Origin of the sequence: Actinoplanes sichuanensis (assembly GCF_033097365.1) — a bacterium.
Classification (GTDB): Bacteria; Actinomycetota; Actinomycetes; order Mycobacteriales; family Micromonosporaceae; genus Actinoplanes; species Actinoplanes sichuanensis.
In genome coordinates this window covers 4,556,301-4,786,986 of the sequence record NZ_AP028461.1, presented here as the reverse complement: position 1 = coordinate 4,786,986, position 230,686 = coordinate 4,556,301, and the positions used below count along the sequence as shown (strand labels likewise).

At 68.9% G+C, this 230,686-nt stretch carries 187 protein-coding genes, 6 pseudogenes and 1 riboswitch; of the genes and pseudogenes, 92 read left to right on the top strand and 101 right to left on the bottom strand.

The features are described from left to right. Positions 1–6 precede the first annotated feature (6 nt). The 6 genes and pseudogenes from Q0Z83_RS22000 (at position 7) to Q0Z83_RS21980 (ending at position 4,505) form a co-directional block, all read left to right on the top strand. Complete coding sequence (locus tag Q0Z83_RS22000; protein ID WP_317795846.1) at positions 7–435, top strand: MarR family winged helix-turn-helix transcriptional regulator; 429 nt, start codon at positions 7–9, stop codon at positions 433–435. A 43-nt stretch (positions 436–478) separates the two neighbouring features. Then, the gene (locus Q0Z83_RS21995; protein ID WP_317795845.1) at positions 479–1,306 is read left to right on the top strand and encodes a PIG-L family deacetylase; all 828 of its coding nucleotides are present in this window, start codon (positions 479–481) and stop codon (positions 1,304–1,306) included. A 69-nt stretch (positions 1,307–1,375) separates the two neighbouring features. Continuing rightward, positions 1,376–1,516 (top strand): annotated as a pseudogene (locus tag Q0Z83_RS55880) (creatininase family protein); the annotation flags it as partial. A 109-nt stretch (positions 1,517–1,625) separates the two neighbouring features. After that, a complete protein-coding gene (locus Q0Z83_RS55875) occupies positions 1,626–1,844 on the top strand; it encodes a hypothetical protein (RefSeq protein ID WP_396349890.1) in 219 nt (72 codons plus the stop codon). 116 nt (positions 1,845–1,960) lie between these two features. Beyond that, positions 1,961–2,902, top strand: a complete 942-nt coding sequence (locus tag Q0Z83_RS21985) for a hypothetical protein (protein WP_317795843.1) — start codon at positions 1,961–1,963, stop codon at positions 2,900–2,902. Positions 2,903–2,912: 10 nt separating this feature from the next. Further along, positions 2,913–4,505, top strand: a complete 1,593-nt coding sequence (locus tag Q0Z83_RS21980; protein ID WP_317795842.1) for an esterase/lipase family protein — start codon at positions 2,913–2,915, stop codon at positions 4,503–4,505. Here Q0Z83_RS21980 and Q0Z83_RS21975 read toward each other — a convergent pair. The 7 genes from Q0Z83_RS21975 to Q0Z83_RS21945 all read right to left on the bottom strand — a co-directional run bounded on the left by Q0Z83_RS21975 (position 4,500) and on the right by Q0Z83_RS21945 (position 13,130). Continuing rightward, positions 4,500–5,873, bottom strand: a complete 1,374-nt coding sequence (locus Q0Z83_RS21975; RefSeq protein WP_317795841.1) for a hypothetical protein — start codon at positions 5,871–5,873, stop codon at positions 4,500–4,502. The genes Q0Z83_RS21980 and Q0Z83_RS21975 overlap by 6 nt on opposite strands. Further along, positions 5,870–8,722 carry a peroxidase family protein gene (locus tag Q0Z83_RS21970; RefSeq protein ID WP_317795840.1) on the bottom strand — a complete coding sequence of 951 codons (2,853 nt, stop codon included), beginning with the start codon at positions 8,720–8,722 and terminating at the stop codon, positions 5,870–5,872. The genes Q0Z83_RS21975 and Q0Z83_RS21970 overlap by 4 nt, the downstream gene beginning before the upstream one ends. Positions 8,723–8,793: 71 nt before the next feature. Continuing rightward, entirely contained in the window at positions 8,794–9,057 is a 264-nt protein-coding gene (locus tag Q0Z83_RS21965) for a hypothetical protein (RefSeq protein ID WP_317795839.1), read from the bottom strand. A 22-nt stretch (positions 9,058–9,079) separates the two neighbouring features. After that, positions 9,080–9,949: a pentapeptide repeat-containing protein gene (locus Q0Z83_RS21960; RefSeq protein WP_317795838.1), complete on the bottom strand. Its 870-nt coding sequence runs from the start codon at positions 9,947–9,949 to the stop codon at positions 9,080–9,082. Positions 9,950–10,312: 363 nt separating this feature from the next. After that, complete coding sequence (locus tag Q0Z83_RS21955; RefSeq protein ID WP_317795837.1) at positions 10,313–11,266, bottom strand: S1 family peptidase; 954 nt, start codon at positions 11,264–11,266, stop codon at positions 10,313–10,315. Between the two features lie 103 nt (positions 11,267–11,369). Continuing rightward, positions 11,370–11,810, bottom strand: coding sequence for a hypothetical protein (locus Q0Z83_RS21950; protein ID WP_317795836.1), 441 nt, complete (start codon positions 11,808–11,810; stop codon positions 11,370–11,372). 111 nt (positions 11,811–11,921) lie between these two features. Then, positions 11,922–13,130, bottom strand: a complete 1,209-nt coding sequence (locus tag Q0Z83_RS21945) for an MFS transporter (protein ID WP_317795835.1) — start codon at positions 13,128–13,130, stop codon at positions 11,922–11,924. 441 nt (positions 13,131–13,571) lie between these two features. Between Q0Z83_RS21945 and Q0Z83_RS21940 the strand changes: the two genes are divergently transcribed. From Q0Z83_RS21940 to fxsT, 3 genes are read left to right on the top strand one after another with little or no spacing between them, the layout of a single operon-like run. Then, complete coding sequence (locus Q0Z83_RS21940) at positions 13,572–15,962, top strand: VMAP-C domain-containing protein (protein ID WP_317795834.1); 2,391 nt, start codon at positions 13,572–13,574, stop codon at positions 15,960–15,962. After that, positions 15,959–16,975, top strand: coding sequence for an AAA family ATPase (locus Q0Z83_RS21935; protein WP_317795833.1), 1,017 nt, complete (start codon positions 15,959–15,961; stop codon positions 16,973–16,975). Before Q0Z83_RS21940 ends, Q0Z83_RS21935 begins: the two co-directional genes overlap by 4 nt. Further along, positions 16,975–21,261 carry an FxSxx-COOH system tetratricopeptide repeat protein gene (fxsT, locus tag Q0Z83_RS21930; RefSeq protein WP_317795832.1) on the top strand — a complete coding sequence of 1,429 codons (4,287 nt, stop codon included), beginning with the start codon at positions 16,975–16,977 and terminating at the stop codon, positions 21,259–21,261. The genes Q0Z83_RS21935 and fxsT overlap by 1 nt, the downstream gene beginning before the upstream one ends. A 4-nt stretch (positions 21,262–21,265) precedes the next feature. Here fxsT and Q0Z83_RS21925 read toward each other — a convergent pair whose 3' ends face one another. Beyond that, positions 21,266–22,603, bottom strand: coding sequence for an FxsB family cyclophane-forming radical SAM/SPASM peptide maturase (locus Q0Z83_RS21925; RefSeq protein ID WP_317795831.1), 1,338 nt, complete (start codon positions 22,601–22,603; stop codon positions 21,266–21,268). 229 nt (positions 22,604–22,832) lie between these two features. Further along, on the bottom strand, positions 22,833–23,144 hold the full coding sequence (locus tag Q0Z83_RS21920; protein ID WP_317795830.1) for a CU044_2847 family protein: 312 nt from the start codon (positions 23,142–23,144) through the stop codon (positions 22,833–22,835). A 191-nt stretch (positions 23,145–23,335) separates the two neighbouring features. Between Q0Z83_RS21920 and Q0Z83_RS21915 the strand changes: the two genes are divergently transcribed. The 3 genes from Q0Z83_RS21915 to Q0Z83_RS21905 are packed head-to-tail and all read left to right on the top strand — an operon-like array spanning position 23,336 to position 28,020. After that, the gene (locus Q0Z83_RS21915; protein ID WP_317795829.1) at positions 23,336–23,719 is read left to right on the top strand and encodes a hypothetical protein; all 384 of its coding nucleotides are present in this window, start codon (positions 23,336–23,338) and stop codon (positions 23,717–23,719) included. Further along, complete coding sequence (locus tag Q0Z83_RS21910) at positions 23,719–25,422, top strand: glycoside hydrolase family 6 protein (RefSeq protein ID WP_317795828.1); 1,704 nt, start codon at positions 23,719–23,721, stop codon at positions 25,420–25,422. Before Q0Z83_RS21915 ends, Q0Z83_RS21910 begins: the two co-directional genes overlap by 1 nt. 9 nt (positions 25,423–25,431) lie before the next feature. Continuing rightward, positions 25,432–28,020 (top strand): glycoside hydrolase family 9 protein, encoded by a 2,589-nt coding sequence (locus Q0Z83_RS21905; protein ID WP_317795827.1) that lies wholly within the window; start codon positions 25,432–25,434, stop codon positions 28,018–28,020. A gap of 208 nt (positions 28,021–28,228) precedes the next feature. On the opposite strand, the gene Q0Z83_RS21900 is transcribed toward Q0Z83_RS21905, so the two are convergent. From Q0Z83_RS21900 to Q0Z83_RS21880, 5 genes are all read right to left on the bottom strand, one after another. Continuing rightward, positions 28,229–29,632 (bottom strand): FAD-dependent monooxygenase, encoded by a 1,404-nt coding sequence (locus tag Q0Z83_RS21900; protein WP_317795826.1) that lies wholly within the window; start codon positions 29,630–29,632, stop codon positions 28,229–28,231. Between the two features lie 38 nt (positions 29,633–29,670). After that, positions 29,671–31,665, bottom strand: coding sequence for an ATP-binding protein (locus Q0Z83_RS21895; RefSeq protein WP_317795825.1), 1,995 nt, complete (start codon positions 31,663–31,665; stop codon positions 29,671–29,673). Between the two features lie 40 nt (positions 31,666–31,705). Beyond that, entirely contained in the window at positions 31,706–33,028 is a 1,323-nt protein-coding gene (gene gntF, locus Q0Z83_RS21890; RefSeq protein ID WP_317795824.1) for a guanitoxin biosynthesis pre-guanitoxin forming N-methyltransferase GntF, read from the bottom strand. A gap of 170 nt (positions 33,029–33,198) precedes the next feature. Further along, positions 33,199–33,870, bottom strand: coding sequence for a hypothetical protein (locus tag Q0Z83_RS21885; RefSeq protein WP_317795823.1), 672 nt, complete (start codon positions 33,868–33,870; stop codon positions 33,199–33,201). Next, positions 33,855–34,394, bottom strand: coding sequence for a hypothetical protein (locus tag Q0Z83_RS21880; protein WP_317795822.1), 540 nt, complete (start codon positions 34,392–34,394; stop codon positions 33,855–33,857). Before Q0Z83_RS21880 ends, Q0Z83_RS21885 begins: the two co-directional genes overlap by 16 nt. 135 nt (positions 34,395–34,529) lie before the next feature. Here Q0Z83_RS21880 and Q0Z83_RS21875 point away from each other — a divergent pair, with 135 nt between their 5' ends. Continuing rightward, positions 34,530–35,750: a hypothetical protein gene (locus tag Q0Z83_RS21875; protein WP_317795821.1), complete on the top strand. Its 1,221-nt coding sequence runs from the start codon at positions 34,530–34,532 to the stop codon at positions 35,748–35,750. Between the two features lies 1 nt (position 35,751). On the opposite strand, the gene Q0Z83_RS21870 is transcribed toward Q0Z83_RS21875, so the two are convergent. Next, the gene (locus tag Q0Z83_RS21870; RefSeq protein ID WP_317795820.1) at positions 35,752–36,486 is read right to left on the bottom strand and encodes an AfsR/SARP family transcriptional regulator; all 735 of its coding nucleotides are present in this window, start codon (positions 36,484–36,486) and stop codon (positions 35,752–35,754) included. Between the two features lie 207 nt (positions 36,487–36,693). Between Q0Z83_RS21870 and Q0Z83_RS21865 the strand changes: the two genes are divergently transcribed. From Q0Z83_RS21865 to Q0Z83_RS21855, 3 genes are all read left to right on the top strand, one after another. After that, on the top strand, positions 36,694–38,367 hold the full coding sequence (locus tag Q0Z83_RS21865; protein WP_317795819.1) for a hypothetical protein: 1,674 nt from the start codon (positions 36,694–36,696) through the stop codon (positions 38,365–38,367). After that, the gene (locus tag Q0Z83_RS21860; RefSeq protein ID WP_317795818.1) at positions 38,367–39,032 is read left to right on the top strand and encodes a hypothetical protein; all 666 of its coding nucleotides are present in this window, start codon (positions 38,367–38,369) and stop codon (positions 39,030–39,032) included. The genes Q0Z83_RS21865 and Q0Z83_RS21860 overlap by 1 nt, the downstream gene beginning before the upstream one ends. A gap of 182 nt (positions 39,033–39,214) precedes the next feature. Further along, on the top strand, positions 39,215–41,080 hold the full coding sequence (locus Q0Z83_RS21855) for a S1 family peptidase (RefSeq protein ID WP_317795817.1): 1,866 nt from the start codon (positions 39,215–39,217) through the stop codon (positions 41,078–41,080). A gap of 100 nt (positions 41,081–41,180) precedes the next feature. On the opposite strand, the gene Q0Z83_RS21850 is transcribed toward Q0Z83_RS21855, so the two are convergent. From Q0Z83_RS21850 to Q0Z83_RS21835, 4 genes are all read right to left on the bottom strand, one after another. After that, on the bottom strand, positions 41,181–41,591 hold the full coding sequence (locus Q0Z83_RS21850; RefSeq protein ID WP_317795816.1) for an arsenate reductase ArsC: 411 nt from the start codon (positions 41,589–41,591) through the stop codon (positions 41,181–41,183). 43 nt (positions 41,592–41,634) lie between these two features. Continuing rightward, positions 41,635–42,363: an aquaporin gene (locus Q0Z83_RS21845; RefSeq protein ID WP_317795815.1), complete on the bottom strand. Its 729-nt coding sequence runs from the start codon at positions 42,361–42,363 to the stop codon at positions 41,635–41,637. Between the two features lie 38 nt (positions 42,364–42,401). Beyond that, on the bottom strand, positions 42,402–43,064 hold the full coding sequence (locus tag Q0Z83_RS21840; protein WP_317795814.1) for an arsenate reductase/protein-tyrosine-phosphatase family protein: 663 nt from the start codon (positions 43,062–43,064) through the stop codon (positions 42,402–42,404). An 86-nt stretch (positions 43,065–43,150) separates the two neighbouring features. Next, positions 43,151–43,519, bottom strand: coding sequence for an ArsR/SmtB family transcription factor (locus Q0Z83_RS21835; protein WP_317795813.1), 369 nt, complete (start codon positions 43,517–43,519; stop codon positions 43,151–43,153). A gap of 122 nt (positions 43,520–43,641) precedes the next feature. Here Q0Z83_RS21835 and Q0Z83_RS21830 point away from each other — a divergent pair, with 122 nt between their 5' ends. The 8 genes from Q0Z83_RS21830 to Q0Z83_RS21795 all read left to right on the top strand — a co-directional run bounded on the left by Q0Z83_RS21830 (position 43,642) and on the right by Q0Z83_RS21795 (position 54,809). Then, positions 43,642–43,893, top strand: a complete 252-nt coding sequence (locus Q0Z83_RS21830; RefSeq protein ID WP_317795812.1) for a hypothetical protein — start codon at positions 43,642–43,644, stop codon at positions 43,891–43,893. Continuing rightward, positions 43,890–45,125: a M28 family metallopeptidase gene (locus Q0Z83_RS21825; RefSeq protein WP_317795811.1), complete on the top strand. Its 1,236-nt coding sequence runs from the start codon at positions 43,890–43,892 to the stop codon at positions 45,123–45,125. Before Q0Z83_RS21830 ends, Q0Z83_RS21825 begins: the two co-directional genes overlap by 4 nt. A 21-nt stretch (positions 45,126–45,146) precedes the next feature. Then, positions 45,147–45,476 (top strand): ArsR/SmtB family transcription factor, encoded by a 330-nt coding sequence (locus tag Q0Z83_RS21820; RefSeq protein WP_317795810.1) that lies wholly within the window; start codon positions 45,147–45,149, stop codon positions 45,474–45,476. 120 nt (positions 45,477–45,596) lie between these two features. Then, complete coding sequence (locus tag Q0Z83_RS21815) at positions 45,597–46,982, top strand: FAD-dependent oxidoreductase (protein WP_317795809.1); 1,386 nt, start codon at positions 45,597–45,599, stop codon at positions 46,980–46,982. Between the two features lie 5 nt (positions 46,983–46,987). Next, a complete protein-coding gene (locus Q0Z83_RS21810) occupies positions 46,988–48,319 on the top strand; it encodes an MFS transporter (protein WP_317795808.1) in 1,332 nt (443 codons plus the stop codon). A gap of 31 nt (positions 48,320–48,350) precedes the next feature. Further along, positions 48,351–51,623 (top strand): hypothetical protein, encoded by a 3,273-nt coding sequence (locus Q0Z83_RS21805; protein WP_317797109.1) that lies wholly within the window; start codon positions 48,351–48,353, stop codon positions 51,621–51,623. A gap of 415 nt (positions 51,624–52,038) precedes the next feature. Continuing rightward, on the top strand, positions 52,039–54,489 hold the full coding sequence (locus Q0Z83_RS21800; RefSeq protein ID WP_317795807.1) for a nidogen-like domain-containing protein: 2,451 nt from the start codon (positions 52,039–52,041) through the stop codon (positions 54,487–54,489). A gap of 5 nt (positions 54,490–54,494) precedes the next feature. After that, positions 54,495–54,809, top strand: a complete 315-nt coding sequence (locus tag Q0Z83_RS21795) for a hypothetical protein (RefSeq protein WP_317795806.1) — start codon at positions 54,495–54,497, stop codon at positions 54,807–54,809. Between the two features lie 210 nt (positions 54,810–55,019). On the opposite strand, the pseudogene Q0Z83_RS21790 reads toward Q0Z83_RS21795, so the two are convergent. Beyond that, positions 55,020–55,513: pseudogene (locus Q0Z83_RS21790) on the bottom strand (IS6 family transposase); the annotation flags it as partial. 474 nt (positions 55,514–55,987) lie between these two features. Here Q0Z83_RS21790 and Q0Z83_RS21785 point away from each other — a divergent pair. The 6 genes and pseudogenes from Q0Z83_RS21785 (at position 55,988) to Q0Z83_RS21760 (ending at position 62,257) form a co-directional block, all read left to right on the top strand. Next, complete coding sequence (locus Q0Z83_RS21785; RefSeq protein ID WP_317795805.1) at positions 55,988–56,632, top strand: LysE family translocator; 645 nt, start codon at positions 55,988–55,990, stop codon at positions 56,630–56,632. 721 nt (positions 56,633–57,353) lie between these two features. Next, positions 57,354–58,103, top strand: coding sequence for a hypothetical protein (locus Q0Z83_RS21780; RefSeq protein ID WP_317795804.1), 750 nt, complete (start codon positions 57,354–57,356; stop codon positions 58,101–58,103). A gap of 261 nt (positions 58,104–58,364) precedes the next feature. Continuing rightward, positions 58,365–58,910, top strand: a complete 546-nt coding sequence (locus Q0Z83_RS21775; protein WP_317795803.1) for an SMI1/KNR4 family protein — start codon at positions 58,365–58,367, stop codon at positions 58,908–58,910. Between the two features lie 1,035 nt (positions 58,911–59,945). Then, positions 59,946–60,077 carry a hypothetical protein gene (locus Q0Z83_RS21770; protein ID WP_317795802.1) on the top strand — a complete coding sequence of 44 codons (132 nt, stop codon included), beginning with the start codon at positions 59,946–59,948 and terminating at the stop codon, positions 60,075–60,077. Positions 60,078–60,107: 30 nt separating this feature from the next. Next, positions 60,108–60,791: pseudogene (locus Q0Z83_RS21765) on the top strand (PCRF domain-containing protein); the annotation flags it as partial. A 302-nt stretch (positions 60,792–61,093) separates the two neighbouring features. Next, on the top strand, positions 61,094–62,257 hold the full coding sequence (locus Q0Z83_RS21760; protein WP_317795801.1) for an IS110 family RNA-guided transposase: 1,164 nt from the start codon (positions 61,094–61,096) through the stop codon (positions 62,255–62,257). A gap of 643 nt (positions 62,258–62,900) precedes the next feature. Here Q0Z83_RS21760 and Q0Z83_RS21755 read toward each other — a convergent pair. Together Q0Z83_RS21755 and Q0Z83_RS21750 are read right to left on the bottom strand one after the other, a co-directional pair. Continuing rightward, positions 62,901–63,467 carry a hypothetical protein gene (locus Q0Z83_RS21755; protein ID WP_317795073.1) on the bottom strand — a complete coding sequence of 189 codons (567 nt, stop codon included), beginning with the start codon at positions 63,465–63,467 and terminating at the stop codon, positions 62,901–62,903. Positions 63,468–63,696: 229 nt separating this feature from the next. Beyond that, a complete protein-coding gene (locus Q0Z83_RS21750; RefSeq protein WP_317795800.1) occupies positions 63,697–64,341 on the bottom strand; it encodes a hypothetical protein in 645 nt (214 codons plus the stop codon). Positions 64,342–64,634: 293 nt separating this feature from the next. On the opposite strand from Q0Z83_RS21750, the gene Q0Z83_RS21745 reads away from it, so the two are divergent. The 3 genes from Q0Z83_RS21745 (at position 64,635) to Q0Z83_RS21735 (ending at position 66,637) form a co-directional block, all read left to right on the top strand. Next, a complete protein-coding gene (locus Q0Z83_RS21745; protein WP_317795799.1) occupies positions 64,635–64,760 on the top strand; it encodes a hypothetical protein in 126 nt (41 codons plus the stop codon). Positions 64,761–64,815: 55 nt separating this feature from the next. Further along, positions 64,816–65,505 (top strand): SDR family oxidoreductase, encoded by a 690-nt coding sequence (locus tag Q0Z83_RS21740; RefSeq protein WP_317795798.1) that lies wholly within the window; start codon positions 64,816–64,818, stop codon positions 65,503–65,505. Positions 65,506–65,740: 235 nt separating this feature from the next. Then, complete coding sequence (locus Q0Z83_RS21735; protein ID WP_317795797.1) at positions 65,741–66,637, top strand: alpha/beta fold hydrolase; 897 nt, start codon at positions 65,741–65,743, stop codon at positions 66,635–66,637. A 102-nt stretch (positions 66,638–66,739) separates the two neighbouring features. Here the strand turns inward: Q0Z83_RS21735 and Q0Z83_RS21730 are convergent, their stop codons facing one another. After that, positions 66,740–67,432: a DUF6193 family natural product biosynthesis protein gene (locus Q0Z83_RS21730; RefSeq protein ID WP_317795796.1), complete on the bottom strand. Its 693-nt coding sequence runs from the start codon at positions 67,430–67,432 to the stop codon at positions 66,740–66,742. Between the two features lie 115 nt (positions 67,433–67,547). Between Q0Z83_RS21730 and Q0Z83_RS21725 the strand changes: the two genes are divergently transcribed. The 3 genes from Q0Z83_RS21725 to Q0Z83_RS21715 all read left to right on the top strand — a co-directional run bounded on the left by Q0Z83_RS21725 (position 67,548) and on the right by Q0Z83_RS21715 (position 70,888). Further along, a complete protein-coding gene (locus Q0Z83_RS21725; RefSeq protein ID WP_317795795.1) occupies positions 67,548–67,880 on the top strand; it encodes a barstar family protein in 333 nt (110 codons plus the stop codon). Positions 67,881–68,009: 129 nt separating this feature from the next. After that, a complete protein-coding gene (locus Q0Z83_RS21720) occupies positions 68,010–68,774 on the top strand; it encodes a hypothetical protein (RefSeq protein ID WP_317795794.1) in 765 nt (254 codons plus the stop codon). 173 nt (positions 68,775–68,947) lie between these two features. After that, complete coding sequence (locus tag Q0Z83_RS21715) at positions 68,948–70,888, top strand: restriction endonuclease (protein WP_317795793.1); 1,941 nt, start codon at positions 68,948–68,950, stop codon at positions 70,886–70,888. Positions 70,889–70,898: 10 nt separating this feature from the next. Here Q0Z83_RS21715 and Q0Z83_RS21710 read toward each other — a convergent pair whose 3' ends face one another. The 5 genes from Q0Z83_RS21710 to Q0Z83_RS21690 form a co-directional block, all read right to left on the bottom strand. Further along, positions 70,899–71,957, bottom strand: coding sequence for a hypothetical protein (locus tag Q0Z83_RS21710; RefSeq protein WP_317795792.1), 1,059 nt, complete (start codon positions 71,955–71,957; stop codon positions 70,899–70,901). Next, positions 71,950–72,447 (bottom strand): SigE family RNA polymerase sigma factor, encoded by a 498-nt coding sequence (locus Q0Z83_RS21705; RefSeq protein WP_317795791.1) that lies wholly within the window; start codon positions 72,445–72,447, stop codon positions 71,950–71,952. Before Q0Z83_RS21705 ends, Q0Z83_RS21710 begins: the two co-directional genes overlap by 8 nt. Positions 72,448–72,534: 87 nt before the next feature. Further along, complete coding sequence (locus tag Q0Z83_RS21700; protein WP_317795790.1) at positions 72,535–73,554, bottom strand: endo alpha-1,4 polygalactosaminidase; 1,020 nt, start codon at positions 73,552–73,554, stop codon at positions 72,535–72,537. 184 nt (positions 73,555–73,738) lie between these two features. Beyond that, a complete protein-coding gene (locus Q0Z83_RS21695; RefSeq protein WP_317795789.1) occupies positions 73,739–74,944 on the bottom strand; it encodes a helix-turn-helix domain-containing protein in 1,206 nt (401 codons plus the stop codon). Positions 74,945–75,003: 59 nt separating this feature from the next. Then, complete coding sequence (locus Q0Z83_RS21690) at positions 75,004–75,729, bottom strand: HAD family hydrolase (RefSeq protein ID WP_317795788.1); 726 nt, start codon at positions 75,727–75,729, stop codon at positions 75,004–75,006. 94 nt (positions 75,730–75,823) lie between these two features. Here Q0Z83_RS21690 and Q0Z83_RS21685 point away from each other — a divergent pair, with 94 nt between their 5' ends. Then, positions 75,824–76,378 carry a nucleotidyltransferase domain-containing protein gene (locus Q0Z83_RS21685; protein ID WP_317795787.1) on the top strand — a complete coding sequence of 185 codons (555 nt, stop codon included), beginning with the start codon at positions 75,824–75,826 and terminating at the stop codon, positions 76,376–76,378. 66 nt (positions 76,379–76,444) lie between these two features. Continuing rightward, positions 76,445–76,846 carry a hypothetical protein gene (locus Q0Z83_RS21680; RefSeq protein WP_317795786.1) on the top strand — a complete coding sequence of 134 codons (402 nt, stop codon included), beginning with the start codon at positions 76,445–76,447 and terminating at the stop codon, positions 76,844–76,846. Between the two features lie 43 nt (positions 76,847–76,889). On the opposite strand, the gene Q0Z83_RS21675 is transcribed toward Q0Z83_RS21680, so the two are convergent. After that, positions 76,890–77,231: an Imm51 family immunity protein gene (locus Q0Z83_RS21675; RefSeq protein WP_317795785.1), complete on the bottom strand. Its 342-nt coding sequence runs from the start codon at positions 77,229–77,231 to the stop codon at positions 76,890–76,892. A gap of 167 nt (positions 77,232–77,398) precedes the next feature. Between Q0Z83_RS21675 and Q0Z83_RS21670 the strand changes: the two genes are divergently transcribed. The 3 genes from Q0Z83_RS21670 to Q0Z83_RS21660 are packed head-to-tail and all read left to right on the top strand — an operon-like array spanning position 77,399 to position 78,687. Then, the gene (locus tag Q0Z83_RS21670) at positions 77,399–77,755 is read left to right on the top strand and encodes a hypothetical protein (RefSeq protein ID WP_317795784.1); all 357 of its coding nucleotides are present in this window, start codon (positions 77,399–77,401) and stop codon (positions 77,753–77,755) included. Positions 77,756–77,783: 28 nt separating this feature from the next. Beyond that, positions 77,784–78,131, top strand: coding sequence for a hypothetical protein (locus Q0Z83_RS21665; protein ID WP_317795783.1), 348 nt, complete (start codon positions 77,784–77,786; stop codon positions 78,129–78,131). A gap of 22 nt (positions 78,132–78,153) precedes the next feature. After that, complete coding sequence (locus tag Q0Z83_RS21660) at positions 78,154–78,687, top strand: hypothetical protein (RefSeq protein WP_317795782.1); 534 nt, start codon at positions 78,154–78,156, stop codon at positions 78,685–78,687. Positions 78,688–78,705: 18 nt separating this feature from the next. Here the strand turns inward: Q0Z83_RS21660 and Q0Z83_RS21655 are convergent, their stop codons facing one another. Beyond that, complete coding sequence (locus Q0Z83_RS21655) at positions 78,706–79,014, bottom strand: cold shock domain-containing protein (RefSeq protein WP_317795781.1); 309 nt, start codon at positions 79,012–79,014, stop codon at positions 78,706–78,708. 200 nt (positions 79,015–79,214) lie between these two features. Here Q0Z83_RS21655 and Q0Z83_RS21650 point away from each other — a divergent pair, with 200 nt between their 5' ends. Further along, positions 79,215–79,541, top strand: coding sequence for a hypothetical protein (locus tag Q0Z83_RS21650; RefSeq protein ID WP_317795780.1), 327 nt, complete (start codon positions 79,215–79,217; stop codon positions 79,539–79,541). A gap of 95 nt (positions 79,542–79,636) precedes the next feature. Then, complete coding sequence (locus Q0Z83_RS21645) at positions 79,637–81,091, top strand: WD40 repeat domain-containing protein (protein ID WP_317795779.1); 1,455 nt, start codon at positions 79,637–79,639, stop codon at positions 81,089–81,091. 11 nt (positions 81,092–81,102) lie between these two features. Here the strand turns inward: Q0Z83_RS21645 and Q0Z83_RS21640 are convergent, their stop codons facing one another. From Q0Z83_RS21640 to Q0Z83_RS21630, 3 genes are read right to left on the bottom strand one after another with little or no spacing between them, the layout of a single operon-like run. Continuing rightward, complete coding sequence (locus Q0Z83_RS21640; protein ID WP_317795778.1) at positions 81,103–81,864, bottom strand: ATP-binding cassette domain-containing protein; 762 nt, start codon at positions 81,862–81,864, stop codon at positions 81,103–81,105. After that, a complete protein-coding gene (locus tag Q0Z83_RS21635) occupies positions 81,864–82,853 on the bottom strand; it encodes an ABC transporter permease (RefSeq protein ID WP_317795777.1) in 990 nt (329 codons plus the stop codon). The genes Q0Z83_RS21640 and Q0Z83_RS21635 overlap by 1 nt, the downstream gene beginning before the upstream one ends. Next, positions 82,850–83,977 carry a sugar ABC transporter substrate-binding protein gene (locus Q0Z83_RS21630; protein WP_317795776.1) on the bottom strand — a complete coding sequence of 376 codons (1,128 nt, stop codon included), beginning with the start codon at positions 83,975–83,977 and terminating at the stop codon, positions 82,850–82,852. Before Q0Z83_RS21630 ends, Q0Z83_RS21635 begins: the two co-directional genes overlap by 4 nt. Positions 83,978–84,350: 373 nt before the next feature. On the opposite strand from Q0Z83_RS21630, the gene Q0Z83_RS21625 reads away from it, so the two are divergent. Then, on the top strand, positions 84,351–87,284 hold the full coding sequence (locus Q0Z83_RS21625; RefSeq protein WP_317795775.1) for an EAL domain-containing protein: 2,934 nt from the start codon (positions 84,351–84,353) through the stop codon (positions 87,282–87,284). A 132-nt stretch (positions 87,285–87,416) separates the two neighbouring features. Here the strand turns inward: Q0Z83_RS21625 and Q0Z83_RS21620 are convergent, their stop codons facing one another. The 4 genes from Q0Z83_RS21620 to Q0Z83_RS21605 form a co-directional block, all read right to left on the bottom strand. Then, the gene (locus Q0Z83_RS21620) at positions 87,417–87,842 is read right to left on the bottom strand and encodes an Hsp20/alpha crystallin family protein (RefSeq protein ID WP_317795774.1); all 426 of its coding nucleotides are present in this window, start codon (positions 87,840–87,842) and stop codon (positions 87,417–87,419) included. 192 nt (positions 87,843–88,034) lie between these two features. Next, a complete protein-coding gene (locus tag Q0Z83_RS21615; RefSeq protein WP_317795773.1) occupies positions 88,035–88,841 on the bottom strand; it encodes a hypothetical protein in 807 nt (268 codons plus the stop codon). After that, a complete protein-coding gene (locus Q0Z83_RS21610) occupies positions 88,838–89,722 on the bottom strand; it encodes an ABC transporter ATP-binding protein (RefSeq protein ID WP_317795772.1) in 885 nt (294 codons plus the stop codon). Before Q0Z83_RS21610 ends, Q0Z83_RS21615 begins: the two co-directional genes overlap by 4 nt. After that, positions 89,712–90,113, bottom strand: a complete 402-nt coding sequence (locus Q0Z83_RS21605; protein WP_317795771.1) for a GntR family transcriptional regulator — start codon at positions 90,111–90,113, stop codon at positions 89,712–89,714. The genes Q0Z83_RS21610 and Q0Z83_RS21605 overlap by 11 nt, the downstream gene beginning before the upstream one ends. Before the next feature lie 201 nt (positions 90,114–90,314). On the opposite strand from Q0Z83_RS21605, the gene Q0Z83_RS21600 reads away from it, so the two are divergent. Then, on the top strand, positions 90,315–91,139 hold the full coding sequence (locus Q0Z83_RS21600; RefSeq protein WP_317795770.1) for an RNA polymerase sigma factor SigF: 825 nt from the start codon (positions 90,315–90,317) through the stop codon (positions 91,137–91,139). Positions 91,140–91,283: 144 nt separating this feature from the next. Continuing rightward, complete coding sequence (locus Q0Z83_RS21595; protein WP_317795769.1) at positions 91,284–91,778, top strand: hypothetical protein; 495 nt, start codon at positions 91,284–91,286, stop codon at positions 91,776–91,778. A 102-nt stretch (positions 91,779–91,880) separates the two neighbouring features. On the opposite strand, the gene Q0Z83_RS21590 is transcribed toward Q0Z83_RS21595, so the two are convergent. Then, positions 91,881–92,654 carry a ZIP family metal transporter gene (locus Q0Z83_RS21590; protein WP_317795768.1) on the bottom strand — a complete coding sequence of 258 codons (774 nt, stop codon included), beginning with the start codon at positions 92,652–92,654 and terminating at the stop codon, positions 91,881–91,883. A 201-nt stretch (positions 92,655–92,855) separates the two neighbouring features. Between Q0Z83_RS21590 and Q0Z83_RS21585 the strand changes: the two genes are divergently transcribed. From Q0Z83_RS21585 to Q0Z83_RS21565, 5 genes are all read left to right on the top strand, one after another. Then, positions 92,856–93,749, top strand: a complete 894-nt coding sequence (locus Q0Z83_RS21585) for an ABC transporter ATP-binding protein (RefSeq protein WP_317795767.1) — start codon at positions 92,856–92,858, stop codon at positions 93,747–93,749. Continuing rightward, positions 93,746–95,344: a hypothetical protein gene (locus Q0Z83_RS21580; protein ID WP_317795766.1), complete on the top strand. Its 1,599-nt coding sequence runs from the start codon at positions 93,746–93,748 to the stop codon at positions 95,342–95,344. Before Q0Z83_RS21585 ends, Q0Z83_RS21580 begins: the two co-directional genes overlap by 4 nt. A gap of 118 nt (positions 95,345–95,462) precedes the next feature. After that, positions 95,463–97,127 carry a sensor histidine kinase gene (locus Q0Z83_RS21575; protein WP_317795765.1) on the top strand — a complete coding sequence of 555 codons (1,665 nt, stop codon included), beginning with the start codon at positions 95,463–95,465 and terminating at the stop codon, positions 97,125–97,127. Positions 97,128–97,220: 93 nt separating this feature from the next. Then, the gene (locus tag Q0Z83_RS21570) at positions 97,221–97,739 is read left to right on the top strand and encodes a GAF domain-containing protein (protein WP_317795764.1); all 519 of its coding nucleotides are present in this window, start codon (positions 97,221–97,223) and stop codon (positions 97,737–97,739) included. Between the two features lie 71 nt (positions 97,740–97,810). Then, the gene (locus tag Q0Z83_RS21565) at positions 97,811–98,089 is read left to right on the top strand and encodes a hypothetical protein (protein ID WP_317795763.1); all 279 of its coding nucleotides are present in this window, start codon (positions 97,811–97,813) and stop codon (positions 98,087–98,089) included. A 95-nt stretch (positions 98,090–98,184) separates the two neighbouring features. On the opposite strand, the gene Q0Z83_RS21560 is transcribed toward Q0Z83_RS21565, so the two are convergent. Then, positions 98,185–98,982, bottom strand: coding sequence for a class I SAM-dependent methyltransferase (locus Q0Z83_RS21560; RefSeq protein WP_317795762.1), 798 nt, complete (start codon positions 98,980–98,982; stop codon positions 98,185–98,187). A gap of 250 nt (positions 98,983–99,232) precedes the next feature. On the opposite strand from Q0Z83_RS21560, the pseudogene Q0Z83_RS55870 reads away from it, so the two are divergent. Next, positions 99,233–99,496, top strand: a pseudogene (locus Q0Z83_RS55870) (CBS domain-containing protein); the annotation flags it as partial. 161 nt (positions 99,497–99,657) lie between these two features. On the opposite strand, the gene Q0Z83_RS21545 reads toward Q0Z83_RS55870, so the two are convergent. Next, complete coding sequence (locus tag Q0Z83_RS21545; RefSeq protein ID WP_317797418.1) at positions 99,658–100,011, bottom strand: hypothetical protein; 354 nt, start codon at positions 100,009–100,011, stop codon at positions 99,658–99,660. A 397-nt stretch (positions 100,012–100,408) separates the two neighbouring features. Here Q0Z83_RS21545 and Q0Z83_RS21540 point away from each other — a divergent pair, with 397 nt between their 5' ends. The 5 genes from Q0Z83_RS21540 (at position 100,409) to Q0Z83_RS21520 (ending at position 104,938) form a co-directional block, all read left to right on the top strand. Beyond that, positions 100,409–101,002 carry a TetR/AcrR family transcriptional regulator gene (locus Q0Z83_RS21540; protein WP_317795761.1) on the top strand — a complete coding sequence of 198 codons (594 nt, stop codon included), beginning with the start codon at positions 100,409–100,411 and terminating at the stop codon, positions 101,000–101,002. A 70-nt stretch (positions 101,003–101,072) separates the two neighbouring features. Then, positions 101,073–101,249 (top strand): hypothetical protein, encoded by a 177-nt coding sequence (locus tag Q0Z83_RS21535; RefSeq protein ID WP_317795760.1) that lies wholly within the window; start codon positions 101,073–101,075, stop codon positions 101,247–101,249. A 23-nt stretch (positions 101,250–101,272) separates the two neighbouring features. Continuing rightward, positions 101,273–102,019, top strand: coding sequence for an MBL fold metallo-hydrolase (locus Q0Z83_RS21530; protein ID WP_317795759.1), 747 nt, complete (start codon positions 101,273–101,275; stop codon positions 102,017–102,019). A gap of 198 nt (positions 102,020–102,217) precedes the next feature. Further along, positions 102,218–104,191 (top strand): putative bifunctional diguanylate cyclase/phosphodiesterase, encoded by a 1,974-nt coding sequence (locus tag Q0Z83_RS21525; RefSeq protein WP_317795758.1) that lies wholly within the window; start codon positions 102,218–102,220, stop codon positions 104,189–104,191. A gap of 3 nt (positions 104,192–104,194) precedes the next feature. Beyond that, positions 104,195–104,938, top strand: a complete 744-nt coding sequence (locus Q0Z83_RS21520; protein ID WP_317795757.1) for a VOC family protein — start codon at positions 104,195–104,197, stop codon at positions 104,936–104,938. 105 nt (positions 104,939–105,043) lie between these two features. On the opposite strand, the gene Q0Z83_RS21515 is transcribed toward Q0Z83_RS21520, so the two are convergent. From Q0Z83_RS21515 to Q0Z83_RS21500, 4 genes are all read right to left on the bottom strand, one after another. Further along, positions 105,044–106,066: a hypothetical protein gene (locus Q0Z83_RS21515; protein ID WP_317795756.1), complete on the bottom strand. Its 1,023-nt coding sequence runs from the start codon at positions 106,064–106,066 to the stop codon at positions 105,044–105,046. 202 nt (positions 106,067–106,268) lie between these two features. Further along, positions 106,269–107,477: a hypothetical protein gene (locus tag Q0Z83_RS21510; protein WP_317795755.1), complete on the bottom strand. Its 1,209-nt coding sequence runs from the start codon at positions 107,475–107,477 to the stop codon at positions 106,269–106,271. A 638-nt stretch (positions 107,478–108,115) separates the two neighbouring features. Continuing rightward, on the bottom strand, positions 108,116–109,639 hold the full coding sequence (locus tag Q0Z83_RS21505) for a GGDEF domain-containing protein (RefSeq protein ID WP_317795754.1): 1,524 nt from the start codon (positions 109,637–109,639) through the stop codon (positions 108,116–108,118). 111 nt (positions 109,640–109,750) lie between these two features. Further along, on the bottom strand, positions 109,751–111,580 hold the full coding sequence (locus Q0Z83_RS21500) for an acetate and sugar kinases/Hsc70/actin family protein (RefSeq protein WP_317795753.1): 1,830 nt from the start codon (positions 111,578–111,580) through the stop codon (positions 109,751–109,753). A gap of 145 nt (positions 111,581–111,725) precedes the next feature. Between Q0Z83_RS21500 and Q0Z83_RS21495 the strand changes: the two genes are divergently transcribed. From Q0Z83_RS21495 to Q0Z83_RS21485, 3 genes are all read left to right on the top strand, one after another. Further along, positions 111,726–114,164: a BTAD domain-containing putative transcriptional regulator gene (locus Q0Z83_RS21495; protein ID WP_317795752.1), complete on the top strand. Its 2,439-nt coding sequence runs from the start codon at positions 111,726–111,728 to the stop codon at positions 114,162–114,164. 153 nt (positions 114,165–114,317) lie between these two features. Further along, positions 114,318–114,839 (top strand): ATP-binding protein, encoded by a 522-nt coding sequence (locus Q0Z83_RS21490; protein ID WP_317795751.1) that lies wholly within the window; start codon positions 114,318–114,320, stop codon positions 114,837–114,839. A 39-nt stretch (positions 114,840–114,878) separates the two neighbouring features. Continuing rightward, positions 114,879–115,241, top strand: coding sequence for an HIT domain-containing protein (locus tag Q0Z83_RS21485; RefSeq protein ID WP_317795750.1), 363 nt, complete (start codon positions 114,879–114,881; stop codon positions 115,239–115,241). A 46-nt stretch (positions 115,242–115,287) separates the two neighbouring features. Here Q0Z83_RS21485 and Q0Z83_RS21480 read toward each other — a convergent pair whose 3' ends face one another. Then, a complete protein-coding gene (locus Q0Z83_RS21480) occupies positions 115,288–115,854 on the bottom strand; it encodes a TetR/AcrR family transcriptional regulator (RefSeq protein WP_317795749.1) in 567 nt (188 codons plus the stop codon). 131 nt (positions 115,855–115,985) lie between these two features. Between Q0Z83_RS21480 and Q0Z83_RS21475 the strand changes: the two genes are divergently transcribed. Continuing rightward, positions 115,986–116,801, top strand: a complete 816-nt coding sequence (locus Q0Z83_RS21475; protein WP_317795748.1) for an SDR family oxidoreductase — start codon at positions 115,986–115,988, stop codon at positions 116,799–116,801. A 30-nt stretch (positions 116,802–116,831) separates the two neighbouring features. Here the strand turns inward: Q0Z83_RS21475 and Q0Z83_RS21470 are convergent, their stop codons facing one another. The 3 genes from Q0Z83_RS21470 to Q0Z83_RS21460 form a co-directional block, all read right to left on the bottom strand. After that, on the bottom strand, positions 116,832–117,896 hold the full coding sequence (locus tag Q0Z83_RS21470; protein WP_317795747.1) for a right-handed parallel beta-helix repeat-containing protein: 1,065 nt from the start codon (positions 117,894–117,896) through the stop codon (positions 116,832–116,834). A 57-nt stretch (positions 117,897–117,953) separates the two neighbouring features. Beyond that, complete coding sequence (locus Q0Z83_RS21465; protein ID WP_317795746.1) at positions 117,954–121,277, bottom strand: CHAT domain-containing protein; 3,324 nt, start codon at positions 121,275–121,277, stop codon at positions 117,954–117,956. A 69-nt stretch (positions 121,278–121,346) separates the two neighbouring features. Next, a complete protein-coding gene (locus Q0Z83_RS21460; RefSeq protein WP_317795745.1) occupies positions 121,347–122,228 on the bottom strand; it encodes a hypothetical protein in 882 nt (293 codons plus the stop codon). 128 nt (positions 122,229–122,356) lie between these two features. Between Q0Z83_RS21460 and Q0Z83_RS21455 the strand changes: the two genes are divergently transcribed. The 3 genes from Q0Z83_RS21455 to Q0Z83_RS21445 all read left to right on the top strand — a co-directional run bounded on the left by Q0Z83_RS21455 (position 122,357) and on the right by Q0Z83_RS21445 (position 125,776). Further along, positions 122,357–123,220, top strand: a complete 864-nt coding sequence (locus Q0Z83_RS21455; protein ID WP_317795744.1) for a hypothetical protein — start codon at positions 122,357–122,359, stop codon at positions 123,218–123,220. Positions 123,221–123,336: 116 nt separating this feature from the next. Then, entirely contained in the window at positions 123,337–123,642 is a 306-nt protein-coding gene (locus Q0Z83_RS21450; protein ID WP_317795743.1) for a lactococcin 972 family bacteriocin, read from the top strand. A gap of 70 nt (positions 123,643–123,712) precedes the next feature. Then, positions 123,713–125,776 (top strand): hypothetical protein, encoded by a 2,064-nt coding sequence (locus tag Q0Z83_RS21445; RefSeq protein WP_317795742.1) that lies wholly within the window; start codon positions 123,713–123,715, stop codon positions 125,774–125,776. Between the two features lie 9 nt (positions 125,777–125,785). Here Q0Z83_RS21445 and Q0Z83_RS21440 read toward each other — a convergent pair whose 3' ends face one another. Next, entirely contained in the window at positions 125,786–127,006 is a 1,221-nt protein-coding gene (locus Q0Z83_RS21440) for an RNA-guided endonuclease InsQ/TnpB family protein (RefSeq protein ID WP_317795741.1), read from the bottom strand. 38 nt (positions 127,007–127,044) lie between these two features. Here Q0Z83_RS21440 and tnpA point away from each other — a divergent pair, with 38 nt between their 5' ends. Beyond that, positions 127,045–127,440 (top strand): IS200/IS605 family transposase, encoded by a 396-nt coding sequence (gene tnpA / locus Q0Z83_RS21435; protein WP_317795740.1) that lies wholly within the window; start codon positions 127,045–127,047, stop codon positions 127,438–127,440. A 108-nt stretch (positions 127,441–127,548) separates the two neighbouring features. Then, on the top strand, positions 127,549–128,169 hold the full coding sequence (locus Q0Z83_RS21430) for an ATP-binding cassette domain-containing protein (RefSeq protein ID WP_317795739.1): 621 nt from the start codon (positions 127,549–127,551) through the stop codon (positions 128,167–128,169). A 43-nt stretch (positions 128,170–128,212) separates the two neighbouring features. On the opposite strand, the gene Q0Z83_RS21425 is transcribed toward Q0Z83_RS21430, so the two are convergent. Then, positions 128,213–131,803 (bottom strand): nSTAND1 domain-containing NTPase, encoded by a 3,591-nt coding sequence (locus tag Q0Z83_RS21425; protein WP_317795738.1) that lies wholly within the window; start codon positions 131,801–131,803, stop codon positions 128,213–128,215. Between the two features lie 138 nt (positions 131,804–131,941). On the opposite strand from Q0Z83_RS21425, the gene Q0Z83_RS21420 reads away from it, so the two are divergent. Beyond that, the gene (locus Q0Z83_RS21420; RefSeq protein ID WP_317795737.1) at positions 131,942–132,814 is read left to right on the top strand and encodes a nucleoside hydrolase; all 873 of its coding nucleotides are present in this window, start codon (positions 131,942–131,944) and stop codon (positions 132,812–132,814) included. A 111-nt stretch (positions 132,815–132,925) separates the two neighbouring features. Here the strand turns inward: Q0Z83_RS21420 and Q0Z83_RS21415 are convergent, their stop codons facing one another. The 4 genes from Q0Z83_RS21415 to Q0Z83_RS21400 are packed head-to-tail and all read right to left on the bottom strand — an operon-like array spanning position 132,926 to position 137,858. Then, positions 132,926–133,960: a FecCD family ABC transporter permease gene (locus tag Q0Z83_RS21415; protein WP_317795736.1), complete on the bottom strand. Its 1,035-nt coding sequence runs from the start codon at positions 133,958–133,960 to the stop codon at positions 132,926–132,928. Beyond that, positions 133,957–135,000 (bottom strand): FecCD family ABC transporter permease, encoded by a 1,044-nt coding sequence (locus tag Q0Z83_RS21410; RefSeq protein WP_317795735.1) that lies wholly within the window; start codon positions 134,998–135,000, stop codon positions 133,957–133,959. The genes Q0Z83_RS21415 and Q0Z83_RS21410 overlap by 4 nt, the downstream gene beginning before the upstream one ends. After that, complete coding sequence (locus tag Q0Z83_RS21405; protein WP_317795734.1) at positions 134,997–135,986, bottom strand: ABC transporter substrate-binding protein; 990 nt, start codon at positions 135,984–135,986, stop codon at positions 134,997–134,999. Before Q0Z83_RS21405 ends, Q0Z83_RS21410 begins: the two co-directional genes overlap by 4 nt. 21 nt (positions 135,987–136,007) lie before the next feature. Next, positions 136,008–137,858, bottom strand: a complete 1,851-nt coding sequence (locus Q0Z83_RS21400) for a siderophore-interacting protein (protein ID WP_317795733.1) — start codon at positions 137,856–137,858, stop codon at positions 136,008–136,010. An 84-nt stretch (positions 137,859–137,942) separates the two neighbouring features. Between Q0Z83_RS21400 and Q0Z83_RS21395 the strand changes: the two genes are divergently transcribed. After that, on the top strand, positions 137,943–139,493 hold the full coding sequence (locus tag Q0Z83_RS21395) for an AraC family transcriptional regulator (protein WP_317797108.1): 1,551 nt from the start codon (positions 137,943–137,945) through the stop codon (positions 139,491–139,493). A gap of 203 nt (positions 139,494–139,696) precedes the next feature. Here Q0Z83_RS21395 and Q0Z83_RS21390 read toward each other — a convergent pair whose 3' ends face one another. Continuing rightward, positions 139,697–140,443, bottom strand: coding sequence for a hypothetical protein (locus Q0Z83_RS21390; protein WP_317795732.1), 747 nt, complete (start codon positions 140,441–140,443; stop codon positions 139,697–139,699). A gap of 240 nt (positions 140,444–140,683) precedes the next feature. After that, positions 140,684–142,921: a 5-methyltetrahydropteroyltriglutamate--homocysteine S-methyltransferase gene (metE, locus tag Q0Z83_RS21385; RefSeq protein WP_317795731.1), complete on the bottom strand. Its 2,238-nt coding sequence runs from the start codon at positions 142,919–142,921 to the stop codon at positions 140,684–140,686. Between the two features lie 115 nt (positions 142,922–143,036). After that, positions 143,037–143,245: riboswitch (cobalamin riboswitch) on the bottom strand. Positions 143,246–143,389: 144 nt separating this feature from the next. Here metE and Q0Z83_RS21380 point away from each other — a divergent pair. Together Q0Z83_RS21380 and Q0Z83_RS21375 are read left to right on the top strand one after the other, a co-directional pair. Then, on the top strand, positions 143,390–150,739 hold the full coding sequence (locus tag Q0Z83_RS21380) for a non-ribosomal peptide synthetase (RefSeq protein WP_317795730.1): 7,350 nt from the start codon (positions 143,390–143,392) through the stop codon (positions 150,737–150,739). A gap of 79 nt (positions 150,740–150,818) precedes the next feature. After that, positions 150,819–152,669: a siderophore-interacting protein gene (locus Q0Z83_RS21375; protein WP_317795729.1), complete on the top strand. Its 1,851-nt coding sequence runs from the start codon at positions 150,819–150,821 to the stop codon at positions 152,667–152,669. A 73-nt stretch (positions 152,670–152,742) separates the two neighbouring features. On the opposite strand, the gene Q0Z83_RS21370 is transcribed toward Q0Z83_RS21375, so the two are convergent. From Q0Z83_RS21370 to Q0Z83_RS21355, 4 genes are read right to left on the bottom strand one after another with little or no spacing between them, the layout of a single operon-like run. Continuing rightward, positions 152,743–152,994, bottom strand: a complete 252-nt coding sequence (locus Q0Z83_RS21370) for a phosphopantetheine-binding protein (protein WP_317795728.1) — start codon at positions 152,992–152,994, stop codon at positions 152,743–152,745. A gap of 57 nt (positions 152,995–153,051) precedes the next feature. Further along, positions 153,052–153,909, bottom strand: coding sequence for a class I SAM-dependent methyltransferase (locus tag Q0Z83_RS21365; RefSeq protein ID WP_317795727.1), 858 nt, complete (start codon positions 153,907–153,909; stop codon positions 153,052–153,054). After that, positions 153,906–155,669 carry an ABC transporter ATP-binding protein gene (locus tag Q0Z83_RS21360; RefSeq protein WP_317795726.1) on the bottom strand — a complete coding sequence of 588 codons (1,764 nt, stop codon included), beginning with the start codon at positions 155,667–155,669 and terminating at the stop codon, positions 153,906–153,908. The genes Q0Z83_RS21365 and Q0Z83_RS21360 overlap by 4 nt, the downstream gene beginning before the upstream one ends. Continuing rightward, positions 155,666–157,327, bottom strand: a complete 1,662-nt coding sequence (locus tag Q0Z83_RS21355) for an ABC transporter ATP-binding protein (protein WP_317795725.1) — start codon at positions 157,325–157,327, stop codon at positions 155,666–155,668. Before Q0Z83_RS21355 ends, Q0Z83_RS21360 begins: the two co-directional genes overlap by 4 nt. 354 nt (positions 157,328–157,681) lie before the next feature. Here Q0Z83_RS21355 and Q0Z83_RS21350 point away from each other — a divergent pair, with 354 nt between their 5' ends. Beyond that, positions 157,682–167,074, top strand: coding sequence for a non-ribosomal peptide synthetase (locus tag Q0Z83_RS21350; RefSeq protein WP_317795724.1), 9,393 nt, complete (start codon positions 157,682–157,684; stop codon positions 167,072–167,074). Between the two features lie 63 nt (positions 167,075–167,137). Here Q0Z83_RS21350 and Q0Z83_RS21345 read toward each other — a convergent pair whose 3' ends face one another. From Q0Z83_RS21345 to dapB, 3 genes are all read right to left on the bottom strand, one after another. Further along, positions 167,138–168,358 carry an FAD-dependent oxidoreductase gene (locus tag Q0Z83_RS21345; protein ID WP_317795723.1) on the bottom strand — a complete coding sequence of 407 codons (1,221 nt, stop codon included), beginning with the start codon at positions 168,356–168,358 and terminating at the stop codon, positions 167,138–167,140. A 4-nt stretch (positions 168,359–168,362) separates the two neighbouring features. Further along, on the bottom strand, positions 168,363–169,988 hold the full coding sequence (locus Q0Z83_RS21340; RefSeq protein ID WP_317795722.1) for a (2,3-dihydroxybenzoyl)adenylate synthase: 1,626 nt from the start codon (positions 169,986–169,988) through the stop codon (positions 168,363–168,365). A 197-nt stretch (positions 169,989–170,185) separates the two neighbouring features. Further along, positions 170,186–170,932, bottom strand: a complete 747-nt coding sequence (gene dapB, locus Q0Z83_RS21335; protein WP_317795721.1) for a 4-hydroxy-tetrahydrodipicolinate reductase — start codon at positions 170,930–170,932, stop codon at positions 170,186–170,188. A gap of 316 nt (positions 170,933–171,248) precedes the next feature. Between dapB and tcuA the strand changes: the two genes are divergently transcribed. Next, positions 171,249–172,697, top strand: a complete 1,449-nt coding sequence (gene tcuA / locus Q0Z83_RS21330) for an FAD-dependent tricarballylate dehydrogenase TcuA (protein ID WP_317795720.1) — start codon at positions 171,249–171,251, stop codon at positions 172,695–172,697. A 132-nt stretch (positions 172,698–172,829) separates the two neighbouring features. On the opposite strand, the gene Q0Z83_RS21325 is transcribed toward tcuA, so the two are convergent. Beyond that, positions 172,830–173,084, bottom strand: coding sequence for a hypothetical protein (locus Q0Z83_RS21325; RefSeq protein WP_317797417.1), 255 nt, complete (start codon positions 173,082–173,084; stop codon positions 172,830–172,832). Between Q0Z83_RS21325 and Q0Z83_RS21320 the strand changes: the two genes are divergently transcribed. The 3 genes from Q0Z83_RS21320 (at position 172,983) to panD (ending at position 175,014) form a co-directional block, all read left to right on the top strand. Continuing rightward, the gene (locus tag Q0Z83_RS21320) at positions 172,983–174,251 is read left to right on the top strand and encodes a lysine N(6)-hydroxylase/L-ornithine N(5)-oxygenase family protein (RefSeq protein ID WP_317797107.1); all 1,269 of its coding nucleotides are present in this window, start codon (positions 172,983–172,985) and stop codon (positions 174,249–174,251) included. The two genes, Q0Z83_RS21325 and Q0Z83_RS21320, sit on opposite strands and share 102 nt — an antisense overlap. Before the next feature lie 21 nt (positions 174,252–174,272). Continuing rightward, positions 174,273–174,494 (top strand): MbtH family protein, encoded by a 222-nt coding sequence (locus Q0Z83_RS21315; RefSeq protein ID WP_317795719.1) that lies wholly within the window; start codon positions 174,273–174,275, stop codon positions 174,492–174,494. Between the two features lie 85 nt (positions 174,495–174,579). Then, positions 174,580–175,014, top strand: a complete 435-nt coding sequence (gene panD / locus Q0Z83_RS21310) for an aspartate 1-decarboxylase (RefSeq protein ID WP_317795718.1) — start codon at positions 174,580–174,582, stop codon at positions 175,012–175,014. Positions 175,015–175,119: 105 nt separating this feature from the next. Here the strand turns inward: panD and Q0Z83_RS21305 are convergent, their stop codons facing one another. Continuing rightward, complete coding sequence (locus Q0Z83_RS21305) at positions 175,120–175,557, bottom strand: metal-dependent transcriptional regulator (RefSeq protein WP_317795717.1); 438 nt, start codon at positions 175,555–175,557, stop codon at positions 175,120–175,122. A 332-nt stretch (positions 175,558–175,889) separates the two neighbouring features. On the opposite strand from Q0Z83_RS21305, the gene Q0Z83_RS21300 reads away from it, so the two are divergent. Further along, positions 175,890–176,522, top strand: coding sequence for a hypothetical protein (locus Q0Z83_RS21300; protein WP_317795716.1), 633 nt, complete (start codon positions 175,890–175,892; stop codon positions 176,520–176,522). Between the two features lie 76 nt (positions 176,523–176,598). Here Q0Z83_RS21300 and Q0Z83_RS21295 read toward each other — a convergent pair whose 3' ends face one another. Genes Q0Z83_RS21295 through nocL form a run of 11 tightly spaced genes read right to left on the bottom strand, consistent with a single transcriptional unit; the run spans position 176,599 to position 190,838 of the window. Beyond that, on the bottom strand, positions 176,599–177,756 hold the full coding sequence (locus Q0Z83_RS21295; RefSeq protein ID WP_317795715.1) for a cytochrome P450: 1,158 nt from the start codon (positions 177,754–177,756) through the stop codon (positions 176,599–176,601). A gap of 14 nt (positions 177,757–177,770) precedes the next feature. Then, complete coding sequence (locus tag Q0Z83_RS21290) at positions 177,771–178,994, bottom strand: cytochrome P450 family protein (protein WP_317795714.1); 1,224 nt, start codon at positions 178,992–178,994, stop codon at positions 177,771–177,773. A gap of 22 nt (positions 178,995–179,016) precedes the next feature. Beyond that, the gene (locus tag Q0Z83_RS21285) at positions 179,017–179,985 is read right to left on the bottom strand and encodes a lantibiotic dehydratase C-terminal domain-containing protein (protein WP_317795713.1); all 969 of its coding nucleotides are present in this window, start codon (positions 179,983–179,985) and stop codon (positions 179,017–179,019) included. Next, the gene (locus tag Q0Z83_RS21280) at positions 179,972–182,470 is read right to left on the bottom strand and encodes a lantibiotic dehydratase (RefSeq protein WP_317795712.1); all 2,499 of its coding nucleotides are present in this window, start codon (positions 182,468–182,470) and stop codon (positions 179,972–179,974) included. The genes Q0Z83_RS21285 and Q0Z83_RS21280 overlap by 14 nt, the downstream gene beginning before the upstream one ends. Further along, entirely contained in the window at positions 182,467–183,858 is a 1,392-nt protein-coding gene (locus tag Q0Z83_RS21275) for a nitroreductase family protein (RefSeq protein WP_317795711.1), read from the bottom strand. Before Q0Z83_RS21275 ends, Q0Z83_RS21280 begins: the two co-directional genes overlap by 4 nt. Next, entirely contained in the window at positions 183,834–185,732 is a 1,899-nt protein-coding gene (locus Q0Z83_RS21270; protein ID WP_317795710.1) for a TOMM precursor leader peptide-binding protein, read from the bottom strand. The genes Q0Z83_RS21275 and Q0Z83_RS21270 overlap by 25 nt, the downstream gene beginning before the upstream one ends. Then, the gene (locus tag Q0Z83_RS21265) at positions 185,729–187,507 is read right to left on the bottom strand and encodes a hypothetical protein (RefSeq protein ID WP_317795709.1); all 1,779 of its coding nucleotides are present in this window, start codon (positions 187,505–187,507) and stop codon (positions 185,729–185,731) included. The genes Q0Z83_RS21270 and Q0Z83_RS21265 overlap by 4 nt, the downstream gene beginning before the upstream one ends. Beyond that, positions 187,494–188,804, bottom strand: a complete 1,311-nt coding sequence (locus Q0Z83_RS21260; protein ID WP_317795708.1) for an AMP-binding protein — start codon at positions 188,802–188,804, stop codon at positions 187,494–187,496. Before Q0Z83_RS21260 ends, Q0Z83_RS21265 begins: the two co-directional genes overlap by 14 nt. After that, positions 188,774–188,977 (bottom strand): hypothetical protein, encoded by a 204-nt coding sequence (locus Q0Z83_RS21255; RefSeq protein ID WP_317795707.1) that lies wholly within the window; start codon positions 188,975–188,977, stop codon positions 188,774–188,776. Before Q0Z83_RS21255 ends, Q0Z83_RS21260 begins: the two co-directional genes overlap by 31 nt. Then, entirely contained in the window at positions 188,974–189,666 is a 693-nt protein-coding gene (locus Q0Z83_RS21250; RefSeq protein WP_317795706.1) for an alpha/beta fold hydrolase, read from the bottom strand. Before Q0Z83_RS21250 ends, Q0Z83_RS21255 begins: the two co-directional genes overlap by 4 nt. A 5-nt stretch (positions 189,667–189,671) precedes the next feature. Then, positions 189,672–190,838, bottom strand: a complete 1,167-nt coding sequence (gene nocL, locus Q0Z83_RS21245; RefSeq protein ID WP_317795705.1) for a 3-methyl-2-indolic acid synthase — start codon at positions 190,836–190,838, stop codon at positions 189,672–189,674. Positions 190,839–191,081: 243 nt separating this feature from the next. Here nocL and Q0Z83_RS21240 point away from each other — a divergent pair, with 243 nt between their 5' ends. The 3 genes from Q0Z83_RS21240 (at position 191,082) to Q0Z83_RS21230 (ending at position 193,594) form a co-directional block, all read left to right on the top strand. Then, complete coding sequence (locus Q0Z83_RS21240) at positions 191,082–191,261, top strand: thiocillin/thiostrepton family thiazolyl peptide (protein WP_109601721.1); 180 nt, start codon at positions 191,082–191,084, stop codon at positions 191,259–191,261. Positions 191,262–191,360: 99 nt separating this feature from the next. After that, on the top strand, positions 191,361–192,608 hold the full coding sequence (locus tag Q0Z83_RS21235) for a coproporphyrinogen-III oxidase family protein (RefSeq protein ID WP_317795704.1): 1,248 nt from the start codon (positions 191,361–191,363) through the stop codon (positions 192,606–192,608). Continuing rightward, complete coding sequence (locus tag Q0Z83_RS21230) at positions 192,605–193,594, top strand: lantibiotic dehydratase C-terminal domain-containing protein (RefSeq protein WP_317795703.1); 990 nt, start codon at positions 192,605–192,607, stop codon at positions 193,592–193,594. Before Q0Z83_RS21235 ends, Q0Z83_RS21230 begins: the two co-directional genes overlap by 4 nt. Here the strand turns inward: Q0Z83_RS21230 and Q0Z83_RS21225 are convergent. Together Q0Z83_RS21225 and Q0Z83_RS21220 are read right to left on the bottom strand one after the other, a co-directional pair. Continuing rightward, positions 193,541–194,023, bottom strand: a complete 483-nt coding sequence (locus tag Q0Z83_RS21225) for a hypothetical protein (RefSeq protein WP_317795702.1) — start codon at positions 194,021–194,023, stop codon at positions 193,541–193,543. The two genes, Q0Z83_RS21230 and Q0Z83_RS21225, sit on opposite strands and share 54 nt — an antisense overlap. A gap of 125 nt (positions 194,024–194,148) precedes the next feature. Continuing rightward, positions 194,149–195,006, bottom strand: coding sequence for an AfsR/SARP family transcriptional regulator (locus Q0Z83_RS21220; RefSeq protein ID WP_317795701.1), 858 nt, complete (start codon positions 195,004–195,006; stop codon positions 194,149–194,151). A 561-nt stretch (positions 195,007–195,567) separates the two neighbouring features. Here Q0Z83_RS21220 and Q0Z83_RS21215 point away from each other — a divergent pair. Together Q0Z83_RS21215 and Q0Z83_RS21210 are read left to right on the top strand one after the other, a co-directional pair. Further along, positions 195,568–195,933 (top strand): hypothetical protein, encoded by a 366-nt coding sequence (locus tag Q0Z83_RS21215; protein WP_317795700.1) that lies wholly within the window; start codon positions 195,568–195,570, stop codon positions 195,931–195,933. Positions 195,934–195,947: 14 nt separating this feature from the next. After that, entirely contained in the window at positions 195,948–200,021 is a 4,074-nt protein-coding gene (locus Q0Z83_RS21210) for a hypothetical protein (RefSeq protein WP_317795699.1), read from the top strand. A 42-nt stretch (positions 200,022–200,063) separates the two neighbouring features. Here the strand turns inward: Q0Z83_RS21210 and Q0Z83_RS21205 are convergent, their stop codons facing one another. Genes Q0Z83_RS21205 through Q0Z83_RS21190 form a run of 4 tightly spaced genes read right to left on the bottom strand, consistent with a single transcriptional unit; the run spans position 200,064 to position 202,821 of the window. Continuing rightward, entirely contained in the window at positions 200,064–200,717 is a 654-nt protein-coding gene (locus Q0Z83_RS21205) for a response regulator (RefSeq protein ID WP_317795698.1), read from the bottom strand. Further along, entirely contained in the window at positions 200,714–202,213 is a 1,500-nt protein-coding gene (locus Q0Z83_RS21200) for a sensor histidine kinase (RefSeq protein ID WP_317795697.1), read from the bottom strand. The genes Q0Z83_RS21205 and Q0Z83_RS21200 overlap by 4 nt, the downstream gene beginning before the upstream one ends. 9 nt (positions 202,214–202,222) lie before the next feature. Beyond that, positions 202,223–202,468 carry a hypothetical protein gene (locus Q0Z83_RS21195; protein ID WP_317795696.1) on the bottom strand — a complete coding sequence of 82 codons (246 nt, stop codon included), beginning with the start codon at positions 202,466–202,468 and terminating at the stop codon, positions 202,223–202,225. Next, positions 202,465–202,821 (bottom strand): hypothetical protein, encoded by a 357-nt coding sequence (locus tag Q0Z83_RS21190; RefSeq protein WP_317795695.1) that lies wholly within the window; start codon positions 202,819–202,821, stop codon positions 202,465–202,467. The genes Q0Z83_RS21195 and Q0Z83_RS21190 overlap by 4 nt, the downstream gene beginning before the upstream one ends. A gap of 170 nt (positions 202,822–202,991) precedes the next feature. Between Q0Z83_RS21190 and Q0Z83_RS21185 the strand changes: the two genes are divergently transcribed. Next, the gene (locus tag Q0Z83_RS21185; protein ID WP_317795694.1) at positions 202,992–203,210 is read left to right on the top strand and encodes a hypothetical protein; all 219 of its coding nucleotides are present in this window, start codon (positions 202,992–202,994) and stop codon (positions 203,208–203,210) included. A gap of 62 nt (positions 203,211–203,272) precedes the next feature. Here Q0Z83_RS21185 and Q0Z83_RS21180 read toward each other — a convergent pair whose 3' ends face one another. After that, on the bottom strand, positions 203,273–203,686 hold the full coding sequence (locus tag Q0Z83_RS21180; RefSeq protein ID WP_317795693.1) for a hypothetical protein: 414 nt from the start codon (positions 203,684–203,686) through the stop codon (positions 203,273–203,275). A 42-nt stretch (positions 203,687–203,728) separates the two neighbouring features. Between Q0Z83_RS21180 and Q0Z83_RS21175 the strand changes: the two genes are divergently transcribed. After that, the gene (locus Q0Z83_RS21175; protein ID WP_317795692.1) at positions 203,729–204,169 is read left to right on the top strand and encodes a transposase; all 441 of its coding nucleotides are present in this window, start codon (positions 203,729–203,731) and stop codon (positions 204,167–204,169) included. A gap of 125 nt (positions 204,170–204,294) precedes the next feature. Here the strand turns inward: Q0Z83_RS21175 and Q0Z83_RS21170 are convergent, their stop codons facing one another. Then, on the bottom strand, positions 204,295–206,823 hold the full coding sequence (locus tag Q0Z83_RS21170) for a fibronectin type III domain-containing protein (protein WP_317795691.1): 2,529 nt from the start codon (positions 206,821–206,823) through the stop codon (positions 204,295–204,297). Positions 206,824–207,409: 586 nt separating this feature from the next. Between Q0Z83_RS21170 and Q0Z83_RS21165 the strand changes: the two genes are divergently transcribed. After that, a complete protein-coding gene (locus Q0Z83_RS21165) occupies positions 207,410–207,595 on the top strand; it encodes a hypothetical protein (protein ID WP_317795690.1) in 186 nt (61 codons plus the stop codon). A 166-nt stretch (positions 207,596–207,761) separates the two neighbouring features. Further along, positions 207,762–208,976 (top strand): ISAs1 family transposase, encoded by a 1,215-nt coding sequence (locus tag Q0Z83_RS21160; protein WP_317792577.1) that lies wholly within the window; start codon positions 207,762–207,764, stop codon positions 208,974–208,976. Here Q0Z83_RS21160 and Q0Z83_RS21155 read toward each other — a convergent pair. Together Q0Z83_RS21155 and Q0Z83_RS21150 are read right to left on the bottom strand one after the other, a co-directional pair. Continuing rightward, complete coding sequence (locus Q0Z83_RS21155) at positions 208,958–209,764, bottom strand: JmjC domain-containing protein (RefSeq protein ID WP_317795689.1); 807 nt, start codon at positions 209,762–209,764, stop codon at positions 208,958–208,960. The two genes, Q0Z83_RS21160 and Q0Z83_RS21155, sit on opposite strands and share 19 nt — an antisense overlap. Before the next feature lie 216 nt (positions 209,765–209,980). Continuing rightward, complete coding sequence (locus tag Q0Z83_RS21150; RefSeq protein ID WP_317795688.1) at positions 209,981–210,361, bottom strand: hypothetical protein; 381 nt, start codon at positions 210,359–210,361, stop codon at positions 209,981–209,983. Between the two features lie 7 nt (positions 210,362–210,368). On the opposite strand from Q0Z83_RS21150, the gene Q0Z83_RS21145 reads away from it, so the two are divergent. Next, positions 210,369–210,737 (top strand): CAP domain-containing protein, encoded by a 369-nt coding sequence (locus Q0Z83_RS21145; protein WP_317795687.1) that lies wholly within the window; start codon positions 210,369–210,371, stop codon positions 210,735–210,737. Positions 210,738–211,105: 368 nt separating this feature from the next. On the opposite strand, the gene Q0Z83_RS21140 is transcribed toward Q0Z83_RS21145, so the two are convergent. From Q0Z83_RS21140 to Q0Z83_RS21120, 5 genes are all read right to left on the bottom strand, one after another. Then, positions 211,106–211,423: a hypothetical protein gene (locus Q0Z83_RS21140; protein ID WP_317795686.1), complete on the bottom strand. Its 318-nt coding sequence runs from the start codon at positions 211,421–211,423 to the stop codon at positions 211,106–211,108. Positions 211,424–211,429: 6 nt separating this feature from the next. Then, positions 211,430–212,176 carry a WXG100 family type VII secretion target gene (locus Q0Z83_RS21135; protein ID WP_317795685.1) on the bottom strand — a complete coding sequence of 249 codons (747 nt, stop codon included), beginning with the start codon at positions 212,174–212,176 and terminating at the stop codon, positions 211,430–211,432. Between the two features lie 2 nt (positions 212,177–212,178). Then, positions 212,179–212,517, bottom strand: coding sequence for a hypothetical protein (locus Q0Z83_RS21130; protein WP_317795684.1), 339 nt, complete (start codon positions 212,515–212,517; stop codon positions 212,179–212,181). Between the two features lie 30 nt (positions 212,518–212,547). Beyond that, entirely contained in the window at positions 212,548–212,871 is a 324-nt protein-coding gene (locus Q0Z83_RS21125) for a hypothetical protein (protein ID WP_317795683.1), read from the bottom strand. 80 nt (positions 212,872–212,951) lie between these two features. Continuing rightward, entirely contained in the window at positions 212,952–213,452 is a 501-nt protein-coding gene (locus Q0Z83_RS21120; RefSeq protein WP_317795682.1) for a hypothetical protein, read from the bottom strand. A 2-nt stretch (positions 213,453–213,454) separates the two neighbouring features. On the opposite strand from Q0Z83_RS21120, the gene Q0Z83_RS21115 reads away from it, so the two are divergent. Further along, the gene (locus Q0Z83_RS21115) at positions 213,455–214,405 is read left to right on the top strand and encodes an alpha/beta hydrolase (protein ID WP_317795681.1); all 951 of its coding nucleotides are present in this window, start codon (positions 213,455–213,457) and stop codon (positions 214,403–214,405) included. A gap of 60 nt (positions 214,406–214,465) precedes the next feature. Here the strand turns inward: Q0Z83_RS21115 and Q0Z83_RS21110 are convergent, their stop codons facing one another. From Q0Z83_RS21110 to Q0Z83_RS21095, 4 genes are read right to left on the bottom strand one after another with little or no spacing between them, the layout of a single operon-like run. Further along, positions 214,466–216,223 (bottom strand): hypothetical protein, encoded by a 1,758-nt coding sequence (locus Q0Z83_RS21110; RefSeq protein WP_317795680.1) that lies wholly within the window; start codon positions 216,221–216,223, stop codon positions 214,466–214,468. A gap of 45 nt (positions 216,224–216,268) precedes the next feature. Next, positions 216,269–217,471, bottom strand: coding sequence for a hypothetical protein (locus Q0Z83_RS21105; protein ID WP_317795679.1), 1,203 nt, complete (start codon positions 217,469–217,471; stop codon positions 216,269–216,271). Then, the gene (locus Q0Z83_RS21100; protein ID WP_317795678.1) at positions 217,468–218,052 is read right to left on the bottom strand and encodes an RNA polymerase sigma factor; all 585 of its coding nucleotides are present in this window, start codon (positions 218,050–218,052) and stop codon (positions 217,468–217,470) included. The genes Q0Z83_RS21105 and Q0Z83_RS21100 overlap by 4 nt, the downstream gene beginning before the upstream one ends. Continuing rightward, positions 218,052–218,282, bottom strand: coding sequence for a hypothetical protein (locus Q0Z83_RS21095; RefSeq protein ID WP_317795677.1), 231 nt, complete (start codon positions 218,280–218,282; stop codon positions 218,052–218,054). The genes Q0Z83_RS21100 and Q0Z83_RS21095 overlap by 1 nt, the downstream gene beginning before the upstream one ends. A gap of 560 nt (positions 218,283–218,842) precedes the next feature. On the opposite strand from Q0Z83_RS21095, the pseudogene Q0Z83_RS55865 reads away from it, so the two are divergent. The 3 genes and pseudogenes from Q0Z83_RS55865 to Q0Z83_RS21085 form a co-directional block, all read left to right on the top strand. Continuing rightward, a pseudogene (locus tag Q0Z83_RS55865) lies at positions 218,843–219,151 on the top strand (hypothetical protein); the annotation flags it as partial. A gap of 99 nt (positions 219,152–219,250) precedes the next feature. After that, positions 219,251–219,511: pseudogene (locus Q0Z83_RS55860) on the top strand (hypothetical protein); the annotation flags it as partial. 929 nt (positions 219,512–220,440) lie between these two features. Beyond that, positions 220,441–221,916, top strand: a complete 1,476-nt coding sequence (locus tag Q0Z83_RS21085) for a hypothetical protein (protein WP_317795676.1) — start codon at positions 220,441–220,443, stop codon at positions 221,914–221,916. A gap of 62 nt (positions 221,917–221,978) precedes the next feature. On the opposite strand, the gene Q0Z83_RS21080 is transcribed toward Q0Z83_RS21085, so the two are convergent. The 3 genes from Q0Z83_RS21080 to Q0Z83_RS21070 all read right to left on the bottom strand — a co-directional run bounded on the left by Q0Z83_RS21080 (position 221,979) and on the right by Q0Z83_RS21070 (position 224,665). Then, a complete protein-coding gene (locus tag Q0Z83_RS21080; RefSeq protein ID WP_317795675.1) occupies positions 221,979–223,202 on the bottom strand; it encodes a cytochrome P450 in 1,224 nt (407 codons plus the stop codon). After that, positions 223,199–223,954 (bottom strand): AfsR/SARP family transcriptional regulator, encoded by a 756-nt coding sequence (locus Q0Z83_RS21075; RefSeq protein ID WP_317795674.1) that lies wholly within the window; start codon positions 223,952–223,954, stop codon positions 223,199–223,201. Before Q0Z83_RS21075 ends, Q0Z83_RS21080 begins: the two co-directional genes overlap by 4 nt. 66 nt (positions 223,955–224,020) lie before the next feature. Beyond that, entirely contained in the window at positions 224,021–224,665 is a 645-nt protein-coding gene (locus Q0Z83_RS21070; protein WP_317795673.1) for a response regulator, read from the bottom strand. A gap of 87 nt (positions 224,666–224,752) precedes the next feature. Between Q0Z83_RS21070 and Q0Z83_RS21065 the strand changes: the two genes are divergently transcribed. Continuing rightward, entirely contained in the window at positions 224,753–226,873 is a 2,121-nt protein-coding gene (locus Q0Z83_RS21065) for a histidine kinase (protein WP_317795672.1), read from the top strand. A gap of 53 nt (positions 226,874–226,926) precedes the next feature. Here the strand turns inward: Q0Z83_RS21065 and Q0Z83_RS21060 are convergent, their stop codons facing one another. After that, positions 226,927–227,784 carry an EamA family transporter gene (locus Q0Z83_RS21060; RefSeq protein ID WP_317795671.1) on the bottom strand — a complete coding sequence of 286 codons (858 nt, stop codon included), beginning with the start codon at positions 227,782–227,784 and terminating at the stop codon, positions 226,927–226,929. Between the two features lie 211 nt (positions 227,785–227,995). Between Q0Z83_RS21060 and Q0Z83_RS21055 the strand changes: the two genes are divergently transcribed. Continuing rightward, the gene (locus Q0Z83_RS21055) at positions 227,996–229,258 is read left to right on the top strand and encodes an MFS transporter (protein WP_317795670.1); all 1,263 of its coding nucleotides are present in this window, start codon (positions 227,996–227,998) and stop codon (positions 229,256–229,258) included. A 115-nt stretch (positions 229,259–229,373) separates the two neighbouring features. On the opposite strand, the gene Q0Z83_RS21050 is transcribed toward Q0Z83_RS21055, so the two are convergent. Continuing rightward, positions 229,374–229,589 (bottom strand): DUF397 domain-containing protein, encoded by a 216-nt coding sequence (locus Q0Z83_RS21050; protein ID WP_317795669.1) that lies wholly within the window; start codon positions 229,587–229,589, stop codon positions 229,374–229,376. Beyond that, entirely contained in the window at positions 229,586–230,464 is an 879-nt protein-coding gene (locus Q0Z83_RS21045; RefSeq protein ID WP_317795668.1) for a helix-turn-helix domain-containing protein, read from the bottom strand. The genes Q0Z83_RS21050 and Q0Z83_RS21045 overlap by 4 nt, the downstream gene beginning before the upstream one ends. Positions 230,465–230,686 lie beyond the last annotated feature (222 nt).

The following is a 230,686-nucleotide window of genomic DNA, read 5'->3' as shown; positions in this document are numbered from 1 at the left end:
GGGCGCGTGGCCGTACCGAACAAACCCGTGACCACCTCGTCCGAGGCCGAGGCCGCGCTGTTCGACATGGTCGACGTCTACGACCGCGCCTACGAGGTGGCCGCCGCCGAGCTGTCCCTCAGCCCCGCCCAGGCCTGCGTGCTCGGGCGACTCGACGAGCGACGCGGCATGGGCGCACTGGCCGAGGAACTCGGCTGCGACGCCTCCAACATCACCCAGATCGTCACCCGCCTGGAGGCACTCGGCCTCGTCACCCGCGAACCGGACCCCCGCGACCGTCGGGGCCGCCTGGTCGCGCGCACCCCACGCGGCGACGAACTCAACGATCGATTCGCCGCGAACTTCACCTTCGCCCGTACGGCCGTCGCGCGCCTGTCCCCGGGCGAGCAGGACCAGCTGACGGCACTGCTGCGCAAAGCCCTGGGACCCGAATGACGGGGCGGAGCCGCGCCGGTGGATCGAGCATTAGGGTGGGCGAATGCGCGATCGCCCACTGACCCTGATGGCTGTGCACGCCCACCCCGACGACGAGGTGACGAGCACCGGCGGCACGCTCGCCCGATACGCCGCCGAAGGCGTCACCACCGTGGTGGTCACCTGCACCGACGGCCGGTGCGGGGACGGGCCGGGCGGCGTCAAACCCGGCGAGCCGGGCCACCACCCGGAGCAGGTCGCGGCCCTGCGACGCCGGGAGCTGGAGGCGAGCTGCGCCGAGCTGAAGGTGACCCACCTGGAGATGCTCGACTACCACGACTCCGGGATGATGGGGTGGGCCACCAACGAGGCGCCGGAGTCGTTCTGGGCCACCCCGGTGCCGACGGCCGCCGAGCGGCTCGCCGAGCTGATCCGGACCTACCGACCGGACGTGCTGCTCACCTACGACGAGAACGGCGGCTACGGCCATCCCGACCACATCCAGGTGCACCGGGTCACGATGGCCGCGGTCGACCTGGTCTCCGACGGCCCGGCGAAGGTGTACATGAGCGCGCTGCCGCGCTCGGCGATGCAGCGGATCGGCGAGCGGATGCGCGAGATGGGCATCGGCCTGGACGGCCCGGACTCCGGCGAGCAGCAGCCGATGGGCTGGCCGGACGAGGAGATCACCGTCTGGATCGACGTGGCCGACGTCTTGGAGCAGAAGTTCAACGCGCTGTCGGCGCACGCCAGCCAGGGCGACGGGGCGTTCTTCCTCAGCCTCGGCCGCCAGGTGTTCGCCGACGTGATGGGCACCGAGTGCTACGTGCGGGTGCACGACGACACCGGCGCCCCGGCGGAGGAGGGCGACCTGTTCTCGGGCCTGCGGTGAGAAAGGCCGGGGCCACCCTGCCGGGAGCGCCGTCATGAACCTGATCACGCTGGCCACGACCCGATCACCATGTCCTACTCGCACGAGCATGCGGCCTGGCCGGGAACCCTCAGTCTGAGCCACCGGACCGTCACCGCGATCGTCGAGGATGTGGTCGCCGGCCTGGCCGCTCAAGGAATCCGGAAACTGGCGATCGTGAACGGCCACGGCGGGAACTACTTCCTCGGCAACGTGGTCCAGACGGCGAACGCCACCGACGCCAGATCCATGACCCTGTTCCCCAGCCGGGAGGACTGGAGAAGAGCTCGAGGCCTCCGTCCTGCTGGCCGTTCTACCCCATGCGCTGCGCGACGGCTTCGATTCTGCAGATCATCAAGCGGGCGTACGGCCGCACCTTCTGATCGAAGGCATGGCCGGCTACACGAGCAGCGGTGTGATCGGTCGGCCCTCGGCGGCGACGGTGCAGAAGGGCGAGGCGGTCCTGGCGAGTCTCGTGGCTTCCTTCGGTGAGCACCTGGACCGGCTCGACGCGGCTTGAGGATGTGCGGTATTCCGAGAAGGATGATCGACCCGAAAGGCGTAAAACAACTTCAGTCCTGAAATAGGTACGTTCCCGGCGGATAGCCTGCCCCTGGCGTCCGAGCGAGAACGGCGATGACTGACGTGAAGATGAAAGATGCCTACCCGCTCATTCAGCGGGCCGGGCTCGACACGGCCGCGTTGACCCTGGTGGGTTTCGCGATCGGATGCGGCATCGCCAGGTATCAGTCCGGAGCCACGTCACTCAGCAAGAATTTCGCCGACACTCCGGAGTTCGCCATCTGGAGTGCGGTGGTCGGATTCGAGGTCGCATTGCGACTCAATCTCTTCAGCGCCTTGTGGGCCGTTCGCACCGAGGTCCGGGCCCGGGTGGGGACGGGTTGCGTATGGTCCGCGGTGGTAGCCATGCTGATCATCGCAGGGATGTTCCGGATGGCCGAGCACATCTACCCGACGGTGCACAGCGGACTGTACGGCAACCCGTACCGCCGGGCGATCCTCCAGGTCATGATGCTCGTGACGATCGCTCCCGGACTGGTCAGCCTGTGGCGGATCCGGTCCTGGGTGATCCGGGTCGGCTCGCACTGCGCTCTGCAGCAGTGGGAGCCGCTGCCTGTCGGAGCGCTGATCGCCGACGTGCTCTACATGACCCGGACCCTGCAGAAGATCACCGTTCTGATCAGCGCGGTCGTGGTCGTGTCGATTCTCGACGTCGCCGCTTTCCGGGTCGCCTTTCTGGCGCATTCACCGAAGAGCACCGCCTTTCCGCTCGGTCTGGTGATCCTGTACGGGCTCCTGCTGACCGTGGTCCTGTCCTTCATCTACCTGCCGACTCACGTGTCGTTCAACGATTACAAGCGGCATCTGCGCGACGCCCTGTGCCCGATACCGGTGGCGAACGTGCCGGACGAGTTCTGGCACGCGAACCGGGACCGCATGGAGCGGCTCATCCAGTTGCCGCGAGGGCTGTGGGAATCGGTGCGAACCAACTACGCGCTCCTGGCGCCACTCATCGCCAGCGTATTGTCCCTGTTCCTTCCCGGGCTGAAATTCTAGGTGCTGACGGATGACACGTTCGAAGAATCCCCGGCCGCTCATTCTGATCCGTGGTTTCGGGGGACCGGATGTCGGTGACGAGCAGGCCAGCGGTTATCAGGGCTTCCACGAGGGCACGGTCTACCCGGGACGCCGGGGCGAGAACTACATCTATGAGGGTTTCGTGCTCCGCGCCATGAAAGCGCATCGCTACCGGTACCGCGACGCCACGAACGTCGTGGGCTACTACGCCGACGAGATCGTCGCCGCACCGGACGCGGTCGGTTTCGACGAGTCGATCCTCACCGGGACCGTGGTTCTCGACCCCACCGTCGCCGCGCGCGTGCTCGCCGACGGTGTCGCGGGCACGATGTGGGTCTACCGCTACTACGATCTGCGGCCGCGGACGATGGAGCGCTTCGGGGCGGGCCTGGTCCGCCTCATCGAGATCATCGCCGAGTGTGCGGCCGGCCGAGGGGAGAGGTTCGACGGCGTCGACATCGTGGCCCACAGTATGGGCGGCCTGGTGGTCAACGCGGCGCTGCAGGCGATGGCGGAGTCCGGCCGCGACGCGGGCCGGCTGGTGCACCGCATCGTCACGCTCGGCACCCCGCACCGGGGCATCGCCTTCAACCTGCTGCCGCGATGGCTGGGCGACCTGATCCCCGGCGTGCGCGAGGCCGCCGACGAGTTGGCGTCGTTCGACCCGTGCGGTACCGCCTTCCTCGGCATCTCCTCGTGGTTCGATCCGCAGCGGATCCTGACCGTCGTCGGCACCAACTACCAGAGCTACGGCATCCGGAGTGCGACGTTCGCCAATCGGATGGTCAGCCTCATCGATCAGGGCTCGCTGCTCAACCGCAGCGACGGACTGGTCAAGCAGGTGGCGGCCCAGTTGCCGGGTTCTCCGCGTACGTTCGTGCACAAGTGCCACGGTGGCCGGGACTCGTTGGTGAGCTCGCGTGAGACGTACGAGATCGCCATGCGGTTCTTCCATGGCACGCATCGGGTCTGCCTGTGGCTCGACGAGGCGGAGGTGAGTCGTGGCGGCAACGTCTTCGGCCGGAGCGAGTTCTACCTGGGCGTGTCGATCAAGCCGCTGTACGTCGACTTCGAGCTGTTCCATCAGAGCGTCGAGGCGGAGAACTGCTACGGGCCGTTCCGCAGCGGTCGCCTCGACGACCCGTTGCCCGGGCGGGATGTCGAGCTCAGCCGGCCGTTGGCGGAATGCGGCGGTCAGACGAATGTGTGGGCGGGGCCGGATCGGCTGGTCTGGGAGGGCTGGCTCGACGCCGATCTGGCCGCTTCCCGCGACCCGGTCTTCCGCATGGACGTCTACGTCGGTGAGCGCGACGCCCTGGGTATCGGGTTCTCCGACAATGTGGTGTTCCGTAAGCAGTTCTACGTGCAGGCTCTCCTCGACGCGGAGCCGATGGCGTTGTACGTGCACAGCGGCGAGCAGTTCCTGAAGCCGAGTACCGGACTGGACCGTCTCGCCGAGTCGTCGGCGACCGCGCCGGTGCAGCGGGCCGCACCGACCGGTCGGCCCGGCGAGTGGACCTTCGGTACCCGGGGAACGTCGTTCGCCGCCACTTGGCGGGTCGCCTTGAACCCGGACCTATGACGTCGGGTGCCAGGCCCGGTCGTGGTCACGGTGGGCGTCGGTCAGCGGTGTGGTGAAGAACCGGTCGTAGTAGGGCTCGTCGACGTGGTGTGCCTGGATCCAGACGCCCGGTACATGGATCGCCTCGCAGTGGGCCGGGAAGCGCCGGTGGGTCTCGTAGATGTAGGTGCAGATGTCGGTGGCGCAGGCGATCACGTCGGCGGCGTAGTCGCTGGCCTCGGCGAGGTACTTGGCGCCGAATTCGCCCTGGTAGATCCGGGCGAAGAGGGCGTCGTCGGTGTAGATCCCGTCCGGGCCGAACTTGTCGGCGACGACGGCGGCCACCGCGTCGGCCATGGTGTCGTAGAACGGCGGGCACATCGCCTTGATCAGGTATTCGCCCTGGTGACGGAGGCCGACGGCGTCGGCTCGGATCGACGCCTGCCAGGGCACCGGGATCTGCCAGCGCAGCAGGTCGGACGGTCGCCATGGTGGGGTGACCCAGTCGAAGCCGAGCATCGAGCCGTACGCCTTGCGATATTTCGGGTGGCCCAGCATGACGGGCGGGGAGATGGAGCCGTGGATCCACGCGCCCAGCCCCATCGCCTCGGCGCCCAGCATCAGGTTCTGCAGGAGGAGGTCGGCCTCGATCTGGGTGCGCATCGGACCGATCGCGCCGAGTGGCAACTTGATCTTCCGGTTGAGGAAGCCGTTGCGGACCCAGTCCTTGACTCCGGCCGTGCGGTAGAAGTTGCGGTCGTCGACGATGGTGGGACGGGCGCCGTCCGGTTGGGTGAGCAGATACATCAGGCCGTTGATGTACTGGCGGGACAGGTCGACCACGGGGAACAGGACGGTGGTTCCCGGCAGGTTGGACAGGAACCGGTTGGAGTCCAGGTAGGCGGGGAAGTTCCGGTCGGGGACGTCGATGCGATGGTCGAGCAGCTGCACCTTGGCCGCCCGGGCGCGGGTGACCAGGTCGTCGGGGTCCAGTAGTGAGCCCGCGTCGGCCGGTGGTGGCAGTTGGCGCAGGAAGTAGGTGCCGGTGTCGTTGATCAGGAAGAATGACGTGCCCTGGGCGTTGTCGGGACTGCCCGCTGTGCGTCCCGCCATGTTCAGGTTGGGCTTGGACATGATCGGGGTGCCGTCGCGCGGATCGACCAACGGACGGTCGGGCATCGTGAGTCCGGTGCAGCCGGTCAACGCGATGAGGACGGCCTCCTCGAGTTCGGTCAGCGGCAGGCGTTGCTCGGCCGACTCGTAGCTCATCGACCCGGCCGGTACCGAGCTGCCGCGGCTGACGCGGTGGGTACGGCGGCGGAAGATCGTTTCCAGCAGGGGTCGTCCGAACAGGGCGTCGAACCCGGCGCGGGTCTCGGAGATCGTCATCGTGGTTGCACCGGCCGCCAGGGTGCGAAGGCGCTCACGTCCCGGGGGAGCAGTGCCGCGAGATCCGGGCAGTGCCGCTGGATGACGCTGGTCATGCCGTTGCCGGCGATCCAGTCGAGACCGAACGGCGAGTAGATCTCCGGGCGGAAGTCGGCCGTGAGGAAGCGGTCACTTTGCAACCGGCGTGAGGCCATCAGGATGAAGACGCGGAACGCGGTGTCCGAGAAGGCGAACCCGTCGGGCGGCGGTTCGGCGAAGAGCCCGACCATCGTGTCGACCTCATCGATGCTCCGGTACACCGAGCGGAGCCGTCGCACCGACTCGGGATCCGTGCACAGTTCTTCCCAGTGCTTGATGCGCGGCCGGTGCAGTCCGGCCCGGAAGTCGTTGTAGCGCGGGACGCCACGCCGCCGGGTACGCACCAGGTCGACGACGGACAGGTCGATCCGCTCACCGTTGCGTTCGAAGGCCTGTAGCGAGCGCGGGTAGTTGTGCAGGGTGATCGCCCCGGGATGGGACCGGCCGAACGAGTAGAGCATGTTCTCCAGCCCGATCGAGCGGAGTTCGTCGTCGGCGGCGCTGCCTTGGATCTGCAGGAAGTCCCGGTGGCCGAGGTCCTCGCCGGTCCGGTGGTCGCGGTACTGATAGTCGTCGGGTAGCAGCGGATGCATCCGGTAGACGGTGACGAAGTCCTCGGTCAGCGAATAGGGGACGCCGTGGTGGTCCGGTTCGGTGGACGGGATACCCACCGCGGCGTGCTGGTCCACGGCCCACATGCCCAGGCGGGTGAGCCAGTCGTGTGCGGGCGGCCCGTTCCAGTTGCTCTTCAGGCCGAGGTCGATCACCTCGGTGGCCAGGATCGCCGGCGTCCACTCCACCGTGTGGATCTTCGCGATCAGCGCGGCGACGATGAGCCGGGCGGTGTGGTAGACCCGGTCGTCGCTCCAGCCTCGGTAGTGGGCCCGCAGTTCGTCGCAGAGCACGTTGTGCTCCCGGGCGAACAGGGTGTGCAGGCCGCTGAGCCCCAGCCACCAGCTCTCGTTGAAGCCGGTGAGCTCGAACCCGTTGACGTCCTGGGGCAGATACCCGGCGTCGGTCAGCCGCAGTTTCGCGCCCTCGCGGAGTGCGTCGGCACTGGCCTTGTCACCGCCGTACAGCTCGGATCCGTCCCACCAGTGTGACGCCGCGTTGGCGAAGAGTCGTTCGGTGCCGTCCGGTGCCACGCCCAGGCTGATGTTGCCGGCGATGCGCATCTCGGACTCCGGCGGCCCGCCGGCCGTGTTCGACCAGCGAGGGGCGTCCGGCGGCAGGGGTACGACGATGTCGTTCTTGCCCAGCGGGTGCCGGGCGTGGTTGACCCAGTCGTGGACCTGGAACTGGATCCAGGCGGCCGCCAGCAGGTTGAGCGAGGTGGCCGGTTTGAACGTCTCGCGGTGGAGCAACTCGCGACTGACCACGATCGGGTTGGGCTCGTCGAAGAGGTCGGGGCGGTAGTCCGGTTTCAGGTTGCGGCCGAACGCGGAGCCCACCGATCCCATCCGCGGTTCGGACAGGTCGTTGGAGGTGCCGTCGAAGGTGCGCCGGACGCGGGCGGTCTCGTCCGGTGGTGCCGGGACCGGGCGTGCGGTGGGTGGTGCCTCGCGCGGTTCGGTGTCGATCAGGTTCGACTGACGCAGGACCTGGCGCAGCGCGTCCAGATTGAGCAGGCCCAGCCGGGTGCTCAGGCGGTGCCAGGGTACGAATCGGTTGACGAGCCGGAACGCCGAGCCCACCGCCCGGCCGATCACCACGTTGCGCGGCGGTGTCTCGGTCTGCCACCGCAGCTGGTGTCGGTGTGCCGCGCTGGCGTCGTAGGCGGCTTTGCGGACCCGGTTGAGGTTGCCGAGGGGGCGGAAGCTGTCCGTGGTGTTCCACGGGTTGAAGTTCATGCCGTCCAGCGCGTTCACCTCGACGGCCGGTCGGGCGGGGATGGTGAGGACGGCGATCGGCTCGGCCGGCGCGGCACGTTCCAGCCATTCGACGGCGGCGTCCTCGATCGGTGTGGACGTTTCGTCGCGGAACCGCTGGATGCACAGTTCGAAGCGGATGTCGCCGGCAGCGAGGCGTCGTGCCGCCTCATGGGAGAGGTAGTCGGGGTCGTGCACGGCCGGTTCGGGTCCGGGCGGTGTGCCGGGCGCCGGGCGCAGCAGATAGCGGACGGCGAGGTCGTCGCCCCAGGTGATCGCCCCACGGCTCCAGTACGTCTCGTTGGCGACGCTGAACACCTTGCTGCTGCGGCCCGCCTGGACATTGCCGATCATGCGCAGCGTCTCGGTCGGTCCGGTGGTGGCGGCGAGACGGATCAGGCGGGCCACCCGGGACGGCCCGTCGCCGGCGGTCGCGGTCGCGAACCGTACGAACTGGTAGGCGTCGCGGGCGTGGGACACCGGATAGTTGGTGGCGAGCAGGTCGTGCTGTTCGTCCGGCGACACCGTGATGCGAAGCGCGACGCCGCGCAGGTCGGGGGAGGTGTCCGGCTTGGCGGTCCCCGAGGCGTTGGAGAAACGCACCGCGACCGGGTATCGAGCGCCGGGCTGGGCGAAGCCGACCCGGAGTTCGGGCGGCAGGTCGAGGAACTTCAGCTCGGCGTCCTCGACGGCGAGGGTCGCCTTGACGTGGAGGGCACGGCCGATCGCATGCGGTACGCCGTGCGCGCTCGCGACCTTACGGTTGCGGAGCTGAACTCTCATGATGTCGCGGGCGAGCCGGTCGAACGCCAGTCTCTCGGTCTCGGGGCTACCGCCGAGGTAGGTCTCGGACCAGGCCCGAGCTTTGACGTCGGAGATCAAGTTGGTGGACTCCACAACCATGGTGGCCGGCTCTCCTCGGTTACCAGGACGCGATCAAGAGTTCTTCGGGCGGTTCTGACGGCCGGGGAAGCTCACGCATCGACGGTGCCGTCCGGCCCGCCATGCGGGTCGCTGACGTTGCTGACCAGCTTCCAGTGTTTTCTGGAATAGCCGTGTTCGCATTTTGGGTATTTCGGTTGACTTGTCTTCGGTAAATGCTCCATGACGCTGGAATCGCAGATCAGCGTGTAGAACCCGCTCGGCAGATCCGCGTTGTCGGCGGCAGCGTCGATAGCAGCCATCTCGCTGATTGATGCCGCGCTCTCGAACCTGTTTGATTCGGTCTTCCCCGGCACGGCCTCCTCCTTCGCTGGATGCTCAGGTCCGTTCCCTCAACCAGCAGCGTAGCCAATCTGGAACCGGAATTCCTGTTTCCGGGCAACCCGGCGGGGGTACCGACCACGTCGGGCAATTCCTGCCCGGTGCCGCCGGTGCATTGGAGAGCGTTCCCTTTACCCCCGGAGGCACATTCGTCGCATCGTCGACGAAAGTCGGCAGGACCCCTCCGCTGACCACGGTGTCGCGCAGGTCGGCCTCACGAAGAACGGTCGCGGTCAGATCCGCACCCGACAGATCAACGCTGATGACCTTCGCTCGGGAGAGGTCCGCATCCCGCAGGTTCGCTTCCCGTAGGTCGGCCGGGGCCATGACCGGGTCGATCCCGATGCCGAACTCCGTGCGATGGGCCAGCGCGCCGGTGAAGTCGGCTCGCCGGAAATCGCTACCTTCCAGTTGCGCGGACGACAACGACGCTCGAACGAAGTTCGCTTCCACGAAAACCGAGGTGTAGACGACGGCGCCTTCCATACTCACGCAGGTGAGGTCGGCGCCGGGGAATTCGACCCCCTTGAGGCACGCTCGCCGAAGATCCACCCGGTGTACTCGCCGCTCATCCACGAGGTCGAAGAGCAGCAGCCGGAGGGCCGCGACGACATCGCGAGGTGTGGCATCTCCCTCTCGACAGACCTTGGCCGGATCGATCTGCGAACCATCCATCTGAGTCTTCGCTCGGACGAAGTCGATGAGTAGATCGGTGATGACCAGCCGGTCCTCGCCCGATTCGAGGGCGAGTCGCCCCAGGGCGTAGATCGCGCCGACCTTCGTGTCCGGTTCCTTGCTGCCCAGTTGCTCGATCGCGTTGGAGAACCGGCTCGTCAGGTGTTCTTTCTTGGTCACCTGCAGCGACATTCCAGATATCAGGAGCGCGCACACGGCAGTGAGCATCGTCAAAGCAGAGACAATCCGAGGTCCGATCGGATTCGCGCTGTCATCGGGGCGCGTCCGAAGGCCGTCGGCCCGCCCGGCCGGCCTTCGACGGATGGGCGCCCCCGTTGTGTGGGAGGTGTCCAACGGTCGCCGCCGGCGGCCAGGAGTGGTCATGGACCGAATGCTATCGGCATAACGGCGGCAGGCGTTCTGCATCGTTCATACCGAACGGATGTCTCGGTACGCCGATGATTGCATTCGGTGAGGTGGATCAGAACCGCTGCCGACCAGACGGGCGCCTTTTCCGTGTCGCGATTCGCGCGTCTGGTCGGCGGTGAGCATCGGTTACCCGTTCGAGCCGGCGGCCTTCCGTACGAAGGCGTTGATGTCGCTGTTGCTCAGCCGGGCGTAGACGCTCGGATACCGGGGATCACCGCATCCCGGTGAGAAACTGACGACGCCCAGTTGGACGACCCGGTCCCCGTCGGTGACGAACAACGGGCCCCCACTGTCACCGAGGCAGTGGCCGATCTCGTCGGCGGTGCTGGTGCACAGCGACACCCGCAGGTTCGGCGCGGCGTGATCCGGGTGCTTCTGGTAGGCCGACTTGCAGGCCTTGTCGGCCAGTAGCGGCACTGTGGCCTGCTTCATCCGGTCGGAGTAGGACAGTTCGAAGGCGTCGCCGTCGCGCTGTGGCTCCACGGCACCCCATCCGGTGAAGGTCGCCGGGCTGCCGGCGCGGTGTGAGTCGTCGCCCGCCGGCACCAGGGTGACCGGTTCGATGCCGGTCACCGGCTCGTCGAGGGTGATCACGGCGACGTCGTTCGCGAGCGGCCGCGTGCTGTAGCGAGGATGCACCTGGATGTCGGCGATCCCGCGCACCTGCCCCTTTCCGCTGCTGAGAGTGGTGCGGCCGACCACCACCTGGATGTCTTTCAGGGGGTCGGGCGGGTTCTCGCCTTCGACGTCGAAGCAGTGGCCGGCGGTCAGCACGTGGCGTTCGTCGAGCAGGCTGCCGCCGCAGGTGAGCCGGTCCCGGTCGTCGGCGGCGGGGTTCCCGGCGTCGTCCGAGGCTTTCAGGTTCAGCAGCGCCACCTGGAACGGGTGTGCGCCCTCGTCGGCGAGTCGCACCTGTGCCACCGGAGTCGCTGACCCGCTCGGACCGTCCGATGGGCCGGTGGGAGTGGACGACCGGCTCGGCGGCGCACCGGTGGGTGTGGTCGGCGTGGCGGTGCAGGCGGTGGTGCTCAGGGCCAGGCCGGCGCCGGCGAGCAGGAGCGCGATGGTGCGGGTGGACATGGTGTCTCCAACGTGCATGGTGATCTTGACGTTGGGAGCCTAGAGTCGTCCGCGCCCGGTGATTCTCACGGTTTTGTGCCAGTCCGGCATCGCGTGCGCTGTCTCACAAACCGGACACGGGGTACGAGGCGGGTGCCGGCTTGTCGGCGAAGAAGGCCCGCACCGAGGAGGGGATGATCAGTCCCAGCAGTACGGCGACGGGCGCGGTGAACATGACGAGCCCGAGGAGCGGGAGACCGTCTGCGGCGAGGGCGGCGAGCAGCATGAGCGCGCCGAAGACACAGCCCATGGTGACCAGCACGATGGCCGTGATGTACGCCCACGACCGGCCGCGGACCAGCTGATAGGCCAGGGGCAGCAGGAACACCGAGGCGGCGACCGGAATCGCGTTGAGGAACAGGTACATCATCAGGGGGCCGTCGGCCCAGTCGCCGTACGCCACAGCGGTCTGCACGACGACCCGGCCGATGTTCAGCACGCCGAGCAGCGCCAGTCCACCCGCGACGATCTTCACGGTCTGCGGTGCGGCGGTCTCCTGCGGCATGTGATGCGTCCTTCGTCGTGGGTGGCCGCCCGGGGCGCCGGGTGGCCTGAACGAGGATCGTAGATGGCTTCGACGGTCGGTGGGTGTCACCTCCCGACTGGACGCCGGCCGTCACGGCGTGAGCGCCGGGGCCGTGTCCGGGTGTCGAGCCGGGTGACCGGCCCGCCGCCAGAGCATGACGGGCAGGATCGCGAACGCCACCCCGGCCAGGCCGAGGACGCTGATCGCGGCGCCGGCGCCGATCCGTTCGGCGATCAACCCCGCGACGGCCGCCCCGACGCCGTGTGCCGTCAGGTTCGTGGAGGCCGCGATGCCCATGCCCCGGGCCCGCTGATCGTCGGGAAGCAGCTCGGCGAACGACGACACCGAGATGACGATCGACACCGCCCACATCGCGCCGCTGAGACCGAAGACCAACAGGATGAGGTACGGGTCGTCGATCGCGGCCATCGGCAGCAACGGCAGGCCGGGCGCCACAGAGGCGACCGGGAACGCCTTCGCGTAGTGAGCCGCCGTCACGTATCTGGCCAGCAAGGCTAGGAACACGATGGCGAACAGCCCGGCCGACGCCATGAACAGGCCGACCCATCGCGGGCTGACCGACAGCTCGGCGGCCAGCGACACGGCGAGGGCCTCCGGGGCGATCAGGAACAGCGCCGAGAACGCGGTCAGGAACACCGCGCGCAGGGCCGGTGACCGCCAGACGAGCCGGAGGGTCGTGGTCACGGCGGCCGGCGCGGCGGACGGCAGAGTGGCCGGGCGGTGGCGGACGAACAGCAGCAGCACGAGCGCCGATAGGGCGAACGTGGCACCGTCGACGACCAGGCAGGTGGTGGGTGCGAAGGCGGTGGACAGGAAGCCGCCGGAGGCGAACCCGGCCAGCGTCGCGCCCTGATTCAGTGACTGTCGTATCGCCATGCCGGGCCCGTACTGCTCCTGCGGCAGGATGTCGCGCAGCATCGCGAGACGGGCCGCCTGATAGGGGCCGCTCAGGAAGGTGGACGCGGCGACCAGCGCGCAGAGGATCGGCAGCGGGGTGCCCGGGACCGCCATGGCCAGGACGATCACCGCCCGGGCCGCGTCGATCGCGATCAGGATCGCGCGTCGGGGTCGCCGGTCCGCCATCGGCGAGAGCAGTAGACCACCGGCGACCGCGGGTAGATAGGTCAGCGCGTACGTCAGTCCGCTGAGACCGGCGGACCCGGTCCGCGCGAAGACCAGGAGGGCGAGCGCGACCCGCGACAGTTGATCGCCGAGCACCGACAACAGTTCGGTCACCGCCACGGCACGGAATTCCCGGTTGCGTACGAGCGACGTCATGGTTGGCCCCTTCCCGGTCGTCCACGGCGACCACTGCGGACACGATGGCGTCGCCCACTGAACGAACACTTCCCGCCGCGAAGTCCGGTCGGTCACTGCCTGTTCAGTGGCTGTCGATGTACTTCCTCTCGACCGGCCGACCGAGGGAGGTGCGCGATGATCAAGTTCACGCCGTACTGGTGAGCCCGGCGGGTGGGTCCGGCAGCGACCATCGAGAGCCTGGCCCGCCCGCACTCACGCCGAGAACGGAACACACGGCGACCCGATCGCCGCCGCGGCGATCGGGTCGCCGTCGTCGGTCCATAGTGTCTAGACACGCGGTGAAGTGGCTCCCCTACAATGCGCACTATCAGGCGCCGGTCCTGCCCAGCCGCCACTGCCGAGAGGGACTGACATGCATCGCTGTCCACGACATCGCGGGCTGCGGGTCGGCGGCACCTGGTGGTGACCGGGAGAGAGGCGTTCCCGACCTCACTACCGAGATGGCAGGCGCGGATCGTCAATGCCGACGGTGTGGTGTGCGGCTCCGGCGTCCTCATCTCCGATCGACACGTGCTGACCTGTGCGCATGTGCTGAGTGACGGCATGGAACACCCCGTCGACGACTTCATCGTCGACTTCCCCCGATCCAATGAGGGCACTGCCTCACCCGCGCGAGTGATGCAGGGCGGCTGGTTCCCCGAGGCCGCGAATCAGCGCGACATCGCGATCCTGGAGATGGACAGCCAGCCGCCCAAGGACGTCCTGCCCGCCGAGCTCGCTCCGTGGGAGCGGGCACGAGGTAATGAGGCACTCGTCTTCGGGCACCCCGACGGCCTCGATCTGGGAGTGTGGACCGAGACTCGGATCGTGGAGAGCGTCGGCGAGCGGATCCAGCTCTCGGCCAGCGCCAACGGCGCCCCGGAACGGATCGAGCGGGGGTTCAGCGGCGGGGGCGTCATCGACGCGATCAGCCGCCGTGTGGTCGGCATCGTGGTCACGTCCCGGCTCTCCGGCGATCGGATCGTCGCCTTCATGATCCCGATGGAGACGGTGGGGATCTACTGGCGCACGGCTGCCGCTCTGCTGACCGAGACGGAGCCCGGCACGACACTGAGCGACGCGGTTCTGGGTGAACTGACGCAGGTCTTCGAAAGAGTGGGCGAACTCGCCTCGGTCGACACCCGGGTATGGATAGCCGAACGGCTTCCGTCGACGGCTCGCTTGCACCTGTCCGCTGATGTGCCGACCGTGCAGCAGCTTGTCCGGTTCTGCCGTCGTCCGGCCGACATGCGCATCCTCGCTGACCTGGTGCGATACCGCGACACTCAGGCCCTGCTCACCGGGACTCTGGAGGATCGGCTCCGGGCGCATCGGGTGCCGCCGTCGATGCCCGGAGCAGAACAGCCGACGCCGTTGGGCACCGGAGCCCGAAATGATCTGCATCGGGTGCTGTTGTCGCAACCGGCCTTCCGGAAGCGCACGAGCCGAACGGCTCTGTTCGACGAGATCGAGACGTGGCTCGGGCGCGGGCTGTCCGTCGTCTCGTCTGCGAACGCCGAGAATGATGCGTGGACGCTGATCGAAAGGCTGCAGCCGATCGCCGGTGGTCTGCGACGCCTCCTGACGCACCTGCCGCACGGGCCCGAATTCGATCAGCTCGAGACCCTCGTGGATCTACTCAGTCCGTACAGTCTGCTGACCGACCTGGAACGCGAGGACCTCGTCCATCTGTTGCGGGGAGTTCCGTCGGCTCCGTTGGCGGACGCCCGCCGACATGCCGGCGTGCCGTCGACGAGTGCGGGGCACGCCGATCTGCCGGCACTGGTGCGCGCCGTCGAGGAGCAGTCGGACAGCGGACCCCTGCCACGCATCTTCACGTTCGTCGAACACCTCGCGGCTCACCTGCCGGACCTGTGCCGTGAACTGCGTATCTGGAGCGACCGCTGTGCGGCGCGTCAGCACCTGAAGTCCGTCGACCTGGCGAATCTGCGGGCCGCCTGCATCGCGATTGCGGAGACGCGGGAGCCCGAGGCGCCCGCGCTGGTGATTCAGATAGCGCCGGACGCGTTGCGTCCGACCGAGCTCTTCCAACTCAGCGCGGTGCTCCAGCGTACCCGTCGTCCGCAGCACGTGCTGGTCAATTCAGACGATGCCGATCCTCTCGACGTGATCAAGCGGCGGGTCGATGCCCTGTTCGGTGAGGTGTACCGCGAGCTCGGCTATGAACCGGAGAATTTGATCGTCGAGGTGATCGTTCCTCGGGTTCTGCTGACCGAGGCCATCGATCACTGGGACCTCACCGACCTTCTGCCCGTGCCGATCGGCTCGCGATTCACGGTGGTTCTACGCAGCTATGAACGGTTGAGGCAAGACCGGTTGTGGCCGTCGTGGCGTGCGAAATGGCGGCTGGCTCAGGAACAGCAGGTACCTCGGCCCGACAGGGTGCACTACCTCGAGCCGACCGACCGGTCCACACCGAGCGAGATCGCGGCCCGGCTGCGTCCGGACGACAAGCTCGCCCTGGTGTGTGGACGGCCGCCGGTCGGGCAGGCGGACCTGCGACCCCATGACGCTTACGTGGCCGCGCTCGCCTCGGGCGTCGCGTACATGGTGTGGACCAGGCAGGAGGCGCTGGCCGAGGAGTTCCGTGCCGCTGTCGAGCAGGCTCTCGCGGAGGTTCCGGTGCGTGATCTGCCTCGTCGGATCGCGGATTGGCGGTCCGACGTAGGCGACTCCACCGTGAACTCCGCACTCGCCCGTCACGTATCTGTACTCGCTTGTGATTACGACCGGAAAGTCCAGTTCAGTAATGGCGTTTTGAGATCACCCTCGAGGAGGGGAGAGCCGTGACCGCGGACCCGACCTGGTGGATCTACCATGGTGCCGGCGCTCAGCACGACAGGATTTCGCAGCTTCCGCCGCCGCCTCCCTGGCGTCGTTTCGATGGCGAGGTGTTGCAGCCGGGTGCCGCGCCGGACGGTTTCGCGGCGGAGCCTCGTCCAGGTGCGGAAGAGCGTGCCCGCAACTATCGGCCCGACCGCGCTGTTATCGACATGGTCAACGCCGCTCTGTTTCTGAGACGGCCACTGCTGGTGACAGGGAAGCCCGGAACCGGGAAATCCACCCTGGCACTTTCGATAGCCTGGGAGCTTCGACTTGGATCGGTGCTGCACTGGCCCATCACCAGCCGCGCCCAGCTTCAGCAGAGCCTTTATCGCTACGACGCGGTGGGTCGGTTGCAGGAGGCGAACCTTCGTCGTCTGGGACAGGATGGTCCGCCGGTGACCAGCGCTGCGCCATTCATCACGCTAGGCCCTCTGGGTACTGCGTTGTTGGCGCGGGACCGACCCCGGGTCCTGTTGATCGACGAGTTCGACAAGAGCGACATCGATCTGCCGAATGATCTTCTGAATGTTTTGGAGGAGGGCCAGTTCGCGATTCCCGAGCTGACGCGCGAAGAAATCGACGAACCGGTCAGCCTGATCACCCACGACGGCGCGTCGGCGCTGGTTCGTGGCGGGCACATCAGGGCCAACGCTTTCCCGATCATCATTATCACCAGCAACGGGGAGCGCGCCTTTCCCGATGCGTTCAAGCGTCGCTGCCTTCAGATCACCATCTCCGATCCGGACGAGGACCGGTTGTCCGAGATCGTGCGCAGTCAGCTCGGTGACGAGGCGCTCGAGAGGTCGACCGAGCTGTTCCGCTCGTTCGTCGGCCGCCGCGACCGCGGTGCCAGTGTCACCACGGATCAACTGCTCAATGCGGTCTTCCTGGCGACCTCCGGATTGACCGAGGATTCGGAGACCCGCCGGAACCTCGCCATGGCACTGCTGCGTTCAGGCGAGGCAGGCGACCTCTGATGCCGCCCGACGGTGTCGTCGAACGTTTGGCGGCCGCAGCCCGGAGTGCAGCGTTGGCCCCCTCCGCAACGGACATCTCCGATGCGCTCTGGTTGGCCGACCAGATGGGCCCGGCCGACATCCGCGTTTCGACCGACCCCTCCGGCGAGGATCAGCGGCCTTCGACCGCTGCGGCCCCGGAGGGCACCGTCACCACGAAGTCACCGGCGGAGCCACTGCCCGGGGAGACCGAACCGGTCGACGCACCCCGAGAGGTGGTCCCCGCCGATCAATCCGCGGTCGAGGTGGTCGGCCCGGAGGTCGAGGTCCGTCGCGTCGAACCGCAGGGCGCGCAGCCCCTCGGTGTCCCCTTCCGCGCACCGACCGCGCCCGCGTTGGCCCGGCTCTCGCTCGCGCGGGCGTTACGTCCCTTCAAGCGCCACGTGCCGTCCACGGAGCCGGGCGAACTCGACGCGGACGCGACCGCGCACGAGGCGGCGCTGAACGACATAATGCTGCCGATTTTCGCGCCGGCCGAGGGCCGCTGGCTCGACGTGGCGGTGGTCGCCGACCGCACGCACTCCATGGCCGTCTCGGGTCAGACCGTTCGCGAGTTGATCGGCGTGATCTACGAGCTGGGTGCCTTCCGGGACGTTCGAGTCTGGAACATGAACAGTGACTCTGCCGAGTCGCATTTGACGCTGACCGCGGAAGGAACTTCAGCTAGTTTCAAGCATGCACCGTCGGAACTAATCGACTCTCAGGGACGCCGGGTGGTGCTTGTGGTCTCCGATTGCCTCGGCGATGCGTGGTGCGACGGGCGGATGGCCGCTGCGCTGGAGATCTGGGCGAAGGCCGGCCCCGTCGCAGTCGTACAGCCGCTGCCGCAGCGTCTCTGGGACGATATCGGCCCTACGGTGCGGTCGGTGGCTCTCTCCAGTGTCGAGCCGGTGACCGCCAACGCCAACCTGAAGGTCGAGCCGTCCGACGAACCGATCCATCTGCTGGGCGAGACGATCCAGGGGCACGGTTCCAGCACTCCGGGCGTCGTGGTCCCGCTCATCGAATTGGGTGTCCGGTGGCTCGCGAGTTGGGCGAGGCTGGTGACCGGTGAGACGGACCGTCCGTACCGGGGTCGGGCTCTTTTCACCGGTTTGATGGACGAACGAGTCTTCTCGGGGAACCCGGAGGCGGTTCTGGCACCGCGGCTCGGCCCGCGCGAGATCGTCACCAGGTTCAATGCGACGGCGTCGCTTGACGCGGCGCGGCTGGCGCCGCTGCTGGCCGCCGCGGCTCCGCTCACCCTGCCGGTCATGCGGCTGGTCCAGCACGCGAAGTTGCCCTCCGCCGCACCGACGGCGCTGCGCGAGGTCTTCCTCGGCGGCCTGCTGGAACAGGTGACCGAGTCGGCGGCCGACCCCGAGGAAACGGTGTACGACTTCGTCCGCGGAACCCGCCAGGAGTTGATCGGCAGCCTGACTCGGCAGGACGCCCTAAGCGTGCTGGTCGAGGTGTCCCGATATTTAGTGAGCCGGATGGGCACTAATCTCGATTTTTTAGCGCTTCTAGCAGCACAACATCCCGTCGCAGATCTAGATCAAAGGGCCCGAGCTTTCGCGGCCGTGGCAGTAGATGTTCTAGAGTCAATCGGGGGTTCCTACCGGCAGAAGGCGGCACGCCTACGGGAGCTGCTGAACCGCGAACAGCCCTCGTACATAACATCATCCGATAATCGATCGAATTTGGCGGGTGGACCTTCAATGACCCACTACACCAGCCCGGCGGTGTTTATTCCTGCTCGGGAGTCCGGCTATGCACCGGCCGGCTGGAAGACGGTCCCGCCCCAGAATGTGAACTTCGTTGGGCGAGACGACATGCTCAGCCGTATGCGAGCCATGTTGGTGAACAGTGCGCAGACCGCGGTTCTGCTGCCCCGAGCGCTATACGGGCTCGGCGGTGTGGGTAAGACACAATTGGCCATCGAATATGTTCACCGTCATCGCGGGGACTACGACCTGGTCTGGTGGGTGGCCGCGGAAGACCCGGCGGAGATCCGGCGATCCCTCGTGGAACTCGCCGGCCAGTTGGAGACGCCGGTCACCGGTGACACTCTCGGCACGATCCGGCGTGTCCACGAGGCTCTGGAAGAACGTAGGAAAGCCGAGCACTGGCTGCTCATTTTCGACAACATCGGTGATCCGGAATCCGTGCGCGGCCTGCTGCCCTCACCCCGGCACGGGCATGTGCTGGTGACGACCCGGGAGAACACCTGGTCCGATCAGGGCCGCGCGGTCCAGGTCGACAAGTTCACCAGGTCGGAGAGCGTCGCACTGCTCGAGCGCCACGGCGGGCTGCGGCCGGCCGACGCCGATACGCTCGCCGACAGGCTGGGCGACCTGCCGATCTCGCTAGCCCAGGCGGCCGCCTGGCACACCGAGACACGCGAGCCGGTCACCGAGTATCTTCGTCTGTTCACTGAAGAACTCGAACGCCGTCAGGAGACCGACGCGCTCGGCTATCCGCGCCACGCCGCGGCTGCCATGAGTATCGCCTTCAATCAACTCAGCCAGAGTTTCGGACATGCGGCGCAGCTATTGCAGCTCGCCTCCTATTTCGGGCCGGAATGGATTTCCCTGGACCTGCTGCACCGTGGCCGGCTGGCCACACCGTTCTCCAGGCGCCTGAGTCGGACCCTACGAGATCAGGCGCCGCTCGAGCGGGCGGTAAAGGAAATCGCACGATGGGAATTAGCGCGTAACGACACCCGCAATTCGCGTTTCCAGATTCACCGGCTGGTGCAACGTATGGTGCAGGCTGAGATGGACGGCCAACTTCAGGTCGAGGTTCGTGAAACCGTACAGACAATGCTCGCCTACGCTAATCCCGGGAACCCGGACCGCATCAATGTCAGGGAACGGGACAAGCACGCCGAGCTTTCCGCGCACATCACTGCCTCCGGCGTGATCGAATCGGATGACGACGAGGCTCGACAGGTGGTTCTCGACCAGATCCGCTTCCGGTATCTGGTCGGCGACTATGAAAGCAGCCGAGACCTGGCCGCCGACGCACTCGCCATCTGGGAGGCACGATTCGACCCGGAGGATGAGCTGACCCTGATCGCGCGGCGGCACCGGGCGAATGCGATTCAGGCGCTGGGCTTCGCCGAGGAGGCCTTGGAGATCGACCAAGACGTGCTGGCCGGCTTCCAGCGTGCCTTCGGCCCGGACCACGAGCACACGATGGCGACGGTGAACAGCGTCAGCCAGGACTTCCGGGTGATCGGCCGATACGCCGAAGCCCGAGACCTGAGCCAGGACAACTACCCCCGTCACGTCCGGGTGTTGGGCCGAGACGATCGCGCGACCATCCGTACGGCCAACAATCTCGGCGTCGACCTGCGTCTCGTCGGCGATTATGAGAACGCGCTGGTCCTCGATGAGGAGACACTGGCCACCGCGCAACGCGCCTACGGCCCTTCCGACGAGTTGACCCTGCTGATGGCCGGCAGTGTCGCGGCGGACCTCTACGCCCTCGGCCGTTATGGCGAGGCGTACCGGCTGCTGCGCGAGAACATCGGTCTCTACGAGGCCGCCGTCGGCACCAACCACCCGCACGTGATCCGCACCCGCCGCACCATGGTGATGAGCCTGCGCAAGATGGGACAGGCGAGGGACGCGGCTGAGGAGTTCCGGTCGCTTCGGCTTGCGTTCCGTAACCGTCTCGGCGCGGATCACCCCAACACCCTTCTGGTCGCGCAGTCGTTCATGAACGCACTGCGCGACAACGGTGAACTGGTCGAGGCGATCAAGGTGGGCGAGGAGGCGTTGCGCCTCTACCAGGAGCGGTCGCCCGACCACCCGATGACGCACGTCTGTGCTACGAACCTGGCGATCGCGTATCGCCAGAGCGGTAACGTCGCCGGTGCCCGCGAGCTCAACAGGGCCGCACTCGACCGGTTGACCGTCCTGCTCGGGCCGGACCATCCGTACACCCTGTGCTGCGCCACGAACCTTGCGAACGACCTGGCGGCGGCCGGTGAGGTCAACGAGGCGTTGCGCATGTCGGGTGAGGTTCTGGAACGGTCCCGGCGTGTGCGAGGCGCGGACCAGTTGTACAGCCTGGTCTGCGCCGTCAACCACGCCATCGACCTGATCGCCTCCGGAGATGAGAGAACGGGGGAACCGATGCTCAGGAATGCCGTCGACGCGATGCTGCGGCTGCCCGATTTCGGCGAGGCACACCCGGACGTACGGCTGGCGCATCTCGGTAAGCGAATCGATTGCGACATCGAGTCGGCGCCTGTTTAGTCGCTCAGGTCCCGATCTCGGGGTGGTCCGCTGTCAGGCGGCGGCGGATGTGGCCGATCAACACCAGCATGTCGTCGCAGTACACGGTCGGGTGACGGAAGCCGTCGCCCGGCCGGTATCGGTGTGCGTAGTGCCCCGCGCCGCACAAGCGATGTACGGGACATTCGATGCACTCGGCGGACAGCGCACGGATGCCGATCTGGCGGGCGACCACCCCCGGATGCTCCAGTGCCGAGTCGAACGGATCGGTGAGCACGCTCGAACCGGTGACGCAGGCCCCGGGGTAGGCGCTCTTGAGGGAGTCGACCTGCTCGATCGACCCGTCCGACTCGACCACCGCCACGGCGATCGGGCTCAGCCCGACCTGTTCGGATCGGCTGTACCCGCCGAGCACGAGGTCCATGATCTCCTCGAACAGCCGGATCCCGGTCTCCTGGCTCGTCGTGGAGTACCACCGATCGAATACCTCGATGAGCCATCGGCCGTAGGCTTCAGCACGCCCTGCCGGCCGATATGGGGGTGACGCCCAGTTCGCGTGGGGGAGAAGCAGGTCGATGTGCGGCGGGCGATGGCGGAGAAGACTCTCGTAGGTGTCGACGGGATCCGCGTCGACGTCCACGGTGCACAGGATGCCGGCGAACGCCGGACGGAGCCGTGGACTTCGCAGCAGATCCAACGCTCTTTCAAGGGCGGCGTGGCTGCCCGCACCGTTGCGGAATCGCCTTCGTCGATCGTGGCTTTCCGCTGTGCCATCGAGGCTGACACCGATCCGAACCCCCGCATCGGCCAGCCGTGTCGCAACATTCTCGGTCAGCAGAACACCATTCGTCTGCATACCGATGTCAACGGTGCAGGACTCCGGAATCGCGGCCCGAACGTCGGCTATCAGGCGAAGGAGGCGATCGGGGCCCGCCAGCAGAGGCTCTCCGCCGTGCAGGATGACACCGATCTGTGTGAGCCGGTGGTCGCGCACATGCTCGGCGATCCGTCGAGCGGCGGCCTGCCAGACCGCGGTGGACATGAGCTTCGGCCGGTCGCGCCAGCTCTGATCGGCCATTTCGTACACGTAGCAGTAGTCACACGCGAGGTTGCAGAGCTGGTGGACCTTGAGGACGAACTCGCGAAACGGGGTGGGCTCCCAGCCCTCACCCCGAAGTGCCGCGACGTCGAGCTGCCGGTATGGCCATATCGCTGGGTGGTGGATCCCCACCGAAGTTGCTGAAACACGCGTAGATCTCATCGGGATGTGCCTCCCGCATTTCTCGCCGTCGTAATGCCGTGGCCAGCGGAGAAGGGAGAGGGGGAGGTCCGCCGTCAGAAACAGACTCGCTCTGCCGATCATCGGCGTGCTTCATCGGCAGGCCTCCCGTGTGGCTGTGGGCACCGGAGTACGGCGCCTTTGCCGAATCACCATGTACATGTTCGTCGGAGCGGCTGCGGCATGAGGCATCGACGAGTCTCATCCCCTCTGCCGACCGTGACTCTCAGACCACCATACGTGGACGGTGGGTGGTTTCCTAGCCGCGGCTTCGGCGGTTAGAGATCGAGATCTCTCGATTTTTGCCGGGGTGCTACGGCTGATCAGGGCCTTTCATCTGCCACCGCATGATGACCTTGAAGTGCGCTTCGCCGGCAGACTCCGCGATGACGAAGCCGGTCTTGGCCGTCACCTTGAGGCCCAGTTCGACCTCGACCTCTGCCGGTGGCTTGGGGGTGGCCAGGACCTTCTTGATCGCCGTCGCCCCCATACGGACGACCTGGGCCACCGCGTCGTCGAACCGGGCGGCCACCTCTCCGACCCTCTCGCCGGCGCGAACTCGGGTCAAGCCGAGATCACTCACTTCGACGGTGATCGACTCGTCATCGTCGATCGGCAGTTCCATGAAGGCAGACACTGATCCTCCTGTCGCACGGGACTCCATAGTGCACGTCCGCTGCCATGGTCGGCGGCTCTCGACAGGACGGTGTTCGGCCACCCGTGAAGGGCCGGCGAAAGTGGGAGGAAAGCGGGCGGTAAGGGCCAGACGTGAGGCTGATTCCGAACGGGACATCAGTCGTCACGAGAGGGTCCACCATGCACCGCATCACCAAGATCGCCACGTTCGCTCTGGCCGCGACCTCCGTCGCCGTGGCCATCCCCTCCACCGCGATGGCCGCGGCCAACCCGGTGGAGGGCTACACCCGCACCGACACCGGCTGGACGGCGTACACCTTCCAGCGCCACGACGTCAACGGCGGCACGATCACCTTCAAGCCGAACAACCTGTCCAGCGGGGGTGTCTGCATCCGGCTCAAGAGCGTGCGGACCGGTGCCATCTTCAGCGACACCATCTGCTGGACCGACCACTCGACCCGCACCCTGGCCACCGGCGTGCTGGCCGGCACCGTCTTCACCATCCAGGCCCGCAAGCAGGCCTCCGGCACGGACACCTTCTGGTCCGGGACGATGAATTACTGATGCGCGATCACTTCCGCCTGATCACCCTGGCGGTCGTGATGGCCACCGGCATCGTGGCGCCCGTGACGGCGGCGGGCGCCACGACGTCGGTCAAATCCGACACCCTGGGTCTATTCCACCCCGCGGATCGTACGGTCCGGTTGCGCACCTCATTGTCGGCCGGACCGCCGGACGTGCTGCCGTACGTGATCGGGGTCAGCGGTGACGTCCCGGTCGTCGGCGACTGGAACGGCGACGGCGTCGACGGCACCGGCTACTACCGCAACAGCGACCACACCTTCCACCTCCGCGACGTGCTCGACACCACCGGCCCGTCGGACCACGCGTTCGTCGCGGACTTCGCGCTGCCCGGCGACGTCCCGGTCATCGGCGACTGGGACGGCGACGGACGGGACGGCATCGGCACGTACCGCCCCAGCGATCTGACCTTCCGACTGCGCAACCTGCGCAACAGCGGCCCGGCCGACTATCAGTTCGCCTCGGGGGCGGCCGGCGACAAACCGGTGGCCGGCGACTGGAACGGCGACGGCAAGGACAGCGTCGGCCTCTTCCGACCCGGCACCGGCAACTTCCACCTGCGTAACGCCCTCAGCTCCGGCGCGTCCAACTACGCGTTCGACCACCCGCGGGTCGACCCCGGCGACCTCCCGGTCATCGGCGACTGGGACGGCGACGGCATCGACACCGCCGGGGCCTACAGGAATTCATCTCGTACGTTCACCGCGCTCGCCGCCAACAACGCGACAGCCGCGGTGACGGCGTCGTATGTCACCGGCAGCAGTGGAGACCAGCCGCTGGCCGGCGACTGGAGACTCGACGTGGCCGACCCCGACCCGGCCCAGCTGGCCCGGGTCTACGGCTTCTACGCCGACCCGGCCGGCCACGCCACGCAATGGGTCGCGGCCAACAGCGGCGACCCCCGCGCCGGTCCGATCCGGCAGTCGATCGCCGGGCGTCCCGGTGCGAGCTGGTTCGGCAACTGGAGTGGTGACATCTACGACGCCGTGGACGCGTACGTGTCGGCGGCCGAGGCGGTGCACCAGGTTCCGATAATCGTCGCGTACAACATCCCGGGCCGCGACTGTGGCGGAGCGTCCGGCGGTGGGGCGGGCAGCCCTACGGCGTACCGGGAATGGATCGATGATTTCGCCGCCGGTGTCGGTGACCGCCCCGCTCTGGTGATCATCGAACCGGACGCGCTGGCCCAGGCCCATTCCGGCTGCATCCCGGACAGCGGCGACCTGCAGACCCGGTTCGACCTGATCAGGTACGCGATCAACGCGTTCGGCGGACACGCCTGGACGTACGCCGACGGCGGCAATGCCAACTGGTGGAGCGCCGAGGAGATGTCGGCCCGACTGACCCGCGCCGGTGTCGCCGACGCCCGCGGCGTGGCGATCAACGTCTCCAATTTCTACACCACCGCCCAGTCCACCACCTACGGCGACGCCATCCGGGCCGGTGTGGGCAAGCCGTACCTGATCGATACCAGTCGGAACGGCGCCGGCGGCACACCCGGCGACTGGTGCAACCCGGCCAGCGCCCGGCTGGGTGCCCCCTCGAAAGTCGGGAGCGGGGGAGCGGAGTTCCTGGTCTGGGTCAAGGTCGCCGGCGACTCGGACGGGCCGTGCGGCATCGGTGCGGGCATTCCGGCCGGCACTTTCAGCCCGGCGCTCGCCGTACATCTCATCAATGGAAGTTAGGGAATCGACGTGAGACTCAAAGTCTTCGCAGGGCTCTCCGCCGCTGCCCTGATCGGCAGCACCATTGTCGGCGTGAGCGCGGCACCGGCCGCGGTCACCTCCTTCATCCGGGTCAACCAGGTCGGATATCCGGCCGACGGGCCGAAAACCGCATTCCTGCTCGGTACGGCCGCGCAGGCCGGCACCGCGTTCCAGGTCGTCGACGGGGCCGGGACGCAGGTGCTGTCCGGCACCGTCGGCACCAGTCTCGGCTCGTGGAACAGCTCCTACACCGCGGTCGCGCCGATCGATTTCTCGGCGCTGCGGACCGCGGGTCGGTACAGCATCCGGGTCAGCGGTGTGACGACCTCGCCGACCTTTTCGGTGGGCACGGCGAACAGTCTTTACGCTCCGGTGTCGGCCACGATGACCAGATTCTTTCAAGCCAATCGCGACGGTACGAACGTGCTACCGACCGTGATGAACCGTAAGGCGTCGCACCTCGCGGACACGTCGGCAACCGTCTACAAGACGCCGACGTTCAACGAGGAGGGCGCCATCGTCGGCGGGTTGACCAAGGCACAGACGGCGACGGTGGACGTGTCGGGCGGCTGGTTCGACGCGGGGGACTACCTCAAATTCACGCACACCGCGGCGTACACCCTCGACACGCTCTTGATCGCGCAGCGATCCGGATCGCCGGACGCGGCCCGGGCGGCCGAGATCGATTTCGGTCTGGACTGGCTCGACAAGATGTGGGACGACCAGACCAACGTGCTGTACGCGCAGGTCGGCATCGGTGGCGGCGACGATGAGACCTACTTCGGCGACCACGACACGTGGCGGCTGCCGGAGACCGACGACACCATCACCGACCCGGCCGGCACCGACCTGTACTACGTGCGGCACCGGCCGGTGTTCCGGGCCAACGAGCCCGGCTCGAAACTGAGCCCGAACCTGGCCGGGCGGGTGTCGGCCGCCTTCGCGATCGCCGCCCAGGTCCACGCGACCAGCGATCCCACCCGGGCACGGTCCGAACTCGCCAAGGCGGCCGCGATCTACGGTCTCGCGAAGACCACCTCGGTCGGCGAGCTCGTCACGACGTTCCCGCACGACTACTACGGCGAGGACCTCTGGACCGACGACATGGCGTTCGGTGGCGTCGAGCTGCACCTCGCCGCCAAGGCCCTGGGCGACAGCCGGGCGGCGACCTGGCTCACCCAGGCGGCCCAGTGGTCGCGGCAGTACCTGGACGGCGACGAGCACGACACGCTCAACCTGTACGACGTCGGCTCCCTGGCGATCGCCGACCTGGCCACCGTCATCGGCTCGGGCGCCGCCGTCACCCGCGCCGAACTCGTCTCCGCGCTGGAGGAACAGCTCGACGCGGGCATGGCCCGAGCCGACGCCGACCGGTTCCGCGCCGGAGCCGTCTACAACGACTACGACTCGACGTCGCACACGTTCGGCCTCATCGCGCAGGCCGCCCGCTACCGCGACGTCACCGGCAGCACCCGGTACGCGACCTTCGCCCAGCAGCAGGCGAACTGGATCCTCGGCGGCAACCCCTGGGGTGTCTCGCTGATCGTGGGGGTCGGCAGCACGTACCCGAAATGCCCGCACCACCAGATCGCCAACCTCACCGGTGCCGTCCTGGCCGGCGCGGCGGTCAACGGCCCCAACGGTACCGACACCTTCGACGACCTCGAACCCGGCGACGACGTCCGCACCTGCCCCGCCGACGGGGTGGACCGGTTCGCGGCGTTCAACGGCAACGGTGCCCGCTACATGGACCGGGTGGAGGCGTGGATGAGCAACGAACCGGCGATCGACTTCACCTCGACCGGTGCGGTGGCGTTCAGCCTGCTCGGACCGGGTGCGCCGGCCACCGGGCCGGTCACGCACGCCGACACCATCGGTGTCTTCCGGCCGTCGAACCACACGGCGTACCTGCGTACCAGCATCACGCCGGGTAACAGCGACGTGCCCGCGTTCGCGATCGGTGACGGCTCGCAGACGCCGGTCATCGGCGACTGGGACGGCGACGGCGTCGACGGGTGGGGCTGGTTCGACCCGGCCGACCGGACGTTCCACCTGCGTGACGCTCTGAACGCGAACGCGGCGCCGGAGATCGTCTTCGTCGCCGGCTACGCGGCGAACGGGGACGTGCCGATCGCCGGTGACTGGGACGGCGACGGTAAGGACACCGTGGGCACCTGGCGGCCCAGCGACCAGCTGGTCCGGCTGCGCAACACCAACGCGGCCGGTTCGGCGGAGGTGACGCAGTCGTTCGGGAAGTCGACGAGCACGCTGCTGACCGGTGACTGGGACGCCGACGGCCGCGACAGCCTGGGCTACTACGAGCCGGCCGACCGGTCGTTCCACCTGCGTAACGCACTGACCGGCAGCGGGGCATCCGACTTCACGTTCGTGTATGGCTCGGTCGGTGACAAGCCGGTGGTCGGCGACTGGAACGCCGACGGCCGGGACACGGTCGGTATCTGGCGGCCGTCGACGAAGGAGTTCAACCTGCGCAACACACACCAGTCCGGAGACGCCGACATCAGGGCGGCGTACGGCACACCCACGGACCGCCCGATGGTGGGGGACTGGCGTTGACATCCTCTGCGCCCTGACCGCGCGGGTGGGTTACCGCTTTCCACTGCTGTGCCCGCGTTCGATGGGACGAAGACTCCACCAGGCTACGAGCGAAGGCCCGGACCTGGCAGCGCCACGATGCTGCCCGGCCCGGGCCGCCGGCTTTCCACCGCTTGATCTGGTCGGGGCCGGCACAAGACCGGCTACCCGCAGCCTTTCGGCGACGCTCTCATCGGGCACCCGCGGTGACGGCGTCCAGAAGTTCGGCGCGGGACGGCCCGGGCAGCGGGTACTGCGGCGCCGGCAGGCCGAGGGCCAGGACCCGGTCGCGCAGGCCCGGCGTCGCGAAGACTTCGTCGGGGGTGTTCAGCAACGAGCTGATCGACAGGTAGCCGCGCAGCGCTCCGGGGTCGCGGAGTGCGGCGGCGAACAGCGCCTTCGAAGCGAGCCAGCGCGGGTCGTCCGGCCGGTACGGCACACCGGCGACGTCACCGTCGATCTCGGCCAGCCGGTGCGTGTCGACGTAGCTGGTGGCGCGGTAGAGCGGTTCGACGACCTGTGCCGTGGCCTCGTCGAACCGGTGGACCAGCTTGTCGTGGTCGGCGGCACCGACCTCGCGGAGGACGTCGCGCAGGACGCGGGCGTGGATGATGGCGAAGGAGGCGCCGCGGCCCAGCGACGGGTTGGTGCAGGCCCACGCGTCGCCGACCGCGACGACGCCGGTGGCTACCGGGCGGCCGTCGACGACGTACCGGCGCAGCCTGTCCTCCAGCCCGGCCATCACGTCCACACCGGTGATCGGTTCGCCGCCCAGCCACGGTACGGCCGCCGGATAGCGGCTCACCGCCGCCGACCAGACCGCCGGTTCGCGGAGTGCCCGTAGCACCTTGTCCTTGCCGCTGGTGGTCAGCACGACGCTCCAGGTGCCGTGGTCGGCCGGCAGCGTCAGCACCGACAGCGAGTCGTACGGTTGGATCAGCATCGACGTGATCTCGGGGAGCCGGCCGTGCGGCGACCGGAAGTGGCGGGCGTAGTAGACGAAGCCCGCGTCGGCTCGTTCCTCGGCGACCGGCCGTGCCCCGGCCGCGGCCAGCCGGGCGGGCAGTGCGGACCGGCGGCCGCCACAGTCGATCACGAGGTCGGAGTCGACCGTGCCGCCGGTGGTGGTGACACCGGTGACCCGGGGGACCGGGTGGCGGCCGTCGGTGCGTACGCCGACGACTCGTACGCCGCGCCGGATGGTGACCCCGGCAGTGGCGGCGGCCGCCGCCAGCGCTGCCTCCAGGACCGGGCGGCGAGCCGTCACCGTGGTGAACCGGTCGTCGTCGTCGCGGTCCGGGCCGCGGATCTCCGGCGGCAGGGCCGCCAACGGGTTGATCACGACGGCGCCGGCTTCGCGCACGGCGGCCGCGGCGTCGGGCAGTTCGGCGCGCAACTCCGCCCACCAGCGCGGCAGCAGATAGTGCGGCAGCCGGAACTGGTTCACCCCGGGCCGGTCCCAGTCGTCCCACGGCCGGTCGGCGGGCGCGGCCGGGTCACGTTCCAGGACGGTCACCTGGTGACCGTCACGGTTGAGCATCATCGCGGTGGTCAGGCCGGCGAGGCCGGCACCAAGAATCGTTGTCGTCGTCATGGACCGAGGATGTGGCCGAGCGCTGCTCACTCTCCAGGTCAGTCGCCGGTCGTTTCCTGTCCGGTCTCGCCGGCCCAGAGTCGTTCGGTGAGCTCGTCCACCGCCTTGGCGAGGTGCCGCCGGTAGGTACTGAACGGCAGGCCGAGCACCTCCGCCGCGGCTTCCTGGGTGGGAGCGGGACTGACGTACGTGCGGTGCAGCACCGCGCGGAGCCGATCACCGCGCGGCAGCCCGGCCAGCTCGTCCACCGCCGTGCGCAACGCCGTGCGCACCGCGGCGGCGTCGGTGCCCAGATGGGTGCCGACCAGGCGTGACGCGGCGAGCCGGTCCGGCCGGCACAGGTTCGGCAGCGCGGCGCGTACGGCGGCGTCGAACGTGTCCCGGCTCAGCGGCGCGGGCTGTTGCATGCAGTCCGGTGGTGGGCCGGTGCCGCCGGACTGCTCCCGTTCCTGCATGAGTTCGAGCCAGGCGTGGACTCCGAAGCGGCGCCAGTCGTTGCCGTACACCACGTGACGCCGGCCGTCGAAGGTCACCTCGAGGATCTCGCGGAAGGCGAGATAGTCGAAGAAGGGGCCCCAGAACGACGGTTCCACCGACACGATGAAAGCCCACGCGAGCGGCCGGCCGCACCATTCGATGATCGAGGAGATGGAACCGGCGAAGACCGCGTACGCGTCACTCTGCTCGCCGTCGTGACCGAACATGAACCGCGATACGTCGATCTGCTCACCGGGTCTCAAGGGTGCGGTGCGGGCGACATGATCGAGAATCGCACGTATCACCGGATCCTGATTTTCGGTGAGGGAACCGGACGGGCATCGCGCGTGGTAGACGAAGCCGCCGATGCCGTCCCCGACACGCACCACACTGGCACCGGCCGGCCGCTCGGTGAACCAGCCGTGGGCCAGCTCGGCCGACCGGGGACCCACATGAGTGCCGATCAGCTCGGCGGCACCGGGAAGTTCCTCCGGGCGCGCCCGCGCCAGTGCGACGGTTCCGTCCGTTGCCACGGCGCGGAACTGGGCGCTGAACGGACCTTCCCGGTGCAGCTGGGCGAGTTGCTGTGCGAGCAGCTGACGATGCGTGCCGGAGGAGGTGAGCAGACCGGTGACGACGTAGTCGTGGATGATCCTGTGCAGATCGCGGTAACGGTCGGGGAAGCGCCGCTCGAACTCGGCCTCCAGAACGGCGCGCGTCAAGTCGTGCGGTGTCAGGCCGTGCGGCCTGACGGTGACGAACGGCCGATCCCGCAGCCACTCCCAGACCCGCGGTGCGTCGTCGCCGACCGTCCGCCGCAACAGGTCCTCGGTGGTCAGCAACACCTTGGCGCAGGTGCCCAGGCCGACCAGGTGGGCGTCGGTCGGTGCGTCGTGCACCATCGACGCGATCAGTGCCGAGATCAGGTCCGGCGCGTCGGCGAGGGTTTTCGGCACCGTGCCGGTCAGCGCCGCGTCGGCGAGCAGGGCGAGCGCGAGTGGGTGGCCACGGCCCAACCGCATGATCGCCTCCCGGTCCGGTGCGGCGACACCGGCCCGCTCGAGCAGGGCGGTGCTGTCGGCCTCGTCCAGGTTGCCCAGGCAGTGCACGGCGACCAGTCCCCGCCAGCCCAGATCGGCCCGCCAGGCCGGCGCGGGCGCGTCGCGGCCGGCGACGACCACGACACCGTCGGCGGGCAGAGTGGGGATGAGGTCGCGGCGTAACCAGCCGTCGATCGGGGCGAGATGCTCGTATCCGTCGACCAGCAGCACCGGCGCGGTGCCGGTGTCGGCTGACTGGACGGCGTGCACGAAGCCTTCCGGGGACGGATCGAGAGCGCTGCCGTCCAGGTAGACGGCGCGACGGCCGGCTCGCCGCGCCCGGCTGCGCAGATACAGCAGGAGAGTGGTCTTGCCGACGCCGCCGGGACCGTGGACGAACAGCACGCGGCGCTCCGACCGTCCGGCCAGGGCGTCGTCGAAGGCGGCCACCTGCGCCGCTCGGCCGACGAAGCCCTGCCACCGAACGTCGTCCATGACGTCGCCCAGGTTCGCCATGAAGAACAGTGTCGGCGTCCCGGCGGGGCCGTGCCGGCAACTAGCCGACAATCCGCGTGCGGGCCGGCTGGGCGCGGTATGCCCGGCAGAGAAGGATCGCGGTGTAGCCGTGGGAATCGTGCTGAGCCGTGTGTATCACTTCGATCCCCTCGTGCGGCAGGTCGAAGTCGGGCCGTAGGGCCGCCCGCAGGTCACGCTCGTCGATGTCGGCGCCGGGGAAGGTCTTGCCGCCGACCGTGTATCCGCGGCACCGGCGCAATGCCGCGGTGAGGAAGAGACCGCCCGGCTGAACCAGGCCGGTGATATGACGCATGAACAGTTCCCAGGTGGCGCGGTCGCCGGTCGCCGAGTCCGCGCAGTAGGCGCTGACCACCGTCGGGTAGTTCCGATTCACCGGTTGTGGGTGGCGGGCGTCCACCCGTACCAAGGTGGTGATCTTTGCTCTGGTGAGGTCTTCGCGTGCGGTCACGTCGTCGTCGGTCGGGCCGGTGTTGCCCTCGCACTGCAGGGTGTAGCGGACGAATGGCCGCCAGTCGTGGGCGTCCGGTGCACGGTCGATCCATCGTTGGATCTCGGCCAGGTTCTCCGGCAGATAGTCGCCGAGATGGATCTCGGATGCTGTCTCGGCGCACGCGAACACGTGATGCAGGGTGGGACCGGTCCCGAAGTAGAGGATCGGCTGATCGCGTTCGGCGTGCCGCATCGCGTCGACGAGGAACGCGATCGTTGCGATCTCGTCCGGCTCGACGGTGCGGTAGTAGTCGGTGAGGTACTCGGCCGGCACCCAGTCCGTGTCGAACGACGCGGGTCCGCATCGTCGGCGAAGGAGGATCCGGGTGAGGCGGGCGAGTGCGGCTTCGTAGAGCGCGGCGCCGAGGTTGGCGCCGGCGAGGAAGACGAGTGCCTCATCAGTGGTGATCGAGTCGGTTACGGCGGCGGCACCGAACGCGGCCGTGTAGTACGGCACCTCCTTGGCGACCTCGGTGCCGGTGTATCCCACGGCGGCGGCCAGGCGAGCGGCGCGGCCCTCGCCCCACCGGCGTCGGGTGATGTCGTACGCCAGTTTGGACAGCACGTTGGTGCTCGTCCCGGTCGCTGACAGCAGAGACGCGTTCGCCTTCACGTTGGCGTGCAGCCCGAACACCCAGACCGTGTAGGTCACGAGGAGGAAGGCCAGCACCGGTCGATGGCCGAGTTCGGCGAGTGACCCGGAGGCGACCAGACCGGCTCCGGCGGCGGTCGCGCAGACGTCCAACGCGTAGGTGGACGCTGCGGTGGCCGCCAGGCTGGCGGTCCAGGCGGCGGGCGGGGACATCGGTGAGCGCGTGGCGTCGTCTGTCGGCGGAACGAGCGATCGGACCATGGGTTGCCTCCGGACGGTGACGCTTGGAGGACCCAGAGTCGGCGGTGCGGATACTCACTTGCCAGGTCAGATCATGGTCAGTCGCTGTTCGCTCCGGTGATGTCGTCTTCGACGAGGGCGGCAGCCGGTTTCGTACCGGGCGGCCGTAGCCGCCCGGTCCTCTCGGCTGGTCAGCTCCAGTTGCCGGCGACGGCGAGGTCGCCGGGCTCACCCCAGTTGTTGAGCGTGGTCACGCCCCGCATGTACCACTGCTTCGTACTCGGACGCCGCACGCCGGGTTCGTCGATCCCGTCGGCGTTCCAGTCACCGGCCACCGGCTGATCACCGGGCTCACCCCAGTTGTCGACATGACCACCACCGCGCAGATACCAGCGTTTCTCACTGGGCCGGAACACCCCCGGCTCGTCACGGCCGTCACCGTTCCAGTCACCGGCCACCGGCAGATCGTTCGGCTCACCCCAGTTGTCGACATGACCGCCACCCAGCAGATACCAGCGTTTCTCACTGGGCCGGAACACCCCCGGCTCGTCACGGCCGTCACCGTCCCAGTCACCGGCCACCACCAGATCACCGGGCTCACCCCAGTTCTCGACATGCCCGTAGCCATGCAGATACCAGCGATGCTCACTCGCCCGGAACACCCCCGGCTCGTCGACACCGTCACCGTCCCAGTCACCGGCGACCGGCAGATCACCCGGTATGCCCCAGTTGGTCAGGCTGCCGTTGGCTCGGAAGATCCAGTCGTTGACGCCGGGCCGGAACACGCCCGGGCCGTCCGGTTGCCGGGCCGTCCACCAGGTCGTCTGGCGGCGGGCGCCGGCCCAGCTCATCTCGAAGTGCACGTGGTTGGTGTGGCACTGCTGGCCGAGCCGTTGCAGGCGTACGCCTCCCAGGTCTTCGATCCGCCGGGGGTGAGGAAGATGATCCGCCGGTTCCAGATGATGAAGTTGATCCCGAGGCGGCGGGCCATCGCGTGCTTGTTGCCGTACTTGTCGGTCGCGAGCAGCCAGTTCAGTACGGTGTTGACCTTGTCGACGTCGGCGGCGTCGGTCGTGTCGTTGCCCCAGTCCCAGGCGCGGCCCTGGTCGTGGCCGCCCGGGCCGCTCAGGTCGCAGGCCTCCACGAAGTCGATCGAGTTGCCCAGGCCGTACCGGTTCTTGATGAACGACCGGAAGTCCTGCATGCCGGGTTTGATTCCGGCGTCGCAGCTGCCGACCTCGTCGTTGGCGGCGTAGGGGTCGATCGCCCGGTTGAACGGCGGGATGACCGGCGGCGTCGCCGCCCGGGCCGCGACCGGTGTCAGCAGGACGGCGGCCGCTGACAGAACCGCCGTCAGCATCGCGTCACGGCGCAATCTTCTTCGCACGGATTTTCCTCTCCCTCGGATTTCCGGTCGGATTCCGAGGCTAGGAAAAGCCGCTTACCGGCGGCTTATCCATCAGGTAAGTCCCCGGCAAGCACCCTTACTTAGCGTCGACCGCACTCGATGAAAGGAAGTGCTGTGAGACGCATTCGAACGCTGATTCTCGCGGCCGTGCTGGCGGCCGGCGGGCTCGGACCGGGCGTATCGGCGTCGGCCGCCACGCCCGGCGCGGGGATGAGCCCGGCGACGGCGGCCGCGTACGCCACGAAAACCTGCGGCACCGTCCAGCCTATGGACACGGCGCTGGCGAACCGGCTCAATCCGCTGCTCAACGGCAAATTGAAGGGCTACCTGACCGGGTACCGGATGTCGTGCGCGCGGCGCGTCGTCGAGACGGTCCGCAACCGCGGACTCGCCCGGCGGGCCGCGGCCATCGCCGTCACGACCACCATTGTCGAATCGACCATGGAGAACATCAGCGAGGCTGTCGACCATGACAGTCTCGGTCTCTTCCAACAAAGAGCCTCATGGGGTACGGCGGCGCAGCGCACCGATCCGGTCTGGGCGACGAACGCGTTCCTGAACCGGATGATCGCCCTGTATCCGAACAACGCCTGGAACAACACCGCCACCCCGATCGGTACGATCTGCCAGCGGGTGCAGGTGTCGGCGTTTCCCGATGCCTACCAGGTGCAGGCGTCCGACGGCAGCACCATCGCGTACAACATCCTGGACGCCCTCGCCGGACGCGCGGACCGTCCCGGGGTGTTCCGGCCGGGCGTGAACGATTGGATCTTCCGTGGCGCGGGTTCGCTGAGCAACTGGGGTATACCGGGTGATCAGCCGGTCGCCGGTGACTGGGACGGTGACGGTGTCGACGAGCCGGGGGTGTTCCGGGCGAGTGAGCATCGCTGGTATCTGCATGGCTACGGGCATGTCGAGAACTGGGGTGAGCCCGGTGATCTGGTGGTGGCCGGTGACTGGGACGGCGACGGCCGTGACGAGCCGGGGGTGTTCCGGCCCAGTGAGAAACGCTGGTATCTGCTGGGTGGCGGTCATGTCGACAATTGGGGTGAGCCGAACGATCTGCCGGTGGCCGGTGACTGGAACGGTGACGGCCGTGACGAGCCGGGGGTGTTCCGGCCCAGTGAGAAACGCTGGTATCTGCGCGGTGGCGGTCATGTCGACAATTGGGGTGAGCCCGGTGATCAGCCGGTGGCCGGTGACTGGAACGCCGACGGGATCGACGAACCCGGCGTGCGGCGTCCGAGTACGAAGCAGTGGTACATGCGGGGCGTGACCACGCTCAACAACTGGGGCGAGCCCGGCGACCTCGCCGTCGCCGGCAACTGGAGCTGACCTACGAGTACGTGGGCAGGACGCGCTGGCGCAGGATCCGCAGGTGCGCCTCACGCAGCTGCGGGCCGGACTCGATGCCCAGCTCATCGGCGAGGGACCGCCGGGTGTCGGCGATGACCGCCAGCGCATCCGCCTGCCGCCCGCAGGCCGCCAGCACGAGCGCGAACTGTGCCTGCACCCGCTCGTCGAACGGCGATCCGTGCGCCAGATCGTCCAGGTAGGGAAGTGCCGTGCCCGGCATGCCGGTCGCCAGGCACGCCTCGGCCAGCTGGAGCACCGCCCGCACCCGCAGTCCCTCCAGCCGGCGGACCGTCGCCCGTTGCTGCAACGGCACGGCGAGATCGGCGCCGATCGGGCCGCGCCACAGCGACACCGCCGACCGGAGCAGTTCGATGCGGGCGTACGGGTCGGTGGCCGTGTCCGCCGCGGTCAGCCGCAGACGGAACTGTCCGGCGTCGACGAGCGCCGGATCGACGTCGACGGTGTAGCCCTGCGCGGTCAGGTCCAGCCGGTGCCCGCCGTGCAGCCATCGGCGCAGCTTGTGTACCGAGACGTGCATCGCGGTGGGGCCGCCGGTTTCGCGGCGGCCCCGGAGCAGCTCCATCAGTTGCCCCGCGGGCACCGGGTCGTCCTCCACCAGTAACAGGGTCAGCAGCCCGCGAAGCTTGGGCGCGGTCAGCGGGCCGGCGGGCGACGGCCACCAGATCTTCAGCGGACCGAGGACTCCGAACTGCATTGTCGCCTCCAGACGGGGTTGCGATCGGGCGACTCCCAGGCTGGTTCGTGGTGGCTGCGGCGGACAACAGCTTGCTGTCCGTGACCTGCGGTCATCTGTCTTCCAGGACAGATAGGCGGCGGGTGAACCCGCGGCTCGTCGTAGGCGTGTACCACAGCGGAGGCCGACAACCGTACGAAGAGGACCGCGATTCACGGGGGGATCGACGTGGCCGACGGCATCATCTACGACACCAACTTCTACGCTGCGCTCGAAGCCGAGGTGAACGCGTTCCGGAAGGCCCTGACGAAACGGTGGCGTGAAGAGGTCGCGCTCGCCTGCTGGCAGAACAGCGCGTTCAGGACGGCGTTTCACCGGTACCAGGCGCCCTACGGGGAGGATCTCTGGGACTACTGGGATCCGATCAACCGGCTCCATCTGATCTACGGTCCCTGCGAGGTCGTCGAGTGGGCGAAGGGCGACCAGCGCACCGGTGTGCCGTCCTGTCCCGGCCGCATCAACGCCCCGCAGTCCGGCTCCGGGCTGTTGTTCACGACCGATCGCTACGGCAACGAGGTGGTCGCGCCGAGCGAGATCCCCTGCGGCATGAATTCGATCATGCAGCAGGTCGAGTACTGGGCGTACTCCGAGGGCAGTGCGGTCCTCAACAAGCTGCCGCAGTTCGACAGACACGATCAGCGCGCGATCGAGAGTGCGCAGCAGGCGCTCCTGGTGATCGGCGGTGCCCTCGGTCTGGAGACCGCCGCCGGTTCGGACGCCGGCTTCACCCCCGTGAGCAACGCCGACCTGCACGTCAAGGTCCGCAAGCTCATCGGCGAGGACGGCGAGAACGCGGGCTGGTACCAGAGTTGGACCGGGCTGGCCGCCGACAAGCTCAAGGACGGCTTCTTCTCCTCGATCGCTCCGACCCTGCACAACCAGGCCGGGATCGCCGCGAGCATCCACAACCTCTACAGCGCCAGAGGCACGATCATCCAGGAGATGCGTTCCGGATCGCTGAAGATCCTCGGGGACGCCGGCAAGGCACTCGATGCGACCAAGGAGGTCACCACCGACCTCAACCCGATGTGGCAGACCTTCCAGGGGATGGGCACGGCACTCAGCATCGCGGGCGGCTGGAACCCGGCCCTGGGGGCTTTCGGTGCGAGTGTCCAGCTCATCGGCATCATCGGACAGAATTTCGCGCCGAACATCAAACACACGGCGTACGCCCACGGTGTGGAGGCGGTGATCAACACGCTCTGGAGTCATCTCGACGAGCAGTCCGACGACCTGTTCTCCCGGGAGAACGACTACAACAACGGCATCTACAGTCTCCGCGACACCGTCTTCGGGTATCACAGCTTCAACCTGGAGTTGTACGACCTGACCGAGAACACCGCCACCGGCACCGGTGAGAGCGCGGGCTTCCACATCAACGTGGACGAGATTCTGGAGATCGCCGACACCTGTTTCGAGTGCGCGAGGATCTACGAGAAGGACCTGATTCCGCAGATCGCCGCGGTCCAGGCCGCCGACGCCTCGCTGGCCACGGCGGACGGGTCCGAGGGCAGTGCCGACCCGAAGGTCAAGGCCATGGTCGTGGAGTACGGCGAATACCTGAAGACCGCCTGCGGGCGCCTCTACCTTGCGGGCGAGCAGATCAAAGCGGCGGCACAGTCCTACGCGGTGACCGATGACGATGCCAGGGATGCCATCAAGTCCGTCCTCGCGGACTGGGACGAGGCCCCCACTCCGGCTCAGGCCCGTGACTGGGCGGGGGATACTGACCGCAGCGGCTGGCAGGTGCACATTCCGGGTGCACCCTCCTATGTCAACGACACGACCCCGGGCGACAACGACCAGGGCGGCCAGGACTACACGACGGAGGAGACCCGGTGATGAGACGAATGGCGATCGGTGCGGTCGTCGTGCTGCTGCTGGCGGGCTGTGACTCGTCAGCCGATCCCGGCGACGGCGAGTCGACGTCGCCGACCCCGCCGCCGGCCCGGTCACCGGTTCCGGCGGCGTCCACCGCCCAGCAGGCCACCGAGGCCCAGCTCCGCGCGGTCTGTGACACGCTGGACAAGACGGTGAAGCTGCCGGGTGACGGGACCGTCCAGTACACCGCCACCTTCGACTACGCGAAACTCGCGACCAATGCACCGATGTGCGATATCGAACCGGACGGCGAGTACCGCGACGTGGCGACCAAGGCATCGGTCTTCGGCCGTGCCGAGTTCGACTACGGCAGATACTCCGACGAGGACATCCGGAAGGTCAGGTATCCGAAGTACACGCCCGAGACGGCGGAGGATCTGCTCACCCTCGACCAGGCGGATCCGTTGACCGACGAGCTGCCGTGCGCGAACGAGCCGTGCAAGGACGGCATCCACGGGTACCAGTACAACTTCCGCTTCGAGACCGTCACGGGCGACATCTCGGTGAGGGCGCGGTTCGACTACATCACCACGGACGTGAAGGGCGACAAGAAACCGCAGTATCGGGCGCAGGCCGTCGAGGCTTTCAAGGCATCGATGGAGGTCATCACCGCCGGGCTCGCATAGTGTTTCCGGGATCCCGCTGCGGGTCGCCACAGCGATTCGAGGTAGTCGATGGATGTTGGTTATCCGACAACGACGGTGAGGCGCGGTCGTACCGCCCCCTGAAAGCGAAAAAGCAGGGCTAGGGTGGCTTGCGGGATTCCACTCAGGGGAGACACGGGGAGGCCTTGGCGATGGATACGAGGATGGTTGCTGCCCGCAGCCGCGCGAGACGGACCGTACGGCGCACCGGCCTGGCCGTCGCACTGGCCGCGCTGACCCTGGCCGCGGGGGTGGGCTCCGCGCCGGCCTCGGGCGTCACCGGCGGCACGCCGGCCACCGGGTACACGTTCGCGGCACACGTCCAGGTCGGTGATTCGGTGCGCGGATGTTCCGGCGCCCTGATCGACCCGGAGTGGATCGCCACCAGCGCCGCCTGCTTCGCCGGTGTCGGCGGCGCGCCCACCGTGGCGACCACGGTCACCGTGGGGCGCGCCGACCTGGACGCGACCGGTGGCCAGCAGCGCCGCGTCGTCGACGTGGTGGTGCACCCGGATCGCGAGTTGGCCCTGGCCAAGCTCTCCGCGCCGGTCATCGACGTCGCGCCGGTTCCGATCGCCGCCGTCGCGCCGACCGCCGGCGAGACACTGCAGGTCCTGGGGTACGGGCGCACCGCCACCACCTGGGTGCCGCGCCGGCTGCACCGCGGCGACCTGACCGTCCAGACCGTCGGCGGCGCCACGATCGACCTCGCCCCGGCCGCGGGCGCGTCGGTCGGTGTCTGCAAGGGCGACTCGGGCGGACCGGCACTGCGGCCGCGCGGCGCCGGATTCGAACTCGTCGGCGTGCACGCCACGTCCGGTCAGGCCGGCTGCCTCGACGCGCCGGCCGGCGCGACCGCCACGGCCACGGAGACCCGGCTCGACGACATCGCGGCCTGGGTCCGGCAGACCGTCCGCGGCGGTGCGTTCGTCCGCCTCCCCACCAGCGCGGCGGTCCTCGACACCCGCGGCTCGATCGGCGGGGCACCGGGCGTCAAAGCGGCCGGCGCGACCACGTCGTTTCAGGTCACCGGTGTCGGCGGGGTGCCCGCCACCGGCGTGACCGCGGTACTGGTGGACGTCACCGCGGTGACCACGACCGCCGGGATGTACCTGACCGTGTTCCCCGAGGGCACCACCCGCCCGGCGGCGCTGTCCACGCTGAACGTGACCGCCAACCAGATCCTGTCGAACAGTGCCGTGGTGAACGTGCCGGCCAGCGGAAAACTGTCGGTCTACAACAACGGCGGCGGCGTGCACATCATCGTCGACGTGCAGGGCTACTACACCCGCACCGGCACGTCCGGCGGCGGCTACGTGCCGGTCACGCCGACCCGGCTGGTGGACACCCGCAGCGGGCTCGGCGGTGGCGGCACGACGACGATCCCCAGCGGCGGTAGCCGGACGTTCCCCTTCACCGGCGGGGTGATCCCGGCCGGGGCGTCCACCGCGTTCGTCGACCTGATCGCCACCGGCGCCACCGCACAGGGCTGGATAGGTACGTACGCGACCGGCGGCACCAGTCGCAGCGTGATGGACTACGTTCCGGGCACCACGTCGCACGGCGTGGCGGTCCGGCTCGGCACGGACGGACGGGCCACGTTCACCAACAACAGCGGCTCACCGATCCACCTGGTGATGACGGCGACCGGCTACTTCACCGGCGCCCCGACCACCGGCGCCGGCCTGCGCACCCTGGCGGCACGGCGGTTGGTGGACACCCGCAGCAACCCGGCACCGATGCCGGCGAACGGCACCGTCGACATCGCCACCGGCCTGCCGCCCGGCGCGACCGCCGTGGTGAACTTCGTGGTGGTGGACAACACGGCCGCCGGTTACCTGCACGCCTGGCCGGCCGACGGCACCGAGCCGGGCACGTCGCTGTCCAACTACCCGCCCACCGCCGACCTAGCTCGCGGCGGCATGGCGAAGGTGCCGGTCGGCACCGACGGCAAGATCCGCGTCCGCAACGTCAGCGCGGGCACCACCAACCTGGTGGTGGATCTGCAGGCCTGGTACCCGAGTTCCTGACCGGGTGGTGGCCGCGCCCGCGATCGGCGCGCGCGGCCACCCCGCCCGCCATGGCCCTCTGCACGGGATGGACCGTCCCGGTCTACCGAGCGGGTGGTGATCAGGAGGCGGGGATCAGGTCGGCGAGCAGGACCTCGATGCGCGTCTTGATCTCGTCGCGGATGGGGCGGACGGCGTCGACACCCTTACCGGCCGGGTCCTCGAGCTTCCAGTCCTCGTAGCGTTTGCCGGGGAAGACCGGGCAGGCGTCGCCGCAGCCCATGGTGATGATGACGTCGGACTCCCGGGCGGCGTCCCAGGTCAGCTTGATGGGGGTCTGGTCGGTGATGTCGATGCCGACCTCCTTCATCGCCTCGACCGCGGCCGGGTTGATCGTCTCGGCGGGGGCGGAGCCCGCGGAGCGGACCTCGACGGTGTCGCCGGCGAGGTGGCGTAGCCAGCCGGCGGCCATCTGGGAGCGGCCGGCGTTGTGGACGCAGACGAACAGGACGGTGGGCTTGGCGTGGTTCATGGTTTTCCGTCTTCCGTGAGGGCCGGTGCTGCGAGGGCGTAGGTCAGTGGGAACGGTCGGGTTCGACGACGACCCTGTCGGCGCTCTGACCGGCGGTGGGGTAGAGGGCGAGCAGGACACCGACGCCGATGGCCAGGCCGATGATCTGCGCGATGACGAAGCCGGGCACCGAGGCGGGGGCGATGCCGGCGAACGTGTCGGTGAAGGCGCGGCCGACGGTGACGGCCGGGTTGGCGAAGCTGGTGGACGAGGTGAACCAGTAGGCGGCGCCGATGTAGGCGCCGACGGCGGCGGGGGCGACGGTGGCGCGGCCGGACCGGCTGAGGGCGAAGATCAGCAGGAGCAGGCCGACGACGGCGACGATCTCGCCGAGCCACAGGTTGCCGGCGGAGCGGTCCCTGGTCGACATCGTGATGGGCGCGAGGTCGAACATCAGGTTCGCCAGGATCGAGCCGGCGACGGCTCCCAGGGTCTGCGCTACGGCGTACCCACCGAGGTCTTTGATCGTCAGTCCGGTGCCGGTGCGGCGGCCCAGGAACCAGTCGGCGGCGGAGACCACCGGGTTGAAGTGGGCGCCGGAGACCGGGCCGAAGGTGAGGATCAGCGCGCCGAGGGCGAACACGGTGGCGACCGAGTTCTGCAGCAGTTGCAGGCCGACGTCGCCGGGGGAGAGGCTCGACGCCATGATGCCGGAGCCGACGACGGCGGTGACCAGCAGCGCGGTGCCGAGGAACTCGGCGAGCAGCCGCCGCCACAGGGTGATCTGGTGCATGAACAGGTGACTCCGGGTCGTGTCGGGGTGGGTGGGCGTCAGATGGCGAGCCGGTCGATGCGGTCGGCGAGGTCGGTGTAGGCGGCTTCGAAGGCGGCGTCGGTGTCGACGCGGGCGGGATCCGGCACCGACCAGTGCAGTCGCGGCCGGATTCCGCCGGTGAGGTCTTCGTGGGCGTTGTCGCAGACGGCGATGACGAGGTCACCGTCGTGCAGCACCTCGTCGACGTGGCGAGGGCCGGCCGGGTCCAGGGCGAGGCCGTGTTCGTGGGCGACCCGGACCGCACGGGGGTGGACCCGTTGAGCCGGGATGGTGCCGGCGGAGGCGACCTCGCCGCCGATGCGGTCCCGCCACAGGGCCGCGGCCAGCTGGGAGCGGGCCGAGTTGTGGGTGCAGACGAACACCACCCGCTCGGTGCCCTCGAGCCGGGGTGCGGTCAGCGAGGACAGCACTCCGGGCACCAGCCGCAGGTAGGTGCGGCGGCGGTCGCCCTCGGAGCGGGTGCGGGCCAGCAGGCCGGCGTCCTGGAGCACCTTCACGTGGTGGGCGACCAGGTTGGTCGGCATGCCGAGTTCCGCGGCGATCTCGCCGGGGGACGCGTCGCCCAGGGTGAGGGCGTCGACGATCGCGAGGCGGGCGGGGTCGCCGAGCGCGGCGTGTATCCGGGCCCGCGCATGCAACGAGGAAGTATCAGCGTTCATTGACTCAATAATTGCTGAGGTATTCGCGGTCGGTCAAACGAACACCGGGTGAACCGCCCTCCCGTGCCGTCGTCGGTCTTGTGCGGTCAGTCGGTGGGGGTGAGCAGGGTGGCGAGTTGCCGCATCAGGGCGGGGCGGGGCCGGTAGTAGACCCAGCTGGCCCGGCGCTCGGCGTCGACCAGGCCGGCCTCGCGCAGGGTTTTGAGGTGGTGGGAGATCGTCGAGCCGGACACCTCGAAGGCGGGGGTGAGGTCGCAGACGCAGATCTCCCCGTCCGGCGCCGACGCGATCATCGACATCAGCTGGAGCCGGACCGGATCACCGAGGGCCTTGAATGCCGCCGACAGGTTCACGGCCGTGGACGAGTCGATGCGCTGCTGCGCCAGTGGGGGGCAGCACGGCGCCTCGGTGCCCGGGTCGGGGGTGGCGGAGATGGTGGTGGCCGGTTTCGACATGAGTCGAGTTTGACAACGATCGAATCCGCATGCAACTCTCGGTTTCGAGAACGGTCGAATCCGATGGATGTCGAAACCATCTCGCGTTCGATCGCCGTACGCACACCCGAGGAGAACCAGCGATGAGCGACACCACGACCAGCACCGGCGGTTTCACCGGCGACCCGGCCGCCGCCCTGTCCGTCACCGGCGCGACCGGCTGCTGCGGTGGCAGCGTCTCCACCGCCACCGCCACCGCCACCGCCGACGCACCCGCGCCGACGGTTTCGGCGCCGTGTTGCGGCACGACGGCCGAGGCGACCGCCGAAGGCTCCTGCTGCGGCAGCGAGGCCAAGACCGAGGCGGTCGCCGCCGGTCAGGGCTGCTGCGGATGAGCACCCCGCCCGTCGACCTGGCCCGGTTGCTCGCCGAGGTCGACGCCGACCGGATGGTCGGCACGGTCGGCGCCCTCGCCGGACCGGTCTTCACCGGCCGGCGAGCCGGCAGTCCCGGCGGCCGCAAGGCACGCCGGTGGCTCGGCGAGCAGCTGAGTTCCCTCGGGGCGCGGGTCGACGATGTGTCGTTCGAGGTCCGGGCCGTTCCGCAGATACACGCAGTACCGAAGGTGCGCCGGCACGACGGCATCGACCTGCACCGGCTGGTGTTCGGCCGCAGCGTCATGCCACATCCGGCCTCAGCCGACCTGCCGGCGGCACGCCACGGCGAACTGGCGGTCGCAGGCAGCGGCGACCCCGCCGGGCGGTGGCTGGCCATTCCCGCTGGGATGTCGTTGTTCGACGCCTACGGCCACGCCGACGGCGCGGCCGGGCTGCTGATCGCCCGCGACACCGACCCGGACGGCTGGCACTACACGGTCCTGGCCGGGCCCGACCCCGGGCCACTGCCGATCCTGATGCTCGACCCCGTCACCCACGCCGCGCTCATCGCAGCCGCCGGTGCCGGATGGTTCACGGCGAACGCTCCGATCCGCCGCATCGACGTGACGGCCACCAACCTGCACGCCAACTGGCCCGCCTCGGGACCTCCGATCTCGGAGGTGCTGCTGACGGCGCACTACGACGGTGTCGGCGACCACCCCGACCTGCGCCAGCCGGGAGCATCGGACAACGCCACCGGTGTCGCCGTCGTGCTCGAAGCCGCCCGCATCCTCAGTCCGGGACTGCCGCACGGTGCCGGACTGGCCGTCGCTTTGCTGGACGCGGAGGAGCTCGGCGCCCTCGGCTCCGCTCACCATGCCGACCGGCTTCGCGCGGCCGGTGCGAGCCCGTCGGTGATCAACGTCGACGGTGCCGGGCGACTCGGTGCGGCGGCTGCGGTCGAGGCCGGTGGGCCGGCGCACCGGCTGCTGGCATTACTCGACCAGGCCGGGCGGCACACCGGGCTGCCGCTGACGGCCGGACCGGTCGCCTCGGACAACCGCCGGTACGCCGCCGCCGGATTCGCGGCGGTCGGGATCGGCGCGGGTATGGGTGGCTACCACAGTCCGGCCGACACTCCCGAGCGCGTCGACCCGGCCACCCTCGTGGCGGTGTGCCGGCTGGTCGTGGCGACGGTCTGGCTGACCGCGACGAGCACCCCTACACTTTCATCGTTGATCGGCGATTAACGATGAAGCTGGTGAGAGTGAATGGCCGAGCTGTTGGCGCGGGAGACCGCGCAGATGTACGCATCGTGGTTCCGGGCGCTCGCCGACCCGTCCCGGGTGCAGCTGGTGGAGCTGTTGGCGCGCGAAGACCGGGCGATGCCGGTCGGGGAGATCGTCGCCGCCATGGGGCTGGCCCAGTCCACCGTCTCGCAGCACCTGAAGATTCTGGCCGAGGTTCGGTTCGTGCTGGCCGAACCGGTCGGCAATGCCCGCCACTACCGGATCAACGCCCGCTGCATCGACTGCTTCCCGTCAGCCGCCGACGTCGTCATGGGCAAACCCGCCCCGACCAGCGGCGACGGCTGCGCATGAGCCTGCTCGTACGGCCGATGACCGCCGCCGGTGGCGCGACGTGGTCCTGATCGAGCGCCGCAGCCCGCACATCACCTGAGCCTTCCCACGTATCTCTTCCACAGACAGGAGTCACCTCCCGTGTCCAGCCAGCTCTCCCAGCTTCCCGTCGTGGTCATCGGCGCCGGGCCGGTCGGTCTCGCCGCCGCCGCCCAGCTCACCGAACGGGGTCTGCCCTTCGTCGTCCTCGAGGCCGGTGACGGGCCCGCCGCCGCCGTCCGCGAATGGGGACACGTACGGCTGTTCTCACCCTGGCGATACGACATCGACCCGGCCGCCGCCCGCCTGCTCGCCGACGCCGACTGGGTACGGCCCGCCGACGACAAGCTGCCCACCGGCGCCGAACTCGCCGCCGACTACCTTCAGCCGCTCGCCGACCTGCCCGCGCTCAAGCCGCACCTCCGCTACGGCGCCCGCGTCGTCGCGATCACCCGCTTCGGCCTGGACCGGGTCCGCAGCGCCGGTCGTGAGGACACACCGTTTCTCGTGCGACTGGCCGACGGCGCCGACATCCACGCCCGCGCCGTCATCGACGCCTCCGGCACCTGGGGCACCCCGAACGTGCTCGGTGCGTTCGGCATTCCCGCGCACGGCGAAGCGGACGTCACGGCGTACCTCGAGAATGCCCTCCCGGACGTCTTGGGTCGCGACCGGGACCGGTTCGCGGGCCGCCGGATCCTCGTCGTCGGCGCCGGGCACTCCGCCGCCAACACCATCCTGGCCCTGGCCGCCCTCGCCGAACAGGAGCCCGGCACCGCGGTGACCTGGGCCGTGCGGGCCGGCAGCCCGACCCGCACCTACGGCGGGCAGAGCGCCGACGCCCTGCCCGAACGCGGCGCGCTCGGCACCCGCCTGCGTCAGGTCGTCGAGACCGGCGCCGTCACACTGCTCACCGAGTTCCGGGTGCAGCGCCTGACCGACGACGGCGACACGGTCCTGGTGTCCGACGGAGAGCGCACCGTCACCGCCGACCGGATCGTCGTGGCCACCGGCTACCGCCCGGACCACACCATCACCAGTGAACTGCGCCTGGACCTCGATGCGATTCTCGGCTCCACCCGCGCGCTGGCCCCGCTGATCGACCCGAACGAGCACTCCTGCGGCACCGTTCCGCCGCACGGTGTCGACGAACTCACCCACCCCGAACCCGGCTACTACGCCATCGGCGTCAAAAGCTACGGCCGGGCGCCGACGTTCCTGCTCGCCACCGGCTACGAGCAGGCGCGCTCGGTCGTCGCCGCACTCGCCGGTGATTGGGAGGCGGCCCGCGACGTCCAACTCGACCTGCCCGAGACCGGCGTCTGCAACAGCGACCCGGTCGAAGTCGACGACACGATCACCGACGGTGGCGGCTGCTGCGGCGCACCGGCCACGGAGGCCGGCGCTGAGCCGAGCGGCGGCGCACCGCTGAACCTGATCGCCCTGGGCAGCCAACCCGTCGAGGGCCGGCCCGGCACCTGCTGCTGACCGGCATGAACCTCACGGATCCGCCGACCACCGCCGGTGGTCGGCGGGTGTTCCACGGCTGGTGGATCGTCGCCACCTTCGCCGTCACCCAGACCATCGGATACGGCACCCTCTACTACGCCTTCGCCGTGCTGCTGCACCCGATCGCCGCCGACCTACACACCACACCGGCCGCCGTCACCGGAGCGTTCACCACCGCGATCCTCGCCCAGGCCGCGGCTGCGATCCCGGTAGGCCGGTGGCTCGACCGGCACGGCGGCCGGGCCCTGATGACCACCGGTGCCCTGCTCGGCGCCGCCATGCTGATCGCCTGGGCACACGCCCGCACGGTGGGGCAGCTGTACCTGATCTTCGCCGGCCTCGGTGTCGCGATGGCGATGGCGCTCTACGAGGCCGCCACCCCGGTGCTGGTGTCCTGGTTCGACACCGGGCGCCGTGCGAAGGCGATCCTCGGCATGATCGTCGTGGCCGGGTTCGCCAGCACCATCTTCATGCCGCTCACCGGCCGGCTCACCGAACACCACGGCTGGCGGGCCACCCTCCTGGTGCTCGCCGGGCTGTACGCGAGCGTCGCCGTACCACTGCATGTGCTCGTGGTCCGTCGACCACCGGAGGCGGTGTGCGGATCGCGGCGCGCAAGCACCCTCCACCGGCGGAGCCAGATTCGGGCCGCGATCCGCGACCGCCGGTTCTGGTGCATCGTCGCCGCGTTCACCGCCCACGCCGCAGCCATGACGACCATGACCGTCCACCTGGTCGGCTATCTCGTCAGCCGTGGGCACCCGGCGACCTTCGCCGCGACCGTGGCCGGACTGCTCGGGATCCTGTCGGTCACCGGCCGTCTGCTGCTGACCGCCGCCGCCCGCCGTGTCCGGCTGCACCGCATCGTCGCCGCGATCTTCGCCGTGCAGGCCCTCGCGTCGTTCGGTCTGCCGCAGCTCGCCGGCACACGGACCGGCGCGGTCCTCGCAGTCACCTGCTTCGGGATCGGGTTCGGCATCGCCGGCCTCGCGACCCCGCAACTTCTCGCCGACCGGTACGGGACCGGCGCGTACGCCGGAATCGCCGGTACCCTCGCCGCGTTCGTCACCCTCGCCAAAGCCGGCGCGCCCCTGGCCGCAGCCTTCCTGCTGACCGCCACCGGCGACTACCGGCTCGTCCTGCCGGTCATCGGCGGCGCCAGCCTGGTCGCCGTCGCGGGGATCCTTGCACGCGCCGATACCCCGACATCCGGGGCACGGCGACCGATCGACGCCGCGGACCGTGAACGACATGCCTCCGACTGGTTGGCCTCAGGATCACTCACCGGTGCGGAGGGCGGCCGCGCGAGGGAATAATCGATCTCGTCGCGGTGGGTTCGTGGGCACAATGTACGCCGTGCTCACCGCCACCCGTACCCTGCTGACGTCGCTGGATCCGTTGTCGTATCGCCAGCGGATGAAACGGCTCAACGAGTGGGCCCGTACCGCGCCGGAGCGCGCGCAGGTCTGCGCCGAACTGCGCGGGCAGGGCCCCTACGAGCGGCATCTCGCTCTGGTCGCCGCGATGGTGGCCGGTGACGCCGAGGCCGTCGCCGCCGCGGCCCGCGACCCGCAGCCGTCGATCCGAGGGGCCGCTCTCACCGCCGCCGTGCGCACCGGATCCCTACCCGGTGATCACGCGGATCGGCCGGCGACCGAGCGGCGGCGGATCTATCGGGCCCTGCGCCGGCGGCACACACCGGACGTCGCCGACGCGCTGATCACCGTGGTGCGGGCCGAGTTCGGCGATGACGAGGCCGCCGCGCTGCTGCCCGCCTGCGGCGCCGACACGGTACGGGCACTGCTGCCCGACCTCGAACACGCGCTGCACCTTGAGCGGCTCGTCCGATGGCACCCCGGCCCGCTGCTGGACCGGGTCCGTGAGCGGCTGGCCGAGGCGCCCGCCGAGCGGCGCGGCCGGATCTGGGCCGAGGCCGCCGGCGCGGTGCTGCGGTGTGACCCGGCACAGGTGCTCGACCTGCTCGAACGGTATGCGCCGCGGGAGTCGCTGCCCGGCCCGCTCGTCGCGTACGGCGTCCTGGCCGCCCACGACGCGAGTCGGGTGGTGCGCCTGCTCACCGCCCGCGACCGTACCGCCTGGCTGCAGCGCACCGTGTTGCCGAAGGCTCTGCTGCGCCGCCTCGCGGCGTTGCCCACCGACGACCTCGCGGAACTGGCCGCCCGGTACCGCGAACACAGCCGGGCGCTGGCGGGCCTGCTCGCCACGGTGGCCCCGGCCCGGCGTGCGGAACTGTACGACCGGGCCTTGGCCGAGGTCGACACGGCATCGCTGATTCCGGCCGCGGAGATCATGCAGGTGCTACCGGCCACGGTCCGGATCCGTGAGGCGACCCGCGTGCTGGGCCTGGCGAAGATCCGGGAACGCGAAGCCCAGGTGCGGGAATGGAGCGCCTACCTGGCCTGGCCGGACGCGTCCGCGGCGCTGGATGTCGCACTGCGTTCGGGTGACGCCGACGAACGGGCGCGCGGCTATGCGCTGCTGGTGGAGGCCGCGCGCCGGTCCCGCGACCGGCAGGCGGTCGCGGAGGTGATCGTGCGGCTGGGTCGGCTGCGCAACGAGCAGGATCCGGTCCGTGCCTCCGCGCTCACCGCGCTGGCCGGGGTGGCGCCGCTGCTCACCGCGGACACGGCGGCCGGGCTCACGCGGCTGACCACCGACGCCGTCGACGCCCGGGACGCGTCCACGGCCACCACCAGTGCGTTGAGCGGCCTCGCCGCCGATGTCCTGCAGCACCATGTCGCCGTACCGCAGCTGTGCGAATGGGCGCTGCTGACCATCGACCTGGTGAGCACCGGCGCGCAGGCGCCGGTGCTGCGCCGCTTCGACACGGTCCTGCGCCGCGGACAGGAGACGATGGTCTTCGAACGGCTGCGTGGCTGGGTCGAGGCGGGCATCGGCCGCGGCCACTACGGTCCGCTGTTCGCGCTGACCCATGCGTTGGGCCGGCGGGCCCGGCGGCTGCCGTACCTGCAGGATCTGCTGCGGCGGGCGATCGGCCCCCGCACGCTGGCGTCGGTGGCCCGCACCGCCGTCCGGTTGTGGCTCGACGACCCGCGGACCCGTTCGCAGCGGGTCGCCGAGGTGCTGCAGACCGATCCGACGGCGGTGACGATCCACGAGGTGTGGGAGATCGTCTGCGCCTCCCGGACCGATCTGCTGGACCGGGTGCTGAGCCGCCCCCCGCGCGGACGGTTCGTGGAGGCGGGGACGCGGTGGGTGCCCGCCCGGGCGCCGCATGTCGAACGTTGGCTGCCCCGCCAGCAGGCTCGGTTCGTGGAGCTGCAGGAGCTGATCCTCGCCGACACCCAGCAGCCGGTATGGCAGCGGGCGGCGGCGATCCGGGCCGCAGCCGCAGTGCCGGTCGCGGGCCGTGAACTGGTGCTACGCCACATCGACGCCCCCGAGGTGCCGATCGCGGAGGCGGCACTGGGTGCACTGGTCTGGACCGACCGACCGGACGAGACACTGGCGGTGCTGCTGTCGTACGCCGACGGCGACCGGGCACGAGTCGCGCTGTACGCGGCCGGCCGCGCCGTCCGGCACACCCCACCGTCCCGGCTACCCGAACTGCTCGGTCCGGTGATCACCGGTCCCGTGAAGGTCACCAGCCGCAAGGAGGCGGCCCGGCTCCTGGCCCACTACGGGCCGCCCGGCGTGATGGCCTCGCTGCTCGACGCCTACACGAACCCGGACGCGCACCGCGATCTGCGCACCGCGATCGTCTCCGCCGCCCGGCGACGTCTGAGCTCCGAGACCAGCTGGCGCATCCTGCAGACCGCCGTCGGCGGGAGCCGCGAAGAACGCCGCGCGGTCCTGAGCGCCTACCCGTACACGATCCCGGAACGGCACCGCCGACGCTACGGCGGCCTCGTCGTCGAAGCGTGCCAGGCGCCCGACCGGGAGATCCGACGCTCCGCGTTCAACCGGCTCGGGGAATGGTCACCGTGGCTCGACGAGGTCACCGCGATGGTCGTCGAGCGGCTCACCGACCTCGGCGAGACGATGGTGCACATCGAGGTCGCCGCCCTCCTCAAGGCCGGCGGCGACGCGACACTTCGTACCGCGCTGGAGCGGCTCGTCGACCGCGACGCGGCCGACGATCATCTCGGCGACCCGGTCTCGGACCGACCGGCGCGGCGACGCATCAACCTGCTGGCGCGGGGTACGGTCGTCCGGTCCGGGAGTCGGCCGGTCGATGCCGACCGGACCGCGCTGGTCGCGGCGGCGCGATGGCTCGCCGATCAAGCCCCTTTCTCCGGTACGGCCATCGGCATGCTGGTCGACCTCGGCCGGCTGGACAACCTGGACGAGATCGCCGACCGGTGTGCGGGCCGGCCCGTCCTGGCCGTACGCACCGCCGAACACGTCGGTGCCCGCCTGCGAGGCCTGCGCGACTGGCCCGACCCGATGCTGCTGGCCGGCACCGTCAGGGCGCTGGCCGGCCGTGGCGACCTCGCCGGAGGGCTGTTCGCGGTGGCGGTGGTCCGGCACGGCGCCGGTTTCGGCTGGAAGCAGCCGTGGCGCGAGTTGCTGACCGGTCTGCGGCGGCACCCGGACCCGGACGTACGCGAGGAGGCGTACGCCATCGACATGAGCTGACCGCCTCGGTTCACCCGTAGCCGGACCGAGCGGGACAAGCACGCCTTCGGGTGCGGCCGCTGCGGTCCGGGGCCGGCTTGCCGTTGATGCCGCAGGCATCGGCTGCCGCGGTGGTACGGGTGACGCCTGCCCGGGAGTCCGGTCGGCGTCTTGTCCCACACCTCACCACCTCAGTCGACCAGTCCTTGCCTGTCCCGGCGCTGTGGTCTCGATTCAGCGGAGTGTCAAGTTTGAGTCAAGTCCCCTGGCAAGACGCCGTGCCCGCCGATGACCTCTTCCGCCGCGGCCATCCGAGGTGTTGCGGCGCCATGAGGTTCTTGTCATCGAACAGGCGGGACGGTCAATGTTTACTGCCATACGGCGGGCTTGGGTACGTCGAGGGGCGAACGCTATCGCGGCTCTGGGGATCACCACGTTGGCGGCGGGCTTCCTCCCGCCGGCGGCGGCGCAGGCGGCAACCTCTGGCGCGGTCATCGACTCGAGCAACTGCATGGCGAACTGGTTGCCCGCCAACGACGACAACTCCACTTCCGCAGTACTGCTGCCGTTCAAGGTCAACTTCTACGGTGCGACGTATGAGCGGATGTACGTCAACAACAACGGCAACGTCACCTTCGACGCGCCGCTGAGTGCGTACACCCCGTTCGGGTTGACCGGCACCCGTACGCCGATCATCGCACCGTTCTTCGCTGACGTGGACACCCGCGTCGGGGGAGGCAGTGGGATCGTCGGCTACGGCTGGGGCAACACGGTCTACGAGGGGCGCCGCGCGGTCTGCGTCAGCTGGAAGTCCGTGGGCTACTACAACTACCACAGCGACAAGACCAACACCTTCCAGTTGCTGCTGGTGGAGCACGGCAACAGCGGCGATCTGGACATCGTGTTCAACTACGACCAAGTCCAATGGGAGACCGGCGACGCGAGCGGCGGCCGCGGAGGCCTGGGTGGCAGCTCCGCCCGTGCGGGATTCTCTTCCGGCTCCGGCCAGCCCGGCACCTTCTTCGAAATGCCCGGCTCCGGAGTCAACGGTGCCTTCCTCGACTCCGCCGCGACTGGTCTCGCCAACAACAGCACCGAGAGCAGACAACCGGGTCGGCATGTCTTTCGGATCCGTGGCGGGGCCGCTCCGCTGACCCGCTATGTGGCCCTCGGCGACTCGTACTCCTCCGGCTTCGGTATGGGCAGCTACGCTACCGGCACTCACCCCGACACCTGGGGCGGCGACAACGACTGTCAGCGCTCGACGTTGGCCTACAGCCACATCGTGGCGAAGAAACTCGGATTGGACCTGGACTTCAACGCTTGCCAAGGCGGCGTGACCCAGGACTTCTACACCCCCCGCGCTTACGACGAAGACCTCCACGAGGACGACGAAGGGGTCTGGAACGAGAAGCCGCAGTTGACGCACCTCGACAACAGCACTCGTCTGGTCACCTTCACCATCGGCGGCAACGACTCCGGCTTCGCGACCATCTACGAAGAGTGCGCACTGGGTATGGAACTACAGCCGTGGAACGACTGCTACGAAGATGACAAGGTCACCAAGCCCTTGGCCGCGGCGTTCACCCGCCTCGACGGTGGCGGCGACAACGGTGACCGGAAGCTGCAGAAGGTCGTCCCCTATCCCACCGTCTTCAGCGGCGCTCGTGCCAGGGCACCGTACGCCGAACGTGTCGTCATCGGCTACCCGACCTTCTTCACCAAGGACGGCACTGACTGGAGCTGCCAGTTGATCGAGAAGGCCGACCAACGATGGATCCACGAGAAGACCCTCGAACTCAACGCCATCATCAAACGCAATGCCGAACTCAACGGGTTCCGCTACGTGGACCCGAACCCCTACTTCGCCGGCCATGAGTTCTGTAGCGCCAACGAATGGTTCTACGGCGTCACCGAGCCCGGGAAGGTTCACCCCACCCCACCCGGCCACGCTGCCATCGCCCAGGCGATCCTCAAGGAACTGACCAGCGACGACCGCCCTCACTTCATGGTCATGCCGTTTGAGACCGCTACCACCAGCTTCAACGTGAACTCGCCGCAGGACGCCGTCAACGTCGGTATCGAGTGGCCGGGCAGCGACATCCAACTGACGCTCAAGTCGCCTTCCGGCAAGACCTACGACCGGACGGCACAGCCCGATGGCGCGACCAACACCCACGGTCCCACCTGGGATCAATTGACCGTCCCGCACCCGGAACTGGGCACCTGGCAGGTGTCGATGAACGGCGCAGACGTCGATCCGCAGGGCGAGGAGGCCAAGCTGCGCGTGACCCAGACCGAGGCCCCGAACCAGGCCCCCGTCGGAGCGTTCGACATGAGCGTCGACGGAACCGTGCTTAAGCTCGACGCCTCGAAGTCCACCGATTCGGACGGCACCATCACCTCCTATGACTGGTATGTGCGACTGGCTGACGGGACCGAGCGGGTACTTCACGGCGCCAAGGCCGGCACCACACTGCCGGCCGGCCAGCGGTTCAAAGCCACCCTGGTGATCACCGATAACGACGCGGCGAGCTCGTTCACCTCCCGGACCGCGGTGGCCGTGGCCATCGATGTCAAGCCGGGCTCGGCCGACAACCCCATCAACCTCAAGAGCAAGGGCGTCACCCCCATCGCGATCCTGTCGACCGAGGACTTCGACGCCACCCGGGTGCAGGTCGCCTCGGTACGCGTCGGTCCGGCCGCCGCCACGGTCGAGAAGGCCGGCGTCCAGGACGTCAACGGTGATGGTCGAGCGGACCAGCTCCTGCACGTGTCCACCCCCGCCTTGGGTCTGCGCAGCGGCGACACCGCCCTGTCCCTATCCGGAACACTGCGTGACGGTGTTCCGTTCGTGGGCACCGACCAGGTTCGGGTGATGCAATGACACCCATGGCCTACCGCGGGAGCCCGGCCGCCCGAGTGATCCTGACCGCGGTGCGGGTGACGACCGCACTGATGCTCGCTCTGCTCGGACCCCTGTTCGCTGCCGGCGCCGTCGTTCAGCTGCTCTGGGAGGTCAACGCCTGGCCGGGACAACGAGGTACCACACTCGGCGCCGTCTTTTGGGGCCTGCTCGCGGCGGTTCTGCTGATCGGACCCATGGGGGCGTGGTGGTTTCTGATCCCGCGCATCCGATGGTGGGGCGTACCCGTCACCATCCTGTCCGCGCTGGGAACCTTTGGCGTCTTCTTCAGCCAGTTGTGACCGGCGGGCCCTTCCGATAGCTCCTACCCGCCTCTGACGGGGCCGGCATCCTGGCCGGCTCCGTCAGAGGCGAAGCGCTGTCGACCCCGACGTCTCGGGCACCGGACGATCGCCGACAAATGAACCGGCTGTTGCCGGCCACCGCGGCGCTGACGGGCGCTGTTGCGTTGTTCGATCGGGAGACGCGTTCGGCCCGGCCTGGCTGCTGAGTCAGATCGCCGGCGCGAGTTCGGTGAACGCGGCGACGAACCGAAGCCGGGGTGACGGTCTCGTAGTGCCCGCGGCGGAGGTTCTGCATGAAGGCGTGTCCGGCGATGACGGTCTGGGCGCTCCGGTCGGTCCGTAGTCCGCGCATCGGCCGGAGCCGGTGTTCGAGCCGACCGTGATCGGCCTCGACCGGGTTGTTCGCATACCGTTCGACGTGATGCCACGCGGCCGGGACCAGGTCGGCGAGGACAGCGGGGTAGACGGCTGCAGCGTCGGTCACCACCTCGACCGGCACCACCTTCAACGTGGCCAAGACGCGGGTGAAGAACCGCTGAGCCGCGTCCCGCCGGGCGGACACCAGCACGTCGATGACCTGCCCCGTGCTGGTCGATGGCCCGGTACACGTATCGCCAGACGCCGTTGACCTTCACATGAGTGTCGTCAACGAACCAGCGGTCACCCGGGTAGTGCCGGACGAACCGGGCCGCGTTGATGAGGCTTCGCGGAAGTCCCCAGGGCTGCTCGGTGAAAGTCCCCACCTGGTGGCTTGAGCTTATCGGTCGGTTTCGTCTCTTATTGGCGTTTCGTAGCTTGTTGAGTTGAGGTTTGTCCGTTCAGGCGGCGCGTCCTGCGGCGGCGGCTCGGACGGAAACCGGAAGCCGGCGAACGCTGACGTCGCAGGAGACGACTGACACGAACAGGCTGCAGGCTTCACTGATCAACTCTGCCTGAGTACGCGGCCGAGCCGACAACAGAACACCTGATCGCCCAACGCAACAGCGCCCGCTTGGCGAGTACAGTTTTGGCCGACTGGTCAGACCGAGTTCGCTGACCGGAGGATCAAGGCCTGGCAACCCAGTTAGCACCCACTGCCGCCCACTGCCGCCCGTTGTAGGGCTCTTTGTCTGCGGCACGAGAGTAAGTTTCCGATCAGCCGGGATGCGATGTCCGTTTCTCGCCAGACTTCGTTCGTGGGCACGGTTAGCGTGATGCCGGTGAGTTGGACTTCGTATGCCGCCTATCTGACCTTCGCTGTCGTCGTGGTGCTAATCCCGGGCCCGGACTTCGCCGTGGTGGTCGGAAACACCATGTCGGGTGGTCGTCGTCGGGGGATGTGGTGCGCTGCCGGAGTCGCTTCGTCAAATGCTGTTCAGGGCACTGCGGCGATTCTGGGGCTTGGCGCCCTGGTCGTTCGGGCGCAGCCGGTGTTTCAGATCGTCAAGTGGGTGGGCGCTGCTTACCTGCTATACCTGGGACTACGGCTGCTGGGCTCCGCCTGGCAGGGCCGGTATGCGGTTCCAAGCGCGAGCGGTGGCCAGGGCACTCGGCGCGGATGGCGTCAGGGCTTCGTTTCGAACATCACCAACCCCAAGGTCCTGGTGTTCTACGTCGCCGTTCTGCCGCAGTTCCTGAACCCCGGCGCCGGCACGGTGGCATTGGCGCTGTTCGCGCTGAGCCACGCCTCCCTCTCGCTGTTGTATCTCCTTACTCTTACTGCCGTGATGCACCGCGCTCGGAGAGTGCTGGCTCGCAGGCAGGTCCGCCGCTGTTTAGATGGAACAACCGGCGTTGCCATGATCGGATTCGGAGCGCGACTCGCACTTGAGCGGCAGTGACGACGCACTCACATCGGCATGACAAGACGCCGAGCGACAACCCGGACAAAGAGGTTCAGTCCTCGTCGTCGCCTTGAACTCGGCCGCCCAGCGATATGGCGAGCTGGTTGGCGATTCGTTCAGCGCGGTCAGAGTAGTAGCCCTCGATCTCCACCTGACCCCGCCGCCAAGAAACGACTCGCCAGACACGGCGTAGACGCGCTGCGGACCAATGTCGCTCCAGCCCACGTGCCCCTCGAGCACCAGATCTGACGTGTTGTCGGCGAGTTGTTCCCACTCTTCTTTGTCGATGGGAGTCTCCTCGCTCTCCCAGAAGTCTGCGGCTCGCGTCATGTGGAAGTTGTAGCCCATTGCATCTCTTTCGCGCGAGCGCCAGCAGACATTCGGGTCATCGTAAGCCGCGGTCCGCGAGGCGTCTTCACATCGGCATGTCCGCGAGCCGAACTGCTCCGCTGGCCGCCACGCTCCGTGGCGATCGGTTCGCGGCCAGTTAAGTTCGTTTGCCTGATAGACCCGTTGAGGCCAGCCTCGATCGTGATCCTGTGCACCGGCTTGTGGGGCCGATTGACAGGATGTCGCCATGAAGCGTCATACCACTGCGCCGGCCCTGATGGATGTCTCACTGTTGTGGCCTGAGCTTGGTCCGTTCGGCCGGGTGGCGGTTCGACTCCATCCGCGGCCGGGCGAACCGACGGCTGATCAGAGTTCGGTCGGTGGTCCGTTGCTCTGGCCGGTCGATGAACCGTGGCCAAGGTGTTGCGACGCCGATCCGTACGATCATGACTACGTCAGCCCGGCGGAGCCGGAACCACCGCTCGTGCCGATACTCCAGTTGTTCGCCGAGGACGTGCCCGAGATCCCCTTCCCGGACGGCACGGACGTACTACAGGTCCTGTGGTGCCCTTTCGACCACGACAGCTTCCCCCGGCCGGAGTTACGGTGGCGTCGCCGCGCCGATGTCGGCGCCCGCCGACCCGCCATGCCGGAACCGGACCCGGAATCGGACCCGGAGCGGGTTCCACGCCGTTGCCTGCTCGATCCGGAACGGGTGACTGAGTACCCGTCATGGGATCTGCCGAAGGATGTCCGGCAGCTGCTGGAGGACCGATTCTCTCAGCTCAAGTCTGCGACCGGATGGGACTACGAAGCCGACCTCTCGGTGGCGCCCGGCACCAAGATCGGCGGCTACCCCGGGTGGGTCCAACTGCCGGACTGGCCCGTCTGCGACTGCGGCAAGGTGATGAATCACCTGCTGACGGTGGCGAGCCTGGACTTCGACGATGCCAACGGCAAGCGATGGGTCCCGCTGGAGGACCGGCCCGTCCCACCCGTTCCCAGCGGTGCTGCCTGGTACTCCGCAACGGAGCAGAACCCCACCGGCTTGATGATCGGCGACGTCGGCGGCATGTACCTGTTCGTCTGCACGAGCTGCACAGACCGGCCGTTCGCCTACCGCTTCGACAACTCGTGACTTCAGAATCCAGCATCCCCGTCAACGCTGGGCTTCCTGCCCAGGCGGACTCGTTCGCAGCATTGCACAGTCGGGTCGGCGTTCAACGCAAACTCGCGCTCCATCCGCTCGGCGGCCATGAGAGTTGACTCTTGGACCCATGCCTATCGAACCGTCAGCCACCACCTAATCTCGTCCGGCTGATATGCCGACAACGGTGGATCATCGATCTAACAAACCGCCGCGGCGTGGCTGACGACTACCGGCAACGGAAAGGCTGACGTGGAACTCACGGTCCGAGATGTGATGGACCGGGCAGCAGCCGTCAACCATGACGTCGCACTGGCCGACGTTCATGCGATCTTTCGGCACGGCGGCCCCAACCCGGGCGCGGACCCATCGAAGCTGGATGCGCTCAGACAACGTGTCAACCTACCCCCGCCATATGCAGAGTTTCTGACCTACTGCGATGGCTGGACTGGACTCGACGGACAGACAGACCTGTTCCCGATCTCAGAGTTGCTCGACGGGCCGGCGACCGAAGAGGCCTGGATGATCGTCGAGGCGTACGACGAGGGCAGCGGCTGGCAGTTCGGGCTTTCCCGCGACCGCTACCTCATCATTGGTGCGGCCGAATCGAACCTGAGCGTCGTCCTGCTCGACATCGCCTCGCCGCCTCGGGTGTGCTGGCTGACTCAAGGAGGCGTGGACGAGTTCCCGGCCCTTGATGCGCTCGTGGCGACTGCCACCGAATACAACCTGGAGACTCTCGCCGCCCTACGCGCCGACCCGTGGCTGGGTATCTCGGGCGATGCCGGGACGCTTTGACATCAGCACGAACGGACTGCAGCGGAGATCCTCAGGATTCCTGACGATCTACGGCACACGACTCGGCCGGGTAGCGACGGCGCATTGCTGCGCCGCCGCCCCCTCAGAACCGGACGTGCACGATTTCCATGCATCCGGCTCAAGCAAGCCCGCGAAGATCGATTGAGCCGACGCCATACGGTGCCAGCTCGGTGAGCGGCATCGTCCTCAGGTCCGTTCACCGTCCCGAGGGACGGTGTCTAACTTGTCCATCGGTACTGGCTTCATCGTCAACGTTTCCGCGCAGGCTCACCTGACCCGCGTCAGCCCGCTTTCGCGGCCGGGCACCCAGGCCCGGTATCCGGCCAGTTATCCGAGAACCCCTGATAGAAGGGACCAGCGATGCGGCTCTCGGTTTCCTGTCGCCTTTCGGCCACCGGCGTTCGCTTCTCGGGTCATCCTGTTCCCGCCGAGGAGTTGGGCCTTCCTCACGGTCGGCTTACCACCCACCAACAGGCGGGTGGACCCCGTCGGGGTTTCCACGTTCCACACTCACGAGTTACGACCGGGGTGGGTGCCCTCTCTACTCCGGGGACCAGCGGTGCTCTCCTGACCGAATGCCGTGCCCGGCCAGCGCCTGCCACCACGAGGGCGGCCTGTCCCAACACCCCGCCTCAACATCCCATCGCGCGGAGCCACTATTCACGGAGCATCAACGAAGGTTCACGCAATTCACCCGTCCGGTCTGCCCCTCACCCGTGACCTCCACGATGGGACGGAGATCCTTCGGCTTTCCCCCGGGCTTCGCACCCCGCCGTTACCAGCGACGCACGCCAGGGAAGGGGCCAGGCAACGAGCACGCGCCCGGGACTACACCACCGACATCACGCCGGTCCTCCTAACTGCGAGTCCACTCGCAAAAGTGCGACCTCGTGTCGCAACGGCAGATCAGTGCACCCTCACACCACAACGGCCGGTTCATATCTCGATGTTTCGACTGCAGAGATCGCCGACAACGAGCATGAGCTGCAGAGTGCCGATCCCTAAACTGGATGGGTGACCGCCAAAGAGCTGACCAGTCGTCTGCACGACCTCGCCACGGTCGTCCGCTCGACCGCGCCTGGCCTCGAGCGGCTCCGCCGGCTCCGGGCTGAGCTGGAGACCGCGGCGGTCGCGGCGGATCTGTGAAGGGATCCCGCGCGTGGGCGGGCGGTCGGCGTCCGTCTCGCCGTCGTCACCCGTGAGCTGACCCGCGCCGAGACGGTGCGTAGGCGGCTCGACGATGCGCTACAGCTACTCGCGCTGGCGGTCGACACCCACGACGATGCGGTCCTCGCTGACCTGCAGGCCGAGGCCGCCGCACTGAGCTACGCCATCGCGGACCTGCAGACCCGGATGCGCCTCGACGGCCCCTACGACCTTCGGGGCGCCGTGGTCGTCGTTCGCGCCATCGGAACCGACGAGGACGCGGTGACGATGGTCGCAACCGTGCTGCGGCGATACCGCGAATGGGCCGAGCGGTACGGCCGCGTCATCGTGGTGCCCGACGACGTCCCGCCGGAGTGGCGCCTGCGGGAAGGAGCGCTAGTCGTGGCCGCGCCGTACGCGTACGGCCTGCTGCGCGCCGAGGCCGGCCGGCATCACGCCGGGGCAGCCAAGGTCACCGTCACCGTAGCCCCGCTGGTCGAGGACGATGATCCGGAGACCTTGCGAGACCAGGATGTCCGGCTGGATATGGCGTGCACGCGGAATCCGGCCACGGCGTCGGTTCGATTCACCCATCTGCCGACCGGCTGGAGCGTGTCCTTCCGTAACGACGCGCGGGTGCTGCAGCAGCAGGAGGTCGCCTATCGGGTTCTCCGTTCGCTGCTGCTCGTTGCGGACGTCGGCAACCGCGGCTGACCGAGCTGCTCAGGCCGGCTGGCGGGCCGTCCTGCTCGTGCTCGACCGAGGTGCCAAACCTCGCCGCGCCCGGACCGCGGCTACTTGTTTCATTGAAGTACGACCGCAGCCCGGCCAGGCTTGGTCGAGGTGACCGGTGGGATCGCTCGCACGCGGCTGTCCACCGCAGGCTTGGTGTGACTCACTCATGGCATGCGCCTGCCGGTCACCGCGGCGCGGAGTGGCTCCAGAGGGGTATGCCCAGCTCAAAGTAGCGCTGCCCTCCCGCCGACACGTTTGTCGGTTCGAGGAGAGGCAAGCACATGGGCCAGGTCATCATCGGCGTAGACCCGCACAAACGCTCCGCGACTATCGAGATCATCGACCAGCGCGAGCGCGTTCAGGGCAAGGGCCGATTCGGCACCGACACCGACGGCTACCAGGCCATGCTGTCCGCCGGCCGCAAGCACACCGACCGGATCTGGGCGGTCGAGGGCTGCAGCGGCATCGGCCGGCACGTCGCCCAGCGCCTGGTCGCCGACGGCGAAACCGTCCTGGACGTGCCCGCGAAACTGTCCGCCCGAGCCCGGGTCTTCTCCACCGGCCAAGGCCGCAAAACCGACCCCGTCGACGCCCACAGCGTCGCCGTCGTCGCCCTGCGAACTCCTGAGCTGCGACGGGTCATCGCCGATGACACCACGGTGGCGTTGCGGCTGCTGGTCGACCGCCGTGACCAGCTCGGCCGGGCCCGCACCGAGGTCGTCTCGAGGCTGCACCATCTCCTGCTCGAGCTCGTGCCCGGCGGAGCGAAGAAGTTCCTGTCCGCCCAACAGGCCCGCGCCCTGCTCAACACCGTCCGGCCGCGTGACGTCGTCGGCAAGACCCGCCGCTGGCTGGCCTCCGAACTGATCCACGAACTCGTCACCATCGACAAGAAGATCAAGATTGCGAACGCCGAGCTCACCGAACTGGTCGTATCCACCGGCAGCGAGCTGCAGAAACTGCACGGGATCGGCCCGTCCGGCGCCGCCCGTCTGATCGGTGACATCGGCGATGTCAGCCGGTTCACCAGCCGCGGGCACTTCGCGTCCTGGAACGGCACCGCCCCGATCGACGCGTCCTCCGGCGATCAGAACCGGCACCGGCTGTCGCGGGCCGGGAACCGGCGCATCAACCGGGTCCTGCACATCATGGCCGTCGTCCAGCTCCGCAACGACACCGAAGGCCGCCGCTACTACCGGCGCAAGCTCGCCGAAGGCAAGACCACGATGGAAGCCATGCGGGCACTGAAACGCCGGCTCTCCGACGTCGTCTTCCGGCAGATGGTCGCCGACGCCAAGCGGCTCAGGACGGGCCCGGGAGGACAAGCGGGGGCGACTCTGCAATCCAGCGCGGCCGACCAAAACCCCAAGATCGACACTTCGGAGAAGTCACTTCCCGGACCCGCCGAAGACCACCTTAGAACACCGCTCCTCGCCACACCTTGACACAGAGGGGTGCCATGAGAGTCGAACGGAACTTGGTATTCCAGGGCGGGTCCCGCCGCGGAACCTGCGGATTCTCGACTGTCCTATAATTCGCGCGAGGGGTGCCGAGCTACTGGCCCTCACACGATTCGGCGGCGAGTTGAAAGCGCTCGGGCGATCTACGACCAGCTGGTTCCTGGATCGGCGGCGACCGGCGACAACCTTCCTAACGTCAGCAACCGCGATCTTGCCGCCGTGACCGACGGACCGTTTGACGGTGACCGCCAAGGCACGCCAAGACTAACGAGGCCACCATAGGAGATCTTTATGATTGATATGCAAGTGCGTAGGGAGAATCGCGAAGTAGTGACTCGCGGGTCGCAGGGGATAAAATGGTCTCAAGCGTTGGCTGAGTTAGATCCAGAAAGGTTTCCGTGTTTGAGTAGCCTTCTGCCGTACGCCGACGCCATATTCAATTCGCGGCAAGCTGAGAGACTGCGACGGGAACTCTCCGATCAGCACATTATCGGCATCATCGGAGAGGGCGCCGCGGCGGAAGCCGAAAGGCTGTGCAGGGAAGTCGAGAATGGCTCTCACCTGTACCTTTGGTTTGCGGGAGACTAGCGCCGAGGAGCGCCCTCTCATCGGCACGACAGGGTTCCTGTCAAGCCGGCGGATCGTCTCGATAGAGATCTTCCCTCACGCCTCGGCCGCCCCAGCGGGTCGCGGTGAGTTCAGGTCGCGGACGCGTCGGTTTCGGTAGCCAGGCGTGCCGTCTGGTGTCGGACGGAGCGTTGTCCCAGTCAGCGATCAGCGCGAACGGGTCGGCTGTGTCATCGACGCCATCGACGTTGGCTTCCCGGACGACTACGGAAGGGTAGAAGCGCGTCTCCTGAGCCACCCGGCAGTCGTCCGTCCGAGAAGCCACCAGAACGCCGCAACTTTCGCAGGCCACAGACAGGTTCCCGCCGGCGAGGGACCAGCAACCGATGAAAACGAGGTCGTGGACGATTCGAGTACCACGTACATCGCCGGGCGATAGCACGACGGTGTCGACTACTTGATCGCACCCATACGCCGTCTCGTCGATCGCATAGGTACCGGGGTCGAGAAGTGGCGGATTGACATGGTGGCAGTCGAGAAGCGACGAGGGCGGTTGCGGTGGCAGTTCCACCAACCGGACCGGGACGCTCAGCGCGTTCCCGCACTCAGCACACCGGAAGGTCTCCACCACGGCAGTGTGACATTCAGGCCCACCGACAGCATCTGAATATGCAGGGCGGGCTTCGAGTATCACGCCATCTCAGGGGTTGTCGATCTACTCAATGCCCTCTCGTCGGCAGATCCGTACTTCAGCCAGGGTGATCGTTCGCGGTGGCGGATAGCGGCCTAGCTGGACTGGTGATCATGTGGTCCTGCGGGTCGTGGACGCGTAGTTAGGCGCCCAAGGTGCACCGTTCTCACCCGAAGTGGCGCTCCCGGATCTCATCTAAATGTCGGCGCTTCGCCTCGTCCTCGGGGGTGCCTGGTTCGGTCGTGCCATGGATTTGAATCCAGGCGGTGACCTCCCGCATGTATCGCCGCATGGGATCGTCCGATGGGCTGTCCACGCATGCGGCCTCCTGGTCACGGAAGAATGCTTCGATCTCCTCCTCGGTCGGTGCAGCGAAGTACTCGTACGGTGCCACGGAGACGCCCTCACAGATCGCGCGGCCGTCGTCCTCGGCGGCCGCGGGATCGAGTTCATTCGCCGAACGCGACCGCATCGAGAAGATGGCGAAGCCCGGTTCGAAGCGGTACCCGATGTCGATCGGCTCATAGCCGTAGCCGCGCGCTGCCAAGTCGGCCACGACGTCGTCCATGAATCGGAAGGTCAGCTGTACCCCGTCGAAGAACACCTCGTCTCCGCCATCACCAGAGTAGGCAATCTCCACGATCTCCACGGTGTCGTCCTCGGCGTACGACACAACGAGCCCCGGACTGGTGTCGTAAACCGCTTTGCGGCTCCTCCCGGGATGCACGGGTACCCCCAGCCGATCCTCGGCCACTCGACGGAGCTCTCCAATCTTCACCAAGGCGACGCCTTCACCTGGGATGATCTCCATGCGCGGCATGATGCCATGACCGTCCAACTGGAAGTCCAGTCATTCGTCAGTCTTCCCGCGTTCGGCGATGCTTCGAGGGCTGTAGGCGCTGCACTGATCTCATCGAGCGAATTTCATGGCCCGATACGCACTCATTTCGGCCAGTGTTCAGCCCGTCTGACACTCCGGAGACCGGTCACAGACCGTCACAGCCCCGGCGAGCCGTAACGCGCCGGACTGTAAGAAGGAGCTCAGAAGCCGGCACCGTCAGGGCGCTGGCCGGCCGTGGCGACCTCGCCGGAGGGCTGTTCGCGGTGGCGGTGGTCCGGCACGGCGCCGGTTTCGGCTGGAAGCAGCCGTGGCGGGACCTGCTGACCGGTCTGCGGCGGCACCCGGACCCGGACGTACGCGAGGAGGCGTACGCCATCGACATGAGCTGACCGCCTCGGCTCACCCGTAGCCGGACCGGCCACGTCACCATGCCAGGATCGATCGATGAGCAGGACCATCGTCATCACCGGCGCGACCGGTGGCATCGGCGCCGCGTTGGTACGCGCAGCCGCCGAACGTGGCTACGAGGTGCTCGCCGCCGCCCGGGACTCGGTGCGGCTCAGCGCACTGTGTGACCGGGTTCCCGGGGCCGGGCCTCTCGTGCTCGACCTGCGGGATCCCACCGATCCACCGGCTTCGCTGCGCGCGCTCGACCGCCTGGACGCTGTCGTCCACTGCGCCGGCATCGCCGAGGTCGCCACCGTCGAGGCGACCTCGTACGCGCTCTGGCTGGAGACTTTGACCATCAATGTGGCGGCCGCCGCAGAGGTGACCCGGGCACTCCTGCCGGCGCTGCGTGCGGCGGAAGGCCATGTCGTGTTCGTCAACGCGGCGCCCGGCTTGCATGCCGTGCCGCAATGGTCGGCCTACACGGCGAGTAAGGCGGCGTTGCGGGAGTTGGCTGATTCGCTCCGCAAGGAAGAGGCGGGCTACGGGGTACGGGTCACGACCGTCTACCCGGGCGGAACCGCGACGGACCTGCTTCGCGACGTCCGTTCCGCGTTCGGCGACTCCTTCGATCCCGACCGGTGCATCCAGCCGGAGACGTTGGCGTCCCTGGTGATGACCGTTCTGGACATGCGCGGCGACGCCTACGTCCCCGAACTGGCTGTCCTGCCGACACCGGGCGGGTGATCGCGGGGGTGCTGCGTGACCGCGGGTGGGATCGAGTCCCGGCCGTATCGATGTGGCACCAGGCGCGGCCATAGATCATCGACAACGCCTCCGCCGTGCGGCCCTCGAGCAGGGCATCGGGGGAGGTTGACGGCACGCTGCTGTTCTTCCTGCACCACGAGTCCATCGATTGCATCCCGTTCGCTATTTCGGTTACGGTGTTCGCGAACGCTGTTCCCGATGTAAGGAGATGGAGATGACCCGCATCGCGCACACCGCACGCAACGGTGACGTGCACCTCGCCGTCGACGACCTCGGCGGCGCGGGCGGCGACCCGCTGCTGCTGATCATGGGGCTCGGCGTCTCCCGCTTCTACTGGCCCGACGGCTTGGTCAGCGCACTGATCGACGCCGGCTTCCACGTGGCCTGCTTCGACGGCCGCGACACCGGCGGCTCCACCCACTTCGACGACGTCCCGGTCGGTGACCCGGTGTCCGCGTTGTTCCGCCGCCGGCCGCCCGCCTACACCGCCGAGGACATGACCGACGACACCGTCGCCGTCCTGGACGTACTCGGCTGGCCGCGCGCCCACCTCTTCGGCATCTCCCAGGGCGGCCTGGTCGCCCAGCGCACCGCGCTGCGCCACCCGGACCGGGTGCACACCATGACCACGTTCGCCGCGATTCCCAGCGACGTCCGCGGCGCCGCCGTCCTGCGCTACGTGCGCCTGCCCTTCCTGGCCCGTCTGGCGCGCATGCGCCACCCCGCGGGTCGCGACGGCGACGTGGCGGCCGGCCTGGACCTGCTACGGGCGGTCGCCTCACCCGGCTACCCGTTCGACGAGCGGGACGCCCGCCTCCGGGTGGAACGCGAACTCGACGCCGGGCTGCCCAGCGGCGTCCGCGACAGCCGCGCCCAGGCCCGGCAGGTCAGCGCCACCTGGCACGGCCCGCGCCTGCGCGAGCTGCGCGTGCCGACACTGGTGCTGCACGGCGAACAGGACCCGCTGGGCCGCACCGCCGCCGGCCGGCGCATCGCCGCGTCCGTGCCGGGCGCACGCTACGTCGAACTGCCCGGCACCGGCCACGACCTGCCCCGGGAGATCTGGCCCACGGTGGTCCGCGAGATCCGCGCCCGGGCCTCCGACCGATGAGCGCACCCGCGGAGGTCAGAAGCTCGCGGGTCCCGGCCTGTCATCGGCGACGTCGTCCGGGTCGGCGCGCCGGAACCCCGCGGGGACGCCCGGATCCGCACGTCACCGCGGGATTCCGGCCAGGACGAGTGCGAGTGCGTCGACCGCGTCCGTCTCGTCGGCGGTGCGGCCGTCACTGGTTTTCACCACGTATCGGCCGGGCGTGGTGGTCGGGGTGACCGTGGGGTAGGACCCGGAGTAGGGCCAGGTCGAGGTGGTGCTGAAACGCAGGGTCCAGACACTGGTGTAGGGGTGCAGCCGACGTAGCCGCGGCTCCTGGAAGGCCAGTGCGACGAAAGGCTGCAGTCGTGTCTCCACTCGTTCCTCGCGGTGATTCTCGTACAGGCGCAGCCAACCGGCCTCGCGGTGATCGCCGCGCTCTCGTGCCGTCGCCAGGGCGACGGACCCGAGGAACGGCCGAGTGGCCGCGACGTCAGGTGGTCGTGCACCGGCCAGCCAGGCGTGGGCCGCGTCGGCGGCGACGGCCAGATCCGGTGCGTGACCGCTGAGCATGACGGTTCGCTCCAGGCGCAGACCGAGAGTGATCCTGCGCATCCGCGGGCTGAGGTTCAGATACGCGGTCCGTTCGCCATTGTCGACGGTCGCCGTCCGTGGCTTCGTCGGGTTCTGGGAGCGAACCCGAAACGGCGCCCCGCGCCGGTCGAATTCGGCCTGCCAGGCGTCGGTGGCGGACCCGAGCGCAACGATGTCCGGGTACCACTGTGCCGCGTCGCCCCACGGCTGCTGATCTGCCATCGCTCCATGGTGCACTCCCGCTCACAGCGGACGAGTCCGGGCGGGCCGAATGCTCCGACGCGAGGCTACGGTGAACCCCGTCAATGGAGTCCGGACATCAAGATGAGGGAGTGACGTGGCCGAGGATCTGGTCGTCGACCTGCGAGGCAGCAGGATCGAGACGCTCGACGACTTCTGGGACGCCGTGTCCGGCCCGTGCGGGCTTCCGGCCTGGTTCGGGCGAAACGTCGACGCCTGGCGCGACACGATTCAGGCGAGGGGGATCTCGGAGGTCATCGACCGCCACGACGTGCTCGTCGTCCACGTCGATCGAGCGGGCCTGTTCGCCCGAAAGAACTACGACGCCCGGGCGCTGCGAGAGGCCTTCGCGGGCCGCCGTTCGCGACTCGTGGTACATCAGCCGGTCGCAGTGGACGGCGGGGATGCGAAAGGCCCCGACGGGAAGTGACTCAGGCCACAGGTCGGGCGCCGTTCAGCGTGCGATGGCGATGGGTCCCCGGGTAGGTGGGTGGCGACCTCGGACCGGCTCGATATCGTGGTGCTCCGTCGTCCTGGATCTCTGGAGCACCGTATGAGAATGCGTCCGTTCGCCGTCGCCGGCCTGGTGGTGGCCACCGTGTTCGCTGTCGGCGGCTGCAGCGGGGACGACGGTGCCGAGCCCGGCCCGTCCTGGGGTTCGACCGCGCCGATCGACGGGGCGGCCGAGCTGACCGCCGCGGCGAAGAAGCTCGAGGAGCAGTCGCTCAGGGTCGCGGTCACGATGCCCGGCGCCATGGACGTGTCCGGCGTCGCCGACGCGAAGAAGGGTCGGGCCGATCTGACCATGAAAGCCGGTAAGGCGGGCGGGAACCGGGAGTTGCGGTTGCTGCTGGTCGGCGCCGACTTCTACCTGCAGATCGTCGGGCCGGAGGCAGCCGGTCTCGGCCTCGGCAAGGGCGATTGGTTGCACCTGGATGCGTCGGACGTGCCCGCCGACAGCCCGCTGAATCCTCGTAAGATCGTCGACGCCCAGACCTTCCTCGGCGGCATGGTGAAGGCGGAGAAGGTCGGCGCCGGCAGCTTCAAGGGAGTGCTCGACCTGGGAACAGTCTCGGCCGGGAGCACCGCGGCACCGGCCTCGCCCGGCCCGGCCGCCGAGCAGGTTCCGTTCACGGCCCGGGTCGACGATCAGGGGCGGCTCACCGAACTGGTCGTCGAGGCGGGTGCACGCAGCGAGTCGAGCGGCGGCGGCACGGTGACGACGAACTATTCGGATTTCGGGGTCCCGGTGACGGTCCAGGCGCCGGCCAAGAGCAAGGTCCGCGAGATGCCGTTCCAGCTACGTCAGGCGCTGCTGAGCTGACCCCGAGTCCGGCGCCGTCGGGGATCCGCACCCGGCAGCGCCGTGACTTTTCGGTGCTCTCGGTCCGGAACGTCCGGATGGCCAGGGCGTCTACGTCACAGACGGACGCCCCGGCCACACCGATGGAAGGACGACTGCTCAAGATCATCTGACGATTCGTCGGAAGGACATCCTTGAGCGCGCCGACCGGGCCCGAGCAGGCCACCACCAGCGCACCGAAGCCACGCGGACCCGGGAACGGGCGGCTCGCCGTCGGCGTGGCCCTGCTCGTCCTCGCCGTCACCCACCAGGCCGCCGGACACATCACCCATCCCGTCGCCCGGGTGCTGGACCTGCTCATCTTCGGCGGCAGCGGAGTGCTGCTGATCCACTGGTGGCGTCTGCGTCGCGGGCGGTACCGCGCCGATCCCACCGCCGCGCTGCCCGGCCCGTCCAACCTCGCGCTGACGACCGGCCTGATCGGCCTCGTCTGCGCCTTCGGCGCCTCGGAGACGGCCTTGAGTCCCTCCGGGTCCGCGGGCCTGTCCGACGACGAGAGGGAGACGGTCCTCGGCATGGGTACGCTCGGCGCCGTCCTGTTGTCGATCACCGCTCTGCGGATCAGGTACGAGCGTCGGCGCCCCGCCGAGACACCCGCTGCCGTGCGCACCGCCCTGCCGGTCGACGACCCGCCGGCTTCGGCCCAGCCGCTCGCTGCCGAGCACACCGCCCTGCCGGTCGGCGACCCGCCGGCTTCGGCCGAGCCGTCACCGGGACCGGAGCACCTGCCGGCCTCGACAGCCGCACCTGACGAGCCGACGCCGGCCGGAGTGACTCCGATCGACGCGACCTCGCAGGAGGCCGCGGCGGACTTCCTGCACGACGACGCGCGGACCGTGTGGGCGTACCGCCGCTATTGCGCCCGACGACAACCGCAAGGGATCAGCGAAACGTCGGGTCGCGCCCTGCTCGCCGCTCTGGAACCGGGAGACCATGTCGAGTTGATCGCGGACGCGGTCGCCACCGACGAGACCGACCTGATGGACGCGGCGGACTGGAAGCTGGACGACGCCGAACCGGTCGTCGCGGTGCGTACGCTGCGGGGCTGGATCCTCATCGACCGCCACGAGGGCGAAGTCGTGCTCGCGCCCGGACCGGCGGATGGGGGCATCACCGTGTCCACCGCACTCGCGACGTCACGGCCGGACATCGGGCGGGCCGCCACGCTGCGAACCTCGGATGGGCGCCCGTTCACCATGAAGGTCTTCTTCGACGAGCGCGACGGCGTGGACGAGAAGATCCTCGAGGAGGGCGCCGGCGCGTACATCCGTCGTCTTCCGGAGGCGGACGCCGTACCGCCGATGCCGGACGCCGCCGCGTTCCTCGCCGCCGCCGCGACCCGGCCGGCCGAACCGGTCCGACCGTCGCTGCCCACCGACTGGCGTACCGCGGAGGAGATCGCGTGCGTCCACATGCGCGGCCTCGGATTCCAGGACGCCGAGACCACCCCGCCCGGCCGGGACGGCGGGTTGGACGTCACCGCCTCCGGCGCGGTGGCGCAGGTCAAGATGCCCGCGCTGCCGGTCGGGGCGCCGGCGGTGCAGCAGTTGCGCGGCACCCGGCCGCTGACCGCGAACCACCTGTTCTACTCGACGTCCGGATACACCGCCGCGGCGGTCGAGGCGGCCGACGAGATCGGTGTCGCCCTGTTCCGCATCGAGCGGGACGGCGCCGTCAACGAGGTCAACGGCCATGCGATCGAGGTGGTACGGGCCGGCGCCGCAGCAGGCCCGGATGCGGTAACGGTGGTCAGCGAAGCCGCGATGACCCGGCATGTCACCGCCTACGCCGACGCTGTCGCCGCCCGGATCATGAACGCGACGAAGCACACCGACCAGGACCGCACCCACGAGGACCAGCGTTACTCGGGACAGTGGCACCGGATGGTCGGCTACCTGCACCAGGCGCTGGAGAACCTGAAGGAGCGCCCGAGCGAGTTCCCGTCCCTGCGCGCCGCGATGATCTACTACCACCACACCGAGCTGCTCGCGCACGTGTTCTTCCAGGAGCTGGGCGTCGCGTACCCGGAGGGCGGCGGTGTCACCGACGACGATCTCAGTTCCTACTACACCTGAGGGCGCCTGGTCACTCCGGATCGGAGCGGTTCAGAACGTGCACGCCCGCGGCGTACCGCAGAAGATCGTCGTCGTTGATCGTCAGGCCGTCGCCGACGGTGATCTGCAGGGTCGCGTTCCAGTCGGGGACGTCGACCGACAGGGTCACCCGGCCGGTTCGGCGGGTCAGCACGGCGTCGTGTCCGGCGACCTTCTGGTTGACGCCGGTGAGCTGCCGTCGTTTGCGCAGCACCGTACGGAACTCGCCGCCCCCGGGTGCCGTGAAGATCATCCGGGATGCCGTGACCGTGTCGGTCCGCAGCCCGCTCGGGCTCAGGTCGAGGTCGAAAGGCGGCAGTACGGCGATGGACGAGCCCGTCATCGCGTCGGCCAGCGCCACCACCTGCTCCGGCGTGTACGTGTCATCGGTGGCGAGTTGAATCCACCGGCTCGGCGACTCCTGCCAGTAGAGGGTGAGTTGCCTGGCCGGTGACACGTCGACGGTCCGCAGGGTGCCGACGTGTCCGCGTACCTGCTCCGTGGTCTCGGTTGCGGCGGTGGTGAACGCGGGAGCGAGCGTCGAGACGGTGATCGTGACGTCCGCGTGGTGCTCGTCCTCGGTGGCCTCGAAGAAGGCGCTCACGTTTCCGCCGGTCACCGACGCGACCGGGGCCCTCAGTCCGTCGGAAGCCGGCAGCGTGTACGGGAACACCGGCGCCGTCCACCCCGAGGTCAGCTTCACGGTGCCGGTCGCTGACGTTCCGTTCGACGTCGGCGCCGACGAAGCGGGGGTGGGGGGAGTACCACTCGGCGCCGACGACCGAATCGGGCCGGACGGCGGTACCGGCCCCGCCGGTACCGAAGCCGCCGGCGGCAGGACGGGCTCCGGCCGGCCGGTCAGTCGAACCAGGACCGGAATGCCGGCGGCCACGACGACGGCGGCGGCCGCCGTCGCCGTGACGGTGACCAGCCGGCGTCGGCGGTATCGGCGGGACCGCCCGTGCACCGCATCGAGCAGCCCGGCGTCGGACGGGGCGTGTCCGGCCGCGTCGTGCATGCTCTCGGCGAGCATGCGATTCAGGTCATCCATCGACACCGGCTCCTGTCTGGCTCAAGATGGTGCGCATCTGGGCGAGCGCGCGGGTCGCCTGCGAACGCACCGTCGACTTGCCGACGCCCAGCAGAGCGGCGATCTCCTCGTCCGGCAGGTCGCAGTAGAACCGCAGCACCAGTACGGCCCGCTGGGCGCGGGGCAGGCCGCGCAGCAGCTGCCACATCTGGTCCCGGGCCAGAAGCCGGTGCTCGGGTGCGTCCGAGGGCGCCGGTTCCGGCACGTCGGCCAGGACCGCTTCCCGGTACGCCCGTCGCCGCCGCCAGGACAGGAACTGCCGCACGATCGAGGTCCGGACGTACGCCTCGGCGTTGTCCATCGCGGTGATCCGGTCCCAGCGGCGGTGCAGCCGGGCCAGCACCTCCTGCACGAGGTCCTCGGCGAGGTGCGCGTCGCCGGAGAGTACGTACGCGAATCTGAGCAGTGCCCGGCCTCGGCCCTGCACGAACTCATCGAAATCGGTGGTCATCGTGGCCTGTTCGCCTCGACGCCGGACACCTCCGGACGCCTGGCGGGCGTCGGAGGTGTCGGGGCGTTGCGGAATCGGGACAGCGGTTCAGCAGGCCTGATAGGCGTACGACTTCGACCCGGCGATGGTGACGTCGACGTCGCGTAGCACGACCGACAGGCGGTCGCCGTGGGAGCCGCACGCCTTGGCGAAGCCGCTGCGCGAATACTCGATCACGATCACATTGTCGCCGTACGAGCTGGTGTACGCGTCACACTCGTCGTAGTCGGCGCACTCCTCGGCCACGGCGAAGTCGAACCCGATCTTCTTGGCGTTCGCGCTGCTCAGGTCGGCGGTGTTCTTCTGCCCGACCGCCAGGCCCCTGCTGTGTGCGCGGGTGGCCAGCGAGGTGGCGTACGCGATCGCCTGGCTCTGGGTCAGAAGACCTTCGGACCGGGTGTACGAGTCGAGGTTGTCGGGCTCCACGGCCTGGAATCCCTTGGCCGCGCACCGGTCCATCCAGGCGCCGACGATGCCGGTCAGGGCGGTGCGTTTGGCTGCGGTGGAGAAGTCGAGCATCGGCTCGTTCCAGTCCTCGTCGATCACGAGGTCGCCGTTGCTGTCGCGGAGCAACAGGTCCGGGTGGTTGGTCTGCCACCACGACTCGGCGCCGGGCTGAGCCTGGAACGCGTTGAGGTAGCAGATGTTGTAGAGCCCGGCGGCCGGTGCCGCCTCGCTGTCGCGGCTGACCACGGTCACCCCGGCCGGCGGCGGGTAGGCCCCGCCGATCTGATAGTCGAACGTCGCGTCGGCCGGCGGCGGTGTCCAGGTGCCCGCGTTCGTGCCGGTCGTGGCCGAGACCGACACGGCCGGGGACGCCGCGGCGGGTGAGGTCGTGGACGCGGTGGCGGTGGCCGGGCGTGACGTGCCCGGTTTCGGCGTGGGCGAGGTGACGGCCGGTGCGGGGGGAGTGGTGACGGCCCTGGTCGGAGTGCTCCTGGTCGGTTCGGCGCTGTGCCAGGGGCCGCGGGTGCCGGCGTTCGCGGTGCTGATGCCGATGCCGGCGGCGACGACCACGACGGCGGCCATGGCGCCCACCAGTTCGAGCTTGCGGCGGCTGATCGCCATTGCGGTGACTCCTCGGGGCGGGGGAACTGTTCCTCCCTCTGAACGCGATGGCCCCGCGCGGTTGCTGCCGTCGACGACGAAGAACTTTAGGCTTTGCGGCTGTCACGCACAGTAACGGCGGCTCGCCTGGCGATCCACGACGTCAACGCCAGACGCGGCACGCGTCGACATGATCCGCCGCCGATCAGTTCAATTGCATGCGTTCGTAGAGGGCCCGCACCTCGGCGCCGCCCGTCTGCCGTCGCGAACGATCCAGCAGAAGCCGAACGGTGGCGGCCAGCTCAGGGCAGGTGCGCACGTGCTGCGGCGCAACCCGTTCCGCGATCAGCAGGAAACGGATCGCCTCACCGTCGCGGCCGCCGATACCGGCCAGGGCCCGCGCGGTGTCGGCGTAGTAGAAGACCTGCCGCACCCCGACCGGAATCGCCGCCGAGTCAGTCTGCCGGGCGATCTCCACGACCCGAACCGGGTCGCCGCCTTCGACCTCGATGCTCATCCGCCAGATGTTCACGTTGGTGGGGCCGAAGAACATGCCCATCGTGTCGGTCTCACCGGTGCGCCGCGCCAGACCGGACGCCTCCATCAGCCAATCCCGGCTGTCGTCGAACCGCTGCCGGAACCGGCTCGCCAGCGCGGCGACCAGACACAACGATCCGAGCACCTCCAACCCACCGGACCGGGCCACGTGCCGGCGCAGATCGTCCACCGCACGCTCGGCGAGTGTCTGCCCCCGCTGGTGCGAGCCACAGGCGATCGCCGCGCTGGCCAACACGTACGCCGCATGCCCCTGAAGCACCGGATCGCCGGCCGCGTCCGCCGCGTCCCGGCACCGCTGCGCGCCCAGCCACGCGTCCGACGCATATCCGAGACCCCGCAGCACCGACGAGGCGGTATGGGTCGCCTCGCAGAGCAACCGCAGCGCCTCCCGAGGATGCGGCCCGGCCGTCTCGGTGTGCAGGTGACGCAGCAGATCCGGAAGCAGATTCGCCGCGCCCGCGTAGTCGCACGCCCGATACCGGGCGCCCACCAGAGCGACTCTCCCGCGAAGATCGGCGATCGGCGGCGCCGACCCGGCGGGCGGCTCGGCCAGATCGATGTCGACCAGGGCCGTCCGCAGGCCGAGCACCCCGGCCCGGCCCGCTGCGGTCAGCCGGTCCGGGGCCGGCACGACGGCCCCGGCCAACTCGGCCGGAGTGCACTCCAGCGCACCGGCGATACCGGCCAGCATGAAACGGTTGTCGGCCGTCTGCAACCCTCGTTCGATGCGGCTCCACGTGGCATGCGAGATACCGGCCCTGCTGGCGGCGAACCGAACACTCCAGCCCCGCAGCAGGCGGCGCGCACGAATCTCCGCGCCGACCGTGGGGTCGGGCGTCCGTCGTAGGGTCATGGGTCCGACCGTAACCTCGCGGCCGCGCCCGGTGGACCCACCCTGTACCACCGCACGGACTAATGGGACGAAGACCGCGGATCGCCGACGTCGTCCCCGATCATCTGGACGACCATGCCCAGGCCGTGAACCGGGCCCTCCGTACGCGGCAGGATCAATGTTCGAATCTGCAGCGAAGCCCCGCCGACATCGTCTCGGGGACTGTCGCCCACCATCAACGTCTGGCCGCCCGCGACGCCGAGCGACTCCAGCGCCTGGGCGAAGATGGCCGGATCCGGCTTCACCAGCCCCACCTCGAAGGACAGAATCACCCCGTCGAGCAGAGCGCCCAACCCGGCCCGGTCGAGGTGCGGACGAATGTCGATCCCGATGTTGGACAGCACCACGATCCTGACACCGCGTGACTTCAGCTCGCGAAGCACCGGCAGGGTGTCGTCGAAGGGCGCCCACTGATCCGGCATCACCGCGTACAGTGCGGCGATCAGATCGGGTGTGACCTCGGGACGTAGAGCGACGGTTTCTCGGAAGACCTCCCGGTGACGATCGTGGCTGAGATCGCGCTCGCTTCCCGGGTCGATCGTGTGGGCGTGCTGCCAGATCCGGTCCAGGTGATCACGCAGGCCGGTGAGCTGGTCGGCACTCAGATCCGGCGTCGGGCCGCCGTTCACCGCCAGATGGCGAAAGGCGGCGTCGATCCACCGACCGGCGTCGCCGCCCGTGACCAGCGTGCCGTGGAAGTCGAAGATGACTCCCTTGATCGGTTCGGGCATCCCGTTGATCAGCATGCCGCACCATATCCACTGATCTCCCCGGCCGAACGTCCGGCCGTTGACAGGCCGATCCCGACTCGACGATCGAACCGCGTGACAGGATCGGTCCATGGACGCGAAGGCCCGGGCGCAGTTGCAGGTCATCCGCGAGGTCGTCGCGGTCGTAGAACCTGCAGGCATTTCGGCGTGGCTGTTCGGTGGCTGGGGACTCGACGCGAGGATCGGCCGGATCACGCGCGAGCACGGCGACGTGGAGTTCTGGGTCGAACGTGTCCACGCCGAGCAGTCAAAAGCGTTGATCGAAGGGATCGGCGGTACGGCTCTGGCGACGCAGCCCCCGGAGGAGGCCTGTGAGTTCGTCCTCGACGGGACGCCGTTCAGCACCGCCTACTTCGACCGTCGGCCGGATCGATCATTCGATCAGCCGCTCGGGCGGTTTGCGGATTGGCGGTTTCCGTCCGGATCCTTCGACGACGTGCCCGTGATGCTCGACGGCACACCCGTCCTGGCCATGAGTCTCGCCGGGATGCTCGCGATGAAGGAGCAGTTTCCGCGCCTGCGCCACGGCCGGCCATGGCGGCAGAAGGACATCGTCGACATGGAGATACTACGAAGCCTGCTCGCCGAAGAAACGACCGAAGAGGACACGAGAGCGGCTGAGTGACAGAACCGCCGAGCTGTGGTGATCTTCGAGGTCAACAGTCGAGCCGCTCAGCACTACGCTTTCCGGATGCGCCACCTCACCCGACAGTTCGCCGTAGGCGCTCTGCGTCGTGGCAACGGCATCGAACAGTTCCTCGGCGGTGCGCAGATCGACGGCGAGCCCGTCATCCGGTGGGTGGAGATCAGCCCGGGCGACGGGCGATACCGCATCTCGGTTCACACCGTGCAGGACCCTGACGACGGCCAGGTAGGTGACCTGCCCAACCTCATGTCGGTCGACCCGGTCGACGAGGAGTATGCCGGTGAAGGTCGGGAGTTGGGCGTGACGGAGGACGAGGTGGAAGCGATGTCGCTCGCCGAGCGTCTGGCCGGCGCCCGCCCCGACCGCTGGGTCAACCACGCTGTGGTCGGCGAGGAATACCGGGACTACGTCCGAAGCAGGCGAGAGGACGTCCGGACGGCGACGTGACCACCAGGGTCGCGCCACCGTCCGCCGGCGACGCCGGAGCCGTTCAGTCGAGTTCGGCCTCGGTGACGAGTCGTGCCAGTAGTGGGCGGTCGTGGAAGGCGGTGTGTAGGCGCTCGGCGAGCCGGCGTAGCGCTGTCCGGTCGGAGCTCCCGGCCACGAAGGTGCCGCTCTCGGAGCCGAACCAGATCCGCTCGGCGCTGTCGGGCATCTCGGCTTCGAGCAGCCACCTGGCGAAGCTCTCCCATCCGTGTCCGTTGCTTTCGGCGTCGCGATCCTCGAAGACGTCTGCGACCTCTTCCATATCGCCGTCGAAGAGCCAGAGCTGGTGTGATCCGTCATCGACGGTGTGGATGCGGAACGGAGCCAGCGAGAGATCGTCAGTCACCCGGGCATGGTAGGGCTCGCTCGGGCGTCGTCGCTTGATGCCGTCGGTTCGGGCGAAGCTGCCGGTGAGCTGCCGGTGGCGTTCCTGTCGTCCCGGTGACGTGTCGACCACGCTGAACGAACGAGTCCGCGTGAGGCGCGCGGCCGATCATCGAACGGGGACGAGATGTGAAGAGACGAAATCGTGGATCCATCGTGATGTGCGCCGCGGTGACCGCGGCGTTGGGTGCGGTTCTCGCTGCTCCCGCGCCGGCGCTGGCGGTCGGCGGCAATCGGACGGTGCAGCGTTCCTGCGGGTCGAACTACATCTCCAGCGGCGGTGGGAACGGCCATTTCTGGGCGCAGACGGAGAAGGTCAGCGGGAACTGCGACGGGACGCTGTCGGTGGCGATGCAGGCCTCGGACAACTACCGGTCGCCTCGCGTGTACGGCACCCGGCAGTCGGCGTACACGGAGCTCTGGAACTTCAACGCTCACTACGGCATTCACTGGGGCTGCAATTCCTGCGATTCGTCCTGGACGTGACGTCCGGCAAGCCTGAAGGGTCTCGAAAATGATCATGAAGAAACTGGTCGGTGTCACCGTCGGTGTCGTGTTCGGCACGACAGTGGTCTTCGCCGCCCCGGCGCACGCCGACATCAACCGATTCCTGACCGTCTACCGCTCCTGCGGCACGAATGTCGTCTCCAACGGCGGCAGCAACGGCAATTTCTGGGCACAGACGGCGAAGGACGGTGGCAGCTGCCAGGGCATCCTGTCGGTGGCCATGCGCGCGAACGACGGGTATCAGTCGCCCCGCGTCTACGGCAGCAGGGATTCCGCGTACACGCAGCTCAGCAATTTCAACGCCGTCGGGAGCATCCACTGGGGTTGCAACTCCTGCAGCCCGACGGTCATCTGAAACGAATGGGCGGCCTGAACTGATGAAACGGCTGAGGATGACGTTCGTCTGCGCTGCGGCGCTGGCCCTGATCGTCGCCCTCTTCGCCCGCTGCGCCGGCGCGGAGGGTCATGCCGCGCCGGTGACCGCGACGGAGGCGATGTATCGCGACGCGGTGACGACGTTTCTGGAGTGCATGAAGGACTTCGGCTATCAGGTCTCCGGGCCCGCTGTCAGCCCGTTGGACCAGCGCATGCTCCTGCGTGACGTCGTCGTGCCCTCCGACGGCCGACCGGACGAATACAACAGGCGGCTCGCCGGATGCGACCGGAAGGCGAAGCTGGGTACGGTCGAGCCGGCCTACCTCGGCAGCCACCAGCCGTCGCTGCATCCCCGCCTACGCGACGACGCGGTCGCCTGCCTGCACCGGCAGGGCGTCACCGCACACGGCGCGGAGGTCACGTACGGCGACTATGTCAGCCAAGCGACGGTGACCCAGGACTTCGGCCAATGCCTGGTCGGCGCCATGCAGGCCGCGTTCCCCGAACTGCCGCCGCGGGTGACCGTCTTCTACTGATCGTGGTCTCGGTCGCTTCTACTGATCGTGGTCTCGGTCGAACGAGATCGTGAGGACACTGCGGTAGGCGCCGCCGTTACCCGGTCGGTTTGCCCTGTCGACCGGTTCGGACCCCGAAGGCCAGAAACGCACGGCGCGGTACGGATACCCGTCCTGGCCCGGCGATTCCCACTCCAGGAGAACGGGGGCACCCGTCGTGAAGGTGACGGCCCCGGCCACCGCCGCGTGACTGAAGTGGGCCCAGCAGCCACCGGGGGTCGACGGAGAGTCGATGACTCCCCAGCCCTCGTCGTCGTTCCATTCGCGGACGGTCGCGAGGTCTGCCATGGCCGGATCGTATGGCTTCGCTTCTCATCGCGACAACCGAGATCGGCTAGCGCACCTGCCACTTCGGATCGTCATCGTCGGTGTGCCCGGAAGACCGAAAGAATGCACTCGCACGGTGGAATCCTCGGCTGAAAATGTCTTTCCGGCATTCGATTCCGTAGCCTCTGCACGGGTTCGTCGCGTGCAAGGAGATCCGCACGATGAGTGCGCAAGCCGAGTCCGCGGCGAAGGCCACGGCGCTGCAAGATCCTGTCTCGCCTGCGCGGCTACTGCGTAAGGATGCGGGCCAGCGGTTGGCTCTGCTGGGGCAACAGGTCCTCAACGCCGCGCTCGACCTACTCTTCCTCGCCATCTGGGCGGCGCTGTCGGCCGGCCAGAAACTGGCGTTGGACTATTTCGACGCACCGTTGTGGATTCAAGCGGTCGGGATCTTCGGAGATGTCTCGACGTTCGCCATCGTCGCCTGCTACATCACCGTCGATGTGATCAAGTCGGTTCGGCAGATGTGGGCGACGGGCCGCGATTGATCATGACGCGTTTCGAGAGGATCCTGGGGCCCACCGGGAGATTGCCGGTTCAGGCGGGTGTTCGTGAGGGAGCGCGGATCTTCGGTCGTCGCCTCGTGCTGCTGCTGGCTGTGTTCGGTGCTTCCGTTTCCGTCGTCGGGTTGATGCTGGGGATCACCGCGATCCTCGACGAGGGCCGGTTCGGTGACGCTGTACTCGGAGTGCCCGCCGCCGTGGTGGCGCTCGGTCTGGCGATGGCCGTTTCCGCGGCCCATCGGTGGTGGCACAGCCGTGAGCTGTCGATGTCCTCTCAGTCGGGGTTCGGGGCCCGAAGTCAGGGGCTTTCCGTGCCATCGGGCGAGTGCCGGGCACGGCGGGGCGAGTCGGGGTCGGCGACCGTCGGCGCGCTCGCATCCGAGGTGCGCGATGGTGACATCCTTCTCGGCGACGTGATGGGCGAGCCCGATCCTCACGATGATCTGGTACTCCTGCCACGTCGGCTGCTGCTGGCGAAGACGGCCGTGGTGGGCCTGGGGGTGGTCGGTGTTGCTGCTGCCTCGCGGTACGTGACCGGGATCGCGCAGTGGGGGACCTTGCCACCGGATCCGCCGCCGACGCCGGCCGGCACTGACGGGTCGTACGTCACCGCCGGTCGGCCGCTGAGGCCCGCGGGTGACACCGTCTGGTCGGTGGCCGTCGGCATGCTCAAGGGCGAGCCGCTGGCCGTCGTCGGGGGCGACGACGGCACCGTCCAGCTGTTGAACCCGGTCACGGGGGTGCCACGCAGCGGCCCGATCCAGGGGCACCACCGTCCGGTGTACTCGATCGCGCTGCACGACACGATGGCCGTATCCGCCAGTGTCGACGGCACCCTCCGGGTGTGGAACCTCACCGACGACCCACCGACGAGTACCCCCACGACCGACGTGGTCAGCGGCGGGATCAACGGCGTCGCGCTCGGTGCCGTCGGCGGCAGGGCGGTCGCCGTGACCGCCTCCGCCGACGGAACGGTACGGATCTGGGACCCCACGAAACCTCAACTCACCGGGCGTATTCTCGGGGAGAAACTCGATGAGGCGGTCAACAGCATCGCGGTCGGCACCATCGGCGACAAGACGACAGCGGTCACCGGCAGCGGCGACGGCCGGATCCGCCTCTGGGACGTCAGCGGCGAACGTCTCATCCAGGTGCTGGGTACCCATGACGGCCCGGTCTGGGCGATGGCCGTCGGCACCGTGGGCGGACAGCCGGTCGCGGTGTCGGGCGGTGAGGACGGCGAGCTTCGCCTTTGGTTGCTCGGCCTCTCGCCACCTGTCGGCCGGGTGCTCGCCGCCCTTCCCAAGGCCGTCAAGGCGGTCGTGATCGGTGAGGTGTACGGCCGGACCGTCGCGGTCGCCGGCAGCGACGACAGCTCCATCCGTCTCTGGGATCTCGCCACCGGTCGCCCCTACGGTGCCGGTCTCACCGGCCCGACTACGGCCGCGCAGTCCATCGCTATCAGCAGCTTCGGCGGTAGGCCCACGGTCGTCTCCGGCCACTGGGACGGCACGATCTGGACCTGGGTACTCTGACGGCGCGCAGGTCACGCGGGTCGGCGGCGGTTGCGGTATTCGGCGACGACCAGTTCGGTCAGTTCCTCGAGCGACACTTCGGCGGTGGGGCGGTCGAAGGTGATGGTGCCGTGCTGGAGCAGGTTGACCCGGTCGCAGACGTCGAGGACCTGCGCGTAGTTGTGGGCGATGATGATGACCGACACGTCACCGCGGTCGCGTAGGTCGCGGATCAGGTCGAGGATCAGGGCACCCTCCTTGGCGCCCATGGCGGCGAGTGGTTCGTCGAGCAGCAGGATCCGGGCGTCGGAGTAGACCGCTCGGGCCACCGCCACGGCTTGGCGCTGTCCGCCGGAGAGCTTGGCGACCTGGGCTCCCACGTCGGCTATCCCGACGCCCATGTCGGCGAGGTGTTGCTGGGCGAGTCGGCGCATGGCCCGGTTGTTGAGCAGCGGGCCGATGCGCAGCTCCCGGTTGAGGAACATGTTGTGGTAGACGGTCAACTCGTTGACCAGCGCCAGTCCCTGATAGACGGTGTCGATGCCGAGGGAGCGGGCGTGGTCGACACTGCGCAGGACGACCTGTTGCCCGTTGACGCTGATCCGGCCGGAGTCCGGGCGGTGGAATCCGCAGAGGATCTTGATCAGGGTGGACTTGCCGGCGCCGTTGTCGCCGATCAGGCCGAGCACCTCACCCTTGTTCAGGCGCAGGTTGACGTCGCGCAGCGCGGTGAGCGCGCCGAATCGCTTGGCCACGTGTTCGACCCGTAGGGCGGCTGCGGGTTCGGCCGTCATCATGCGCCTCCGGTGCGGCGGAGCCGGGACAGGTACTGGTTCGCGATCATCGAGATCAGGATCGCGCCGCCCAGGATCAGCTGGAACGGGTTGGCGCTGACACCGATCAGGTTGAAGCCGTTCTGCAGCTCGGCGAGGATGAGCGCGCCCAGCAGTGCGCCGATGACCGTGCCGGAACCGCCGGCCAGTGCGGTGCCGCCGATGACGGCCGCGGAGATGGCGGTGAAGACCAGGGCGGTGCCGCCGCCGATGTTCGGGTCGATGCTGTTGATCCGGAAGGCCTCCAGTAGCCCGGCGAGCGCTCCGAGCGTACTCGCGATCATGAAGTTTCCGATCTTGATGCGGTCGACGCGGATGCCGGCTTCGGTGGCACCGACCGGATTGCCGCCGACGGAGATGGTGTGCAGGCCCCAGCGGGTGCGGGTCAGCACGATGTGGAAGAACATGACGACGACCAGGCACCAGGTCAGCGACGCCCAGTCGGCGGCTCCGAAGATCTGCTGGATCCGGCCCTTCGCGGATTCGGGAATCTGTGCCGGGTAGGCGTTCGACGTGGTGAGCAGCACGCCGAGCAGGACGTAGAAGCTGCCTAGCGTGGCGACCAGGGACGGCACCTTCAGCTTGGTGACGATGAAGCCGTTGCAGAATCCGATGCCGGCGGAGACGGCGAAGGCCAGCAGCAGTGCCGGTACGACCGGTACGCCGTAGAAGTCGACGGCGTAGTGCACGAGAAAGGGCGCGAGCGCGGCCACCACCCCGACGGACAGGTCGATCTCCCCGCTGACCAGCAGCAGCACGATACCTACGGCGACGATGGCGGTCGGTGCGGTGGCCTGGGCGATGTTGCGCAGGTTGTCGTGGGTGAGGAAGACCTCGTTGGCGGTCTGGAAGTAGACGGCCATGGCGAGCGCGACGATCAGGACGCTCGCCTCACGCCAGCGCACCAGCACGGAGCCGGCCCGGCGTGGGGCCGACATCAGGGTGGTCACGGGTGGGCAATCGGGCCGGACCGTTCGACGAGCTTCACGTCGGTGGTCGAGCCCTCGTACCGGGTCTGGGTGTTCTGATATGGGGAGACGTTGTCCTTGGTGACGAACAGCAGACCGGTGTTGGTCTGCGGTGGTGACAGCAGTCCGCCGGATATCTTGTAGAGGTACAGGTAGAGCACCGGCAGGAAGCCCTGCAGGTAGGGCTGCTGGTCGATGGTGTAGTCGAGGTCTCCGGATTTGATCGAGGCGAGGGTCTCGGGGATCAGGTCGAAACCGCCGGCGACCTTCAGTCCCTTGCTGCGCAGGTCGTACTTCTTGACCACCTGGCCGATCGACTGGGTCGAACCGGCGTCGACCGCGAGGAGACCGGCGAGTCCGGGGTGCCCTTGGGCGTACGCGTCGATGATGGAAAGCCCTTTGGTGATGTCGGCGTTCGTGGCGACGGCGGTGAACTTCACCGCGCCGCCGGCGTCGGTGAACGCCTGCTGGGCGCCGTCGATGCGGGGTTGGATGTTGAGCTGACCGGGAGTGGCGATGAAACCGGCCACCTCGCCCGACTGCACCTGGGTCAGTGCTCGCTGCCCGAGGGCGTATCCGGATTCGAACAGTCCTTGCCCGATATAGGCCAGCCGGTTGGTGCCGGGATCCTCGCGGGCGCCGTCGGCGTTGTACGACACGACCGGGATGCCGGCGTCGAGTGCGTTGTCCAGCGGTGTTTTGAAGGCGGTCTTGTCCACCACTGCGACGGCCAGGCCGTCGGCTTTGCCGCTGATCGCGGTGTTGGTCGCGTTGACCATCTCGGCCACCACCGAGTTGGCCGAGCCGGTCCATTGGAACGAGCAGCCGAGCAGTTTGCAGGCGTCCTCGGCGCCGTACTGGGTGGGGGTGAAGAACGGGTTGGTGGTGACGTGGTTGATGAAGACGAATTTCCAGTTCGGCGTTTTCGGGAAGTTTCCGATCGCCCCGGCGACGGCTTTCTCGTCGTTGCCGCAGGCCGTGAGTAGCCCGGTCGCTGCGAGTGCCGCACTGGCCAGCCCGCTACCGGCGAGCAGGCGCCGCCGGGTGACGCTGTTGCTCGGGAGTTCGTCAGCCACGTGGGCGACTGCGGAATCAACAACACGCATGGTGCACCCTCCTCGGTGTGAGCGTGCTTCGCCGAACTGATAGAAGGTGGTGATCCTATTATTCGGAACCTAACCCCGGGTTGATCCGCTGTCCAGGTCGAATGGCGGTTGATGGGTTAAAGGCCAAGAAACAATTCAGCGATTCTTGTACGGATAAGTCCGCTCGATCAGTCAAATCAAGCGACATCGTACGAGGAATGCGTGCGAGCAATTGATGATCGGCGCCCGCCGCCCACCTGAGCGCTCAGTGTGGCCGGGGTCGTCACCGGGTCCACGAGCGGCGACTTGCGCGAAAACCTCAGACGACGGCGTTCCGCGACGAAGGGCAGTGAGGATGGGCCTCACCCGCATGTAGCGAGAGGGATGACCGCAGGTGTCGCGACCTTTCACCCTGGGCGTCCTGTCGCCTTTCATCGGCGGCTGGTACTTCGGCGGACTGCTCAGCGGAATCAGCAGGGTGGCCGTGAGTGACGACGCCGCCATGCTGGCCGTGCACACACTCGACGCCGGCACCGAGCAGAGCGAGGTGATCTCGCCGCCGTCGACGGGCAACCACATCGGGACCGATCACGCCGACGGATTCATCGTCGTCATCAACGCGGCACGTGCCGACTACCTCGCGGGCCTGCGGGCGGCGGGTAAACCGGTGGTGACGATCAGCCACGAGTATCCCGGTATCGGCTGTCAACTGGTTCTGCCGGACAACGCCACGGGTGTTCGGGAAGCGGTCGAGCATCTGATCGGGCACGGCCACCGAAGGATCGGATTCGTCGGCTACCTCGACGCCGACGACGTCCGCCTCCGGCATGACGGATATCTTCAGGCGCTGGCGGCTCGGGGCATCACACCCGACCCCGAGCTGCTGTTTCCCGCGCCTGACAACCTGATCGAGGGCGGCGATGCGGCGGCCCGCCTGATGATCGAGCGTGGCATGCCGTCGACCGCGGTGATCTGCGGCACCGACGCGAACGCGCTCGGCGTGATGCGTGTACTCACCGCGGCGGGCTACTCGATACCGGGCGATCAGGCGCTCGTCGGCTTCGACGACGTGCAGGGGGCCTCCTACTGCACGCCGCGGCTGTCCAGCATCAAACAGCCGGTCGAGGAACTCGGCATGCGCGCCGCGCAGCTGCTGTTGCAGCAGTTGCGGACCGGCCGGATCGACGGCGACCGCCACTACGTCGACACGCGACTGACGGTACGAGAATCGTGCGGCTGTGTCGACGGCGCGCCGGAGATCCAGCTTCCGGCCGACCTGGCCGGGATGTTGACCGGGCCGCTGAGCCGTGACGCTAGGCACGAGCTGGTCCGGGACCTCAGCGGCGGCCGGCCGGAGGAGCTGCTCAGCATCGCGCATCGGATACGCACGGCCGCGATCACCGCCGTGGGTGGACTCGGCTTCGACGATCCGGCCCGGCAGCATGCCGTGACGAACGTGGGCGAGATCATCCTGGCTCTGATGGAGGCGCAGGGCCGCGCCCAGTACGCCGACTCGGACTATCTGCAGAAGTCGGCCAGCATGCAGTACGAGGTCAGTATCGGCTTGCTGCGCAGTCACGAGGAGGACCCTCGAGGGCTGGCCTGGCTCCGCCGTACCCCCGTATGGGCTGCTTGTCTGGCTCTGTGGCGTGATCGGGAGGAGCCTGCCGGGCCCACCCGATCGCTCGAGGTGGTCGGCGCCTTCTGCCGGGACGGCGAGGAGACCGCGGACCACCGTGAATCGGTGTCCGAGCTCCTCGGCACGCAACTGCGGGTTGCCGCCTTCCCGCCGCCTGAACTGCTCGAACTCACCTGGAGGCATCCGCAACGGGTGCTGACGGTGGCGCCGGTCAAAGTCGACGACAACGACTGGGGGTTGATCGCGGTCGTCGACGGCATCGAGGATCGGGTCAGCAGCGGACGGGAACCGCTCAATCAGTGGGCGGCGCTGCTCACGTTCGCGCTTCAGCACCAGGCGGTACTCGCCGCACTGCGTATCCAGGAGGAGCGGTTCCGGATCGCCGCGCTGTACGACCACCTGACCGGGCTGCCGAACCGTTCCCTGTTCGTGCAACGGCTCGGTGAGACTCTTCAGCGGATCCGGCAGCGCAGTACCGCCCGTTTCGGAGTGCTCTTCCTGGATCTCGACGGCTTCAAACTGGTCAACGACAGCCTCGGCCACGACGCGGGAGACTCGCTGCTGACCGAGGTGGCCGCCCGCATCACCGGTCAGTTGCCGGCGGGGGACACCGCGGCCCGCTTCGGCGGCGACGAATTCCTGATCCTCGTCGAGGACGTCGATGACGTGAGCATGCTGAGCGAGACGGCGGACCGGCTGCAGACGGTGCTGTCTCAGCCGTACCACCTGGCGAGCCACGACGAGACCGTGGTGGTGGGCGCGAGTATCGGTATCACCGTGGGTACCAACCGATACACCAACCCGGATGACGTGCTGCGGGACGCGGACATCGCCATGTATTACGCGAAGACGCACGACAAGGGGTCCAGCGCGATCTTCGACGAGGCGATGCACACCCGGGTCGTCGACCGGCTACGGTTCGAGACCGACCTCCGCGCAGCGCTGGAGAGACACGAGTTCGAACTCTATTACCAGCCCATCATCGATCTTCGCACCGGCCGTACCCGATCGTTCGAGGTGTTGTTGCACTGGCGGCATCCGAGTCGTGGGCTGCTCACCCCGGACCAGTTCCTGTCGGTGGCCGAGGAGACCGATCTGATGCGGCCGATCGGACTCTGGGCGGTCGAGGAGGCCTGCCGGCAACTGGCGGCCTGGCGACTCGAGGCACCCGACTCATCGCCTTCTCACCTGGCCGTCAACCTGTCCGACCGCGAATTCTGGAATCCCGATCTCGTCGACAACATCGCCGACTGTCTGCAGACGCATCGGCTCGCACCTGGAAGCCTCGCGGTCGAGATCACCGAGAGTGTCCTCTTGCGTGATCCCGACGAGGTGGGGGCGATCCTCGACCGATTGCGCGCCCTCGGATGCGAACTGCACATCGACGATTTCGGCACCGGCTTCTCATCGTTGGAGGCCCTGCCGAAGCTGCCCATCGACGCTTTGAAGATCGACAAGTCGTTCGTCGGTGGCCTCGGTCGTGACCCCAGGAGCGAACAGCTGGTCAAGACCATCCTGCGGATGGGTCAGAGCCTCGACCTGAAACTGATCGCCGAAGGCGTCGAGACCGAGGAGCAGCATCAGGCGCTCGCCGGCTTCGGCTGTCACTACGGGCAGGGGTATCTGTTCTGTGAGCCGGTGCCGCCGGAGGCCGCCATCACGGTGATCAGACGCCACGCGGCCCTGTGACGGCCACGAGGTTTGCGAACGGTCAGCGTGTGCTTTCGGTCGCGGCCCGGCACGCGGGTGCCGGGCCGCTCTGGAGGTGACCGGAGTGAGGTCGGGGGCCGCCGGCGCGGTCGTCGGCCGGCGGTCGAGGCGTCAGCCCTTGATCTGGCGGGGCCCGCCGTTGCCGGAGCTGATGGCGATCTTGCGGGGCTTGGCCCGGTCGGACACCGGGATCTGCAGAGTGAGGACACCGTTGTCGTAGGTGGCCTGCAACTTCTCGGTGTCGAGGGTGTCGCCGAGGATCAGCTGTCGGCTGAAGACGCCCATCGGCCGCTCGCTGATCACGGCCTCGGCGCTGTCTCTGGTGCGGCGCTGCCGCTCGGCGCGAACCTGCAGGACGTTGCGCTCGACGGTCACGTCGATCGAGTCGGGGTCGACGCCCGGAAGGTCGAAGTACACGTAGAAGGTGTCACCGTCACGTTCGGCGTCGACGTGCATCGCGGCGGGCCGATTGGTGGTGCCGGTGACCTGCTCGAACAGGCGGTCGAGGTCGCGGAACGGGTCGGTACGCAGAAGCATGGTCATCTCCTCCTCGGTGCTCCTTCACCAAAGGCCTACTCAGAGTCCGGGTCTCCCCGGTAGTTGAGTTCCTAAGACTCAACTTACTTCTACAGATACATCCTGCGAAGCGGCGTCGTCAAGCCCGTCACGGAGATTTCCGTGACGAGGTTCTGACCTGCGTAAACGTCCGCCGCCGGACGGCGGTGAAGATCACGTTCGACGAGTGGCGCGCCCCCCGATGAGCAGGGCGACGACCGTGTAACCGGCGAGGGCGAGTGCCGCGAACATCGCGGTCTCGTCCTCGCCCAGCGTCCCGAACATCTGCGACAGGGTCTCGGACCACGACGTCAGCAGGAGCGCCGACATCGCCAGGATCAGGCCGCCGATCTGCGCGACGACGAGCATCGCCGGCCAGGCCAGGGCGGACAACACCACCGTGCGCAGCGTACGCCCACTGACGAGCCCGATGACGCCGGCCAGCACGGTGATGAACACCGCCTGCATCACCATGAAGGCGATGCTGTTCTTGTGGATCTCCCGCAGCAGTGCGAAGCGCGGATCGTCCAGGACCAGCGTGTAACGCGCGGCCGTCACGCGGAAGACGACGGCCACCGCGGCCGTGCCGATCACGGCGGCGGCGACGGCCCAGGAGAACTTGGTGGTCAGCCAGCGTCGCCGGGTCACCGACTGGGTGAGAGCGAAGGTGTCGGTGGACTCCTCCCGTTCCCGGGCGAACAGCGGCACGCCCAGGATCAATCCGATCAGCACCGGCGCGAACGCGGCGACCAGGGCGATCGCCTGCGCCAGACTGTTCGCCGCCCCGGCCGGCAGACAGCCGGCGGCCGACTCGCACAGCCCGGTACGGTCGGGCGCGTAGCCTTCGACCGTCATGCCGTGCGCGTCGACCTGCCGGCCGATGGCGAGAGCGCCGATGAGGACGAACGTCGCCGAGACCGCGCTCAGCCCGGCGACGACGATGAGGTACGGGCGCAGCAGGCGCAGGGCCAGCCAGTTCATGCGGAAACCTCTCGGGGTGCGGAGCCGGCGGCGCGCAGGTAGCCGAGGAGCAGTTCCTCCAGTGTCGGCCGGTGCCACGCCAGGCCGCCGGCCGGAACCGTCCCGGCCGTGCGGATCAGGGCGGTGGCGTCGCGGCCCGCGGTGCGGATCTCGACGATCTCCCTGTCGTCGAGCGCGTCGATCTCGCTGCCGGTGCCCACGGCGATCCGATGGCCGGCCAGTTCGGCCTCCACCTCGCCGGCGAGCCGTACCCGACCGTCCACCAGCAGCACCAGGTGATCGCACACTCCGTCGACGTCGGCCACCACATGCGACGACAGCACCACCGTCGTTCCGCGCTCGGCCACGTCGGCCATCAGTGTGCCGAGGACCTCGGTGCGCGCGACCGGGTCGAGCGGTGCCAGCGGCTCGTCCAGTAACAGCAGGTCGGGCCGCTTGGCCAGGGCCATCACCAGTGCCAGGCGGCTGCGGAGCCCCGGGGCCAGGGTGGTCACCCGGGCCGAGTGGGGCAGCGCCGCGTCGTCGGCGAGCCGTCGCGCGCGGGCCGCGTCCCAGCGTGGATTGAGCCGGGCGCCCAGGGCGAGTGTCTGTGCCACCGTCAGCATCGGGTACAGCGGCGCCTGTTGTGCCACGTACCCGATCCGGGGAAGTGAGTCGTCACCGGCGGTCTCGCCGAACACTCGCACCTCGCCGGCCTCCGGCCGGAGAAGGCCGCTCGCGGCGCGCAGCAGTGTGCTCTTGCCTGCGCCGTTACGTCCGATCAGTGCGGTGACCGCGCCGGGCGGCACCGTGAACGAGCAGTCGTCCAACGCGTTCTGCCGACCGAAGTGGTGGGTGACGTCGGCGACGTCCAGGGCCGGGACCGTGTGGTCAGTGAACACGGTGTGCCTCCTCCGTGGTCGGTGCCGTTCCCGCCGCCACGTCGGCGACGAGGGCCTGCATGTCGGTGAGGTCCAGGCCGGCCCGTCGGGCGCGGGCGACCCAGTCCGCCAGCTCGTGCCGTAACGCCGCGGCGTCGTCCGGCAGCGGTGCCAGGTCTCGGCGGACGTAGGTGCCGGATCCCTGCCGTGCTTCGACCAGGCCGGCCGTCTCGAGCTCGCGGTACGCCTTGAGCACGGTGTTGGGATTGATGCCGGTGGTCTCGGAGACCTCGCGGGCCGTCGGCAGCTGATCGCCGGGGCTGAGCCGGCCCATCCGGATCGCCTGGCGGACCTGCTGCACCAGCTGGACATGGACCGAGACTCCGGCTCGGCGGTCGATCCTGAAGATCAAGAAATCACCCGGTCCACTAGTTGACTAGTGGACTCAGGATAGGACCCCTGTCAATATCGGGTGACACTCCCGTGGTCGCTTTCAGTAACTGACCCACTTCGTAAAGCTACTAGTACTTTCGGCTAGCTTTACACTCGACTATTCGGTTATCTTCGTCCTGCCGAACGGGCATCTGTGCAGGCAGGGCAACTGGAGGACGGAATGACCACGACATCCATCACGGCGGGCAGCGCGACGACCGCCGTCCAGAGCGACACGATCAGTGACGACCGTGCCTCCGATGTCGCCGGCGACCTCATCAACGCCCTGGCCGCCATGCCCGCCGGGCACCCGTCCCGCCCCGCGCTGCGCGCCCGGACGATCGAGGCGTGGCTGCCGCTGGCCCGCCACCTGGCCAAGCGCTACGCCGGCCGCGGCGAACCCAACGACGACCTGATGCAGACCGCCACGATCGGGCTGATCAAAGCGGTCGACCGGTTCGACGCCGCCCGTGGCGTGGACTTCGCCGGCTACGCCATCCCCACCATCCTCGGCGAGGTCAAGCGCCACTTCCGCGACCGCACCTGGTCGATCCGGGTGCCCCGTCGGCTGCAGGAACTACGACTGGCCATCACCGAGGCCAACAACGTCCTGACCCACACCCTCGGCCGCTCCCCGCAGGTCGCCGACATCGCAGCCCACCTCGGCATCAGCGAGGACGAGGTCCTCGAAGGCCTGGAAGGCGCCCGCGCCTACAACGCCACCAGCCTGTCCACACCGATCGGCGCCGAGGGCGGCACCGAACTCGGAGAGACCCTCACCGACGGCAGCGACGACTACGAGGCCGTCGACACCCGTACCTCCCTCGGGCCGGCCTTGGCCCGACTCGACGAGCGGGAACGCAAGATCGTCACGTTGCGCTTCTACGGCAACCTGACCCAGCAACAGATCGCCGAACAGATCGGCATCTCCCAGATGCACGTGTCACGGCTGCTCACCAAGGCCCTAGGCAAGCTGCGCCAGCACATCGACAGCGCCACCTTCTGACATCCCGGCCCCGCGACCGAGCGGTCCGCCGCGCTGATGCCCAGCGCGGACGACTTCGCCCGGCGCGGGGCCGCCGCGATCCGACGTCGCTGATCGACAGAACACGCTCCGACCGCATTGCGTCGGCGGTCTACAGTGCCCGCCGTGATCAGGCGGACGGTTCTCGCGGCGGCTCTGCTCGCGGGCGCGGGCGGATGCTCAACCCCGGATGCGGGCGGCGGCGGCGACTTCACTCCGGACCTCGCGCCGGCCACGGCGCAACGGCAGGTTCGCGAGCACGCCGATCGGGTCGCCGCCACCGCCGAGATCTCCCTGGACGCACCCGAGGAAAAGCGCCTCACGTGCCCGGGCATGATCAGCGACTTCCCGGACGACGAGCTCTACCGGATACAAGGCACCTATCACCTGCCGATCACCGTCGTCGAGGAGAAGGCCGCCTACGCCCTCCTGACCGACCACTGGAAACAGGCCGGTCTCACCCCGAGAACCGGTGACGACCCGTGGGTCAAGGGCCCCTGGGCCGGACCCGCCGACCTCAAGATCGACCTCCTGGACGGCCACACGGTCGCCCTGTCCCGCAGCACCGACACCACCGTCCAGATGATCGTCTGGACACAGTGCCTGCACGAAACGGGCTGAGACCGCGTTCTGCCGATCAGGGGAGCCCGGCCGACGGGGACGGCGACTTCAACGCCGCTTACCGGCGGCCCGCCGCCGGCGGATCAGAATGGTCCCCGCGCGTCAGAGGATGGACAGCAGGAACGACAGGGTGAAACCGGCGGTGGTGCTCATCGCCACGATCGGGCCGCCCTTCTCGTACGCCTCCGGCATCAGCGTGTCGGCCAGAGAGGCCAGCACCGCCCCGGCCGCGAACGCCAACGGCAACGAGATCGTCTCCGGGGAGGTGTTCGCCAGCGGACCGGCACCCAGCACGACGGCGAGGGTGAGCAGCGCGGCACACGCCACCCAGCACCCGAGGATGTAACGCTGGGACCGTCCCTGTGCGCGCATCGAAGCGCTGCCCACCAGCGCTTCGGGGAAGTTCGACACGAAGATCGCCGCCAGCAGCGCCAGCCCACCCGAGTCCGCGCCGAGCGACACACCCAAAGCCACATTCTCCGGTACGCCGTCGAGCGTCACCGCGGCCAGCAGCGCCAGTCCGGCCGCACCGCCGGTAGACGCGGTCGAAGGCCGCCGTTGCTGCGCGGCGGCGTCGGTGTCGAGTTTCTCGCTGCCGTGCGGCTGCTCGCGCGGGCCCTGGGCGATCCGGTCCAACCAGGAACTGAGGGCGGTGAAGACGGCGGCACCGGCGATCAACCCGCCACCGGCCCGCCAGATACCGCCGTGCTCGTAGGCGTCCTCGAACAACTCGAACGCCAACGCGGTGATCAACGCGCCGGCCGCGAACGCCAGCATCGCCGCGAGCACCGCTTTCGGCAGCTGCACCCGCGCACCGACCAGCGCACCGATGACCAGGGCGCTGGACGCGATCACTCCGAAAATCAAGGCATCCACGGCAGGGCCCTACCCAGCTCGTGCAGCCGCCATCCCCGAAACCGCCCCGGCAGGCCCGGAATCGACTCGCAGGTGTCGATGTCAACGATCGGGTGGGCCTTCCCGAGCGGTGCGCGACAGGCGTACGGTGAGCGACAGGTGTGCCGGGAAGTCTGGTCGGCGGTCATGGATCCACGCCCCGACCCGGAAGGCCTCCCCGCGATGACCGATCCCGCACTGTGCGCTGTCGACCTCACCAAACGCTACGGCCGTCTCACCGCCCTCGACACGTTGACCCTGGACGTCATGCCGGGGGAGGTGTTCGGGTTCCTCGGCCCGAACGGGGCCGGCAAGTCCACCACCATCCGGCTGCTGCTCGGCCTGGCCCGCCCCACCGCGGGCCGCGCCGAGGTGTTCGGCGTCGACGCCGCCGACGTGGCCCGCGCCCACCGGCACCTGGCCTACGTCCCGGCCGATGTCGCGCTGTGGCCACAACTGACCGGCGCCGAGATCCTGCACCTGCAAGCCCGGACCGGACCCGGCATCGACACCGCCTACCGCGACGAACTGGTCGAACGCTTCGCGCTCGACCCGTCGAAACCGGCCCGGACCTACTCCACCGGCAACCGACAGAAGGTCGCGCTGATCGCCGCGTTCGCCACCCGGGCTCCGCTCCTGGTGCTCGACGAGCCGACCAGCGGCCTGGACCCGTTGATGGAACAACAGTTCCGTATCGCGGTCGCCGGCGCCCGCGACCGCGGGCAGACGGTGTTCCTCAGCTCCCACCAACTCGCCGAGGTCGAAGCCGTCTGCGACCGGGTCGGCATCCTGCGGACCGGCCGACTCGTCGAGGTCTCCACCATCAGCGACCTGCGAGGCCTGCACCGCTGCGAGGTGACGATCGCCTACACCGGCACCGCACCCGACCTGACCGCGGTTCCCGGAGTCGCCGCCGTCGAGACGGCCGGAGAGCGACGGCTGCGTTTCACGCTCACCGGGTCTCCCGCTCCGGCGTTGCAGGTCCTGGCCACCGTGAACGTCACCGCGCTGGCCGTGCGGGAACCCAGCCTGGAGGAGATCTTCCTCGACTACTACGGGCAGCAGGTGGCCCGATGACCGCCGCCACCCTCCCGGGACGGGCCGTCACCCGGCTGGCCGTACGACAGATCCGGCGCGGCGCTCTGCTGGTGGTCGGCCTCAGCGCGGCCGTGACCGCGCTGGTGGTGGCCGGGTACGCGCAGGTGATGGCCGATCCGGCGGCGGCCGGCAGCCTGCAGGCGCTGGCCGGAAACCCGGCGATCCGCACTCTCTTCGGCGCCCCCGTCGGTCTCGACACCGCCGGCGGATTCACGGTGTGGCGGGTCGGCGCCGTCCTCGCGATCGCCCTGGGCGTCTGGTCGATCCTGGCCACCACCCGGATCACCCGCGGCGAGGAGGACGCCGGGCGGTGGGACGTACTGCTGTCCGGCCGTCTCCGTCTGCGCGACGCCCTGAACCGGCACCTGGCCGCCGTGATGGTCGTCTCGGCCGCCACCGCGACCACCATCACGGCCGTCCTTCTGGCCGCCGGCACGCCGGCGGCCGGTGCGATCATCCACGGCGCGGGCACCGGGCTGCTCGGCATGTTCTTCGCCGCGCTGGCCGCGTTGACCGCGCAGACCTTCCCGGCCCGGGCGCCCGCGACCGGCACGGCCGTGGCGATGCTCGGCGCCGCTCTGCTGGCCCGCATGATCGGCGACGGCGTCGACGCCCTCGGATGGCTGCACTGGCTGTCACCGTTCGGGCTGCTCACCCTCAGCGGCCCGTACGTCCATGACCGCACGCTGCCGCTGCTGCTGCTGGCCGCGGCCACCGTCCTGGTCACCGTCGCGGCGTCGGCCGCAGCCGCCCGGCGCGACGTGCAGGGCGGCCTGCTCGCGGTGGCGGCCGGGCGGCGCCCACGGACCCGTCTGCTGACCAGCGTGGAGACCTTCGCCGTACGCCGGGCACTGCGACCGCTGACCGGCTGGATGATCGGAATCGGCGCCTACTACCTGCTGATCGGGCTGACCGCGGTGTCGGTCACCGACTTCCTGCGCGACAATCCAGCCCTGGCCGGTGAAGCGGCCCAGGCCGGTTTCGTCGGGCTCGGCAGCATCACCGGTTTCGCCGCGACCCTGTTCGCGATCCTCGCCCTGCCCGTCGCCGGTTTCACGACCGTCCGGACGACCGCGTTCCTGGCCGCCGAAGCCGACCGCCGGCTGACCCTGATGACCAGCGGCCCCTTCTCCCGGATCCGGCTGCTCGGCGCCGAAACCGCCGTCACCGCGGCGGCGGCCACCGTCCTGGTCACCGGCGCCGGCCTGCTCACCTGGACCGGGGTCACCGTCATGGGCGGTCGGCTCGCCCTGACCGCCGCGCTGCGGGGAACGTGGAACGTTCTGCCGATCGTGCTGCTCAGCCTGGGCGCGGCGGTCTTCGCCGCCGGCTGGGCACCCCGGTGGGCCGGGCTGGTCGGCGCTCTACCCGGCGTCGGCGGGTTCCTGCTGCTGGTGCTCGCCGAAAGCATCGGCGCACCGTCCTGGGTCCGCGACATCTCACCGTTCGCCCACCTGGCACCGGTACCGCTCACCGGCGCCGACATGACGGCCACAGCGGTCATGCTCGGGACCACCGCCGTGTTGATCACCATCGGTGCCGGCGGATACCGCCGCCGAGACCTACGGTCCTGAACTCCGGCCGGGAACCGTCGCGTCACCGACGGTTCCCAAGGCCGAGAATCGCCGATGGGTAGGCGACCGTGTCGTTAGCCTCGACATGAGTGATCCACACGTCGAGGGGTGGTGGCCGATGAATCCCGGGAACGGAGCGGGACGGCCGGAAGACGCCCTGGTCCGCCGAGGTCTGTGGGTGTACGCGGTGGTCGTGATCGCCGCCGCGTCGGCTGTCGTGCCGTTCGCCGACCACCACCTCGGCAGTCATCCGAACCTGATCCTGGCATTTCTCGTCCTCATGCCGACCGCCGATCTGCTGACCGCGTATCTGCTGGTGCAGCAGTTCCTGGCCCACGGGCGACTGGCGACGCTGACCCTGTCGACGGTCTACCTGTTCTCCAGCCTGGTGATGATCGCGTACGCGGTCGCGTTCACCCGAGCACAGCAAACCGATGGCGGTTCGGCCTGGTCGGAGGTGTGCGCTCCGCTGCTGGGTCTGGTGGTCGTCATGGGGTTCCCGGTACTGGTGGTGGCGCAGCAGTGGCTCGTCACGGCGGTGCCGTCCCGCCACCGGGACGTCACCCGGAGCCGTCGGCCCACCGCGGTCGCGATCCTGGCCGCCGCCGCGCTGGTAGCGGCGGCCGCCGTCGCCGGCGTCGTCATCGGCGTGCCCGCCTGGTTCCCCGCCCTGTACCAGAGCGGGTCCGCGACCACGTTCGGCCGGATCCTCTACGGGGCGGCTCTGCCGGTCATCACCGCCTGCCTGCTGATGGTGGCCAGAGACCTACGGCACCGCGCGCAGGTGGAGCGGTGGGTGGTGGTGGCGATCAGCGCGTCACTGGCCGCCGCGATCCTCACCCTGGTCGCGCCGCGCTACACCGTCGGCTTCTACGCCGCCCGCGTCGCCCTCCTGCTCTCCTCGGCGGTGGTCCTGACGGCGCTGCTCGCCCAGACCGCGAGCCTCTACCGCCGGCTCACGGCGGCCCACGACGATCTCCACCGGGCGCACCGCGAACTGAGCCGACGTGCCGACCACCTGATGACGGCCAATCGTGAACTGGAGACCGCGGACGCCTGGAAGAGCGACATCCTCGCCACCCTCTCCCATGAGATCAACCAACCACTGGCGGTGATAGCCGCCTACTCCGAGGAACTGACCCACGACTGGGACCTCACCACCGACGACGAGCGACGCGCCTCGGCCCTGGTACTCGGCGAACGGGTCGACGACCTACTCGGCATGGCGGCACACCTGCTCGCCCTCTGCCGCGCCGAGCGCGGCGAGATCCAGACCCGGCCCGCCGTACTGCCGGTCGAACGGATCCTGACCCGCCTCACCGACAACCTGACCCGGCAGGCACGCATGCGCCTCGACGCCGACCACGGCCCCTCCGGTACGGCCGTCTGGGCCGACCCGGTACACACCCACGAAGTCCTGACCAACTTCGTCACGAACGCCGTCAAGTACAGCCCCGGCGACATCCACATATCGGCGACCCCGAACGACACCGGCACCATGGTCCTGTTCGCCGTCAGCGACGAGGGCAACGGCGTACCACCGGAATTCGTCGCCCATCTGTTCGACCGTTTCACCCAGGCCGACCGCGGCGGCGCGGCGCGGGCCGGCGCCGGTTTCGGGTTGTACCTGTCGAGGCTCCTCACCGAGGCCAACCACGGCGACCTGTGGTACGAAGCCGTCGTCCCGCACGGCAGCCGGTTCGTGCTCGCCCTCCCGAGTGCACCAAGCGGCCCTCCCGCCCTGAGTCGTGTCGACCACGCTGACGGCGCTGCCACCGGATGACCCGCCACCCGCAACCGTGCTGCTCCGATCGGCGCACCGACCGGCGACCCGGCATCGATAGCGTTGAGATCTCCCGAGGTAAGAAGGCCCACGATGGTTGTCTCCAGCTACGCCCCGAAGACTGATGTCCTGACCCACCCCGACCGGGTGGAGGCGGTCGGCAGGCTGCTGCCGTGCGGTGAGGGCACCCCGGCAGCGCTGCAGCAGTTCATCGACCACGTCGCCGAGCTGCTGCACGCACCCTGTGCCGGCGTGTCACTGATTCTCACCGACGCGGGAATGCTGGTCGCCACCCATGGGGTGAGCGGCTGGCTCGCCGAAGCCGGCGGCCTGCCGGCGGAATGGGCACCCTGCGCGACAGTGGTCCGCAACGACGCTCCGTTACTGATCACCGACACCCACGACGATCCGGCGCATGTCACCAATCCACTGGTGATGATCACCGGGGTGCGCAGCTACGCCGGGGTGCCGCTGCACTCGAACGGACAACCGGTCGGCTCGCTGTGCGTGCTGAGCGGCGAACCGCACGCGTTCACCACCGCTGACCTGGACGTCCTGACCGGTCTCGCGTCGCGCGCTGTCGAACTGCTGCGGGCCGGCATCTACGGCTGATCCGACCGACTTCGTCACCGCAGCGCCGACAGCTCCCGACCGCTCGCATCCCGGAAGGCACACCGCCCGTCATGGCCCCTCACGCCACTGCTCCGCCCGTCCACGGTCTGATCCGTCCGACCGTTGCCGACCTGCACACCAGCGTCACCCGAGCCTCCGACGGCGATCCGCATCTGTGGTCGCGGCTGTGCCACGCCGCCGACGTCCCCGCCGACGCGGACGGACCCGTCGCCCTCGCCGCCCTGATCACCGCCGCACTCGAGATCACCGCCGGATCGGTACGGGTCGCCGTCACGTCGCTCAACGTCCGCGTGCGCGCCCACGGCGCCCTGGCGGCGTTGGGCGGCTGACTCCGGCCACCGTTGCGGGCCCGGTCGGTGCGAACCATGGTCGGGTCGGCGTCGGGAGCGGTGGGGGTGGTTCGCGAACCGAAGCACGGTCGACGTCAGGCCCTCTTGCGGGCCGCGGTCAGCTGGGTGAGGTGCCGCTTGCTGATCCGGCCGTCGTGCTCCCGGTCGATGAGGCGACCGAGGCAGGTCAGCAGGCCGTCCCGAGCCGGTCGTGGCAGCGAGCGGGTCGGGGAATAGGTCATGAGCAGGTCGAGGTAGCTACGGGTGGTGTACGACTGTTCCCACTCGTAGCGATAGAACCGGGCCGGGCCGAAGCGCTGAGAGTCGTCGATGTCGCTCGAGTCCTCAGGGATGTCGGCGGCGGGTGCCTGGCGCCATCCCGGCGGGGTCTTCGGGTCGAAACGCTCGTAGCAGGTCTGCGCGTCGATGAAGAACTGCTCGGTGCCGCCGGCGACGTGCTCGGTGTGTATGAGGGCCAGGGTGCCGCCTGGGCGAAGGACGTCCGCCGCCTTTTGAACGCGGATGTCCGGGTCGATCCAGTGGAACGCGGTCGCCGAGACGACGAGGTCGAACGGGGTTGCCGGCGGTGTCCAGCTCTCGAACGGTGCCACCTCGATGGCCACGTTCGGGAAGGGGCGCAGGTTGCGTCCGGCTACCTCGGCCATGTCGGTGCTGAGTTCGACGGCGATGATGGTGCAGCCGAGTCGGGCCAGCGGGTAGGTGGCTTGGCCGGTGCCGCATCCGATTTCCAGTACGCGAGATCGCGGGGTCAGGCCGGCGAGCACGGTCAGGTCTTGGAACAGTTGTGGCGGATATCCGGGGCGTGCGCGGTCGTAGAGCTCGGCGTCCTCACCGAACGTGGTACGCAGCCGCTCGCGGTCGGTGTCGGTCACAGCGGAAGACTACTGTCGGGACCGCGGTGTAGACGGCTGCGCCTTCGGCGGGGAGGCCGAACAGTACGCAGATGCGTTCGAGGTCACCGCCGGTAGCCAGGACTTCGTGGATGATCCGGTCGGCGCGGATGCCACGGGCGGCGTTGCCGAGCCGCGCTGGAGGAGTCGATATTCGTCGACGTGGTTGTGTTCCCCGACCGCGGGTACGCCCAGTGACGACCCTGTCACCTCGGCGAAAGGAGTGGTCGTCATGACGACCGCCCGTGAAATCATGAGTCCCGACGTCACATGCGTCGGGGAGAAGGAGTCACTCGCGGAAGCCGCACGCAAGATGGCGGACCTCAACGTGGGATCGCTGCCGATCTGCGGCGACGACAACCGGCTGCACGGCATGCTGACCGACCGCGACATCGTGGTGAAGGCGCTCGGCCAGGGCCGCAACCCGGCCGAGGTGGCGGCCGCCGAACTGGCCCAGGGCAAGCCGGTCACGATCGGCGCCGACGACGATGCCGCGGAGATCCTGCGCACCATGGCCCGGCACAAGGTCCGCCGGCTGCCGGGATCGACGGTCACCAGTTGGTGGGCATCGTCGCGGTCGCCGATGTGGCTCGCGCGCTGCCGGACCGTCCGGTCGGCGACCTCATCGACGCCATCAGCGAGTGATCGCCGGCCCTTTCACCGGCGTCGGCGTGAGCGGGGCTGCTCGGTGTGTTTCTGCCCGGATCGGCGGGGTCGTGTCGGGGGGTCGGAGGGGGCGTCGACGGCGCCGGGGCTGGAGAACACCACCGGAGCGACAGCGGGGCGTACGGCCTCTGCCGGCGGCCAGGATGACGCCACCATCGCGGCTGCGGTGACCGGCACCGTCGGCGATACCAGGTCCAGCAGCCGCTGGGCCTGGACGGCGTCGATACCTCGACCCGGGTCGATGCGCACACCTGCTTCATCGGCCAGGTCTTCGACGTCGTGGCTGCTCACGACCTTGGGGCCAAGGTCGGTGAGTCGCCGGGCGAACTCCTGCACACTGATCATGCGTTGGGTTCCTCTACCGCTGGTGACACGGCAGAGCCGAAAGAGGTGCTGGTTCGGCTCTGGGGGTTTCGTTTCAGGTTAGGCAACGAATCGGGCCACGTGCGCATCAGCCCGGTGAACGGCCGAGTAGCAGCGGACCTGATCGAACCCACCCCGGACACGCCTCGTACTGTTCGCGCCCGAGCCGCGTGTCGAATCATGGCCGTCTTGCTTTCAACGCAACTTCGGGGCACTTCGTCGGCCAAAGTGGTACAGCGGCAGCTTACCGACTTCATGGCCGAGGTGCGCCGGCCACCCACCGCGGCTCGGTGTCCTCGTCCATCATCGACGGCGGCTGACTTGACCGACCGGTCAACCGCGATCTAGATTTGACCGGTCAGTCAAGCAGGAGGTGGCCGTGGCGCGAGACACGCGCGAGCGCATCATCGCGGTGGCGCGCGATCTGGTCCACGGCGCGTCGTTGGCTGAGGTCAGCACCGAGGACGTCTGCAAGGCCGCCGGCGTTCACAAGGGCAGCCTCTACCACTTCTTCCCCTCGAAGGAGGCGCTGGGCGGAGCCGTCCTGGACCACAACTGGGACATGATGCACGCCGTGCTCGACGAGTCCTTCGCCGACGACGTGCCGCCGCTGGAGCGCGTCGACCGGTTCGTCGACGCTTTCGCGCGGATGCTCACAGTGATGCGCGAGCGGTTCGGCGCCACTCCCGGCTGCCCGCTCGGCGGCCTGGCCGCCGAGGTGGCCGGGCACGGCGATGAGGGTCGGGCCCGGGCCGGGCGGGTGCTGTCCGGCTGGATGGGCTACTTCGCCATTGCCTTCAGTGAGGCGAAGGGCCGCGGCGACGTGCCGGCCGACATCGACCCCGGCCGCGCCGCGATCCGCGTGCTGGCCCTGATGCAGGGGCTGACGCTGCTGGCCAAGACGCACGACGACCCGACCTTGGTGCTGCTTGCCAAGACCGACATCCGGCTGCTTCTGCGGGCTTCCGTCTGACGAGAGCCAGAGGGAAGGCCGCTTTTTCATGTCCACCGAGTTGACCGATCAGTCAAATGAGGAGTTTCCCATGCCACAGACGACCATCACGGGCGAGGAATACCGGTTCACCCGCCTCCGGACCACCCTGCTGCTCGACGACCTGACGTTCGGCCGAGACGCCCCCACGCCCGGCGACCGGATGCCCGTCTTCGACCTGCCCGCGATCGCCGTCCTGACCGTTGCGGTAGTCGGGGCGATGCTGTGACCGCCGGACCCGGAAGTGTCAGCGTGCGGGCCATCCCGGTGGCCGGTCGGCACTCGATCAACGCCTACCTGCTGCTCGGCAGTCGGCCGGTTCTCGTCGACGCCGGGGTCCCGGGTAGCGGCCACCGCATCGTGGAGGGCATCGCCCAGCACGGGGTCGACCCGGCCGACCTGGCGCTGATCGTGCTCACCCACGCCCACATCGACCACTTCGGCGCCGCGGCACACGTGCGAAGGCTGACCGGGGCGCCGATCGCGGCCCACCGCGCGGATCTGGAGCCCTACCGGGCCGGGCGGGCCCGTGAGCCGTATCTGCCCACCGGCCCGTTCGGTGCGCTGCTGAGCCGCCTGCCCGCACTGCACCGCACCACCCACGCGGTCGAGCCGGACCTGATCCTGGACGGTCCGCAGCGCCTCGACGACCTGGGCGTCGCCGCCCGCGTCATGCCGACACCCGGCCACACCGCCGGATCGGTCTCCGTCCTCACCGACGACGGCGACCTGGTGGCCGGCGATCTGATCGCCAGTTCCTTCATGGGTTCGATCACCGGCCGCCCCGCCAACCCGCCGTTCCACGACGACCGGCTCGCCAACCTCGCCAGTCTGCGCGCGATGCTGGCCCTCAAGCCGGTGTCGTTGCACGTCGGTCACGGCGGCAGTCTCGACCCCGGCCGGGTCGCGTGGTGGGCCGATCGGGAGCAGCGTCGCCTCGACCGGCTGGTCGCCCACGGCCGGCTCCGCCACCGTGGTGAGGTGCGCCCGGCTGAGTGATCGGTCGTCCATTCCCTGCCGGATCCACTGCCGGTGGCCGGCATCGATGTCGCCTGACATCGGCTTCCACCGGGAGCAGTGGGTGCCGACGGTCGGCGGTCCGAGGATGTCCCTGATCACAACCTGGTGAACTGTCATCAGGTCGCCCCCGATCGGTGCCGATCAAAATACGGACGGTGTGGGCGGCGGAGGGTGACGATGGGTTCGGCGCGGGGCGCTTCGTGGTGGCTGGGTGGTCTGCTCGCGGTCGTGATGGCGGGTCTGTCCGGTTACGCGGTGTTCGGTAGCTGGCGGCAGACGGGCATCGTGCAGGATCTCGCCGACGACAGCGCCGATACCGACGCCTACCAGGACACCGCCTACCTGATGAGCTGGGAGCTGGCGCTGCTGCAGGCATCGCTGCGGGAGCCCGACGGTGAGGAGCGCCGGCAGCTTCCCGACGTCCACGAGCAGACCCAGCGCGCCATGGAACACATGGCGTCCGTCGACGGCGAGCACCAGCGGCTCGCCGCTGCACTCGTGCAGGCGCACAGCGGCATGAAACCGGACATCGCCGGTTACCTGCGGTCGCTCGACCTCGGCGACGGGGAGACCGCCGAGGCCACCCTCGAGAAGACGATCGAACCCGCCACCACCTCGATCATGACCGCGGTGCTGGCCGAGCGGGAGCATCACCTCGCCGACCACGCCGCGAAGCAGGCGACCGGCCTGCGGGACTCACAGCGGCTGTTGTGGGGCAGCGGCCTCGCCTTCCTGCTGAGCGTGACCGTGCTCGTGCTGTTCGGGCATGCGACACGGTCGCACCGACGGCAGATCGAGGCGACCGCCGCCACCGACGCGCTGACCGGCCTGCCCAACCGCAACGGCTTCACCGGTCGGGTTCACGCGGCGCTCACCGAGATCGCCGGTCACCGGCGCCGCCGGAGGCGGTCCGCGCGGGGCCGGGTCACCGTGCTGGTGGTCAACCTCGACGGATTCCGGGACGTCAACGAACAGCTCGGCCACCACGCCGGTGATCTGCTGCTCACCCATGTCAGCCGGCGCCTGCAGGCTGCGATCCGGGAGCACGACGTCGTGGCGCGGCTCGGTGGTGACGAGTTCGCGGTGCTTCTGCGCGACACCGACCCGACCGTCGGGGAGGACATCGCCGCCCGACTGACCGGCGCCTTCGACGACCCGTTCACCATCGACGATCTGACCGTGGACCTGGAGGTCAGCATCGGCGCCGCCACCGCCGGCCCCGGCGACGACGTCCCCACGGTGCTGCGGCACGCCGACACCGCCATGAACCACGCCAAACAGCAGCGCAGCGGATTCCAGCGGTACGCTCCCGGCCGCGCCGCCGACGACACCACCGCCCGGCTCACCCTGCTCGGCGACCTGCGCCGCGCCCTGGACAACGGCGACGAGATCAGCCTGCACTACCAGCCCAAGATCGCCGTCGAGACCGGTGAACTGGCCGGGGTGGAGGCGCTCGCCCGCTGGACGCATCCCACCAAGGGACCCGTCTCCCCGGGCGAGTTCATCCCGGTCCTGGAAGCCACCACCCTGATCCACCGATTCACCCATCAGGTGCTGATGCAGGCCCTGACGCAGGCCCGGGCCTGGCTCGACGAGGGCCACCCGGTCCGGGTGGCGGTCAACCTCTCCACCCGATCACTGCTGGACACCACCTTCCCCGACCGGCTCGCGACCCTGCTGGACCAGGCCGGTGTGCCGGGCGACCAACTGTGCATCGAGGTCACCGAACACAGCGTCATGAACGATCCGGACACCGCCATCGCCACCTTGAAACGCATCCGCGACCTCGGGGTGAAGACGTCCATCGACGACTACGGCACCGGCTATTCCTCCATGACCTACCTACGGCTACTGCCACTGGACGAACTGAAGATCGACCGCTCGTTCGTCAAGGACATGGCCGCCGACCACAGCAGTCGAGCGCTGGTCGCCTCCACCGTCGAACTCGGTCACACCCTGGGGCTCACCGTCGTCGCCGAAGGCATCGAGGATGCGGCGACCCTCACCGCGCTGCACGAGATCGGCTGCGACCTCGCTCAGGGATACCACCTGGCTCGGCCGATGCCCGCCGACGCGCTCACCCGTCACCTGCGCACGGCGACGATGAGCCGCACCGACACGCCGTTCGCGATCGCTCGACATGCCGGGTAGCCGGTGGTCCGAACCACGGCCCGACGCGCCGCGGCGACCGCACAGCGGACCACCGGCGGGTGCGGTACGTCGCCGACCATGCAGAGCAGGGTGCGCGGCCAGGTGCCCATGCTGTACGTCCGCAGTGTCGAAGCGGCCCGGCGGTTCTACGCGCTGTTCGGATACGGCGAGGTCAAGGCGGGCGGCGACGGTGAGGCCCGATGGTCGTATCTGCAGTGCGGTGAACACACCCTGCTGCTCGCCTGCGTCCGACCCGCGTTGATTCAAGTCGAGTTGCCGCTGCTCATCTACCTCTTCGTCACCGAACTGGAGACGGTGCGGCAGCGCCTGGGCGAAGCCGGGCACCCCCACGACCTCGTCGGCTATCCCGACCACGCCCCCGACGGGGAGATCCGTACCCAGGACCCCGACGGCAACGTGGTTCTGGTCGGCCAGCAGACCGCGGTCACCGGCGAGGGGCGCAGCGACCCCACCGGCCCGGAGGCGCGTTTCTCGCTGATCAGACAGGCCGCGGAGGCGGTCAGCCGTCGCGGCGGCGCACCCGCCTCCTGCCAGATCGGAACGACGGACGGCCGTCCCTGCTCCGAGGCCGCGGAGGTCAAACTCGCCGACACCTGGGGATCGACCGTGTGGGGCTGCCTCACCCACGCCGACGAGGCCCGAATCAATGCCCCGGGCACCTTCATCGCCACCGAGGACGCCCGAGGACTCGGCCCCTGGCTCGCCCGCCGCGCAACACCACGCTGACAGTGACGGAGACCCGCCCCATCCGGTCGCGTGACGCAGTCCGGCTGCGGTGGTCGACTCTCCCGGCCGCCCTTCGCCGGCTCCGGTGAAGGGCGGCCGGTGTGCTCAGAGGGTCTTGCCGTTGACGAGCACCTTGGCCGGGCCGTTGAAGGTGATCTCGCCGGTGGTGACTGTGCCGTACGTGGTCGCGCCCTCGGTGACCGCGCCGTCGGTGACTGCGCCGTCGGTGATCGCGCCGTCGGTCACGGCGCCGTCGTTGATCGGTCCGTCGGTGACCGCGCCGGGGGTGACGACGTTGCTCAGCAGCGTGATCTTGTCGGCGATGCTGGAGCGCAGGCAGTCGTCCGGGTTCTCGCCGGGAGCCGCGTCCCAGGCACCCCACTGGGTGCTGGTCAGTGGCGCGAACGTGTAGTCGCCGAAGGTGTAGTCGCCGAACGTGTAGGCGTCGCTGAACGTCCAGGCGCCGTACGACCAGGTGCCGAAGGTCCACTCGCCGAACTGCGCGGCGTCCCAGGTGGTCGCGCCCGCCTCGTGTACCGGCGTGCCCTTCCAGCCCTTGAGGATGAACCCGGTGTACTGGTTGCTCTTGCGGGCGTCCACGTCGAGGTCGTAGGTGAGGTTGCCGGTCAGGACGCCGGCGCGGCTGCCCGAGCGGGTGCCGTCGCGGGAGGCGTCGCGGCTGCCGGTGCGCAGGCCGTCGCGGGAGCCGGTGCGGGTGGCGGTGCGCTGGGCGTCGCGTTCGCCGCTGCGGTGGAACGTCTTGGTGCCGTTTCCGTTGGTGAAGTCACAGGTCAGCGTCTGGGTCACGACCTGGGTCGCGGACTGCGTGCCGGTTTGGGTGCCGGTCTGGACGCCGGTCTGCGAGCCGGCCTGTGATGCGGCCTGGGTGGCGGTCTGTGACTGCTGCTGCAGGGTCGGCTGGGTGGCGGTGAAGGCGAGGCCCTTGCTGTCGACGGCCTTCTGCAGGGCGGCGTTGTTGAGAGCGAGGGCGGTCTGGACGTCGCCCTTGCCGATGAAGCCCTTGCCGGTGGCCGGGTCGAGGCTGACCGCCGCGAACGCGGGGGTGCCGAGGGCGATCGCCGTGACCGAGGCTGCGACGGAGGTGGTCAGGAGGCCGCGAATACGCATGTGGTGCCTTCCAGCGGAGTCGACTTGTCGACGTCACAGTAGGTAGCGATAAGTCCGAGTTGAATGGGCTGGTGGCTGTTGTAGACGTTCATACGAGCTGGTGTGGCTTGCCGGATTTCCCCAAGCGAGTGAGAAGACGGACAAACCACCACCTATCGTTACTCAGTGTGATGAGGTTCTTCCTCACGCTTCCGCGCGAGGTTCAGGCGATCGCCGTGGCCGGGTGCGGTGTTTCCGCGCGGGGCGGGGTGGTTTCCGGTGGTTCCGGTGTCTGCAGGAGTGCGTGATAGACCGCACGAACCGCGAGCACGCGGCTGACGTCGTCGAGGATTCCGGCGAAATACCGCTGGCGGAACTCACTGTGGGTCATCGACGACACCGCGAAGTACATAACGCTGAACCCGGCCAGCAGGGCCGCCACCTTCACCATTGCGGGCTCGAAAGACGTCGGCTGCGTGGACTCGGTCCAGAGCTGCGCGGTGGCCTGGTTGACCGCGACGAGCCCGAAGACGACGAAGAATCCGAACACCGCCACACCGACCACGGCCGCCCGGATGAGTTGCCGGGTGCCGAGAATCAGCAGGATGTTGCGCTGCTCGCTGGGGCGCAGCGGCGGAAGCAGGGCAGTCGAGGCCAGCGCCGGGGCGACCGCTTCCAGAGGTGTTCTCTGGCAGGCCGCGATGAGCCGGTCGGGGGCCATCGACCGTTCGATGTCGCGGATCTCCTCGCGCAGCCGCGCCGCGATCGCGAACAGCGTCACCGCCACGAACATGGCGCAGATCCCGGCCAGCCGCCAGACCGGTATCCGGTTGGCCAGTTGCCAGATGTCCGCGGTGAAGAACAGGAACACCACGATGAACAGCAGCATCGGCAAGGCCCGCCCGAGCAGCCCGAAACTGTTCCGCAGATCGCCGGCCACGTGCCGGACCGAATGCAGCACCAGCGACACCAGCCCGTATCGGGTGGCGACGTTCGCGACCGCGAACACCAGTCCGAGCGCGATGACGGCCAGGATCGCGAAGAAGCCCTGTACGGCGGCGTCGCTCTCCAGTTCGGTGTCGGCTTTGACGGCCGCCATGTCCTTGGCCACCTCCAGGGCGACCGCGCCCAGAGGCACCGCGACGTAGGTGATGAGCAGCAGCGCCGCGACCCAGCGTGGCAACACCGGCGGCGGTCGGCGACCGGCCCGGGTGACCACGAGCCACAACGCTGCCGAGCCGATCGTCGCGACGGCCAGCGCCAACCAGTCGTTCGGGATCGGCACTGTCAGCACACAGAAACTCAGCAGCGGGAACATGCGTGGCAGCGTGTGGGTCCGCAGCGTCTGCTTGGCGATGAACTTGGGCAGTCCCTGGTGGATCAGCCACCACTCAGTGCGCCGGGCGAGCGCCGCCTGGACTTTCGGGTCCATCGTCGCCCTCACCCCACCACGCCGTTGCGGGCCGGGGACATGAACCTTCGCATCTGGGTACCTCCGGAATCGGGCCGAGGACGGCGCGAAATCACTGGACGGTGGCTTTGGGCAACGGATGTCGTGTGCCGCCGTGGGGCCACCACCGAACCCTGCCCTCGGAAACGAGTGCGGGGATCAGTGCTGCCACTGAAGTCCAGTACGGAGCCCGAAGGGGCAGTGGGACCTGGACGCGATCACCTCGGCGACGACCACCGGGGTCGTCTTTCTCGACCGGGCATCCCCTGCTGTCGCCGTGGTCGTCAGGGCCTGCCGGTCGTCCCTCGGCGCAGGGGAGTGATGAGCCTGTCGGGCCTTTTCGGACCTCGTGCGTCGGCCGTCCGCTGGGCGAGCTTCTGGAGCACGGTCTTGACGGCGGCGTCCGAGGTCTGATCAGTTTCGTCGCCCATCGTCACGGCTGAGTACGGCACGGATGGCGGCGGGCCTCCGGCTGATGTCGCCGGTGCCGGTGCCGGGAGAGCGATCACCATGGCGGCCAGTCCCGCCCCTGTCGTCAACAGCCGTCTGCCCTGGTTCATGATCATCGCCTTCGATCGGTGGCGTCCTTGCCCACAGGCCACCACAACGATCGCCGGATTTCAGGTGTTCGGCAGTGAACCACCCGTTCGTACGTGCCGATCAGGTGCGGGTCGGGGAGCCGATGAGGCTGGGGTTCCGGAGGCTCGCCGGGCGTTCTTGTGCCGGTACATGTCGGCGTCGGCGGCCGACATCAGCCCGTCCGCGCTGGTGTCCGCGTCACTGCCGTACGCGACCCCGACGGTCACTCCGAATGACAGGTGATGTCCCCGCCACACGGCCGGTACGGAGGTGGCGTCCTCGATCCGGCGCCTGAGCACCTCCGCGTCACCGGCCGTCGTGCCGGTGCCCAGGATCAGGAACTCGTCGCCGCCGATCCGGGCCGCCACGTCCTCGCCCCGTAACGTGCCGCGCAGCCGGTCGGCGAACACACGCAGGACCTCGTCGCCGGCTTCGTGGCCGTACTCATCGTTGATCGCTTTGAATCTGTCGAGGTCGCAGTAGAGAACCGCGACTCCGGCGCCGGATCTGACCGCCTCCTCCAGCAGGGTGAAGAACCGGCGTCGGTTGACCAGACCGGTCAACTCGTCGTGGTGTGCCTGGTGGCGAAGTGCCTCCTGGTCGGCGGTCCGTTCCGCGATCAGCAGCCCGATCCGGGAGACGACCAGCGGGATCACCAGCAGTGTGCCGAAGGTCAGCAGCAGGTTGTCGGTGGTGCCGCCGAACAGTTCGGGAATGCCGCCGACGACCGGCACCATGGCCAGCACGAACCCGAGATGCGACAGCCGTACCGGCCGCAGGCGGTTGCGGCGCCATCCGGCCGGCTGGGTGAACTCGGTGGAGCTGGGGTGCAGCGCCGCGGCGGTCAGCCCCAGATAGCCGATCATCGCGAACAGGTCTACGAGCGGGGAGTAGTAGTCACTTCCCGGGCGGGTCGACAACAACGACGACACCACGCTGACGACGGTCGCGCCGAGGCTGAGGAAGAAGTAGATCAACGAGGTGCGGGCGGTACCGGCGGTCCGCGCGATCCGCAGCAGTGCGCCGAGCGTGCCCGTCAGCAGCAGCATCTTCAGCAGGTAGATGCCCTGGCTGGGACCTGACACGTCCAGTTCGAGCAGGTGCGGGCGCAGCACGAACTCCCAGACCGGGGTGATCAGGCCGACGCCGAGCAGGGTCGCGTCGATGATGCCGCCCCGGTCGCCTTCGCCGTGTTTGCGGATCACCTGCAACGCCGACAGCATGATGCTGCTGTAGGCGAGGACCTGGAGCACCAGGTTCGCCGGTCCGTCGGCCCCGACGTCGCGACCGAGGCCGAGCTGCACGAACCACAGGTAGTTGAAGATCGTGAACAGCACCGACGCGGCGAGCAGCAGATACCAGGCGGTGCGGTTGACGATCCGGTTGATCCGCATCCCCACGGCGATGCCGGCCGCCGGGAGCGCGCCGATCACCGTCACCACACCGAGTCGTACGGCCAGGCCACCGAACGCCCACGCGGCCACCGCGACGAGAACCAGCACGACGAACCCGGCATGCACCAGGGCGCGGTGCACACCGGCACCGCGTTGCCGGCCGACTCTCATGATCCGCACCATCGGCCGGCACCGCCCCGACTTGAGCCGAGTCGCCGTCGGCGCGTCGTCGGTTCCGGGATGCTTTCGCCGGAGAGAACCCGGACCTGCCAGGACGGCCGGTCAGGTCAGTCGTTTGATCCAGGTTCCGGCCTGTGGGGCGGCCGCGGTGATGGTGGCGATCGTGGTGGTGGCGGCCCACCAGAGCAGGACGGCGATGTAGGCCCAGGTCAGGTATTCGATGGTGTGGACGCTGCTGACCAGGGCGTACCCGCCGCCGAGGACGACGCCGGTGATGATGCGCAGCAGGGGCGGGCGGGTGGCGGTCAATGCGGTCGCGACGCCGAGCAGGACGGCTCCGGCGATCTGGGTCGGGCCGGAGGTGGGCAGCAGATCGGCGGGGAAGGTGTAGGTGAACGCGGCTCGTTGCAGGTAGACGCCGGCGGCGGCGAGGGCGATCGCGGTGACCGGCGGGTTCGCCCGGCCGAGCCACGTGACGATCGCGCCGTGGGGGATTCGCGGTGCGATCAGGGCGATGAGCGCGGCGCATGCGGCTAGGGGGATGGCGCAGGTCAGGGCGGCTCTCAGGTAGGCGGGGTCGTAGAAGTCGACGCCCACGCCGACGCCGAGGCCCCAGAGTCCGGCGACGGCGAGGCCGAGAGCGGCGGCACCCAGATAGCCGCGGCGCAGGAGGGCGCCGGTGGTGATGTCGTCGTCGGCGTGGGCGGCGGTCAGCCAGGTGGTGGGCACCAGTTGGGCGGCGGTCCACGCGGTGAGCACGGCCGACGCGGCGGCGAAGCCGATGTTCTCGACCGGCAGCAGGACGCCGGTGATGTCGCCGCCGATACGGCCGATGTCGGCGGTGGTGATGGTCTGTAGCAGGATCGCGACGCCGGCGGCGGCCAGGATCGCGACGCGGGCCAGGTTGGCCAGGGTGATGCGGGTACGCGGCAATCGCCCCGACGCGGCGGTTGTTCCCGGCGGGGGAGTGGTGACGGTCGTGGGTCGGGTGATGCGCAGGGCGCCGCGGGCGATGGTGTGTGGGTCGTCGACGAAGGTCGGTTCGGGTAGCCCGGCGGCGGTGAGGGCGGCGCCCAGCGACGGCAGGATCGGGTCGTCGCCGGTGAGGATGACGGTGGTGACATCGGCGCTGTCGAGGTCGGCGTCGGTCAGCGCCTGTTTGACGGCGTCCGGGACGCGGGCCAGGTGTGGGGTGGCGGCCGCGGACACGTCGGCTTGTTCGAGGATCGCCGCCGGATGTGGTGGGGGCAGCAGCAGCGACGCCCGGGGCCGGTCGGCGAGCACGGTTCGGGCCTGGTGGATCTCGCGGTGGACGGGCCAGCCGGTGGGTGGTGGGTCGGCGAGTCGGGCGAGTAGGGCGGTGTCGATGTCGGGGTGGGCGGGGTCGTGGATGTCGGTGTGGGCGACCTGCTGGTAGCCGTCGTCGAGGTCGAGGATGGTCAGGTCGGGTGCGGCGGTGGCGATCAGCACGAATCGGCCGCTGGTGGCCGTACCGGCGCTGACCGCTGCGGCGGCGGTGACGATGCCGGGAACCGGAAGCCCGACCTGCGTAGCCGCCTGTTGCAGGCGCTGCCGGGCGCGGTGACCCCACCCGGTGGCGGTGACGACCGTCAACGCGGTCACCGGGGTGCCGGCGAGCGCGGAGGCGTGGGTGGCGACGTGGGCGAGGACGGCGGCCACGGCGGTGGTGTCGGTGCCGTCGTGGACCGAGGCCATCGGGTCGGGCCGGTAGTCGTCGGCGTCGCGGAGCCCGGCGGTGAGCGCGGTCGTGCCGGTGAGCAGCGTGCCGGTGGCCGGGTCGGGGATTACGCCGCTGGGCAGGCGGGCGTGACCCGCGAAGTAGACCGGATGGACGGTGCCGTCGTGTTCGTAGACCGCGGTGATCCACCAGGGTGCGATGTCGACGGCCAGGTGAAGATCCGTTGCGGGCATGCCGGGCAGTGTCGCAAAACGACATCACACAGGTCGGCCTGAAACGTTCTTCTTCGTATGGTGATAGACCATCGCGAATACGGTGGCCGATGATCGGGCGCGGCCGGTAGAGATCAGGGTTCGATCACGGACCCCAGGGCAGGCGATGAGCGACGACGTGCGCCGCAAGACCGCGGAGCTCACCCGGCAACCGACCGTCTGGCCGGCACCCCCACCACCGGACGACAGCCGTCGGCGTACGGGCCGGGTGTTGCGGGCACTGCCGGGTGTCCTGGCCCTCGCGATCGTGCCGCCGCTGCTGCTCACCCTGGTCTTCGGCCCACCGGCCGGCCTGCTGCCGTCGTGGGCGCAGATCACCGCATTCGTCACCGACGGTCGGCGCCCGGACGGCACCCGGCTGATCGTCGGCGCGGTCGCGGTCCTGTTGTGGCTGATCTGGACGATCATGATGCTGCTGCTGGCGGGCAGTGTCCTGACCGTCGTCGCCGGATGGCGGCTGCCGCGATGGCGGTTGCCGGCACCGTTGCACCGGATGCTGTTCGGGCTGGCCGGAACCGCGGTCGTCGCCGTCGCCACCACCCCGACCGGCGGCGGTCCGGCCCCGAGCCCCGCCACGGCCGCGGCCACATCCGGCGACAGCATTCTGCCGCGCGGCACGGTCACTGTCATGGTCGGTCAGACCCGCTTCGAGTACGAGGTGAGGCGCGGCGATTCACTGTCGAGGATCGCTCGTCGCTGGCTGGGTGACGCCGACCGCTGGCCGGAGATCTGCCGTCTCAACCGCCACCGCCACCAGACCGGTGGCGCCCGCCTGACCGACTGCGACCTGATCCAACCCGGCTGGCACCTGCGTCTACCCGCCGACGCCCGTCCACCGGCCGGTACCCGCACCACACCGCCGCCACGGCCACCCACCACGCGTCCCACGGCACCGGAGACCTCGGCCGAGCCGCCGACCGCGCCCACCCGAGACGCCGCCACGCCGACCGCCTCACCGGCGACGACGGTGCCGACCGCGACGACACCGGGACCCGATCGAGAGGATCCGCCTGTTCCGGACGCGGCTTCCAGCAGCGAGGACGGCATCCGGCTGCCGAGCGGCACCCTGCTGACCTGGGGATCGGCGACCGCGATCGCCGGTGCCGCCGCGCTGATCTGGGCACGCCGTCGACGCGGGCGCCCGCAACCCGGTGAGGTCGTCGTCCTGCCCGCGCCGACGGTGCCGGAACCGATCGACACGATCCGCCGCCACGTCAGCGGCAACCCGGTGCCGGCTGCGGCCGTACCATCGCTGCCGTTGCATCCCGTCGGGGTCGAAGGCCCCGGCGCCGACGGTGCGGTCCGTGGCCTGATCCTCGCTGCCCTGACCGCCGACCAGCCCGCCGACGTGATCATCGACCGCGACGTGTGCGGCGACCTGCTCGGCCCGGATGAGGCCGGCTGGTCGCGGTTGTCTGTCACGCGCGACTTCCCGGACACCCTCGCCGCCGTCGACGGGCAACTGCTGCACCGCAGTCGTGTTCTGGCCGAACGGCAAGGTCAGCAGGCCCTGCCGCCGATCCTGGTGGTCGCCCGCGCCGCCGACGCCACCGGCGAACACGCCCGTATCACCCTCAGCCTCGCCCACGGCCTGGACATCACCGCCGTCCTGCTCGGCGGCTGGCCACACGGCACCACCCACACCGTCACCGCCGACGGCCGCACCTCCGACAGCGACGAACGGGCCCTGCCCGGCCGGGTGGACGTCATCGGCCGTGACGATGCCCTCGGCATCCTGGCCGGCATCAGCCCGACACCGGCCACCGTGTCGGTCATCCCCGAGACCCCGGCGCCCGCCTCGGCCACGTCGGTGCAGGTCCGGGTCTTGGGCGTCCCGCGCATCGACGGGATCGTCCACCCGGGTCGGCCGCTGCGCGCCAAGGCCGCCGAACTCGCCGTCTACCTTGCGTGTTTTCCCAACGGCGCCGACAGCGACACCCTCGTCGAACACCTGCACGGCGACGCCCGCCAGCGCCAGGCCAGACAACGGTTGCACACCAACGCCTCCAACCTGCGTCACGTGCTGGCCCGTGCCGGTGGCCCGCTGCGCGGCGGCTACCTGCTCAAACGCGGCACCACCGACCGTTATCGCCTCGATCCGGCCACCGTCCAGGTCGACCTGTGGCAACTGCGTGACCTGCTCAACAAGGCCCGCCGAACGACCGCACCGGAACGCCTGGACCTGCTGCGGCAGGCCTGTGACCTTTACGTCGCGCCGTTGGCCGACGGCCACGACTACGAATGGATCGACGACCAACGCCGACACGCCCACCGTTGGGGCGTCGAGGCCCACCTGCTGCTGGCCGAGGCCCTGCTCCCGGACGAGCCGCAGGCCGCCGCCGAGATCCTCGACAAGGCCATCACCCTCGACCCCTACAACGAGGACCTCTACCGTACGGCCATGCGTGCCCGCCACGCCCTCGGCGACCACGACGGGGTCCGTGCCCTGCTGCAGGCCCTCACCACCGTCCTGATCGACCTCGACACCGAACCGACTTCCGAAACCGTGAGACTCGCTCGATCGCTCGCGCCGGCCGTCCGGTAGCGAGGCACCGTTACTCGGCACGCCGGCGAAGCGTTGGCCCACCTCGCGAAAGGCGCCCGGCATCTGGCACGTCCTGATCGACAAGGCGCCCCGCACGTCCTGGTGATACCCGAGGGGGCCCGAGCGGGTCACCGAAGACCGCGAAGGATCTTGATGCCCGCCGATGTCTTCCCGGCGGGAGGCACGAAGTGGTCGATCAGCGTCTTTCTGACGGGCGTTCGCTCGTTACCGTCTATACAGGCAGCCATGACTCGAGCGGGGGACCCGATGGTGTTCATCTTTCGAAGAGCTTTCGGGCACGACGACCCGGCGGCGCCGCTACGCCGCATGGTGCAAGCAGCGCTGATCGAGCACCTCGGCGCGGACGGCGATGACGCGTGGGTGGATGACGTGCTGATCACCGTGAGCGAGTTGACGCAGAATGTCGGCCAGCACACCGGCGGCGGTGGCGAGCTCACCCTGTCCGGCACCGACGACGGGATCCTGATCGAGGTCACGGACACCACGTCGACGCCGCCGCGGCTTCGGCGCCCCGACGCGCGCCAGGCCGGCGGCCGTGGCCTCCTGCTCATCGACGCCATGGCGCTGAACTGGGGGACACGCCACCGTCCCGACGGGAAGACGGTATGGGCGCTGATGCCCGCACCGATGACGGCCGGTTCGGTTCCGGTGTAGCGGCGTGCCCTTTGATCTCGCTCGACGGAGGGAGCATCGGTGACTGCCGAACCGGCCGAGAGAGTGTCGGACTTCTACTGCGATCAGGCGTTGTCGGGCAGGACACCGATAACGGTCGTGGCGGAGACGGAAACGGTGCTGGCGTTCGAGCACACCAGGCCCAGTTGGCCGGTTCACATCGTGGTGGTGCCCAAGCAGCACACGCCGTCGCTGATCCGGCTGGGTGAGGGCGGCGAGGACCTTCTTCTGGAGGTGCTGCGGGTGGTCCGGCAGGTCGCCGAGCGGGTCCGCCAGGAGCACGGCGCGGCATGTGTGATGACCAACGAGGGCGCCTACCAGGACTCCAAGCACCTGCACTTCCATGTGCTGTTCCGTGGCGATCCGCCAGAGGGGCCGACCTGACGCTTAACGGTTTGACGGCGTGGCCGAACATCCCGGAGCCGGGACCCTACAACGCGGAGACGCCCGCACCGGCTTGGCGCAGGCACTCACGTAGGCGATGGAGGTACTCCTCGAAGGGTTCGTCCGGTTTCCAGGTCTGGTAGGCGGTGGCGGTCGCCGCGGACAGCAGGTTGAGCTGGAGGGTCGTCGTCAGGCTGTCGCCGGCGCGGTTGCGGGCCCAGTCGGTGAGATCGGCCCGGAACTGTTCGCCGAAGTCCTGGGTCGACTGGGCCAGGGCGGGTGACTGCGTCTTGAGTCGGCGCTGCAGGGGCATCCGGTCGGCGAGACGCTCGTTCAAGCCGATCATGATCGCGGACAGTGACTCCCACAGTGATTCGCCGGTCGGCCGTGCGTCCATCATCGCGCGCAGGGTTTCGCGTTCCTGGGGGTCCTGGTCGAAGACGACGGCTTCCTTGCTGGCGAAGTAGTTGAAGTACGTCGCCCGGGAGACGTTGGCCGCGGCGGCGATCTGCTCGACGTTGACGGCGTCGTAGCCGCGCTCGGCGAACAGTTTCAGGGCGGCGGCTCGGATGGCCCGCCAGGCCTCGAGTTTCTTGCGCTCCCGCAGATTCATGACACCGCCTCCGGGTGGATCATATCCTGCACTAGACGCCGTACATAATTAGACGCAGTCTAGAAATCGTGTATGGTGGCTGTGCCGCGCCGGTCGAGAGCGTCCCGGCGTGCCCGTCTGGAGGGATTCCCATGAGCAAGATCTGGTTCATCACCGGCACCTCCCGCGGCTTCGGCCGCAACTTCACCGAGGCCGCCCTCGGGCGCGGTGACAAGGTCGCCGCAACCGCGCGTGACACCGGTTCCCTGGCGGACCTGGTCGCCCGATACGGCGACGCGATCCTTCCGCTGGCCCTCGACGTCACCGACAAGGACGCGGTGGCCACCGCGGTCACCGCGGCGCACGAGAGGTTCGGCCGCCTCGACGTCGTGGTGAACAACGCCGGTTACGGCCTGTTCGGCATGGTGGAGGAGATCACCGAGCAGCAACTGCGCGACCAGATCGAGACCAACCTGTTCGGCGCCTTCTTCGTCACCCAGGCGGTCCTGCCCATCCTGCGCGGACAGGGCAGCGGCCACATCATTCAGATCTCCACCATCGGCGGCATCGGCGCGTTCCCCTCACTCGGCGGCTACCACGCCTCCAAATGGGCCCTCGAAGGCCTCACCGAATCGCTGTCGCAGGAGGTCGCCGGGCTCGGCATCAAGGTCACCCTGGTCGAACCGGGTGGCTTCGCCACCGACTGGGCCGGGTCGTCGGCCGTGCACGCCACCCCCGACCCGGCCTACCAGCCGATCCGTGACGCCATGGCGGCCCGCGCCGGCGGCGCCTCCTACGGCGACCCGACCGCCGCCGGGCCCGCCCTGCTCCAGATCGTCGACGCCGAGAACCCGCCGCTGCGCGTGCTCTTCGGCTCCCAGCCCACCCAGATCGTCAAGCATCTGTACGCCCAGCGTTTGCAAACCTGGGCCGACTGGGAGCCCGTCTCCCACGCCGCGCAGGGCTGACGAGGTCCGTGCCGGCTCCGATCCGCTTCGTCAGGCCGTCCCGTCGAGGTTCGTCGTCTTGCCGGCGAGAGCGTTCGGGCTGGTCCGCGTGACGCCCCAGAGGACGGCCGAGCTACCCGCCTCGGACACGATGAAATTCGTCAGCGCCGGTACGGTCGCCGAGGCCGGATCCGACTGGACGGCGCCGCCGATCGTCACGTTGACGGTGGAGGCGCCGATGTGGATGCCGGTCTTCGCACCCTTGAACGTGTAGGGGCTGAACAGGCTGCATCCCCTGCTGTTGCGCAGTAGGAAGCCCACGTCGGTGAAGACCTCGGCGCCACAACTGGTGAGTGTGACGGCCGAGCAGTTGTACAGCGCGTAGCCACGTAGGCCACCGTCGACGGCACAGGCGTTCAACGTCGAATAGCTGACATAGTCGAGCTCGTAGCCGTTCTTCCGGTTGCCGAGCACGTAACAGGCCTCGAAGGAGAGTGAGGTGGCGGCCGCGGTCGCGGTCTTCGTGACGTAGAAGCCGTTGCCGCCGTTCTTCACCGACTGCACCCGGGTGATCCGCGACGCGATCACCGCGGTGAGGTGCACGCCGCAGTCGCCCCAGTTCTTGACCACGCAGTCCTCGATGGTGATGTTCGACGGGCCTTCGGCCGGCCCGGGTGCCAGGTGGATGCCGGACGGGCCGTCGGCCGGCGGCGTATCGGTCGGCACGTACTGCCCGATGAGACTCAGACCCGCGATGGTCACATAGTTGATCGCCGAGCTGCTCACCGAGGTGATGCCGTGGCCGGTGCCCACCTGGATGATCTTGGTGGCCTGCGCGCCCGCGCCGATCAGCCGCTGGTTGGACCGCACCACGATCGGCTGGTTGATGCGGAACTCGCCGGCGCTGAGCAGTACCTGCCGGTTCACCTCGGACAGGGCGTCCTGGATCGCCGCGTGGTCGGTCACACCTGTCGGGTCGCCGCTCGGCGTGATCACGACGAGTCCCTCCGACGCCGCCAGCGCGGCCGTCGGCTGACCGAAGATCATGCCCCCGGCGGCCAGGCCGGCACCGGCCAGCGTTCCAGTGATCAGCCCTCGTCGATTCTGTGACGTCATCGTCCGTACCCCCGTGGATCTTTGATTTTGATCAAGATAGTCAGATCGGTCGATCGCTCACCACCCCGTCACGCTGAAACCGGCCCAGTAGTACGGCTCCCGGAACGGTCTGTCGTCGCCGTACGACGTCTCCGGAACCACACAAAGGTCCCGCGCCAATCGCAGCCGGTCCGGCACCTCGTCCGCCGTGAGATCGCGCAGCCACCGCTGCGCCCGCCGCAGCGCGAGCGGCACGTCGTCGGTGCCGCCGATGCGGACCATGTCGGCCAGCTCCTGGTACATCCGCCCGATGAGCAGGGCGGTGGCCAGGTCGTCCACCGGCCACAGCGAGCTGACCACCGCAGCCGAACCCGCCGCGAGGAAGGCGACCGGCAGACCGACCATGCTGTCGGGGAGTCTGGTGATGTCCGCGTGACCGGTCTGGCAGGCGCTGAGCACGACCAGTCGGGTGTCGAGTCGCGGCAGCTCCGTGATGGCGTCGAGGGTCAGGTCGCCGTCGCTGAGGAACAACCGCATGTTCTCCGACTCGTCCAGCCTGTTGGAGCCGTGGCAGGCCAGGTGGAGGATCCAGCAGTCCTCGATATAACCGGTCAGCGCCGAGACGGTGGCGGCTGTGCCCTTGAGCAGAACCGTTCGGCCGGGCAGTTCCCGGGCGATGGTGTCGGCCTCGAGCCGGGCGCCACGCAGCGGAGACAGACCCGGGCGTTCGGGGTCGGCGAGCACCACCACGGCGCCGTCGGTCGGCTTCCGTCGGGAGTTCCCGACCCGCCGACGGCTGAGCAGCAGGGCTGCGGCCGATGGCGCGGTGGTGAGGGTGAGCACATCGACCACCGGGCAGCGGCGGCCGGAGACCGGGTCGGTGATGACGGCGGCGGCCCACGGCGTGACGGCCAGCGGACCGCAGGGCACGATGGCCAGTTGGTCGTGGCCGTCCGCCACGACCGCATCCACGATCGGCTGCATCAGCTCACCCAGCGCGTCCGCGATCTCGGCGATCGGACCCGTGAGGTCGGCGCCGCCGGCTTGCGCGGTCATCAGGCCCTGAGACTGGTCGTCGAGGCGGTAGATCATGGCGACGAAGTCCGAAGATGAGGCCGCCGCGGGAAAGGATCGCGTCACGACCGCGCCGGTGGTGTCCTTGCTGACCAGCACCATCGCGCCACCGGCGGGTGTGTTCCACGCGTAGAGAAGCGGCCGGTCGAGCGTCGCCGCGCGGCCGATGTCGGCCATGGTCGGTGAGTCCCACCGGAGCAGGCCGACGCGGCCGGGTCCGCTCTCCCCGACCATCGCCTCGAACGCCTGCAAGCGAGTCCGTTCGAGCGTCGTCAACGCATCCGCGAGATCGCCGGTCCGCTCCGCGGCATAGGCGGCCGCTCTGGCCGCCATCGGGAACGACTCCACCACCTGCAGGCGCGCGTCACGTCCGGTGACACCGCGCAGCTCGATCTGCTGTAAGGAAAGACAGTCGGCATAGGCGTCGCGCGCCTCCGCCCAGCGTCGGTGATCGCAGAGCAGCGCGCCGAGCTCTGCGGCCATGCGGCGGGCGGCGGCCGGGGTGACGTCCGGGTCGATGAGAGATCGCGCCCGCCGAAAGCTCTCGATCAGTTGCTCCGTCCTGCCGAGACGCAGTTCGTCGATCTGGGCCGCGAGTTCGGCGAATCGGCCCCGAAACTCCGTATCGCCGAACTCCTCGGCCTGCCGCACGCCGTCTTGCGCCACCGCGGACGCTTCGGCAAGGAGTTCGGCTGCTTCCCCCTCCGGTGCTGCCGCGATGATCCGCTGAAGCTCGGGGGCGATCGACTCGATGCCGTACCTCGCCGGGTTCTTCACCGCCAGATGAAGGAAGCGGAGATCCAGGTCCGCCTCGCTCACCGGGATCACGACGCCGGAGCGCTCGACGGCCAAGATCGCCGACTGTTCCCTGCCCGCGGTGTGGATCCGTTGAGCGAGCTCCAGGAGGGCCTGGGCGAAGTCGAGGGTGGACTGCGTCGCCGCCTGGTGGTCGCCGCACGCGGTGAAGGTGCCGCACACGCCACGGAGCAGACCTATCGCCTCGCGGAGCGCGGAATGATGGTCCGCGGGCTGGTCCTCTGCCAGACGCTGCAGGATGAGCGCCAGGTTCGCTGCGGTGTACGACCACCCCAACGGATCTGACTCACGAGGCCGCAGCGGAAGCGCTTCGCGGCACAACGCCGCCGCCTGCTCGAGAACGGCTCGGCTCTGGCTTGTCGCCCCGTCGGCGGATCGCATCAGGATCACGGCCCGGTTCGTGGCGGCCTGCGCGAACCGGCGGTCGTCTCCCTCGGCCCGGTGGTATTCCATCACCTCCGCCGCCAGGTCCGCGGCCCGGCTGAGATCGGTGGGACGGTGGCTACCGACGCACATCGCCAACCCGATGACCAGATCGGTGGTCGCGGCGTTGGCCGTCTTCGCGTCTCCGATGGCGAGAGCGAGCTCCCGGCCCTCCTCCAGGTAGCCGATGGCCCGCTCCACGTCGTCCGGGGTTCGGCTCGGCCGTTTCAGCAGAGTGGTTCCGACGATCGCCAGGAGTTCGGCCCGTTCCTTCTCGGCGCCACCGAAGCCGAGAAGGGCATCGGCCTCGCGAGCGATCCGGTCCCACTCCGCACCGGCCTCATGCGAATGTTCCGCCAGCCAGTGGACGTGCCGACGTCCGGCGTCGGCCATGGCGTGGACGGCTGCTCCGCGGGCGGCGGCGAAGCGGGCCACCGACGCGGCGAGTGCGGCCTCGTCCGTATCGGCACGGATCTCGGTCAGAAACGTCGTCATCGCTTCCCAGAGCGGGTTGCCGCCGTCCAGGGCGGGCAGCCGGTCGAAGTACTCGGCCAGCGCCTGCGGCGTCCGCGGGCCGCACAGGATCGGATGTTCCGAAAGCACGGCGCGGGTCTCCGCTGCCGAGCCGACGAGCATCAACCGGCTCAATCCCTCGAAGATCGGTGCACGGTCCGACATCAGGGCGAGCTGGTCGGCCACGTACTCGCGGCGCAGCAGGCAGGCCAGAAAAGGTTCCCCGAACTCGTCGGCAGTGTCCGGCCAGTGCACCGGCACGGCCCGTCGGACCACCTCTGGATGCAGATACCGGCCCAGATATTCGGCGGCGCCCTGCGGACCCGATTCGTCCGGCGGCATGGGCAACAATGCGAAGATCGGAGAAACGCCGTTCACCTTCTCCGCGAGGATCACGACCGGCATGTCCGGCATCGTGCGCTCGCCGCAATCGGCGCATTCCAGGGCGACCGACTGGAACAGCCGATACCAACTCGGGTCGTCTTCCAGGCTCAGTACCGCCGGCCATGCGGATCGCTGCGCGGCATCGCACTGCGGGCAGGTCCACGGCAGATCGATCGGCGTCACGATGTTCACGGCGGCCTCCTCGGTTGTCGCTCACCTGGAGCTGACGGACCGCTGGGACGGGCCCTGTGGTGTGCCGGGTCAACCGGGGATCAGCCAGTCGACGGTGCCGTGTGGGCCCACCCGGAGCCGGGTCAGGCGGGTGCCGTCGGCGACGTCGAACGCCACGAGCTGCTCGCCCTCGTCGCCGGGACGGAGGGTGAAGGCCGCGATCGGCAGGTCCACACCGACTCTCCAGCCCTCCTGCGGCGACGCCGCCCAGACCCACACGTGCGGTAGAGGGAAGGCTGCGGTGCCGGTGTTCCGGAAATGCAGACGGAACCATGTCCGGTGCCGGCCCGGTGGCACCGGGGGCGTCGCCGGATGCTCGTCCGGGTGCACGGCCCAGCGGGCGGTCACGTCCGTCATCTCGGCGGTGTGGAAGCCGATGCGTCCGGTCCCGCCGAGTTCGACCGTCGTGCACGCGGCCCTGGTCAGGGCGGACCTGCTGTCGGTGGACAACTTGTCGTTGATCGGGAACTCCGGCTCCCCGAAAGGCATCGCCGAGCATTTCTCCGCCACCGGACTCGACGTCGGCACGGCGCCGGGCAGTCGTACGTCGTGGTTCGTATCGCGGATCGCCTCCAGGAGGCGGGCCTTCTCGTCCGACGAGAGGGAGGGGGAGTCGTACGGTCGCGGGCGCGACGCCGAGGGCCGGGTGATGATCACGGCTGCCGCGAGCAGCAGAACGAGGACGGCCGGAACCGCGGCGAGCCGGACCCACCTGTGCGGCACGGATGTCGGTGCCGGCACCACGGGGTCGGGGACCTGTCGCGGCGGTGCCGTCACGTCGGCGGGCGGCCGGACAGCGGTCATCCGCCGGCGGTGCACGGCCCGCACGATCGACCCCGCCCAGGCCGCGACCAGCGCCCCCGTGGCCAGGACGACCGCCCGCCGGAAGCGGCGTCGGGACGGTGTGCCCACACCAGAACCGATCGTCCGGAGGCGGCCCGAACTGAGCGGCTCGCGCGCTCGACGGAGCCGCTCAGATCCGGTCACAGTACGCCGAACGGTTGATAGTGACCATGCCGTCGCGACGCCGGGCCGCTCTCATGGCTGTGGTAGCCGTGGTCGCCGCCGGTGTGTTCCTCGCGGTGCGCGTCGCTCGACGCCGCCCGGTAGTCGAGCCGGCGGTCCCGGAACCCGCGCAGAAGGCGGTGGTCGCCGTGCCACGGGCTCGCCGCCGCTGGAGCCTGGTGATCGCGGGCCCGCTCGCGGCGATCGTCGTGCTGTCGCTGGTCCTGGCGGTGAACCGCCCCTCGACGTCCGGACCGAACCCCGGCGACCGGCTGCCCCGCGAACCGAACCCGGTGACCGAGCGCCTCGACCCGGACGTCCTGGCGGCTCTACGGCGAGCCCGGGCGGCGTCGCCGACGTCGTCTCCGAGTCCGTCCCCGAACCCGTCGCCGAGGTCGTCGTCGTTCAACATGTTCGGGCCGATCCGTGAGGGATATGTGGCCGTCCCGGACGCCGACGACCGATGCACGACACCTCGGGGTGGGATGCCGAGTTACCGGGCCCCCAGCCCCGCCTCCGTCCTGGCGTTGGACGCGGCCGCCGTCACACCGTGCAAGACGCTCGTCCTCGGCACCACGGCGATCATCGGTGGGGCCACCAACTCTCTGCGCGAGGTCACCGCCCTCGCGTCGGAGGACCCGGCGGGGGATCGGACCACGTTGCGCCTCCATGTCCGGAATCTGAGCTCCAGCAACTTCCAACTGCCGTTCAGTTGGGTGCTCGGCGCCGCACAGGACACCGGCTGGATCTTCCCGACGGAGTCGTGGGCGTCCGCCGAGTGGGTCCTGCCGGACGAGGAGGCGGACCAGTACGTCGTGTTCGACGTACCTCCGGGCGCCCGGTTGGCGCGGCTGCGGCTGACCTCGACGGTGCAGACCGTGGACTGGGTCATCGGCTGACCGACCGCCCCATCAGCGGTTGTTTACCTCAGAACACGGCTACTGGACAACGCCGCAGCTGAGTTCACTGGCAGCCAGTTCATGGGCGACCAACCTTGAGGGGAAGGACGACGGCAATGCGAAAACGTAAGCGAATGCCCAAGTCGCTGATCGCGGTGCTGGTGGGTGCCACGGCGGCGGTCGCGGTCGCCGTACCGGCATGGGCCACTACCGAGTACGTCGGTGGGGGGACCTGGGCGTACGGCGTCAACTTCGGGATCAACAGATCCGAGTACTGGCATCCGAACAACTGGCACACCTCGTCGGTCAAGTCCAACGGGATCACCTCCCGTAGCGCCTGCACCGACCCCGGCCTGTGGTCGGACGCCTGGAGGTACGCGGGAGTCAGCGGCAACAAGGCGTACTGGAACAACGCCTGCTGACGATCTTCGGGGCGCCGCTTCCGGCGGCGCCCCGCCATTGTTCACGACAAGGTGACACGGCAGAGGTCTCATGCTGCACAAGGGAATCAAATTCGCGTACGCCGTTCTGCTGACCGTCTCCGCGGCGCTGGCCTTCATCGTCGTGCACCACTTCGACGAGACCACGGTGGCCGGCACCTCGTACGTCGTCAGCTTCCAGCGCACCGACGACGGGGCGCCCGGCCCGCGGGTCGCCGACATGCTGGACGATTTAACCCGTGCCCACGGCGTCAACGTCGGACGTCTGTACCAACACCCGCGCGATGAGCGCATCCGGCGTGTTCACCTGGTGGTGGGAGATCCCGAGGCGCAGTCCAGCCGTTGGCTGGCGCAGGGCTACCCCGACTTCAGCCGTGGCGCTCCGGTCGAGATGCGGCCGTATCGGGAGATCGTCAACATTCACCCGGACGGGCTCTACTACGTGTACGGACCGGAACCGGCGGCCGTCGCGCTGGCGAGGGAGTTCGCGCGGTTGGGGTACCACGGTCAGGTCGAACCGGCGTTCTCACCGGCCGGCGTCGTGGCCTATTACGGAAATGGAACCCTGCTGTGGGCCTTCCTCGTGGTGGGTTTCGTCGTCATCCTCGTCGTGGCGTGCGCCGTCACGCTCAACGCCAAGTCGTACGGCATTCAGCGTCTGCACGGCCAGTCGTACGCCCGGATCCTGTTCCGGGACCTGCGTCAGCTCGCCGGTTTCGCCGCGGTGGCCGCCGTCGGAACCTGCTCGGTGACGGTCACCCTGCTGTACCTCTACAACGATCTGAACCAGATCGGCACCTACGCGTCGGTGGCGCTGTCGTTCGCGGGCGTCTACGTGCTCGCCGCCCTGCTGGCCCATGTCGTCACTCTGGCGCTCGTGCACGACGACGAGATCGTGAACGCCGTCAAGGGCGAGGTGACGGCCGCCTGGGCGAGCGCCGGCACGTATGTGCTGCGCATCGCGGCCGTCGCGCTGATCTTCTCGGTCACCACCGCGACCATCGCCGCCGGATTCGCCGTGCAGGAGCAGCGAAACCGGTCCCGGGTCTGGGCCGCGATGGGCGATGCCTACCACCTGCGGATCAGCAGCGTCATCGACGACGGGCAGCGCGGTGCGGCGATCGACGACCGGATCGGCCGATGGATCCGCGACGCCGACACCCGCGATGAGGTGGTGCTCGCGTGGCTGAACCGGCCCGGTTCCCGGCTCGCCGGAACGACCGGGCCCGACGTGCTCGTGGTGAACGACGCCTATCTGCTCGACCACGAGATCCGAACCGCCGCCGACACCCCGGTCCGGCCGGCCGGCGACGACCACCTACGGATACTGTCGCCGCAGCGATACGCCTCCGACGCGGCGCGCATCACCGCGCAGGTCACCACGTGGGCCACGGCGCAGGCGGCCAGGTCGGGCCGCGGCGACCTTCCCGGGGTACGGCTGGAACAGCTCCGTGACCACCAGTCCGTGCCGGTGTTCGTCGGTTCGGCCGGTGAGGGCGGCCCGGTGCTCGACGATCCGGTCATCGTGGTGGTGTCCGGAGCCTCCGGAGTGATTCCGGACGACGAGTACACCTCCGCCGCCAGTCGTGGCGAGATCCTCGTCAAGGACGCCGACCGCACCATGGCGAGCCTGGCCGCCGCCGGTCTGGACACCTATGTACCCGGGGTGAGCGCGTTCGCCCAGGAGGCGGCCGACAGATACCGTGACCTCCGCAACCAGTTCGGCCTACAGGTGTTCAGCCTCGTCGCGGCCGTCGTGGTCTATCTGGTCACCGCCGCGGCGTCGTCGATCGTGTACTGCCGGCGCCGTGCTCAGACGCTGTACGTGAAGTACCTCTGCGGGTGGAGCTTCCTGCGTACGCACGGGGGGATCCTGGTGTTCGAAGGCCTGCTCGCCGTCGGGATGGCGGTGTGGAGTCAACACGGCACCGCGACGGCCATCGCCCGGTCGACGGCGCCCGGAGCCCCGCCGGCACCGCCGGGTCTGCTGCCGTTGCAGGGCGTGGAGCCACTGCTGGCCGCCGGCATCGCGATGCCGGCCTTGGCGCTGACCGTGCTGGTCCTGGTGCGGATCAACGCCACCTTCGTGAGAACCCATTCGGCGAGCCTGTCCTAGGAGCGACGCTTAACGATCCCCACGGATGAATCCGGGGGATTTTCCTCCGGGGCGAGGCCCTGGATTTCCAGCTCGGACCGCATTCGACCAATCCTCCCGGAAGGAGGCGATCTGATGTCTTACGTCGTCGGCACTGGCACGGTCGCGTTCAGCCGTGGCGAGGATCGTCCTCGCGGCGTTGAGGTCACGGTCTGCGGTGTAGCCGCAGGCCGTGCACTCGAAAATCCGTACACCCAGTCCGAGGCGGAGATTGGTTCTCTCGCCGCACCCGGAGCAGGTCATCGTGGTGTAGGCGGGCGGCACCGGCACCACTTTTCGGCCCGCCCGCGTACCACGCTCGATCAGTTCTCGTTTGCACGCGCCGATCGCGTTGTCGGCGGCCTTGCGGGCCATGCCGGTCTTGGCCAGGAACTTCGGTTTGAAGTCCTCGACGGCGATCAGCGCGTGGTGCTCGACCACGGTCTTGGCCCAGGCGCGGGCGTCGTGGGTGTTCTGCCGGGCGGCCTTCTTCGCGATCCGGGCGGCCTGCCGCTTCGCGGTCAGGTAGCCCTTCGACGCCTTCTGCTCCTTGGGCCGCCGTCGGCGGGCCATCTTGCGCTGGGCCTTGGCCAGTTCGGCGGCGCACCGGCGCCGGTGGCCGAGATGCGGCAGGTCGAAGGCCGGATCGGTGGTGGTAGCGGTGGTCCTCACGCCCCAGTCGACACCGATGCCCGGCAGGTCCGCGTCCGACGTCTCGGCCATCTCACGGCGGACCACGAACGACGCGTACCAGTGGCCGAGACTGTCGCGGTAGACCCGGACAGACGACGGGCCGGACGGCGGTTCCCGGGACCAGACGACCGGGACGAACACCTTGCCGGGCAGCCGCAGACGGCCGTCGACCAGTCTGAACCCGTTACGGGTGTACTCCAGCGACGGCAGGGCGTCCTTGAGCCGCTTCACCTTCGGCCGGCCTCGGCCCTTGACCTTGAACGAATCGTTCAGGGCTGCACCGTAGGTCCGCAGGGCCTGCTGCTGGGCGACCTGCGAACCATCGCGCAGCCAGCAGTTGCGGGAACGCGCCTCGGTCAGCAGCTTCGACAACTTCCCGAACGTCGGGTTACGGCCGGTCTTCTGCTGGTGGACGGCTTCGTTCCACAGCCAACGGCACCTGCTCCACTCGGACAGCAGTGCGACCTCCGCGATGCGGCCGGGCCGCAGTCGGTAGGTGTAACGCACCGTCTCGTCCACATTGAACAGCATACAAATCGAAGCCACATGCTGCGGCGGTGGACGAGACCCGATCGAACGACAACGTCGTACACCGCTGCACCTATCACGTCGTCTGGTGCCCGAAGTACCGACGCAAGGTCATCACCGCAGACGTCGACACCCGGCTCAAACAGATCATCCGCGAGGTCTGCGACGAGCGGAACGCACCCGTCACCGAACTGGAGACCATGCCCGACCACATGCAGCTGCTGGTCACCTGCGGCCCCCAGTACGGCATCCACCGCCTGGTCAAGCAGATCAAGAGCCGTTCCTCGCGGCTCATCCGGCAGGAGTTCCCCGAGCTCCGCACCCGTATTCCGACCCTGTGGACCAACAGCTACCTCGTCGCCACCGTCGGCGGCGCAACCCTGGAGATCGTGAAGAAATATGTGGAGAACCAGCGCAACGTCTGACCAGACGCCCATCCGCCTTGACGGCGGATGGGCCATCCCTGACCTGCTCCGCAGGAAATCCGATTCCTCCCCACGGCTAAAGCCGGGGGTTTCCACGGAGGCTTCTCGATGATCAGCGCGAACCGCATCACCAAGTCGTTCGGTGACCGTGTCCTGTGGTCGGATCTGTCCTTCACCGTCGAGGCGGGGGAGATGGTGGCGCTGGTCGGCCCCAGCGGCAGCGGCAAATCGACCGTCCTGAACTGTCTGGGGACTCTGGAACCGGTGGACTCCGGCGCCATCGTCGTCGCGGGCAGGGAGATCACCCGGGTGCGGGCCGGTGCCCGGCGGCGACTTCGCCGCGACACGCTGGGCTACCTGTTCCAGAACTATGCCCTGATCGAGAACGCCACCGTCGACTTCAACCTCGATGTCGCGGTGACCACCCGGGATCGTCGGTCCTCGGCGGAGGCACTGCAGCGCGTGGGTCTCGGCGGACGTGGCCGCGATCGGGTCTACCGACTCAGCGGCGGCGAGCAACAACGCGTCGCGCTGGCCCGACTGATCGTCAAGAAGCCGAAGGTGGTCCTCGCCGACGAACCGACCGGCGCCTTGGACAGCGACAACGCCACGATGGTGATCGACGTGCTCCGGCAGATGGCCCGGCAGGGTTGTGCGGTCGTCATCGCCACCCATAGCAAGCACGTGGAGGGCGGTTGCGATGCGACCGTGGACCTCGGTGGCCGCTGACCCGCCCATCGACGGGGGTGGGCGGGTCAGCGGCCATCCGGGGTCAGCGGTCCGGCAGGACGAAGGCGGCGCGCTCCTCGTCGGTCAGCGTGCGGGTGGTCACGGCCATCGCGCGGACCTCGTCGACGGCGCCGCACACCGGGCAGCGCCAGATCCGGACCGTGCCGTCGTCGTGGGCGCTGACCAGCCGACCGTCCGGTAGGAACCGGGCCTGCTCCACCGACGCTCCGTGCCCGCGGACGGTGACCAGTTCCCGGCCGCTGCCGGACTGCCAGATCCGTACCCCGTCGCCGTCCTGACCGCTGGTGGCGACCAGGCGGCCGTCGGCGCTGAACGCCACACTCCATACCGCGTCGCGGTGACCGTGCATCGACACCGGTGGTCCCTGGCCGTCGGCGCGCCATACGCGGACGGCGCCGTCCTGGCCGCTGACCGCCAGCCGGGCGCCGTCGGGGCTGAAGTCGGCGGCCCACACCTGACGGCCGGCGGGCTGGTCCTGGACGACCACCGGGTCGACGCCGTCGACCGGCCAGATCCGGATCGTGCCGTCCGCGCCGACGCTCGCCACCCGCCGGCCGTCCGGGCTGAACGCGACACCACGGACACCGTCCTCGTGCGCCTGCAGCACCACCGGCGAGCCGCCGGACTGCGACCAGATCCGTACCGTGCCGTCCTTGCTGCCGCTGGCCACCCGGCGGCCGTCGGGGGAGAGGCTGACCGCCGGGACCGAGTCGGTGTGGCCGTACAGCGTCGTCGCCAGGGCGGCGGTCGTGGTGTCCCAGATCCGGACGGTCCGGTCGCGGCCGCCGGTCGCGACCCACCGCCCGTCGGCGTTGACGGTGACCGCGAGGATCTCATCGGTGTTGCCGGGCAGCAGCATCGGCTCGGATCGCCACGGTTCGCGCCATACCCGTACCGTGCGGTCCTCGCCGCCGGCGGCGATCAGGCGCCCGTCGGTGCTCGCGGCCACCGACCACACCGGGCCCGCGGCGCCGCGCAGGATCAGGGGATTCGCGGGGACTCCCGGATCCCAGAGACGGACCGTGCCGTCGGCGCTCGCGCTGGCCAGTTCGGTGCCGTCGGGGCTGAAGGCGACACTCCACACCGCGCCGTCGTGGCCGCGCAGCACCAGTGGGTCCCGGTCGCCGGTGACGCCCCAGATCCGTATCGTGTTGCTGCCGCTGTGACTGCTGGCCACCCGGCGGCTGTCGGGGCTGAAGGCGACACTCTCCACGTACGAGTCGTTGCCGTGCAGCACCACCGGCTCGGCGCGGTGGCCGATCGGCCAGATCCGTACCGTGCCGTCGGTGCCCGCGCTGGCCAGGCTGCGGCCGTCCGGGCTGAACGTGACGTCCTTGACCGTCGACTCGTGGCCGGTCAGCAGTTGCGGGGTGCCTTTGCCGGTGGCGTCCCAGAGTTGGATCGGTCCCTGGCCGCCGACCGCGAGCCGGCGGCCGTCGGGGCTGAACGCGACACTCAACGGCGGGCCGGGGACCTGCAGGATCACCGGCGGCGGGTTACCGTCCGGGTCCCAGATCCGTACCGTGCCGTCGTCGCCTGCGCTCGCCACTCGCGTACCGTCCGGGCTGAAGGCCACCGCGCTGATCCGTCGGCCGTGGCCGCTGAGCCGGACCGGGTTCTGCCGGCTGAGATCCCAGACGATGACGTCGCCGTCGAAACCGGCTGCGGCGATGCGCCGGCCGTCCGGGCTGAACACCGGGCTGTGCACCGCCTGAGCACCGGCCGGCAGGACCCGTGGACCGGGGCGCAGGGTGTGTGGGCCGGAGCGTTGCCAGACACGGATCGTGCCGTCGTCGCCGGTGGTCGCGACCAGCGTGCCGTCGGGGCTGTACGCCGCTCCGATGACCTGGCCGTGCCCGGCGGCGATGGTGGCCCGGACCCGGGAGTCGGCGACGGCCTGCCGCAGCACCGTCTGCGCCTCCTCGGTCGGTCGTACGTCGTACGCCTCGGTGGCCAGCAGCAGTGCCACCTCCGGGTCGACGGCCAGTTGGGCGCGGGCGTTGGCCACCAGTTGGTGGGAGCGGGCCAGGTCGCGTTGATCGTTGGCGCGTACCGCCTGCAGGCCGGCGACCAGGGCCAGCACGCTGGTCACCGCCACCGCCGTGGTCAGCCCGGCCATCGTCCGGCGGGCTCGGCGGCGGCGGACCGCCTGCTCACGGTCGCGGCGTTCCCGGCCGGCCGTCAGGAAGTCCCGTTCCAGGGTGTTCAGCCGGTGCAGGTTTCGGCCGTCCCAGGCGGCCAGGGGTCCGCCCTGGTAGAGCGCGCCGGTGTCGCGGTCGTGGGCCTGCCAGATGTGGCTCGCCTCGGTCAGCCGGCGGTGTAGTGCCAGGTCCTCGCGGTCGTCGTGCAGCCAGCCGTCCAGCCGGGGCCAGGCTTTGATCAACGCCTCGTGGGCGATCTCGACGGTGCCGGAGTCCTCGGCGGCGCCGATCACCAGCAGCCGGGCCGCGGCGAGGGTGGTGAGCACCGTTTCGGTGTCGGGGCTGTCCAGTTCGTCGAGCCGGACCCGGCGGCGGGTGTCCGGCACCCCGTCGCCCAGGGCGACCAGCCGGGTCATCACCTGCCGGACCGTGTCGCGTTCCGGTTCGCTCAGCGCCTGGTAGACCGACTCGGCGGTTTTGGCGATGGCCCCGCTCATGCCGCCGGCGGCCTCGTATCCGGCCGCCGTCAGGACGTCGCCGCGGCGCTGGCGCCAGGTCTCCAGCAGCGCGTGGGAGACCAGCGGCAGTGCTCCCGGCTGGTTCTCGGCGTCCGCGACCACCCGGGTGAGCAGGGCCCGTTCCACGCTCAGTCCGGCCTGCCGGGCCGGTTCGCCGACCACCTCGCGGAGCTCGTCGGCGCTGAGCGGGCCGACCGGGACGGTGGCGCCGGCCAGCAGGCGCGCCAGCACGGCGGAGTCGGTACAACGTGAGAAGAAGTCGGCGCGGACGCCGATGACGATGCGGGTCTCGGTGGTCATCGCGGTCAGTTCGGTGAGGAACGTGTCGCGATCGGCCGGGTCGTGGCAGAGGGTGAAGAGTTCCTCGAACTGGTCGACCACCAGCAGCGCGTCGGTGTCCGGCTGCTGTCGGCGGTAGGTGTACAGCGTCTTGCACGGTTCGGAGCCGGGTGTGACGACCGCGGCCGTCCGGTCGCCGGTGCCTTGCCACGCCGGGATCAGGCCCGCTCTGAGGAGGGAGGACTTGCCGCTGCCGGAGGCGCCGAACACGGCTACGAAGCGGTGCTCGTCCAGGGTCGCCAGCAGGTGCGTCAGGATCTGCCCACGACCGAAGAAGCGGTCGGCGTCGTCGACGTCGTAGCCGATCAGGCCCAGGTACGGCGGGTCGTCGTCGTGTTTGCCGGCGGCGGTCCACTCGGCGGAGGCCTGTCGCCACCGGTTCTCCCAGGTCTGCGGGTCGCCGCCGCACGCCCGGACGAACGCGAGGGTGACCGGCAGGCTGGGCAGTCGTTGGCCGCCGGCGGCGTTGGCCAGGGCGGTCACCGAGTAGCCGGCCTCGGCGGACAGCCGGCGGTATCCCGGGTTCCCGGCCTGGCGCCGTAGTTCACGCAGCTCAGCGGCGAGCCTCTGGACCGGGCCGTCGGCCGGGTCCACGGCGCGTTCCGGACGTGGCATCTCCCCGCATACCCCCTACATCCACTCTCTTCGATGAAAGGGATGCTATTTAGGAAAGTCAATGCGGTGTCGCAGATGCGACCACGACGGCATCCGTTCTCGCCGTGCTCGCCGGTCGGCCGGCGGATACTTTGCCGCATGGACCGGATGGTTCCTCTGCTCACCACCGAACGGATCGCCCGTCGCAGCCGCGTCGTGATCGACAACGACTGGGCCGGTGACCCCGACGGTCTGGTCGCCCTGGCCCATCACCTGCTGTCGCCGGGGCACCGGGTCGAAGCCGTCACCTCCTCGCTGCTCTCGCCGGACTTCGGGCCGCCGGCCGGCGGGGCGGCGGCCGGCGGGGCGGCGGCCGGCGCGTCGCTGGCCGGACGGTTGATCGACCTGATCGGCGGGCACGACGGTCTGCGGGTGCACGCAGGCCCGGACACCCCGGCCGGCCGGGAGGAGCGGGAGCTGTCGGCGGCCGCCGAGGCGATCATCGACGCCGCGCGACGGACTGATCCGCTGCCGCTCGTCGTCGCCTGCGGGGGACCGCTCACCAATGTGGCCGAGGCGCTGCGCGCGGCGCCGGACATCGCCGGCCGGATGACGCTGGCCTGGATCGGCGGAGCGAGCGGGGACGCCTTCGAATACAACCGGGACACCGATCCGGAGGCGGCCCGGATCGTGCGGCGGACCCCCGCTCTGGTCCGGTGGGAGTTTCCGCTGGAGACCTACCGGCAGTGCGCGATCTCGGTCGCCGAGTTGGAGGAGTCGCTGTCGACGGCCGGCAGGCTGGGTGCCTGGCTGTGGGAGCGGTACACGACGCTGCCGCTGCCGGAGCACATGCAGGTCGGCGCGGAGTGGCCGTTGGGGGACAGTTGTCTGCTGATCGGCTCGGCGCTCTCCGGCGAGTCCAGCACCTGGACCGACCACCCGGACGGCAGCCGGACCTGCACGGCGATCGACTTCCGGTTCCTGCTCGGCGACATGCTGGCGCTGTTTCGGCGGCACGCCCGGATCTGCTGAATCGGCGGAGCGAGCGGGGACGCCTTCGAATACAACCGCGACACCGATCCGGAGGCGATGCGGGCCACCGGCCTGCCGGGGCGGTCGGCCCCCACCCGACTTCGAACGGTTTCAGAGGCGTCTCCTGGCTTCGCCGAACAGCAACCAGCCGAGGTAGCCGCCGCCGAGGATGACGGTGATGAGCCCGACCGGCAGGGGAGTCGGGGCGACGTGTTGCGCGAGGTAGTCCGCCGTCAGGCACAGCAGTGCGCCGACGAAGGCGGCGGGGGCGAGGGTGATCCCGGCGGTACGGGCCAGGCGTCGGGCGATCTGCGGTGCGACCAGGGAGATGAACGCGATCGGTCCGGATGCGGCGGTGACCGTCGCGGTCAGTGCCACCCCCACCACGATCAGTCCGAGACGAGTCGGCGACACGCGTACCCCGTGGGAGGCGGCTGCGGCGTCGCCCAGTTCCAGTTGCCGCATCGGGCGGCTCAACGAAGCCGCGAGCAGCAGGAGTACGGCGATGCAGGCGCCGCCGACGACCACCTGTCCCCAGGAGACGCCGTTGAGTGACCCGGCGCCCCACACGGCCGCGGCCATCGCCTCTTCCAGGTCGGCTTTGAGGATCAGCCACGTGTTGATCGACTCCAGCATCGCGGAGACGCCGATGCCGACGACGATCAGCCGGAATCCCTGCATCCCACGCCGGTAGGCGAGCAGATACACGACGACGGCGGTGGCCATGCCGCCCACCAGCGCCCCGCCGACGAGCTGCAGGTAGGTGCCGTTGACGACGAGGATCACGATCAGCGCGCCGGTGAACGAGCCCTGGGAGAACCCGATGATGCCGGGGTCGGCGAGCGGATTGCGCAGTAGCGACTGGAACACCGCCCCGCTCACGCCCAGCGCGGCGCCGAACACCACCGCCGCGGTCACCCGCGGCAGGCGCCACTCGACCACGATGGTGTGCACCAGCCCGGTCTCGCCACCGGCCAGCGCCGAGACCACCTGATCCGGGCCGAGCTGGTACGAGCCGGTCATCAGCGCGAGCACCGCCACGGACATGACCGCGATCGCGAGGACCGTGCAGACGAGCAGCGAGCGCCATTCGAGCCGGACCGCGACCCGCCGACGCCGCAGCACCAGGACACTGCGCGCGGTCACAGGCCGCTCGCCTTGTTCCGCCGGACCAGGACGATGAGGACGGGGGCGCCGATGAAGGCCGTCACGATGCCCACCGGGATCTCACCGGGGCGCATGACGATGCGGCCGATGATGTCGGAGGCCAGCAGCAGACTCGGGGCGAGAAGGATGCTGTAGACGAAGATCCAGCGTTGATGCGGGCCGACGAGCCAGCGGGCCACGTGCGGAACCATCAGCCCGACGAAGGCGACGGGTCCGGCGATCGCGGTGGCGCCGCCGGCGAGCAGGGTGAGCGCGACGACCGCGAGGATGCGGGTGCGCGCCGGGTGGACGCCCTGGGCGGTGGCGAGATCGTCGCCCAGGGCCATGGCGTTGAGCGGGCCGGACACGACGAGAGCGAGCACGAGCGCCACGGCGAGCAACGGCAGGATGGGCCACAGCAGGTCGAGGGGGCGGCCGACGATCGAACCGGCGTTCCAGGATCGCATCGCGTCGAAGGCTTCCGGGTCGGTCAGCTGGATCGCCTCCCGGGCGCCGCCGAGCACCGCGCCGACGCAGACCCCGGCGAGGACCATGACCACCGGCGACTGGCCCTGCCGCGTCGATCCGAGGGCGAGCACCATGAGCGTGACGACCAGCGCCCCCGCGAAGGCGAACCACATGTAGCCCTGGATGTCGGTGATGCCGAGCACGCCCACCGCGACCGTCACCGCGAAGGACGCGCCGGCATGGACGCCGAGCACGCCCGGATCGGCCAGCGGGTTGCGGGTGATCGCCTGGATCAGCGCGCCCGACAGGCCGAGTGCGACGCCGACGGCCAGACCGACGAGCGTGCGCGGGAGCCGGTAGTCGCGGATCGCGAACTGGTCGATGTCAGCCGACGGATGGAACAGGGCGTCCCACACCACCGACGGCGAGATCTCGGTCGATCCGATCATCACGCTCAGCACCAGCAGGGCCGAGAGCACCAGCAGGGCCGTGACCAGGCCGAGCAGACGACGACGCGGTCCGGGCGCCGTGGTGGCGTCCGGACCGTCGTGCCGTTGGGCGAGGATTGTCACTTCTTGGCGGGCAGGGCCGCCAGCGCCCGGTCGAGCGAGTCCAGGTACTGCAGGACGGGCCCGTAGGAGTTGTTGCCGGGGCAGAACACGCCGAGCGCGTGGCCGGAGGTCACGGTCGACAGGGTTTTCCAGGTGTTGGACTCGACGACCGGCGCGAAGGCCTTCTTCGGCTGTCCCGCGGCGTCGACCGGGTACAGGATCGCGTCGTACTTGGACAGTCCGGCGATCTGCTCGAACGGCAGGTTGGTCCAGCCCAGGGGGTCGGCGCCGGCGGCCGCCTTGGGGGCGTTCAGGCCGATGTCGCCCTGGGCGATCTCGATGCAGCCGAAGTCCGAGATGACGAACGTACCGGGATCGGAGTTGTCCCAGCGGTCGACCGCGACGAACTTGGTGTCGGCGATGATCGCGGGGTAGGTCTGCTTGATCTTCGCGATCTTGTCCTGGAACTGGGTCTTCTGCTGGCTCAGGGCGTCGGTGAGGTTGCCGGCCTGAGCGAGCGCGTCAGCGAAGGCCTTCCACTCGGTGTCGAGTCCCCAGAAGAGCGTCGGGGCGACCGCCTCCAGCTGTTTCTTGATCCCTTCGAACTCGTCGTCGGGTACCTGGACCAGGATGAGGTCCGGCTTGAGGCCGGCGAGCTTCTCCAGGTCGACCTCGGCGGTGTCGGCCCCGAGCTTGGTGGCGGCCTCGTATGTGGCCTTCTGCTCGGCGGGAATCGGGTCGAGCTCGGACGCGGAGAGCTCGGTGACGCCGACCGGCTTACCGCCGATGTCGATGAACGGCTGGGTGGTGTTGCCGAGCGCGACCACCCGCTGCGGGGCGGCGGGGATCTCGACGGCGCCGTTGCCGGCCGTGACGGTGCGGGTCTTGGCGGCCGCGGCCGTGTCGGTGGTGGGCTCGGTGTCACCGCCACAGGCGGTGAGCACGAGTGCGGCACCCAGCAGGGCGGCGGTCAGTGCCGTACCGCGTCGTCTCCGGGGATTGCTCATCAGGGTGTTCTTCTTTCTCTTCTATCGGGGTGAGGGTGCGAGTTCGTGGACGGTGGCGCCCCAGCCGACGGTGTGCGTGGCGCTGCGGACCAGTCCGGCTCGGGTGATGACGGCGTCGAGTTCGGCGGCGGTGCGCAGGCCGGAGCCGTGCACGGTGAGGGCTAGCAGGTCTGCTTCGCCGTCGTGTTCGTCGAGGTCGTCGGTGTCGAAGAGGTCTTCGACCAGCAGCACCCGGCCGCCGGGGAGGAGGTTCTCGGCGGCCCGGCGCAGCGCGTGGGCGGCGTCGGCGTCGGCCAGGGCCTTGAAGGCGCGGATGACGAACACCGCGTCGGCGGCCGGGCCGGGTTCGAAGACGGACTGTTCGACGATGTCGACGCGGGCGCGCTGTTGCTCGTCGGGGATTGTGTCGGGCAGGTCGCGGCGCAGCCAGTCGGCCTGGGCGGGCAGCGCGCAGATCGTCACGCGTAGGTCGGGGTGGGCGGCGACGAACTCGCGTGCCTGGGCGCCCGCGCCGCCGGAGTGCAGCACCAGGTGCCGTACCCCGTTGAGGATGTCCGAGGTGGCGATCGGCTCGGCCAGCGTGGCCTGGAACAGCGCGAGGCGTTCCAGGTAGCGGTCCTCGTAGTCCTGTTCGGTTCGCACGTCGGCGTAGGTCTGCCCGGTGACCGAGGCGTAGGAGGCGCGGCCGGTGCGGATCGACTCGGTGAGCCCGCGGATGCCGAGCATCTCGCGTCCCACCACCCCGGCGGGATGCAGCGCGCCGGCGACGAACTCGACGGTCAGGACCTCACCGACGGGTGTCAGGCCGTAGTGGTTCGGGCCGGTCGGGGTGAGGACGTCCAGGGTGTGCAGGTAGCGCAGCAGTTTGCCGAGCGCCCGCGGGTCGGCGCCGGCTTTGGCGGCCAGTTCCGCGACGTCGGTCACGCCACGGGAGATCAGCTCGGGCACGCCGAGTTCGACGGCGGTGCGGATGGCCATCGGCGCGATCAGCTCGGTCAGGTCGTGCAGTTTCTCGAACGGGGTTCTGGTCTTCTCGGGGTCGGGTGTCGCGGCGTCGTCTTCCAGGGCGACGACCTCGCCGCGGCGCCAGTACCCGGCGAATCCGACGTCCTCCTTGGGCACTGCCCGGTCCTCGACGAGATGGCGCCGGAGGTCGCGTACCGTCGTGTGCTCTCCGGCGAGCCATGCGTACGGCCTGCCGTCCCACCAGCCGCAGTTGCGGACCGTGTCCAGCAGGAGGGTGGTGGCGCCGTCGCGCACCAGCCAGGTGACCTCGACGCCCGGCAGCTCGCGCAGCTGCTGGCGCATGTCGTTCCCGGTGATCTCGATGAACACCTGGGCCCTGGCGTCCTCGGGTAGTTCTTCGAGCAGACGGGCGATCGCGGGGATCGTCGTGTCGTCGCCGGCGATCAACAGCCAGTCGGCGTCGTCGGGGAGGGAACGGGACGCGTTGGGCCCGAAGAAGTGGATGCGGTCGCCGACCTGGACGCGGTACGCCCAGGTCGTACCCACGCCGATGCCGTGTTTGACGAAGTCGACATCCAGCCTTCCCGTCTCCGGGTCCCAGCGCCGCACGGTGTAGATCCGCGACAGCGGCCGCGGGTCGCGCGGCAGATCAACACCTTTCTCCCGCTGTACGGGTAGCACCGGCTCGGTCTGGCCGGGGTAGGGGAACACCAGCCGGATGTCGTCGTCGAAGCCCGTCGAGTCGAAAGCCGGCTGCGGGAAGCCGTTCGCCGAGGTGAACTCACCCAGCTGCGCCCCGGCCAGGGTGATCCGTCGCATCCCCGCCGTCAGATCCGTCACCTCGACGACCTCGACCTCCCGCAGGGTCAGGGGACGCACGGTGATCCGGCGTGAGGTCTTCGGCATTCCGGGGAGGGTCCCTTCGAGGCGGTAAGTTAGGTGAGCCTAACCTTCAATGGTGTGCGCCGATCGCCATATGGTTAGGACGTGATGGGCATCGATCAACCCCCGCCGATCCCTCGGGTACGGTCGAGCGGCCTCTGGGACCAGAACGAGCACCTGCTTCTCTGGGTCCGCACCGGCTCGGCGTGTGTCCGGGTGGCCGACCACCCGGAGTTCCGGCTGGCCGCGGGCGAGGGCGTCTGGATGCCGGTCGACGTCGGCGACCACTGGACGATCGTCACCGAGCCGGGCACGGTCGCCTTCCCGCTGCTGACCCATCCCACCGTCGCGGCCGAGGCCCTGTCCGAGCCGAGGCGGTTCGTGGTCCCCGACGGCTGGCAGGACCGGCTGATCCAGAACTTCAACCTCACGGTCACGCCACTGGCCGGCCACGGATACTCCCAGGACGCGCTCGCCGATCTGCTGCGCCGACCCGGATCGCGCCCTCCGGAACCGGTGAGGGCCGCCCGGCCGGTCATGCCGAGAGCCCGCGGAGCCCGGGAGGTCGCCGCCGAACTGCTCCGCAATCCCGCGCTCGACCTCACCGTCGCGCAATGGGCGCAAAAGGTGCTGTCCAGCCCGCGCACCCTACTCCGCGACTTCCGCGCCGACACCGGCCTGACCTTCGAACAGTGGCGGCTGCACTGCCGGCTGAACGCCGCCGTCGAGTACCTCGCCGCCGGCCACAGCGCCGACCGGGTCGCGACACGCGTGGGCTTCGCCAGCCTCAACGGCTTCACTCGCGCCTTCAAACAGCAGTTCCGGCAGACCCCGCACGAGTTCGGCCGGACCATCGCCACCCGGCCCGCCGCGAGTGGGCCGGCACACCGGACCGACGACCTGCTGCGCATCATGCGCGCGGCGGACACCCCCGCCGTGCCCGAAGCACTGCCCGCGGCTCGCACCCCACTGCACACCAACCACGTCCACGTGCTCATCTGGACGTACCGCGGCAGCGGATACGTCGACCTCGGCGAACACCGCTACCAGCAGGAACGGGGTGTCGCCACCTGGATTCCGGCCGGCTTCGAACACACCGCCGGGGTCCGCGAGAACTCGATCTCGCTGCCCCTCGGCAACGCCGGCACCGGAGACCTGCAGCTGACCGAGCCGCTACAGGCCCAGTTCTCGCCCGCCTGGGACGACTACCTGATGTTCTGCTCGATCAGCGCCCGCACCCCGGTGCGCCCGGCCGACTACGACCCCGCCCACGTCGTCGACCTGTTCACCGAGCAGGTCGCCGCACAGCGGGCGCTGTCGGTGCCGATGCCGACCGACTCCCGGGCGCGGGCGGCGGCCATGGGCTACCTGCGCAGCATCGGCACGTCCGGCGGGTCGGGACTCGACGTGCCCGCCGAGACCCACCGCGCCTTCCGTGAACAGGCCGGCATGAGCTTCGCCCGCTGGCGCTACGCCGCCCGCATGCGCATCGCCCGCGACCTGCTCGCCGGCGGCGCCAAACCCAGCGCCGTCGCCCGCCGGGTCGGCTACGCCCACCTGTCGACCTTCAGCGCCGCCTTCACCCGCTTCCACGACCTCTCACCCCGCGACTACGCAGCCCGCGAGTCCGACCGCCGGGACGGTCACCCGTCCACATGACGGCGACGCCTTCGTACGGCCGTCGTGGTGAGGGTGGCCGCGGGGGCGGCTGCGCGGCTACGAACGCGACGAGGTCCGCGGTCCATGCCTCCTAGAGTCTGTGATCTTCGGCCTGTGTGCCGTACGCGGCCACCTCGAGCCCGGAACGTCGGTGGCACCGCGGGAACCGCTCGCTCTGGCCGACGACGACGTGGCGGACACCGCTACGCCGCTCGATCGGCCAGGAAACGCCGATACAACCCGAGTGCCGTATCGCGCCGGCCGTAGCCGGATCCGTTGAGCCCCAGACTCGTCCCGCACAGCGCGGCCACGACTGCCGCGTTGTCGACAGTCACCAGGTCATCCGGCGGGTCCGCCCGGAGCATGCGGTCCCAGACGGCTTCGTAGCGTTTCCGGTGTTGCTCGAGCCATGACAACGACCAGCCGGGGAAGTCCTGCCCGGTGTCGTAGATGCCGCCTTCGAGATTGACCGTGAGGATCGTCCCCGCGTCCGCGCCGTGTAGCACGATGCGCGCGTGATGGCCGCATCCGTCGTCGGCGATCCGCCAGGTGCCGTTCAGCAGCGTCTCCAGCAGTGCTTCGTCGTCCACTTCGAAGTAGCCGTCGGCATCGACGTCGACGCCTTCCGAGGCCAACCGGCGATGTACTGCGGCCATGCCGGGGAAAGGCCGGCGCAGACGGGTGCGCTCGGTGGCGGACAGGTGCGACGGAAACGTTCTGATGCCGAACAGGGGACCGGCGCCGCCGTTGCCGTACGCGGTGAGGTAGGTGCGGTAACCCGCCGGAAGGCGGTAGCCGAGGTCCTGTTCCAGGGTTGCGACCGGTTGCTCGCCCAGCGGCGGTCGGACCTGCCAGTGGTGGCGCTCGGCTCCGAAGACGTCGCGACCCCGGTCAAGCCGACGGAGGACCTCGACGTGCTCGAGGAACGGCGTCAGTCGGGGATCGTCCACCGGTACGGTCCTCTCTCGGTGTCCCCGCAACCCGTCGGTCGCCGTCGAGGGCCCGACCATTGTGACCCTTCGAGGTCGTGAAGTGTCAGCGGGCGCTCTCTCCCGCGCGACCCTACGGCTGCCCGGCCGGGCGGGCCGACTTCGGCGTCGGCGTCGTCCTGCTCGCCGCCGCCGAAGCCGCCCGTCTCTCCTGACCGGTGGTGGTTCGACACCCTCGGTCCATTGGTAAGCCGAGGAAGGTCAGCTGCCGCGAACCTCGGCGGCGGCCGCGACCAGGTGCCGCAGGGACGCCTCGGTCTCCGGATATCCGCGGGTCTTCAGGCCGCAGTCGGGGTTGACCCACAACCGGCGGGCCGGGACGGCGGCGACGGCGTTACGCAACGCGGTCACCACCTCGTCGTGCGACGGCACGCGCGGGGAGTGGATGTCCCACACACCGGGGCCGACGCCGCGGCTGTAGCCGATGGCGGCCAGGTCGCCGAGGACCTCCATCTTCGAACGGGACGCCTCGATGCTGGTGACGTCGGCGTCGAGTTCGTCGATCGCGGTGATCACGTCCCCGAACTCCGAATAGCACAGGTGGGTGTGGATCTGCGTCTCGTCGGCGACACCGCTGGTGGCCAGCCGGAACGCGCCGACCGCCCATTGCAGGTAGGACTCCTGATCGGCGTGGCGCAGCGGCAGCGTCTCGCGCAGAGCGGGCTCGTCGACCTGGATCACCCGGATCCCGGCCGCCTCCAGGTCGACGGTCTCGTCCCGCAACGCCAGCGCCACCTGGTCGGCGGTGTCACTCAGCGGCTGGTCGGTGCGCACGAACGACCACGCCAGAATGGTGACCGGCCCGGTGAGCATGCCCTTGACCGGCTTGGCCGTCAGCGACTGGGCGTACCCCGACCACTCGACGGTCATCGGCGCCTTGCGGGCCACGTCTCCGTAGATGATCGGCGGCCGCACGCACCGGGAGCCGTACGACTGGACCCAGCCGTGGTCGGTCGCTGCGAACCCGTCGAGCTGCTCGCCGAAGTACTGGACCATGTCGTTGCGTTCCGGCTCGCCGTGCACCAGCACGTCCAGCCCCAGCTGTTCCTGCAGGCGGATGACGTGTTCGACCTCGGCCCGCATCCGCGCCGTGTAACCGTCGGCGTCCAGCCGGCCGGCCCGCAGTTCGGCGCGGGCCTTGCGCAGCTCGGCTGTCTGCGGGAACGACCCGATGGTCGTGGTCGGCAACTCCGGCAGGTTCAGGTGCGCCTGCTGGAGGGCGGCCCGTTCCACAAAGGGTGCACGTCGCCGCGCGGCGGGGGAGAGGGCGGCCAGGCGGGTGCGCACGTCACCGTTGCGCCATACGTGCGGACCGCCGGGCAGCGGTACGGGCACATGCGCCGTTCCATCGCGCAGCGCCTTGCCGAGCAGCACCACCTCGTCGACCTTCTGCCGGGCGAACGCCAGCCGTTCGAACAGTTCCGGCGCCAGCCGGGTCTCCACTGACAGGTCGACCGGCACGTGCAGCAGCGAACAGGAGGTGGACACGGCCACATGGTCGGCCAGAGCGGTGACGGTCGCGCCGTTGGTGATCGCGGCCCGCAGGTCGGTGCGCCAGATGTTGTGCCCGTCGACGAGCCCGGCCACGATGATCCGCCCGGCGAGTGGCCCGGAGGCGGCGAGCTTGCGCAGGTTACCGGGCCCGGCGACCAGGTCCAGGCCGATCGCCTCGACCGGGGTGTCGAGCAGAGCGCTCAGGGCGCCACGGATCTCCCCGAAATAGGTGGCCACGAAGATGCGGGGCCGGTTGGCCAGCTCCCCGAGCCGGGTGTAAGCGCGGCGAAGCCCTTCGACCTCGGCCGGAGTGCGGTCGGCCACATACGCCGGCTCGTCGAGCTGCACCCAGCCCACGCCTGCGTCGGCGAGCGCGTTGAGGATCCGCGCGTACGCGTCGACCAGGTCGTCGAGGCGCGCGAACGGGTCTGCGCCCTTGGCCAGTAGCAGGAACGTCGCCGGACCGACCAGCACCGGACGCGTCTCGATACCCAGGGCGCGCGCTTCGGCGTACTCGGAGAGGGCCTTGGTGGGGTTGGCTTTGAAGACCGTGTCCGCGTCGATCTCCGGAACCAGGTAGTGGTAGTTCGTCGCGAACCACTTGGTCAGTTCCAGCGCGGGTTCGGCGTCCACGCCGCGTGCCATCGCGAAGTAGGTGTCCAGGCCGGACAGGCCGAGCCGGGCGAACCGGGCCGGGATCGCGCCGACCGCGACCGCGGTGTCCAGGACATGGTCGTAGTAGGAGAACGTGTTCGACGGGATCGAGTCGAGGCGGGCGTTGCGCAGCTGCTGCCACACCTCGGCCCGCAGCCCGGCGGCGGTCTTCTCGAGGTCGTCGGCGTCGATGGTGCCGGCCCAGTAGGCCTCGACGGCCTTCTTCAGTTCCCGGTTGGTGCCGATGCGCGGATAGCCGAGCACGGTGCTCTGCCCGAAGGTGTTACTCACCAGGGATTTCCTTCCCTCGAAGTGCCCGGCGGGCACGTGAGGGTCAGGGGAAGACGCGGCCGAGGGCCGGCTTCCGCCCTGGTCCTCCCGAGAGACCGCCGGCGGCGCCCACCGGACGACGGGCGCAGTGTTGGCAGGTCTTCGGACTCGCGGGCACGGCGTCACGCCTCCTACCGGCCGTCGCTTCCCAGACCCTGCGGTCCAGTGCTTGATGACGGCTTTCGTTCCCACTCACCGCTGCGGGGCAGTCCCGGTCTCGCACCGGGTTCCCTCTTACGACACCCCGCCTGGCTGACGGGGTGAACCAGCACCGCCCGCCATCCTAGCCGTGCCGCGGACCCGTTCTGCAAGGCGTTGCAAGGTTAGCCTAACCTTCATTAGGGTTGTGGCGATCGTTGCTTCGGTTGGCTCGGTCTGGTCTCAAGAGAAGTGGGTGTGCTTCCGTTGACGGCTTCTGATCGTGTGGAGTTGACCGCGAGTCAGCGTGGTAACTGGGTGGCTCGGCGGCTTGCGCCGGAGCCCTCGGTGTTTCGTGCCGGTCAGTTGTTGTGGTTGGACGGTGTGGTCGATCCGGCCGTTTTCGTGGCGTCGGTGGGTGCTGTTTTCGCGGAGACCGACGCGCTGCGAGTGCGTTTCGGTGACGTCGGCGGTGTTCCCTTTCAGTACGTGGACACCGGTTCGACTCTGTCGACCGAGGTCGTCGACGTGGGTCATGGCGATGACCGGATTCGGGTGCTGGCCCGTGAGCAGTTGGCCGGGCCGTCGGTTGCGGGGGAGCCGGCGACGTCTTCGACCCTTGTGCGTCGGGAGAACGGCACGTGGGCGTGGATCCTGATCACCGATATCCTGCTCGTCGACGGTTACAGCATTTCTCTTTTCATTCGCCGTGTCGCCGAGGTCTACACCGCGCAGCGGGCCGGGGATACGGTCCCGGATCGCTGGTTCGGGGCCCTGAAAAACGTCACCGACGGTGAGGATCCCGGCGAGTCCGGGGTCGCGTATTGGGATGGCGTCCTCGGTGTCGGGTCGGCCGGCCGTGAGACTGTGGAGGAGTTGTCAGGGGTCTTCGTATCGGCGAGTCGGCCGGTTGTCGTCCCGCTTCCCGAAGACGCCTATGCGCGGGTTCAGCAGTTCGCCCGTGCGGCGCGGGTGTCGTGGACTGATTCCCTGATCGCGTTGTGGGGTGTGTACACCGCGCTGGTCGAGGGTCGTGACTGCGTGGCGGTCCGGGTTCCGCTGATGTTGCGTGACGACCGGGAGTCGTTGCGGACACCGAGCGCGCGCTCGCGGGCGATCCCGGTCGTCACCGAGATCAGCCCCTATCGGACCTTCGAGGATGTGCTTGCGGTCGTCGCAGGCCAATTGAAGGATTCCCGGCGGCACACGACTGTCGAGGATCACCAGCTCGCCCGTTTGTGGCCGAGCGGTCAAGGGTCCTATCTGGGCCTCCCGACGATCAATATCCGGCTTTTCGAATCGACGCCGCGGCTTGGCGATGTCGTCGCGATTCCTGAAACGATCAGTACCGGACCGGTCGGATCACTCGACCTCGCGGTCTACCGCGATCCGGACTCCGGGATCCGGCTGGAGTTGTCCACGGGCTCGGCCACGGGTGATCCGGTGCGGCATGCCGAGCAGTTCAGTCGTTTCCTCGGCGCGGTTCTCGACGGGGCGTCGGGTCTGACCCTGCACCGGCTGGCATCTGATGTCGACGGTCCGGACCCGTCGTGGGTGCGGGGCGAGTCGCTGGATGTGGCGCCGGTGACGGTGGATGAACTGGTGCGCGCTCGGGTCGCGGCGGATCCGGACGCGGTTGCGGTCGTCGCCGACGGTGTCGAACTGACCTATGGCCGGTTCGATGCGCGGGTCAACGCGTTCGCCCACCTTCTGATCGATCAGGGGGTGCGGATCGGGGACCGGGTCGCTGTCGTCATGTCGCGCTCGGTCGATCTGGTGGTGGTGCTGACCGCGGTGCTCCGCGCGGGAGCGGCCTACGTGCCGATCGATCCGGAGTATCCCGCAGGGCGCATCGAACGCATCCTGGACGACGCCGCGCCCGCGCTGGTGATCACCGACCGGCATACTGCTGAGTTGCCGGGACTATGTATCGATGACCGCGACGTTCAGGAGCATCTGAACATCGGTCAGCAGACCGCTCCCGTTCTATCCCGGCCGTTGAATGGCCTGGACGCTGCGGTGGTGATCTTCACGTCGGGCACGACGGGTGATCCGAAGGGTGTCGTTCTGGGGCATCGTGCTCTGGTCAACCGGCTTGTGTGGGGTGGCCGGGTGCTGGACTACACCGCTGACAGTGTGGCGTTGTCGAAGAGTGGTGTGGGTTTCGTCGACGCGGTGACCGAGTTGTTCGGGCCTTTGATCGCCGGTTCGCGGGTCGTGGTCGTGGCCGGGCAGGATCCGGCAGGTCTGCTGGACACGATCGCCCGGCATCGGGTCACGCACCTGTTGACGGTGCCGAGCCTGGCCGATGTCCTGGTCCGCCATGACGAGGCGTCTGCGGCGTTGGCGTCGGTTCGGTCGTGGGTCTCCTCTGGTGAGGCGCTCACCGCCGGCACTGCGAAAAACATGCGGTCGGTTTCGCCGCGGGCGGTGTTGCACAACTTCTACGGTTCGACCGAGGTCACCGGTGACGGCACGGCGACGGTCGTGACCGGCGGTACTGCGATCGGTGTGCCGGTGGCGAATACGACCGCGCATGTTCTGGACGGGTGGTTGCGTCCGGTGCCGGTCGGGGTGGCGGGTGAGCTCTACCTGGGTGGGGTGCAACTCGCGGACGGCTATGTCGGTCGTCCGGGTCTGACGGCCGGCCGGTTCGTGGCCGACCCGTTCAGCGACCGCGGTGCCCGGTTGTATCGCACCGGTGATGTGGTGCGATGGAACCCGCAGGGGCAACTGGAGTACCTGGGTCGTAGTGATGACCAGGTGAAGATCCGTGGGTTCCGGATCGAACTCGACGAGATCCGTACCGTCCTCGAACAACACCCCGACGTGTCGAGTGCCGCGGTCCTCGCGTTGGATCATCCGGCCGGTGGGAAGTACCTCGCGGCCTACGTGACCACGGTCGGGGAAATGGTGCCGGTCGACGCGTTGCGTGACCATCTGGCACGGTCGTTGCCGGATTACATGCTGCCCACCACGTTCACTCGCCTGGACCGATTCCCGGTCACCGCGAACGGGAAACTGGATCGCCGCGCGCTACCGCAGCCGGATCTGACGGCGGGTGCCGCCGACGGCAGGCGACCGGAGACCGACACCGAGATCGCCCTCGCGGGCATCTTCCGTGACGTGCTGCACCTCGGCGACGACATCGATCTCGGCGTCGACAGCGACTTCTTCAGCCTCGGCGGACACTCGCTACTCGCGACCCGGGTCGTCGCCCGCGCCAATGCGCTGCTCGGGACCGCACTCACCCTCCGCGACGTCTTCGACCACCCGCGGATCAGTGAACTCGCCGTCATCGCCGACACCACCGAGGCGGCCGGCACACGAGTCGGTGACCTGCCACGCCCCGCGGTCCTCCCCGTCTCCTACGGGCAACAAGCACTCTGGCTGATCGATCAGTTGGGTGGGCCGGGTGGGCGGTATGTGGTGCCGGTGGTGCTGCGCTTGCGCGGCGCTCTGGATTCCGATGTTCTGATCATGGCGGTACGGGATGTGGTGTCTCGTCACGAGGCGCTGCGCACGCTCCTGGTGGAGAAGGACGGCACGCTACGTCAGGTCGTCATGCCGGCGAACGAAGCAGCCGACCGGCTCGCACTGCCCGTCGAGGATGTCACGGGTGTGGATGCGGCCGGCGTGGATGCGCGTGTGGGCGCGGTGGTGCAGGCCGGGTTCGATCTCGCGGTCGACATCCCGATCCGGGTCGCGCTGCTTCGCACCGGTGATGACGACTGGGTGTTCGTTGTCGCGGTGCATCACCACGCGGTGGACGAGTGGTCGTTCCCGTCGCTGCTGAGCGACCTGTCGACCGCATATCAGGCGCGGGCCGCCGGGCGGGAGCCGGGATGGGCGCCGTTGCGGGCCCAGTACGCGGACTACGCGATCTGGCAACGCGACGTGCTGGGTGAGGCGTCGGATTCGCGGTCGCTGCTCTCCCGGCACCTGGCCTACTGGCGTGACGCCCTCGCGGACGCGCCCGAGGAGTCCACGATCACGCTGGACCGGACCCGGCCGGTGGCGCCGACCCACCGCGGTGCGGATCTGTGGTTCACCGTCGATCAGAAGGTCGTCACCGGCCTGCGTCTGGTCGCGGACGAGCAGGGCGTGAGCATGTTCATGACGCTGCAGGCCGCGACCGCGTTGACCGTCTCGGCGTTGGGCGCCGGCGCGGATGTGGTGATCGGTTCGCCGGCCGGTGGACGTACCGAGGACGGCCTGGAGGACCTGGTCGGATACTTCGTCAACACACTGCCGATCCGGCATCGGTTCCACGCCGGTGACTCGATCACCGACGTTCTGCAGAACACCAGACGAACCGTCCTCGGCGGGTTCGAGCACCAGGCCGCACCCTTCGAAGAGATCACCCGTGCGCTGGGCGCCGGGCGATCCGTCGGCCGTAACCCCCTCTTCCAGACCATGCTCACCCACCGTGTCGCCGACAGCCGCCGTGCGGGCGGCCTGCAGCTCGGGAGTGTCACGGCGACACCGGGTTCCGCGTCGGTGGGCGCGGTCAAGACCGATCTCGACCTCGACATCTTCGATTCGCTCAGCGAGCTGAAGGGGAAACTCTCCTACACGATCGATCTGTTCGACGACGCCACTGCTGAGCGGTTCGTCGCCGTCTTCACGTCGGTGCTGGAGGCGATCGCCGCCCGCCCGGAGACGCGGGTCGGTGACTTGGACCTGTTGCCCGCACCGGAGTCGCGGCGACTCGAGGCGTGGTCGTGTGGTGAGACCCTCGATGTTCCCGCAGTGACGCTCGACGCGTGGGTGCGTCGGCAGGTCGCGGCGAGCCCGGACGCGGTCGCCGTCATCGCTGATGACGGCATTGAACTCTCCTATGGCGACTTCGATGCGCGGGTCAACGCTCTCGCCCACCTGCTCGTCGAGCAGGGCGTGCGGGTCGGGGACCGGGTCGCGGTCGCCATGCCGCGCTCGGCCGATCTGGTGGTCGCGTTGGCCGGGGTGATCCGCGCCGGGGCGGCGTATGTGCCGATCGCCACCGACTACCCCGCCGAACGCGTCAAGCACATCCTTGCCGACGCCGAACCACGTGTGGTGATCGCCGACCGGCACACCGCCGGTGTCCATCATCAGGTGCTCACCGAACATCCGGTACGCATCCTGTGCATCGACGACGAATCAGTGCGGCACCACCTCGACGCCGGCGTGATCGACCCGCCGCGGGTCTCGCGTCCACTGCTCCCGGCAGATGCCGCATACGTGATCTTCACGTCCGGTACCACCGGACGTCCCAAAGGCGTGCAGGTCACCCACCAGGCGATCGTCAACCGACTGTGGTGGATGCGTGATCTCTACCAGATCGGTGCGCAGGATCGGGTGCTGTTGAAGACCCCGTTCACGTTCGACGTGTCGGTGTGGGAGTTCTTCCTACCGCTGGTCACCGGCGCGGTGGTGATCGTGGCGCAGGAGGACGGACACAAGGATCCGCAATATCTACTCGAAGTGATCGATCGTCGCGCGGTGACGGTCACCCACTTCGTACCGTCGATGCTCCAGGCCTTCCTCACCGCGGCCCCGGACCGGACGTCGGTGGATTCGGTACGGCGAGTGTTCTGCTCCGGCGAGGCATTGGCCGTGTCGCCCGCGGCCGGTGCCGTCGCGCTGTTCACGAACGCGGAATTGCACAACCTCTACGGGCCGACGGAGGCGGCCGTGGACGTGACCGCTCACCCGGTGATTCAGGCCGAGCTCGTCGATGCGGTCGGCGTGCCGATCGGGTTTCCGGTGGCGAACACGACAACGCGTGTTCTCGATGCGTGGTTGCGTCCGGTGCCGGTCGGGGTGGCGGGTGAGCTCTACCTGGGTGGGGTGCAACTCGCGGACGGCTATGTCGCGCGGCCGGGTCTGACCGCCGGCCGGTTCGTGGCCGACCCGTTCAGCGGTGACGGTGCCCGGTTGTATCGCACCGGCGACGTGGTGCGATGGAACCCGCAGGGACGGTTGGAATACCTCGGTCGTAGTGATGACCAGGTGAAGATCCGCGGGTTCCGGATCGAACTCGACGAGATCCGTGCCGTCCTCGAACAGCATCCCGACGTGTCGGGTGCCGCGGTCCTCGCCTTGGACAATCCGGCCGGTGGGAAGTACCTCGCGGCCTACGTGACCACGACGGCCGAGGATCCGGCGCTGTTCGACGCGCTGCGCGAGCATCTCGCACGGTCGCTGCCGGACTACATGGTGCCCACGACGTTCGTACGACTGGACGAATTCCCGGTCACCGCGAACGGGAAGCTGGATCGCCGCGCGCTACCGCAGCCGGACCTGACCGCGGGTGCGGCCTACGGCCGGCCGCCGGAGACCGACACCGAGATCACCGTCGCGGGCATCTTCCGCAACGTGCTGCACCTCGGCGACGACATCGATCTCGGCGTGGACAACGACTTCTTCCAGCTGGGTGGCGACAGCATCTCCGCGGCAGGACTCGTCGCCTACGCGCGTGAGCGCGGTCTGACGTTCAAACTGTCCGAGGTGTTCGTGCAGCGGACCATCGGTGCCCTCGCTGCGCTGGTCGCACCGGCCACCCACGATGCCGTCGCGGCCGAGCCGGTTCTCGTGCCGACCTCCGCGGCCCTCGAGCGCTTGCGCGAGGCGGAGGCCGCGCCCGAGGGGTACGTCTTCACCGAACTCATCAACCTGCCCGCGCAGACGACGAGTGCCTCGGTCGTCTCGTCTTTCCGCTCACTGGTCGCCGACACCGACGCGCTTCGTCTGTCGGTCGACGCCACCGGCCGGCGGCTCTGGTTCACCTACCTGCTGCCTCCGGAGACGATCCAGCCCCCGATCGTGGAGTCGACCGCGGGGACGAACGTCGACGCGATCAGGTCGGCCGCCGTCGACCTCATCGACATCTCGACCGGCCGCCCGGCCGCCCTCGCCTACGCACACAGCCCCGAGCACACGGTGGCCGTGCTCGCCGTCCACGCGGCGATCGTCGACCGAGCCTCGCTCCACCGTCTGGCGGAGACGCTTCAGCAGGCAGTGTCCGGAGTAGCCGAAACGTCCCGCCCGCCGGCGCTCGTCCCCGCGCTCGAAGCCGTCGAAGCAGCCGGCGACGCGGTTGCCACGGACGGCCTCGACGGCTGGAAGGGCCTTCTCGCCCGAGCCCAGACGATCGACGAACCCACCTTCGCCTCCGGCACCGTCTCCACCCTCCGCTGGGACGGCCTGCTCACCGAAGACGTCGTCAGCGAAGCCATCCGCGACGCGCTGCGGTCAACGGGAATCGCCGCCCTGATCGGCGGTGTGGTCGACGAAGAGGTCCCGCTGACCGTCGATGGCGACACGATGCCGGTCGGTGCGTTCACCGCGGCCGCCACCGTCGCTCTCGACGAGGCCGAGCCGACCAGAACCGCCGAGCTGGCGCTGCTGCGTCACCACAACAAGGCCGGGCGCCGAGCGTTGCGGCGTGCCTCCTCGCCCGCGGTGATCCTCACGCGGGTCTACGGGCCGGACGGCGGGGTGCCGGTCCCGGAGGGCACCGAGCAGTTGTATCGCGCGGTCATCCGGTATCACCTCGCACCGGACACGACGGCGATCACGTTCCTCGGCTTCGCGGAGAAGGTGGCTGCCGATCTCCGGGCGGCTCTGGCCGACCGACTCCGTACGGTCAAGCCTTAGGTTAGGCAATGCTAAGGTTTGATGTCTGACTTCTGGCAGACCCTGTTTCGGTACGCCACCTGCTCGATGAGGAGTCACCTTGCCGCGTCGTGCCCGCCCCACCGCCGTACACACCATCGCCCTGCGAGAGCTGGAGGTGGCGCGGGTCGTCGATGTCACTGCCGGGATGCGGCGTGTGACCCTGACCGGTGATCAGCTGGGATCGTTCGTGGGAAGCGACGGCACGACCTTCCCCGAGTTCGCCAGCAGCGGGTTCGACGACAGCGTCCGCTTGATCTTCCCGTACCCCGGTGAGAGCGAGCCGGTGCTCCCGGTCTACAAGGACGGCAAGTTCCGGTGGCCGGCCGACCCGCCCGCGTTGTGGCGGGTCTACACGGTACGGCGCTACGACGCGCAGGCTCGCGAGCTCGACATCGACTTCGTGAAGCACGGTGTGGGTGTCGCGACGACGTGGGCGTACCGGGCGAGACCCGGCGATCGGCTCCACGTCGGGGGACCGTCGGTCTCCAGTGGTCGGCCCGAGGGCTACGACTGGTTCCTCGTCGTCGGTGACGACACGGCCATCCCGGCGATCGGCCGGTTGCTCGAGGAACTGCCCGACGAGACACCGGCCGAGGTCTACATCGAGGTGGCCGAGCAGGCACACCGAACCGATCTCCCCGCGCGTCCCGGTGTCGAGGTGACCTGGATCGTGCGCAACGGAGCGGCAGCGGGCACCCAGCCGCTGCTGCTGCAGGCGGTACGCGAGGCCGGGCGGCGAGAGGGCTCGATGTTCGCCTGGCTCGCCGGGGAACAGTCGGTGGTACGCGACCTGCGGCGGTACCTCATCGAGGAGCGCGGTGTCGACAAGGCCGACATCGACTTCACCGGCTACTGGCGGCGCGCCGAGGTCGTGGCGTTGGACGAAGACCCCGCCATACCGGACCCGGAGCGCAACGACGAGGCCTTCGAGAAGTTCCATGAGATGTCCGAGCTGCTGCCGCCGCTGGCGATTCGGGCGGCCGCGAACCTCGGCATCGCCGACTGCATCAGTCGTGGAGTGCGCACCGTGCCCGCGCTCGCACAGCACACCGGCGCGAACGAACGCTCCCTGGCGAAATTCCTGCGGTACCTGCAGGCGATCGAAATCCTGGAGAAGAAGGGCGACGAATACCGGCTCAGTGAGACCGGCGAGTTCCTGACCAGCGAGTCCGTACTCGATCACCTGACTTCCGGTGGGGTCGAGTCTCGCATGTCGCAGGCCTTCTACGGTCTTGAAGCGGCGGTCCGCAACGACCAGCCGGTGCTGGAGTCGGTGACCGGCAAGGACTGGGATGCCCTCCGCACCGATGTGACCTTCGAGCACAAACGGCTGGAGAACAAATCCCGGTTCGTGCAGGTGCTCGCCGAGCCGCTCGCGAAGTCTCCGGTACTCGACGGTGTCGGCACGGTAGTCGTCCACGCGGCCGGTGCAGCGGTGTACGCCGACTACCTCACCGCGGGGCATCCGGAGGCGACGGTGACCATCGTGGCGCTGCCCACCGCAGCCGACTGGTTCCGCCGAGACATCACGACCAGCATCGCGGAGGCGACGCGACGCGACCGGATTCGCATCGCCGAGCAGTCGGTGTTCGAGAAGACCGAACCCGCGGACGCCGTACTCATCATCGATACGCTCGGGCAGTATCGCGACGCGGAGGCGAGGCTCATTCTTCAGCGGGCCGCCGCGAGTCTGAGCCCCGGCGGCCGGCTGCTGGTGGTGGAGGACACCTTCGATCCCGACGAGCTGGACGAGCATGACGCCGAGCGTGACATCCTGCAGTTGACGCTCCACGGATCGGGATACCGCACCGAGGACGAACTCGAGGCGGTCATCACCGGCGCCGGATTGACAGTGATCCAGACGTCGCTCGTGGGGTGGGGTAACACGTTGCGAGTGCTCGCACCGTGATCTGAGGCCGCCGGCCTGGTGGGCAGTCCGGCCGGGTCGTCCACGACGAACCCGGCGGCCGCCCACCACAGGATCAGGAAGCTACTTCGTCACCGGCCTGGAGCTTCTCGATGACCTCGATCCAGTGACCCAGCCTCGAGTCCTCGGCCAGGGTGATGAAGTCGATCCGGTCCACTCCCGCGGTGCGCCACCGCTCCACCAGGTCCATCAGACGCACCGAGTCCATCCCCTGGTCGCGGAGGCTCAACTCGTAGTCGATTTCGGTGGGTTCGAGGAACAACACGTCGGCGACATCGGCGATCAACTGTTCGGTGCTCAGACTCATCAGGACTCCTCGTTCAGTGCTTGCGTGACTTTTTGTTGACATTTCCGGCCTGCCGTGTCAGACGGTGGCGATCAGGACTTCCTCGCCGCTGTACGGTCGCAGGCCGTCGGCCCGGCCCGCGAAGTAGCGTTCGGTCAGGTCGGCTGCCGAGACGTACTCGGCATCGGCGAAACCCGCCTGTCGCGCCAGCTCGATGATCTGGCCGGGAGTGTAGAAGCCGATGAACGGCGTACCGGCCCGCCGGGCACCCTCCCGGGAGGCTCGCCGGATCTGCACGTCCTCGGGTGCGAGATCTTCGAGGTGGCGGAAGAACGTGAGGATCAGTGACGAGCCGGACGGCAGACTCGCCACCCGCTTGAGGGTCGCCGCCGTGGCCTGTTCGGTCAGATACATGGTGACCCCCAGCCAGGACACCACGGCGGGGCGTGCGGTATCGAATCCCGCCGCCTGCAGCCGATCCCACCAGTCGTCATTCGCTTCGAAGTCGACCGGAACCAGGCGCAGCCAATCCGGAATGTCATATCCGAGTTCGATCAGCCGGTTCCGTTTCCACCCCTGGGTCTCCGGCTGGTCGATCTCGAAGACGGTCATGGTCGAGCCCGCATCGGGATGACGTTGGGCGTACGTGTCCAGGCCCGCGCCGAGGATCACATACTGATCCACGCCGCGGCTCGCGGCCTGGGCCACCAGCTCCTCGGTCAAACGTGCCCGTCCGACGATCGTGGCGCGCTTTCCTCGTGAGTCGCCGGGGACCATGTCTCCGCGCTCACGCCATCCGTCGTCGTCCTGTGCCAGCCGGGCACCCAGCACGTCCTCGAGGACGTGCGGCGGCTCGTCGACCAAGGTGTGCAGGGCGCGCCACAGAGCGGTCCGTACCGCGGTGTTGTCCGGCGTGCCGACAACGTTTCCCGTCATGAGCCAGTCCTTTCTACTTTGTTGTTGATGCTGCGTCCGGCCTTCCAGGCGCTCCACAGCCCGCCGTACACGCCACCGGCGGCGACCAGCTCGTCGTGTGTTCCGGTCTCGATGATCCGGCCGTGCTCCATGACGACGATCCGGTCACAGGTCGCGGCTTGGGAGAGACGATGCGCGATCACCAACCCGGTGCGCCCCCGCAACGTCGCCTCGGCGGCGCGGTCCAGCAACCCGGCGTGGGTGGAGCCCGCCTCGGCGGTCGCCTCGTCGAGGATCGCCAGTTCCGGGTCGGCGAGCAGGAGCCGGGCGAGGGCGAGCTGTTGAGCCTGTGCATCGGTGAGCGGGTATCCGCCGGTGCCGATCATCGTGTCGAGACCGTCCGGCAGCAGATCGAGGAGCCCGGCCGCCCCGGTGGCCTCCAGCGCGGCGTGGATGTCGTGGTCGGCGGCGTCCGGGGCGGCGAGCGTGAGATTGCTGCGCAGGGTGCCGGCGAACACGTGCGTCTCCTGGGTGATCAACGTCGTGCGGCCGGGCCGGGCCACCGTCCCGGCGTCGGGTAGGTGGATGCCGGCGATGACGGCGGCGAGCGTCGTCTTTCCGGCCCCGGAGGCGCCGACCACGGCGATACGCTGACCGACGGGGATGTCGAGGGTGAGGTTGTCGAAGACGCGGGGACCGTCGCCGTAGGCGAATGCGACGTCCTGCAGCCGCACGGCGATGTCGGTGTCCACTGTCGCGGTCGGTTCGCCCGGCCCCTCCGCGATGGTGGCCACCCCGATCATGCGGCTGAGCGATGCCAGAGCCGACTGGAGGTCGTCGACGACGAACACCAGCTCGTTGATCGGTCCGAGCAGGCGCAGGACGAGCAGCGTCGCGGCGGTGGCGCCGCCGACGGTGGACGCGTCCGCCTTGATCAGGAAGAAGCCGACGGCGAGGACGGTGGCCAGGCTCAGACATTCACCGAGGTTCAGGCGGATGCTGAGCATGGCCTGCACGATGCGCGCGCGAAGCGTCCACACCGCGACGCCCCAGGAGGCGGTCATCACGCTGTGGTGCCGCTGATCGGTGAGCCCGAGCCCGAGTACGGTGGCGTAGCCGCGCTGGGATTCGAGGATCTGCTGCGCCCGGGCGCTCATCGCCGCGCGTTCGGCGCCGTACACCCGCGGGCCGATGCGGAGGTACCAGCGCATGACGAGGACATAGACGGGCAGTACGACGACGAACGCTGCGGCGTACTGCCATTGCAGCGCCGCGAGCCCGCCCAGCGATACGACGATGGTGAACGCGGTGACGGTGACCGCGGGGATCACCGCGGGCGCGGCATCGACCACGGCGGTGACGTCGTCGCTGGTCCGAGAGATCAGGTCCCCGGTCCCGGCGCGTTCGACGAGGTGCTGGGGGAGTGTCATGGCGCGGCTCACGAGCTGTTCGCGCAGTCCGGCGAGGATGGTGTGGTAGATGCGGGTGGCGAGCACGATCGTCACCGCGGTGCCGGCCGCACCGAGAACCGCCGAGAGCACCATGAGGGCCGTGACCGTCAGTACGGTGCCGAGGTCGGCGGTGCCGGCCCGTACCTGGTCGACGAGGAACCCGATGATCACGGGTGGGATCACGTTGATGCCGGTGCTGACGAGCCCCAGCACTGCGACCGTGGCGAGCCGGAGCCGATGCCCGCGGCTGAGCCGCCACACCTGCTTGGCCGTCTCCCTGCCGCTCGCGATCGGCAGCGCGTGCTCGTTGGCCGTGGATGTCGCGCTCACAGCGTCGTCCTTGTGGGTGTCGGTGCGTCCTCGAGCAGGTCGACGACGCGGTCGCAGCTGCCGAGCAACGCGGGAGACGAGGTGATCAGCAGGGTCGATCGGCCGGCGCGGACCTCGCGTAGCCGCTCCGCGATCGTGTGTTCGGTGACCGGGTCGACCGCCGTGGTCGGGTCGTGCAGCACGAGTACCGGCGCGTCGCAGGCCAGAGCGCGGGCGAGCGCTAGACGCTGGAGTTGGCCGCCGGAGAAGCGGTTGCCGTCCTCGCCGACCGGGAGGTCGAGATCGGCGGCGAAATCGTCGCATGCCGCGGCTCGCACCGCAGCCGTCACCAGCTCGGGTGTGGCCGCGGTGGCGGTGAGGTTGTCGCGGATCGTCCCGCTGAACAGCATGACCCGGTGCGGCGTGAACGTGACCCGGGAGCGGTAATCGTGTGCGGTCAACTCCCGCGCGGCGATCCCGTCCAGCCGTACCGTGACCTCGTCGCCGGGCCCCCGCGGATCCAGCAGAGCCTCCGCGACGCGTGCGGCGGTCAGGTCGTCGGTGCGTACTCCCACGAGTTCGCCGGGTTCCACCCGGATGGTCGTGCTGAGCGTGGCCACCTCCAGTACCGGTAGCCGCGACACCACCGGCCGCGCCGCGTCGGCCGGCTCGGGCGTCACGGCGACGTCGGTCTCCAGCGCGTCGAGGATGCGTGCCGACGAGGCGCGGGCTCCGGCGAGGTTGGGGATGGAGTCGTTCGCGATCGACTGGATCTGCGGCAGTAGCGCCTGAGCGAGGCCGACCGCGGCGATCAGCTCGCCGATGCTCAACTGTCCGTCCACGGCGAACCAGCCCGCCAGCCCCATCACCGCTGCGACGAAGGTGCCGGTGACCACACCGGCGCCCATCAGGAACCTGCCCAGCAGTCCCGCGTTGCGTTTGGCGCCGGCCAGCGTCTCCTGGCTTGCTTGCCGGTACCTTCTGGTCGCCTCGGTTTCGGCGCGGATCCCCTTGACCACTCGATAGCCGGTCACGACATCGGTGGCCAGTCCGACGGTGGTGGCCAACAGTCCTTGGTACTCGCGGGTGTCGCGGGACAGCCGCTCGCTGAGCACGCCCATCAACCACACCGCCGCCGGCGCCCCCACCAGCACCGCAAGCCCGAGAAGCCAATGTGTCGTCAACAGCGACACCGCGATGAACCCGATGGTCGTGATCCTCGCGATCGGCATGATCACGAGCTGAACCCCGTTCGCCAGACGGGCGACGTCGTTGGTCATCATCGAGACGACACCGCCGCCCGGCGCGTGAACACTGCCGCCGACCGGATGCAGTACGCGGGTCGAGAGGGTGCTCCGGAGGCGGTGCTGGAGCAGCTGGATCGCATACGCGGTCAGTTGGGTGGCGAACTTCGCCGCCACCGTCAATCCGACGTACGCGGCCACCAGCGCGCCGAGCCACAGCGCCAGCTGCCCCGCATCCCCGGTCGCCAGTGCCCGGTCGATCGCGAGGCCCGTCACCACCGGGACCGCCGCCTCACCCACCTGCCAGACGATCGCTGCCAGGGCCGCCGGAACGGAGACCCGCGGCACCGACAGGATCACACGCAACAGGAATCGACCGGCCGTGGTCCCCGGGCCGGCCTCGAACGGCTGGACCTCGGGCGGAACGGTGGGCACCTGCCACAGCACAGGTAACCGACGGGTCAAAGGTCCCCGACCCAGCCCCGACGGGTCGGAGTGCGAAGTGTCCCTCATGGCCGTCTCCGGTCCGTGTCAAGCAGTGGGACGCCGGTGTGCTGCGTGCATGCCGCAGCCGTCCACACTCGCCGCCGGTGGGCTCCGGAGAGTGGGAACGACCCGTCCGGGATCGAACATGGACGGGCCGTGGTCGCGGGGCGATTGTCGTACCTGATGGACGCGTCTCCTCGCTCGGATGGCGGGATGGGTGGTGGCACCGTGCAAGGTTAGCCTACCCTTCGTTGGGGTTCTAGCGATCGTTGCCTCGGTTGGCTCGGTCTGGTCTCAAGAGAAGTGGGTGTGCTTCCGTTGACGGCTTCTGATCGTGTGGAGTTGACTGCGAGTCAGCGTGGTAACTGGGTGGCTCGGCGGCTTGCGCCGGAGCCCTCGGTGTTTCGTGCCGGCCAGTTGTTGTGGTTGGACGGTGTGGTCGATCCGGCCGTTTTCGTGGCGTCGGTGGGTGCTGTTTTCGCGGAGACCGACGCGCTGCGAGTGCGTTTCGGAGACGAGAGTGGCGTTCCTTTCCAGTACGTCGACACCGCATTGACTCTGTCGACTGAGGTCGTCGATGCCGGTCATAGTGACGACCAGATCCGGATGCTGGCCCGCGAGCAGTTGGCCGAGCCGTCGGCCGGCGGTGAACCGGCGACCTCCTCGACCCTGATTCGCCGGGAGAACGGCACGTGGGCGTGGATCCTGATCACCGATATCCTGCTCGTCGACGGTTACAGCATTTCTCTTTTCATTCGCCGTGTCGCCGAGGTCTACACCGCGCAGCGGGCCGGTGATGCGGTTCCGGACCGCTGGTTCGGGAGTCTGAAAAACGTCACCGACGGCAACGGGCTTGATGAGGGTGTCGCCTATTGGGATGGCGTCCTCGGTGTCGGTTCTGCAGGTCACGAGCCCGTGGAAGGTTTGTCGGAGGTTTTCGTATCGGCGAGTCGGCCGGTTGTCGTCCCGCTTCCCGGTGACGCCTATGCGAGGGTTCAGCAGTTCGCCCGGGCGGCGCGGGTGTCGTGGACGGATTCCCTGATCGCGTTGTGGGGTGTGTATACCGCGCTGGTCGAGGGTCGTGACTGCGTGGCGGTCCGGGTTCCGCTGATGTTGCGTGACGACCGGGAGTCGTTGCGGACACCGAGCGCGCGCTCGCGGGCGATTCCGGTCGTCACCGAGATCAGCCCTTATCAGAATTTCGCCGACGTGGTCGAGGCCGTCGCGGGGCAGTTGACGACTTCCCGGCGTCACACGACTGTCGAGGATCATCAGCTCGCTCGTTTGTGGCCGAGCGGTCAAGGGTCCTATCTGGGCCTCCCGACGATCAATATCCGGCTTTTCGAATCGACTCCGCGGCTTGGCGATGTCGTCGCGATCTCTGAAACGATCAGTACCGGACCGGTCGGATCACTCGACCTCGCGGTCTACCGCGATCCGGACTCCGGAATCCGGCTGGAGTTGTCCACCGGCACCGCTTCGGGCGAGCCCGTGCGGCACGCCGAGCAGTTCAGCCGTTTCCTCAACGCCGTTCTCGACGGGGCGTCGGGTCTGACCCTGCACCAGTTGGCATCTGATGCCGACGGTCCGGACCCGTCGTGGGTGCGGGGCGAGATGCTCGATGTCGCGCCGGTGACGGTGGATGAACTGGTGCGCGCTCGGGTCGCGGCGGATCCGGATGCCGTCGCGGTCGTCGCCGACGGTGTCGAACTGACCTATGGCCGGTTCGATGCGCGGGTCAACGCGTTCGCCCACCTTCTGATCGATCAGGGGGTGCGGATCGGGGACCGGGTCGCGGTCGTCATGACGCGCTCGGTCGATCTGGTGGTGGTGCTGACCGCGGTGCTCCGCGCGGGAGCGGCCTACGTACCGATCGATCCGGAGTATCCCGCAGCGCGTATCGAACGCATCCTGGACGACGCCGCGCCCGCGCTGGTGATCACCGACCGGCACACTGCTGAATGGCAGGGACGTGTGCCGGAACATCAGGACGCCCCGGTGTTGTCGAGGCCGTTGAGCGGTCTCGACGCAGCGGTGGTGATCTTCACCTCGGGCACGACGGGTGATCCGAAGGGCGTCGTTCTGACACATCGTGCTCTGGTCAACAGGCTCGCATGGGGCGGCCGGGTGCTGGACTACACCGCTGACAGTGTGGCGCTGTCGAAGAGTGGTGTGGGTTTCGTCGACGCGGTGACCGAGTTGTTCGGGCCGATGGTCGCGGGTGCTCGCATCGTGGTCGCGGAGACCGCGCAGGATCCGGCCGGTCTGCTCGACACGATCGCCCGACACCGGGTGACGCATCTGTTGACGGTGCCGAGTCTGGCCGATGTCCTGGTCCGTCACGACGGGGCGTCTGTGGCGTTGGCGTCGGTTCGGTCGTGGGTCTCCTCTGGTGAGGCGCTCACCGCCGGTACCGCGAAGGGCATGCGGTCGGTTTCGCCGCGGGCGGTGTTGCACAACTTCTACGGTTCGACCGAGGTCACCGGTGACGGCACGGCGACGGTCGTGACCGGCGGTACTGCGATCGGTGTGCCGGTGGCGAATACGACCGCGCATGTTCTGGACGGGTGGTTGCGTCCGGTGCCGGTCGGGGTGGCGGGTGAGCTCTACCTGGGTGGGGTGCAACTCGCGGACGGCTATGTCGGTCGTCCGGGTCTGACGGCCGGCCGGTTCGTGGCCGACCCGTTCAGCGACCGCGGTGCCCGGTTGTATCGCACCGGTGATGTGGTGCGATGGAACCCGCAGGGGCAACTGGAGTACCTGGGTCGTAGTGATGACCAGGTGAAGATCCGTGGGTTCCGGATCGAACTCGACGAGATCCGTACCGTCCTCGAACAACACCCCGACGTGTCGAGTGCCGCGGTCCTCGCGTTGGATCATCCGGCAGGTGGGAAGTACCTCGCGGCCTACGTGACCACGGTCGGGGAAATGGTGCCGGTCGACGCGTTGCGTGACCATCTGGCACGGTCGTTGCCGGATTACATGCTGCCCACCACGTTCACGCGCCTGGATCGGTTCCCGGTCACCGCGAACGGGAAGCTGGATCGCCGTGCGCTGCCGCAGCCGGATCTGACCGCGGGTGCCGCCGACGGCAGGCGGCCGGAGACCGACACCGAGATCGCCCTCGCGGGAATCTTCCGTGACGTGCTGCACCTCGGCGAGGACATCGATCTCGGTGTCGACAGCGACTTCTTCAGCCTCGGCGGACACTCACTGCTCGCGACCCGGGTCGTCGCCCGCGCCAACGCCCAGCTCGGCACCGCACTCACCCTCCGCGACGTCTTCGACCACCCGCGGATCAGCGAACTCGCCGTCATCGCCGACACCACCGAGGCGACCGGCACCGCAACGTCGGACAAACGAATCGGCGACCTACCACGCCCCGCCGTCCTCCCCGTCTCCTACGGACAACAAGCACTCTGGTTCACCGAGCAGATCGCGGGACGTTCGGTCTATCGGACTGAAATCGTGCTGCAGGCGGGTCAGCGGCTGCAACGGGATGCTTTGGAGACGGCGATCCGTCGGATCGTCGCGCGTCACGAGATCTTGCGTACGATCCTCGTGCCGGACGAGGAGACCTCATCACTGCGCCAGATCATCTGTCCGGCACCCGACGACGACACCAGGGTCCTGGAGGTCGAGGACGTCGATTCCGAGCTGCTCGGTGACGAGATCGCCCGGGTTGCCGCACTGCCGCTCGACTTCACCTCCGAGTTCGGGCTGAAGTTTCATCTGCTGCGCCACTCTGGTGGCGACGTCCTCGTCGCCTATGGGCACCACATCATCACCGACGCGGATTCCTTCGGGGTCCTCTTCCGTGAGCTGAACGAGTTCTACCTCCAAGCGGCTACCGGCGATCGCACTGAAGTCGAGCCCCTACCGACGCAGTATGCCGACTTCGCGGTCTGGCAGCGGCATGTCCTGGGCGACCGGAAGGATCCGGGGTCTCGCTATCAGTCGGACCTGCAGTACTGGCGAGACATGCTGTCGGGGCTCCCGACGGAGACCGTCCTGCCTCTCGACCAGCCACGTGACGTCTCCGAAGAGCGGACCATCCGGCCGGCGACCATGCCGCTCACCGGCGATGAGACGGCCAAGATCGACGAACTTCTGGTCGAACACAGGGCGACACCGCTTCAGGCGTTGATCGCGGCGTTCTCCCTGGCGCTGTGGGACGAAGGGGCAGGCGACACCGTTCCCATCGGCACTCCGGCCAGTCTGCGTGACCAGCCCGAGTTGCACGACCTGATCGGGTACTTCGTGAACACCGTCGTGGTGCGCGCCGACATCGACGCCGAAGCCGGCTTCGTACCGGCGCTGCTCCATTGCCGCGATCGCATGCTCGAAGCCGCCGACCACAAACTCGTTCCGTTCGAGCGCGTCGTCGAGGCGGTGAACCCGCCGCGGCAGGTCGGGATCAGTCCGCTGTTCCAGGTGATGGCCGCCTACGTGGATCGCGGAGGAGAGCCGAGTGCGGCGTGGCCGCTCACCAACTACGCCTCGACCACCGCGGACGGCCCGCTGGCCGCTCAGCCCGCGCTGTTCGATCTGGTGTCGAGTATCGAGAGACTGGACGGCGGGGCCTACGGCATCAATCTGAACGCGGCCCGCGAGTTGTTCTCGGCGGAGACCACGTCACGACTGCTCCGGAACACGGTGCGCTTCCTCGTGCTCGGATCCCGGCACCCGGATCTGACCGTCAAGCAACTCGCCCAGATCGTCCGTGCCGGCGACGAGGGCCGGGCCAGAGCCGGCGACAGCGTCGGTGACACTCGCCGTTTCCGTCTGCCGCTCGAGGATTTCGACATCAGCGTGGCACCGCTCTGGCGGGCGGCGATCGACCATGTCAGTCACGCCCTGTCGGGCGCGAGCCTCGCCTTGCGACTGGCGATCAGCGACGGCGGCACCGGTGAACTGGTCGCCGAGACCGGAAATCCGGAGATGCTGGATGCGGTCGCGAAGAGGCTCCCCGAGCTGGTCACCGCCTATGAGGCGAAGATTCCGATGGTCGTCACCCCGTCCACGTCGGCCGCGGCGGGATACAAGGACGACGAGTTGGCGGCGGTCCTCGACGATCCGTTCTGGGAGGATTGGGTAGACCGGCTCGCGGATGCGGCCGACACGGTGCTGCGGCAGCGAGGCGGCTCGGACGCGCACGCCGGCACGGCTGAACGACCGGTTCCCGCCGCAGACGAAACCTCCCTGCCGTCCGTCGTGCTGACGGCTGTGGCCACGGCCTTGGCCGGAATCGCTGACGGTGATCTGCTCGTGGAGTTCCACGAGTCCGACGGTCCCCTGATGACGCGCAGATTCCCCGTCCTTGTCGACGATGGGGGAGTCCTCGGACTGAGCCCGGAACGAGCGGCCGAATACGCCGCGCTGGCCGGGCACCCCCGGTTCAGCCGCTTCTTCGATGATCTGCCGACCCCGCGGATCCGGGTGGGTGTGTTCCGTAGCCGAGCGGAGCTGATCACCGAGCCCGCCGCGGGTGTGGGCGTACCGGAGGACGGACTCGGCATCCAGGTCCACCTGGCCGGTCGTGAGGTCCGCGTCTGGGTGGAGTCGGCGGACACCGTTGATGTCGACACGAGTGCACTGGCCGCTGCCATCACCGACGCGATCGTCGGCGTCGGAGTCCCCGTTGCCGGCCACGAACCTCGCGACGCGTTCACGCTGCGTCGCGCCGACCGGGTCGCGTTGACGCCCGCCGAAGAGGAGTCCATCCGTGCCCGCTACGGGTACGACGCCCAGATCCTTCCGCTGGCCCCGTTGCAACGCGGACTGTTCTACCACCTCTTGCGGTCCCAGGAATCCGACGACCACAACACCTACGTCTCGCAGATCACCCGGCAGATCGCGGGAGACGTCGACCCGCAGCGGATGACGAACTCCATCGCCAGCGCGATGGACCGGCACCCCAACCTGCAGGCGGCGTTCGTTCCGCCCGGGGACGTGCAGGTGATCCCGTCCGGTGTCAAAGTTCCGGTGCGGGTCATCCGATCGACCGACTGGAGTGGCCGCGGCGTCGATGTGGAGCAGTTCCTGGCTGCCGAGCGGGGTGAGCCGTTCGACTTCGAGGTCCCGCCGCTGATCCGGTTCACGCTGCTCGAAATCGGCCACCACTCGTGGATTCTGGTCATGAGTTTCGAGCACATCCTGCTGGACGGCTGGTCGATCAACGCGGTGTTCGACGAGATCTTCAGCATCTACGCCGATGACGGCTACGTCGACCGCGTGCGGCCGGCGTCGTTCCGCTCGTACCTGGACTGGGTCGACGACCAGGATCCCGCGACCGCCTATCGCGCCTGGGACGGCTACCTCGCCGAACTGACCGGTCCGACGTTGCTGTGCCCGGACTTCGTCGACCTCGGTGATGCACAGGGCGAGACCGGTGAACTCCACCTCGACCTCAGCCCGGCAGAGGCCGCGATGGTGTTCGGCACCGCACGAGACGCCAAGGTCACGGTGGGCACTGTGCTGCAGACCGCCTGGGGGATCGCGCTCAGCCGACTCACCGGCAGCAACGACGTCGTCTTCGGCAACACCGTCTCCGGTCGGCCGCCGTCCCTGCCCGACGCCGACCGCATCATCGGGCTGCTGTTCAACACGGTCCCGATGCGGGTGAGCGTGCCCCCGTTCGAAACGAATCGGGAGTTGCTCGCCCGGGTTCAGTCCGAGCAGTTGCTCGTCATCGACCATCCGCAAGCCACTCTGACCCAGATCCAGACCAATGCCGGCGTTCCTGTTCTGTTCGACACGCTGTTCGTGGTGCAGAACGTGCCGCTCGGCAAGGCTGCCGGGAAAGACACGGCCGGGCTACAGGTCGTCGGCGCGAAGGTCGATGACGCGACGCACTACCCCGTGACGTTCGCGGTCGACCCGGAAGAACGCGACGGGGCGGCGACCGTGCATGTTCGCCTGTCCTATCGCCGGGACGTTTTCGGCGCCCCGGCTGCGGAGCTGTTGCTCAAACGCTACGTCCAGGTGCTGCTTGCTCTCACTCGTCGGCTCGACGAGCCGGTCGGTATGGTGTCCGCCCTGTTGCCGGACGAGGCTGCCCCGCATACCGGTATCGCCGCTGATCTCGTCCGTGACATCGAACCGGTCACGGTCGCCGAGTTGCTGGACCGGCAGGTACGGCTGTCCGGATCGGAGACGGCGCTGGTGGCCGGCGATCGTGTGTTCACCTTCGTGGAGTTCTCCGCCGAGGTGAATCGCTACGCCCGTCTGCTGCTCGACGAGGGAGTACGCCCGGAGCATCGGGTCGCCCTGCTGCTGCCGCGCGACGAGCGTACGGTCATCGCGATGTTCGCGGTGTTCGCCATCGGAGCCGCCTACGTTCCGGTGGACAGCGAACTACCGGACGAACGGATCGGCTACATGATCGAGATCGCCGAGCCGACCGTCACCCTGGTGACCGACCGCGACGTGAACCGGCTCACCGGCACCGTCGGTAAGGTGATCAACCTGGAGTCCGCGCCGGTGGTGGAACGTCTCGCGCAGATCGCCACCGATCCGATCACGCCGGCAGAACGAGGCGGGCAGATCTCGCTCGACAACCTCGCCTACATCATCTTCACCTCGGGTACCACCGGACGGCCCAAGGGCGTCGCCGTCGGTTACCGCGGACTGACGAACATGTACTTCAACCACGTCGAGAAGATCTTCGATCGGGTGGTGGACCACCAGCGCGGGCGCCGGATGAAGATCGCACACACGACGTCGTTCTCCTTCGACGCCTCGTGGGAGCAGCTGTTCTGGCTCCTGAACGGGCACGAGGTGCACGTCATCGACGAGGAGATGCGGCGCGATCATCAGCGGCTGCTGGCTCACTATGACGACGTGCGGATGGACGGGTTCGATGTGACCCCGTCGTACGGGCAGCTGTTGGTCGAGGAGGGCCTGCTGGAGCGGGACCGGCCGGCCGGCCGGTCGGTGTTGTCCGATGCGCCCGGTGTCGTGTTCGTCTCCCTCGGTGGCGAGGCGGTTCCCGATCGGCTGTGGCAACAGCTGCGCGACGCACCCGGAGTCGAGTCGTACAACCTCTACGGACCCACCGAGTACACCATCAATGCTCTCGGTGCCGATCTGGCCGACAGCACCACCTCGAGTGTCGGCACGCCGATCTTCAACACGCGGGCGTACATCCTCGATGAGAACCTGCAACCGGCCCTTCCCGGTGTGGCCGGTGAGCTCTACCTGGCCGGTGACGGTACGGCGCGCGGATATTGGGGCCAGTCGGCGCTGACCGCCGAGCGTTTCGTCGCCTGTCCGTGGGAGCCGGCGCAACGCATGTATCGCACCGGAGACCTCGCCCGGTGGAAGGACGACGGGATGATCGACTACCTCGGTCGTGCCGACGAGCAGATCAAGATTCGCGGTTATCGCATCGAGCCGGACGAGATCCGGGACGTGGTGCAGAAGTTCCCCGGGATCACGCGCGCCGAGGTGGTGGCTTTCCAGCATTCCACCGGGCTTCAACTGGCCGCGTACTACATCACCACGGCGGACCTCGACATCAGTGAGTCGTTGCGTAGCCACCTGGCCACGTATCTGCCGGACTACATGATCCCGGCGGCCCTCGTCGCGGTGGATTCCTTCCCTCTGACCCCGACGGGAAAGTTGGACCGCCGAGCGTTGCCGCCGGCCGACGTGGCCGCGGCCGGAGTCGGCATGGGTCGGGCGCTCGAGTCGGATACGGAGTTCGCGGTGGCCGCGGTCTTCCGTGCGGTGCTGGACCTCGATGAGGGACTGGTGCTGGGTGCGGGCGACGACTTCTTCCGGTTGGGTGGGCATTCGCTCGCGGCGATGCGGCTCGCCTCGCAGATGAACCGCACGTTCCCGGTGACCATCGCGATGCGGGATGTCATCACCGCGTCGACGATCGGCGAGCTGAGTTCGGTCGTCGACGCGAAGATGCATCCGGATGCGGATCCGAATGTCGACATCACCGCGATCGTGACCCGGTTCACGCCATCTCTGAACGGCCGCACCCTGTTCTGCGCGCATCCGAAGTTCGGTGCCTCGTCCATGTATTCGGAGCTGGCGAGGTATCTCCCGCCCGAGGTAGGGTTGGTCGGTCTCGATGATCCCGCGATCGCCGGCCTGGACGTCGAGTTCGATGACCTTGCGGACCTCGCGGACACCTATGCCGATGTCATCCAGGGTTTGCAGCCGTCCGGGCCGTACGAGCTGCTGGGGTGGTCCTATGGCGCACACATCATGTTCGCCGTGGCGCGTCAACTCCTCGCCCGAGGCGAACGCGTCGGACCGCTGGTGATCGTGGACGCCATGCCCGCCGGTTCGGAGAACTCGACGGAACTGCTCGTACGACCGGGATCCGCCGAGTCGATGCGCGACGAGATGCGCAAGGCCTTCGGTGAGGAGGCGTTCAACGAGTTGCTCGCCGACGCGAAGCAGTTGAAGGCCGTCGAGACGGCCGGCCGTCGTTGTGACGTGCTGACGTCGACTCCGACGCTGGGCATTCTCGACGTCGAGGCGCTCGTGATCGCGTCCTCCGCGACCCACACGCCCCGGCTGGCGGAGGTGGGCCGTGAGGACGCGCTGGGATGGGACGGCCACCTGAGCGACTATGCGTTCTTCGTCGCCGAGGACGAAGACCACCAGTCCATCCTCGAACCCGATTCCGGGCTGCTGAAGTGGGGTCCGCTGCTGAGGAACCTGCTGGCCGACTGAGTGGATTTCGTTGTCTGGTGCGGTACCACCCGTGGTACCGCACCAGACAGCGGAGCCGATGGCTCAGGTGATGGCGGCAGCGTCCTGGAGGCTGTCGAACAGGGCCGCACGGCGCATGTAGGCGCGGGCGGTATCGAACTTCTCGGCGGTCCGGCGCAGTTCGTCGAGGTTCTGTCGACGAACCTCGGGATCGCGTTGCTCCAGCAACCGTTTGTTGGCGATCGTCTGGGCCTGTACGTAGTTCACCGCGGCATGGCGCCGCTGGCGGCTGTAGAGGTCGAGCAGATCGTCGTCGGCCTCACCGGCGATCACCTTCGTGAGCTTGTCCGTCAGGTTGATCGCGTCATGGATGCCGCCGTTCATGCCCATGCCGCCGATCGGGTTGTTGACGTGCGCGCTGTCGCCGGCGAGCAGGATGCGCCCCTGACGGAAGGTCGCGGCCACACGCTGATTGACTCCGTAGACGTTGCGATACTCGACGTGGTACGGGCCGGTCTTCGGGAGGAACTTCTGCAGCCGCTCCTCGACGCGCGCCGGCGACAACGCGGTGGCGTCGTCCTCGTCGTGGCCGATCGGCAGAATGACCCGCCAGAGCCCTCCGGGTGCTTCTCCGCGCACCTTGAACACGTTGGCCCACTCGTTGGGGTCGGAGAAGTAGTTGCGAAACGCCAGCTCCGGCTTGACGGTCTTCAAGTCGAAGCTGGTCGCGATCTTGATGAACCGCTCCGGGTAGGTGAATCCCTCGAATTCGATGCCGGCGAGCTTGCGCACCGTCGATCGGCCACCGTCACAGCCGACGACGTACGCCGCCGCCATGCGTTCCGTGCCGGCCGGTGAGGTGTACTCCACCTCGATGCCGTCTGCGGTTTCGGTCAGACCGGTCAGCGTGTGGGAGAACCGTACGTCGAAGTCGGATTCGTTCGCGTATTCCGCGGCGATGGCGGCGGTCAGTTTGTACTGCTCGTACTGCAGCACATACGGGAACCGGATCTCGTCCTCGAGTCGGCCGAGGTCGAACTCCGCCACGACGTCGCCGGTCGTGCGGTCGTGGAAGCGATAGGTGCTGGAGAGCAGGCTGTGCGGTCGGATCTTCTCGGTGATGCCCAGGTCGTCGAGCATCTCCAGCGTGCTCGGATGGATGGTCGCCGCGCGCTGATCCTGCACCGGCGCGGGCTCGGACTCGAGAACGGTCACCGGGATGCCGCGCCGGTTCAGTGCCAGCGCGCAGACCATTCCGACCGGGCCCGCGCCCACGACGAGGACACGTGTGGTCTTGTTCGGCATGTGTCTAGTTCAGTTCGCGCTGCAGACGCTTGCTGACCTTGCCGACCGCGGTGTACGGGAACTCGGCGACGACCTCCACGACATCGGGGAGCTTGAACGTGGCGAGTCCCTTGTCGCGCAGGAACTGGCGCAGCTTGCCCAGGGTGAGCTCGGCCGCGCTCTCCGGCGTCCGGGGAATCAGGTACGCCTTGACGCGTTCGCCGAGAACCTCGTCGTCGACACCGACGACCGAGACGTTGTGGACGGCGGGATGCGTGAGCAGCGCGTTCTCCAGCTCTTCGGGGGCGATCTTCTCGCCGCCCCGGTTGATCTGGTCCTTCGAGCGTCCCACGACTCTGATGAATCCACGCTCGTCGCGCTCGACGATGTCGCCGGTGCGGTAGAAGCCGTCGTTGGTGAACGCCAGGGCGTTCTGTTCGGGGTTGCGGTAGTACCCGCGGATCACCGACGGTCCCCGGGTCAGCAGGTGACCGGGTGCACCGGGCGGCACCTCGTTGCCCTCGTCGTCGATGACCTGGATCTCGTCGGCCGCTGAGGCCGGACGGCCCTGGTATCGCACGCTGGTGGCCCGGTCGACGTCGGCGGGATTGCTGACGACGAGGCCCTCGCCCATTCCGAAGCTCTGCGACAGTTGTACGCCGAACTCCGGCTCGACCCGACTCGCCACTGATTCGCTCAGCTTCGCGCCCCCGCACATGAGCACCTTCAGGCTGGACAGGTCGTAGGACTTGCGCAGCGAGGAGTTCAGCCAGGCCAGCAGGATCGGCGGAACCAGCGAGACGCGGGTCACCCCGTGCTTCTGGATCAGCGGGAACGCCGCGTCGGGGCTGCCGTTCGGGGCGATCACGATGGTGGCGCCCACGCTGAACGCGCCGAGGAACCCCGGCGAACGCGTCGACATGCTGTGGCAGATCGGAATGACCAGCAGATGTACGGTGCGTTCGGTGATGCCTCGTTCCCCGACGCTTCGGCGCAGGGCGTAGCCGTACGTCTGGTGGGTGTGCGGCATCAGCTTCGGAACGCCGGTCGTGCCGCCGGACATCTGCAACAGGGCGACGTCCTGCGGGCTGCACCGGCGCGCGTGGTCGAGCGATCCCTTCGACTGCAACGCCGTGTACTCGGCGCCGCCGCCGTCACGGTCGAGCACGATGGTGTGTTCCAGGTGGGGCCATCGCTGCTTCAGGTCGGCGGCCATCGCGGCGAGATCGGTGCCGCTGTCCGAGGCGACGGTGATGTAGGCACGCGCCTCGGCGATCTCGACGAAGTGCTCGATCTCGGCACGACGGTGCGCGATGGGAGCGACGACGGGAACCGCCCCGAGCTCCCACAGGGCGAAGACGAAGGCGATGTACTCATAGATGTTGGGCAGGTGCACCACCACCCGGTCGCCGCGGCCCAGTCCCAGATCCTGCAGGCCGGCGGCGAGGCGCAGGACCTCGGCGGTGAGCTGGGCGTAGCTCAACTCGGCTTTGCGGTCGATGACGGCGAGTTTGTCGGGGCAGCGCTCCGCGGTGGCGAACAACAGCTCCGGCAACGTCTGGTCGCGCCAGTGTCCCTCGGCGACGTATTTGGCTGCCGTCTCCGGCGGAAACGGAACGACCCCGTCAAGGGCCAGCGGTTCGATGCTCAATTGGGTTCCCTTCGAGGAGCCGCCTCCGCAGGCGTTTAGGGTAGGCTACCCTAATCTCTCGCCATCGGTGGAGCTGGATCCGGTCCTCGGGGATGCGCGCGGATCTATCGAGAACAGCCGGCGGTCCGGCGCCCGTTCACCTCGTCGAGGCGCCCGTGCGCCGCCCTGGCCACTCGTCGCCCTGTCGCTGCTTCGTGTCAGTCCAGGTCGAGTACGGCGTCGAGTCCGACGGTCACCCCGGTGAGATTCGGGACGGCGCGCAGCGAGGTGAGCACTCCGGGCATGAGGGACTCGCGGGTCACGGAGTCGTACCGCAGCCGCAGGATCTCGCCCTCGACGCCGAGCAGCACCTCTTGCGAGGACATGAACCCGCGGACTCGGACCGCGTGCACCGAGACTCCCTCGATCTGCCCACCCCGCGTGCCGTGCGGGTCGCGGGTGGTGGCGTCGGGTGACGGGGCGCAGCCCGCCTTGGCGCGAGCGAGACCGATCAGTTCGGCCGTGTGCTGCGCTGTTCCCGAGGGGGCGTCCACCTTGCCCGGATGATGAATCTCGATGATCTCGACAGACTCGTAGTACGGGGCCGCCTTCGTGGCGAACTTGGTCATCAGCACCGCACTGACCGAGAAGTTCGGTACGACGAACACGCTGACGTCAGGGTGGTCCACCAGCGCGGCGCGGATGTCCTCCACGGATTGCTCGTCGAAGCCGGACGACCCGACCACGACATGAATCCCCTGCTTGATGCACCACTGGACCTGCTCGTGGGCCGCGCCGGGCGGCGAGAACACGAGAACGATATCGGCCTTCTTGTCGACGATGTCCTGAATATCATCATCAACGTCGATCTCGGCGACCACCGTCAAGTCGGAGCTGGCCTCGATCGCGCGGACCGACGCCACGCCCATGCGGCCGCGAGCCCCCAACACTGCAACTCGATTCATTTGGATAGGCTAACCTATGTTGACTGCCCGGCTCCAGTGCCCATGACAGGGTTCGTCAACCTAACGGATCCTTTGTGGTTTTTGTGGCGATCAGCGGCGCTATCTGGTACATCGCGTGCCGCCGGAGGCCGGCTGGTTCGCGACGCGACCCCCGCCGTTGACTGTCCTCAGTGGCAGTGGTCCAGGACACACGCTCTCCCAAATTTAGGTAAGGCTAAGCTACGTTGCTGCCTGACCGCGGTCGATGCCGCTGGTTCATCTGGGTAGACGACGTCGTTCGGTAGCCGAAGCAACGTCGTCGGTGGGGGAGAGGCACATGCTCGATCCGGACGTTGTCGTGGTCGGCGGAGGGAACGCCGGTTACTGCGCGGCCCACGCGGCGGCCGAGCGTGGGCGACGCGTGGTGCTGCTGGAGAAGGCGCCGCGGGCCCATGCCGGTGGCAACAGCTACTACACCCTGGGTTCGATCCGGATGGTGCACGACGGACTCGACGACCTGCTGAAGATCCTCGAACCTGACGACCGTCACGCGCGTACCGAGGTCCCGCCGTATTCGGCGACGGAGTTCCTGGCCGATCTGGAGCGGGTCACCGGCGGGCGCGGCGACAAGGAACTCACCGAGGCCGTCGTCGACGGCTCGCGTGACGCCGTCCGCTGGCTGCACGCTCTGGGACTGAGGTTCCAGCTGATGTACGAGCGGCAGGCTCACGAGCGTCCCGACGGGAGCTTCGAGTTCTGGGGTGGATCGCACGTGTCCAACATCGACGGCGGCCCGGGGCTGATGGCGGTCCATGAGCGCATCGCCGCCCGACTCGGTGTCGAGGTGCGCTACGACTGCCCGGTCACGGGACTGATGACCGATGGTGGTTCGGTCGTCGGTGTTCGGATGGGAGATCAGGAGCTTCCCGCGGAGTCGGTGGTGCTCGCCGGCGGTGGTTTCGAGGCGAATGCGCAATGGCGTCAGCGCTACCTCGGAGACGGCTGGCAGCACGCGAAGGTGCGTGGCACGCCGTACAACACCGGTGATCTGATCCAGGCGGCCCTGGAGATCGGTGCCGACCGTGGCGGCGACTGGTCGACCTGCCACAGTGTCCCGTGGGACGCGTCGTTTCCCGAGAACGAGAGCAATCGTGCCTTGACGAACCGGCTCAGCCGGTACGGCTATCCGCTCGGCATCGTCGTCAACCGCCGAGGTCGACGGTTCATCGACGAAGGCGCGGACTTCCGCAACTTCACGTACGCGAAGTACGGCAAGGTGATCCTCGAACAGCCGGGTTCGGTGGCGTTCCAGGTGTTCGATGCGCAGTCGCGCCCGATGCTGTCGGCGTACGAGTACGAGATGCCCGGCGTCGACCCGGTCGTCGCCGACAGCGTCGAAGAGCTCGCCGTGGCCATGGGTGTCGACGTCGACGGATTCGTGCAGACGGTCCGGGAGTTCAACTCGTCGATCGATGTCAGCCGTCCGTTCGATCCGACGATCAAGGACGGCCGCAGAGCGGCGGTGGAGCCCGTCAAGAGCAATTGGGCATCCGCGGTCGAGGTGCCGCCGTACTACGCGTATCCGGTGACCTGTGGAATCAGCTTCACCTTCGGTGGCGTTCGCGGGGACGTCGACGGCCGGGTGCTCGATCGGTCGGGTGAGCCCATCGCCGGGCTCTTCGCGTGCGGTGAAACGCTCGGGGGGCTCTTCAGCGAGAACTACCCGACGGGTGCCGGCCTGACCGCGGGAATGGTGATCGGGCGACGTGCCGGGTCGCTGGCCTGAGCCGCCGCTCGGGCCGGCGGGCAGGTGTGTGGTTCGGAGGGCGCCGGGCGGACGCTTGCGACGCACCTCCAACCAAAGTTAGGCTAACCTAAGTAGTGGTGTTATAGTCAGCCCTCGATGAGGGATGGTCGGTCATCGCGCCGTTCGTTCGCGACCTGGATAAAAGGGGCCACTTGCCGGATGGCGATGGATGAGTTGATCAAAGGCGACGATCGACATCTTGAAGAGGGAGATCGCGTCGGCGACGAGGTCGACATTCTCGGTATCGGGTTCGGCCCGTCGAATCTGAGCCTGGCGATCGCGATCGAGGAATTCAATGAGCGTCGTCGTGCGGGCCGGCGCCTGACAGCGAGATTCGTCGATGTCAGACGACAGTTCGGATGGCATGACGGGATGCTGTTGCCCGGCACGACCATGCAGATCAGCTTCCTGAAAGACCTGGTCGCGATGCGGACCCCGACCAGTCCGTTCACGTTCCTGAACTACCTGCACGAGCAGGGGCGGCTGTCCGACTTCATCAATCTCAAGACGTTCTTCCCGACCAGACGTGAGTTCCACGGCTACCTGAGCTGGGCCGCGAGCCGGATCGACCTTCCGGTCACCTACGGTACGAGGGCGACCCGCATCGACTGGAACGGCGGCCGGTTCGAGGTCACGCTCGAGTCCGTGGTCGACGGCTCGGAGACGAGGATCGCGGCACGTCACGTCGTGATCGGCGCCGGTGGCCGACCGGTGTTGCCCCAGGGGATCGTGCCCGGCGACCGGGTGTTCCACAATCATCAACTGCTGAACAGCCTCGCCGGCCTGCCCTCGCGGCCGCACGGCAGTTTCCTCGTCGTCGGATCCGGGCAGAGCGCGGCCGAGGTCGCCGCGTACCTGCACGATTCGTATCCCGATGCGGACGTGCACGCATCCTTCCGCCGATTCGGCTACTCCCCGGCCGACGACACGCCCTACGCCAACCGCATCTTCGACCCGGAGGCGGTCGACGAGTTCTACACGGCGCCGCCGGAGCTCAAGCAGCAGCTGCTGGACTACCACTGGCAGACCAACTACTCGGCCGTCGACGCCGATCTGATCAAGGATCTCTACCGGCGTGAATACGACGAGAACACGCGTGGTGTGCGTCGGCTCATCGTGCACCGCGTCACCGGGATCGAGCAGCTGAGCGAGGGCCCCGACGGCGTCACCGTGACGCTGCGTGACCTGGGAAACCGGGGCAGCGCCACGCTCGAGGTCGACGCCGTCGTCTTCGCCACCGGGTTCCGCCCCGCGGACACCCGCGCCATGCTCGGGCCGAGCATCGACGGGTCGTCCTCGTTCGACGGGGATCTCCCGATCGTCGAGCGTGACTACCGGCTTCGTCTACGCAGCGTTCCCGAACGGATCTTCCTCAACGGCGGGGTCCAGCACAGCCACGGGTTGACCTCGTCACTGCTGTCCAACGTCGCGGTCCGCGCCGCCGACATCCTGCGGGCGATCACCGACGAGCAGCCCGACCAACCCGCCGGCCGGCAAGGATCGCCCGCCGCGATCCGGACCGACCCCCGATAGCGACAGCGAGGAGCTGCCCGCATGGCCCAGAACCCGTTCGACGACGACAACGGTTCCTTCTACGCGCTGATCAACCGCGAGGAGCAGCACTCGTTGTGGCCGACGTTCAAACCGGTGCCGACCGGTTGGAGCATCGTGTACGGCGAGCCCGGCGGCAGGCCGCGTCAGGAAGTACTCGACTGGATCGACGAGCACTGGACCGACATCCGCCCGAAATCGCTGCGCGATCACATCTCCCAGTGACAGACGCACGACGCAGCACGACAGCACGAACACCACCGACTGATCCCGTAGATCCCACCCACACGAAGTCACAGAGGAGCCGGACATGCTTCGCGAAGTCCTGGGCGGAAAAATCCACCGCGCCACCGTCACCCAGGCCGACTTGCATTATGTGGGTTCGCTGACACTCGATGCAGACCTCGCGCGTGCCGCGGGCCTGATCGAAGGCGAGAAGGTCCAGGTCGTCGACATCACCAACGGCGCCCGCCTCGAGACCTACATCATCATCGGGCCCGCCGGCGGCGGCGACATCTGCATCAACGGCGCGGCGGCACATCTCGTCCACCCCGGCGACCTGGTGATCATCATGTCCTTCGTGCTGGCCGAGGAGTCCGAACTCGTCGGATACCAGCCCAAGGTCGTCCACGTCGACGCCGACAACCGCATCATCGCCCTGGGTAACGACCTCGCCGAGCCGGTCCCCGGTTCGGACGATCAGAGCTCGGGTCGCCTGCCTGCGCCTTCGCCGGCCGGCCGCTGACACCGCGCGACGTCGCCGCAAGGCCCTGATCGGGTAGCTGTCGTCGACGCGGGTCGATCAGAACCTCTGATCGACCCGCGTCGGTTCGTTGAAGGCCCCTCACCGTCACCCCCGCGGCGGCTCGGCTCCGCCGACGAGGTCGCCGAGGCCGGGGATGCGCAGGCCGCAAGGAGTGTGACCGGGACGGCTCAGGCGCTGGTAGATGTGGTGCTCGGCGGCCGTCGTCAGGACGTGTCCCCACTCGACCGACTCGAGGTGGGCCTGGTCGTGTGGCAGGCCGAGGAGCGAGGCCAGCATCAACTCGGCCAGCCGTTGTCGGCGGAGGACGACCACTGCCATCCGGCGACCACGAGGAGTGAGCCGAAGCCGGCGGTTCTCGTCGTTGTGGATCAGCCCGTCGCGTTCGAGCCGGGAGATGTTCTGGCTGACCGAAGGCAGGCTCGCGAGGGTCCGTTCGCCGATCCGGGCCCGGATCGGCGGCACACGTTCCTCCTCGAGCTCCAGGATGATCCGTACGTAGGTCTCGGTGACGCGCGACGACACGGACGTGTCCCCGTCAGGCGGTGCGGAGCAGCGGGACGAGTGGCGTCGCGTGGTGTCCGGGCGTGCCGCTTCTTCTGGTTGCCGGCTCGGCCCGGCTCGGGGTAGGCATGAATGCTCCTGTATTGACGCGTGCACAGGCGGTCGTGGGAGATAGGTTAGCCTTACCAAAGGTTGATGGCCACCCTGCCTCCCGTTAGGACGGTCGCTCCGGTCGGCCGCCGCGACGAGCGTGGTCTACACAGCTTGTCCCCCGTACCGAGTCACCCGGTCTTTGGGGTTTCTTTGGTGGCGCTCTCCATGCTGTTGGCACAGGTCAGACAGGGAGAGACAACATGTTCAGCGCTCGACGGACCGCCTCGGCCCTGATGGCCGTCATCTCGGCCGCCGCCCTCGCCGCCTGCGGCAGCACCGAGGAAGGGACCGGACCGATCTACGACTACGGGCCTCCCGGCAGCGAGATCTCCGACGAGGTCGCCCTCTCCATCGCCCCCAGGGTCACCCTCACCTTCGACATCACCGGAGCAAAGACCTTCCGGGGTACGACCACCGCGCTCGCACCGTCCGGCGGCGCACACTTCCTCGAATACTGCGACGAGTACGCCAAGGGCACCGCCGACAGGCAGTACCTGGCGGCGGGACTGCTCGACGGACCGGTCGACGGTCACAAGATCACGATGGAGATGTGGATCGCCGACTACGCCGGACCGGGCACCTACCCCAAGGACCGGCTCGTCGCTCCCGGCTCCCGGCCGAGCATCGCAATCGACGACACCGTCTACGGCACCTGGCCGGACAGCACCGCGAGCAAAGCCACCACCGACGGCAAGGGCAGCGGCACCTGGACGTTCAAGAAACTGGCGAAGACCGGTGAGGGCGGGCTGCCCGGCGCCGCCATCAGCGGCACCGTCTCCTGGACCTGCCAGGAACCGGTCAGGCCCCAGCCGAGCGGAGTGGCCCAGCCCTGACCGGTCAGCGCCTTCGCCCGGCACCTCGCAGCTGCCCACGAGGGAGTCGGAGCCCGAACACGACCGTCAGGCGTCGTCAGTCGGTGTGGACCGGTAGCTCGCGGGGGTAGTGGTGCAGCAGGTTGCGGGTGAAGACCACCTTCTCGGTGCCGTACGCCGCCCGCAACCCCGGAAAACGCCGGCACAGGCGGGTCAGGCCCTCCTCGAGTTCCACCCGGGCGACCGGTGCGCCGAGACAGTAGTGGCCGCCGCTGCCGAACGCCAGGTGGTAGCGGGCCGATCCGCGGGTGACGTCGAAGACCTGCGGTTCGGGTACCCGCCGTTCGTCGCGGGCCGCCGAGTCCAGTGCGACGAGCACCGCCGCGCCGGGTGGGACGGTCACGCCGCCCAACTCGACCCCCTCGACGGTGTAGGTGATACCGGCGAACCCGGTGCCGGCCTGGGCGTACCGCAGGATCTCGTCGACCGCCCCGTCGGCGTGCCCGTCGCGGACGAGTGCGAGCTGTTCGGGGTGTTGCAGCAGGGCCAGCACGCCGTTGCCGATCTGGACCGCCGAGGTCTCGTAGCCGGCGATGGCCATCAGCATCACCGTGCGTACCAGGTCGGCGTCGGTCAGGGCGTGGCCGTCGTGACGGGCCGCGGCCAGTGCGGTGAGCAGGCCGCCGTGCGGTCGGGCGACCAGTTCGACGGCGCAGTGGTGCAGGGTCTGGGTGGCGGCGCCGAAGGCGCGCATGTCGGCGCCGGCGGCGGCGATCCCGGCCGCCCACGTGGTGAGCATCGGGCGCAGGTCGTCCGGAACGTCGAACAGTTCGCCCAGCACGCGTAGGGCGAGCGGTCGGGCGTAGCAGGTCATCAGGTCGGCGGGTTGCGGGGTCGCGGCGAGCCGGTCGAGTAGTTGCTCGACGGCGGTGACGATGCGCGGGCGCAGGGTTTCGGCGAGCCGCGGGTTGACGACCGAGCCGACCAGCCGGCGCCAGCGTTCGTGGGCGACGGGGTCGGCGACCGACAGCCCGAAGTCGAATCCACCCGGGTTGCCTCGGCCCGCCTGTTCGCGGACCGGGGTCCGGCTGAACCGGTCGTCGGTGAGGACCCGCCGGACCTCGTCGTAGGTGGTGACGAGGTAGCCGGAGGCGCCGGAGGGCAGGGCCACCGGTGCGACCGGCTCGCCCGCGCGGAGTGCGGCGAACTCGGCGGGTTCCTGGAACGGGCAGCGTCGCTCGAACGGGTAGCGCACGGCGGGTCTCCTCCTCACCAGGTGACGGGCAGGTTGCGGGGGTAGAAGGTGAACAGGTTGGCGGCCAGTTCGACGTCGGTCAGGCTGCCGTCCAGGCGTAGGTCGGGGAACCGGCCGAGGACCCCGGACAGGCCTTCGCGTAGTTCGGCGCGGGCCAGGGCGGCGCCCAGGCAGTAGTGCGGGCCGTTGCTGAACGCCAGGTGCCGGGTCGCGGTGCGGCGGGCCACGTCGAACAGTTCGGCGTCGGCGCCGAACTGTGCCGAGTCGCGGTCGGCTGAGGCGATCGAGACGAACACGGTGGCGCCGGTGGGGATGGTGACCTCGCCGAGGGTGATGTCGGTGGCGGCGAACTTGGCCACCGCGAAGCCGGTGCCCATCTGCGCCCAGCGCAGGATCTCCTCGACCGCGGTGTCGACCAGTTCCGGTTCGGCGCGCAGCCGGGCCAGCTGGTCCGGGTTCTGGAACAGGGCGAAGAACGCGTTGCCGAACTGGACGGCGGTGCTCTCGTAGCCGGCCATCAACAGCAGGATGACGGTGGAGACCAGTTCCTCGTTGGACAGCCGGCTGTCATCGTCGTCGGGCAGGGTGATCAGGGTGCTGAGCAGGTCGTCGCCGAGGTCACGGCGTTTACGGCCGATCAGCGTGGCCGCGTACCGGCCGATGCCCTGCATGGTGGTGCCGAACTCGGCGAACGAGGTCTGCGGGTCGCGTCGGGTCAGTCCGGAGGCGAGGGTGGTGAATTCGGGCCGGTCCTGGTCGGGGATGCCGAGCAGTTCGCAGATGATGCGCAGCGGCAGCCGGTAGGCGAAGTCGTCCATCAGGTCGGCGTGCCGGTCGCGGGCGGCCATGTCGTCGAGGACCGCGTCGGTGTGCTGCCGGATCAGTGGCCGCATCGTGTCGGCCTGCCGCTGGGTGAACGCCTTGTTGACGATGCGCCGCCAGCGGGTGTGACCGGGCGGTTCGGAGATGCTGCTGCCGAAGGAGAACACCGGGCTCGACGCGTCGACCGGGAAGCCGGCGTCCATGGGTGCGGCCGGGGCCTGCGGGGGAGTACGGGCGAACCGCGGGTCGGACAGGGCGGCGCGGACGTCGTCGTATCGGGTGATCAGCCAGGCGGGTTCGCCGCCGGCCAGCTTGACCTGGGTGATCGGGGCGTTGGCGCGCAGCCAGGCGAACTCGTGGGGCATCTCGAACGGCCGGTGCCGGGTGAACGGGTAGGTGGTGGCGGTGACGTCCACGGGTTCCTCCAGGGGAGAGCGGTCAGGCGAGGGCGAGCCGGGCGGCGCGGTGCCGGGTGAGTCGGTCCATCAGGGTGGGGTCGGCGGGTCGGCCCGCGTGGCCGCTGAGGACGTGGTGTCCCAGATAGCCGAGCAGGGCTTCCTGCTGCGGGATCAGGCCGAGCCGGTTGTTGTGGGTGTGCAGGTAGCCGGTGAGCAGCACCTGGCGGCGTCGGTGCGGGGGCGCGTCCGGGCCGGCCAGGGTGACCGCGGTCAGCACGTCGTGGTCGGCGGCGTTCAGCGCGGTGCGCACGGCGATGCCGACCGGTCCCGGGTCGGCCGTGTCCAGCAGGGCGCCGGCGTGCCGGGACAGGCCGGGCGCGTGCGCGGCCAGCAGCCGTGGCCAGGTGGTCAGGAAGGCGTCGAAGACGTACGGCGACCACAGCAGGCAGTAGTCGGCGAAGAACCGGGCCGAGTCGGCGGGGGTGTGCCCGGCCGCGGTGAGCGAGCGCAGCATGGTGGCGAACGCGGTGCCCAGCCGTCGGGCCGGGTGGTCGATCAGCCGGGGTAGTTCGGTCAGGACGGCGTCGCTGCTGGCCTGGAAGAACCGTTCGGCGGCGGCGACACCGGCGGGGCCACCGTATTTGTCGTGTTCCGGCTGGTACGCGGCCGCACGTACCGTGTCGGGGGGTTGAATGTCGTCGGTCTGTTCGTCCTCCAGCGCGGCCATGGTGAGCTGGGCCTGCCGGAACGCCGCGACGTCGAAGTCGGCGCCGGCCGGGTGGCGGGCGCAGTAGTCGCGCAGTGTCTCGGCGGCGGTGTCGGCCAGAGCGTCCGGGCCTCGCAGCCGGAGCCGGATGTGGTGGCCGCCCTTCCAGTAGCGCAGGAAGAAGTGCCCGTCGGGGCGCAGCCGGTCCAGCAGGGGCGCCACGGCGTCGGCGAGGAGCCGGTCCTGCTGGTCGTAGCGGTGGATGTGCAGGCTGTGCCAGCGGGTGGGTTCAGTCGTCGGCATGGTCACCGTCCAGGTCGTGTTCGACGAAGAACTCCTCGGCCGCGTCCTTCCCGACCGCGGGCAGGCATTCCTGCACCATCAGGCTGCCGTCGGGACAGGCGCGGGCCTGCCGGTCCAGTACGGACAGCAGGAACGGATTGCGTACGTCCAGGAAGTGTGGTTTGTGCAGTCGGGCGGTGCGGGCCTCCAGCGCCCACCGGCGGGTTTCGCTGATCAGGTCGCGGGGGCCGTCCGGCGGTGGTGCGACGATCCGGAAGAAGGCGGTACGCGGCAGGCCCCGCCCGCGCCACCAGCGGTCGAAGGCGTCCAAGCCGTCCGGCCGGGGCAGTTCGTCGATCGGGATCCGCCAGGTCCGTCGGTCCAGCACCAGATCGCCGAGCATCACCCGGGGACGGTGCGGCGGCGCGTCGTGCGGGTGGGCCCGGTCGGTCTGTTCCCACAGGCCGCCCCGGTACGTGCGGGTGGGCGCGAAGCCGCAGAGGAACCGGTACGGCGGTGGCGCCGCCGCCGGATAGAGGAAGTTCAGCGGCACCAGGTCGAGGGGTGCGCCGTCGCGTCGTGACAACAGCCGCAGCCGGCGGCGGTCCGGGTCGGCGACCACCGTGACGTCGGCGAGTGTCAGCACTCCCGTCGCGGCGGGCCGGGCCACCGACCCGGGATACAGCAGCTCGTACGGGGTGAGTCGGGGGTGCAGGTTGAAGTTGAGCCCGAGCGTGGCGGTGATGTCGGTCTGTCGTGGTCCGGTGCGGTGCAGGTGCGCACCGACCGCGGTACCCAGGTCCCAGTCGCCCGGGCCGGTACGTCGCAGCAGGTCACAGAAGCGGGAGAAGAACACGCCGTGCCCGGTGGTGACTCCGTTGACCACGGCCAGCGTCTGCCCGTCCGCGGTGCCGAACTGCACCCGGTAGGCCGTCGACCGCCAGGCGGGTGATGCGGTGGGCAGCCCGGCCAGGAAGTCGTGCAGCAGCCGCGGGTCGACGAGGATGCGGTCGCCGTCGGTGGCGCCCAGTCGTCCGTCCTGCAGCCGGCGGTAGAAGTCGGTTCGATGCCGGCGGATCAGGACGGCGTGCGGATCGTCGGCTCCGGTCATCAGCGCGGCCGTCTCGTCCGGCGTCAGCGCGTCGAACACCTGGTAGAAGCGCAGCAGGTCGACCGGGCCGGCGGCCGTGCCGAAGGTTCGCGTGAACAGCCGGTACAGGCCGAGTCGGGTCATCGTCGCGTCGTCCAGCAGCGGCAGCAGCCGCTGGAACAGGGCCAGGCCGTCCCGGTTCGCCTCCAGCACGTCGGGCCGCCACGTCGCCGAGGGCGCGTGGGTGCCGACGTCCTCGTAGATCGCGGCGCGCATCGCCTCGGCCTGGGGCGGTTCGCCGCTGATCCGCTGCACCTGGTCGGTCAGGTCGTCCAGCAGCACGGCGCGGCGGGCCACGTCGGCTCCGGCGAACTCGTCCTCGATGCGCTGCAACCGGTCGAAGCCGTCCGCGTGCCGCTCGCCCAGGATCGGGCGTACCAGGTCGGCGACGGCCTCCGCCGGGCGCAGCGTCTGATCGGGCAGGCCCAGGTCGCGGTGGCACAGGCCGAGCTTGACCAGGTTGTCGACGGTGTCGGCGGGCAGCAGCCGGTGCAGTTCGTGTTCCGGCAGGCCGTCGTCGCCGAGGGTCTGTTGCAGCAGGCGCACCAGGTCGCCGTACCGGGCCGAGACCACCCGGTCCAGCGGGCGCAGGAACAGCACCCGGTCACCGTCGACGGTCAGGGTGTGGTTGAGCCGGATCCGGAACAGTCGGTCCGCTCCGTCGACGCGGCGCAGTGCGTCGGCCAGCCAGGCGACCAGGCCGAGGTTGAGCCGGGCGGTGCTCACTCGGCCGCCGGTGCCGCCCGGGTGTCCGGTCCACGGGTGCGCGCCGATCTCGGTGAACGTGCCGAACGGCGACGGTTTGAGTGCCACCCGGTAGGCGTAGCTGACGATGGTGCTCTCCGCCCGCCGCCGGCGGGCGGCCTTGCGGCGCCTGTCGTACGGGTCGGCGGCGTACGCGCTGACCTCCCGGTGCAGGTCGGCGCCGGACAGTTGCAGCCCGGCCTGGAAGTCCGGGGTCCGGGCCACCTCGGCCAGTACCTTGCGGGCGGTGTCGAGTTCGCCGTCGTGGCAGGTCTGCGCCTCGGCGCGCAGGTCGGCGCTGCGCTGCCGGGACCGGGCCCACTGGTCGGCCTGCTCCCGGCAGGAGTGCGGCAGGGTGGCGGGTGGCTTCGGCAGCGGCCGGTCGTTGTGCACGGCCCGGCGTACGGCCAGGGCGGCTGCCCGGTCGGTGGGCGGCAGGTCCGGTATCGCGTCGTGCAGCGCCTGTTCCAGGTCGGCGGCCAGCGCCGTGCGCTGCCGGTCGTGGTGGTCGGCCTCGTCGAGTAGCGCCCACGTCTGCGTCGGGACGAGACCGGTCAGGGCGCTGTAGGGCAGAGTTCCGCGTCGGAACAACACGTACGGGCTGAACGTCATCGTGGTGTCACCGAGACCTCCCAGGTCAGGCCGGGGCGGGCCGACCCGACGCTCACCTGCGCCTGGATCCCGTCGCGGGTCAGGCCGTACGCCTGCTCGACGCGGCCCACGTCGAAGCCGAGCACCGGATGGCCGCTCAGCCCGGCGGTGGTGGCCCGGAGCGTGATCGCCTCGATCGCGATGCCGACGGCCATCTGCTGTTCGCGCCAGCGGCGCATGTCCGGGCACCGGTCGCCGGCCGGGGCGCCGATGTGGACGGTGAACGCGGCCAGTTCGATGTTCAGTGATGCCGCGAACAGTGCCCGCTGCAGCACCCGCGCGGTGTCGTCGGCCGGGCCGGCACCGACCGGGTCCAGGTCGTGCCGGTCCGGCCGGTAGCGGTACCAGCCTGCGGCGACGCCGGTCACCCGGTGCACGGCGACATACAGCGACAGGCCTCGGGCGATCGGCGGGCCGAGTGCGGCGGCGGTGTGGTGCAGGACGTCGGCCAGGGCGTGCGGGTGGGCGGGTCGGCCGTCGAAGCGGGCGCCGGCGCAGGTGCGGTCCAGCATGTCGGCGAGGCCGGACGGGGTGGGGGAGTGCGGCGGCAGGGGCAGGCCGGGACCGGTCGGTCCGGGTTCGGCCGGTGGTTCGGGGTGCGGTCCGGGGTGGCGGGCCGCCCGGTGCAGGGCGTCGAAGCGGGCCGATCGCCGGATGTGGCGGGAGCGTTCCAGGACCTGCGGCGGCCGGGCCGCGGAGGTGGGCAGCCGTGTCGTGGTGGGCAGGTCGACCACGGCGTACACCGCCTCGTCGTGGCCGTCGAGACCGAGCATCCGCTCGATGCGGGCGTCGTCGAAGCCGGTCCACAGCGTCGCGGTCTCGGCCAGCCGCAGGATCCGGCCGAGCGCGACACCGACGTCGACGGCACCGAGGCGGTACGCGAAGTCGCCGTACTTGTAGAAGTTCTTCCAGAACCGGTTGGTGAGTACCAGGCAGACCGGTGGCAGGGCGGGGTCGGCCCGGCGACCGAGGTCGACGAGTTCGTGCCGGTACGGGTCGTAGTGGTGCACACCGTCGGCGGCCACGTACACCTCGGTCGGGTACATGGATCCGCCGGACGGCACCGGCCGGCGCAGCAGTACCGGTGCGGCGTGCCCGGCCGGTGCGGGCCGCTGCGGGGTCGCGGTCATCCCGCCGTGCGCGTCGGCGCGGATCCGGGACACGGCGAAGGTGTGGAACAGCAGCCGGCCGAGCCATCCGTCGGCGGGTCGGCGGACCGCCCCGGTCAGGACCTTGACCGGCCAGGGCCCGTCGGCCCAGTCCACCCGCCAGTCCGGCGGATTCGCGGCCCGCGGGTCGGTGCGCAGCAGTTCGGCGTCGGCGGTCAGGGGAACGGGTGCGGTACGCATCCCACCTCCTCGTCCGGGGTCAGCCCACTGGGGTACGGCAGTGCGGTGCCGTCGGTCAGCCGGGGCAGGTTGTCGGTGCGGCGGTTGACGTGGCCGAAGGTGACCGGCACCAGCCCGGGCACCAGCACCCGGACACAGTGCAGCCCGTTGCGCAGCAGCTCCGGCATGCTCTGGTCGACGACCAGCACGTCCAGGCCCGCGGTGAGCAGCCCGTCGAGGGCGGTGGCCAGGTCGGCGCGCAGGTCGGTGGCGCCGGTGCGTACGGTCGCGGGCACCTCGGCCAGGCGGATCCGGTCGTGGCCGTGGTCGAGCAGGAACGCGAACCGGGAGCGGGCCTCGGGGAGTGCGGCGACCTGCGAGTGGTGTTCCATCCGGCGGATCAGGGTCGGGTCGGTCAGCATCCGCAGCGCCTCGGGCCGCTGCCGCGGATAGCCGTGCCGGGCGGCCAGGATGGTGCCGACCAGTTCGTAGAGGCCTCCGACGATCGCCTGGACCGGGTCCGGGTGGGCACCGGATCCGGCGAACACGGCCGGGCCGTGCGGGTCGCCGCCCTCGGCGGTCAGCCAGAAGCTCGGCATCCGGTACTCCATGGTGGACAGGAAGCAGCGGAACTCGAAGCCGGTGAACAGCCGCGAGCGGCGCAGCAGTTCACCGAGTCGGCCGCCGACGCCGGTCAGGTCGACCTCCGGCAGTTGGAGCCGCCGGTACCAGGTGAGTAGGAAGGAGTCGCGTTCGGCGACCTCTCGCAGTCCGTGCAGCATCGCCTCCTCGACGGAGTTGCCGAGGGCGCAGCCGTTGGAGGTGTCGTAGAAGAACGAGATCTCCCCGTCGTGGCGTGGCCCCCAGAACGCGGCCCGTTCCGGGACCAGCACCCGGCGGTGTTGGCCCACCGAGTAGGCCCAGACCCAGTCGACCACCGTCGCCGGGTCGAACCGTTGGTAGCGGAAACCGTCGAGGCGGTAGCTGGACTCGGGGTGGGTGCCCAGGGTGCGCGGGTCGACGGCCCGGTCGGCGACCTCGCGGTAGGCGGCGCGGATCGGCGCGAGGCGGCCGCCGCGCAGCAGGCCGGCGTAGCGTTCGAGGCCTTCCAGGACGGCCACGGTACGGCTGGTGCGGTAGGTGCGGGCGCGGCCGATCGCCGGTTCCCGCCGTCCCCACCGGCTCGGTAGTTCGACCGAGCAGGCCCCGAACGGGCTCTGCAGGTCCTGTCGCAGTTCTTTGAACAGGCCGATTCCGGTGAACAGGTAGTCGCGGTCCACGGTGTCGGCGTCCAGTTCGCGGGTCCGCAGCGCTGCGGGTGCCGGTTTGGTCAGGGCCACCTCGGTCGGGGTGAACGTCGGTGCCGTGTCGGTGCGGGAGCCTCCGCATTCCGGGCAGGTGGAGTCGGGGAGCAGGATCTGCCGGTCCACGGTGCCGGTGGCGCCGTCGACGACGTGGACGACTCCCGGCTCGGCGGGTCGGGTGAGGCGGGCGCGGATCAGTAGTTCGGTCACCCGCAGCGGTGCCGGGCCGAGCACTGCGACGGCGTCGCCGCGGTGGGCGGCCTCGGCGATCAGGTCGCCGCGCCGGTCCGGGCCGAATGCCGAGTCGGCGGTACGGGTCACCAGGCAGTGTGGGCAGCCGGGGGTGCCGGGCGTCCACCACGGTCCGACGTAGATCAGTGACCGCCATCGGCCGGTGAACAGCAGCGGCCGGCCGGCTCGGCGGCACGCCACCAGGGTTTCGGTGGTGGTGCTCAGCTCGTCGAGGCCGGCGACCAGCAGGGTGACGTCGCGGGCCACCGGGATCGGGTCGTCGCGTAGTCGGGCGGCGAGGACGGCCGGCAGGGTTCCGGAGCCGGCGACGGTGACCGTCGCGGTCAGGGCGGCGGTCACGTCGGGTCCCCGGGGAGGGTGACGGCGGCGAGGTGGGCGTGCCCGGCGAGGAACGGCGGTTGCGGCGCGGGCGCCGGGTGGGGTCGGCGGATCCGGGTCAGGGCCGCCGACCAGGTGTCGGCCGGCGGTGCGAGGTGCGCGACGGTGGTGCCCGGGGTGACCGCGTGCAGCAGCGCCTGGTCGACGGCGTGTCGTTCGTCGAGGCCGACGCCGACGGTCTCGGGTCCGCCGGTGGTGCGCACCCTGGCCCGGACGAATCCGCTGTCCAGGTGTTCCAGCGACGTCTCGCTCCAGGGCCGGTCGGCGGCGGCGAGCGTCTCGATCAGGAACAGTCGCAGTGGCCGGTCGTCGCGGCTGTCCGGCGGTAGCCGGCGGTGGTCGCCGGGCGGGGCGGCGTAGGCGGCGGCCAGGGCGGCCCGGTATTCGGCCTCGGCGACACTCCAGCCGGCCCCGTAGACGACGCGGTCGGCTGCGGACAGCTGCCGTGCGAGGTGTTCCAGGGTGAACAGCACCACCTGGTTGCGGGCCTCGCGCGGTGACACGGCCCGGCACAGCAGCGTCTGTTCGGTGTGGTCGTCGGCGGTGGCCTGCGGGTCGGATGTCCGGCAGCAGCTGCCGGCCAGTGGCAACTGGTCGACCTCCTGTTCGCCGACCGACAGCAGTGGCCCGGCGATCCGGTCGGTCCATTCGCCGGTGGCCGCGACGATCCGGTCCGACACGGCCACCAGGGCCGGGTCGTCCTCGGCGAACGGCAGGTCGGGCCGGACCGGCTCGTCGTCCGGTGCGTCGGGCGGCCGCCTTTCGGGGTGGTGGCGGCACCACGGGTGCGGGTGCACGGTGTGCACCCGCACGACGGGTGCCAGCGGTTCCACCGACGCGACCGTCTCGGCGTCGGCGAGGGTGATCCCGGCGAGTGCCGCGAACGCCCGTTGGACCAGGTGCAGCGCGGCGATGGTCGCCGGGACGAGCGCGGTCGGCAGGTCGCCGGCGTCGCCGGTGACCGGTGGGGTCAGCCGTCGCCACGCGCATTCCCAGCAGCGTTGCAGGGTCCCGCCGGGCAGGGCCACCACCCGGGCGCCGCACCGGCCGAGGACGGCGACCGATCGGCCTTCGGTGTGCATCCGGACCTGCAGCCCGGCCAGCCGGGCCGGGTCCGCGTCGTCGACGGCCAGCAGCACGTACGCCGCGGTCCGCCAGTGCGGGAGGTCGGCCACGGCGGTCCAGTCCGGGGCGGTCACGACCTGCCAGCCGTCGCCGGTGATCGGTGCGACGGCGGCGGCATCGGCCGCCGCGGCGACGACGGTGACCGCGGCGAACCCGAACTCGGCGAGCGCGCCGACGGCGGCCCGGAGGGCGGTGCCCTGACCGGCACAGACGACCGGGGCGGACCGGACGGTCTGGAATCGGTGGACCGGACGGTCCCCGTGGTGGTCGAGGAACGCCAGGTGGGTGGCGTAGCGTTCGCGCATCCAGTCCGGGACCTGCTCGGGGGGATGGTGTAGCTGTTTGACGAAGCCGTTGCGGTGCAGGGTGCCCAGCAGGCCGGACACCGACCGGCGGGCCGGTGCCGGCAGGTCGGCGCAGATCTGTTCGACGCTGCGTCGCCCGTCCAGGCGGCTGAACAGGGCGGCGACCAGGGGGTACGCGCTCTCGCCGCGGATCGTGAACGAGCCTCGGTTGTTGCGCAGCCACACCCCGTCGTCGTGGCGTACGTAGAAGGCGTCGGCCTTGATCGCGAACCGCCGGTCGTCTCCGGCCATGTCAGAGCTTGCCATGGCTGCTGTACGCCGGCGCGGCGTCGCGTTCGTTCACGCATTCGACCACGGTCGGCTGGTCGGTGGGGGTCAGCACCGCGCAGTGTTCGCGGACCGTGCCCTCGTCGACGCGGCCGACCACCCGGGCGACCAACTGTTCCAGCCCGGTCGGGGTCCGCCGGACCAGCACCCGGGCGTCGACCACCCCGTCGAGGGCGAGCAGGTGGCGCTCCACCGACCGCGGGTAGACCAGCACGCCGTTGAACTTCTCGCCGCCGTCGACCCGGCCCTCCAGGCACAGCCGGCCGTCGTCGTCGAACCGGGCGTAGTCGGTGCCGGTGACGTAGCCGTCGTGGGCGATCGGTGTCTCGCCGGGACGCCACCGGTAGGCGGCACAGTCGGGTCCGGCCGCGGCGAGGGTGCCGACGCCGTCGTCGCCGACGTCGTGCAGCCACACGGCCTTGCCGTCGACGGGTCGGCCGACGTGCTGGTTGTGGCCGGGGTCGTGGTCGGTGGAGACGGCGCCGGTCTCGGCGGTGCCGTACAGGTTCACCAGTTCCACGCCGGTGTACCGCTGCCGGATCAGACGGGCCCGTTCGCCGCTGACGTGCCCGCCGCCGAGGAACAGGGTGGCCCGGGACATGTCGGCCGATGCGGTGGTGCCCAGGCAGGCGGCGGCCGCCACCGCCGGGACCGCCAGCACCACGGTCGGTCGTCGCGCCGCCAGGGCGTGTACGGCCGTCCAGTCGTGCGGTGCGAACAGCAGCAGGTCGCGGCGCAGGAACAGGCTGGGCAGCACGGTCATGAAGAAGGTGGCGGAGAACTGCGGCGGCAGGCAGGTCGCCACCGCGGTGTCCGGGTCGCCGGCGTAGCGGGGACCGTAGAGTGCCTGTTCGTAGTGCAAGGCGATGGCCTCCCACTGGTCGGCGTATCCGATCGCGACCTTCGGGGTTCCGGAGCTGCCGGAGGTGCACACTCCCCACAGTGGGCGGTCCGGGCCGCCGGTCACCGGCGGTGCGACCGCGCTCACCGCGGGAGCGACCGGGCGGCAGGCGACCCCGAGCGGGCCGGGTACCGCCCACAGCAGGGTGGTGTCGGGCACCGTGGCGACGGCGAACAACCCGGCCAGCGCGTCGAGGCCGGCGCTGGGGTCGACGACGTAGGCGTGGCCGGGCCGGATCGCCGTGGCCTGCTCGCGGCCGCGGCGCAGCAGGTCCTCCCAGGTGACGAACTCCGCGCCGAGGCGGACCCCGGCCGGGGAGCCGGTGCGTGGGCTGCGAGCGGTGTTCAGGAAACGTGTGAATGCCGGACGGCCCACGTCACCCACCCTTCGATCGTGCGGGGACGGTCCTCGGCCGGACCGTCCGCGGGTATGCCGTGTTCGGTGAGAAAGGCGCGGATCACCACCACCTCCAGGGAGTCCAGGTGCCGGTGCGGGTCCGGCTCCTGCAGCAGCGATCCGAGTTCGGCGCGCAGCGCCGCCGGGCTCATCGCGGACCGCCCGACCAGAAGGCCTCGACGGCCGCGGTGAACGCCTCCGGCGCGTCGTGGGCGGCGATGTGCCCGGCGCCGTCGAGGACCACGCCGCTGACCCGTGGCCCGATGGCGGCGGCGGTGAGCGCCGCATCCCGCTCCGCGGTCTTGTGCGACCCGTTGACCAGATGGGTACGGGCGCCGAGCGCCGCGAGGACCGCCGGGCCGGGCAGCACCCGCTGCGGATGTCGGACGCAGTCCTCGCCGTAGGCGCTGAGCGTGTCCTTCCACCGGGGCCCGTGCAGCCGTTCGTACTCGGCGGCCAGGCCGGGCTGCTCGGCGGCGAGCACGTGGAAACCGCCGAGCATCCGCAGAAAGGCCTCCTGCTCCAGGCCGGGCACGAACCCGGTGAGGACCAATGACGTGACCAGGTCCGGGCGGGTGGCGGCGAGGTGGATCGCGATCGGCCCGCCCAGGTAGGAGGCGGCGACGACCCGGCCCGGCCCGAACCGGGTGAGCACCGTGGCGACGTAGTCGCCGGCCCGGTCCAGGTAGGCGCCGGTGGCGGCCAGCGGGCAGCGCCCGTGTCCCGGCAGGTCGACCGCGATCACCCGGTGCCGCCCGGTCCAGGCGCGGATCTGGGCGCCGAAGTGCGCGTACGCGGTGCCGAGCAGCCCGTGCAGCAGGTAGACCGGTGGTGAGGGCATCGGGCTCAGCCGACCGTGACGACCCCGGTGGCGGCCGGGTTCGCGAAGTGGCTCACCTCGGTGCCGCCGGCCTCGATGCGGCTCAGGATGTGCCGCGGCCGGCGCAGGTCGGCGACCAGGAACTGTGAGGTGTCGGCCGAGTTGCAGGCCTGCGCGTCCGCGCGGTACGGCGCCACGTCCGGGCTGCCGGGGCTGATCACACCGGCCAGGCCGATCGCCCGGTCCTGGAATTCCTGCGGTTCCCGGGTGGTCAGTACGAGCCGCTGGTCGGGGCAGGTGAACGCGACCGCGGCCATCATCCGCAGGTAGTCGTCGTCGCCGATGCGGGTGCTGTCGCGGGAGGTCATCGCCGGCCGCATCCGCGGCAGGGACAGGTCGACGACGGCGTTGCGTCCACGCAGGTGGTCGCCGTGCGCGACCAGCCGGACGATCTCCGAGGCGACGTCGTCGTGCAGGCCGACGAGCACTCCCGGGTTGACGTAGCGGAACCCGGCGTCCAGCCACCTGTCGAACGACGCGACCCGGCGGTCGTAGTCGGCCTTCGGCACGTCGGTGTTGGTCTTGCCCATGAACCGTCGGTACGACTCGCGGTCGTAGGTCTCCTGGAACACGCACATGGTCACCGGCTCGTCCCGGGTGATCCACTCGGACAGGACGTCGATCTCGTCCGGTTCCATGCTGCCGATGTTGAAGTAGATCCGTTCGAAGCCCATGTCCAGGGCGGAGCGCATGGCCCAGCCGATCCGGAACGCCGTACTGAGCCGGGTGTACTTGTCCTGGTACTCGCCGGTGAGGAAGCCGACGCCGCGGACACCCTCGCTGCGGTACAGGATGCGCAGCTGGTCGAGGATCTCGTTCCTACCGGAGAACTTGCGGATCATCCGGGCGTTGCCCTTGCGCATCGAGCACATCTTGCATTCGGAGTCGCAGTGGTTGGTGGTGTAGAGCGGCACGAACGTGTGCAGCCGGGGCCGCAGCCGCGCGACCCGCAGTTCCGCGGCGTGCTGCAGTCGTTCGGTGCTGATCTGCCGGTCCTGCCACAGTGCCAGCGCGACCGCCGGCCGCGATGCCGGCGGTTCCTCGTCGGGGCTCAGCGCGAGGACCGCCTGTGTGTCGACGGTGGCCGCCTCGGCCCGAACCTCCTCGAGGTCCGGCGGGATGTAGTCGTTCATGACGAATCCTCTCTGCAGCGCAACCTCCATGCCGAACGCATTCCTATCGAGCCGAACCTGCGGTGGGCAAGCTTTCTTGACCCCGCTTGTGGCGAATTTATAGCGCTTTTTGAGCGAGGTTTTAGCGGCCCGGTCGAATCGCTCGGAAAAATGGTCGCCGCGTTGACACCCGGCGATCGGCGTTTCTAGGTTTCATCTCAGGGCCGTTCCCGTGGACAAGCCATTGCGAAAGTGAGGTGTTCCATGTCTGCTGAGCTGAGGGCAACCGAGACGAACGCCGCCGACCTGTCGGCGCTGGACATCGAGTCGCTCGAGATCTCCGAGTTCCTCGACGACAACCGCCTCGAGGACAGCGAGGTCGTCGCCAAGGTCATGTCGGCGTCGTGCACCACGTGCGAGTGCTGCTGCAGCTGCTCGTCCTGACGCGCCTGTTCGCCTGATCCGGTGCCCCGCGGCATTTTCTCGGCCCCGCCGCGGGGCACCGGAACGCGTGCCGCGGAATTCGCCCGGAAAGGACGGCCCATGTCGACGACCACCACCGAGAACCTGTCCTCGCACCTTCCCGATCTGCCGTCGAGCACCCTCGACAGACGCATGCTGATGATTTACGTGCACGTGCCGTTCTGTCATTCGAAATGTTCTTTCTGCGACTGGGTGCAGGCCATTCCCACCAAGGATCTGCTGCGTAAACCCGGCGATGCGGTACGCGAGCGGTACCTGTCCGCGCTGTGTCGGGAGATAGCCGAGCGCGGGGCCGCGCTGACCGCCGGCGGGCACGTGCCGTACGTCGTCTACTGGGGTGGCGGCACCGCGAGCAGCCTCGACGAACGCGAGACCGAACAGGTGATGGGCGCCCTGCACGACGCCTTCGACCTGTCGACCGTCGCCGAGTGCACCATCGAGTGCAGCCCGGACACCGTCGACGAGGCGAAACTGCGGTTCTACCGCGGGCTCGGCTTCAACCGGGTGTCCAGCGGCGTGCAGTCGTTCGACGACGACCGGCTGCGGCGTCTGGGCCGCCGGCACAACGCCGGGCAGGCACGCCGCATCGTGCACGCGGCCCGCGACGCCGGCTTCGACGAGGTGTCGATCGACATCATGTCCGGATTCCCGGACCAGGACGCCGACGAGATGAACCGCACCGTAGAGGCGGCGCTCGACCTGCCGCTGAGCCACCTGTCGCTGTACTCGTTCCGGCCCACGCCCGGCACGTTCCTGCGCCGCAGCCTCGACCCGGCCGAGCGCCGCGACTACCTGCGCCGCCAGCAGGTGCTGTTCACCGGCGCCCGCCGCCGCATCGAGGACGCCGGACTGGCCGAGTACGCCAACGGCTACTTCGGTCGCGTCTCGCCGTTCGCCGCCATGTACTTCCAGTTGCGCGCCGACACCGCGGGCTTCGGCTCCGGGGCGATCTCGCTGGTCGACCAGCGGTTCGCGTCACATCAGAAGGGCCTGCTGCACCGGTACGCCGACGACCCGCTCGCCTTCGACATCGACGTGCCCGCCGGACAGGACCGGGTCCTGATCTCCTTCCTGCAGGCCGGCCTGGCCATGTTCGACGGCATCCTGCGCGCCGAGTGGCGGATCTCCACCGGCACCGACCTCGACGAGGTGCTGCACCGCCCGGCCATCGCACCGCTCGCCGACTTCCTGCGTGGCCGCGGCCTGGTCGAGGACGCCCGCGGGATCCGCCTGGACCGTCGCGTCGCGGGCCTCACCCTGATCGAGCTCGCCTTCGAAATGGCGATGTCCCAGCCGGAACGCGCGTGACCTGGCGGGAGCTGCCGGTGCCGGTGGACACGATCCCGGTCTCCGCCATCGGCGCCTGGCTGGCCGCCGAGCAGCGGGCCGGTACCGTCGAGCAGGGCCTGTTCCTGCGTGAACCCGGCGAGCCCGGCCGCCGCCGGTTGATCGTGCAGGCGCGAGGCCCGGCGGGGGAGACCGAGGCGGCGCTGCGCCGGCTCGCCGGCGACACGATCCCCGCTGCGGTACGGGCGGCCACGATCGTTCCCCTGCAGGGGTCCGCGTTCACCGGCCCGGCCCTGGCCGAGGTCACCCGGGACTTCCTCGCCACCGTCACGGCGACCCTGGTGACGCTGTGCCCGCCGGCCGGCTCCCCGCCGTCGGCACGGCTCGCCGGGGCGCTCGACCTGATGGCCGCGCACCTGCCCGCGCTGGGGCCACCGGCGGTCCCCGGGGCGGACCGGGTCGCCGGGCTGCTCGGCGGTGCACCCATCGGCGTGCTGAGCCTGCGCTCGCACGCGGACGCGTTCATCGCCACCAGCCGGGATCCGGTGGTGACCCGCCGTGTGTTCGACGAGCGGTTCCACGCCGTACGCCACCCGGTCGAACAGCGACTGACCGCGGTCCTGGACCAGATCGCCGGCCGCGGCCCGATGGTGTCCCCGGCGGCCGCGCAGTGGCATGCGGCGGTCGTCGCCGCGCGGCCCGGCATCCGGGGTCGTGTCGAGTCCGGTGCGCTCACCGTGCGCGACGGGTCCGGCGACCCGGCCGCGTTCACCGCCAGCGAGTTCCACACCACCGCCGCCGGCTCCCCGCGGTTGCAGGCCTTCCTGCACACCGATCCGGCGTTCGTGACGACCCGGCTGCTGACCAGCCTGCTGTATCTGAGCCTGCACCACCTGGGGCTGTCGCTGGCCGACCGCTGGTTTCTGTGCCATGCGGTCGGCCGGGCCTGCGAGTCACTGTTCGGTGTGGATCCGGTCGCCGTGCTCGCCGGGCTCACCGCCGGTTGAGTCGTAGCGCGGGGCGTGGATCAGCCGGCCGGCGCCCCCGGCCGGCACGAACTCCTGCGGGCGGGTCAGCGGTGCGGCGGTCGGATCCTCGAACGCCAGACCGATACCGGCGCCGAGCAGCGCGGACACCCCCGGCCCGGTGACCGCCGCCTCCACGCTGAAGTACGTGCGTTGCGTCGGTGCGTACCCGATGAGTTCGACCACCCGTGACACGCCCGGCGGGCGCCCGTACGCCTTCTGCTCGTCGTCCCACAGGTAGATCGCACCCCAGGTCTCGCCCTCGGGGCCGGTCGACGACACCCAGATCTTCTCCCGTAGTCCGTCGACCTGCGCGTAGGCGTCGACCGCGTGGTCACGTAGGTAGCCGCGCAGCGACTGGACGGTCTGGGTGGACTGCTCGAGGTTCCACAGGATCAGCGTGCAGTGCATGGGTCGTCCTTTCGGATGGCTCAGGTAGGCGGCCGGTCCTCGTGTTGGGCGGCCGGTCGTCGTGTTCGGCGGCCGGTCCTCGTGCGAGGTGGCCGGTCCTCGTGCCCGGCGGCCGGTCCTCGTGGTCAGCGGCCGCGGACGAAGTCGCCGGTCACGATGCGGTGGCGGCCTTCGGTGGTGGCCTCGTGCCAGCTGGTGTCGAGGTCCTGGCCGTCGCGCCCGGCGGCCAGCATGGTGCGATGCAGCCGCCGCAGCGGCGCGGACGGTTCCAGGCCCAGTTCGCCGATCAGGCAGGTGTGCAACCGGCCGTAGGCGTTGACCGCCGCGTCGCGCCGCCCGGACCGGTACAGCGCCAGCATCAGGTGGGCGCACAGCCCCTCGTGGGTGCGGTACTGACTGACCAGGGCGGACAGTTCGCCGAGTAACTCGTGGTGCCGGCCCAGCCGCAGGTCGGCGTCGATGCGGCAGTCGAGCACGTTGAGCCGGGCCTCCTCCAGCCGCTGCACGTCGACGTCGAGGTGTGGGCCACGCTGGACGTCCATCAGCGCCCCGCCCCGCCACAGGGTGAGCGCGTCGGAGAACGCCCGGGCCGCGGCTATGAAGTCGCCGATCTCGCGGGCCCGGTGACCGGCGCAGGCGGACTTCTCGAACTGGACCACGTCGATCCGGGCGTCGGGGGCGTTCAGCTGGTAGCCGCCGGGAAGGGTGGCCAGCAGACCCTTGGCGGCGGCCCGGGACACCTCGCCGTCGGGTCGGCACCGGGCGATCCGGTTGCGCAGACTCAGGATGTAGGTCTGCACGATCGTCTTGGCGCTGCGTGGGCGCCCGTGCGGCCACAGCTCGGTGATCAGCTGGTCGACGGTCACCACCGATCCGGCGTGCAGGGCGAGCATCGCCAGCACGGTGCGCGGCTTGCCGGCGGTCGGCGCGAAGGAGGTGCCGTTGTGTGCAGCGGCCAGTGGGCCGAGCACTTCGATCTCCATGTGAGTCCCCCGAAGAAATTACCGAACCCGGTGACTCGCTTTTTCTGATATGTCGCCACGGGTTCGAGTGGGCATTGAGTCCGGCTCGGACAACCTGACTCCGCCACCCAGTCCGTTATACCTTCGGCGAGATGAGCAAGTCGAGTATTGCAATGATGCAAATAGATATGATATGAGCGATCGACTCTCTTCACAGTGTCCCAACATGCTCCGGCGGTGCGTGTCATTCGTACCGCTTGGTCCGGTTGTTATGCGTCTTTTGTGGTTTCTCGAGGACGAATGATTTCTTCTGTTAAAGATCGAAGGGCGGATTGTTGCCGTACTTTCAAAATTGCAAGCCGCCGTTCGGGAAACGAGGTCGTTTAAAGTCTGTTTACGATCGCCCCCGGGTCCGGCGACGCCCAGCGGCGGTCCTTGAACGCGGATCTGCCATTGTTCGCCGATCATGCCGGGGCACACCGGTACCGTCCGGAAAGGATCGGCGGCGGAATCTGCGGACCCTCGTCGGAGACACCGCGGGCTCGTGTCCGTACGGCTGCGGTCTGCTGCCATGATGAGTACGTGAGCCGGACACTGAAAGTGATCGCTTCGACGCTGCTGATCGTCGCGGGCATGATCGCCGCGGTGTGGTTCCTGCGCGGCCAGGGTCTGGACAAGGCCGAGAAGTGGACGTCGCTGATCGGTGCGTTCCTCTCCGCCGGCACGGGGATCACCGGCCTGGTACTCACCCTTCGACAGCCGTCGGCCCAGGGCGCAGGCCGCCCGGGGCGGATCAGCCGGACCGGTGACGCCGTGGCGACCGGCGCGGGCAGCGAGGCGATCACCGGCTCGGTGGGTGACGCGGCGGGCACGACGGTACGCCGCACCGGCCGCGCCGAGGCCCGCGACGGAGGCCGGGCGGTCAGCGGCGAGGACCGGCGCCCATGAGGAGCAGGTACTGAATGGACCTGCGCAGAAGCGGCGACACCGTCCGCGACACCGGCGACGCGCAGGCCACCAACGGCGGCATCGCCGTCACCGGCAAGGTCGGCACGCTGGTCGTGCATCCCCCTCCGCCACCACGGTCGCATTACGCCGAGGAGCGGGTGGGCCACATCGCGCCGGGCGAACTGCTGCAGCGGGAGCAGGAACTGGCCGTGCTGGCCGAGTTCTGCACCGCCGCCGACCCGTCGCCGTCCTACCTGTGGTGGCGCGCCCCGGCCTGGGCGGGCAAGTCGGCGCTGCTGTCGACGTTCGTGCTGAATCCGCCGGCCGGGGTGCGTGTCGTCTCGTTCTTCGTCACCGCCCGCTGGGCGGCGCAGAACGATCGCGTGGCGTACGCCGAGGTCCTTCTCGAACAGGTCGCCGAGCTGCTCGGCGAATCGCTACCGCCGCTGCTGACGGACGCGACGAGGGAGACGCACCTGCACGGCATGGTCACCCGCGCCGCCGAGGCGTGCCGGGCGCGCGGCGAACGGCTGGTCCTCGTCGTGGACGGCCTCGACGAGGACCGCGGCGTGACCACCGGCGCGGACGCGTACAGCATCGCCGCCCTCCTACCCGCCCGACCGCCGAGTGGACTGCGCGTGGTCGTCACCGGGCGACCGAATCCACCGATCCCGTCCGACGTTCCGGACGACCACCCGCTGCGCTCCCCGACCTGTGTGCGGGAACTGACGACGTCGTCGCACGCCACCGTGCGGCGGATCGACGGCGAACGGGAGCTGAAACGACTGCTCCAGGGCACGGCTGCGGAACGTGACCTGCTCGGCGTCCTGACCAGCGCCGGCGGCGGCCTCTCGGTGACCGCGCTCGCCGAGATCTGCCGGCGCGAGTTCTGGGAGATCCAGGACCTGCTGGTGGCGGTGACCGCACGCACCTTCGGCGAACGTCGCGGCCATTGGGACTCCGAGACCGTTCTCGTACTCGCCCATGAGGAACTCCAACGCCAGGCCCTGGCCCTGCTCGGGCCGAAACGCCTCGGCGAGTACCGGGCGATGCTGCACCGGTGGGCCGACACGTACCGCGACCGCGGCTGGCCCGCCGACACTCCCGAATATCTGCTCCGTGGCTACGTTCGACTGCTGAAGGACACCGCCGACGTGCGGCGGCTGCTCGCGCTCGCGGGTGATGGGGCGCGCCACGACCGGATGCTCGACATGTCCGGTGGTGACGCGGCGGCCCTCGCCGAGATCCGGACGGCCTTCGGCATGATGCTCGCCCGGCCGGAGGTGACCGAGGCCGATTTGAGTGAGCTGCTGCGGCTCCGCCACCATTACAGCCGCATCGAGATGCGCAACGCCTACATTCCGGTGGTGCTGCCCGCGGTGATGGCGGCACTCGGCCAACCGGCGCGGGCCGAGGCGCTGGCCGACGGCATCGCCGCGCCGGAACGTCGGGCGAAGGCCTTGACGGCACTGGTGAAACCGTTCGCCGGGACGAGGAGATCAGCACGACTCACCGCCCTCGCCGAACGCGCCGCCAACGCCATCCCGGAGACGACAAGCCGCAGGCAGGCACTGGAGGCGCTGGCGGTCACCCTCGCGGAGACCGGCGCGGCGGACGAGGCGCTGCGGGTGACGCGCCAACTCGTCGACCCGGCCGCCCGAGCCGCCACTCTGCTCAACCTTGCCGGCCTGGCTCGTGAAGCAGGCGCCTCGGAGCGGGCCGACGCCCTGATGGACGAGGCACAGCGGACGATCCCGGCCGTCGAGCAGTCCTCGCCACGCGTGCGGCTACTGACCCAGATGGCCGAGGCACGCGCCGCCACCGGTGATCGCACAACCGCCCGCGCCCTGCTCGACGAGGCGGAGCATCTGGCCACGGCCGACGGGGTCGACGGGTTCCTCCGCACGTCGATGATCATCGACGTGTGCGTGGCGGCAGCCACGCTCGACCCGGCCCGGGCTCCACTACTGGCCGAGCGCGCCGAAATGCTGGCGAGCGCCCTCGAGAACCCGGAACTACGCGCACGCGCACTGGCCGCGCTCGCCGTCAGGTGCCACCGGACAGGCGACGCCGATCGAGCGCGGAATCTCGCCGACGCAGCGGAAACGGCTGCCGGTGCAGTCGCCGACGCCCTTTCCCGAGGAAGCGTTCTGGCCGTGTTGGTCGGCGAGTTGTTCGCGGTCGGCCCCAGCGAGCGCACCAAGGGCCTGACCGCGGCTGCCCGGCGGGTGGCTGTCGATCTCGCCGATCCAATGGCCAGGGACCTCGTCCTGAACAAGCTGGCCCAGGTCCTGGTGGAGATCGGTGACCTCGCCCAAGCCGGGGAGATCGTCCACGAGTTCATGGACGGGCCCAGCGGGCGCCCGATGATGGTTCCCGGTCTCACCTCCGCGTTGGTGCAGGCAGGCCGTGTCGCCGAGGCCGACCGGATCGCCCGGGCCGCCTTCCATCCGACACACCGCGCACGCGCCATGGCCGAAACGGCCGTCGCACTGGCCGGGGTGCGAGCCTTCATCCAGGCCGAGGAAGTCATCGACGACATCACCGAGAAGGATGTACGCGCGGACGCGATGGCACAGCTGGCCCAGGCCCTCACCGAGGCGAGGATGTCGGGTCGGGCCGGGCAGTGGGCCGACACCGCTGAACAGACAGCGCGGACCGTACCGGACTCGTACACGGACGCGGTGGCGCTGACGACCCTGTTGACGGCGCTGGCAGAGGCGGAGCATCTCGATCACGTCGGTGCACTCGGTCGCGCCGCCGGGCAGGCCGCTCTCGCCGTCACCCCGCCGGAGGCCCGTGCTCAGGTCCTCGCCGACCTCGTGCCCGTCCTGGCCGGGGTGGGGGAGCATGCGTGGGCCCGAGAACTGGCCGACGCCGCCGAGGAGACCGCCGGCGGCATCGCCGACGAGGATAATCGGCTGGTTGCTCTGTTGAACCTGGTCGAGGCCGAAATCGACGCCGGCGAGCCAGACCGAGCCGAGAGCCTGGCCCGCCGCATCACCGATCCCGAGAGCCGAGTGCCGGCCCTGTGCCAGGTGGCAGAGGCCTGGGCGGAGCAGGGCGAGTCGGGCCGGGCCTGCGTCGTTCTGGACGCCGCTGAGAGCGCGGCCCGCGCGATGACCGACCCGGGCAGACGCACGGAAGTGCTGATGGCCGTGGTGGAAGCGCTCGCCGCCACAGGACACCTCGACCGGGCGGACGGACTCTCCGACGCCCTGGCCGGACAGGGACGCGTGCACGCCGAGACCCTTGCCATGCTGACCGACTCGTGGGCCGAGAACGGCGACTTGGCCCGCGCCGAACGGACGGCCACGGCCATCACCGACCCCGACCAACGGGCCGCCGCCTTCATCACGTTGGCGCGCGCCCACACGCGTGCGGGAGACGAGACCCAGACCGGCACCTGGGTTGAACGAGCCCGGCAAGCCATACTCGCCGTCGAGGACCCGCTCCGACAGGCGCGGCTCTTCGCCACGCTGGCGCTGGCGCTGGCTCAGCAGGGAAATCCCGACGCCGCCGGCCGCGTCGCCGACGACATCGCCCACATCGGTGAACGTGTCGAGACGCAGAGCCGAGTCGCTGCTCACCTCGTCGCCTCGGGCCAGATCGACGCGGCTCTCCGTCTGGTCGGCGTCGTCGAGGGTTTCGTCGCCGAGATATTCGACCCCGCGCGGCGAGCCCGAATCTGTTGCGGCCTCGCCGCTGTTCTGATCGACGCCGGAAAGCCACGCCGTGCCATCGCCCTCGCCGGTCGGGCGGAAGAGGCGGCCCGGTCCATTCCCTCGCTTCGGGAGCGAGCACGGGTCATGACCGGCCTGGCCGAGACTCTGGCCCGCGCAGGCCACGTCCAGGAAGCGGCGCGGCTGGCTCGCGCGCACGGCCATCCGAAGGACAGGGCGCGGGCATTGGCGGTCGTGGCCGCGGCAGCCGGGCCACCCGAGGCCGCCCGCCTGCTGGGCGAGGCGGTCACCGTCGCCCCGTGGGACGTGTCGATCACCACGCTCGCCGAGTTGTATCCCGAGACTCTGATCGGGTTCGCGACGGTGCTGGCCGCAAGTCGAAGACGCGACTCGGACGGCTTGTAGCGGGGTCGGATCCCGCGGGTACAGCGCGCGATCCGGTCCGGGTCAGAGCAGGCCGGCGCGCTGGGCCACCATCGCCGCCTGGACCCGGTTGTCGCAGTTCAGCTTGGTGAACAGTCGGTAGACGTGGGTCTTGACGGTGCCCTCGGAGACGAACAGCTGCCGGCCGATCTCGGCGTTGGACAGACCCTGCGCCAGCAGCACCAGGACATCCCGTTCGCGGCCGCTCAACCCCTCGACAAGTTCAAGATCCCGATCCGGTCGTACGGGTGGAGTCGGCAACCGGTCCAGCACCTGACGGGTGACCTTCGGCGACAGATAGGCGTTCCCGGCCGCGGCGGCACGGATCGCGAACGCCAGTTCCTCGGCGGCCGTCTCCTTCAGCAGGAACCCGGCGGCGCCGTCGGTGAGCGCCTGCGCGATGTACTCGTCCTGTCCGAACGTGGTCAACACGACCACCCGTACCGCGGGGGCCAGCCGGCGGATCTCGCGTAACGCGGCCAGGCCGTCCATGACCGGCATCTGGATGTCGAGCAGTGCCACGTCCGGCCGGTGCCGCACGGCGATGTCGACGGCGGCCCGGCCGTCGGCGGCCTGGGCGACCAGTTCGATGCCGTCGACCGGCCGCAGGATCGCGTCGATCGCGGTGCGGATCAGCGAGTCGTCGTCGGCCAGTGTCACCCGCAGTGCCTCGGTCACGGTGTCCCTTCCCGCTTCTGCTTGTCCACCAGCACCCCGTCCCGGAAGCAGAATCGGTAGATCATCTCACCGGACTCGGTACGGAGTTGGTCGAGCAGGGCCGCCGGATAGTCGACACAGCCGGCGGGAACCTTCGTGCCGGTCTCGTCGGGCTCCGGCAGCATCGCGCGCACCTCGGTCTCCGGCTGACCGATCCGGATCGCGTCGTACGTCTCGCCGTCGACGGCCACCATGGCGGTCGTCAGCCAGACACCGGACGCGCACAGCACCAGGAATCCGGCGATGGACACGGCCGTGGTGGCCATGACGATCCGGGAGCGGCGGCCCTGCCGTTCGACCAGACCCGCGAAGTCCGGCCCGGTGGCCGCGACCGCAGACGAGGGCGAGGGTTCGTCGGCGGTGTAGGCGAGGGTCGCCGCCAGGCGGAACCCGCCGTCGGGGGTAGGCCCGTGGAACAGCACACCGTTGGCGACCCGGACCCGTTCGGCCAGCCCGAGCAGCCCCTGCCCGGTGCCCTGCACGGTACGGCGGCCGGGCGTGTTGGTGACCCGGGCGATCAGCGCGTCCTCCTCGTACCGCAGAAGGATCGTGATCGTGCCGCCGTGAGCGTGCCGCAGAGCGTTGGTGACGCCCTCCTGGATGACGCGATAGGCGGCGTGCTCGGTCATCGCCGCCAACGGTCGCGGCTCGCCCTCCCGCTCGACCTCGACCTGCGCGCCGGAGGCCCGGGCCTGCTCGGCCAGCTCGTCCAGGCCGGACAGCGGCCGCACGGTCGGCTGGGTGCCGTCCTGGGCGAGCAGCCCGAGGATCTGCCGCAACTCGGACATCGCCGCCGCGGACGCCTGCCGGATGAGCACGCCCTCCTCGGTCGGTGTCATCCCGGCGTAGAGCGAGATCAGGGTCAGCCGGTTACCGAGCGAGTCGTGCAGGTCCCGGGCGATGCGGGCACGTTCGCGGATCTGCGCCTGCCGGGCGATCTCGGCCTGTCCGCTGTGCAGCTGCACGTTGCGGTGATGCATCGCGGCGAGCAGGGTCCGCCGTCGGCGCACCAGCCGGGCCACCCCGGCCGGTGCGCAGGCCAGCAGGGCGTAGAGGGCCGAGAACAGGACCGCCCACTCCAGCGTCAGCGCGGTCTCCCACGGCACCGACAGCACGAAGCAGACCCAGCCCGCGGTCAGTCCGGCCACGACCTGCCACGCCCGGGCGGCGCGGTAGCTCAGGGACGCGCTGAGCACCACCATCGGCACGACGCCCTGACCGCCGGTGCCGAGGCCGATCAGGGCCGCCGTGACGTACGCACCGAGCGGGTTGACCAGCCGCAGCACCATCAGCACCGGGGTGGTGAGCCCGACCAGCCACGGCGCGAGCGGGTACAGGTCGGCCGAGATGGCACCGGCGGTGGCGCCGGCCGTCACCAGGATCAGCAGCCCGGCCTCGTAGGCCAGACGCCAGGCACCGGCGGCGGCGATCCGCGCACGCTGGCGAGCGATGATCACGGCATCTCCTCAGCGGCTTTCGCGGTCGATCCGACGGACCGCGTCGTGGGCTTCGAGCAGACCCGCACCGGTACGCTCGCGGTAGATCTTGACCGATGCCGTCCAGCCGTCGCGACCCAGAGTGTCGCGGACCTCCGCCCGGCGAGTCTCCGGATCGGGTGCGGTCACCGCCCGACGGCCCAGGTACTGGCCGACGATCAACATCACCAGGCCGGCCGCGCCGAGCGCCAGACCGGCGGCCATCAGCGGAGTCACCGCTGGGCCGGAATGGTGACGGCGCTCTTCTCGGCGAGTTCGCCGTCGACGAAGCAGAAGCGCCACAGGTCCGGACCCTCACCGGTGATCGGGCTGATTCCGTAGAAGACGCACGCCGCGCCGGCCGGTGCGCCGGTGCGCAGGTCGTTCTCGTCGATGTCGTTCAGCGGTTCGGGCAGGGCGGCCAGCACCTGACTCTGCGCCGTCCCCTCCTTCTGCGCGTCGAACTGTGCGCGGGTGATACTGGCCTTGCTCAGGTCCAGGCCGGCGTCGATCCACTGGTAGGCGGTCCAGCCGAGACCACCGCACAGGACCACGAGAACGACCGCGATGACGATGAGTGCCTTGCGCATTTCGATTCCTCCGTCGCTGTTGGGGAGGACTCGAAGACTTCCGGAATCGGGGGCGCAGATCGTCAGGCCATCGTGCGAACGCACACACCCCGCACGTCAACGAAAGTCAGAGGCCGATTCGGTCGTACGCCCGACGAGACGTCCACCTTGCAGCGGGCACGCTCATCGGCATGTCGAAATCGCATCAGCCCCGCCGTTCCGCCCGCCACTCCTGGTGGCAGACGCTGCTCGACGCGGCGCCGGCCCTGCTCGACCTGCCCGGAACGATCGGTGACCTGGCCGGTGAGGTCTCGGCTTCGGTACTCGACGACCTCGCTGATTCCCGCTTCCTGAACGGCGGCCGACGTCACCGCCCTGACCGCCACCGTGATGCGGATCCGGGCCGATAGTTGGTCGGAGGAGATTCAGCGTGCGGCCGGGAGCAGCGGCGCCGAGAGGGCAGCCGGCGACGCTAGGCGGCCGACACCACCAAGGCCGTCACGACCCGGTTGGCGAACTCGGCATGCTTGAACGGGCCCACCGGCAACCGGACCCGCTTGCCGGTGGAAAGGTCCGCCCATACGGCGAATCCCGGCCAGCCTTGCTGCTTGCCTACCGTCACCGACACGACTGCGGATACACGGACGACACCCGCATCGGACAGCCACCAGTCGGGGGCGCCGGCGACCACGACCTTCGCAGCCTCGGCAGCTGGATCCGCGTCGTCCCACGCGTCGACAAGAAGGTCCACTCCCACGCGGCGCGTCGGCTTCTCTCCTGCAGCCCTTACTGCGGCACGCTCTCTCACCCGTCCATCAAGATCATCATCATCGATCGGCACGTGCGGAGCGGTGATCTCCGAGTTCGACTCTGCGGGATGACTCATCGCGCCATCGGAACCCACACTCGCTGATCGACGCAAGAGGCGGTGACCGTAACGCCCACACCGACGTCGACGTGGATGCAGCGAAGGCAGGCGACGATCGGGTTCGACCGGGGCGTGCCGGCCGGCACCACGGTGTGGCGGCTACTGACCCGCCTCGACGACGCCTTGGTCAGCAGCGTCCTGGCCGGCTGGCTCCAGGCCCGCAGACCGCCACGCGCCGTGGCTCGGCCGCGCCGCTACCGGACCGTGATCGCCGTCGACGGTAAAACGCTGCGAGGTGCCCGGCTGGCCGACGGCGGTCAAACGCATCTGCTGTCCGCGCTTGACACCAGCACCGGTACCGTCCTCGCCCAGGTCACGGTGGACACCAAGAGCAACGAGATCCCGTCGTTCAGCCCGTTGCTCGACGCTGTGGAGAACCTGCTGGGCAGTCTTGCCGAGGTGCTGTTCGTCGCGGACGCTCTAAGAATTGCAGCCGAATAACGCGCATGCAGAGAACAACTCCTTGAGGTCTCCGGCGCTTCGCGCGACCGTTAGGAGCGCGAAGCGCCGGAGACTATTCAATCATCGAACTTTCGGCGCTGCGGCAAGTTGCCCCAGGGGAGGACCTAGCTGTGGGACATCATGCAGTTGGAGCGCACTGACTCGACGTTATCCGTCACCGCAACGACGCACCATTCAAAATACTGAGCACCGGGAAACAGCCAGCCGACCCGGTGCGAGGTGCCGCTCACCGTATTATCGACGGTAAAGTCACCGCCATTCTGAACATTTCGATTGAGGACGCGGTACTTGCTCGCCCCCGGCACCGGATCCCACTGGACTTCGACGTCGGTAGCTGTCAGCATCTTGGCCGATTTCAGAACCGGCTTGTCGAGTTGACTTCTCAAACACTGAGACTTGGGGCCTTCCAGCGTTCCATTGACGGCCGCTATGCACCACTCCCACCTATCCGCGCCGGGAAAGAGCCAGCCGAGCTGATGAGAGGTATTGGTCGCTGAACCATGCTTGGCGAAGGTGTTTCCAGCAACCACGTCCCGACTGTAAATATTGTAGGACGTCGCGCCAGTCGCCCGTGACCATTTGAGACTGACATCTGTGGGCGACGTTATCTGAGTCGCCAGAAGTGAGGGCGGCTGCGGACTACCGAATCCGAAGTATGCTTCGGCAGCGACCGATGGGAAACCTTCTCCGCCTGCATTAACAGACGCAACGAGGAACACGTAACGATGCCCCGGCTCCAAGCCTAGGAGGCGGAAGTTCGTATCAGCTGTATATCGCGAATCGACTACGGCATCCGGTATCGACAGGTCGAAGTAATACACGCGGTAGGCGCCTACCGTGTCGCTGAACGCCCCCGATGGCGGAGTCCAACTGAAATCGACGTATGATGCGCCCGGATGAACAGAGATGTTCGTGGGCCCGCTTGCGGTTCGGAGATCAGCCACGGCCGAGGCGGTCGGCGATGCGGAGCCTTCACTGTCACCGTGGGTGGGAACGACATAGAACTCGTATCGGTGTCCGGAATCAAGCCATCCAACGTGCCAACTATCTGCTGGGATCTGCAGCGCTGATCGCGTGAAGGTCCCACCGACGGTCGCATCACGTTGATAAAGCCAGTATCCACTCGCAGCAAAGCTATGTTCCCAAGTAACCTTAATCCCCGACGTGGTTGTAACAGCCCGAATCCAAGCTGGCGTTGTAGGAGCTAGGTCAGGAACGCTGGCTGGAATAGTGCCGAATACGTTCCCCAACGAAAAACTCGAGTTCAGGACATTCGCGAATGCGCGGGCAATCCGGAATTCACCAACACCGTTAGGATGGAGGCCGTCATATGTGTGAAGCCCGGAATTGATCTGGCTTTTAATGTCGACAAGTCGTACTGGGGATGCCGCAGTGTTCAGCGAGTCGAGCTTCGGTGCCAACTTGCTAGCGTACTCATCAGTTATACGTGGCAGGTCGGGTAGATTTGACATCGGTGACCGCTGGATAACATTGGCCACCAGGATGCGAATGTCCGGCTTACTCGCGCGCGCCTCTGTAATAAGTGTTTGGATATCAGAGACGAGGCCATCTGGAGTAGAGACGCCCCATCCAAGATCGTTGAAGCCAAGAGACACGAGCAAATAGTCAGGTTTGTAATCAGCCACCCGCCCCCGAATAACATTCTTGGTCTGCGCGACTTGGCGACCCCATTGGGAAAAATGGTCGCTGTCGAAACTTAGGTTATTACGGTATTTGCCGTCGAAACTAGGTGGCGCCGATACTGTTGGAAATCCTGCCGGCTGCTCTGAAGGAAGATACGTAGTACCACGGTAGGGGCCAACGAAATTAACCGCTTCGTCGCTCTGTTTCAGATGCTCCGCGAGGCGATAGCGCCAGGTATAGTCACCTTCGTGTCCTTGACTGATTGAGTCGCCGACAACCATGATACGCGTCCGGGGATCTGAGCCTCCACCTTGCCCACCGTCATTTCCTTCTCCGCAAACAGTGCCTACAGCGCCACCAGCTTCCCATTTTTCAGAAGCTACTTGCGTATTCCATCCAAGCGATACAGAAAATCCGTCGTTAGCGATACCTATACCCGCTGAATTGATGTAAGTGTCAGCCCAGGTGTGAACGTTGTAGCCGAAAATCTTCGTGTTTTCACACTTGCCGTTCATAGTTTCAAATTTGATAATGATTTGCCCGCCATAGACGTTCATGTCAGTCAAAGAATCCGGACAGTCATGGCCCAAATCCGACCAAAGTCTGATGCCGCGGTCTGGGATTCTCTGCGCGACACCATATTCGTTGAATTCTTCGCCTTGGTTGCCCTCAAATTTTTGTTCTGCGTAATTACCTTCTATGGTGTCAAGGTCTGGATCACCCCACCAGTAGGTTCCCTGCCACTCAATGTTGTACTTCGCGTCGTTCGTTCCACTAAGGCGAATAGCGACCGCATCCTCGCCACCGATGGTTTCATCCTCGCGGCAGTCGAATCCCCAGTGATCGTTTATGTCAGAAGCATAGTCGTGGTTTAACCAGGTCCAACTTGCAGAGGCTACATAGAGGCCCGCGTGCGGGTCGTAAAGTAGACTTGTGTCCCACTCGACGTCGCCCTGGTCGACACCATCGCCTGTGCCAAGAAGATCCACGTCATTTCCAGCGGCAGCCTTTGGATTAGCGACACGAGGCGCCCTGGTTGTGACCTGCGAAATCTTGCGTAGACACCAATCGTTGGTTAGGACTTCCTCAATCTTCGCGGTAGAGGCTCCACGAGAGCGTAACGAAGCAATGGCGGAACCCATTGCATTCTCACCGTCAGACTCGTGGCCTAGGGCAGTGCCTTTGCGAATGCAGGTCGCCGAAGTCGCTTTATCGGGATCGGCGTGGGCGGCGCTGCCGGAACTGACAGTGCCGACAGTTAGACCGAGTAAAAGGACGACGATAGTTGATGTCAACACCCTTGGTCGCATGGATCTCCTTTAGCTACTGGTCATCGCGGGCTTCGATGCACCCATTGCTCGGCCATAGATGGCTGCGCATGCCGGAGAGCGGAGAGTACCAACCTCCGGTCCACTGTGGTGTCCCGTTGAGTGAGTCCTTCGGACTACCCAGAGCGTCCGACCTGTTGCTACGATCATCGAGCCCTGACCACAAGGCCGTAGATTGTGCCCAGCCGCCGGTGTCATCCTCGCGGCCGCTACTCCCGCACAACGAGAGATGCACAAGGAGCGAAAGGTGCTGCAACGACCGGGCATTATTCCGGAAGCCATTGGCACAATTTCTACACTTGCAGGCATCTATATCATCTGGGATGTATGGCTCACACCGGCAATCAAAGGAGTGCTGCCGATTGGCGCGATTTTGATCTTCGGTGGCCTTCTCCTGCGTATCGAGGCCGCCATCAGGAATGTCGGTCGCTGACGTCATCATTCCTAATACCGCAACGGCACTCCACACGCGGGCAGGCGCTCTGAGCTGGGATGATGTCGAGTGATCGGCCTATATGGAGGCGGATGGAGCGGGTGAAGCCCTCAAGGTGATCATGGAGTTCTTGACGCTGCACGACCACCGAGGACTCCACCCGCCGATGGCATCATCTCTGATCTGCGTACTGACCGTGACAACCCCTGGCATCGACACGCCACCGCCGCCGGTCACCGACGGTGAACACGGCGGGCTCCTGGCCGCCGCGAGCCTGGTCCCGGACCCGCGGAATCCTCGCGGGGTGCGATATCCGCTGGCAGCGCTGCTCGCCGTCGCGGTCTGCGCCGTCCTGGCCGGCGCCACCTCGTTCACGGCGATCGCCGACTGGCTGTACGACCTGGACGAGCCGGACCAGCGACGGCTCGGGTTCGACCGGGGCTTGCCTGCCGGCACCACGGTATGGCGACTATTGACCCGACTCGACGATGCCCCGGTCGGCAGCGTCCTGGCGGGCTGGCTCCGCACCCGCACACCACCGCTCGCCGTTCCCCGGCCGCGCCGCTACCGGACCGTGATCGCCGTCGACGGCAAGACATTGCGCGGCGCCCGTCTGCCCGACGGCCGTCAAACGCATCTGCTGTCCGCGCTGGACACCAGCACCGGCATCGTCCTCGCCCAGGTCACGGTCGATACGAAGAGCAACGAGATCCCGTCGTTCACACCACTGCTCGACGCCGTGGAGAACCTGCTGGGCAGCCTTACCGGGGTGCTGATAGTCGCCGACGCCCTGCACACCCAGACCGGCCACGCCGAGCAGATCACCCGCCGCGGCGCACACCTGCTACTGCAGGCCAAAGGCAACCAGCCCACCCTCCACGCCCAGCTCAAAGCCGTTCCCTGGGCGCAGATCCCGGTCGGTGACCGCACCCGCGAGCGTGGTCACGGCCGCAAGGAGACCCGCACGGTCAAGGCCGTCACCCTGCAGACCCCGGGCGGGATCGCGTTCCCGCACGCCCGGCAAGCCGTCCGGATCACCCGGACCCGCACCACCGGCGGCAAGACCAGCCGGGAGACCGCCTATCTGGTCACGTCCCTTCCCGCTGCCGACGCTCAGCCCGCTGACCTGCAGAAGTGGGCCAGATCGGAGTGGTTGATCGAGAACCAGGTCCACAACGTCCGAGATGTCACGTTCCGTGAAGATCTTCATCAAGCCCGGACCGGCACCGGACCCGCCGTCATGGCGACACTGCGTAACACCGCGATCGGCTGGCACCGCATCAACGGCGAAACCAACATCGCCCGCGCCAACCGCCGCGCCGACCGCCGTTCAAACGACCTCATCACGGCCGTGACCAGCAGCTACCGGAACATGCAATGACCCTGGCACTCCACACCAGCCGACTGCCGCTTGCCGATCTGGCTCTGTGCGTGCGAGACGTAGTCGACGTTCGGCTCGGCACGTGCTGCCTGCAGCAGATCGGCGGTCAGCGTGCTGACGTCAGCGTTGGCCAACCATTGCGTCAGCACGTCACGCGCCTCGGTGACCTGCCCGGCGAAGGCAGCAGGGTCGACGACGCGGGCGGGCGGGATGACGCGGCGCAGAGGGGTCGATGCGAGAACAACCCGGGCCAGCTGTCCGGCGCCCCAGTAGCCCGTGCGCTCGCGAGCCACGAACGTCACGTGGACGCTCTTCTGCGTCTGGCTGCGCGCATGCGGGTTGTGCATCCAGCCGCGCGGGAGCAACAAGATCTGGCCAGGGCCGAAGTCGAACTCGAAGTCGGGTCGCATCGACTTCATGCGGTCGAGGACTTCGCCGCCCGGCGAGGGGTTGGACGCGAACTGCTCACGGTGCGGTTCCTCGACCCTGGGTTCCCAGAGCCTCCAGGTCTTGCGACCGGCGAGCTGGTAGACGAAACCCATGTTCTGGTCCCAGTGGTGATGCAGTCCTTGCCCACCGCCCGGGGTGATGAAGTCGGTGGCGTAGGTGCCGTAGCCGGTCTCGGTCTGGATGGCCGCGCAGATCGCGTGCACCTCCGGACACCGGCGGTGCAGGTTGCGCAGTTGGATGGTGTAGCCCGGTCGACGTAGGTGGCGCAGCCCGGCGTTGCGATCTGTTGCCGACGAAACGCGGTCCAGGCAGCGTAGCCCGCCGGAGGTAACGATCATCGCGGCGAGCCTGGATGGGCTCAGCTGAATGGAGGATCGGTGACGATTAGTTCTCGATGAAGCAAACCTTAATGATTTCTTAGTACCGATCTTTGTCCGGTCGGGGCATGAATAGTGAGTCGGCTGCTTCCGAGATCCGGAAGCTTCAGCAGCATCGCTGCGCCGTGAGCCGACGAGGTGAAAGTCCGTGCCCATCCCCCCGAACCGGCGGATCCGTTACACCCTGACTGTTGTCGGTGCACTCGGCTTGATCGGCGCCGGGTCCGCATCGATCGTCGCGGGGACCGCTTCCGGTGGCGATGAGGTTCGCCTGACCGCGGCTGCTCCCGGCGACGCCCTGACGAGTGCTGCGGGCGGGCCAGTCGACACCGCAGATGCTCTACCGGGCACGTCGCCGACGGCCCCGCCCGTGGCATCGAATTCTGCCGGGCCGTCGGTATCCGCATCGGTAGTGCCGCCGCCGAGCACCGTGACGAGCGTCCGGCCGTCGACCCAGCCGACGTCGTCCACCAAGCGGCGGACCAGGGCCGCCACGCCGGCGCCGACGGCGACGACCTCGGCACCGTCCAATGGCGGCACCGCTTCCTCCTCGGTCACGGCCGAAGTGATCCGGCTGGTCAACATCGAACGGCAGAATGCCGGCTGTTCCGGCCTCAGTGGCGAGTCGCGGTTGGAGGCGGCGGCGCAGAAGCACTCCGAGCTGCAGGCCGCGCAGAACACCATGTCGCACCAACTGCCCGGGGAAGCGAGCATGGGCGACAGGGTCACCGCCGAGGGCTACCGATGGCGGGGCGTCGCCGAGAACGTCGCCGCCGGCTACACCAGCCCCGCGAGCGTCATGGACGGCTGGATGAACAGTCCCGGCCACAAGGCCAACATCCTCAACTGCGCCTACACGGAGATCGGCGTCGGCTTGGCGAAGTCCTCCTCGGGCACCCAGTACTGGACCCAGAACTTCGCGACGCCGGCCTGACCAGGGCTGCCCGTTGAGCGACCACCACGGCCAGTCTCCCGGCGGGTCACGGCCGTCTCCGCCGCCCCGTTGGAGCCCTCCGCGGGGCGGCGGCCATGGAGCTCGCTCATTGATGCCCGACAGAGGAACGGCGGCCGCGATCATCTTCAACTTGCGGGCGGCGTCTACTGATCGAGCTGGGGCCGAGTGATCACCCGCTCGCCGTAGAGCAGCGCACCGGGATCACCCTGGAACGGGTGCGGCAGATTGCCGAGACGATCTTGCATCCGAAAAGGTGAATCGGGCGGTCGGCGGACTCGGATGTCGGTCGTGCTTCGCGGAGCCGACCGTGGACGTGCGCGAGAGCCTCACCTCCCTTACCACGCTTCCTAACGGTGTTCGTGACGCGGGTGAAAGCCGTCGTCGGCGCCTTCGGCGAGTTGTTCCTCGAGCCTCTCCAGCTGGGCGGCACAGTCGCCGATCTGCTTCTCCCGCTCGGTTTCGCTGAGTCCGTCGCGCCACTGCATGAACCCGTCCACGTGGGGCGCCAGCGCCTCGGCGTACGCCGAGAAGGCCATGCCGTCGGCCACGTCGATGTTGCCTCGCAAGGCCTCGCCGGCGAACTCGCGGAGCACTTCGTTGTCGCTGTTGTCGGCGATGTGGCGCAACAAGCCGGTGAGGATCTTCTGTTCCGCGTTCTCGTTCATGATCTCCTACAACGGTGCCGCATTGGCCGGATGCTGGTAGGCGGCGGGCAGCGGATACCGGGACAGGGCGCCGGTGTCGGCGGAGGCCGCCTGAATCTCGCCGGTGAGCAGGTTGATGGCGTTGTAGGCGGTCGAGATGATCAGCTTGAGTTTGGCTCCGAGCTCGTAGATCTTCCACGCTTGATAGGCGGCGTAGGAGTACCCGGCGACGGCGCCGACCCCCGTCTCGATGGCGGCGGTTCCGGCCGAGGTGGCGATCACGCCCATGATGGCGGCGTCGCCCATGTCCTTGATGACGCCGGACGCCGACTCGGCGAGCCGGTAGGCCCCCTCGGCGGCCTTGAGATACGAGTCGGCCAGATCGGTCAGGCTCTCGTGCTGGGAGCTGAGTGTGGATCCGAGCTGCATGAAGTAGACGTAGGCGGCCTCGGACGCGTTGCCCTCCCACTGGGCATCGAGGTCGAGGTTTCCGCTGGTCAGGTTGATGCCGATGGCCTGGAGCGCATCGGCGAGGTTGGCGATGGCGCCGGCCGCCTGCCAGATGGTCTCCCAGTCGCCGCCGAACACCTTCGCCGCGTCCCCGACCGGGTCGTAGCCGCACGCCTGCTTGATGAACTCGTTGATGATGTGGGTGGGGCTGAACCAGTCGAACACGGTGCCGGGGTTGGAGAAGGGCTGACCCCAGATGGACTCGCTGCGTTCCGCGGGCGCGGTCAGGTAGGCGGTCGGGTCCTGCGGATCACTGAATCCCATGCTCAGCTGACCGCGGGGATCGGGCGCTGCACGGACGGGTAGCTCTGGTCGAGACGTCTGGCGGAGTCCTCGTCGGTGTGCTCGTAGTGGGTGGCGGCGTCGAACAGCGCCTTCTGTGACGCGTCGAGGATGTCCGTCAACTGGTCGAGCATCGCGCCGAGCTTGCGGCGGACGGTGCTGTGTTCGTACCCGATGAGGCTGATGAGGCCACCCTCGATGCCCATGGCGATCTCGGGCACCTGCGCGGTGAAGTAGGCCTTGCAGTCCTGCGCGTCGTCGTGGGCGCGGCCCAGCATGAACCCGTAGTTGCGTATCGCTTCCGGGTCTACCTGCAACGTCATCAGATCTTCTTTCTCAAAACAGAGCGAGTCTCAGACGAGTACGGCGCGCAGGCCGAAGATCAAAAGGTCGCCCAGAAGGATGAGAGCCGCCCCGACGCCGACCCGCCGGAAGGACCGCTTCGGATCCTTGGTGAAGACGCCGATGGCGGTGATGACGATGCCGGGGATGATGAACGGTGCCGCGGCCAGGACCGGAGCCACCGGGAAGTCCGGCTCACCGATCTTGATCGCCAGCATGGTGAACACCATCAGCGTGCCGACCCCGAAGAAGATCACGGCCACGCCGGTGTAGCGGCGCAGCTCGCCGCCCGCGTCGACGTAGCTCATCTCGTTCTTCTTCTTCGGTTCCGGCATGCCATCGACAGTAGCGAAACCGTGAATTGGACGTTGCCCCGCAACTTCGCAGCTCACGATCGACTATCTGACACGCCGCCTCAGTGCCAGTAGCGTTCGCCGACCTGGCGGGCCAGCAGTACCGGGCTGCCCAGCCGGGCGGCGAGTTGCACGGCGTCATCGACGCCGGCTCCGATTCCCGGGGTGGCCTGCTGGTTGCGGAACCGCTGTTCGGCGGTCTGCGGCACGATCAGCCGCCAGACCTGATCCGCGTCTGACGGATGGGCCGCGGGCCAGATCCGCATCACCGCGCCGGTGGCGTCCACCACGGCACGCTTCTCCAGGATGTACAGCTGGGTGTGGCCGGTCGGGACGGCGATGTCGGCGTCGCCGAGCACCTCGACACCGAGGATCGTGCAGGTGAAGCCCCAGTTCGTACCGTAGATCAGTGAGGTTTGGTCGTGGCTGACGTCGAACGCGGGGAGGCCGTTCGAGAACGGTCCGTCGTAGGCGTACGTCGTCAGGTAGGGAGGGTTGAAGGCCCCGGCGTCCGGTGAGGTCCATGCCGTGCGGTCGGTGATGGCGCCGAGGTCGGGTGTCACCGATGGATGATCTCATCGGCTCGATCGGCGGCCCCGGGGATACGCTTCTCGGCGTGCCGGTGATCACTGAACTCAGTTACGCGCCCGCGGACCCGCCCGGCGGCCGAGGTCACCTCCTCGACCTGCACCTGCCGGCCACCACGTCCGACGGCCCGCTGCCGGTGCTGATCTGGAGCGGCGGCTCCGGGTGGATGGCCGACAACGGCAAGGACAGCGCCGACCTGATAGCCGAAATCTTCAACCCGATGGGGTACGCCGTGGCGGGCGTCAGCATCCGCGCGAGCTCCCAGGCCGTGTTCCCGGCGCAGCTGCACGACATCCAGGCCGCGATCCGCTGGCTGCGCGAGCACGCCGACGATTATGGTCTCGACCCGGCCCGGTTCGTGATCATGGGTGACTCGTCGGGTGGCTGGACCGCCGCGATGGCCGCCCTCACCGGCGTCGACGACCCGCCGAGCGCGGTGCGGGCCGCCGTCGCCTTCTATCCGCCGACGAATTTCCTGCAGATGGACGAGCAGATGCCGCCCGGCGGCCGTGAGTTCTTCAACAGCATGTTCGGCCTGACGGCCTGCCACGACGACCCCGCGTCACCGGAGTCGGCGCTGCTCGGCTTTCCGATCCAGACCCGGCCGGAGGAGGTACGGGCGACCGACCCGGCCTCCTACGCGAGCGCGGCCGCCCCGCCGATCATGATCCTGCACGGGCAGGACGACCGGTTCGTCCCTCACGGGCAGAGTGTGCTGCTCTACAACGCGCTGCGGGCGGCCGGTGCGACGGCGACGTTCTATTCGGTGCCGGGCGCCGGCCACGATCGACGAGAGGTCCTCGACCCGGCCAACCACATCGGGCACACCGTCTACCGCACCGCCGGCGGCACCGAGCGCATCACCGTCGGCGCGCCGGCCCCCAGTTGGGAGGCCGTCGCCGACTTCCTCCGGGCGGCCCTGCACTGACGTGCTCAGCGGGTGCGTTGCCGCCGGTAGCGGTCACGGAGGCGGTCGCCCTGACACGGGTCAGCCGGCCGTCGGCGAGGTCGGTGACAGGCCGCAGGCATCGGCCACCGCGTCGGCGCCTGCTCGGTCGCCGTAGCGGGCCAGGGCCGCTGCGAGGTGGCGGGCGGCCAGCGAGGCCTGGGGCTCGTCGGTGGCCTTCTCGAGGAGGATGCCGAGGGTGTCGAAGTCACCGGTCCGGGCCGCCGCCTCGGCCAGCCAGCCGGTCAGTCGGCGGGGGAGACGGTTGGGCCGGAAACGATCTGTCAGCCGGGCGGCCGTGGCACGGCCGGCGGGGCCGAGAGCGATGGCGGGAGCGGAACTCTGCGGTGGCGGGTACGCCGCCAGGTCCGCGATCATGCCGTACACCTCAGCGAACAGATCCGGGTCGTACTCGGGTAGGTCGGTGTCGGCGGCGGCCGCGATCAGTAGTTCCGCGGTGAAGCCGTATCGCCGGGCGGGTGTCGCGGCCGATACGGTGCGGAGGTGGGCAGCCGCCTCGCCCGCGCGGCCGATCGCGATCAGCCCGGCTGCCAGACCGATGTCGACATGACCCGAGCCGTGGGTGGCCAGCCGTGTCCGGATCGTCGCCGCGCGCGTGCTGAGGATCTCGGCGCGCAGGTCCGGCCCGGCGAGCACGAATACTCCGTGTAGTAGGTCGGCGATCTCGAGCGAGAGTTCGTAGGGTCGCAGGTTCGCAGTGTCCAAGGCGTCGAGGAGGGTCCGCAGTCGCTCGTCGGTGACCGGCTCCGGCCGTCGGCCGAGCCGGTCGACGATCTCTTCCGCCAGCCGGATGGGGGCCGACGAGGCGAACGGTCGGCCACACATCTTGGACAGTTCGGCCAGCGCGTCGTCGACCCGCCCGAACGAGAGGAGAAGCACGGTCAGACGGTGCTGATAGGCCAGCTGCTGGTGGCGGTCGCGACCGCCTTTGGGGCAGGCCCGAAAAGCGGCCACCACGGCCTTCGCCTCGCGTTCGCCGGTCAGGACCTCGGCCCTTGCCTCGCGCTCGCCGGTCCGGACCTCAGCCTTCGCCTCGCGTTCGCCGGTCACGACCTCGGCCATGGCGAGCAGAGCCGCCTGTCGAGGGTCCGGTTGCAGCCGGGCGGCCAGTTCCAAGGCCTCCGTCAGCCGGCCGGCCTCGGCCAGAGCCCGCGCCAGGCCCACTCCCTCGGTGCCTTCGGTGTCAGCGTCCAACTCGCCGCAGCGCCGATCGATCTCGGCGAGACCGAGCGGAGCGAGCAGGCGGGCCGCGGCGGCCAGTCGGGGTCGGTCGGCCGCACCGAGGATGGACGCCCACAGATCAAGCCGTTCCGGTTCGCCGGGATGCGCCTCGGCCAGCGCGGCCACGACCGCGGCGACGCGGTGCTTCCGCTCCCGATGGGGACCGTACGGCGGACTCTCCTCATACTGCTCCACCGCGAGCACGGCCCGTAGCAGCGCCTCCTCGGCCTCGTCCGACCCCGCGGCGAGTCGAGCGAACCCGCTGCCCAGCTGTGGCCGGAGAGAGATCTCTCTGGTGACCCGGCCGTTGTCGATGGCGGCCGCCAGCACCGACCGCGCCTGTTGCCAGGGCAGACGACGGGCGACCTCCGGCAGCGTGTCGGGCGTCGGCCCGGCCCGCAGCACGGTGATCAGCTGCTCGGCGGCCGCGGTCGGATCCCCGCTGTCGAGCAGCGCCTCGGCCCAGGCGGTGCGCTCCTCAGCCGACGCGGTCGGAGGGTCATCGGTGGTGAACCGATCGAGGATCTTCAGGGCGTGATCGACGACGACTGAGTGCATGCGGCGGATGTTAGTGGTGCCCTCCGACAGAACCGCCGATGCCTTTCAGAGGCTGTGGACGGGAACGTTCGTGGTTCCGGTTTCGATCTCGTACGTCCCGTCGCCGAGTTCTCGCGAGGTCAGGAGTGCTTGGGCTCGCCATTGCTCTGATGGCCACCGGGTGTTCGACATCGACCAGCGGACACCGATCAGCGACACCCCGGTGAGGTCCACATCACTGAGGTCGGCCGTCGTGAAGTCGTTGCGGGCGTGATCGAGGTCGAGGCCGAAGTCGCGGGCGAGGTCGCCGGCGATGGCGAGGTCGCGGGCACGATCCAGAGCGCGGCTGCGGGAACGCGCGCGGAAGAGAGCGAACACCCGGACGTGGTCGAGGGCGCGAGCGAGGCCCCGCGGGCGGTCGTGATCGAGGTTGAGGTCGAAGGCGCGGGCGAGGTCGAGGTCGCGGAGGCGGGCGAGGTGCAGGGCGCGATAGGTGGTGAGGTCGAGTCCGAGGACGGGGGTGAGGTCGAGGACGTGTCCCAGGTCGCGGGCGAGTCCGAGGACGTGATCGAGGTCGCGGGCACGATCCAAGGCGCGGATGAGGGCGGCCGCCAGCTCCCGGGCAAGGTCGGCGACTGCCGCTTCCGGGTCGAGGACCGGGCCGCTGATGAGTTCGCGCCTCAACCTGTTGGAGAGGTCGCCGGCGAGGTAGCGGACATGGTCGAAGGCGAGGTTGCGGGTGAAGACGGGGGCGAGGGCCGTGCCGACGGCGGTGGCCCGAACGGAGCTGAGGTCGCGAGTGAGGGCATAGGCGCGGTCGCGGACGTCGCGGGCGGAACTACGGCCGAGGTCGAGCTCGAGGTCGAGTAGTCCGACGATGACGTCGTTGATCGCCTTCGCGCTGGAGATGGCCAGGGTGAACTCGACGGAGACGACGGACGGATGGTTACGCAGAGCGAGTCGGCTGGTGCTGTCCATTGACATCAGTCGAGCAGCGACGGTGCTGTGCAGTTCCGGTCGGTCCGGCATGGGGTCGGGCTTTCGTCGCAGCTGTATCGGGGAGGATGGTGCCGGTTCCGGCGTGGCTTCCGTTCGGCTCGGGACGATGGCGTGGAGTCCGGCCTCGACGTCGAGATCGAGGTCCTGTTCGGTGCCGGCGTGCTGTGCGGCGATGAGGACTTCACGAAGCCCCGCCTCGACGTCGAGCAGGCGGCCGAGGTCGGCTGCGGTGCCGGCGTGCAGGCTCGAGGGCGACTCGTCGTGGTTCATTCGCTGCTTCCCTCCTGCGCGAGCCGGGCGACGAGCTTGCGGCGGGCCAGCATCAGGTTGGATCGGACCGCCTCCGAGGTGATGCCGAGTTCCTCGGCGATCTCCTGCGGCGTGAAGTCGTCGAGGGTCCAGGCCATCACCTGCTGTTGCCGTTCGGGAAGCGTGGCCACCAGTCGCAGTACGTCCTGCCGCTGTCGCCAGGCGGCGGTGTTGTCGTAGGCGGGCAGCAGTGGGCTGAGGATCTCCGGCTCCGTGGCCACCTCATGGCCGATCTTGAAGCGCCAGAGACCGAATTTGCGGGAGGCGACGCTTCGCGCCCAGGCCCGGTGCCGGCGGATCGACGGCCACTGCTTGTAGACCTCGATCATCGTCTCCTGGGCGATGTTCGTGGCGTCGACGAGGCCGGCACCCATCCAGAGTAGGAAGTTGACCAGGGGTTTTATCTCCTGGCGGTAGAAGGTGCTGAAGGCGGCCACATCATCGGCCGACGGTGCCTGGGGGCGGAGATCGGCCGGAGCGCTGGGTGTCGCCGGGGGCGCCGAGCCTCGGTGCTCGTCGGGAGGTTCCAGGACGCCGTTCATCAGGACTCGTTTCGGTAGGCGATACCGATGTCAACGGTGAGGCGGGTACCGTCGTCGCGCTGTTCCTGAACCCGGCTTCCGGGCGGCAGCGTGGTCGCCACGCGCAGGTAGTCACCCCGTTCCCGTTCCCGCTGGAGCCGGAAGCGCTGGCGGAGCCAGATCGCCACCAAAGGTGTGACCGTCCCGAGAACTCCGAACCCGATGCCGATCACCTCGTGAGCCGCTATCACCGTGTCACCTTCCGCCGTGCCGCCTGTCCTGTTCACCGTTCAGTGCGATACGGCAGGCCCGGCGTGAAGCGCGCAAGTCAGAATTTTCGGATTTCTTCGGGGAGATCACGTCGCCCCGGGGGCCGTGCCGGGCGGCCTACCAAGCCAGCGACCGTCAGCCTTCGACCTCTATGGCCCTTGCCGGTTGATCGCTATTTGCCTGACGTTCTTTCCGCCGCCATTTGAGATAGATGACCCCTGATATGCTTCGACCGTTCGTAAAGGATCTCGACACGGGGACGAGTCTGATGAACACGGGGACGAAAACTCTGCATTCCGACGCCTCTCATTTTCTCCTGCGCGATTGCCGGGAGTAGGGTCGGTCAGTGGTAATCATTTAGCGTCCATCATTGACGCTCTCACTTAACTGTGCGCCGCCGCTATTGCGTATGCGGCGGTAATTCGTGCTGCCGAAAACGTGCCGGCGCCGAATCATGCTCCGGATCGATCGCGATTCCGGGAAACAATCATGGGGAGGAAGCTACTTGCGCACCTCGACCGTCCGCCGGATTTCCATAAGGATGTCCCGGCTGACCGCCGCTACCGCCTCGGCGGTACTTCTCGCGGTATTCGCCGTGGGCCCGGCGACGCCCGCCAGCGCCGCCGCGAATCCGAATCCGGCCCGGATCACCGATGAGTCCTGGTGGTTGATGGAGCAGCTGCTGGCGCTGGAACCCGGCAGCCAGAACGGCGGTATCTACGCCAATAAGCCGGGTTACCACAACACCCGTGCTGCCAACGCCTCGGACGACTACTCGGTGCGTCACGAGGAGGACCAGGGCGGTCCCTCGGACAAGGCGGCGGCCTACGACTGGACCTTCCCCGAAGCTCAGCTCGCGTCGACCAACCTCGCCGCCGTGGCCGCGTCCGACTATGCCGGACCGGTCAGTGCGGCGGACTTCCAGGCGGCCGCCGCCGACTACAGCGGCATCGCGAAGTACTCCAAGCGGCTTCTCGCCTCCGGCCAGGACCCCAAGGACCCCCGGCTGAACGGCTGGAAGGAGTTCTTCGGCCAGGCCGACACCGACAGCGCGGTGGAGGGCTACGACTTCCGTGCCGACGAACTGTCGTCGTCGGACTCCTCGCACCTGTGGCACATCCACCTCAGCGAAGACCGCAACAAGGTCGAGAGTCGCGAGAACAAGGAAGCCCTGCTGAGCGTTCTGCGCGGCGAGACGGTCGCGGAGTGGCTGGCGCCGCAGCAGCGGCGGACCATCGGTGACTACAACAACGACGGGCAGACCGACCGCGCGTTCTACCGGCCCTCGGACGGTAACTGGTACATCCAGTACTACCGGACGAACGGTGTCGCGATTCACCCGCAGTTGAATGCGGCGGCCGGTGATGTTCCGGTGCCGGGTGACTACAACGGTGACGGTCAGTTCGACCGCGCGGTGTGGAACCCGAACGGCGAGTGGAAGATCACCTACTACGGCAGCAACGGTACGGCGATCTACCGTGACTGGGGTCAGGCGGGCGACATTCCGGTTCCCGGCGACTACAACCGCGACGGCCAGTATGACCGGGCGTTCTACCGGCCGTCGGATGGAAAGTGGTACATCCAGTACTACCGGACGAACGGCGTCGCCATTTACCCGCAGCTGAATGCGGCGGCGGGGGATGTTCCGGTGCCGGGTGACTATAACGGTGACGGTCAGTTCGATCGTGCGGTGTGGAACCCGAACGGCGAGTGGAAGATCACCTACTACGGCACGAACGGTACGGCGATCTACCGCGGCTGGGGTCAGGCCGGTGATATTCCGACCCCGGGCGACTACAACGGTGACGGCCAGTACGACCGGGCGTTCTACCGGCCGTCGGACGGTAAGTGGTACATCCAGTACTACCGCACGAATGGCGTGGCGATCTATCCGCAGTTGAATGCGGCGGCCGGTGATGTTCCGGTGCCCGGTGACTACAACGGTGACGGTCAGTTCGACCGCGCGGTGTGGAACCCGAACGGCGAATGGAAGATCACCTACTACGGCACCAACGGCACCGCGATCTACCGCACCTGGGGCCAGACCGGCGACATCCCGGTCACTCAGTAACCCCCTTCGCAACGGCCCCGGCCGCTCAGGCCGGGGCCTCCCTCTCGTGCGCCAGGAGGACCACTGCCATGAACCCGTACCCACGCCTCGCGGCCGTCTCGGCGGTCGTCGTCGGACTCATCACCGCGGTGTCGCCGGCCGCCGCCGCTGCCGAACCCGACCAGCCACTGAGCACCGAACAGGTCGTCGCGCTGGCCCTGACCGCCGTCACGTGCCAGCCCGACGGGCCGACCACCCAGGACAGCCAGCTGGCCGCCACCCTCAACACCAGGCTCAACAACTCGCCTCGCCTGGGCGACACCGTCACCGCGTACCAGGTCTCGTGTGCCCGAGCCATCGTCGCGGCCGTCCGGGCTCGCAAACTCAACGAACGCGCCGCTGTGATCGCGCTGACCACGGCGATCACCGAGACCACCCTGCACAACTGGGACGGCGGCGACGACGACAGCGTCGGGCTGTTCCAGCAGCGCCCGTCCCAGGGCTGGGGCGACCCGGCAGACCTGGTCAAGCCGGCCTACGCCACCAGCAAGTTCCTCGGCTCGATGCTCGACAAGTACCCGGACAACGCGTGGAACAGCGGTGACATCGGCACCATCTGCCAGCGGGTACAGGTATCGGCCTATCCCGACGCGTACAGCCTCGAGGTGAACAACGCCACGATCATCGCCGATGCGCTGTGGGCGGACGAGACCGTCCGCTCCGCGACCACCGGCGACTACAACAACGACGGGCAGACCGACCGGGCGTTCTACCGGCCGTCGGACGGTAAGTGGTACATCCAGTACTACCGCACGAATGGCGTCGCGATCTATCCGCAGTTGAACGCGGCGGCCGGTGACATCCCGGTGCCGGGTGACTACAACGGTGACGGTCAGTTCGATCGTGCGGTGTGGAACCCGAACGGCGAGTGGAAGATCACTTACTACGGCAGCAACGGTACGGCGATCTACCGTGACTGGGGTCAGGCCGGTGACATCCCCACCCCGGGCGACTACAACAACGACGGCCAGTACGACCGGGCGTTCTACCGGCCGTCGGACGGTAAGTGGTACATCCAGTACTACCGCACGAATGGCGTCGCGATCTATCCGCAGTTGAACGCGGCGGCCGGTGACATCCCGGTGCCGGGTGACTACAACGGTGACGGTCAGTTCGATCGTGCGGTGTGGAACCCGAACGGCGAGTGGAAGATCACTTACTACGGCAGCAACGGTACGGCGATCTACCGTGACTGGGGTCAGGCCGGTGACATCCCCACCCCGGGCGACTACAACAACGACGGCCAGTACGACCGGGCTTTGTACCGGCCGTCGGACGGTAAGTGGTACATCCAGTACTACCGCACGAATGGCGTCGCGATCTATCCGCAGTTGAACGCGGCGGCCGGTGACATCCCGGTGCCGGGTGACTACAACGGTGACGGTCAGTTCGACCGGGCGGTGTGGAACCCGAACGGCGAGTGGAAGATCACCTACTACGGCAGCAACGGCACCGCGATCTACCGCAGCTGGGGCCAGACCGGCGACATCCCGGTCACCCAGTAGATCTCCCGGCGGAGGACCCCACCACACGCGGATCGGGGTCCTCCGCCCAGCGATCGTCAGCCTCAGCGGGGTGTGAGGGTCAGCGTCAGACGATCCGGGCGCATGGTGAACGCGACCCGCTCCCGGGGCGGTCCGCTGGTGTGCAGATCGAAGTCGCGGGCGGTCATCGCGACGGCCGCGGTGGCCGTGAGCAGGGCGAGGTCCCGGCCGGGACACACCCGGGGGCCGCCGCCGAACGGCAGATAAGGCGCGTCCGTCGGAGCCCGGTCGGTCAGCCATCGCGACGGACGGAATACGGCGGCGTCGGGGAAGCGACGGGCCCCGTAGGCCATCAGGACCCAGATCGGGATCCCCGGACGGGCATGCACCAGGGTGTCCTCGCCGAGGAGTTCGACGGCTTCGACCGCCTCGACCACGGTCAGGGACGCGGGTGGGCGTAGCCGTACCGCCTCTCGAACCGCGGCGTGGGTGTACCGCAACCGGCCGGCCGTCACGGCTTCAGCCGTGAACTCGCCTGCTCTGAAGGCCTCGTCGGCTTCCGCGCGAACTCTGGCGTGCTCCTCGGGGTCCGCGGCGAGGTACTGCAGTGACCAGCCGGCGGCCGCGGCGGTGGTGTCCTGCCCGGCGAGCAGCAGGGTGATTACGGTCCCGAAGTGATCCACCGGCAACAGGTCCCGGGCCGAGCGCAGCAGGCGCTGCAGATTCCGGTCGCGGGGGAGGGGAAACGGTGCGTTGATGCGCCGATGGATCGCGGGGAACAGCCGCGGGATGAGCGTTTGCAGCGGACCGTCCGGGTCGTCGACCGCATCGAGGTCCTGACCGGTGCTCACCGCGAGGGTCACGTCCAGGCTCAGGCGCATCAGGTCGGCCAGAACGGGGATCTGCTGTCCGGCCTGTGCCCGGGCGGACCAGCGATCACGTAGGCGGGTGACCGCCCGCGTGACCGCCGTGTGCGGGTCGTGAGCCAGCAGGTCGTTCGCGGCCTTGCGATCGGCGTGCCATCGTGTGCCCTCGGCGGTGAACACCCCGTGCACGCCGGTGGCCTCGATGGTGCGGATGATGTGCGGTTCCCGTCGGAACAGGTGGGGCCGCCCCCGGAGAATGCTTTGGACGATCTTGGGGTCGGCCGTGACGACGGCCGGCCCGGCGGGCAGACGCAGTCGGTACGTCGAGCCGTAGCGGTCGCACCATTCCTCGAGGACACGGTGCGGCCGCCCACCGCGGGCCAGCGCCGGGAGGTGGCCGAGAACCGGCCACGCGGGCGGGGACGGCAGCTCGGTGATCACCGGCCGGCCCCGGCGGCGACACGGTCGGAGAGCAGGATCTCCCGGTAGAGGTGCTGCAGAGTGGGGCTCGGATCGATGCCGAGCGCGTCGGCGAGCCGACCGCGGAGGGCGTGGTAACGGAGCAGGGCCTCGGCCTGCCGCCCGCCCTGGCACAGGGCCTGCATCAGCAGCTCGTGGACACGTTCCCAGAGTGGGTGCTCGGCGGCCAGAGCCGTCAGATCCGCCACGGCCTCACCGTGCCGGCCGAGAGCCAGCCCGGCGGCATACAGGTCGAGGCGGGCCGTACCGACCATCTCAGCGAGCCGGTGACGCTGGCCTTCGACGAAGGGACCGACAGCGCCGGCCAGCGGTGTGCCTCGGTCGAGGGCGATGGCGGCCCGCAGGTCCCGGAACGCCTCCTCGTACTCGCCGCGGCCCATCGCATGCCGCGCCTGATCGGTGAGCCGGCGGAAACGCCGGACGTCGACCGCCTCGGGTGCGACGTTCAGCAGGTATCCGTCCCCGTAGGTACGGATGTCGACGTCGTCGCCGAGTCGCAGTCGCATCCGGTACACATAGGTGCGCAGGACGCTGACCGCCGTTCGGGGCCGTGACTCGCCCCAGAGCGCCGCCGACAGGTCCTCCACGGTGGCGACCATGCCCTCGCGCAGCAGCAGCACCGCGAGAATGGTGCGTTGTTGTGGGCTGCCGACCGGCAGGTCCTGTCCGTCACGACCGGCCCGCACCGGCCCGAGCAGGGAGAACGTCATCATGGCCGGACGCTAACCCGGGGTCGGTCCCGGCGGATGGTGCTGGAGTCCCGGTTCCGGTCCCGGGTCTCAGCTGCCGAGGCCGGCCCGGCGGGCCCGGACCATCGCCTGGGCACGGTCGGCGACGTGGAGTTTGGCGAAGATGTTGGACACGTGGTTACGGACCGTCTTGGCACTGAGGAAGAGCTGCTCGGCGATGGCCGCGTTGCTGTGTCCGTCGGCGACCAGGGTCAGGATCTCGCGTTCGCGGGCGGTCAGCCCGCTGATCTGCTCAGCCGAGGCACGTTGCGGCGTGGCGAAGTAGTCGATCAGGCGGTGGGCGATGCCCGGGCCGAAGACCGCCGCGCCGTTGCCGACCGCGGTGATCGCCTGCGCGACCTCCGTCGGGCCGGCGCCTTTGAGTAGGTAACCTTTCGCACCGGCGCGCATGGCGGCGAACAGTGACTCGTCGTCGTCCATCATCGTCAGGATGATCACGCCGACGGCGGGGTTGCGGGTGGTGATGGCGCGGGTGGCTTCGACGCCGGAGAGGCCGGGCATGTGCAGGTCGAGTACGGCCACGTCGAGGGCGAGCGACTCGGCGGCGGCGACCGCGTCGGTGCCGTTCGTCGTCTCCGCCGCCACGGTCATGCCGGGCATCGCGTCGACGAGCTGGCGCATTCCGGCCAGGAAGACCGGATGGTCGTCGGCGAGTAGCACACGAAGGTCGGGCATGTCTCGGCTCCCTGTCGTGCGGGCGGCGCAGCGTTGAAACGGCAGGCGTGGGTACGCGCGGCAGCCTACGCGGCGTGGATCGTGCCGATGGCCCTGGTGTTCGCGGTGCGGCTGCTCGCACCGGCGGACGGAGCCCTGACCCGTCCCAGCGCCGAGAGCTGGACGACGGCCGGTCTGCGGGTGACCGAGTCGGCGGGGCCACTGCACGCCGGTGACCTGGTGACGGCCGTGAACGGGATCCCGGTGACCCGTACTCAGCCGGCCTTCGCCTTCGGCGACACGGTGACGTACACCGTGATGCGCGGTGAGCAGACCCTGAACGTCCCGGTCACGCTGTTCCGATATCCGATCCCGCAGCTGCTGCGCGACAACCTGTGGACCGCGCCGTTCTGGGCCGCGATGTGGGCCGTCTGTGCGTTCGTCATCGTCCGGCGACCCCGTGACCGGTCCGCCCGCACCCTGTACGCGATGGGCCTGCTGCTGTTCCTGTCCAGCCTGGCCTTCCCGTACTCGAACCAGATCGTCGACGTGGTGACCGGCCGTCTCTGGCCCGACCTGATCGGTGAGGTCGCGTCCTGCCTGCTCTGGTCGGTACTGCTGCACTTCGCGACGGTCTTCCCCGAGCCGTGGCCACGCCGGTCGCTACGCCGTACGGTCGTCATCACCGGCTACCTGTTGCCGCCCCTGCTGTACGCGGCCGCCGTCATCACCGCACAGCCGGTCGACCTGCGGGTACTCGTCTCGCTGTCGACACCTGCGGCGAACGTCTTCCCGTTCCTGATCGGCGCCGCGTTCCTGACCGGCTACCGGTTCGCGTCGCGGCCCGAAGGCCGCGAACGGATGCGGCTCGCCGTGTACGCGTTCGGTCTCGGCGCCGCCCTGTACATGGTGCTCGGCCGGATACCCGAGTGGATCATCGGTCACCCGCTGCTGCCGTGGAACGTCCTGACCACTCTCGTGTTCGCTCCGTTCCCGGTCGCGCTCGGCATGGCCGTGCTGCGCTACCGGCTCTTCGACATCCAGGTCATCCTGCGCCGACCACTGGTCTACGGGCTGGTGACGGTCGGCCTGATGGCCGCCTATCTGGCGGTGGCCGCCGCGATCGGAGCGGGGGAGAGCGTGCTGGTCGCGGCCGTGGTCGCCCTCGCGTTCGCGCCCGCCCAACGCTATCTGCGCCGGACGGTGGGTCGCCTGGTCTACGGTTCGCGCGACGACCCGTACGAGGTGCTGACCATCCTCGGCCAGCGGCTGGAGTCGGCGAGCTCCGTCGAGTCGGTGCTGGCCCGGCTGGTGGAGACGCTCGCGCGTACCCTCCGGCTGTCTTATGTGGCGGTCGAGGTCGACGGCCTCGATCTGCCCTCGTTCTCGCACGGACGGCCGTCCGGCAGACCGCTCGAAGTCCCGCTGATCCACCAGAGTGAGGAGATCGGCCGTCTGGTCCTCGACCCCGGACCACGGCAGGAACCGTTCGGCGCCCGTGACTCGCGCCTGCTCGACGTCCTGGCCCGGCAGGTCGGCGCCACCGCGTACAACCTGCTGCTGACCACCCGCCTGCAACAGTCCCTGGAACGCACCGTCACCGCCCTCGAAGACGAACGCCGCCGGCTGCGCCGTGACATCCACGACGGCCTCGGCCCGACCCTCGCCTCGGCCGGGATGAGCCTCGAACTGGCCCTCAGCCTCCTGCCGACCGACCCGGACAAGGCCATCGAGATCCTCTCCGGGCTGCCGCAGACGCACCGGCAAGCCCTCGCCGACGTGCGCCGCCTGGTTCACGGGCTGCGCCCACCCGCCCTCGACCAGCTGGGCCTGACCGCCGCACTACGCGAACGCGCCACCCACCTGGGCGGCGACACGGTGGAGATCATCGTGGCGGCCGACACCGACATCGAACCGCTGCCCGCCGCCGCCGAGGTGGCGGCCTACCACATCGTCTCCGAATCGATCACCAACGTCGTCCGGCACGCCGCCGCCACCCGATGCTCGGTACGGCTCGAACGCGACCCGAACGCCCTCCACCTGGAGATCAGCGACAACGGGACCGGCCTACCGAACCGCTACCGAGCCGGAGTCGGCCTGACCAGCATCCGTGAGCGCGCCACCGAACTCGGCGGCACCGCCCACATCGGCGCGGCCCCGCAAGGCGGCACGCTCATCTCCGTGCGCCTGCCGCTCAAGACGGTGGCAGACCGGCCCTCGACCCGGTGACGGGCGGCCGCATTCCCCACGAACGCGACCGCCCGTCGTGTCCGGCCGCCCGCTCAGCCGGCCAGACACACCACCCCGACCAGCGCGGCGAGGACACCGCATACATGGACGGCCGGGAGTCTCTCCCGCAGCACCACGGTGTTGAGCAGCACCGTCACCGCCGGATACAGCGAAGCGATCACGGCGGCGGCACCGACCGCCACACCGGCGGCGGCCACCGCGAACGTGCTGTCCGCGACGGTCTCCAGCACACCGACCACCACCGGCAACAACCACCTCCGCCCGATCCCGGCCCGCACCCGGATCCGCCGCGTGACCAGGGCCTCGGCCAGCAGAAGCAGACCGGCGATTCCGCCGGCCACACGAACATAAGCCGTCGCGATGTACGGATCACCCGGCGCCGCCTCATGCAGAAGCACGAAGAACGTCCCGAAACAGAGCGCCGCCCCGCCCGCACACCACACGGCCCGCCACCGCGCCGGCCTCCGCCCGGTCGGCCCGGCAGGCCAGGACACACACGTCATACCGATCATCGCGGCGATCGCCCCGACCACCCCACCGACACCGAGCCGCTCACCCTGCAACAGCCCCCAGCCGACCGGCACGAGCGACGCACCGGCGGCGATCGGCGCGACCACGACCATCGACCCGTCCCGCATCGCCCGATACACCAGACCCATAGCCGGTACGGCCAGCAGCCCGGCGATCGCGCTGATCACCAGCAGCCGTGGCTCGGTGGGCAGCGGCCCGTCCCGGACGGCCAGATAGACGACGGCCACCACCAGGCCGGTCAGCTCACTGCCGATCAGAATGGCGCGCACCGGTAGACGGCGCGCGCCGACCCCGGCGAGGAAATCGGCCGAACCCCACGCCGCCGCGGCGATGCCCGCCAATGCCAATGCCGTACTCAACGCCCCGTGACGCTCCGCTTCCCCGGCAGGACTGGTCGGGCCCGAGCGGCCGGATCGCGGCGAGCCGCGCCCATTGCCGGATGAGCTCTTCGACATCGGATTGACATCGGATGGCTCGTGGTCGCCCGTACAGCGGCTGCCGATCGAATGTCTATCCCGCGGTGGTGGAGTGCCCAGTGCCATGACTGCCGGACGGATGGAGAACACCCGCATGACCGCGTCACCCCCCGACCTCACTGCCGGCAATGACGTCACGGATCGGCGGACGTCGTTCGGTCGGCTGGTCTCGGCGTTGCTCGTATCGCAGGTCGGGTTCTACGTCGCGGTCATCACACCGATCCAGTTGCTGCTCACCCTGCGGCTGACCGCGATCGCCGGGGACGACGCGGCCGGTGCCTTCGGTGTCGTGGCCGGTGTCGGCGCCCTGGTCGCCCTGGTCGTGAATCCGGTCGCCGGCCGGATCAGTGACCGGACGGTGTCGCCTTTGGGGCGCCGGCGCCCGTGGATCCTCGGCGGCGCGGTCGGCGGTGCGGTCGCGCTGGTTCTGCTCGGCGTCACCACCGAGGTCTGGCAGGTGGTGTTGCTCTGGTGTCTGGTGCAGGCGCTGCTGACCTTCCAGGGGGCCGCCACCGGTGCGGTCGTCGCGGATCAGGTGCCGGCCGCCCGTCGCGGTGGTGTCTCCGGTCTGATCGGGATGACCATCGCGGTCGGTCCGCTCGTCGGGCTGGGCATGGTCAACGGCTTCGCGGCCGGTTCGCTCGCGCAATGGATCGCGGTCGCGGTGGTGACGGCACTCGCCGGGGTGATCGCGGTGCTGTTGCTGCGCGATGTGCCCGGGACGGCCACGGCTGAGCCGTGGAACCTAGCGGCTCTGGTCCGTACCTTCTGGATCGATCCGCGTCGGTACCCGGCGTTCGGCTGGGCGTGCGTCGTCAGGTTCTTCGTCACCTGCGCCTACGCGGGTAACACCTACTACTCCTTCTACCTGCTGCAGCGTTTCGGTGTGTCCCAGGAACGCCTCGGCGACCTGGTCCTGCAGTTGACGCTGCTGTCGATCGTCCTGATCGCGGTCGGCAGCGTCGTCGTGGGATACCTGTCCGACCTGCTGCGCCGGCAGAAGCCGTTCGTCGTCTTCAGCGGAGTCGTCGCCGCGATCGGGCTGACCCTGCTCGCCGTCGCTCCGTCGCTGACCTACGTCTTCGTCTCCGCCGGTCTGCTGGGCGTCGGGACCGGCGCCTTCGTCGCCATCGACTTGGCGATGTGCGTGCGTCTGCTCCCCAGCGACACTGACACCGGCCGGGACATGGCGATCGCGAACACCGCCAACGCGCTGCCCCAGTCGATCGTGCCGTTCATCGCCCCGCCCCTGCTCGCACTCGGCGGCTACGAGGCGTTGTTCGGATTCCTCGCGATCCTCGGCCTGCTCGGCGTCGCGGCCGTCACCCGAGTGCCGGAAGTCGGCGAACCCGGATAGAAGACGGTTTCCAGCAACGTCGACTGTCGCTCACCGCGTGGCCTGTCGGGCGAACGCGGTGAGCGACCGGCCGCCACCGCGTGTTCTCGGTGCGGCCGATCCATTTCGACGCCCGTTACTTCGTGTCGCAATCGAACTCGCCGGCCTTGACCGCGTCCAGGAAGGTCGCCCAGCCCTCGGGCGAGAACGTCAGCGTGCCGCCGTCGCGATCCTTGGTGTCTCGGACCGCCACCACGTGTGGCAGGTTATCTGCCACCTCGACGCAGTTGCCGTCCTGGCCACTGCGGGTGCTCTTGTGCCACACGGCACCGTCAAGGTTGGTGCTGGTCACCGTGACCACTCCTTCATTTTCTGTTCAATGAGTCGCCGGCTCTCGAACTCATCCAGCGCCACCCTACTCAGGTCAGCCCAGATGAACGAGTAGGTGTCTACCTCTGAAGGCTTGTCCAGATACAAAGAGCCGGTGGGCGATTCTTCGTAGACAGTTGTCGGTTCGGGATCGCGTACGGGCGATTCTCGTGGAAAATCTAGGATCACAAACGGCCCTTGGAATGCGGAGTGCACGCCGGCGCCGAAGGGAATTACCCGTACCGATACGTTTGGCAACTCAGTGACGGCAACTACGCGTGCCAGTTGATCGACCATCAACTCCGGCCCGAATCCGCGAACGAGGGCGGCCTCGCTAAGGATGGTTTCCCGGCGGGGCGCGGCAGGTCGCGGCCGAGTTAGGATGCGTTGCCGCTGCATTCGAATGGACACTCGTTCATCGATGGCCTCCGGGGTCAACCTTATTGGGCCACGGCTGATGATTTCCTTCGCGTACTGGGGTGATTGAAGCAGTCCAGGGATGATTTCAGCTGCGAATTCGCGGGCTCGGCTGGCTGCTGCCTCCATGCCGAGGAACAGCTCAAACCATTCCGGAATGTCGCTGTAGGCGTGCCACCAACCCTTGGCCTTGGACTGTCGGGCCAACTCCTTCAGTCCTTCAATGGTTTGCGGGTCGGTGCCGTATAGCTGACCCATGACCGCAACATCATTGGGGTGAACCGCAACCTGTCCCGTCTCGTAGCGCCACAGGCGTTGCCGGGACCATTCCAATGCGGTGAAAGCTTCGGTGATCGACAGTCCGGCGCTTTCCCGAAGCTCTTTCATCTTGCGGCCGAGTTGCCTTCGGGGAACCGAAGATCCGTTCTCTGTCGTCGTCATGGCGCAACACCTTTTGCGTTCACCGCGCAACCTCTCGTTCCGTCGCTCCGCAACACTTCGCTGGGCCGCTTCGTAACACGGCTCACCCAAACGTCCCTTCCTGGGCAGTATCGGCCTGCAACCGTTGCTTTGGAAAGGCCTGGGGGCCACTCTCCTTCTTGTGCGGCATGTCCGCTTCCGGATTCCCGGCACCCCCGACGGCCGCGTGGCCCATGACTCGGG

Excerpts from the sequence above, each read along its gene's own strand:
- Q0Z83_RS21420 (WP_317795737.1), top strand. The coding sequence starts at position 131,942 with ATGGACCGGATGGTTCCTCTGCTCACCACCGAACGGATCGCCCGTCGC.
- Q0Z83_RS21575 (WP_317795765.1), top strand. The coding sequence starts at position 95,463 with ATGAATCCCGGGAACGGAGCGGGACGGCCGGAAGACGCCCTGGTCCGC.
- Q0Z83_RS21115 (WP_317795681.1), top strand. The coding sequence starts at position 213,455 with ATGGATGATCTCATCGGCTCGATCGGCGGCCCCGGGGATACGCTTCTC.
- Q0Z83_RS21255 (WP_317795707.1), bottom strand. The coding sequence starts at position 188,977 with ATGAGCCCGGCGGCGCTGCGCGCCGAACTCGGATCGCTGCTGCAGGAG.
- Q0Z83_RS21250 (WP_317795706.1), bottom strand. The coding sequence starts at position 189,666 with ATGCCCTCACCACCGGTCTACCTGCTGCACGGGCTGCTCGGCACCGCG.
- Q0Z83_RS21275 (WP_317795711.1), bottom strand. The coding sequence starts at position 183,858 with ATGCGTACCGCACCCGTTCCCCTGACCGCCGACGCCGAACTGCTGCGC.
- Q0Z83_RS21760 (WP_317795801.1), top strand. The coding sequence starts at position 61,094 with ATGGGCCAGGTCATCATCGGCGTAGACCCGCACAAACGCTCCGCGACT.
- Q0Z83_RS21980 (WP_317795842.1), top strand. The coding sequence starts at position 2,913 with ATGACACGTTCGAAGAATCCCCGGCCGCTCATTCTGATCCGTGGTTTC.
- Q0Z83_RS21735 (WP_317795797.1), top strand. The coding sequence starts at position 65,741 with ATGACCCGCATCGCGCACACCGCACGCAACGGTGACGTGCACCTCGCC.
- Q0Z83_RS21490 (WP_317795751.1), top strand. The coding sequence starts at position 114,318 with ATGCCCGCCGATGTCTTCCCGGCGGGAGGCACGAAGTGGTCGATCAGC.
- Q0Z83_RS21430 (WP_317795739.1), top strand. The coding sequence starts at position 127,549 with ATGATCAGCGCGAACCGCATCACCAAGTCGTTCGGTGACCGTGTCCTG.
- Q0Z83_RS21650 (WP_317795780.1), top strand. The coding sequence starts at position 79,215 with ATGAGTGCGCAAGCCGAGTCCGCGGCGAAGGCCACGGCGCTGCAAGAT.
- Q0Z83_RS21505 (WP_317795754.1), bottom strand. The coding sequence starts at position 109,639 with ATGAGAGTCGGCCGGCAACGCGGTGCCGGTGTGCACCGCGCCCTGGTG.
- Q0Z83_RS21710 (WP_317795792.1), bottom strand. The coding sequence starts at position 71,957 with ATGGATGACCTGAATCGCATGCTCGCCGAGAGCATGCACGACGCGGCC.
- Q0Z83_RS21395 (WP_317797108.1), top strand. The coding sequence starts at position 137,943 with ATGGGCATCGATCAACCCCCGCCGATCCCTCGGGTACGGTCGAGCGGC.
- Q0Z83_RS21680 (WP_317795786.1), top strand. The coding sequence starts at position 76,445 with ATGCGCCACCTCACCCGACAGTTCGCCGTAGGCGCTCTGCGTCGTGGC.
- Q0Z83_RS21585 (WP_317795767.1), top strand. The coding sequence starts at position 92,856 with ATGACCGATCCCGCACTGTGCGCTGTCGACCTCACCAAACGCTACGGC.
- Q0Z83_RS21805 (WP_317797109.1), top strand. The coding sequence starts at position 48,351 with ATGTACGCCGTGCTCACCGCCACCCGTACCCTGCTGACGTCGCTGGAT.
- Q0Z83_RS21600 (WP_317795770.1), top strand. The coding sequence starts at position 90,315 with ATGACCACGACATCCATCACGGCGGGCAGCGCGACGACCGCCGTCCAG.
- Q0Z83_RS21795 (WP_317795806.1), top strand. The coding sequence starts at position 54,495 with ATGGCCTACCGCGGGAGCCCGGCCGCCCGAGTGATCCTGACCGCGGTG.
- Q0Z83_RS21345 (WP_317795723.1), bottom strand. The coding sequence starts at position 168,358 with ATGCCGAACAAGACCACACGTGTCCTCGTCGTGGGCGCGGGCCCGGTC.
- Q0Z83_RS21225 (WP_317795702.1), bottom strand. The coding sequence starts at position 194,023 with ATGCACTGCACGCTGATCCTGTGGAACCTCGAGCAGTCCACCCAGACC.
- Q0Z83_RS21370 (WP_317795728.1), bottom strand. The coding sequence starts at position 152,994 with ATGAGTCTGAGCACCGAACAGTTGATCGCCGATGTCGCCGACGTGTTG.
- Q0Z83_RS21835 (WP_317795813.1), bottom strand. The coding sequence starts at position 43,519 with ATGTCGAAACCGGCCACCACCATCTCCGCCACCCCCGACCCGGGCACC.
- dapB (WP_317795721.1), bottom strand. The coding sequence starts at position 170,932 with ATGAATCGAGTTGCAGTGTTGGGGGCTCGCGGCCGCATGGGCGTGGCG.
- Q0Z83_RS21700 (WP_317795790.1), bottom strand. The coding sequence starts at position 73,554 with ATGGCGATCAGCCGCCGCAAGCTCGAACTGGTGGGCGCCATGGCCGCC.
- fxsT (WP_317795832.1), top strand. The coding sequence starts at position 16,975 with ATGCCGCCCGACGGTGTCGTCGAACGTTTGGCGGCCGCAGCCCGGAGT.
- Q0Z83_RS21365 (WP_317795727.1), bottom strand. The coding sequence starts at position 153,909 with ATGACGGGAAACGTTGTCGGCACGCCGGACAACACCGCGGTACGGACC.
- Q0Z83_RS21110 (WP_317795680.1), bottom strand. The coding sequence starts at position 216,223 with ATGCACTCAGTCGTCGTCGATCACGCCCTGAAGATCCTCGATCGGTTC.
- Q0Z83_RS21065 (WP_317795672.1), top strand. The coding sequence starts at position 224,753 with ATGGCCCTGGTGTTCGCGGTGCGGCTGCTCGCACCGGCGGACGGAGCC.
- Q0Z83_RS21455 (WP_317795744.1), top strand. The coding sequence starts at position 122,357 with ATGGCTGTGGTAGCCGTGGTCGCCGCCGGTGTGTTCCTCGCGGTGCGC.
- Q0Z83_RS21570 (WP_317795764.1), top strand. The coding sequence starts at position 97,221 with ATGGTTGTCTCCAGCTACGCCCCGAAGACTGATGTCCTGACCCACCCC.
- Q0Z83_RS21265 (WP_317795709.1), bottom strand. The coding sequence starts at position 187,507 with ATGGCAAGCTCTGACATGGCCGGAGACGACCGGCGGTTCGCGATCAAG.
- Q0Z83_RS21130 (WP_317795684.1), bottom strand. The coding sequence starts at position 212,517 with ATGACGTTGCAGGTAGACCCGGAAGCGATACGCAACTACGGGTTCATG.
- Q0Z83_RS21450 (WP_317795743.1), top strand. The coding sequence starts at position 123,337 with ATGCGAAAACGTAAGCGAATGCCCAAGTCGCTGATCGCGGTGCTGGTG.
- Q0Z83_RS21535 (WP_317795760.1), top strand. The coding sequence starts at position 101,073 with ATGCCACAGACGACCATCACGGGCGAGGAATACCGGTTCACCCGCCTC.
- Q0Z83_RS21690 (WP_317795788.1), bottom strand. The coding sequence starts at position 75,729 with ATGCTGATCAACGGGATGCCCGAACCGATCAAGGGAGTCATCTTCGAC.
- Q0Z83_RS21185 (WP_317795694.1), top strand. The coding sequence starts at position 202,992 with ATGTCGAAATCGCATCAGCCCCGCCGTTCCGCCCGCCACTCCTGGTGG.
- Q0Z83_RS21985 (WP_317795843.1), top strand. The coding sequence starts at position 1,961 with ATGACTGACGTGAAGATGAAAGATGCCTACCCGCTCATTCAGCGGGCC.
- Q0Z83_RS21475 (WP_317795748.1), top strand. The coding sequence starts at position 115,986 with ATGAGCAAGATCTGGTTCATCACCGGCACCTCCCGCGGCTTCGGCCGC.
- Q0Z83_RS21615 (WP_317795773.1), bottom strand. The coding sequence starts at position 88,841 with ATGAACTGGCTGGCCCTGCGCCTGCTGCGCCCGTACCTCATCGTCGTC.
- Q0Z83_RS21180 (WP_317795693.1), bottom strand. The coding sequence starts at position 203,686 with ATGAGTCATCCCGCAGAGTCGAACTCGGAGATCACCGCTCCGCACGTG.
- Q0Z83_RS21135 (WP_317795685.1), bottom strand. The coding sequence starts at position 212,176 with ATGGGATTCAGTGATCCGCAGGACCCGACCGCCTACCTGACCGCGCCC.
- Q0Z83_RS21665 (WP_317795783.1), top strand. The coding sequence starts at position 77,784 with ATGATCATGAAGAAACTGGTCGGTGTCACCGTCGGTGTCGTGTTCGGC.
- Q0Z83_RS21285 (WP_317795713.1), bottom strand. The coding sequence starts at position 179,985 with ATGCCGACGACTGAACCCACCCGCTGGCACAGCCTGCACATCCACCGC.
- Q0Z83_RS21045 (WP_317795668.1), bottom strand. The coding sequence starts at position 230,464 with ATGACGACGACAGAGAACGGATCTTCGGTTCCCCGAAGGCAACTCGGC.
- Q0Z83_RS21315 (WP_317795719.1), top strand. The coding sequence starts at position 174,273 with ATGGCCCAGAACCCGTTCGACGACGACAACGGTTCCTTCTACGCGCTG.
- Q0Z83_RS21525 (WP_317795758.1), top strand. The coding sequence starts at position 102,218 with ATGGGTTCGGCGCGGGGCGCTTCGTGGTGGCTGGGTGGTCTGCTCGCG.
- Q0Z83_RS21730 (WP_317795796.1), bottom strand. The coding sequence starts at position 67,432 with ATGGCAGATCAGCAGCCGTGGGGCGACGCGGCACAGTGGTACCCGGAC.
- Q0Z83_RS21325 (WP_317797417.1), bottom strand. The coding sequence starts at position 173,084 with ATGCCATCCGAACTGTCGTCTGACATCGACGAATCTCGCTGTCAGGCG.
- Q0Z83_RS21840 (WP_317795814.1), bottom strand. The coding sequence starts at position 43,064 with ATGAACGCTGATACTTCCTCGTTGCATGCGCGGGCCCGGATACACGCC.
- Q0Z83_RS21950 (WP_317795836.1), bottom strand. The coding sequence starts at position 11,810 with ATGCCGCAGGAGACCGCCGCACCGCAGACCGTGAAGATCGTCGCGGGT.
- Q0Z83_RS21125 (WP_317795683.1), bottom strand. The coding sequence starts at position 212,871 with ATGCCGGAACCGAAGAAGAAGAACGAGATGAGCTACGTCGACGCGGGC.
- Q0Z83_RS21070 (WP_317795673.1), bottom strand. The coding sequence starts at position 224,665 with ATGCCCGACCTTCGTGTGCTACTCGCCGACGACCATCCGGTCTTCCTG.
- Q0Z83_RS21155 (WP_317795689.1), bottom strand. The coding sequence starts at position 209,764 with ATGATCGTTACCTCCGGCGGGCTACGCTGCCTGGACCGCGTTTCGTCG.
- Q0Z83_RS21695 (WP_317795789.1), bottom strand. The coding sequence starts at position 74,944 with ATGACCCTACGACGGACGCCCGACCCCACGGTCGGCGCGGAGATTCGT.
- Q0Z83_RS21105 (WP_317795679.1), bottom strand. The coding sequence starts at position 217,471 with ATGAACCACGACGAGTCGCCCTCGAGCCTGCACGCCGGCACCGCAGCC.
- Q0Z83_RS21480 (WP_317795749.1), bottom strand. The coding sequence starts at position 115,854 with ATGAATCTGCGGGAGCGCAAGAAACTCGAGGCCTGGCGGGCCATCCGA.
- Q0Z83_RS21945 (WP_317795835.1), bottom strand. The coding sequence starts at position 13,130 with ATGACGTCGCTCGTACGCAACCGGGAATTCCGTGCCGTGGCGGTGACC.
- Q0Z83_RS21425 (WP_317795738.1), bottom strand. The coding sequence starts at position 131,803 with ATGCCACGTCCGGAACGCGCCGTGGACCCGGCCGACGGCCCGGTCCAG.
- Q0Z83_RS21210 (WP_317795699.1), top strand. The coding sequence starts at position 195,948 with ATGGACCTGCGCAGAAGCGGCGACACCGTCCGCGACACCGGCGACGCG.
- Q0Z83_RS21910 (WP_317795828.1), top strand. The coding sequence starts at position 23,719 with ATGCGCGATCACTTCCGCCTGATCACCCTGGCGGTCGTGATGGCCACC.
- Q0Z83_RS21810 (WP_317795808.1), top strand. The coding sequence starts at position 46,988 with ATGAACCTCACGGATCCGCCGACCACCGCCGGTGGTCGGCGGGTGTTC.
- Q0Z83_RS21915 (WP_317795829.1), top strand. The coding sequence starts at position 23,336 with ATGCACCGCATCACCAAGATCGCCACGTTCGCTCTGGCCGCGACCTCC.
- tcuA (WP_317795720.1), top strand. The coding sequence starts at position 171,249 with ATGCTCGATCCGGACGTTGTCGTGGTCGGCGGAGGGAACGCCGGTTAC.
- Q0Z83_RS21140 (WP_317795686.1), bottom strand. The coding sequence starts at position 211,423 with ATGAACGAGAACGCGGAACAGAAGATCCTCACCGGCTTGTTGCGCCAC.
- Q0Z83_RS21995 (WP_317795845.1), top strand. The coding sequence starts at position 479 with ATGCGCGATCGCCCACTGACCCTGATGGCTGTGCACGCCCACCCCGAC.
- Q0Z83_RS21970 (WP_317795840.1), bottom strand. The coding sequence starts at position 8,722 with ATGGTTGTGGAGTCCACCAACTTGATCTCCGACGTCAAAGCTCGGGCC.
- Q0Z83_RS21235 (WP_317795704.1), top strand. The coding sequence starts at position 191,361 with ATGTCGACGACCACCACCGAGAACCTGTCCTCGCACCTTCCCGATCTG.
- Q0Z83_RS21075 (WP_317795674.1), bottom strand. The coding sequence starts at position 223,954 with ATGATGACGTTCTCCCTGCTCGGGCCGGTGCGGGCCGGTCGTGACGGA.
- Q0Z83_RS21630 (WP_317795776.1), bottom strand. The coding sequence starts at position 83,977 with ATGCGTGTTGTTGATTCCGCAGTCGCCCACGTGGCTGACGAACTCCCG.
- Q0Z83_RS21855 (WP_317795817.1), top strand. The coding sequence starts at position 39,215 with ATGGTTGCTGCCCGCAGCCGCGCGAGACGGACCGTACGGCGCACCGGC.
- Q0Z83_RS21445 (WP_317795742.1), top strand. The coding sequence starts at position 123,713 with ATGCTGCACAAGGGAATCAAATTCGCGTACGCCGTTCTGCTGACCGTC.
- Q0Z83_RS21565 (WP_317795763.1), top strand. The coding sequence starts at position 97,811 with ATGGCCCCTCACGCCACTGCTCCGCCCGTCCACGGTCTGATCCGTCCG.
- Q0Z83_RS21190 (WP_317795695.1), bottom strand. The coding sequence starts at position 202,821 with ATGCGCAAGGCACTCATCGTCATCGCGGTCGTTCTCGTGGTCCTGTGC.
- Q0Z83_RS21085 (WP_317795676.1), top strand. The coding sequence starts at position 220,441 with ATGAACCCGTACCCACGCCTCGCGGCCGTCTCGGCGGTCGTCGTCGGA.
- Q0Z83_RS21820 (WP_317795810.1), top strand. The coding sequence starts at position 45,147 with ATGGCCGAGCTGTTGGCGCGGGAGACCGCGCAGATGTACGCATCGTGG.
- Q0Z83_RS21845 (WP_317795815.1), bottom strand. The coding sequence starts at position 42,363 with ATGCACCAGATCACCCTGTGGCGGCGGCTGCTCGCCGAGTTCCTCGGC.
- Q0Z83_RS21500 (WP_317795753.1), bottom strand. The coding sequence starts at position 111,580 with ATGCCCGCAACGGATCTTCACCTGGCCGTCGACATCGCACCCTGGTGG.
- Q0Z83_RS21515 (WP_317795756.1), bottom strand. The coding sequence starts at position 106,066 with ATGCGTATTCGCGGCCTCCTGACCACCTCCGTCGCAGCCTCGGTCACG.
- Q0Z83_RS21900 (WP_317795826.1), bottom strand. The coding sequence starts at position 29,632 with ATGACGACGACAACGATTCTTGGTGCCGGCCTCGCCGGCCTGACCACC.
- panD (WP_317795718.1), top strand. The coding sequence starts at position 174,580 with ATGCTTCGCGAAGTCCTGGGCGGAAAAATCCACCGCGCCACCGTCACC.
- Q0Z83_RS21740 (WP_317795798.1), top strand. The coding sequence starts at position 64,816 with ATGAGCAGGACCATCGTCATCACCGGCGCGACCGGTGGCATCGGCGCC.
- Q0Z83_RS21720 (WP_317795794.1), top strand. The coding sequence starts at position 68,010 with ATGCGTCCGTTCGCCGTCGCCGGCCTGGTGGTGGCCACCGTGTTCGCT.
- Q0Z83_RS21495 (WP_317795752.1), top strand. The coding sequence starts at position 111,726 with ATGAGCGACGACGTGCGCCGCAAGACCGCGGAGCTCACCCGGCAACCG.
- Q0Z83_RS21960 (WP_317795838.1), bottom strand. The coding sequence starts at position 9,949 with ATGTCGCTGCAGGTGACCAAGAAAGAACACCTGACGAGCCGGTTCTCC.
- Q0Z83_RS21975 (WP_317795841.1), bottom strand. The coding sequence starts at position 5,873 with ATGACGATCTCCGAGACCCGCGCCGGGTTCGACGCCCTGTTCGGACGA.
- Q0Z83_RS21400 (WP_317795733.1), bottom strand. The coding sequence starts at position 137,858 with ATGCCGAAGACCTCACGCCGGATCACCGTGCGTCCCCTGACCCTGCGG.
- Q0Z83_RS21685 (WP_317795787.1), top strand. The coding sequence starts at position 75,824 with ATGGACGCGAAGGCCCGGGCGCAGTTGCAGGTCATCCGCGAGGTCGTC.
- Q0Z83_RS21830 (WP_317795812.1), top strand. The coding sequence starts at position 43,642 with ATGAGCGACACCACGACCAGCACCGGCGGTTTCACCGGCGACCCGGCC.
- Q0Z83_RS21860 (WP_317795818.1), top strand. The coding sequence starts at position 38,367 with ATGAGACGAATGGCGATCGGTGCGGTCGTCGTGCTGCTGCTGGCGGGC.
- Q0Z83_RS21580 (WP_317795766.1), top strand. The coding sequence starts at position 93,746 with ATGACCGCCGCCACCCTCCCGGGACGGGCCGTCACCCGGCTGGCCGTA.
- Q0Z83_RS21220 (WP_317795701.1), bottom strand. The coding sequence starts at position 195,006 with ATGGAGATCGAAGTGCTCGGCCCACTGGCCGCTGCACACAACGGCACC.
- Q0Z83_RS21895 (WP_317795825.1), bottom strand. The coding sequence starts at position 31,665 with ATGGCGAACCTGGGCGACGTCATGGACGACGTTCGGTGGCAGGGCTTC.
- Q0Z83_RS21705 (WP_317795791.1), bottom strand. The coding sequence starts at position 72,447 with ATGACCACCGATTTCGATGAGTTCGTGCAGGGCCGAGGCCGGGCACTG.
- Q0Z83_RS21055 (WP_317795670.1), top strand. The coding sequence starts at position 227,996 with ATGACCGCGTCACCCCCCGACCTCACTGCCGGCAATGACGTCACGGAT.
- Q0Z83_RS21300 (WP_317795716.1), top strand. The coding sequence starts at position 175,890 with ATGTTCAGCGCTCGACGGACCGCCTCGGCCCTGATGGCCGTCATCTCG.
- Q0Z83_RS21850 (WP_317795816.1), bottom strand. The coding sequence starts at position 41,591 with ATGAACCACGCCAAGCCCACCGTCCTGTTCGTCTGCGTCCACAACGCC.
- gntF (WP_317795824.1), bottom strand. The coding sequence starts at position 33,028 with ATGGTCCGATCGCTCGTTCCGCCGACAGACGACGCCACGCGCTCACCG.
- Q0Z83_RS21660 (WP_317795782.1), top strand. The coding sequence starts at position 78,154 with ATGAAACGGCTGAGGATGACGTTCGTCTGCGCTGCGGCGCTGGCCCTG.
- Q0Z83_RS21750 (WP_317795800.1), bottom strand. The coding sequence starts at position 64,341 with ATGGAGATCATCCCAGGTGAAGGCGTCGCCTTGGTGAAGATTGGAGAG.
- Q0Z83_RS21240 (WP_109601721.1), top strand. The coding sequence starts at position 191,082 with ATGTCTGCTGAGCTGAGGGCAACCGAGACGAACGCCGCCGACCTGTCG.
- Q0Z83_RS21280 (WP_317795712.1), bottom strand. The coding sequence starts at position 182,470 with ATGACGTTCAGCCCGTACGTGTTGTTCCGACGCGGAACTCTGCCCTAC.
- Q0Z83_RS21655 (WP_317795781.1), bottom strand. The coding sequence starts at position 79,014 with ATGGCAGACCTCGCGACCGTCCGCGAATGGAACGACGACGAGGGCTGG.
- nocL (WP_317795705.1), bottom strand. The coding sequence starts at position 190,838 with ATGAACGACTACATCCCGCCGGACCTCGAGGAGGTTCGGGCCGAGGCG.
- Q0Z83_RS21870 (WP_317795820.1), bottom strand. The coding sequence starts at position 36,486 with ATGCAGTTCGGAGTCCTCGGTCCGCTGAAGATCTGGTGGCCGTCGCCC.
- Q0Z83_RS21920 (WP_317795830.1), bottom strand. The coding sequence starts at position 23,144 with ATGGAACTGCCGATCGACGATGACGAGTCGATCACCGTCGAAGTGAGT.
- Q0Z83_RS21825 (WP_317795811.1), top strand. The coding sequence starts at position 43,890 with ATGAGCACCCCGCCCGTCGACCTGGCCCGGTTGCTCGCCGAGGTCGAC.
- Q0Z83_RS21510 (WP_317795755.1), bottom strand. The coding sequence starts at position 107,477 with ATGGACCCGAAAGTCCAGGCGGCGCTCGCCCGGCGCACTGAGTGGTGG.
- Q0Z83_RS21955 (WP_317795837.1), bottom strand. The coding sequence starts at position 11,266 with ATGTCCACCCGCACCATCGCGCTCCTGCTCGCCGGCGCCGGCCTGGCC.
- Q0Z83_RS21925 (WP_317795831.1), bottom strand. The coding sequence starts at position 22,603 with ATGATCGGCAGAGCGAGTCTGTTTCTGACGGCGGACCTCCCCCTCTCC.
- Q0Z83_RS21470 (WP_317795747.1), bottom strand. The coding sequence starts at position 117,896 with ATGACGTCACAGAATCGACGAGGGCTGATCACTGGAACGCTGGCCGGT.
- Q0Z83_RS21640 (WP_317795778.1), bottom strand. The coding sequence starts at position 81,864 with ATGACGGCCGAACCCGCAGCCGCCCTACGGGTCGAACACGTGGCCAAG.
- Q0Z83_RS21405 (WP_317795734.1), bottom strand. The coding sequence starts at position 135,986 with ATGAGCAATCCCCGGAGACGACGCGGTACGGCACTGACCGCCGCCCTG.
- Q0Z83_RS21100 (WP_317795678.1), bottom strand. The coding sequence starts at position 218,052 with ATGAACGGCGTCCTGGAACCTCCCGACGAGCACCGAGGCTCGGCGCCC.
- Q0Z83_RS21620 (WP_317795774.1), bottom strand. The coding sequence starts at position 87,842 with ATGCTTCTGCGTACCGACCCGTTCCGCGACCTCGACCGCCTGTTCGAG.
- Q0Z83_RS21545 (WP_317797418.1), bottom strand. The coding sequence starts at position 100,011 with ATGATCAGTGTGCAGGAGTTCGCCCGGCGACTCACCGACCTTGGCCCC.
- Q0Z83_RS21160 (WP_317792577.1), top strand. The coding sequence starts at position 207,762 with ATGGCATCATCTCTGATCTGCGTACTGACCGTGACAACCCCTGGCATC.